Annotated in this window: 209 protein-coding genes, 1 tRNA gene and 3 pseudogenes (2 of these 213 only partly in view); 97 read left to right on the forward strand and 116 right to left on the reverse strand. The window is 56.8% G+C overall.

All coding sequences use genetic code 11. From position 1 onward, the window contains the following. Together AC4EYZ_RS08005 and gabT are read left to right on the forward strand one after the other, a co-directional pair. Positions 1 to 616, forward strand: the 3' portion of a protein-coding gene (locus AC4EYZ_RS08005) for a GGDEF domain-containing protein (RefSeq protein ID WP_009286759.1). Its footprint begins 323 nt before the window's first position; only the last 616 of its 939 coding nucleotides appear in the window; the start codon falls outside the window, past its left edge; it ends in the stop codon at positions 614 to 616. 94 nt (positions 617 to 710) lie between these two features. Continuing rightward, entirely contained in the window at positions 711 to 1,988 is a 1,278-nt protein-coding gene (gene gabT / locus AC4EYZ_RS08010) for a 4-aminobutyrate--2-oxoglutarate transaminase (protein ID WP_009286758.1), read from the forward strand. 78 nt (positions 1,989 to 2,066) lie between these two features. On the opposite strand, the gene AC4EYZ_RS08015 is transcribed toward gabT, so the two are convergent. The 7 genes from AC4EYZ_RS08015 to AC4EYZ_RS08045 form a co-directional block, all read right to left on the reverse strand. Next, complete coding sequence (locus AC4EYZ_RS08015; RefSeq protein WP_022520018.1) at positions 2,067 to 3,371, reverse strand: TRAP transporter large permease; 1,305 nt, start codon at positions 3,369 to 3,371, stop codon at positions 2,067 to 2,069. 25 nt (positions 3,372 to 3,396) lie between these two features. Continuing rightward, positions 3,397 to 3,909, reverse strand: coding sequence for a TRAP transporter small permease (locus AC4EYZ_RS08020; protein ID WP_009286757.1), 513 nt, complete (start codon positions 3,907 to 3,909; stop codon positions 3,397 to 3,399). Further along, positions 3,906 to 4,925 carry a TRAP transporter substrate-binding protein gene (locus tag AC4EYZ_RS08025; RefSeq protein ID WP_474192230.1) on the reverse strand — a complete coding sequence of 340 codons (1,020 nt, stop codon included), beginning with the start codon at positions 4,923 to 4,925 and terminating at the stop codon, positions 3,906 to 3,908. The genes AC4EYZ_RS08020 and AC4EYZ_RS08025 overlap by 4 nt, the downstream gene beginning before the upstream one ends. A 134-nt stretch (positions 4,926 to 5,059) precedes the next feature. Beyond that, a complete protein-coding gene (locus AC4EYZ_RS08030; RefSeq protein WP_039858708.1) occupies positions 5,060 to 5,308 on the reverse strand; it encodes a YkoF family thiamine/hydroxymethylpyrimidine-binding protein in 249 nt (82 codons plus the stop codon). 9 nt (positions 5,309 to 5,317) lie between these two features. After that, complete coding sequence (locus AC4EYZ_RS08035) at positions 5,318 to 6,145, reverse strand: alpha/beta fold hydrolase (protein ID WP_022520022.1); 828 nt, start codon at positions 6,143 to 6,145, stop codon at positions 5,318 to 5,320. A 130-nt stretch (positions 6,146 to 6,275) separates the two neighbouring features. Further along, complete coding sequence (dinB, locus tag AC4EYZ_RS08040) at positions 6,276 to 7,322, reverse strand: DNA polymerase IV (protein WP_022520023.1); 1,047 nt, start codon at positions 7,320 to 7,322, stop codon at positions 6,276 to 6,278. 44 nt (positions 7,323 to 7,366) lie between these two features. Next, entirely contained in the window at positions 7,367 to 8,830 is a 1,464-nt protein-coding gene (locus tag AC4EYZ_RS08045; RefSeq protein ID WP_474191323.1) for a protein adenylyltransferase SelO, read from the reverse strand. A 167-nt stretch (positions 8,831 to 8,997) separates the two neighbouring features. On the opposite strand from AC4EYZ_RS08045, the gene AC4EYZ_RS08050 reads away from it, so the two are divergent. Together AC4EYZ_RS08050 and AC4EYZ_RS08055 are read left to right on the forward strand one after the other, a co-directional pair. Next, entirely contained in the window at positions 8,998 to 10,221 is a 1,224-nt protein-coding gene (locus AC4EYZ_RS08050; protein ID WP_474191324.1) for a helix-turn-helix domain-containing protein, read from the forward strand. Continuing rightward, positions 10,202 to 10,702 (forward strand): PIN domain-containing protein, encoded by a 501-nt coding sequence (locus AC4EYZ_RS08055; protein WP_138800933.1) that lies wholly within the window; start codon positions 10,202 to 10,204, stop codon positions 10,700 to 10,702. The genes AC4EYZ_RS08050 and AC4EYZ_RS08055 overlap by 20 nt, the downstream gene beginning before the upstream one ends. Positions 10,703 to 10,752: 50 nt before the next feature. Here the strand turns inward: AC4EYZ_RS08055 and AC4EYZ_RS08060 are convergent, their stop codons facing one another. Beyond that, positions 10,753 to 11,610, reverse strand: coding sequence for an NAD-dependent protein deacetylase (locus AC4EYZ_RS08060; protein WP_039858699.1), 858 nt, complete (start codon positions 11,608 to 11,610; stop codon positions 10,753 to 10,755). A 106-nt stretch (positions 11,611 to 11,716) separates the two neighbouring features. On the opposite strand from AC4EYZ_RS08060, the gene AC4EYZ_RS08065 reads away from it, so the two are divergent. Then, entirely contained in the window at positions 11,717 to 12,889 is a 1,173-nt protein-coding gene (locus AC4EYZ_RS08065; RefSeq protein WP_474191325.1) for a UbiH/UbiF/VisC/COQ6 family ubiquinone biosynthesis hydroxylase, read from the forward strand. A gap of 76 nt (positions 12,890 to 12,965) precedes the next feature. Continuing rightward, a complete protein-coding gene (locus AC4EYZ_RS08070; RefSeq protein ID WP_474191326.1) occupies positions 12,966 to 14,156 on the forward strand; it encodes an E22 family MetX-like putative esterase in 1,191 nt (396 codons plus the stop codon). Positions 14,157 to 14,247: 91 nt separating this feature from the next. On the opposite strand, the gene AC4EYZ_RS08075 is transcribed toward AC4EYZ_RS08070, so the two are convergent. Further along, positions 14,248 to 14,901 carry a DsbA family oxidoreductase gene (locus AC4EYZ_RS08075; protein ID WP_474191327.1) on the reverse strand — a complete coding sequence of 218 codons (654 nt, stop codon included), beginning with the start codon at positions 14,899 to 14,901 and terminating at the stop codon, positions 14,248 to 14,250. A gap of 664 nt (positions 14,902 to 15,565) precedes the next feature. Here AC4EYZ_RS08075 and AC4EYZ_RS08080 point away from each other — a divergent pair. Then, positions 15,566 to 16,087: an NADPH-dependent FMN reductase gene (locus tag AC4EYZ_RS08080; RefSeq protein WP_474191328.1), complete on the forward strand. Its 522-nt coding sequence runs from the start codon at positions 15,566 to 15,568 to the stop codon at positions 16,085 to 16,087. 547 nt (positions 16,088 to 16,634) lie between these two features. Beyond that, positions 16,635 to 17,054 (forward strand): putative periplasmic lipoprotein, encoded by a 420-nt coding sequence (locus AC4EYZ_RS08085; RefSeq protein ID WP_490204215.1) that lies wholly within the window; start codon positions 16,635 to 16,637, stop codon positions 17,052 to 17,054. A gap of 106 nt (positions 17,055 to 17,160) precedes the next feature. Here the strand turns inward: AC4EYZ_RS08085 and AC4EYZ_RS08090 are convergent, their stop codons facing one another. The 6 genes and pseudogenes from AC4EYZ_RS08090 to AC4EYZ_RS08115 form a co-directional block, all read right to left on the reverse strand. Continuing rightward, entirely contained in the window at positions 17,161 to 17,448 is a 288-nt protein-coding gene (locus tag AC4EYZ_RS08090) for a HigA family addiction module antitoxin (RefSeq protein WP_022520034.1), read from the reverse strand. A gap of 10 nt (positions 17,449 to 17,458) precedes the next feature. Continuing rightward, a complete protein-coding gene (locus tag AC4EYZ_RS08095) occupies positions 17,459 to 17,737 on the reverse strand; it encodes a type II toxin-antitoxin system RelE/ParE family toxin (RefSeq protein WP_138800920.1) in 279 nt (92 codons plus the stop codon). A 109-nt stretch (positions 17,738 to 17,846) separates the two neighbouring features. After that, on the reverse strand, positions 17,847 to 18,809 hold the full coding sequence (locus AC4EYZ_RS08100; RefSeq protein WP_474191329.1) for a ribonuclease Z: 963 nt from the start codon (positions 18,807 to 18,809) through the stop codon (positions 17,847 to 17,849). A gap of 244 nt (positions 18,810 to 19,053) precedes the next feature. After that, positions 19,054 to 19,461: a GFA family protein gene (locus AC4EYZ_RS08105; protein ID WP_474191330.1), complete on the reverse strand. Its 408-nt coding sequence runs from the start codon at positions 19,459 to 19,461 to the stop codon at positions 19,054 to 19,056. Positions 19,462 to 19,573: 112 nt separating this feature from the next. Then, a complete protein-coding gene (locus AC4EYZ_RS08110) occupies positions 19,574 to 20,272 on the reverse strand; it encodes a class I SAM-dependent methyltransferase (protein WP_474191331.1) in 699 nt (232 codons plus the stop codon). Positions 20,273 to 20,371: 99 nt separating this feature from the next. Next, positions 20,372 to 20,584: pseudogene (locus AC4EYZ_RS08115) on the reverse strand (integrase core domain-containing protein); the annotation flags it as partial. A gap of 126 nt (positions 20,585 to 20,710) precedes the next feature. Here AC4EYZ_RS08115 and istA point away from each other — a divergent pair. Together istA and istB are read left to right on the forward strand one after the other, a co-directional pair. Beyond that, positions 20,711 to 21,891 (forward strand): annotated as a pseudogene (gene istA, locus AC4EYZ_RS08120) (IS21 family transposase). Then, positions 21,888 to 22,694, forward strand: coding sequence for an IS21-like element helper ATPase IstB (gene istB, locus AC4EYZ_RS08125; protein ID WP_474191332.1), 807 nt, complete (start codon positions 21,888 to 21,890; stop codon positions 22,692 to 22,694). The pseudogene istA and the gene istB overlap by 4 nt, the downstream one beginning before the upstream one ends. Positions 22,695 to 22,709: 15 nt before the next feature. On the opposite strand, the gene AC4EYZ_RS08130 is transcribed toward istB, so the two are convergent. The 19 genes from AC4EYZ_RS08130 to AC4EYZ_RS08220 all read right to left on the reverse strand — a co-directional run bounded on the left by AC4EYZ_RS08130 (position 22,710) and on the right by AC4EYZ_RS08220 (position 41,380). Next, on the reverse strand, positions 22,710 to 23,438 hold the full coding sequence (locus tag AC4EYZ_RS08130; RefSeq protein WP_474191342.1) for an IS3 family transposase: 729 nt from the start codon (positions 23,436 to 23,438) through the stop codon (positions 22,710 to 22,712). After that, entirely contained in the window at positions 23,327 to 23,698 is a 372-nt protein-coding gene (locus AC4EYZ_RS08135) for a transposase (RefSeq protein ID WP_027957506.1), read from the reverse strand. The genes AC4EYZ_RS08130 and AC4EYZ_RS08135 overlap by 112 nt, the downstream gene beginning before the upstream one ends. A gap of 64 nt (positions 23,699 to 23,762) precedes the next feature. Beyond that, on the reverse strand, positions 23,763 to 24,617 hold the full coding sequence (locus AC4EYZ_RS08140; RefSeq protein ID WP_474191333.1) for a Dimeric alpha-beta barrel: 855 nt from the start codon (positions 24,615 to 24,617) through the stop codon (positions 23,763 to 23,765). Between the two features lie 381 nt (positions 24,618 to 24,998). Further along, on the reverse strand, positions 24,999 to 25,844 hold the full coding sequence (locus AC4EYZ_RS08145; protein ID WP_474191334.1) for an EamA family transporter: 846 nt from the start codon (positions 25,842 to 25,844) through the stop codon (positions 24,999 to 25,001). A 32-nt stretch (positions 25,845 to 25,876) separates the two neighbouring features. Next, a complete protein-coding gene (locus AC4EYZ_RS08150) occupies positions 25,877 to 26,164 on the reverse strand; it encodes an MBL fold metallo-hydrolase (RefSeq protein WP_490204216.1) in 288 nt (95 codons plus the stop codon). Then, positions 26,161 to 26,655 (reverse strand): GNAT family N-acetyltransferase, encoded by a 495-nt coding sequence (locus AC4EYZ_RS08155; protein WP_474191335.1) that lies wholly within the window; start codon positions 26,653 to 26,655, stop codon positions 26,161 to 26,163. Before AC4EYZ_RS08155 ends, AC4EYZ_RS08150 begins: the two co-directional genes overlap by 4 nt. A gap of 102 nt (positions 26,656 to 26,757) precedes the next feature. Beyond that, a complete protein-coding gene (locus AC4EYZ_RS08160) occupies positions 26,758 to 27,126 on the reverse strand; it encodes a cupin domain-containing protein (RefSeq protein ID WP_474191336.1) in 369 nt (122 codons plus the stop codon). Positions 27,127 to 27,160: 34 nt separating this feature from the next. Beyond that, positions 27,161 to 27,691: a hypothetical protein gene (locus tag AC4EYZ_RS08165; protein ID WP_474191337.1), complete on the reverse strand. Its 531-nt coding sequence runs from the start codon at positions 27,689 to 27,691 to the stop codon at positions 27,161 to 27,163. Positions 27,692 to 27,870: 179 nt separating this feature from the next. After that, positions 27,871 to 28,359, reverse strand: coding sequence for a hypothetical protein (locus tag AC4EYZ_RS08170; RefSeq protein ID WP_474191338.1), 489 nt, complete (start codon positions 28,357 to 28,359; stop codon positions 27,871 to 27,873). 174 nt (positions 28,360 to 28,533) lie between these two features. After that, positions 28,534 to 29,415, reverse strand: a complete 882-nt coding sequence (locus AC4EYZ_RS08175) for a DUF7281 domain-containing protein (protein ID WP_474191339.1) — start codon at positions 29,413 to 29,415, stop codon at positions 28,534 to 28,536. A gap of 2 nt (positions 29,416 to 29,417) precedes the next feature. Then, positions 29,418 to 30,662 (reverse strand): DUF445 domain-containing protein, encoded by a 1,245-nt coding sequence (locus tag AC4EYZ_RS08180; protein WP_474191340.1) that lies wholly within the window; start codon positions 30,660 to 30,662, stop codon positions 29,418 to 29,420. Beyond that, positions 30,659 to 31,300, reverse strand: coding sequence for a condensin complex protein MksE (locus tag AC4EYZ_RS08185; protein ID WP_241697400.1), 642 nt, complete (start codon positions 31,298 to 31,300; stop codon positions 30,659 to 30,661). Before AC4EYZ_RS08185 ends, AC4EYZ_RS08180 begins: the two co-directional genes overlap by 4 nt. Further along, entirely contained in the window at positions 31,297 to 34,980 is a 3,684-nt protein-coding gene (locus AC4EYZ_RS08190) for an ATP-binding protein (protein ID WP_490204217.1), read from the reverse strand. Before AC4EYZ_RS08190 ends, AC4EYZ_RS08185 begins: the two co-directional genes overlap by 4 nt. Positions 34,981 to 35,324: 344 nt before the next feature. Then, on the reverse strand, positions 35,325 to 36,179 hold the full coding sequence (locus tag AC4EYZ_RS08195; protein WP_474192669.1) for a glycine betaine ABC transporter substrate-binding protein: 855 nt from the start codon (positions 36,177 to 36,179) through the stop codon (positions 35,325 to 35,327). A gap of 61 nt (positions 36,180 to 36,240) precedes the next feature. Then, on the reverse strand, positions 36,241 to 37,509 hold the full coding sequence (locus AC4EYZ_RS08200) for a M24 family metallopeptidase (RefSeq protein WP_474192670.1): 1,269 nt from the start codon (positions 37,507 to 37,509) through the stop codon (positions 36,241 to 36,243). A 52-nt stretch (positions 37,510 to 37,561) separates the two neighbouring features. After that, positions 37,562 to 38,458, reverse strand: coding sequence for a HalD/BesD family halogenase (locus tag AC4EYZ_RS08205; protein ID WP_474192671.1), 897 nt, complete (start codon positions 38,456 to 38,458; stop codon positions 37,562 to 37,564). A 170-nt stretch (positions 38,459 to 38,628) separates the two neighbouring features. Next, positions 38,629 to 39,513: a LysR family transcriptional regulator gene (locus AC4EYZ_RS08210; RefSeq protein WP_230805980.1), complete on the reverse strand. Its 885-nt coding sequence runs from the start codon at positions 39,511 to 39,513 to the stop codon at positions 38,629 to 38,631. Between the two features lie 135 nt (positions 39,514 to 39,648). After that, positions 39,649 to 40,677, reverse strand: coding sequence for a histone deacetylase family protein (locus tag AC4EYZ_RS08215; RefSeq protein ID WP_027957404.1), 1,029 nt, complete (start codon positions 40,675 to 40,677; stop codon positions 39,649 to 39,651). After that, a complete protein-coding gene (locus AC4EYZ_RS08220) occupies positions 40,655 to 41,380 on the reverse strand; it encodes a GntR family transcriptional regulator (RefSeq protein WP_022520051.1) in 726 nt (241 codons plus the stop codon). The genes AC4EYZ_RS08215 and AC4EYZ_RS08220 overlap by 23 nt, the downstream gene beginning before the upstream one ends. 210 nt (positions 41,381 to 41,590) lie before the next feature. On the opposite strand from AC4EYZ_RS08220, the gene AC4EYZ_RS08225 reads away from it, so the two are divergent. The 6 genes from AC4EYZ_RS08225 (at position 41,591) to AC4EYZ_RS08250 (ending at position 49,263) form a co-directional block, all read left to right on the forward strand. Then, on the forward strand, positions 41,591 to 43,147 hold the full coding sequence (locus AC4EYZ_RS08225) for an ABC transporter substrate-binding protein (protein WP_041157576.1): 1,557 nt from the start codon (positions 41,591 to 41,593) through the stop codon (positions 43,145 to 43,147). A 76-nt stretch (positions 43,148 to 43,223) separates the two neighbouring features. Then, on the forward strand, positions 43,224 to 44,204 hold the full coding sequence (locus AC4EYZ_RS08230) for an ABC transporter permease (RefSeq protein ID WP_138801577.1): 981 nt from the start codon (positions 43,224 to 43,226) through the stop codon (positions 44,202 to 44,204). After that, the gene (locus AC4EYZ_RS08235; RefSeq protein WP_071695396.1) at positions 44,201 to 45,034 is read left to right on the forward strand and encodes an ABC transporter permease; all 834 of its coding nucleotides are present in this window, start codon (positions 44,201 to 44,203) and stop codon (positions 45,032 to 45,034) included. The genes AC4EYZ_RS08230 and AC4EYZ_RS08235 overlap by 4 nt, the downstream gene beginning before the upstream one ends. 9 nt (positions 45,035 to 45,043) lie before the next feature. Continuing rightward, positions 45,044 to 46,684 carry an ABC transporter ATP-binding protein gene (locus tag AC4EYZ_RS08240; RefSeq protein WP_474192155.1) on the forward strand — a complete coding sequence of 547 codons (1,641 nt, stop codon included), beginning with the start codon at positions 45,044 to 45,046 and terminating at the stop codon, positions 46,682 to 46,684. A gap of 64 nt (positions 46,685 to 46,748) precedes the next feature. Next, positions 46,749 to 48,131, forward strand: a complete 1,383-nt coding sequence (locus tag AC4EYZ_RS08245; protein ID WP_474192154.1) for an FAD-binding oxidoreductase — start codon at positions 46,749 to 46,751, stop codon at positions 48,129 to 48,131. A gap of 22 nt (positions 48,132 to 48,153) precedes the next feature. After that, on the forward strand, positions 48,154 to 49,263 hold the full coding sequence (locus AC4EYZ_RS08250; protein ID WP_474192153.1) for a pyridoxal phosphate-dependent aminotransferase: 1,110 nt from the start codon (positions 48,154 to 48,156) through the stop codon (positions 49,261 to 49,263). A 193-nt stretch (positions 49,264 to 49,456) separates the two neighbouring features. Here AC4EYZ_RS08250 and AC4EYZ_RS08255 read toward each other — a convergent pair whose 3' ends face one another. The 9 genes from AC4EYZ_RS08255 to AC4EYZ_RS08295 all read right to left on the reverse strand — a co-directional run bounded on the left by AC4EYZ_RS08255 (position 49,457) and on the right by AC4EYZ_RS08295 (position 57,951). Then, the gene (locus AC4EYZ_RS08255) at positions 49,457 to 50,410 is read right to left on the reverse strand and encodes a branched-chain amino acid transaminase (protein WP_474192152.1); all 954 of its coding nucleotides are present in this window, start codon (positions 50,408 to 50,410) and stop codon (positions 49,457 to 49,459) included. Continuing rightward, positions 50,407 to 51,513, reverse strand: coding sequence for a class II histone deacetylase (locus tag AC4EYZ_RS08260; protein ID WP_490204218.1), 1,107 nt, complete (start codon positions 51,511 to 51,513; stop codon positions 50,407 to 50,409). The genes AC4EYZ_RS08255 and AC4EYZ_RS08260 overlap by 4 nt, the downstream gene beginning before the upstream one ends. Next, positions 51,510 to 52,541 carry a histone deacetylase family protein gene (locus tag AC4EYZ_RS08265; RefSeq protein WP_474193264.1) on the reverse strand — a complete coding sequence of 344 codons (1,032 nt, stop codon included), beginning with the start codon at positions 52,539 to 52,541 and terminating at the stop codon, positions 51,510 to 51,512. Before AC4EYZ_RS08265 ends, AC4EYZ_RS08260 begins: the two co-directional genes overlap by 4 nt. A gap of 21 nt (positions 52,542 to 52,562) precedes the next feature. Continuing rightward, positions 52,563 to 53,837 carry a TRAP transporter large permease gene (locus AC4EYZ_RS08270; protein WP_041157569.1) on the reverse strand — a complete coding sequence of 425 codons (1,275 nt, stop codon included), beginning with the start codon at positions 53,835 to 53,837 and terminating at the stop codon, positions 52,563 to 52,565. Further along, complete coding sequence (locus AC4EYZ_RS08275) at positions 53,834 to 54,379, reverse strand: TRAP transporter small permease (protein WP_027957415.1); 546 nt, start codon at positions 54,377 to 54,379, stop codon at positions 53,834 to 53,836. The genes AC4EYZ_RS08270 and AC4EYZ_RS08275 overlap by 4 nt, the downstream gene beginning before the upstream one ends. Positions 54,380 to 54,493: 114 nt before the next feature. Next, entirely contained in the window at positions 54,494 to 55,567 is a 1,074-nt protein-coding gene (gene dctP / locus AC4EYZ_RS08280; RefSeq protein WP_027957416.1) for a TRAP transporter substrate-binding protein DctP, read from the reverse strand. Positions 55,568 to 55,705: 138 nt separating this feature from the next. Further along, entirely contained in the window at positions 55,706 to 56,641 is a 936-nt protein-coding gene (lhpI, locus tag AC4EYZ_RS08285; RefSeq protein ID WP_457547381.1) for a bifunctional Delta(1)-pyrroline-2-carboxylate/Delta(1)-piperideine-2-carboxylate reductase, read from the reverse strand. Between the two features lies 1 nt (position 56,642). Next, complete coding sequence (locus AC4EYZ_RS08290; RefSeq protein ID WP_008959745.1) at positions 56,643 to 56,999, reverse strand: RidA family protein; 357 nt, start codon at positions 56,997 to 56,999, stop codon at positions 56,643 to 56,645. A gap of 184 nt (positions 57,000 to 57,183) precedes the next feature. Continuing rightward, on the reverse strand, positions 57,184 to 57,951 hold the full coding sequence (locus tag AC4EYZ_RS08295; protein ID WP_027957418.1) for a helix-turn-helix transcriptional regulator: 768 nt from the start codon (positions 57,949 to 57,951) through the stop codon (positions 57,184 to 57,186). A 198-nt stretch (positions 57,952 to 58,149) separates the two neighbouring features. Between AC4EYZ_RS08295 and AC4EYZ_RS08300 the strand changes: the two genes are divergently transcribed. After that, positions 58,150 to 59,520, forward strand: a complete 1,371-nt coding sequence (locus AC4EYZ_RS08300) for a glycosyltransferase (RefSeq protein ID WP_474192195.1) — start codon at positions 58,150 to 58,152, stop codon at positions 59,518 to 59,520. Between the two features lie 106 nt (positions 59,521 to 59,626). On the opposite strand, the gene AC4EYZ_RS08305 is transcribed toward AC4EYZ_RS08300, so the two are convergent. Beyond that, positions 59,627 to 59,713 (reverse strand) — tRNA-Leu (locus AC4EYZ_RS08305). Positions 59,714 to 59,827: 114 nt separating this feature from the next. Here AC4EYZ_RS08305 and queA point away from each other — a divergent pair. From queA to secF, 5 genes are all read left to right on the forward strand, one after another. Beyond that, positions 59,828 to 60,859, forward strand: coding sequence for a tRNA preQ1(34) S-adenosylmethionine ribosyltransferase-isomerase QueA (queA, locus tag AC4EYZ_RS08310; RefSeq protein WP_474192194.1), 1,032 nt, complete (start codon positions 59,828 to 59,830; stop codon positions 60,857 to 60,859). Between the two features lie 93 nt (positions 60,860 to 60,952). After that, positions 60,953 to 62,074 carry a tRNA guanosine(34) transglycosylase Tgt gene (gene tgt, locus AC4EYZ_RS08315; protein WP_027957421.1) on the forward strand — a complete coding sequence of 374 codons (1,122 nt, stop codon included), beginning with the start codon at positions 60,953 to 60,955 and terminating at the stop codon, positions 62,072 to 62,074. Between the two features lie 136 nt (positions 62,075 to 62,210). Beyond that, a complete protein-coding gene (gene yajC, locus AC4EYZ_RS08320; protein ID WP_007111584.1) occupies positions 62,211 to 62,537 on the forward strand; it encodes a preprotein translocase subunit YajC in 327 nt (108 codons plus the stop codon). 132 nt (positions 62,538 to 62,669) lie between these two features. Further along, positions 62,670 to 64,523 (forward strand): protein translocase subunit SecD, encoded by a 1,854-nt coding sequence (gene secD / locus AC4EYZ_RS08325; protein WP_053857131.1) that lies wholly within the window; start codon positions 62,670 to 62,672, stop codon positions 64,521 to 64,523. A gap of 64 nt (positions 64,524 to 64,587) precedes the next feature. Next, positions 64,588 to 65,514 carry a protein translocase subunit SecF gene (gene secF, locus AC4EYZ_RS08330; RefSeq protein WP_022520069.1) on the forward strand — a complete coding sequence of 309 codons (927 nt, stop codon included), beginning with the start codon at positions 64,588 to 64,590 and terminating at the stop codon, positions 65,512 to 65,514. A gap of 129 nt (positions 65,515 to 65,643) precedes the next feature. Here the strand turns inward: secF and AC4EYZ_RS08335 are convergent, their stop codons facing one another. Further along, positions 65,644 to 66,438, reverse strand: coding sequence for an inositol monophosphatase family protein (locus tag AC4EYZ_RS08335; protein ID WP_474193060.1), 795 nt, complete (start codon positions 66,436 to 66,438; stop codon positions 65,644 to 65,646). Between the two features lie 179 nt (positions 66,439 to 66,617). Here AC4EYZ_RS08335 and AC4EYZ_RS08340 point away from each other — a divergent pair, with 179 nt between their 5' ends. The 17 genes from AC4EYZ_RS08340 to AC4EYZ_RS08420 all read left to right on the forward strand — a co-directional run bounded on the left by AC4EYZ_RS08340 (position 66,618) and on the right by AC4EYZ_RS08420 (position 82,316). Beyond that, positions 66,618 to 67,382, forward strand: a complete 765-nt coding sequence (locus AC4EYZ_RS08340; RefSeq protein ID WP_474193061.1) for an RNA methyltransferase — start codon at positions 66,618 to 66,620, stop codon at positions 67,380 to 67,382. A 169-nt stretch (positions 67,383 to 67,551) separates the two neighbouring features. Next, positions 67,552 to 68,415 carry a serine O-acetyltransferase gene (cysE, locus tag AC4EYZ_RS08345; protein WP_490204219.1) on the forward strand — a complete coding sequence of 288 codons (864 nt, stop codon included), beginning with the start codon at positions 67,552 to 67,554 and terminating at the stop codon, positions 68,413 to 68,415. A 78-nt stretch (positions 68,416 to 68,493) separates the two neighbouring features. Further along, a complete protein-coding gene (gene iscR, locus AC4EYZ_RS08350; RefSeq protein ID WP_022520074.1) occupies positions 68,494 to 68,961 on the forward strand; it encodes a Fe-S cluster assembly transcriptional regulator IscR in 468 nt (155 codons plus the stop codon). 52 nt (positions 68,962 to 69,013) lie between these two features. Further along, a complete protein-coding gene (locus tag AC4EYZ_RS08355; protein ID WP_159176040.1) occupies positions 69,014 to 70,204 on the forward strand; it encodes an aminotransferase class V-fold PLP-dependent enzyme in 1,191 nt (396 codons plus the stop codon). Positions 70,205 to 70,230: 26 nt separating this feature from the next. Beyond that, positions 70,231 to 70,557, forward strand: coding sequence for a HesB/IscA family protein (locus AC4EYZ_RS08360; protein WP_022520076.1), 327 nt, complete (start codon positions 70,231 to 70,233; stop codon positions 70,555 to 70,557). Positions 70,558 to 70,787: 230 nt separating this feature from the next. After that, positions 70,788 to 71,213: a nucleoside-diphosphate kinase gene (gene ndk / locus AC4EYZ_RS08365; protein WP_022520077.1), complete on the forward strand. Its 426-nt coding sequence runs from the start codon at positions 70,788 to 70,790 to the stop codon at positions 71,211 to 71,213. Positions 71,214 to 71,302: 89 nt separating this feature from the next. Further along, positions 71,303 to 72,487 carry a dual-specificity RNA methyltransferase RlmN gene (gene rlmN, locus AC4EYZ_RS08370; protein ID WP_138800466.1) on the forward strand — a complete coding sequence of 395 codons (1,185 nt, stop codon included), beginning with the start codon at positions 71,303 to 71,305 and terminating at the stop codon, positions 72,485 to 72,487. Positions 72,488 to 72,629: 142 nt separating this feature from the next. Further along, positions 72,630 to 73,364 carry a type IV pilus biogenesis/stability protein PilW gene (pilW, locus tag AC4EYZ_RS08375; RefSeq protein ID WP_022520078.1) on the forward strand — a complete coding sequence of 245 codons (735 nt, stop codon included), beginning with the start codon at positions 72,630 to 72,632 and terminating at the stop codon, positions 73,362 to 73,364. Between the two features lie 47 nt (positions 73,365 to 73,411). Then, on the forward strand, positions 73,412 to 74,449 hold the full coding sequence (locus AC4EYZ_RS08380; RefSeq protein WP_022520079.1) for a RodZ domain-containing protein: 1,038 nt from the start codon (positions 73,412 to 73,414) through the stop codon (positions 74,447 to 74,449). 8 nt (positions 74,450 to 74,457) lie between these two features. Further along, positions 74,458 to 75,573 (forward strand): flavodoxin-dependent (E)-4-hydroxy-3-methylbut-2-enyl-diphosphate synthase, encoded by a 1,116-nt coding sequence (gene ispG, locus AC4EYZ_RS08385; RefSeq protein WP_039860545.1) that lies wholly within the window; start codon positions 74,458 to 74,460, stop codon positions 75,571 to 75,573. Positions 75,574 to 75,631: 58 nt separating this feature from the next. Next, positions 75,632 to 76,933: a histidine--tRNA ligase gene (gene hisS / locus AC4EYZ_RS08390; protein WP_022520080.1), complete on the forward strand. Its 1,302-nt coding sequence runs from the start codon at positions 75,632 to 75,634 to the stop codon at positions 76,931 to 76,933. A 67-nt stretch (positions 76,934 to 77,000) separates the two neighbouring features. After that, the gene (locus tag AC4EYZ_RS08395) at positions 77,001 to 77,657 is read left to right on the forward strand and encodes a YfgM family protein (protein WP_027957429.1); all 657 of its coding nucleotides are present in this window, start codon (positions 77,001 to 77,003) and stop codon (positions 77,655 to 77,657) included. Beyond that, positions 77,654 to 78,823 carry an outer membrane protein assembly factor BamB gene (gene bamB, locus AC4EYZ_RS08400; protein ID WP_022520082.1) on the forward strand — a complete coding sequence of 390 codons (1,170 nt, stop codon included), beginning with the start codon at positions 77,654 to 77,656 and terminating at the stop codon, positions 78,821 to 78,823. Before AC4EYZ_RS08395 ends, bamB begins: the two co-directional genes overlap by 4 nt. Beyond that, entirely contained in the window at positions 78,820 to 80,223 is a 1,404-nt protein-coding gene (gene der / locus AC4EYZ_RS08405) for a ribosome biogenesis GTPase Der (RefSeq protein ID WP_027957430.1), read from the forward strand. Before bamB ends, der begins: the two co-directional genes overlap by 4 nt. Before the next feature lie 221 nt (positions 80,224 to 80,444). Continuing rightward, complete coding sequence (locus AC4EYZ_RS08410; protein WP_474192416.1) at positions 80,445 to 81,059, forward strand: hypothetical protein; 615 nt, start codon at positions 80,445 to 80,447, stop codon at positions 81,057 to 81,059. Positions 81,060 to 81,234: 175 nt separating this feature from the next. Next, positions 81,235 to 82,038, forward strand: coding sequence for a M48 family metallopeptidase (locus tag AC4EYZ_RS08415; protein ID WP_009288401.1), 804 nt, complete (start codon positions 81,235 to 81,237; stop codon positions 82,036 to 82,038). A 17-nt stretch (positions 82,039 to 82,055) separates the two neighbouring features. After that, positions 82,056 to 82,316, forward strand: a complete 261-nt coding sequence (locus AC4EYZ_RS08420; RefSeq protein ID WP_230804115.1) for a hypothetical protein — start codon at positions 82,056 to 82,058, stop codon at positions 82,314 to 82,316. Between the two features lie 136 nt (positions 82,317 to 82,452). On the opposite strand, the gene AC4EYZ_RS08425 is transcribed toward AC4EYZ_RS08420, so the two are convergent. From AC4EYZ_RS08425 to AC4EYZ_RS08455, 7 genes are all read right to left on the reverse strand, one after another. Then, on the reverse strand, positions 82,453 to 84,357 hold the full coding sequence (locus AC4EYZ_RS08425; RefSeq protein WP_474192415.1) for an alpha/beta hydrolase domain-containing protein: 1,905 nt from the start codon (positions 84,355 to 84,357) through the stop codon (positions 82,453 to 82,455). Positions 84,358 to 84,502: 145 nt separating this feature from the next. Beyond that, positions 84,503 to 86,188, reverse strand: coding sequence for a D-lactate dehydrogenase (dld, locus tag AC4EYZ_RS08430; protein ID WP_009288399.1), 1,686 nt, complete (start codon positions 86,186 to 86,188; stop codon positions 84,503 to 84,505). Positions 86,189 to 86,274: 86 nt separating this feature from the next. Continuing rightward, positions 86,275 to 87,552, reverse strand: a complete 1,278-nt coding sequence (locus AC4EYZ_RS08435) for a TRAP transporter large permease (RefSeq protein ID WP_490204220.1) — start codon at positions 87,550 to 87,552, stop codon at positions 86,275 to 86,277. Then, positions 87,549 to 88,040 carry a TRAP transporter small permease gene (locus tag AC4EYZ_RS08440; RefSeq protein WP_022520088.1) on the reverse strand — a complete coding sequence of 164 codons (492 nt, stop codon included), beginning with the start codon at positions 88,038 to 88,040 and terminating at the stop codon, positions 87,549 to 87,551. Before AC4EYZ_RS08440 ends, AC4EYZ_RS08435 begins: the two co-directional genes overlap by 4 nt. Further along, complete coding sequence (gene dctP, locus AC4EYZ_RS08445) at positions 88,037 to 89,026, reverse strand: TRAP transporter substrate-binding protein DctP (RefSeq protein ID WP_039860559.1); 990 nt, start codon at positions 89,024 to 89,026, stop codon at positions 88,037 to 88,039. Before dctP (AC4EYZ_RS08445) ends, AC4EYZ_RS08440 begins: the two co-directional genes overlap by 4 nt. Before the next feature lie 143 nt (positions 89,027 to 89,169). Further along, a complete protein-coding gene (locus AC4EYZ_RS08450; protein ID WP_490204221.1) occupies positions 89,170 to 90,756 on the reverse strand; it encodes an aldehyde dehydrogenase (NADP(+)) in 1,587 nt (528 codons plus the stop codon). 42 nt (positions 90,757 to 90,798) lie between these two features. Further along, on the reverse strand, positions 90,799 to 91,932 hold the full coding sequence (locus tag AC4EYZ_RS08455; protein WP_490204222.1) for an iron-containing alcohol dehydrogenase: 1,134 nt from the start codon (positions 91,930 to 91,932) through the stop codon (positions 90,799 to 90,801). 118 nt (positions 91,933 to 92,050) lie between these two features. Between AC4EYZ_RS08455 and AC4EYZ_RS08460 the strand changes: the two genes are divergently transcribed. Further along, positions 92,051 to 93,010, forward strand: coding sequence for a LysR family transcriptional regulator (locus tag AC4EYZ_RS08460; RefSeq protein ID WP_474192336.1), 960 nt, complete (start codon positions 92,051 to 92,053; stop codon positions 93,008 to 93,010). A gap of 24 nt (positions 93,011 to 93,034) precedes the next feature. Here AC4EYZ_RS08460 and aroE read toward each other — a convergent pair whose 3' ends face one another. The 5 genes and pseudogenes from aroE to AC4EYZ_RS08485 all read right to left on the reverse strand — a co-directional run bounded on the left by aroE (position 93,035) and on the right by AC4EYZ_RS08485 (position 97,492). Continuing rightward, positions 93,035 to 93,862 carry a shikimate dehydrogenase gene (gene aroE / locus AC4EYZ_RS08465; protein WP_474192338.1) on the reverse strand — a complete coding sequence of 276 codons (828 nt, stop codon included), beginning with the start codon at positions 93,860 to 93,862 and terminating at the stop codon, positions 93,035 to 93,037. A gap of 39 nt (positions 93,863 to 93,901) precedes the next feature. Continuing rightward, positions 93,902 to 94,810: pseudogene (gene hemF, locus AC4EYZ_RS08470) on the reverse strand (oxygen-dependent coproporphyrinogen oxidase); the annotation flags it as partial. Positions 94,811 to 94,885: 75 nt separating this feature from the next. Beyond that, on the reverse strand, positions 94,886 to 95,443 hold the full coding sequence (gene tsaC / locus AC4EYZ_RS08475) for an L-threonylcarbamoyladenylate synthase type 1 TsaC (protein WP_474192335.1): 558 nt from the start codon (positions 95,441 to 95,443) through the stop codon (positions 94,886 to 94,888). A gap of 43 nt (positions 95,444 to 95,486) precedes the next feature. Beyond that, positions 95,487 to 96,611: a DNA-processing protein DprA gene (dprA, locus tag AC4EYZ_RS08480; RefSeq protein WP_474192334.1), complete on the reverse strand. Its 1,125-nt coding sequence runs from the start codon at positions 96,609 to 96,611 to the stop codon at positions 95,487 to 95,489. Positions 96,612 to 96,646: 35 nt separating this feature from the next. After that, a complete protein-coding gene (locus AC4EYZ_RS08485; RefSeq protein WP_474192333.1) occupies positions 96,647 to 97,492 on the reverse strand; it encodes a peptidoglycan-binding protein in 846 nt (281 codons plus the stop codon). A gap of 222 nt (positions 97,493 to 97,714) precedes the next feature. On the opposite strand from AC4EYZ_RS08485, the gene def reads away from it, so the two are divergent. From def to AC4EYZ_RS08520, 7 genes are all read left to right on the forward strand, one after another. After that, positions 97,715 to 98,227, forward strand: a complete 513-nt coding sequence (def, locus tag AC4EYZ_RS08490) for a peptide deformylase (protein WP_022520096.1) — start codon at positions 97,715 to 97,717, stop codon at positions 98,225 to 98,227. Positions 98,228 to 98,262: 35 nt separating this feature from the next. After that, entirely contained in the window at positions 98,263 to 99,255 is a 993-nt protein-coding gene (gene fmt, locus AC4EYZ_RS08495; protein ID WP_009288389.1) for a methionyl-tRNA formyltransferase, read from the forward strand. Then, on the forward strand, positions 99,252 to 100,586 hold the full coding sequence (gene rsmB / locus AC4EYZ_RS08500; protein ID WP_041157560.1) for a 16S rRNA (cytosine(967)-C(5))-methyltransferase RsmB: 1,335 nt from the start codon (positions 99,252 to 99,254) through the stop codon (positions 100,584 to 100,586). Before fmt ends, rsmB begins: the two co-directional genes overlap by 4 nt. Before the next feature lie 50 nt (positions 100,587 to 100,636). After that, on the forward strand, positions 100,637 to 100,843 hold the full coding sequence (locus AC4EYZ_RS08505; RefSeq protein WP_008959783.1) for a dodecin: 207 nt from the start codon (positions 100,637 to 100,639) through the stop codon (positions 100,841 to 100,843). 155 nt (positions 100,844 to 100,998) lie between these two features. Beyond that, positions 100,999 to 102,372 (forward strand): Trk system potassium transporter TrkA, encoded by a 1,374-nt coding sequence (trkA, locus tag AC4EYZ_RS08510; protein ID WP_022520098.1) that lies wholly within the window; start codon positions 100,999 to 101,001, stop codon positions 102,370 to 102,372. Between the two features lie 52 nt (positions 102,373 to 102,424). Then, positions 102,425 to 103,873, forward strand: coding sequence for a TrkH family potassium uptake protein (locus tag AC4EYZ_RS08515; RefSeq protein ID WP_022520099.1), 1,449 nt, complete (start codon positions 102,425 to 102,427; stop codon positions 103,871 to 103,873). Positions 103,874 to 103,917: 44 nt separating this feature from the next. After that, positions 103,918 to 105,192, forward strand: coding sequence for a TraB/GumN family protein (locus tag AC4EYZ_RS08520; protein WP_230804124.1), 1,275 nt, complete (start codon positions 103,918 to 103,920; stop codon positions 105,190 to 105,192). Here AC4EYZ_RS08520 and AC4EYZ_RS08525 read toward each other — a convergent pair. After that, positions 105,127 to 105,927: a tRNA-uridine aminocarboxypropyltransferase gene (locus AC4EYZ_RS08525; protein WP_474191978.1), complete on the reverse strand. Its 801-nt coding sequence runs from the start codon at positions 105,925 to 105,927 to the stop codon at positions 105,127 to 105,129. The two genes, AC4EYZ_RS08520 and AC4EYZ_RS08525, sit on opposite strands and share 66 nt — an antisense overlap. 164 nt (positions 105,928 to 106,091) lie before the next feature. On the opposite strand from AC4EYZ_RS08525, the gene bioB reads away from it, so the two are divergent. Genes bioB through bioA form a run of 6 tightly spaced genes read left to right on the forward strand, consistent with a single transcriptional unit; the run spans position 106,092 to position 111,785 of the window. Then, positions 106,092 to 107,171: a biotin synthase BioB gene (bioB, locus tag AC4EYZ_RS08530; protein WP_009288386.1), complete on the forward strand. Its 1,080-nt coding sequence runs from the start codon at positions 106,092 to 106,094 to the stop codon at positions 107,169 to 107,171. Beyond that, complete coding sequence (bioF, locus tag AC4EYZ_RS08535) at positions 107,164 to 108,321, forward strand: 8-amino-7-oxononanoate synthase (RefSeq protein ID WP_474191979.1); 1,158 nt, start codon at positions 107,164 to 107,166, stop codon at positions 108,319 to 108,321. Before bioB ends, bioF begins: the two co-directional genes overlap by 8 nt. Next, positions 108,303 to 109,049: an alpha/beta fold hydrolase gene (locus AC4EYZ_RS08540; protein ID WP_474191980.1), complete on the forward strand. Its 747-nt coding sequence runs from the start codon at positions 108,303 to 108,305 to the stop codon at positions 109,047 to 109,049. The genes bioF and AC4EYZ_RS08540 overlap by 19 nt, the downstream gene beginning before the upstream one ends. Then, on the forward strand, positions 109,046 to 109,828 hold the full coding sequence (gene bioC / locus AC4EYZ_RS08545; protein ID WP_159176031.1) for a malonyl-ACP O-methyltransferase BioC: 783 nt from the start codon (positions 109,046 to 109,048) through the stop codon (positions 109,826 to 109,828). The genes AC4EYZ_RS08540 and bioC overlap by 4 nt, the downstream gene beginning before the upstream one ends. Further along, on the forward strand, positions 109,825 to 110,514 hold the full coding sequence (gene bioD / locus AC4EYZ_RS08550; protein ID WP_278370840.1) for a dethiobiotin synthase: 690 nt from the start codon (positions 109,825 to 109,827) through the stop codon (positions 110,512 to 110,514). Before bioC ends, bioD begins: the two co-directional genes overlap by 4 nt. Continuing rightward, positions 110,511 to 111,785 (forward strand): adenosylmethionine--8-amino-7-oxononanoate transaminase, encoded by a 1,275-nt coding sequence (gene bioA, locus AC4EYZ_RS08555; RefSeq protein ID WP_278370839.1) that lies wholly within the window; start codon positions 110,511 to 110,513, stop codon positions 111,783 to 111,785. Before bioD ends, bioA begins: the two co-directional genes overlap by 4 nt. Positions 111,786 to 111,971: 186 nt before the next feature. Here bioA and AC4EYZ_RS08560 read toward each other — a convergent pair whose 3' ends face one another. The 6 genes from AC4EYZ_RS08560 to AC4EYZ_RS08585 form a co-directional block, all read right to left on the reverse strand. Then, positions 111,972 to 112,685: an SIR2 family NAD-dependent protein deacylase gene (locus tag AC4EYZ_RS08560; protein ID WP_474191982.1), complete on the reverse strand. Its 714-nt coding sequence runs from the start codon at positions 112,683 to 112,685 to the stop codon at positions 111,972 to 111,974. A 43-nt stretch (positions 112,686 to 112,728) separates the two neighbouring features. After that, the gene (gene aceK / locus AC4EYZ_RS08565) at positions 112,729 to 114,489 is read right to left on the reverse strand and encodes a bifunctional isocitrate dehydrogenase kinase/phosphatase (protein ID WP_027957820.1); all 1,761 of its coding nucleotides are present in this window, start codon (positions 114,487 to 114,489) and stop codon (positions 112,729 to 112,731) included. 81 nt (positions 114,490 to 114,570) lie between these two features. Beyond that, positions 114,571 to 115,065: a CIA30 family protein gene (locus AC4EYZ_RS08570; protein ID WP_474191983.1), complete on the reverse strand. Its 495-nt coding sequence runs from the start codon at positions 115,063 to 115,065 to the stop codon at positions 114,571 to 114,573. An 83-nt stretch (positions 115,066 to 115,148) separates the two neighbouring features. Next, complete coding sequence (gene eat / locus AC4EYZ_RS08575; RefSeq protein ID WP_009288378.1) at positions 115,149 to 116,588, reverse strand: ethanolamine permease; 1,440 nt, start codon at positions 116,586 to 116,588, stop codon at positions 115,149 to 115,151. Positions 116,589 to 116,703: 115 nt separating this feature from the next. Continuing rightward, positions 116,704 to 117,540, reverse strand: a complete 837-nt coding sequence (gene eutC / locus AC4EYZ_RS08580) for an ethanolamine ammonia-lyase subunit EutC (protein WP_039860529.1) — start codon at positions 117,538 to 117,540, stop codon at positions 116,704 to 116,706. Next, positions 117,530 to 118,945, reverse strand: a complete 1,416-nt coding sequence (locus tag AC4EYZ_RS08585) for an ethanolamine ammonia-lyase subunit EutB (protein ID WP_027957818.1) — start codon at positions 118,943 to 118,945, stop codon at positions 117,530 to 117,532. The genes eutC and AC4EYZ_RS08585 overlap by 11 nt, the downstream gene beginning before the upstream one ends. A gap of 214 nt (positions 118,946 to 119,159) precedes the next feature. Between AC4EYZ_RS08585 and AC4EYZ_RS08590 the strand changes: the two genes are divergently transcribed. Beyond that, on the forward strand, positions 119,160 to 120,107 hold the full coding sequence (locus AC4EYZ_RS08590; protein WP_009288377.1) for a helix-turn-helix domain-containing protein: 948 nt from the start codon (positions 119,160 to 119,162) through the stop codon (positions 120,105 to 120,107). 85 nt (positions 120,108 to 120,192) lie between these two features. Here AC4EYZ_RS08590 and mdoH read toward each other — a convergent pair whose 3' ends face one another. From mdoH to AC4EYZ_RS08605, 3 genes are all read right to left on the reverse strand, one after another. Next, on the reverse strand, positions 120,193 to 122,712 hold the full coding sequence (gene mdoH, locus AC4EYZ_RS08595; RefSeq protein ID WP_474191595.1) for a glucans biosynthesis glucosyltransferase MdoH: 2,520 nt from the start codon (positions 122,710 to 122,712) through the stop codon (positions 120,193 to 120,195). Further along, on the reverse strand, positions 122,705 to 124,291 hold the full coding sequence (locus AC4EYZ_RS08600; protein ID WP_051052184.1) for a glucan biosynthesis protein G: 1,587 nt from the start codon (positions 124,289 to 124,291) through the stop codon (positions 122,705 to 122,707). Before AC4EYZ_RS08600 ends, mdoH begins: the two co-directional genes overlap by 8 nt. 353 nt (positions 124,292 to 124,644) lie before the next feature. Further along, entirely contained in the window at positions 124,645 to 126,990 is a 2,346-nt protein-coding gene (locus AC4EYZ_RS08605) for a putative bifunctional diguanylate cyclase/phosphodiesterase (RefSeq protein WP_009288376.1), read from the reverse strand. Positions 126,991 to 127,491: 501 nt separating this feature from the next. Between AC4EYZ_RS08605 and AC4EYZ_RS08610 the strand changes: the two genes are divergently transcribed. From AC4EYZ_RS08610 to zigA, 5 genes are all read left to right on the forward strand, one after another. Next, positions 127,492 to 127,851: a helix-turn-helix domain-containing protein gene (locus tag AC4EYZ_RS08610; RefSeq protein WP_081742548.1), complete on the forward strand. Its 360-nt coding sequence runs from the start codon at positions 127,492 to 127,494 to the stop codon at positions 127,849 to 127,851. A 272-nt stretch (positions 127,852 to 128,123) separates the two neighbouring features. Continuing rightward, entirely contained in the window at positions 128,124 to 128,756 is a 633-nt protein-coding gene (locus AC4EYZ_RS08615; RefSeq protein ID WP_009288375.1) for a class I SAM-dependent methyltransferase, read from the forward strand. 97 nt (positions 128,757 to 128,853) lie between these two features. After that, positions 128,854 to 130,227, forward strand: coding sequence for a PepSY-associated TM helix domain-containing protein (locus AC4EYZ_RS08620; protein ID WP_414121672.1), 1,374 nt, complete (start codon positions 128,854 to 128,856; stop codon positions 130,225 to 130,227). Between the two features lie 18 nt (positions 130,228 to 130,245). Then, positions 130,246 to 130,521, forward strand: a complete 276-nt coding sequence (locus AC4EYZ_RS08625) for a TIGR03643 family protein (RefSeq protein WP_138800445.1) — start codon at positions 130,246 to 130,248, stop codon at positions 130,519 to 130,521. Between the two features lie 116 nt (positions 130,522 to 130,637). Next, positions 130,638 to 131,864: a zinc metallochaperone GTPase ZigA gene (zigA, locus tag AC4EYZ_RS08630; protein ID WP_278370824.1), complete on the forward strand. Its 1,227-nt coding sequence runs from the start codon at positions 130,638 to 130,640 to the stop codon at positions 131,862 to 131,864. Positions 131,865 to 131,946: 82 nt separating this feature from the next. Here zigA and AC4EYZ_RS08635 read toward each other — a convergent pair whose 3' ends face one another. The 6 genes from AC4EYZ_RS08635 to AC4EYZ_RS08660 all read right to left on the reverse strand — a co-directional run bounded on the left by AC4EYZ_RS08635 (position 131,947) and on the right by AC4EYZ_RS08660 (position 138,001). Beyond that, positions 131,947 to 133,260, reverse strand: coding sequence for a TRAP transporter large permease (locus AC4EYZ_RS08635; RefSeq protein WP_138800443.1), 1,314 nt, complete (start codon positions 133,258 to 133,260; stop codon positions 131,947 to 131,949). Continuing rightward, the gene (locus AC4EYZ_RS08640; RefSeq protein ID WP_138800442.1) at positions 133,260 to 133,766 is read right to left on the reverse strand and encodes a TRAP transporter small permease; all 507 of its coding nucleotides are present in this window, start codon (positions 133,764 to 133,766) and stop codon (positions 133,260 to 133,262) included. Before AC4EYZ_RS08640 ends, AC4EYZ_RS08635 begins: the two co-directional genes overlap by 1 nt. A 62-nt stretch (positions 133,767 to 133,828) precedes the next feature. Next, on the reverse strand, positions 133,829 to 134,827 hold the full coding sequence (gene dctP, locus AC4EYZ_RS08645; protein ID WP_022520121.1) for a TRAP transporter substrate-binding protein DctP: 999 nt from the start codon (positions 134,825 to 134,827) through the stop codon (positions 133,829 to 133,831). Positions 134,828 to 134,971: 144 nt separating this feature from the next. Continuing rightward, positions 134,972 to 135,610, reverse strand: coding sequence for a 3-isopropylmalate dehydratase small subunit (leuD, locus tag AC4EYZ_RS08650; RefSeq protein ID WP_159176019.1), 639 nt, complete (start codon positions 135,608 to 135,610; stop codon positions 134,972 to 134,974). Then, positions 135,610 to 137,049 carry a 3-isopropylmalate dehydratase large subunit gene (leuC, locus tag AC4EYZ_RS08655; RefSeq protein ID WP_159176018.1) on the reverse strand — a complete coding sequence of 480 codons (1,440 nt, stop codon included), beginning with the start codon at positions 137,047 to 137,049 and terminating at the stop codon, positions 135,610 to 135,612. The genes leuD and leuC overlap by 1 nt, the downstream gene beginning before the upstream one ends. Before the next feature lie 145 nt (positions 137,050 to 137,194). Continuing rightward, positions 137,195 to 138,001, reverse strand: a complete 807-nt coding sequence (locus AC4EYZ_RS08660; protein ID WP_159176017.1) for a GntR family transcriptional regulator — start codon at positions 137,999 to 138,001, stop codon at positions 137,195 to 137,197. Positions 138,002 to 138,223: 222 nt separating this feature from the next. Here AC4EYZ_RS08660 and AC4EYZ_RS08665 point away from each other — a divergent pair, with 222 nt between their 5' ends. The 5 genes from AC4EYZ_RS08665 to AC4EYZ_RS08685 all read left to right on the forward strand — a co-directional run bounded on the left by AC4EYZ_RS08665 (position 138,224) and on the right by AC4EYZ_RS08685 (position 143,211). Next, complete coding sequence (locus AC4EYZ_RS08665) at positions 138,224 to 139,141, forward strand: isocitrate lyase/PEP mutase family protein (RefSeq protein WP_159176016.1); 918 nt, start codon at positions 138,224 to 138,226, stop codon at positions 139,139 to 139,141. Between the two features lie 64 nt (positions 139,142 to 139,205). Continuing rightward, positions 139,206 to 139,871, forward strand: a complete 666-nt coding sequence (locus tag AC4EYZ_RS08670; RefSeq protein ID WP_159176015.1) for an isochorismatase family protein — start codon at positions 139,206 to 139,208, stop codon at positions 139,869 to 139,871. A 28-nt stretch (positions 139,872 to 139,899) separates the two neighbouring features. Further along, positions 139,900 to 140,853 carry a polysaccharide deacetylase family protein gene (locus AC4EYZ_RS08675; RefSeq protein WP_490204223.1) on the forward strand — a complete coding sequence of 318 codons (954 nt, stop codon included), beginning with the start codon at positions 139,900 to 139,902 and terminating at the stop codon, positions 140,851 to 140,853. A 4-nt stretch (positions 140,854 to 140,857) separates the two neighbouring features. After that, a complete protein-coding gene (locus AC4EYZ_RS08680) occupies positions 140,858 to 141,790 on the forward strand; it encodes a polysaccharide deacetylase family protein (RefSeq protein WP_490204224.1) in 933 nt (310 codons plus the stop codon). Beyond that, the gene (locus AC4EYZ_RS08685) at positions 141,790 to 143,211 is read left to right on the forward strand and encodes an FAD-dependent oxidoreductase (protein WP_490204225.1); all 1,422 of its coding nucleotides are present in this window, start codon (positions 141,790 to 141,792) and stop codon (positions 143,209 to 143,211) included. Before AC4EYZ_RS08680 ends, AC4EYZ_RS08685 begins: the two co-directional genes overlap by 1 nt. A gap of 82 nt (positions 143,212 to 143,293) precedes the next feature. Here AC4EYZ_RS08685 and AC4EYZ_RS08690 read toward each other — a convergent pair whose 3' ends face one another. Next, positions 143,294 to 144,217, reverse strand: a complete 924-nt coding sequence (locus tag AC4EYZ_RS08690; protein ID WP_474192999.1) for a LysR substrate-binding domain-containing protein — start codon at positions 144,215 to 144,217, stop codon at positions 143,294 to 143,296. A gap of 158 nt (positions 144,218 to 144,375) precedes the next feature. Between AC4EYZ_RS08690 and AC4EYZ_RS08695 the strand changes: the two genes are divergently transcribed. After that, positions 144,376 to 145,557 (forward strand): M20 aminoacylase family protein, encoded by a 1,182-nt coding sequence (locus AC4EYZ_RS08695; protein ID WP_490204226.1) that lies wholly within the window; start codon positions 144,376 to 144,378, stop codon positions 145,555 to 145,557. Positions 145,558 to 145,631: 74 nt separating this feature from the next. After that, positions 145,632 to 147,146, forward strand: coding sequence for an AbgT family transporter (locus AC4EYZ_RS08700; protein WP_022520134.1), 1,515 nt, complete (start codon positions 145,632 to 145,634; stop codon positions 147,144 to 147,146). A gap of 7 nt (positions 147,147 to 147,153) precedes the next feature. On the opposite strand, the gene AC4EYZ_RS08705 is transcribed toward AC4EYZ_RS08700, so the two are convergent. From AC4EYZ_RS08705 to AC4EYZ_RS08725, 5 genes are all read right to left on the reverse strand, one after another. Then, entirely contained in the window at positions 147,154 to 149,169 is a 2,016-nt protein-coding gene (locus tag AC4EYZ_RS08705) for a RecQ family ATP-dependent DNA helicase (RefSeq protein WP_490204227.1), read from the reverse strand. Between the two features lie 28 nt (positions 149,170 to 149,197). Next, positions 149,198 to 149,416: a DUF1653 domain-containing protein gene (locus tag AC4EYZ_RS08710; protein WP_022520136.1), complete on the reverse strand. Its 219-nt coding sequence runs from the start codon at positions 149,414 to 149,416 to the stop codon at positions 149,198 to 149,200. Further along, positions 149,413 to 150,279 (reverse strand): tRNA cyclic N6-threonylcarbamoyladenosine(37) synthase TcdA, encoded by an 867-nt coding sequence (tcdA, locus tag AC4EYZ_RS08715; RefSeq protein ID WP_053856901.1) that lies wholly within the window; start codon positions 150,277 to 150,279, stop codon positions 149,413 to 149,415. Before tcdA ends, AC4EYZ_RS08710 begins: the two co-directional genes overlap by 4 nt. Positions 150,280 to 150,314: 35 nt before the next feature. Beyond that, a complete protein-coding gene (locus tag AC4EYZ_RS08720) occupies positions 150,315 to 151,088 on the reverse strand; it encodes a pseudouridine synthase (RefSeq protein WP_022520138.1) in 774 nt (257 codons plus the stop codon). Positions 151,089 to 151,204: 116 nt separating this feature from the next. After that, positions 151,205 to 152,152 carry a LysR family transcriptional regulator gene (locus AC4EYZ_RS08725; protein ID WP_190374021.1) on the reverse strand — a complete coding sequence of 316 codons (948 nt, stop codon included), beginning with the start codon at positions 152,150 to 152,152 and terminating at the stop codon, positions 151,205 to 151,207. A 182-nt stretch (positions 152,153 to 152,334) separates the two neighbouring features. Here AC4EYZ_RS08725 and AC4EYZ_RS08730 point away from each other — a divergent pair, with 182 nt between their 5' ends. The 9 genes from AC4EYZ_RS08730 (at position 152,335) to AC4EYZ_RS08770 (ending at position 162,725) form a co-directional block, all read left to right on the forward strand. Beyond that, positions 152,335 to 153,852 carry an ABC transporter substrate-binding protein gene (locus AC4EYZ_RS08730; RefSeq protein WP_474192303.1) on the forward strand — a complete coding sequence of 506 codons (1,518 nt, stop codon included), beginning with the start codon at positions 152,335 to 152,337 and terminating at the stop codon, positions 153,850 to 153,852. A gap of 75 nt (positions 153,853 to 153,927) precedes the next feature. Further along, the gene (locus AC4EYZ_RS08735) at positions 153,928 to 154,845 is read left to right on the forward strand and encodes an ABC transporter permease (RefSeq protein ID WP_474192302.1); all 918 of its coding nucleotides are present in this window, start codon (positions 153,928 to 153,930) and stop codon (positions 154,843 to 154,845) included. 11 nt (positions 154,846 to 154,856) lie between these two features. After that, entirely contained in the window at positions 154,857 to 155,765 is a 909-nt protein-coding gene (locus AC4EYZ_RS08740) for an ABC transporter permease (RefSeq protein ID WP_474192301.1), read from the forward strand. Continuing rightward, positions 155,758 to 156,807: an ABC transporter ATP-binding protein gene (locus AC4EYZ_RS08745; RefSeq protein ID WP_474192300.1), complete on the forward strand. Its 1,050-nt coding sequence runs from the start codon at positions 155,758 to 155,760 to the stop codon at positions 156,805 to 156,807. The genes AC4EYZ_RS08740 and AC4EYZ_RS08745 overlap by 8 nt, the downstream gene beginning before the upstream one ends. Continuing rightward, positions 156,804 to 157,817 carry an ABC transporter ATP-binding protein gene (locus AC4EYZ_RS08750; RefSeq protein ID WP_022520144.1) on the forward strand — a complete coding sequence of 338 codons (1,014 nt, stop codon included), beginning with the start codon at positions 156,804 to 156,806 and terminating at the stop codon, positions 157,815 to 157,817. Before AC4EYZ_RS08745 ends, AC4EYZ_RS08750 begins: the two co-directional genes overlap by 4 nt. 38 nt (positions 157,818 to 157,855) lie before the next feature. Continuing rightward, a complete protein-coding gene (locus AC4EYZ_RS08755; RefSeq protein WP_022520145.1) occupies positions 157,856 to 159,277 on the forward strand; it encodes a M20 family metallopeptidase in 1,422 nt (473 codons plus the stop codon). Continuing rightward, positions 159,262 to 160,434: a M20 family metallopeptidase gene (locus tag AC4EYZ_RS08760; protein WP_022520146.1), complete on the forward strand. Its 1,173-nt coding sequence runs from the start codon at positions 159,262 to 159,264 to the stop codon at positions 160,432 to 160,434. Before AC4EYZ_RS08755 ends, AC4EYZ_RS08760 begins: the two co-directional genes overlap by 16 nt. 81 nt (positions 160,435 to 160,515) lie before the next feature. Beyond that, a complete protein-coding gene (gene sodC / locus AC4EYZ_RS08765; RefSeq protein ID WP_022520147.1) occupies positions 160,516 to 161,067 on the forward strand; it encodes a superoxide dismutase family protein in 552 nt (183 codons plus the stop codon). 188 nt (positions 161,068 to 161,255) lie between these two features. Beyond that, complete coding sequence (locus AC4EYZ_RS08770; protein ID WP_009288516.1) at positions 161,256 to 162,725, forward strand: carbon starvation CstA family protein; 1,470 nt, start codon at positions 161,256 to 161,258, stop codon at positions 162,723 to 162,725. A gap of 226 nt (positions 162,726 to 162,951) precedes the next feature. Here the strand turns inward: AC4EYZ_RS08770 and AC4EYZ_RS08775 are convergent, their stop codons facing one another. The 6 genes from AC4EYZ_RS08775 to lptF form a co-directional block, all read right to left on the reverse strand. After that, the gene (locus tag AC4EYZ_RS08775; protein WP_022520148.1) at positions 162,952 to 165,123 is read right to left on the reverse strand and encodes an esterase-like activity of phytase family protein; all 2,172 of its coding nucleotides are present in this window, start codon (positions 165,121 to 165,123) and stop codon (positions 162,952 to 162,954) included. 352 nt (positions 165,124 to 165,475) lie between these two features. Beyond that, the gene (gene bfr, locus AC4EYZ_RS08780; RefSeq protein ID WP_009288515.1) at positions 165,476 to 165,958 is read right to left on the reverse strand and encodes a bacterioferritin; all 483 of its coding nucleotides are present in this window, start codon (positions 165,956 to 165,958) and stop codon (positions 165,476 to 165,478) included. A 191-nt stretch (positions 165,959 to 166,149) separates the two neighbouring features. After that, positions 166,150 to 166,356 (reverse strand): (2Fe-2S)-binding protein, encoded by a 207-nt coding sequence (locus tag AC4EYZ_RS08785; RefSeq protein ID WP_008959830.1) that lies wholly within the window; start codon positions 166,354 to 166,356, stop codon positions 166,150 to 166,152. 158 nt (positions 166,357 to 166,514) lie between these two features. Next, positions 166,515 to 166,988 carry an RDD family protein gene (locus AC4EYZ_RS08790; protein ID WP_022520149.1) on the reverse strand — a complete coding sequence of 158 codons (474 nt, stop codon included), beginning with the start codon at positions 166,986 to 166,988 and terminating at the stop codon, positions 166,515 to 166,517. Between the two features lie 65 nt (positions 166,989 to 167,053). Next, entirely contained in the window at positions 167,054 to 168,118 is a 1,065-nt protein-coding gene (gene lptG, locus AC4EYZ_RS08795) for an LPS export ABC transporter permease LptG (protein WP_053856902.1), read from the reverse strand. Continuing rightward, positions 168,118 to 169,197, reverse strand: a complete 1,080-nt coding sequence (lptF, locus tag AC4EYZ_RS08800) for an LPS export ABC transporter permease LptF (protein ID WP_022520151.1) — start codon at positions 169,195 to 169,197, stop codon at positions 168,118 to 168,120. The genes lptG and lptF overlap by 1 nt, the downstream gene beginning before the upstream one ends. Positions 169,198 to 169,343: 146 nt before the next feature. Between lptF and AC4EYZ_RS08805 the strand changes: the two genes are divergently transcribed. From AC4EYZ_RS08805 to AC4EYZ_RS08820, 4 genes are all read left to right on the forward strand, one after another. Next, positions 169,344 to 170,864, forward strand: coding sequence for a leucyl aminopeptidase (locus AC4EYZ_RS08805; RefSeq protein ID WP_022520152.1), 1,521 nt, complete (start codon positions 169,344 to 169,346; stop codon positions 170,862 to 170,864). Between the two features lie 166 nt (positions 170,865 to 171,030). After that, positions 171,031 to 172,128, forward strand: a complete 1,098-nt coding sequence (locus AC4EYZ_RS08810) for a branched-chain amino acid aminotransferase (protein ID WP_022520154.1) — start codon at positions 171,031 to 171,033, stop codon at positions 172,126 to 172,128. A 100-nt stretch (positions 172,129 to 172,228) separates the two neighbouring features. Beyond that, positions 172,229 to 172,660, forward strand: coding sequence for a DNA polymerase III subunit chi (locus tag AC4EYZ_RS08815; protein ID WP_022520155.1), 432 nt, complete (start codon positions 172,229 to 172,231; stop codon positions 172,658 to 172,660). Between the two features lie 83 nt (positions 172,661 to 172,743). Continuing rightward, positions 172,744 to 174,207 carry an RNA/DNA-binding domain-containing protein gene (locus tag AC4EYZ_RS08820; protein ID WP_089690640.1) on the forward strand — a complete coding sequence of 488 codons (1,464 nt, stop codon included), beginning with the start codon at positions 172,744 to 172,746 and terminating at the stop codon, positions 174,205 to 174,207. A gap of 310 nt (positions 174,208 to 174,517) precedes the next feature. On the opposite strand, the gene AC4EYZ_RS08825 is transcribed toward AC4EYZ_RS08820, so the two are convergent. Continuing rightward, positions 174,518 to 174,976: a Spy/CpxP family protein refolding chaperone gene (locus AC4EYZ_RS08825; RefSeq protein ID WP_022520157.1), complete on the reverse strand. Its 459-nt coding sequence runs from the start codon at positions 174,974 to 174,976 to the stop codon at positions 174,518 to 174,520. A gap of 161 nt (positions 174,977 to 175,137) precedes the next feature. Here AC4EYZ_RS08825 and AC4EYZ_RS08830 point away from each other — a divergent pair, with 161 nt between their 5' ends. The 4 genes from AC4EYZ_RS08830 to AC4EYZ_RS08845 all read left to right on the forward strand — a co-directional run bounded on the left by AC4EYZ_RS08830 (position 175,138) and on the right by AC4EYZ_RS08845 (position 182,277). Beyond that, a complete protein-coding gene (locus AC4EYZ_RS08830; RefSeq protein WP_474192258.1) occupies positions 175,138 to 176,313 on the forward strand; it encodes an MFS transporter in 1,176 nt (391 codons plus the stop codon). A gap of 175 nt (positions 176,314 to 176,488) precedes the next feature. Continuing rightward, positions 176,489 to 179,335 (forward strand): valine--tRNA ligase, encoded by a 2,847-nt coding sequence (locus tag AC4EYZ_RS08835; protein WP_022520159.1) that lies wholly within the window; start codon positions 176,489 to 176,491, stop codon positions 179,333 to 179,335. Positions 179,336 to 179,417: 82 nt separating this feature from the next. After that, positions 179,418 to 181,169: a chloride channel protein gene (locus tag AC4EYZ_RS08840; RefSeq protein ID WP_474192934.1), complete on the forward strand. Its 1,752-nt coding sequence runs from the start codon at positions 179,418 to 179,420 to the stop codon at positions 181,167 to 181,169. Further along, complete coding sequence (locus tag AC4EYZ_RS08845; protein ID WP_223828025.1) at positions 181,159 to 182,277, forward strand: extracellular solute-binding protein; 1,119 nt, start codon at positions 181,159 to 181,161, stop codon at positions 182,275 to 182,277. Before AC4EYZ_RS08840 ends, AC4EYZ_RS08845 begins: the two co-directional genes overlap by 11 nt. Before the next feature lie 248 nt (positions 182,278 to 182,525). Here the strand turns inward: AC4EYZ_RS08845 and AC4EYZ_RS08850 are convergent, their stop codons facing one another. Further along, positions 182,526 to 183,041, reverse strand: coding sequence for a GNAT family N-acetyltransferase (locus AC4EYZ_RS08850; RefSeq protein WP_009288510.1), 516 nt, complete (start codon positions 183,039 to 183,041; stop codon positions 182,526 to 182,528). Between the two features lie 339 nt (positions 183,042 to 183,380). Between AC4EYZ_RS08850 and AC4EYZ_RS08855 the strand changes: the two genes are divergently transcribed. The 7 genes from AC4EYZ_RS08855 to AC4EYZ_RS08885 all read left to right on the forward strand — a co-directional run bounded on the left by AC4EYZ_RS08855 (position 183,381) and on the right by AC4EYZ_RS08885 (position 191,545). Further along, positions 183,381 to 184,424, forward strand: a complete 1,044-nt coding sequence (locus AC4EYZ_RS08855; protein ID WP_190374033.1) for an aminoglycoside phosphotransferase family protein — start codon at positions 183,381 to 183,383, stop codon at positions 184,422 to 184,424. Between the two features lie 30 nt (positions 184,425 to 184,454). Continuing rightward, complete coding sequence (locus AC4EYZ_RS08860; RefSeq protein WP_190374034.1) at positions 184,455 to 185,675, forward strand: ABC transporter substrate-binding protein; 1,221 nt, start codon at positions 184,455 to 184,457, stop codon at positions 185,673 to 185,675. A 2-nt stretch (positions 185,676 to 185,677) separates the two neighbouring features. Then, positions 185,678 to 187,351, forward strand: a complete 1,674-nt coding sequence (locus AC4EYZ_RS08865) for an ABC transporter permease (RefSeq protein WP_190374035.1) — start codon at positions 185,678 to 185,680, stop codon at positions 187,349 to 187,351. Between the two features lie 10 nt (positions 187,352 to 187,361). Continuing rightward, the gene (locus AC4EYZ_RS08870) at positions 187,362 to 188,000 is read left to right on the forward strand and encodes an ATP-binding cassette domain-containing protein (RefSeq protein WP_474192633.1); all 639 of its coding nucleotides are present in this window, start codon (positions 187,362 to 187,364) and stop codon (positions 187,998 to 188,000) included. Next, the gene (locus AC4EYZ_RS08875) at positions 187,966 to 188,697 is read left to right on the forward strand and encodes a TIGR04283 family arsenosugar biosynthesis glycosyltransferase (protein WP_474192634.1); all 732 of its coding nucleotides are present in this window, start codon (positions 187,966 to 187,968) and stop codon (positions 188,695 to 188,697) included. The genes AC4EYZ_RS08870 and AC4EYZ_RS08875 overlap by 35 nt, the downstream gene beginning before the upstream one ends. Continuing rightward, entirely contained in the window at positions 188,687 to 189,298 is a 612-nt protein-coding gene (locus AC4EYZ_RS08880; RefSeq protein ID WP_027957783.1) for a TIGR04282 family arsenosugar biosynthesis glycosyltransferase, read from the forward strand. Before AC4EYZ_RS08875 ends, AC4EYZ_RS08880 begins: the two co-directional genes overlap by 11 nt. Positions 189,299 to 189,382: 84 nt before the next feature. After that, a complete protein-coding gene (locus AC4EYZ_RS08885) occupies positions 189,383 to 191,545 on the forward strand; it encodes a dihydrolipoyl dehydrogenase family protein (protein WP_190374037.1) in 2,163 nt (720 codons plus the stop codon). 39 nt (positions 191,546 to 191,584) lie between these two features. Here the strand turns inward: AC4EYZ_RS08885 and AC4EYZ_RS08890 are convergent, their stop codons facing one another. Further along, the gene (locus AC4EYZ_RS08890; protein WP_276316028.1) at positions 191,585 to 191,980 is read right to left on the reverse strand and encodes a transcriptional regulator; all 396 of its coding nucleotides are present in this window, start codon (positions 191,978 to 191,980) and stop codon (positions 191,585 to 191,587) included. Between the two features lie 165 nt (positions 191,981 to 192,145). Between AC4EYZ_RS08890 and AC4EYZ_RS08895 the strand changes: the two genes are divergently transcribed. Further along, positions 192,146 to 193,540: a GGDEF domain-containing protein gene (locus tag AC4EYZ_RS08895; RefSeq protein ID WP_190374038.1), complete on the forward strand. Its 1,395-nt coding sequence runs from the start codon at positions 192,146 to 192,148 to the stop codon at positions 193,538 to 193,540. 32 nt (positions 193,541 to 193,572) lie between these two features. Then, the gene (locus AC4EYZ_RS08900; RefSeq protein WP_190374039.1) at positions 193,573 to 194,712 is read left to right on the forward strand and encodes an FAD-dependent oxidoreductase; all 1,140 of its coding nucleotides are present in this window, start codon (positions 193,573 to 193,575) and stop codon (positions 194,710 to 194,712) included. Between the two features lie 9 nt (positions 194,713 to 194,721). Here the strand turns inward: AC4EYZ_RS08900 and AC4EYZ_RS08905 are convergent, their stop codons facing one another. Both AC4EYZ_RS08905 and gloA read right to left on the reverse strand, forming a co-directional pair. Then, positions 194,722 to 195,177 carry an META domain-containing protein gene (locus tag AC4EYZ_RS08905; protein ID WP_035537745.1) on the reverse strand — a complete coding sequence of 152 codons (456 nt, stop codon included), beginning with the start codon at positions 195,175 to 195,177 and terminating at the stop codon, positions 194,722 to 194,724. A gap of 23 nt (positions 195,178 to 195,200) precedes the next feature. Beyond that, complete coding sequence (gene gloA, locus AC4EYZ_RS08910) at positions 195,201 to 195,641, reverse strand: lactoylglutathione lyase (protein WP_022520174.1); 441 nt, start codon at positions 195,639 to 195,641, stop codon at positions 195,201 to 195,203. A gap of 128 nt (positions 195,642 to 195,769) precedes the next feature. On the opposite strand from gloA, the gene AC4EYZ_RS08915 reads away from it, so the two are divergent. Then, a complete protein-coding gene (locus tag AC4EYZ_RS08915; protein WP_190374040.1) occupies positions 195,770 to 196,840 on the forward strand; it encodes a metal-dependent hydrolase in 1,071 nt (356 codons plus the stop codon). Positions 196,841 to 196,861: 21 nt separating this feature from the next. Here AC4EYZ_RS08915 and AC4EYZ_RS08920 read toward each other — a convergent pair whose 3' ends face one another. The 7 genes from AC4EYZ_RS08920 to rho form a co-directional block, all read right to left on the reverse strand. Further along, complete coding sequence (locus AC4EYZ_RS08920; RefSeq protein WP_190374041.1) at positions 196,862 to 197,593, reverse strand: MliC family protein; 732 nt, start codon at positions 197,591 to 197,593, stop codon at positions 196,862 to 196,864. Between the two features lie 45 nt (positions 197,594 to 197,638). Continuing rightward, positions 197,639 to 198,151 (reverse strand): DUF3087 family protein, encoded by a 513-nt coding sequence (locus AC4EYZ_RS08925; protein ID WP_022520177.1) that lies wholly within the window; start codon positions 198,149 to 198,151, stop codon positions 197,639 to 197,641. Between the two features lie 80 nt (positions 198,152 to 198,231). Continuing rightward, the gene (locus AC4EYZ_RS08930; RefSeq protein WP_490204228.1) at positions 198,232 to 199,329 is read right to left on the reverse strand and encodes a 3-deoxy-7-phosphoheptulonate synthase; all 1,098 of its coding nucleotides are present in this window, start codon (positions 199,327 to 199,329) and stop codon (positions 198,232 to 198,234) included. A gap of 560 nt (positions 199,330 to 199,889) precedes the next feature. Further along, positions 199,890 to 200,018: a hypothetical protein gene (locus AC4EYZ_RS08935; protein ID WP_261377686.1), complete on the reverse strand. Its 129-nt coding sequence runs from the start codon at positions 200,016 to 200,018 to the stop codon at positions 199,890 to 199,892. 59 nt (positions 200,019 to 200,077) lie between these two features. Next, positions 200,078 to 200,818 carry an FAD-binding oxidoreductase gene (locus tag AC4EYZ_RS08940; protein ID WP_027957775.1) on the reverse strand — a complete coding sequence of 247 codons (741 nt, stop codon included), beginning with the start codon at positions 200,816 to 200,818 and terminating at the stop codon, positions 200,078 to 200,080. Between the two features lie 41 nt (positions 200,819 to 200,859). Then, entirely contained in the window at positions 200,860 to 202,350 is a 1,491-nt protein-coding gene (gene ubiD, locus AC4EYZ_RS08945; RefSeq protein ID WP_009288495.1) for a 4-hydroxy-3-polyprenylbenzoate decarboxylase, read from the reverse strand. A 59-nt stretch (positions 202,351 to 202,409) separates the two neighbouring features. Further along, a complete protein-coding gene (rho, locus tag AC4EYZ_RS08950; RefSeq protein ID WP_007111700.1) occupies positions 202,410 to 203,669 on the reverse strand; it encodes a transcription termination factor Rho in 1,260 nt (419 codons plus the stop codon). Positions 203,670 to 204,194: 525 nt separating this feature from the next. Here rho and ppx point away from each other — a divergent pair. Next, positions 204,195 to 205,748 (forward strand): exopolyphosphatase, encoded by a 1,554-nt coding sequence (gene ppx / locus AC4EYZ_RS08955; protein ID WP_027957774.1) that lies wholly within the window; start codon positions 204,195 to 204,197, stop codon positions 205,746 to 205,748. Here the strand turns inward: ppx and tilS are convergent. The 19 genes from tilS to AC4EYZ_RS09050 form a co-directional block, all read right to left on the reverse strand. Further along, complete coding sequence (gene tilS / locus AC4EYZ_RS08960; protein ID WP_474192135.1) at positions 205,723 to 207,021, reverse strand: tRNA lysidine(34) synthetase TilS; 1,299 nt, start codon at positions 207,019 to 207,021, stop codon at positions 205,723 to 205,725. The two genes, ppx and tilS, sit on opposite strands and share 26 nt — an antisense overlap. Next, complete coding sequence (gene accA / locus AC4EYZ_RS08965) at positions 207,002 to 207,958, reverse strand: acetyl-CoA carboxylase carboxyl transferase subunit alpha (protein ID WP_474192134.1); 957 nt, start codon at positions 207,956 to 207,958, stop codon at positions 207,002 to 207,004. Before accA ends, tilS begins: the two co-directional genes overlap by 20 nt. Positions 207,959 to 208,059: 101 nt before the next feature. Beyond that, entirely contained in the window at positions 208,060 to 211,572 is a 3,513-nt protein-coding gene (gene dnaE / locus AC4EYZ_RS08970; protein ID WP_474192133.1) for a DNA polymerase III subunit alpha, read from the reverse strand. Between the two features lie 38 nt (positions 211,573 to 211,610). Then, positions 211,611 to 212,258 (reverse strand): ribonuclease HII, encoded by a 648-nt coding sequence (gene rnhB, locus AC4EYZ_RS08975; protein ID WP_190374045.1) that lies wholly within the window; start codon positions 212,256 to 212,258, stop codon positions 211,611 to 211,613. Beyond that, positions 212,248 to 213,420 carry a lipid-A-disaccharide synthase gene (gene lpxB / locus AC4EYZ_RS08980; RefSeq protein ID WP_190374046.1) on the reverse strand — a complete coding sequence of 391 codons (1,173 nt, stop codon included), beginning with the start codon at positions 213,418 to 213,420 and terminating at the stop codon, positions 212,248 to 212,250. The genes rnhB and lpxB overlap by 11 nt, the downstream gene beginning before the upstream one ends. 17 nt (positions 213,421 to 213,437) lie before the next feature. Further along, positions 213,438 to 214,205, reverse strand: a complete 768-nt coding sequence (gene lpxA / locus AC4EYZ_RS08985; RefSeq protein WP_190374047.1) for an acyl-ACP--UDP-N-acetylglucosamine O-acyltransferase — start codon at positions 214,203 to 214,205, stop codon at positions 213,438 to 213,440. Beyond that, positions 214,202 to 214,645, reverse strand: a complete 444-nt coding sequence (fabZ, locus tag AC4EYZ_RS08990; protein WP_022520189.1) for a 3-hydroxyacyl-ACP dehydratase FabZ — start codon at positions 214,643 to 214,645, stop codon at positions 214,202 to 214,204. The genes lpxA and fabZ overlap by 4 nt, the downstream gene beginning before the upstream one ends. A gap of 147 nt (positions 214,646 to 214,792) precedes the next feature. Further along, a complete protein-coding gene (gene lpxD / locus AC4EYZ_RS08995; protein WP_009288490.1) occupies positions 214,793 to 215,827 on the reverse strand; it encodes a UDP-3-O-(3-hydroxymyristoyl)glucosamine N-acyltransferase in 1,035 nt (344 codons plus the stop codon). A gap of 53 nt (positions 215,828 to 215,880) precedes the next feature. Beyond that, complete coding sequence (locus tag AC4EYZ_RS09000; RefSeq protein ID WP_027957768.1) at positions 215,881 to 216,381, reverse strand: OmpH/Skp family outer membrane protein; 501 nt, start codon at positions 216,379 to 216,381, stop codon at positions 215,881 to 215,883. A gap of 74 nt (positions 216,382 to 216,455) precedes the next feature. After that, positions 216,456 to 218,807 carry an outer membrane protein assembly factor BamA gene (bamA, locus tag AC4EYZ_RS09005; protein ID WP_423250062.1) on the reverse strand — a complete coding sequence of 784 codons (2,352 nt, stop codon included), beginning with the start codon at positions 218,805 to 218,807 and terminating at the stop codon, positions 216,456 to 216,458. Between the two features lie 100 nt (positions 218,808 to 218,907). After that, entirely contained in the window at positions 218,908 to 220,266 is a 1,359-nt protein-coding gene (gene rseP, locus AC4EYZ_RS09010) for an RIP metalloprotease RseP (protein WP_022520191.1), read from the reverse strand. Positions 220,267 to 220,321: 55 nt separating this feature from the next. After that, on the reverse strand, positions 220,322 to 221,512 hold the full coding sequence (gene ispC, locus AC4EYZ_RS09015) for a 1-deoxy-D-xylulose-5-phosphate reductoisomerase (protein ID WP_022520192.1): 1,191 nt from the start codon (positions 221,510 to 221,512) through the stop codon (positions 220,322 to 220,324). Next, a complete protein-coding gene (locus AC4EYZ_RS09020) occupies positions 221,509 to 222,339 on the reverse strand; it encodes a phosphatidate cytidylyltransferase (protein ID WP_009288631.1) in 831 nt (276 codons plus the stop codon). Before AC4EYZ_RS09020 ends, ispC begins: the two co-directional genes overlap by 4 nt. After that, positions 222,332 to 223,120: a polyprenyl diphosphate synthase gene (gene uppS, locus AC4EYZ_RS09025; RefSeq protein ID WP_022520193.1), complete on the reverse strand. Its 789-nt coding sequence runs from the start codon at positions 223,118 to 223,120 to the stop codon at positions 222,332 to 222,334. The genes AC4EYZ_RS09020 and uppS overlap by 8 nt, the downstream gene beginning before the upstream one ends. Positions 223,121 to 223,213: 93 nt before the next feature. Beyond that, a complete protein-coding gene (gene frr, locus AC4EYZ_RS09030; protein ID WP_009288629.1) occupies positions 223,214 to 223,771 on the reverse strand; it encodes a ribosome recycling factor in 558 nt (185 codons plus the stop codon). Positions 223,772 to 223,775: 4 nt separating this feature from the next. Then, positions 223,776 to 224,549, reverse strand: coding sequence for a UMP kinase (pyrH, locus tag AC4EYZ_RS09035; RefSeq protein ID WP_007111718.1), 774 nt, complete (start codon positions 224,547 to 224,549; stop codon positions 223,776 to 223,778). A gap of 159 nt (positions 224,550 to 224,708) precedes the next feature. Beyond that, the gene (tsf, locus tag AC4EYZ_RS09040) at positions 224,709 to 225,578 is read right to left on the reverse strand and encodes a translation elongation factor Ts (RefSeq protein ID WP_009288628.1); all 870 of its coding nucleotides are present in this window, start codon (positions 225,576 to 225,578) and stop codon (positions 224,709 to 224,711) included. 228 nt (positions 225,579 to 225,806) lie between these two features. Further along, on the reverse strand, positions 225,807 to 226,556 hold the full coding sequence (gene rpsB / locus AC4EYZ_RS09045) for a 30S ribosomal protein S2 (protein ID WP_490204229.1): 750 nt from the start codon (positions 226,554 to 226,556) through the stop codon (positions 225,807 to 225,809). A 63-nt stretch (positions 226,557 to 226,619) separates the two neighbouring features. Next, entirely contained in the window at positions 226,620 to 226,886 is a 267-nt protein-coding gene (locus AC4EYZ_RS09050) for a hypothetical protein (protein WP_027957764.1), read from the reverse strand. A gap of 2 nt (positions 226,887 to 226,888) precedes the next feature. Here AC4EYZ_RS09050 and map point away from each other — a divergent pair, with 2 nt between their 5' ends. The 3 genes from map to dapC all read left to right on the forward strand — a co-directional run. Continuing rightward, complete coding sequence (gene map, locus AC4EYZ_RS09055) at positions 226,889 to 227,680, forward strand: type I methionyl aminopeptidase (RefSeq protein WP_022520194.1); 792 nt, start codon at positions 226,889 to 226,891, stop codon at positions 227,678 to 227,680. Continuing rightward, positions 227,680 to 230,355, forward strand: coding sequence for a [protein-PII] uridylyltransferase (locus AC4EYZ_RS09060; protein WP_022520195.1), 2,676 nt, complete (start codon positions 227,680 to 227,682; stop codon positions 230,353 to 230,355). The genes map and AC4EYZ_RS09060 overlap by 1 nt, the downstream gene beginning before the upstream one ends. Positions 230,356 to 230,423: 68 nt before the next feature. After that, on the forward strand, positions 230,424 to 230,686 hold the start of the coding sequence (dapC, locus tag AC4EYZ_RS09065) for a succinyldiaminopimelate transaminase (RefSeq protein WP_190374853.1). It continues 934 nt past the right edge of the window; the window shows 263 of its 1,197 coding nt (coding positions 1-263); the start codon lies at positions 230,424 to 230,426; its stop codon lies off the right edge, out of view.

Below are 230,686 nucleotides of genomic sequence, written 5' to 3' on the forward strand. Positions count from 1 at the left end.
CGCCGAAGCTGCGCGTATTGAGGCTGACGACGGCGAACCGCGTAAAGTCACTTTTATAATCGACATTACCCAGCGCAAACAGCTAGAAGAGCGGCTCAAGCAGGCTAATGAGCGCTTGGATCATTTGGCTCACCACGATGAGCTAACGGAGCTGCTCAACCGTCGTGCCGGTTTGCAGCGCCTGGATGAAGAGATCAAGCGCTGCGAGCGGTATGGAACACCTTTCAGCATCGCGATCTATGACCTGGATGACTTCAAAGCGATCAACGATACCTATGGGCACAGCGCGGGCGATAGCGTTTTACAACAGATCACCTCCTTAGTGAGTGCTGTACTGCGCGATACCGATTTGCACATACGATTGGGCGGTGAAGAGTTTTTAATCATTATGCCAGGCGTAAATTCTGAAGAAGCCTACCAAGGCATGGAACGCATTCGTGAAAGCGTCGCGCAACAAACGTTTACTAAGCACCAATTAACGATGACGCTCTCATCGGGGATTGCCAGCTACGTTGAAGCCTCGGGCAAACGGCTACTTGATCGTGCTGATAAAGCTATGTACCAAGCTAAACAGACGGGGCGCAACCGTGTTGTCATTGCCTCGTCATCCATGTAGGCAACGCTTTTAAACTTCACAATCAGGCCCCTATCAGGCACCCCTATTAAGCACTATGCTAAAAGATCAATCCTCATCAATTAGGAAGTAAGCCATGAGCAGCAATGCCGAACTAAACGAGCTAAAACATAAATACGTCGCTGCTGGCGCTGCAAGCCCCGCAACGGCGTTCGCCGACCACGCTGAAAACGCTGAAATCTGGGACGCGGACGGCAACCGCTTTATCGACTTCGCAGGCGGCATTGGCGTACTCAACGTAGGTCACCGTCACCCCAAAGTGGTCGCAGCGGTAAAAGCCCAGCTCGATAAGCTGATGCATACCTGCCAAACGGTCATGCCTTATGAAGGCTACGTGAAAGTCGCGGAAAAACTCAGTCACATCGTGCCCGTTCGTGGCCATGCCAAAGTCATGCTGGCCAACTCGGGTGCGGAAGCGCTGGAAAATGCGGTCAAGATCGCCCGCGCCGCCACTGGTCGTTCTAACGTTATCTGCTTCGATGGCGGCTACCACGGCCGTACCTTCTTCACCATGGCCATGAACGGCAAGGTGGCGCCTTACCAGAGCGACTTCGGCCCCATGCCGGGCACCGTTTTCCGTGCGCCCTACCCGGTGCCTTACCACGGCGTTAGCGAAGACGAAGCCATTCGCGGCCTGAAAATGACGCTGAAAACCGATGCCAACCCCAAAGATACCGCGGCCATCGTGCTCGAACCGGTGCTTGGCGAAGGCGGTTTCTACCCGGCCTCTACCAGCTTCCTGACCAAGGTTCGCGAAATCTGCGATGAGCACGGCATGCTGATGATAGTCGATGAAGTGCAGTCAGGCTTTGGCCGTACCGGCAAAATGTTTGCCATTGAGCATAGCGGCGTTGAGCCGGACATTATGACCATGGCCAAGAGTATGGCCGACGGTATGCCGATTTCCGCCATCGTAGGCACCGACAAAGTGATGGACGCTTCAGGCCCTAACTCGCTGGGCGGCACCTACACCGGCAGCCCCACTGCCTGTGCGGCGGCGCTAGCGGTCATGGAAGTGTTTGAAGAAGAGAACATTCTGGAGAAGAGCCAGGCCCTGGGCGACAAGCTGGCCAAGCGCTTCAACGTGTGGGCAGATAAGTTTGATTGCATCGACCACGTGCGCAACATGGGCGCGATGGCTGCCTTTGAACTGGTGTCGAACAAAGCCGACCATACGCCTAACCCAGAACTAGCGGCCGCGCTATGCAAGAAAGCCCGCGAAGAGGGTTTGATCCTTCTTTCCTGCGGCATGTACGGCAACACCATCCGCTTCCTGATGCCCGTCACCATTCAAGATGACGTGCTCAATGAAGGCCTGGATATTATTGAGTCCTGCCTGGATTCGCTGGTGTAATTAAGCGTTAGTCAGCAAGAACCAAACCGCCGCCCAAATTTGGGGCGGCGGTTTTACTTGTGTGGATACCTAACCTGCTTATTCCGCCATAAAGCGAGGCAGCCACAAGGCAATATCCGGCCATAAGCTGATGATCAAGGCCGCCACGCACATCAGCAGGAAGAAAGGTAGCGCTGCCAGGGCCACCCGGCTGATGCTTTCCCCTGTCAGGCTTTGCAGCACAAACAGGTTGAATCCGACCGGCGGCGTTATCTGGCCAAGCTCGATCATGATGATCAGGAAGATGCCAAACCAGATGGGATCGAACCCCGCCAGCAGTACGATCGGCAGCGTAATCGGCAGGCTCATCACGGTGATCGAAATACCGTCCAGGAAAAGCCCCAGCACCACATAGAAAACCGCCAGCGCCAGCAACAACGACATCGGGGTAAAGTTTTGCGCGGCGATCCACTCCGCAAGCTCCCGGGGCAGGTGCAGGTAGCCCATCGCCGTGGAGAGCAACGTGGCGGTAATCAACAGGCTGCACACCATGATACTGGTGATTAACGTGCCTCTGAACGCCTCAATAAACAGCCGCGCCGAAAGCTGGCGCTCGACGCCAAGCAGCACCAGCGTTGCGGCCACGCCCACCGCCGCCGCCTCCGAGGGCGTGGCAATACCGCTATAGATAGAGCCAATCACGATGCTGATCAACACCAGCACGGGCAGCAGAAGCAGAATGGATTGCCCTACGCTCTGGTCAGTCGCCGCCTGTTTGGGTGCCAACGACGGCGACAAATAGGTCCTCGCGCCGATATACACGCTATACAGCAGCGCAATTAACAGGCCCGGCACTACCCCCGCCATGAACAGCTGGCTAATAGAGACTTCCGCCTGAACGCCATAGACGATCATCACGATCGAAGGCGGAATCAACAGCCCCAGGCTACCGGCGCCCGCCAGCGAACCGATCGATAGGTTACGATCGTACCCCCTCGTTTTCAGCTCCTGGGTGGTGATTTTGCCAATCGTCGCGGTCGTCGCCGCGCTGGAGCCGCTCACCGCCGCAAACAGCGTACAGCCAAGCACATTGGTGTGGAGAATACCGCCCGGCAAATGGCGGGTGATCGGCACCAGCCCTTTGAAAAGCCGCTCGGAAATATTGGAGCGAAAAATCAGCTCGCCCATCAATATAAACAGCGGGATAGCCGATAACTCCCAGCTATTACTGGCACGATAGAGAATTCGCGAAAAAATCAGACCGATACGATCAGCACCGAAGTCGCCAAACAGCCAAAGCGAGCCAATGGACACGGCCAGCATGGATGCAAAAATCCAGGTGCCCATCGACAAAAAGAACAACAGCAGTACGCCGACCCCGACGGCCGACCAAAAAATATCCATAACGCCTTTCCTATTAGTCGCTGCTTCAATTGACGCTAGACGAGTAGCCTGAACGCAGAGCCATTATTTTTAGGGCTCTGACTAACAGCGTGATGGAAATTAACCACATGCCCACGAGGATGGCGCTCTCCGGCAGCCAAATAGGCGTCTCTGCCATGGTTTCACTGACGGTGTCGCGGCTGTAGCTACGCAGAACATTCTGAAACCAGAAGGTCGAGAGCCACACAAAGCAACCTGCCGTTACCAAGCTGCTGAATAGCTCCAGCGGCCAGCGCATGGTTTCAGGAAAGCGTTCCAGAAGCAGAGAGACACGGATCAGCCCGCCCTTCTCCAGCACATAAGGCAGGCCTAAAAAGGACATCGTAGCCACTGCATAGCCGATATACTCATCGAGGATAAACGTCGAGTGGCCAAACAGCCTCAGCGCTATCTCTAACAGGATATGGCCGAGCATATAAATAATGAGCAGCACGGCAATGACAGCACCGACCCGATTGAGCAGCTTAGAGATACGCTCAATGACATTGAGCGCCCTCATTCGGCGCCTCGGAACTCGCTCAAGATCGACTCGCCGTCATCACCAGTATTCTCCAGCCAGCTCTCGACCACGCCACTGGCGGCTTCCTTGAGAGGCGTTAGCAACTCGTCCGAGACGGGATCACTGATCACGACGTCGTGCTCACTAAGCGTCTGGTAGTTTTCTTCGGTACGCGTTTCAACCGCTTCCCAGTTGTGTTGGTCAGTCAGGCTGGCCGCTTCCATGACCGCATCCTGTTGAGCGTCGGTAAGCGATTCGAACGCATCGCGATTCATGTGCACCATGTTAAGGGGAATGGCGTACTGAACCCCGGCAAAGTAATTCTGGTGCTCCCAAAAGCTGGCATTGGCCCCCGCTTCGGCGGACGTTAACACCGCCTCGATACCGCCGGTGGCCAGTTGGGGTACCACATCGGCCCAGGACAGGCTGACCGGCGAGGCACCTACATTTCTAAATGTCTCGGTACCGTTACGGTCAAAGGTGCGAATCTTCAGGCTCTCAAGATCGTCCTGGCTCGCGACCTCGTCTTCCGACCAGATACCGCTCGGCGGCCAGGGCGAGGCATACAGCAGCACCTGGTTATTATCGGCGAACACCTCTTCGTAATAGGGTTTCGCTATGTCATAAAGTCGCCGCGCATCGGCAACGTCGTCGACAATAAAGGGGAGCGAAGAGAGTAGAAATAGCGAATTGATGCCGCTCATGGTGCCCGAGAGGGTATCAGCTATCTCGACGGCGCCATCGGCCACGCCATAAAAATGATCGCCGGAATTAAAGCCGAGCGAGCCACCCGTATGCAGCGTGATATCAATTTCGCCATCGGTTAATTCGGCAAGCTTATCAATAAAATAGGCATCGCCCTGAGCATGAATGGAGGACGCATTATACTCATTGGAGAAGTCCATACTGACCGACTGGGAATGCGCATAGCCACTGACGAGTAGTGCCCCTAGCGCTATCGAAAGTTTTTTACCTGAACGAGGGAATTTGTTATTTAAATCAGCAGGATGGAACATTCTTTTAACCCCTATTTTTGATTGGTATAGGGATTAAACTACAGTCATTTGGGAACCATTTATGTCCCATAGCGACGCGAACGGACCAGACAACGACACGCCGCCCAGTGGACGGCGTTGCCTATGCTGCGTGATTAGCGTGGCCGACGATCGCCTTCGAGGAAATTAGCCGTAAAGACCGCTTTGCCATGGGTCTCAAACGACCACTTCATCACCTCAGTTAGCGCTGCCATCACAGCATCGAACTCGCCAAATACCTGGGTGCTCATGCGATTCGGGTGTACTTCCAATCCTGTCGCCTCAAGGCGTTTCACCACCTCTTTGACCACCGGCTTGAAGTCATCGGCCAACGGGTAATAGCTAAGCTGTACGGAAAGATACATAACGCCTCCTTACGCTGTGTTTTGGGGCTGACGGACGCTGGATAAACGCTGCCAGGCAGCCAAAATAGCGGCACGGGTCTCGTCCGGATGCTCCATCGGGAACATATGCGTACCGGGGACTTCACTCACCGATAGCCCTCTACGCTTCAAGCGTTTTATACGTGAAGCGGTCAATAGGTGGGACTCTTTGCCCGCCACCAGTTCTAACGGTACGCCCAAACGCTGCGGCAGGCGCGATAGGTGATCCGGCAGGTGGCGGAAAATTTCCACCTCAATACCAGGATCAAAGGTCAGTTCTGCACTGCCATCGTTTAGCAAGCGCGTCCCTGCTTCAATGTAGTCGTTGAGCGCCTCTGGGGTAAAGCGACGAAACAGCCCCCGGCGACCCAGCGAGCTTGCCATCGCTTCGCGACTCGGCCACACGGTGCGCCGACCCAAGGTTTTTCCAGCAGGGGTAACTCGATCCACAAAGCCAAACCGCTTGGCGGCTTTCATTGCCCAGGCGTCCTTCCCCAGCATCAAAGGGGGATCAAGCATAATCACCCCGCAGAAGCGCTCGGGCTGCTTATCCGCGGCCATGGCCATTAGCGTGCCACCCAAAGAGTGCCCCACGCCCAGAAGCGGCGTATCCGTCTCGGGTAGGTAGCTCAGCAGCTCATCCACCAAGTTGCCCCAGTTATGATTAACGGGGTAGTCAGGGTGGTGACCCAAGCGATCCAGAGGGTGCAGATCAAAGGTCTCTGCCAGTGGGTTCAGCAGGCTGCGATAGCTTAAGCCCGGAAAACCATTGGCATGGGCAAACACTAAACGAGGACGTTGGGCAGCATTAGCAGACATGGCAAGGCTCGCGCGTTAAAAAGGCAGGAAGACGGCTAATGTGAAACATGATTATTTACGCCGCCTATCATACATCTGTTTTAACGCGCTCCTGCATGAGCGTCAATCGACAAAAGGATTAACAGGCTAATTAAAACAGCGACAATTGATGCTCCTGGCTGTTGTCCGCCAGTCGATACCCTACTCCAAGCAGGCGGACGGGCCGCTCGCCCCTGGCCCAACCAACGTTAAGCAGAGTTTCAAACTGCTCCAGGTTAGGCGCGGGGTCGGCGTGTTCGACGGTGGTTTGGGTAAAGTCGTTGAACTTCACTTTTACGATTAACCCGCGCACCGCCAGTGGCGGGTCAAGCCGTGCGTAGCGGCGCTCTAAATCTTCGATCAGCGCGGGCAGTTCACGGCGGCAGGCGTCGAGGTTGGGTAAATCCTGGGCGTAGGTCTGTTCGGTGCTAACCGACTTGCGCTCCCGGTGGGTTTTCACCGGGCGCTCGTCCCGCCCCCAGCTCAGCTCATGCAGTCGCCGTCCAAAACGGCCAAAGTGCTCGACCAGGTCGGTCAGCGTGCGGGTACGCAGGTCGGCGCAGGTGTGGATATCCAGCCCCGCCAGTTTCTCGGCCGTGCGGGGCCCTACCCCGTGGATTTTCTTGACCGGTAACTGTTGTACGAAGCTATCGACCTTATCCGGCGTAATCACGCACAGGCCGTCGGGTTTGTTCCAGTCGCTGGCAATTTTGGCCAGAAACTTGTTGGGCGCTACGCCCGCCGAAACGGTGATCCCCACTTCGCGGCTGACCCGTTCACGGATCGCTTCAGCCATTAGCGTCGCGCTGCCGTGATGCTGGGTGACCTCCGAGACATCCAGAAAGGCCTCATCCAGGGAGAGCGGTTCGATCAGTTCAGTCACATCGCGATAAATGGCGAAGACCTGGCGGGCAACTTCTTTGTATTTGGCCATCTCACCGCGGATCACGGTGAGATGCGGGCAGCGCTTGAGTGCCTGAGCCATCGGCATGGCCGAGTGAATGCCAAATTCGCGGGCGGGATAGTTGCAGGTGGCGACCACCCCGCGCTGCTCGACGCTGCCGCCAATCGCAATCGGTATATCCCGCAGCGCGGGATTATCGCGCATTTCCACTGCTGCATAAAAGCAGTCACAGTCGCAGTGAATGATTTTGCGCACCGGCTAGCCTTCCAACTGTAAAAAAACACAGTCTAGCATAGGCGTTATGTGCCACAGAAGGTTCTTAGCACCTGCTCATTTTCCGTGGCGGGCGCCGCTAAACGACGCGCTTCCACGGAGTCATCGAATGGCTGGGTGACGACCGCCAGCAGAGTATGGAAAGGGGTAAAGTCACCGTCGTAAGCGGCATCAATGACCTCTTGAACCCGGTGGTTGCGGGGAATAATGACCGGGTTGGCGCTTCGCATGGCCGCAAAACGCTCACTATCTTGGCTGGCTATCTGCGCTTGCTGCCAGGTATCCAGCCACGCGGTCAACTCGCCAGGCTGAGTCGTCAGCGCCAGCAGTGCCTGGCGGTACTCATCGCTCGGCGAGGAAGCGTATTGCGTGAGCGCGTCAAAGGTGGCGGTCATGTCCATCCGCCCCTGATGCATCTGGCTTTCGAGACCTTCCATTAGCGCTTCGGCTTGAGGGCTTTCCGCCGCTAAACCGAGCTTATCGGCATGCAGGCGGACTTGCTCGGCGCTGAACAGTGATTCAAAGCGCCGGATGGCGTCAGTGGCCTGCTCCATGACCGCGTCGCCCTCTTCCCGCATCAACGGCAGCAGCGTTTCGGCAAAGCGGGCCAGATTCCACTGAGCAATCGCTGGCTGGTTGGCAAAGGCGTAGCGTCGGCCTTGATCGATGGAACTGTACACCTTCTGCGGATCGAACTGCTCCATAAAGGCGCAGGGGCCGTAATCGATGGTTTCGCCGGCGATGCTGCAGTTATCGGTATTCATCACGCCGTGAATAAAGCCGACGCTGATCCAGCGAGCAATCAGCACCGCCTGACGAGCGACCACCGCTTCCAGCAGCGCCATATAGGGATCTTCTGCGTTGGCGGCATCCGGGTAGTGGCGCGCAATCACATGATCCGCCAGGGCTTTGAGCAATGCTTCATCCCGCTGTGCAGCGGCAAACTGAAAGGTACCCACGCGAATATGGCTACTCGCCACGCGGGTAAAGACGGCGCCGGGCTCAGCCATTTGCCGTACCACTCGCTCGCCGCTCGCCACGGCCGCAAGGGCACGGGTGGTGGGAATTCCCATCGCCGCCATGAACTCGCTGACCAGGTACTCACGCAGCACGGGGCCTAACGGCGAACGGCCATCGCCGCCGCGGGAAAACGGCGTGCGGCCGCTGCCTTTTAGCTGCACATCGCGGCGAACGCCATTCTGATCGATCACTTCGCCCAGCAGCAGCGCACGGCCATCGCCCAGTTGCGGCACAAAGTTGCCGAACTGATGCCCGGCGTAACCTAAGGCGCCCGGCTTGGCATCCGGCATGGGCTGGTTGCCGCTAAACCAATCGGCAAGCGTTGTAGAGTCAGGTAGCTCTGTGGCCCCTAGCTCATGGGCAAGCGGCGCATTGAACGCAATCAGCTCCGGGCTGGCCACAGGCGTTGCTTGGGTGGCGATCCAGAGGGGTTCAGGCAAGGTGGAATAGAGATGTTCGAATGGCAGCACGATAGGCTCCGCTATTGATGGCGATATCTACCTAATACCCTAGCATTCTACTCAACTAAACGCCGAGGCGATGTTGCCAAACATACCAAATGTTAAAAACAGCGAGCTGACGCCACTGCCAAGGGATTTTTATAATCGGGACACGCTTGAAGTGGCGAGAGATATGCTTGGCTGCTGGCTGGTACGTGAGCATAAAGTCCGGTCACTTTTCTCTTAATAAAGATTTCTGTGAATTTTTTCCGCTGGTTATTGTTTGGCACAAGGTTTACTTTTCACAAAATACTTTTATAAAAGTAAACCGAGTGACATCTATGCTAGGTCAACGAATCCATCAGGCACGCCTTGCTGCTGACTTGACGCTTGAAGCGTTGGGCCAGCAGCTTGAGGTTTCCAAGGCGGCAATACAGAAGTATGAAAAAGGTAAAGCAACACCCGACTCCTCTAAATTGCTCAAGATCGCTAAAGCGTGTGGCGTTCGCACAGAATATTTTTTCCGAAAGTCTACGGTAACGTTGTCGAACATCGAATTTCGTAAACACAGCACGTTTGGGAAGAAGCGTTCTGACGCTATACAAATCCGCATTACGGAAATGATTGAGAAACGTGTCGAATTGCTTAACGCGTTCCCCGAGTTGCCCATTCCACACTTCGCAGTCCCTGGTTGTGTACCTCGCCAAATAGAAGATTTGGACGAGATTGAGGGCATCGCAGAGAATGTACGACACGCATGGGAGCTTGGGTTAAATCCAATTGCCGACCTGACCGCAGAGCTTGAACCCTTGGGGTTGTTGGTAATGGCAGTCGACGTGGAACACAAAGCATTTCCGGGCATGACTGCTACAGCAATGACAGTAGATGGGCAGTACTACCCTGTCATAGTGGTGTCTTCTCGCTGGCCTGGGGATCGCCAGCGTTTTACTCTCGCCCACGAACTGGCTCACGTGCTTTTTGCAGGTCGATTGACGGACGGAGTAAATGAAGAAAAGGCATGCGACCGTTTTGCTGGCGCGTTTTTAGCCCCAAGAGAGTCCGTTGTTAAGGAGCTTGGCTCTCAGCGAAAGCGCTTAGAGCCACAAGAACTTTACCATCTAAAGCATGAGTACGGCCTTTCAATGGCCGGGTGGGTAATGCGTGCGTTTCAATGTGGCGTTATCCATGACGGGTTGCGAGAGGCAACGATGCGAATGTTCTCGGCTCGCGGCTGGAGGACTAACGAGCCCGGCGAGGTGCTACCTAACGAAGCCCCTTCTCTATTTGAGCAGCTAGTATATCGGGCATTAGCAGAAGACCTTATTTCCGAGGCAAAGGCGGCTGAACTGCTCGGCATCCCAAGAATGCGCTTCTATCGAGAACGCCTAATGGAGTCTGCTGATGCTGTTACTCATCAGTGACGCCAACGTAATAATTGATTTAGAGGCTGGGGGCATACTGGAAACACTCTTTCAGCTTCCTTATGTTTTCGCTATGCCTGACGTGCTTTATGAAGAAGAAATTGAAGACGGCAGCCCGTACCTAATTGATATGGGGTTAAAAACACTCGTTGTTGAATCCTTGTACATCGATTATGCGATCACCTTGGGAGAAGAGCATGGCGAAGAGCCCGGCTTGTACGACAGGCTAGCGCTGGCTTTAGCTAAGCAGGAAGCCTGCCCGTTGCTTACGGGAGACAATAATCTGCGCGCCCTTGCTGGGCGCGAAGGTGTTGATATAAGAGGCACGCTATGGGTGTTCACTGAGATGATTGAGTTCGGGCTATTGTCCAATGAGGAGAGCTTAGCCTCCCTTGATTTGATGAAAGCACGCAAACGCAGATTGCCTTGGGACGATGCCAAAAAACATATCGAACGGGCAAACTTTGGCTCCAGGCAATGAGGAGCATGGTAAAAAGTTTCCCAGGAAATGCTATCAGTGTTTCAGGCGCTCTAGTTTCCGTGCAAACAGCGCACAGCCTGCTCAAGCACCGGCGTCAACGGCGCCCGCCACTGGTGGGTCAATAGCGCATCTGCCCGGGTGACGCCGAGCGATAGCGATGCCAGAGGGATGCCCCGCTCATGGGCGGCGCGGCAAAAACGGTAGCCGGAAAACACCATCAACGAGGTGCCCACTGCCAGTACCGCCTCCGACTCTGCCAGCGCTACCTGCGCTGCAAGCCGCCGTTCGGCGGGCACCACATCGCCGTAGAACACCACGTCAGGCTTCAGGATGCCGCTGCAGCGCGGGCAGTCGAAAATGCGAAAGGTGCTGAAGTCAGTTTCCAGGTCGGCATCGCCATCCGGAGCGTGCCCCGCCTGCAAACCAGTAAAGCTCGGATTCATGCGCGCCATTTCGGCATGCATGGCGTGGCGCATCATTTGATAGTCGCACACCATGCACTTCACCATGTCCGCTCGACCATGCAGGTCGATCACCCGGCGGGAACCAGCGCGCTGATGTAAACGGTCAACGTTTTGGGTCACCAACTGCTGGATATAACCCTGTGACTCCAGCGCGGCCAACGCACGGTGTGCGCCGCTGGCTTGGGCTTCGCGCATGGCGCTAAAACCGATCAGCGCGCGGGCCCAGTAGCGCTGGCGAACGTGATGAGAACTCATGAAGTCGCCATGCTGCACCGGGGGTGGCCGCTTCCACTGACCATCCGCATCGCGATAGTCCGGAATGCCACTGTCGGTACTCACACCGGCACCGGTAATCACCCACAGTCTTGGGTGCCGCTGAATAAAATCAGCCAGTTCCTCGCCCGCCTGGGCAACGCTTTCTGCAATTTCCACGGCCTGCGTCAATCGTTCACCTCTAGGCAATGTGGCTCAAACTCAACGATACTGTATAGCAACAGCGGGCCATGCAATGCGCCCTCTAACGGTTATTGTGCACCCAGGAGATACTCTTATGCAGCACGATCATGACATTATTATTGTCGGTGGCGGCATGGTGGGCGCCGCTCTGGCGGCTCGCGTGGGTCATGCGGGTTTCTCCGTTGGGCTGGTGGAGCACGGCGATTCCCCTACTCCCCCTAGCGGTGACTATGACCTGCGTATTTCCTCGCTGAATGCGCGCTCGTTAGCGTTCGTTAAGGCCAGCGGCACGACGTTACCTGAGGAGCGTTGCTGCCCTTTTCGGCATATCGATGTCTCCAACCAGGACGGCACCGGCCATTCGCTGTTTTCCGCTCAGGATAGTGGCATGGATGACTTCGGCATCTTTATCGAAAACCGCACGTTGCAGTACGCGTTATGGCAACGGTTAGAACAGCTGCCCAGCGTCACCTGCTACACCCAATGCGCGCCGTTAAGTACGATCACCTCAAGCACTGGCCGCCTGCTGGAGCTGGATAATGGCAAAACCCTAAGCGCCCGTTTGATCGTCGGCGCCGACGGCGCGCAATCGACCCTACGTGAGCTAGCGGGGATTAACGTTAGTAGCCACGACTACCATCAGCGGGCGATGATCATTAACGTGGAAACTGAGCTGCCCCAGCAGGATGTCAGCTGGCAGGTCTTCACCCCTACAGGCCCCATCGCCATGCTGCCGCTACCAGGCCATCGCGCTTCCTTGGTGTGGTACGACACAGATAGCACCACCCAAGCCCGCGAACAGCTTGACGATGAGGCACTTAAAGCAGCCATCGAAATGACCTTCCCTAAACGCCTGGGCAACCTCATCCGCATCGTCGCCCGGGCCAGCTTCCCCATCAAGCGCCAGCATGCCCACCGCTATATCGGCAAGCACCTGGCACTTATTGGCGACGCGGCCCATGTGGTGCACCCGCTGGCAGGCCAGGGGTTAAATATCGGCCTGCACGATGCCGACACCCTTGCCGAGATCATTATCCAGGGCCGCGACCCCGGCGACTATGTCAACCTACTGCGCTTTGAGTGCCAGCGCCGCGCGGCCAACCAGGCAATGATCGCTGCCACCGACAGCTTTCACCACCTGTTTACCGGCGCCAAGCCGCTGCGCCAACTAGGCGATCTAAGCCTGCAAATAGCCGAGCGCTTCCCGTTCGCCAAGCGCATGATGATGCAGCAAGCTAATGGGTTGAATCCGTTTAAAATGCGCTAGGGTCTACTACGCTGAGAGGGCGGTCACTGCCGGTGGCCCATAACAATCACAATAACCCCTCGTTAAAGGCAACCCTATGGCATCTACACGATACGCGCTGTTCACGGCAACGCTCTGTTCCGGCCTTGGCCTCCTTCTAGCTTCTCCTCTGTGGGCCTGGGATGGGGTCGTCGAGAAACAGACCTTCGAAATGGACAGCTTCACTACCCATGGCGGCGAGACGATCCCCAACGTCACGGTGGGTTGGGAAGCCTACGGCGAGCTCAATGACGCCCGCGATAACGTCATTCTAATCACCCATTTCTTCTCTGGCACCAGCCATGCGGCAGGCCGCTATGAGGAAAATGGGCAGCCGACCGGCTACTGGGATGCCATCATTGGCCCCGGCAAGCCACTCGATACCGATGAGTACTACATCATCTCCTCGGATACGCTGGTTAACCTAAATGCCAATGATCCCAATGTCACCACCACCGGGCCCGCCTCCATCAACCCTGACACCGGCGAGCCCTGGGGCATGGACTTCCCGGTCGTCACCATCCGCGACTTTGTCGAGGTACAGCGCGAGCTACTCGAAAGCCAAGGCATTGAATCGCTGCATGCGGTGATGGGTGCTTCGATGGGCGCGCTACAAGCTATCGAGTGGGCCAGCGCCTATCCTGACCGAGTAGAACGGCTAATCTCAGTGATTGGCGGCGGCGTTGCCGACCCTTGGCTGCTGGCAACCCTAAGCGCCTGGGCCGCGCCGATTCGTTTAGACGCCAACTGGAACGAGGGTAATTACTACGACGGCGAACCGCCTATCGACGGGCTAAAAGAAGCGCTAAAACTGGTGACACTCAACGCCAACCACTGGCAGTGGGCTAACGAAACCTTTAACCGCGATTGGGCCGACGAAGAGCGCGACCCAGCCCAGGATATCAACGCCCGCTACGCGATTGAGAAAACGCTGGATGACATCGCCGCCGCCCGTGCGGCCACCTCCGATGCCAACCATCTGCTCTATCTGGTGCGCGCCAACCAAACCTTTATGGCAGGCCACGGCGACTCGCTAGAGGAAGGACTTGCCGCCATCGAAGCACCGACACTGATGCTGTATAGCGAAAACGACCTCGTCTTCGCGCCTGAAGGTGTGCGTCGAACCGCCGAGCTAATTGAGGCAGATGGCACTGAGGTGACGCTTGAAACCCTGGAAGGCGATCGAGGCCATTTGGATGGCGTTGTTTCCATCGACCAAGCTAGCGATACATTGCGGGCGTTTTTGTAGTAAGGGATTGAGCGCTGACTTTGAGTCTTAAACCCAGCACTGAAGAAGTTGCAATATGAGCCAGCCTTACCAGCCGCATCTCACTAAAACATTAGCGGCTGGCGTTCTCTTCGGCCACCTGACGAAGCGCATCGACAAGCACGTCAGCTGGCTGGGCACCAGGAATCAGGTAACGTCCATCCAGAATGAATCCCGGCACGGCGCTTACACCCGCTTCTATGAAATGCTGCTCTGCCGCGCGTACTTCGTCTGCGTACTGATCAGACCGGGCGATGGCCTCGGCAACATCACCATCAAGCCCAACCTCAATGGCCTTCTCCCGCAAAACCTCTGGGTCTGAAGGGTTTTTCGCCTCACCGAAGTAGGCATCGAAAAGTGCCAATTGCAGGGGTGTCTCTAGGTTCTGCGTTGCAGCCCACGCAAGCACGCGGTGGGCAGCGAAAGTGTTGTTCGCCCGACGCTCCTGGGCACCACGAAAATTTAATCCAAGCTCTTCGGCCACCGCCATAATCTCGCGCTGGGACTGCGCCATGCTGGCAGCATCCTTACCGTACTTGCGGCACAAGTGCTCCAGGATCGGCTCGCCCTCAGGCGGCATGTCAGGGTTGAGTTCAAAGGGCTGCCAGAAGAGCTCGACGTCGATCTCGCCATCAAGGGTTTCTAACGCTTGTTCCAAGCGCCGATAGCCGATCGCGCACCATGGGCAGGCTACATCGGACACTAGGTCAATTCTCAACTTCTGCATGATGGATCTCCTCGTTGGGTTCTGTCATCAGCGCACAAACTGCGCTAAGCCTTGGCTTTTATCAAGCAACACCTAAACGCAACCAACCCAGTAGGTGTGCACTTTTTCCAACCCATTGACGGCGTTGGTAAGCAAAAGCCTCTCACTCACGGCTTAGCATCTTACTGGCTCCGACGCTGGGGGTTGAACTGGTAACGAGGACTAAAGTGCGCCAGCACCAGGTGGGCAGCTCTGTTGATTCGGCAAACGCGGCGATCACGACTTTCCCTGGTTTGTGTTTGAAGATTAAGGAGTCATGGCTTTCAAGAATGTAGCTTGCACCTTATCAAGAGAAAGGCAACCACACCCGATGCAGTCTGTCATCATATCTCTCAGTTCAATTAACTGCGTTATCTTCCTGTTTAGCTCGCCTCGCCACCTAGAGCCCAATTTGTCCCAATCAACAAGAGTGACACGGGTATGATTCGGAAGCTCTTCAAGCTCAAATAAAATGCCTATAAGTTTATTTTTCGCGCCCCTCTTGACCTCAACCTTAGTTGAGGTTTCAGAATAGCCCTACGTCAAAGCCAACTCAAGCTTATCGCTTCAGATAACATTTTTATTAAAAACGTGTAACTAAAACCAAACCAACACCCTTGAAAAAATAAACTCAGAGGATTTTAAAATGAAAGTACTTTCCTTCGGCGCTAGCAACAGCAAAAGCTCCATTAACAAAAAGCTGGCTTTTTATGCAGCACAACAAATCAGCGATGCAGATATTTCGTTAATCGATCTTAACGACTTTGAAATGCCAATATTTAGCGAAGAGAGAGAAAAGGAGTCTGGCATCCCAGAATTGGCGCATGCTTTTTACAACGCTATCGGTGAAGCAGATGTCATTGTAATGTCATTCGCGGAACCCAATGGGACTTATACGTCAGCCTATAAAAATCTATTTGACTGGACATCACGAATAGATATGAAAGTATTTCAAAATAAACCCGTTCTTATGCTATCTACCTCGCCTGGTCAAGGTGGAGCGCAAAGTGTCTTAGCTTCCGCACAAGCGTCAGCTCCTTATTTTTCAGCAACCGTTATAGGCGCGCTTTCCTTACCCAGCTTTTTCGAAAATTTTGACTTAGAGCAGGGCATCGTCACTAACCAGCAGTTTAACCGAGACTTACTTGGAACATTAAGTAAGATTTAATTTTTTTCTATTTTTAGGAAATCATCTGCAGTCTGTCATTACAGGCGCTATAGAAACTGATAGCGCCTGCCATCACCAGTGGCAAAACCGCTGCGACTCGAAGGAAATGTCACTTGGAGAACGATCTGGCTATGTGCTATTCCAGACCATAACAAGCTTCTTCACGTTGAGCTCTTCACGATATGGGTCAGCACCACAACCAAGCTCAAGGACTGGCCCGCAGTCAGCTCGATCAGTGATAAGAGGTAACCAACGTTGAAGCCAGGGGTCTGAAGACATGGGAAATCCTGAAGATATCTAGTTAACAGTGATTTCATAAATTAATTTAACTCTATCCCATTGATTCCCTCACGAGCAAAAATAAATTCAGCAGTGTTTGAAACAACCACCGGGCGTACCCCTGTTCATAACCAGCAAACCGGTGTGTACCTTTTTAAAATACCTCAGCAGTACATAGCCCATCGACATATACCAAAATACGTTCAAACTGATGAAAGTACATTTCGTCCTATACTGAGCAACACCCAGTAATGATAAGGAGCCAGCTATGAAAAAAGCATTATTAGCGCTAATCACTACGATGCTGATAAGTGGGTGTAGCAACAGCAACACCACCGCATCAAACGCGCCCGTTTCAGATACTGCAACCGAGCAAAACCAACCCCACCATCAGGTTACCGATCAATGGGTCGGCCGATGGATTGGCGTTGAAGGGTTATTCCTGGAAATCAGCAAGGACAAGCCTGCAGGCCCGGGACATTATCTCCTTCACATGCGCTACGGCCTGGATGACGACCAAATCGGCACCTTCGAAGGGCAGGCCACCACCGAAGGCATTAGCTTCAACCGCGGAGACGGCCCGCAGTTGCTTCGCTCGGGCGACGGCGAAGCCACCGGCATGAAGTGGCTATTGGAAAAGGAAGATTGCTTGGTAGTCGCAACAGGTGAAGGCTATTGCCGCGACTGACCTGAGCGGTGGTCACTCAAGGAGCGGCGGGATAAAAGCAGTTATTCAGCCGCTAGTTCAGCAAAGTGGCCCGCTTAATCCAGGGTGTACTTAAACCACCGCTGCTTTAAGCGGCAACCAGCCTCTTTACTTTAAGCTCTTTGCGATGCTGTTCGGCATGCCAAAGCTCGTATTGGGACTGCTGGTTCAACCAGCTTTCCGCAGAGGTATCAAACGCGATAGAAAGCCGCACCGCCATTTCAGGGCTAATACCGGCCTTGCCGTTCAGCACAGCACTGAGCGTTTTGCGACTTACGCCGAGCGCTTCCGCAGCGGCTGTAACAGTAAGACCAAGGGGCTCCAAGCAAAGCTCGCGTAATACTTCACCAGGATGGGGAGGGTTGTGCATCAGCATTGGCGGTACCTCAGTGGTAATCTTCATAATTCACTATCTCGGCATCTCCGTCCTCGAACCGGAACGTCACGCGCCAGTTACCACTAACCGTGACTGACCAGATTCCAGAGCGCTTACCTGAGAGTTCGTGCAAGCGAAGACCTGGCAAGTCCATATCGTTGGCATCTGACGCTGCATTAAGTCGACCAAGAATAAGCCGAAGCCTCTTTGCATGCGCAGCCTGAATCCCTGCAGTGCTGCCGGATTTGAAGAATTTTGCCAAGCCTTTGTGTTTGAAGCTTCGGATCATCTATAAAATGTACCCTGCAACGTATCAGGTGTCAAAAACATGGTGCAAATCAAAAAGAGTCGATAAACGTGCTATGTCCCTACCGTTGATAACACAATTAGGTTAAAGACTACTCGCCCGCCACTTCAGTAAAGTGGCCCGCTTTATCCAGGGTGTATTCGCCAAAATCCCGCGCCAGGTAAAGCGAGCCCGAGTAGACGCGCAGGGCCTCTTGGCGGATCTCCTCAATGGAAGGCGAGGCAAGAGGGTGGGGCTGGTAACGGGGGCTAAAGTGCGTCAGCACCAGATTGGGAAGCTCTGCCGTTTCGGCAAACGCGGCGACCAGCTTGGCGTAGCTATGCCCGACATCACCAGCCTTCTGGGCCATCTCTTCGGTGTAGGTGGCTTCATGCACCAGCACCTGTGCCCCCGCGCACGCTTCATTCAACAAGTCAGGCTGGTCATTGTCCCCAGCTATCACCACTTTTCTCGGCTTGTGCTTGAAGATCAAGAACTCATGGCTTTTTAACCGCTCACCCTCAAACTCAACATCAAACCCTTGCTTCAACTGCCCCCACAACGGCCCTCTTGGAATCCCATTTTGCGCTAGTTTATCCACATCCAAGGCAGCGTCGACCCTTGTCTCCGTAAACCCATAAGCGTAGGACGGCGCCCGGTGTGAAAGCCTGAACGTGGTAACGGCAACGCTCTCAAACTCAACGCTGGGCAGCTCGTCCGAGTCGATAAACTCCAAAGCGAAGGGTAAACATAGCTGCGTGACCTCACAGGTGGCCTCCAACCATGCCTTGATGCCTGCGGGCGCCACAATGGTCAGTGGCGCTTTTCGGCCACCCATTCCCGCACTCGCCAGTATGCCAGGCAGCCCATAGCAGTGGTCGCCGTGCACGTGGGTAATCAAGATGGCTTTCAGCGAATGGAAAGACAGTTTCGTGTGCAAAACCTGATGCTGGGTGCCCTCACCACAATCGATCAGGTACCAGCCCTTCCCCTTGCTCTCTCGCAAAGCGACGCCGGAGACGTTTCTGGTTTTGGTGGGTACGCCGGCGGAGGTGCCGAGGAAGAGTAAATTCATATCTTGTTCTTGCGCTCGCTTATGCACTCGCTTTGAGGGTAAGGATGCAGATTTCAAATCTGCTAAATGAAAACAGTAGTGCTTATACAATGACTAGGCATACATTAATACAGTCAAGGCTTACCTACATCCGCCAAACTGAGCTGACGCCATGTGTGGCTAAAGCATTAGCGAACCTAACTCAGAGGGCACGCGCAATAGGCGCTAGCTTGCTAGCGTCCTAATTGGCAGGATTGTTAGCTCGCTACGGCTGTGTGTCATAGGTCAACACACCTTCTGGTATTTGGAACCAGTCTTGCTTTTCACTGACCCAAACGTGAATGGTGGGGTTGATATCGCTTGTATCTGAAAGCGTGGAAGGCTTCAACATTAGGTGATGAGGATTGCTTGGATTGTAATGGTAGATGTGGTTAGCGCACACGGGGCAGAACTTAGCTGAGCTTGTATTCCCACTCGCAGCAATCCTGCTCCACTCATTCATTTCTCCGCTTATATCAATGGCGTCTGAATCTATCATTGCAGTAATGCTAAAAGCACTCGTCGAAAGCTTTTGACATTGCTTGCAGTGACATGCGGCGACAGCAATCGGGGGTTTAGAAAGCTTGTAGGTGATATGTCCGCATAGACATGAGCCGGTAATTGGATACTTCACTTGTAATGAGCCTCTATCTTTTATACAGGTAATGGCCCAAGCAGGGGCATACTTGCATTGTCAGCGCAGCGAAGAAAAATATGTCCGCTACTTTGGATTGTCAGACGGTACTTTATGGCGAACGCTTAGAGAACCAAGCATGAACAAAACCTGCCTGGTAAAATTGAACTGGTGAGTCAAAACCGCCACGCCTGATGATGGCTTTAACATCGTCGGGAGGGAGTATTGCGACATCTTTCGCCCATGCTGAATGGGTCTTTTCTATAGCACCAGAAGAAACGTTTGCAGCGTGCAGCATGGCTACCCATGTCTGAAGCAATGCTCTGTATTCATATGAACCAACCTCTGACGAGAGGTCTGCGCTCACCAGAATTCCTCCAGGGTGCAGCCTAGCCGCGATAGCACGGAAAAAGTTCGAGCGTGCCTCAGTATCAATAATGAATTGCGAAACCATAAAACATGTAGCTGCGTCATGAAGCTCAACATCTGGCAAAGATTCCAGATAGCCCTCATGGAACATACAACGAGAACTAAACCCTTCTTTCTCAGCTCTTAGACGGCATTCATCGAGCATCGCACCAGAAGGCTCGACGGCGGTGAAGCTCCAGTTTGGGAATTTATTAGCTAAATAGGAAAGCTCTGCGCCCGTGCCTAAGCCGACGCAAAGTATACGGGCCTCGCGTGGCAAGTCCGACAATATCCATTCAAGCTGAAAATGAAGTCCTTCATGGACTGGCGCAAGCTTCTTTTGCCGCTGTTCATAGCCAGAAGCCTGTTGGTCAAAAATAGCCTTAAGTTCGTCTTGGTTCATGCAGATATCCGATTCTGTCTAATACTTCAAATAACCGGTGCAAATGTAGCGCAGCGAAATTTGCATCTGGACTTCCCCCAATAAAATGGACACGCCCCATCAGTTGATTCCTTCGAACTCTAGCGGAGTCCGGTAACCAAGGCCACTGTGCAGCCGTTGGGTATTATAAAAACCCTCAATATAGGCTTTTATATGTTTCCGTAATTGGCGCATCGTCACGAAGCTGGTGGCGTGCAGCAATTCTCCCTTGAGGGTCTTGAAGAACGATTCAACCTCGGCATTGTCGGTACACTGACCAGGTCGGTTCATGCTGTGTTTTACTTGGTACTGCTTCAGTGTCGACGCCGGTGCTATAAGTCCGTAAATCATCAAAATAGATTGTCCCCCCGACCCGCATGACCTTTCCTTGTTGGTGACCAAACCACAAGAGATCGCGCCATGCTAAGCCGAGAGGACTTTCTCATGATAAAGCAACTTCACCAGCGAGGCGCCCATCTCGTGGACATTGCGCACCAGATTGGCTGTTGTGAACGCACCGTGCGGCGCCATCTAGCCCGTGAGGAGGCGCCCACCGGGCGGCCGACCAAGCTGCGAGCAAGCAAGCTGGATCCCTTCAAACCCGTCATCGATCAGTTGCTGGCCGATAATGTCTGGAACGCCGAAGTGATCTTCCAACTGATCCGTGAACAGGGCTACACCGGTGGCAGCACCATGGTGCGACGCTATATCCAGCCCAAGCGGTCGTTGCGGCCCAGCAAGCAGACCGTCCGCTTCGAGACCCCGCCTGGTTTCCAGCTCCAACATGACTGGGGCGAGACCGAGACCGTTGTGGCTAGTCAGCGCTGCAAGGTCAATTTTGCGGTTAATACCTTGGGCTATTCGCGGCGGCTCCATGCCTGGGCGGCCCCTAGCCAAGATGCCGAGCATACCTACGAGGCGCTGGTACAGGCCTTCCGTTATTTTGGCGGCGTACCGCGCACCGTACTGGTCGATAATCAGAAGGCTGCTGTGCTCAAGCATGACCGGGACCACCGCGTGATCTTCAACGCTGGCTTCCTGCAACTGGCCAACCATTACAGCTTCGCGCCCAAGGCGTGCCGCCCGCAACGCCCGCGCACCAAGGGCAAGACCGAGCGCATGGTGGGCTACGTAAAGCAGCACTTCTTCCAGCGCTATCGGGCGTTCGAGAGCTACGCCCACTTGAACCAGCTGCTCCGCTGTGGCTGGAGCGCGTGGCCGATCAGCGGCCACTGCGGCAGTTCCGGCAAATCCCGCTGGAGCGCTTTATGGCTGAAGCGACGGCCCTTCAGGGGCTACCGGCCACCGACTTCGATACCCGCTACCATGACCTTCGCCAGGTCGGCTGGGACGGCTACATCGAAGTCCGTGGCAACCGCTACAGCGTGCCCGACGGCTATTGCGGCCAGGCGGTGGTGATCCGGCTCAGCCTGGACGATGAGCTAACGGTGTACACCGCCGCCGGTGACACCATCGCCTATCACCGCCTACAGGCCCCGCAAGCAGGTTGGCACACCGTGCCGGAACATCATGCTGCCCTGTGGCAGCAGACGCTCTCCGTGCAGCAGCGTGACCTGAGCGTCTACGAGGAGGTGCTGTGATGGCCCTGGAACAGCTACTTGATCGCCTGAAGATGGAGCACCTTCAGGCGTCGCTCGACAGCCTCTGTGAGCACGCCAGTAAGCAAGACCTGAACTACCGCGAGTTCTTGGAACAGGCCCTGTTGCAGGAATGGGGCGGGCGTCATCAGAAGGGCCTGGAGTCCCGTCTGAAGCAGGCCCGACTGCCGTGGATCAAGACCCTGGAGCAGTTCGACTTTAGCTTCCAGCCCAGCATCGACCACAAGATCGTGCGTGAGCTGGCTGGCCTGAGCTTTGTCGAGCGTAGTGAAAATGTCGTGCTGCTCGGGCCGCCTGGCGTCGGGAAGACGCACCTCGCCGTGGCGTTGGCGGTGAAGGCGGCAGAAGCTGGCCACCGGGTGTTGTTCATGACGTTAGACCGGCTGGTCAGCACGCTGATGCGTGCCCGACAGGAAAACCGCCTGGATCGACAGCTCCAGCAACTGACGTACCCGAAGGTGCTGGTACTGGACGAGATGGGCTACCTGCCGATGACACGCGAAGAAGCCAGTCTGTTCTTCCGCTTGATCAACCGGCGTTACGAGCGGGCCAGTACGATCCTAACCTCGAACAAATCGTTCATGGACTGGGGCGAGATCTTTGGCGACCAGGTCATTGCCACGGCTATCTTGGATCGGCTACTGCATCACTCGACCACCCTGAACATCAAAGGCGAGAGCTATCGACTGAAGGACAAACGACGTGCTGGCTTAGTGACGACACCGACGACGAAGGAGGACACCACCTCAAACGAACCTGACGCTGTTCCGATAAAAGAGCACTGATAAAAACGGGACAATCTAGAGTGATGAAATGCGGACATCCTTCATTGACGTTGACATCAGCAGCGCTTGTGTCTTATGAGCTCGGTATTCGATGCCGCGATCCGTATGGAACAACAGACCAGAATCCGGCTTACGGCTTGTGAAGGCCTCCCGCAACGTTGCTCTGGCAAAGTTTGCTCTCAGACTCGCCCCCAAGCGCCAACTGATAATGCGGCGAGAGTACAGGTCCAACACTACCGCCAGGAACACGTACTTCTTGCCAAGCTTGATATACGTGACGTCACTGCTCCACTGCTGGTTTTCCGCAGTCGGTCTCGCTGCCTCAAGTCGATAATTTGGCAGGGCTTTCAGATCATTCCTGAGCTTCCTCAATCGGCGGTACACACGAGCAGAGCGGGCCTTCATGCCCCACTCCCGCATAATTTTCGCGACCCGATTCTCTCCGACCACCAGGCCTTCTCGGCGCAGCGTCTGGTAAACGCGAGGACTACCATAACGGCCTTTACTGTTGTCGTAGATCTTCCTGATCTTCAACAACAAGTCTGCCTTGTCAGTGGCTCTCTTGCTGAGCTCCCGGTTGGCCCAGGCATAGTATCCAGATCGCGACACCTTCAGATGTCTGCACAGCGCTTTTACACTGTAGTCTCGTCGGTGTTTCCAGATGAACCGGAACGCTTCCGTCGTTCCTCGGCCTGAAAACGTTGAAACTTTTTTAGAATGTCGTTTTCCTCCTGAAGCTCCGATATCCGGCGTTTCAGGCGGGCAACCTCATCCTGTTCCTGGATCTTCTTCTTGGCGTCTGCTGGCGCTTTCTTTACCCGTTTCATGGCGAACTTTCCCTCTCGGTATTCCTTACGCCAGCGTGACAGCATGAAAGGGTGAATATCCAGCGCTTCGGCGACGCTTTTCACACTCCGGTGGGCCTGGTGACTCCACTCCACCGCTTTGACCTTGAACTCAGTGCTGTACTGCTGAGTTTTCTTCCCCGTGATCATCTCCGGCATCGTATTTCTCCTCCTGAGGAGTTATCGATGCGTGTCCACTGAACTGGGGGAAGTCCAATCCGAGTTAATTTTTCTTGTTAGGTTTTGCCATAAAAATTGCGACTCGTTCCAACCCAGCGTCGCGATGGACTTCACCTTTGTGAAATTCTTCGCTCTCAATGGTGGCCAGAAGGTTACGGCGCTGAGGATAGCGTACAAATATGAAATGGTCCCAGTAATTAACTAGCATACACTCCTTGTCACTGCTGAATAACCCAAGGGGCTTTCCACCATAAACTGGATATGCGCCCCTTCGCAGCAATTCAAATCCCGCAATTTTGGAGTAGCGGTCATAGGCCTGTTTGCCGCTAATACCTTTAGTGACCTCGTAAGAATTATTATATTCGGCTTTCGGTTTATATTTATTCAAATTGTAAACAAAAAGAGGCTCGTCAAGATTTTGGGCTCTTGCTACTTTCATTTGATTCTCATCGGGCCAGACTGCGTCATTCTCAGCTTTCCATGTAGCTGTAGGGATTCCTTTGTCGGTGACACCTTTGAACAACCTAACAGCACTAGAGACAACCTTAACCATAGAAAAAAGCACTGATGGTTCTGGTTTGATTGCAAGGACGGTATGCTCAGCGCAAACCTGATCTAGAGCTTCATCGAAGGTCGAAAGAAACTTGAAAGCCGCTTGGGTGGATGGAAACTCATCGATGATAATTTCATCTATCCACATCCCTTCTCGTGCAACAGGGTCAGCCTTAACTCGAAACAGCCTTTTGCTGTTGAAGCTATTTTCACTCTCTTTCAAAAACTTACTATAGCCATTTAGATCTTTAACTGTCAGGTGGAAAACAAAAGCTACTTTTCTTATACCAGCCTCTTCTAAGGATTTACTGAATGACTCTTTATCAATTGAGAAGGGCATATTCATTTCGATTCCATACTCAAGCCTAGCAGTAATTATACGGAAGGCCCCATGACCTCAATAAACGTCTCGGCGCAGTCACTGAGGTTATGTAACCACCTCATTTGACTCTATCTCATTGATCCCCCTGAGAGCAAAGCAAACTTTGGCGGCATACCCAAAATTCGCGTGCCTGCCCTAACAACACTCATCTCATGGCAATGAGCATTTAGACGATGGCATATTACGGAACAGGCCTTGTTATCACAGTGAAAGAGTCGCTTCGATTTTATGGGTAAGCGTAACCAAGCTGAGCAAGGTTAAAGCTAACTGAGAGGCCGCTGTTGGTGTTCGAAATGTTTGGCGATCGCGAAGCTGATAAGCAATATTAGTGGCACGAAGCATTCATTAAGGCTTGTAGCGTGTCAACGTAATACCGCAAGCGATGAGGCCTGAAGAAACAAACCGCCATACGCCGAAGCCTTCTTTCAGAATGATGGTAGAAATCAGTGCGGCGAACAATACGCTGGTTTCTCGTAAAGCCGAGACCATGCCAAGAGGGGCGTAGGCCATGGCCCAGATAACGATCCAATACGCACCGACCTGCATTCCACCGCCTACAACCGCGGGTGCCAAATTGCTGGATATAACTCTTTTTATCTCCTTGGCTTTCCATATCAGGGCAATAGCAAACGTCAGCAAGCCGTTACCGAGGGTCAATAAAACCGCAAAGCCGAGCACTGAGCCAGCTTGTCGTGCACCTAGGCCGCCCACCAGAGTATAGGAAGCAATAAAAGCACCTGTGCCGAGTGCAAGGAGAATAGCACGGGGATTTTTGGTAATACCGGTGCTGGTATCAAAGGCTAACGACATCACGCCCACCCCAAGAAACAGCACGCCGAGCAACGGGAGAAACCCCAACATCTCGCCAGCGAATGCGGCTGCGCCAAGGGTAACAAGTAATGGCGCCGATCCACGCGCTATGGGATAGACCTGGCCGAAATCGCCATAGTGGTAAGCCATGGGCAGGCAAAAGTGATATGCGGTATGAATCAAGATGGCCAAGCCAAGCAGCGGCCAACTGGCAGGATCGGGGAGCGCCACGAAAGGCAAGGCGAGTGCAGAAACGAGACTGCCCAACAGGGTGATCACCGCCAGGACGGCGATCCTATCACCACTTACTTTAACGATCGCGTTCCAGCTGGCGTTAAAGATGGCAGCGAGCAGTACAACCATTGTTATTTCTAGGCTCATGTCATCGTATCCTTGAGCGGCAGGATGCTACGTTAAGAAAAACTAGTTTTCCCAGCATAGTCCAAATTCCTATACACGCATGTGGCCACACTCGCCAGTATGCCCGGCAGCCCATAGCAGTGGTCGCCGTGCACGTGGGTAATTAAGATGGCTTTCAGCGAATGGAACGACAGTTTCGTGTGCAAAACCTGATGCTGGGTGCCCTCACCACAATCGATCAGGTACCAGCCCTTCCCCTTGCTCTCGCGCAACGCGACCCCGGCGACGTTTCTTTGCTTGGTGGGGACACCGGCGGAGGTGCCTAGGAAGAGTAAATTCATAGTTTGCTCGTGATCTCTCTTGCAACCTCATTGGCCGTTGCACTCATGAACAACAAGTCATCTGTGGATTCTGACGTGATGACGGAGAAGCCAAGACTTGAATATAAAGAACGAGCAGCATGGTTATCTCGATAGACGCGCAGCGTCACCGTCGACGCGCCTGTTGTTTCTCTGGACTTTGCTATCAGCTTTTCGCAAAGCAATCGGCCTGCGCCATTCCCTCTCGCCTCAGGCGAAATAATAATCCTGCCGATATGCACAGCGCCCTGCTTTCCAGGCCAGAACTGCCCAAAACCAATGCAGTGGTTATCGATATCGGCTAAACAATAGCTTGAGCAACCTTCTACGGCGAGTACCTCAGGCAAATTGGCTGCTGCAAAGGGAAACGGCACGGATGGCCCCGCCCAGCGAGAACAGGCTTTACCATCAGTGATCCAAGACGCGATGGTGTCGTAATCGGTTTGTTCTGGTGCTCGTAGAGTTGTTTTCATATGGTTAACGCCATTCAGCACGCGCGGCTTTGTAATGGAGGAGAAGCCGCAACGTAAACGCCATCGCCGTGCTTGGCCTTGTTAGCTAAAGACGGCATGCCACTATACCCAGACATCATTTTCTGCCTGGAGCTCTCCGCCAGAGTCTCCGGTATTCACCACTCCTCGGGGCTCAATTAGAAGAACATGACACTCACTTTCAGCGAAGGGTCTATGTTCCCCCCCCCCTTTGGGCACTACATATATTTCGCCCTCGGATAGATGAGCAGTGCCGCCTCGGAGTTCGATGCCCATTGCACCTTTGACAACCAGAAAAACCTCGTCCGTATCTTTATGGTCATGCCACACAAAATCGCCCTGAAACTTTGCCAGTTTGAGCTGATAATCGTTCATTTCAGCGACCACACGTGGCGACCAGTACTCAGAAAACTTTCTGAATTTTTCGGCTAAATTAACTACGTTTGACTGCATTGGTATGCCCCCTGTTGTCTCGCTAACATTGCGCTCAGTCGCGGCGGGCCGCATTACGAACCGCCGTCGGCTGGAGCGCATGGTTAGAAGGCGGCTCGCCAAACCATTGGTGAAAAGCGTGCGGCAAGCGCTCTTCCGTTATCCCTCGCGCCAAGAATATCTCAAACACGAAGCGTCTAATGATTTCAGGGTACTCTACCGCTTGCTCGAGCGAGAGCGCTTGGAAGGCAGACATATCAGCCATGCCATGGACGTACAAAGGGCCAGGCAATTCAATTGATTCATGCGAGGAAACGAAATGCATGAGTGCATTCCTGTGATTCTTGAGATCCAGGAATCGCTTCACGTTCGCGGTTGACTCATCCAATCGAACTCCCAGCACATTTTCAGGCCATTTCTTGATCTTCGCATCCAATGAACGACGTCTCTCGATATCCTTCAACACCCGATCTCTGTGAGTCCGAAACCCGTCCTCTTCGACAACCACGCGGAAGAACGCATTGATGAACGTCTCCACCACCGACACCGCAAGGAAAAGTGCAAGTGCGAGCTCCTGCTTCTGCACCCGATCAGGCTCGTCCGTAGGCACTCGTCTTATCTGTCGCTGTAGGCATTCGTAGTAGTGCCATATCAAGGAATGCGGGCTTGCTAGTGTCCGTGTATCTGACATGCTCTCCCCCTTTTAACGTCCGCGTAATAGGCGCGAGCTTGCGAGCGTCCTAATTTACGCGTTTGTTAGCACTTTTATTCACCACCGAACTGGAGCATTTCTTCACTAGAATAGGTTTTCATTTGATAGCTCCACATTGGGCGACCAGGGTAACCATGGTCATTTAAATGTTCCTGAATCTTTACAGTAAACTCTTCATTACTCCAAGGGTGATAGCTAGGGTAGCCTTGATTACCTGGATACATAAAGGCAATGAACATCCTACTTTTCACCTCCAAAACCTCAAGATCATACCCATCTTTCAAATCATCAGGGTAATGCCCTCTTAGATAGGTATCTAGAACCTCCTGAGCATCACCTACTTCAATTCTTTCTTGGACTTGCTTAGTTATCGTAATCCCCATGAACACCATTGGTGTTGCAACGGCTATAATCGCCAAAAGCCCAGACAAGCTAATTCCAATTTTTTTCCATTGCTGTAGGCTTAATTTCGCTGCTATGGCAAAGATTATACTTGCGATTACTGAAGCCAAAATACTATAGCCGAAACCATCTAAATCCACTTCGTCCATCCTTGTAGTGTTAACAGTGCATCTACTCCCCGCTGCAAAACCTCAATCATTGGGATTTTGCAGCCAACCCATTTGACTCTACCCCATTGATTCTTATGAAAGAAAAGCCAATTTTGGCAGCATAGCCAGAATTCGTGTGCCTTCTCGTTTTGCCGGTCTCAATCATCACACCAGCGCCACGCGCTCCAACCACTCGCCCAACCACTGCTGCCTTAGCCCGCGCTGCTGGTCGAGTAGTAGCGTTAGATACGGCTGTAGCGGATGTGCGGCGGGTAGTTGGTCGCGATGGCGTTGCAGGCGTGGGCGGTGTTCGAGTTGATTGGCAGGGTCGTGGAAGGTGGTGGCCTGCTCGGTGAGCGATTCCAGCGACGGGAGTAGAAGGTGAGAGGCGCCGCTGGAAAGTGCGATGCCGAGGCCTTCGACATCAAAGTCGCCTGCGTAGAAGTGTGGCTTTTGGGTCGCATTCCAGGCGCTGGCGAGTTGCTTGAAAGCGCCGCCGTAGTGGCTGTCGCCGCGGTACACCACCAATGGCTGTGGGTGGTCGCCTAGCGCGGGGATTTGCGGTGAAAAGGAGTAAAAGCTGTCCAGGTTTTCGACCTGGATAAGCACGTCGCACTGGTCAAGGTTTATGTCTCGCCAGTCGACATCATGCATGGAGCGCGGCTGGGCCGACAGCCAAGCGGGTGGGCTGGCAGGCGTGTTCACCAGCACCCGCTGGGCGCGCGGGCCTTCGCGGTTGGCTTTATCTTCATTGACCCCCTGCTCCGCTTGCGCCGCACTCGTCAAGCCGCTTTGCCATTGCCCAATGGTAGTCAGCCGTTGGCTTTCGAGCGCGGCATTCACCTGCTGGATAAGGGCGCGGTCAAAACGCAGGGATTGATGGTTAACCATTGAGCCAAGCTCAATGTGTTGCTCATCACACCAGTGAAGGAAGTCCGTTACCCACTGCTGGCTGCGCTTCTTGTCGACCCATGACTGCTTGCGCAGTTGGCGGTCCACGTCGCCTAGCTTGCTGTAGACCTTGGCCGTGAGTGTCTGGTCATTCATCGTTACACCGCCAGGCCTAACGAAACATCGCGGATCAGCCTCACATCATTGAAGGCGCTCGCCCGCTCTTCCTGCTGATGAAGATGAAACGCGCGCTGCTCGCTGTGCGGCAGGCCCTGGTGCTCGGCGATGACCTGGAACAGCCAGATTTCTGGAGGCCACTGCAGCTCGCTTTGGTTCAGGTAGTCCAGGGCGCTGATGGGGGCTTGCTCGGCTCGGTCCACCACGTTGAGGTAGAAGGTTTCGACGTCATCCTTGAGGGCCTGCTGGCGGGCGGCGAAGAGCGTGTCTTCGACGTGTTCCGCCGGGCGTGCCGCGGTGACCGACTGGGCGGAACGTAACGGCGTGGGCACATTTTCCAGCAGCGCGCTGAGGGTGGGCATGTCCTGGGCGCGGTCCAGCGCCACGGCCCCGGCGGCGGTGAGGGGTGCTGCGTGATTGAACAGCGCGGGCACCTCGCTGCGGCGGGCGTAGTTGCCGGGGGTGAAACCGGGGTGTTCGCGCAGGAAGGCGGCCATGCCTGAGACCAGGCGGCTGCGTGCCTGCATGCGGCGAAAACGCGCCATCAACTCGATCAGGCGGTGCTGTACTTCACGCAGGCTGGTGTAGTGCTGGCTGAGCTGCTGCTGCAGCTGGCTGATCAACACCTTGCGCAGCGTGCCGTCACTGCCCACCAGTTCGATCAACTCGTCAAAGTCGATCAGCGCCAGCCCATCGAGCAGGCGGACCACCTGCTTTTGCGCGCGGTCGTTTTCGCGCACCTTGTCATTGAGCTGGCTGACAAATCCAAAGTCGCTGTTGAGCCGCTGCCACAGGCTGTCGATGGCATCGGCAAAGCGGCCGTTCATGTCATCTACCGCCTGGCGCAGGCGCAACAGTTGCTGCTCCTGCTGCCAGTAGTCGCCGCGGCTGCTGGAATCGCGATAGCTCTGGATCAGACTGCGGATCAGCTCCAGCGCCTCGGCCACGTCGGCGTTGACGTGGCGCCGGGCTTCATCGGCCACCATCTCAGCGATCAGTTCGCGGACTTTGGGGGTCAGCTTTAGGCCGCCCTGCTCGTCAGGATGCCAGACTATCCGTGCGCTTAGCAGCTTGCGCAGCGCGGTATGACTCAGTCCTTCCAGGGGGACTTGGTCGTTGGTGTAGCCCTGCATCAGCGCCTCGGCGTGGCGGCCCAACAGGGCCAGGCGCTCTACCCCGGTAGTGATCAGGCGGCTTTCCAGCCCCGGCGTTTCCGCATCGTTCACAGCAGCGCCTCCTGGGTATCCTCGCCCTCGTCGTCCACCGGCAGGTGCTCTTCATCGCGGATAAAGCGCACTAGTTCGAGCAGGTAGTCGACCTTGCCAGTGACCAGGAATACCTGGCGGTCGCCGTGAGGCTGCAGCAGGTAGCCGTGCTCTCTTAACCGCTTGAACACCTGCTTGACCTGGGCGTCCAACTGGTCGCTCTGGGAACCGAAGAAGCTGTCGGTAGCCAGGCGTTCAATACGTTCGCGCAGGCTGGGGTTATCCTCGCTTTTGGCCTGTAGCTCGCCGGGCTTGAGCACATCGCCGGGGGACAGCACACTGTCGCGGCCCAGGGTTTCCTGCACCAGCTGTAGCCATTCCAGCAGCGGCAGCAGGCTGTTGACGGTGTCGCCCAACTGGCGGGCGAGCTGATCCCGCGCGCTGTCATCCAACTGACGCCAGGCGAGAAAATACACGCCTTCCTCCTGGCTGCTGGCCACGCGGCGGTTGAGCGGGCGCAGGTAGCTGTCGATGGCCTCGCGCGTGGCGTCATCCTGGAGGCGCTTGAAGGCACTTTCATCGCTCACCGCGCAGATAAACTCGCCCGCCAGCAGCCGCTCCAGCAGCGGGCCATGGGGTAGAAGACTCATATCGCTCATACCGGCACCTCCTCATGGCGGGCTTTGAGCCGTTCGGCCAGGCGACTTTGGCGGGGCTCGATGCGTTTCAACCGTCGTTTGGCGGGGTCGTCGGCGTCGCGGTCGATCAGGTAGCGGTTATGGAACAGCAGCAGCACGTCGGACTCCGGGTTGGGGAAGGCGCCGACAATATGAATCTGGTTGCTGTCGCAGGCGTCAAACAGCTTTTCGACGTTGTGGTAAGCCAGCGTGCCGATTTCGTCGATGGGCCAGTGGATGGCGATCGCCGCCCGGCCGCGCAGCAGGCGGGTAAAGGCCAGCAGGAACTTGCACAGAATCAGATACGCCATGCCGTGGCTGGACGATTCGAGCAGTTGGCGGTCGTTCTTGATGACCAGGTCGGTGCCGCCTTCGTTGAGGTGCAGCTCCAGGCGCAGCAGGCTTTCAAAGCTGTATTGCTGGTCGCTGCGCAGCAAATCGACCACGTCCGCCAGGGCGTTCAGGTAGTCGTCGCTGGGCAAGGTCTGCTCGGAGTCGCGCCACGCCTTGTAGCGCTGGGCGAACAGCTTGAGCGGCTCCCAGAAGCCGAGTTCGTCGATGGTCGACTGAATGCGCACCTCGGCCTTGCTGATGCCATCCAGGCGCAGGTCGTCGGCCACTTCATCCGAGAGGCGCTTGCTCTGGGCGCTGATGCGACGGTTGAGGTCGCGGAACACGGTGAAGAACTTGTCCAGGTCGTCGCTGAGGTTGCGCCCCTGCTGAATCAGCTGTTGCTGCTGGTCTTCCAGCAACTTGAGCATGCCGCCGAGCAACGGCAGCAGCGCCCGCGGGTCGTCGGGGTCGGCAAGCTGCGCGCGCTCGCTTTCCAGCGCATCGACAAAGCTGGTGCTGGCCCCTTTTATCAGCTGGCTTTCCGCCTCCTGGCAGCCTTTGCGCAGCGTGTCGCGCTCCTGGGCCCGACGCGAGAGTGCCTGGCGGGTGCGCGACAGCCGCTCGGTGACATCGCCTGGGGCCTCCTGCTGGGGCGTGGCGTCCGAGGTCAGGGTGAGTTCATCGAGCTGCTTGAGCAGCGGCTTGAGGTCGTTGAGCACCTCATGGCTTTCGCGGCGCTTGGTTTCAAACGCCGCGACGTGTTGCTGGTGGGCCGCCTTGGTGGCTTTGAAGGCCTGCTGGTGCGCCTCGCGCTTACGCTGGGCGGCGTCTATCTCACGGCTTAAACGTCCTTCTTGTTCGACCAGCTCTGGCTTGCGCTGCCCCCAGCTCACCCGCATAAAGCGTTTGTAGGCGTCCAGCTCGTCCTGACGGGCGGCGGTGCGGCGGATGTGTTCGTCCAATTGCTGCAGCCGGGTGCGGGTATCCCGCAGTTTTTCCGGGTCGACGCCCTGAGCCTTTAATTCCTCGTCGAACGCCTGCTCCAGCTCTTCGCATTGACGCTTGTGCTCAGCCTTCTGCTCGGTGAACTGGGCCTTGTACTGCTGAACCTGTCGGTCGATGCTATCCAATTGGCTTTGCGCATCGGCTTTTAGCTCCAGCAGTTCGGCCTGATGGGCGGCGTTGAGCTTGTCCAGCGCGATCTGGCGTTCGTCGCGCAGGGCTTGCTGCTGCGCTTGTTGCTCCTCTAGGGCGGCCTCGTGGTCGGCCTGGCGCTGGCGTTGCGCTTGGGCATGGCGCGCCTGGCACTGGCGGCGGGCCTCCTGGGCGTATTCGACTTCCTCATCGGCGCGCTTCACCGCCAGTTGAGCCTGGCTTAGCGCTTCCTCGGCAGCCTGGACACGCTCGTTATGCCGCTTGAGCTGCTTTTCGCAGTTGCCGAGTTCGGCCTCGGCGCGCACTACGGCGTCGTCCGCCGCTTCAATGGCGGCCAGCAGGCTGGCTTCATCCTGAGCATAGTCCGGCGGCTCAATCAGGTGGGTATCCAGCACCAGGCCGTAAAGGTCGTCGCTGGGCTGCTCCGTCAAGGTCGGCGACAGGTCACGGCGTTCCAGCAACTCAGGGGCAATCACTTTACCCAGCCGCTGTTCCCATTCAGGCAGATGATAGCGCAGGAAATGCCGTAGCGAGCCTTGCGCGGGGTCGCGCTGGCGGTGCAGCGCCTGGCTGGTTTGCTGGGCGCGAGTAAGCGTTCGGCGTGCATCCGCGTGGGCCTGTTCGGCGTTATCGCGTTCGCGCTTCAGGCTATCCAGCTCGCGGCGCTGGCTTTCCCGCTGGCTGCTGGCGGCGTTGTGGTCGCTTTGCGCCTGGTCGATCCGCGCCTGAACCAGGGTGGCTTCTTCACTTTCCTCCGCCGTGGGGCCGCTGTGGCTAAGCGCAGCTTTCAGCGCCGCCAGCCGTTCAACCCCTTGGTTGAGGCGTTCCTGAAAATCGGCTTCCGCCTCTTCACGCTGGGTCTGGTAGCGGGCGTCCAGGTGGCGCTGGGCCTCCCAGTGGGCTTCCTGATGCGCAGCTTTTTCTTCGTTGAGGGCATCGACCAGCCCCTGAATTTCTTCGCCCTGACGGGCCAGCGCTTCGCCCAGCTCACGCAGCCGCTCTTCCTTGCGGGCCTGACTTGCCTGCACGGCCTCTTGCAGGGCGGTCAAATGGCTTTTTAACTGCTCGAACTGCTCGCGTTTTTGGGGCAGCGCGTTGAGGTCGCGCTCAAGGGCAGGCATGTCCGCCGCCTCATAGGCTTCAAACTGCGCCTGCAGGTCGCTCAGGTCGCGCTGGGTTTGCTTGAGGCCGCTTTCCAGCTCGCTAAGCTGCTCATTCAGGTCATCCCGGGCCGCCTCGTAGGCGTTTTTCTCGGCGTCGAAGGCCTCTTGCCGCGTGCCCATCTCGGCTTCGGCATCGGCCAAGGTGCGCTCGATGCGGTGGCGGTCGGCTTCCAGCTGCGGTTTCAGCTGCCACAGTGCCGCCTCCACATCCGCCAACTCGCGGTCAACGTCGTGCAGCTTGGCAAGCGAACGCTGCAGCGGCTCCAGGCGCATGGATTGGCGCATCTGATCAATCCACTCCCTCGCCTTGGCGCTGCGGATGCGGGTCACGGGCAGCTCGACGCCGTCCTCTTCAAAGATCGCCGCCAGCATGGTCTTGAGAGTGTCCATCTTGCCCTCTTTGGCATGCACCGCCGAGACCAGTTTTTCGATATGGCGGATACGGTGCTCGGGCTTGACCAGGCTGAACTGCGCGGCCAGCTGGCGCAGCTTGAGGGCATCCTTGCGATTGCCGTGGGGCATGATACCGGGCGTGGGGGTAAAGTCGTTCTGGATCACCGCGCGGTATTCGGAAGTAGCAGTAAGCTTGGATGAGAAAGAGATATTTTCTCGGCGTAAAACACCCAACCACTGGGCGTACTCCAGCGCCACGGCGCCACCCTCCCCCTCCACCAGATAATCTTCTGGCCGGTAAGGCGCGGCGACGAAGCGATACTCCACACCGCCTTCCGATTTTCGGGTCAGCACCGCCTGGCAGATGTTGCCCGCTTCGCGGCGGTATTCGTACACCAGGTAGCTGTTGCGGTGGGGCAGGTAGAACGCGTCGAACTTCATGCGCGTCTTGGGCACGACCTTGTTGGGTAATTCACCGTAGAACACCGGTACCAGGCGCTGTAGCGTGGTTTTGCCGGAGGCGTTGGTGCCGCAAATATTGGTGTGACCGTCCACACTCAGTTCGACCACGCCTTCCAGGTGGCCGTGAATCATCACGATGCGTAGCAGGTGGGCCATGCCGTGTCCTTTCGATGACTATTTCAATGGCTGTCTCAATGACTATCCGGATCGTTTTGCTGATCGCTGAAAGTGGCTATAGTGCCAGACACAGACCAAGGTGGCATCCGTTGAGTCCCAAACATCAATTCCAGTACCCCAATGAAAAACCTTTAGAACAACCCGGGCTAACGGCTGGCCTTTTACGATTTTCCGGCGACTCACATATTGACTGGCCAAGCGCTAAGTCGCTCGCGATAGCCAACCCTACTACCTATGGCGTGTTGGCTGGATCAGAGGGGGACGGTAGAAAAAGCGGCAAGATATGGAGATGGACCGGCACTGACAGCCGGCCCGGGGTGGGATCAGCCCTCGGCGAGCCAGCCGTCGATGAGATCGCGATGTTCCTCGATCCACTGCTTGGCGCCTTGCGTGGGGTCGCCGACGTTTTCGATGGTCAGCATGAGATCGGCCAACTGGTCGTGGCTCATGTGCCAGGTGTCAAGCATTTGGGTGACCTCGGGATGCTCCTCGCCAAACCCTTTGGGCGACATCCACATGATATCGTCACCACCCCCATAACTCTTCTTGGGATCTTCTAGCGCCTTCAGGTCGTACTGCGCGTAGGCCCAGTGGGGCTGCCAGAGTGTGACGGCGATGGGTGCTTCATTGGCATAGGCTTCCTCAAGGGCTGCGAGCATGGCGGGGCCGGAGCTGTTCAACTGCCGAAACGGAAGGTTGTAACTCTTGATGGCGTTTTCGGTCTCGCCGGAGATAGCCGAGCCCGATTCGATGCCTAGGATGGTCGGCTCGCCCTGATAGTCGAAGCGCTCGGCGTTGTCTTTGAGGTCACTGATGCTATTGATGTCTTCCATGTAAGCGGGCACCACCAGTTCGTCCTGGGCGCCGTCGAACCAGGCATCGTGAACGTCGATGCGGTCCTTGTAGGGCTCGATGTACTGGGCGTCGCCATGCGGGAGCCAGACTTCCAGCGAGATATCCAGATCGCCGTTTGCGAGCCCGCTGAAGAGCACACTCTTGCCGGTGGTGGTCAGCTCGACGTCGTAGCCCTGCTCTTCAAGCAGTTGCTGCCACATGTGCGATACAGCAATGTTTTCCGCCCAATTGTTGGTACCGATGGTCAGCGTGTCGTTGGCCGAGGCGGTTATCGAGAGACCGGCCAGGCCGCAGGCGATAAAAAGGGGTGTCAACGGTTTCATACGCGTCCTTTTTTTATGTTCGTTAATCGAAAGGGATGAGAAAGAGTGATGCGCTACGTCGTCATTCTTCCATCAGTATGTCGGAATAGCCGTAGGTCGAGAGGCGTTCGATGCCATCTTCGGTGATCAGTACCTGCTCTTCCAGCTTGACGCCTTCGGTGCCGTCTCGGTGGCCGATATAGGCCTCGACGCAGAGCGTCATGCCGGGTTCGATGGTGCCGTCGTAGCCGACGTCGTCCCAATCCATGTCGTGGGCGATCAGCGGCCACTCGCCGGCCATACCGCAGCCGTGAACAATATCCAGGTAACGGTTTTCGCGATAACCATCGGGTATCGGCCACGCTTGTTGCGAGTAGTCGCGAAAGCTCATGCCCGGGCGCAACAGGGCAATGTTGCGCTCGAGCTGGTCGGCGGCCATGCGATAGAGCGCTTTTTGCTCGGCGCTGGGCGCGCCTGCGCCGGACACATGGAAGGTTCGCGAGAAATCGGTGTAGTAGCCGAAGCAACCCACGATGTCAGTATCGAAGGCCACCAGCTCGCCTGGAGCGATGACTTTGTCCGAGCATTCCTGGAACCACGGATTGGTGCGTGCACCGGAGGTTAGAAGTCGAGTTTCGGCGTATTCACCGCCGGTGGCCAGCACGTGCTGGTTGAAGATCGACCACAGCTCGTTTTCGTTCATGCCGGGGCGAATGGCGGCTTCCATACGCGTCATGGCGGCTTCGGTCAGGGTCACCGAGCGGTGAATGAGGGCCAGCTCGTCGAGGCTCTTGATCGACTTGGCGCCCTCGACCACGGTGGCGGCGTCGGTCAACTGGAAGCCAGCCTGGCCCAGCGCCTCGATGGCGCCGGTAGGTGCGGACTCGATACCTAGACGCTGCCCCTGGGTATGCGAACGCTCGAACAGGCTGCGGATGTCATCGACAAAGGCCTGGGTATGTACCGCGCAGCGAGGACCGCTGTACTGCGGCATCACCGCCCGGGCGGGATGCACCTCGTCGAGTAGCTCGGCGTTGGCCGCCAGGTGCAGGCAGGCGCTGAATTCAAACAGCACCACTGGGCCGTCAGCCGCCACGTAGAGATAGCGCGCAGGGTTACGCTGCGAGTAGACCTGCATGTTGCGCACGCCGCAGGCATAGCGAATGTTGATGGGATCGAACAGGATCACCGCATCCAGTTGGTGATGCTTCATCTGCTGGCGCAGGCGTTGCAGCCGGTAGCGCTCGACGCGCGACAGCAGCGCGGCGTCGAGCGTGGCATGGCGGAAGCTCCCGCCGGCATAGGGGCCGCCCGTGGGAACTGATCCGGCGAGTGACACGATATCGCCCATGGCAAGGCATCCTTGTGTGAAGTGGATAAATAAGGGGCGCGTTCAGTAGCACCTAGCCCATGAGCGCGTCGTGACGGCGCTGGTTATCGGCGTCGATGTGTTGCTGCGTAACGCGGCCGTAAATCCGCTTGGTGTGCTCCAGGCTACCCATCATGTCGGGCGTCTTGGCGTACCCTAGTAGCGTGCAGAGGCGCTGGCCCTTGGCGGCGGCGACGCGGTGCATGGAATAACGTCCTTTGAAGAGCTGCAGGTCGCCGGTTTTGAGCGTTAACGATTCGACGTCGGTGTGGTCACCCTCAAGTACGCGTTGCACGGCAGCGAAGTTTTCCTCGCCGGGGCGGCGAATATTGGGCACGTACTGGAATTCGCCGCCTTCATTAGGACGCCGCGTCATAAGGCTGACGATGAATTCGTTGGTGTCGAAGTGCCAGGGCAGCTCGGTGTCGTCGGGCATCACGTTGATCACCAGCCCCGCGATAGGATCGGCGAACTCGTAAATCACCGGCTCTTCGAGGCAGTCGGCAACGAAGCGCTGGAAGTCAGGGTCGCGATAAAGCTGCTGGACAATGGCGTCCTCGGGGATCAGGTCACGCGCCACGAAGCCATTGGTGTAGTGCTGGAAGAAGCGTGCAGGGTGATCCTCGGGCAGAGACGGATCGTCCGGCGTGACGTAAGGGTTAACGTTGTTGTCCGAGTAGAACGCCTTTGGCGCCAGGGCCTCACTTTCCTCGCGCAGTGGCTCGATAAGATCTTTGCGGATGAAGCTCGATAGCAGAGCACAGCCGTCGGTACGCAATTGTTGACGAACGCGCTCGACCGCCGATTGGTAGGCGTCGCTATCGCGCTGCAGGATCGAGTAGCGTTCAAGATCGATAAAACGCGCTAATGGATGGCGGTCATCGGTGGCGTCTTGCGAGGCCGGTTGGGTTCCGAGCGTAGCTTGTGACATATATTGCCTCTCCTGATAGTTCGTTAATGATCAGTTATTGCTAACAGATCGTTGCTAGGAAGTGGCAATACAGTAAAAGTGTGGGGACGGGGATACTAATGAGAATGTCCGACCATCTGCGACGAGATTCTTATCGTTCTAACTCGCTCAGAGATGGATGCAGCCTTATCTCACACGTCGGTGCGGTAGAGATGGCGGAGCGTGGCCGCCAGCGGCTCGGCGACGGCGGTGATACGTGGCGTTTGCGCATAGGCCAAATACCAAGGAATGCGCAGTAAGTTACCCGCCAATGGCCGCATGACGACGCGACCGGCGTGATGTGCATCCTGAACGGCCCAGCGCGATAGGATGCTCACACCCTTGCCAGCAGCGACGAGCTCAAGGATCAGGGCGACCGACTCAATCTGAACCATATGCGACGGGTAGACGCCGGCTGGCTGGAAGAAATGCTCGAACTCATGGCCGGACTCGGGGGTGATGCTGTAGGTAAAGTGCCGCCCCTGATCGAATACCTCGGCGGGCACCGCGTCGCTTTGCGCATAGGGGTGCTCGGGCGGCAAAACGGCCACCAGTGGCTCCTCGAACAATAACTGGTGGGCAATGCCACGCTGCGAGGGCACCTCAATCATGCAGATCATGTCGACGCGACTGGTGAGTAACGCCGTGGTCATGTCTGCCATGGACAGGCGTACCAGGTCGATGTCACGCTCATGCTGGTCGTAGAGATGCGGAATCGCCCTCGAGAAGGTGTCGTAAGGGCCGATGCCCAGTCGCAAAGCGGGTTCGGTCCGGCGTGCCAGTTGCCACGCCTCGAGCTCGGCGCTGCGCAGTCGAGGGAGCACTTCATGTGCAGTCTCAAGCAGTCGCTCGCCTGAGGCGGAAAGCGTCAGTCGGCGTCCTTCACGGTGAAAAAGCGCCACACCCAGGCGGCGTTCCATTTCACGAATGCGATGCGTAGCCGCGGGCTGAGTAATGCCGATAGCGGCAGCAGCACCGTGCACCGTGCCGTGAGTGGCAATGGCGTCTATCAATACGTAATACTTGATATCCAGCATGGGACTCTGGGTCTCTTTGGGAGGTGACGCGTCGCGTGAAGCGACATGCTAGCACCAGCCAGTTTCTTTTGAATACGCCGTGTTCCATACATTACCTAGCCCTCTTCATAAGGCTTGGAAATACTGGCTTAATCGTCAGGGCGTTTTGTTGCCAAGCAACCCCTCGAAGAAACTCACCGCGTTGGCTTCCAGTCCTTCCAGATAGTAACCGCCTTCCTGCACCACCAGCGTGGGTACGTTCAGGCCCGCTACCCTGCGGCCAAGCTCAGCAAAACCCGCGGTAGAAACGGCGACCTTGGCTTGAGGGTCAAGTTCGTAGATATCGAACCCCAGCGCCAGCACGATGGCGTCCGGTTCGAACAGGCGGATGGCTTGGCAGGCTTGCTCCACGCGGTCAAAGAACACCGACTCCTCTGATCCATGGGGCATCGGCAGGTTGAGGTTATAGCCCAGCCCGCCCCCCTGCCCGCGCTCGTCTTCAAAACCAGTCACCGCTGGGTAGAAGTTGGTGGTATCGCCGTGGATCGAGATATACAGCACATCGTCGCGCTGGTAGAAAATCTCCTGAATCCCCTGCCCATGGTGCATATCCGGGTCTAACACGACGATGCGCGGGTAGCGCGAGGTGAGGTGCTGCGCGGCAATGGCGGCATTATTGAGAAAGCAGAAGCCACCGGCGGAATCGATGCCCGCGTGGTGGCCCGGCGGGCGCGATAACGCATAGGCAAATCGCTCCCCGGCTAATAAAGCCTCAGCCCCGGCGACCGCACTCTGCGCCGACCAATAAGCAGACTGCCAAGTGTGCTGGCCCACGGGAGCGCTACCGTCAGCCAAGTAACGCCCGGCTTCCGCCAAGATGCCGCGCAGAGCATTGGGCGAACGCACAAAAATATTGGAAATAACTTCTTCACCCCAATCCTCGCCGAGGGCATGCCAGCGCCGATGGGCACTTTCGAGAAAGCGCAAATAGGCCAGCGAATGCACCGCCCTTAACGGCGCCACGCCATGATCCGCGGGCGCTTGAATATCAAACCCTAGCTGTTTGGCGGCTGCCAGCAGGTGCGTGGCACGCTCGGGCACTTCCTGGGGTGTGCGCATTTTGCCCCGGGAGAAGTAGGTTTGCGGCTGATGAAGCAGTTGGTCAGCGTGGAAGAACGTCTTCATCGGCACTATCTTCATCAGAACTATCTCCGGTTTCGCCCACACCCTTGACTACGAAATCGCGGGCAACGCCGATATGGTAGTCAATCGCCTCACGGCAGGCTGCAGGGCTGCCGCTATCCAGCGCGTCGAGCAACTTAAAGTGGCTGGTGGCAATGGTGTCGGGGGCTTCATGGGTTTTGGTAATTAGGGTGATGCAGAGGCGCAGCTCATGGGACAGGTCGTCAAAGGCGCGCAGCAGACGCTCGTTACCTGCGTAATGCAGCATCAGTCGATGAAACTGCAAATCCTCCTCGATGCGGCGGGTGCCATCGTTCCCGGCTGCCGCTTCACATAGCACCTCTACTTGCTGCTTGAGCGCGCGCTGGGCATCGGCGGTATAGCGTTCTGCCAGGCGTTCGATCGCGTGGCGCTCAAGGCAGAGCCGCAAATCAAACACATCTTCGAGTTCAACGGCATTCAACGCGCGAACAAAGAAGCCTCGGCGCGGTTTCGAGATCAATAAACCACGGCTTTCCAGCAAACGAGCGGCCTCGCGAACCGGTGCGCGGCTAACACCCAGGTCGCGGGAGAGCTGCACTTCAGAAAGCCGTTCGCCGGGTAAAAAGTGTTGCTGAATAATCGCTTGGGTTAAATAGTCAGCCACCTGTTCGACCAGGTTCTGCTGCTGGATAAAGGCCCTGGGAGCCGCCGTTGGTGAGGCCATCGCATTCACTCATGGGATATGACGTGTTCTTCCCAGTATGACGAAAAAAAGCCACTTGTCGACGAACGATTGCCGACTGTCGACAGTTTTACCAAGTGCTGCTATGGTCAAAACAGATCCCTAACAAACATCACAACAGGGTCTGACACGCCTCGCTCGCCTAACGACTACGTAACCTCATTACGTGCTAATAACCGAGGAGCAGGAAACATGAAGAAACCTTTAGCTTTGGCTATTTCCGCTGCAGCACTCGCTTTTACCTCCGCCGCTATGGCAGACGACCCCAAAGAAGGGGGTGTCGTTAACACCATTATTCAGCCCGAGCCGCCAGGCCTGGTGCTGGGCATGATTCAAAACGCCCCTACCCGCACCGTGGCAGGCAATATCTACGAAGGGTTGTTGCGCTATACCACCGACCTAGAGCCCATGCCGCAACTGGCGGAGTCATGGGAGGTCAGCGAGGATGGTCGCACCTACACTTTCCACCTGCGTGAAGGCGTTACCTGGCACGATGGTGAAGCCTTTACCGCCGATGACGTCGTGTTCTCCGCCGATGTCTTCCACCGCGAGTTGAACCCCAGCGCCCGCGCCGTGCTGCAGCATGTGGAGAGCATCGAAGCCACCGACGACCACACCGTTGTATTTACCCTGACCCAACCCTTCGGCCCTTTCCTGCTCTCCTTCGAGGCGGGCACTTTCACCATGGTGCCCGAGCACCTCTACGCGGGCACCGACTTCCGCGATAACGAGCACAATGACCACCCCATTGGCACCGGCCCGTTTAAGTTCTCCAACTGGGAGCGCGGCACGGTGATAGAATTGGTTAAAAACGAAGAGTATTACGAAGAGGGCCTGCCCTACCTGGATGGCGTCAATTGGCACATCATTCCTGACGGCGCTTCCCGTGCGGTGGCGTTCGAAAATGAAACCATTGACGTGCTGCCGAGCGGTACCGTCGAGAACTTCGATATTCCCCGCCTGGCCGAGATGGATAATGTCTGCATGACCGAAGAGGGCCACGAGTACTTCAGCCCCTTTGCCATGCTGTGGATGAACAACCGCGAAGGCCCCACGGCGGATAAACGTTTCCGTCAGGCGGTGATGTACGCTATGGATCGCGAGTTCGCCAAAGACGTACTGTGGAACGGCCTGGGCAATGTGCCGCTCTCCGCCTTTGGCTCCAATGCGCGCTTCCAGAACGACGACCTGGAACCCTACGATCACAACCCCGAACGCGCCCGTGAGTTGCTGGATGAAATGGGCTACGACGGCGAAGAGATCACCATTCTGCCGCTGCCCTATGGGGAAACCTGGACACGCTGGGCCGAAGCCGTACAGCAGAACCTGCGCGAAGTGGGTATTAACGTTGAAACCCAAGCCACCGATGTGGGCGGCTGGAACCAGCGCCTGGGCGATTGGGATTACGACCTCGCCTTTACCTACCTATACCAGTACGGCGACCCGGCACTGGGTATTTCACGCACCTACCTTTCCGACAATATTGCCAAGGGTTCGCCCTGGAATAACGTGGAAGGCTACGAAAACGAGCGTGTGGACGAGCTGTTCAACGAGGCTGCCACGGCTTTCCCCGACGAAGAGCGCGAAAAACTTTACCGCGAAGTACAGGAAATCCTCCACGAAGACGTACCCGTTGGCTGGCTGATGGAACTGGGCTTCCCGACCCTGTACCGCTGTGATGTGCAGAACCTCGTCACCTCCGGCGTGGGTGTTAATGACGGCTTTAAAGATGCTTGGCTAGATCGCTAAACCCAAGCCACCCAGGTAGCGCGAGCTACCTGGGTTTTTTAGCTATGTCTTGAAGGTATACGTCAGGAAACGACTTATGGTTTACGCGCGCCTTATTCTGATGCGGCTGTTTAAAGCCGTGATTGTGCTGTTTTTAATCGTTATTTTTAACTTCCTGCTGATTCAGCTGGCCCCCGGTGACCCGGCCGCCATTCTGGCCGGTGAAGCGGGTGCCGCGGATCAGGAGTTTCTCAACCAACTGCGCGAGCGCTTTGGGCTCGATCAGCCGATGTACGTGCAGCTGTGGCGCTACGTGTCGGGTATCGCCATGCTTGATTTCGGCTACTCCTACCGATTGGGCGTCCCAGTCTTTGATCTGATTATGGATCGTTTACCCGCCACCCTACTGCTCACCGGCACCGCTTTTGTGCTTTCGCTGGTACTGGGTATTGTGGCAGGCTCCATGGCTGCCGCCCGGGTTAAAAAGCCTTCCGGCTCGCTGATTATGGCGCTGGCGCTGGTGTTCTACGCCACGCCGCTGTTCTGGGTCGCACTGATGTCTGTGGTGGTGTTCTCCGTCTACCTGGGTTGGCTGCCCGCCTACGGCCTCTACACCGTGGGGGCAGGTCATACCGGGTTTGCGCTGGTGCTCGACGTTGCCAAGCACCTGGTGCTACCCGCGACCACCTTAGCGCTGTTTTTTATGGCGATTTACACCCGCATGACGCGCACTTCGATGTTGGATGCCGCGCAGCAGGATTACGTCAAAACCGCCCGCGCCAAAGGTTTGAAGCCCAGCATTATTCAGCGCCGTCATGTGTTGCGTAACGCCCTGCTGCCGATCATCACGTTAGCGGGCCTGCAGGCGGGGCAGATGGTCGGCGGGGCGATCCTGACCGAAACGGTGTTTGCCTGGCCCGGCATCGGTCGGCTGATGTTCGAAGCGTTGCAACAGCGCGACTACAACCTGCTGCTGGGCATTTTCTTCTTCTCGGCGGCGCTGGTCATCGTCTTCAATATCATCACCGATTTGGTGTACAGCCTGGCTGATCCACGCATCAAGAAGGGGGCCGCATGAGCTTTTTCGCACGCTTCGCGCAAAACCGTGGCGCCCTCGTCGGCCTGATCATCCTGCTGCTGATTATCGCCATGGCCATACTGGCGCCGCTACTGTTTCCTGAATCGCCCTGGCGCATGGTTCAGCGGCCCTTTTTGCCGCCACTCTCGCAAGATGGCTTTCCCCTGGGCACCGATACCATGGGCCGTAACGTGGCCTCAGGCTTAATGCACGGCGCCTGGGTTTCGCTGCTGATCGGGCTGGTATCCACCAGCGTGGCCCTGCTGATTGGCGTTCCCTTGGGGGCCATTGCTGGCTACTACGGCGGTATCATTGATGACGTACTGATGCGCTTTACCGAGTTCTTCCAGACCATTCCCAACTTCGCGCTGGCGATTGTGCTGGTGGCCATCATGCAGCCCAGCATCACCTCGATTGTGCTGGCGATTGCGATTGTCAGCTGGCCGCCGGTGGCCCGTTTAGTTCGCGCTGAATTTATGTCGCTGCGTAACCGCGAGTATGTCGAAGCCGCGCGCCTGGTCGGCCAGTCCAACAGCACGATTATTCTGCGTCAGATTCTGCCCAATACGCTGTCGCCGATTATCGTGCTGGCATCACTAATGGTGGCCACCGCGATTTTGCTGGAGTCGGCGCTGTCGTTTCTCGGCCTGGGCGACCCGAACGTGATGTCCTGGGGCTATATGATAGGCGCTGCGCGCACGGTGATTCGCCAGGCGTGGTGGCTAAGTTTCTTCCCTGGCGTGGCGATTTTGCTGACGGTACTGGCGTTAAACCTGGTGGGTGAAGGTTTAGACGACGCACTGAACCCCAAACTATCACGCGAGCGCTAAGGACTTTATATGCCTATTACAGAGAATCAATCGGCTGACACCGTCCTCAGCATTCGCGACCTCAACATTGCGCTCCCAAAAGGGGCGGATCGCGCCCTGGCGGTGGAAGACGTTAGCTACGAGGTGAAGCGCGGCGAAATCATGTGCGTGGTGGGCGAGTCCGGCTCCGGTAAATCGATGGCCGCCAACGCCGTTATGGGGCTGCTGCCCAAAGGCGTGAACGCCACCCATGGCGAGATACTCTTTGAAGGGCAGGATTTACTTGCTCTGACGGAAAAGCAGCACCGCGCCCTGCGCGGGCTAAAAATTGGCATGATCTTCCAGGAGCCGATGACCGCCCTTAACCCGCTGATGCGGGTAGGCGCGCAAATTGCCGAAGTGTTCGAGGCCCATGGCCAGTTCACCCCCAAAGAACGCCAAGCCCGCGCCCTGGAGCTGTTGATCGAAGTGGGCATTCCACAGCCGGAGAAGGCCATTCGCGCCTACCCGTTTGAGCTTTCCGGCGGCCAGCGCCAGCGGGTAATGATCGCCATGGCGCTGGCGTTGGAGCCCATTCTACTGATTGCCGATGAGCCCACCACGGCGCTGGATGTCACCACGCAAGCGCAGATTCTGGAGCTGATTCGCGACCTTCAGCAGCGGCGCGGCATGTCGGTGATGTTTATCACCCACGACTTTGGCGTGGTGGCCGAAATCGCCAACCGCGTCTGCGTCATGCGCCACGGCAAGATTGTCGAACTGGGGGACGCCAAGCCGGTGCTTGAGAACCCTCAAGACGCCTATACCCAAGCGCTAATTGCCGCGATTCCCAGCAATGCGGTGCCGCCCCACCGGGAGACCAGCCAGGTCGCTCCGCTGCTGGAGATCAAGCAGCTCAATAAGATCTTTCGCTCCCGGGGCGGATTCCTTAAACCTTCCCGCGAAGTGCGTGCCCTAGAGGATGTTTCGCTCACTTTGGCGCGGGGTGAAACCGTGGGCATCGTAGGCGAGTCCGGTTCCGGAAAGACCACCCTCGGACGCTGCGTGGTGCGCTTGGAGCACCCCGATAGCGGCGAGCTGCTGCTGGATGGGGTGAATCTTTCCCAGCTCAAAGGCGATGCGCTACGCCGGGAACGCCACCGGGTGCAGATGATATTCCAAGACCCTTACGCCTCGCTCAACCCACGCACCAAAGTGGGCATGGCGATAGCCCAGGGGCCGATTGCCAATGGCACGCCCAAAGCCGCAGCGCTTAAACAGGCGGGCGAGTTGCTCGATATGGTCGGTTTGGGCGCCAGCGCCGTGGAGCGCTTCCCCCACGAATTTTCCGGTGGGCAGCGCCAGCGCATCGGTATTGCCAGGGCGCTGGCGCTCAACCCTGAACTGATTGTGGCGGATGAGGCCGTATCAGCCTTGGACGTGTCGATTCAGGCCCAGGTGTTGGAACTGCTGGAGGAGCTTAAACAGCGGCTTTCGTTATCGCTGCTGTTTATCACCCATGATCTCCGCGTCGCCGCGCAAATTTGCGACCGTATTGTGGTGATGCAGCACGGCCGCATCGTCGAGCAAGGCAGCGCCGAGCAGATTTTCCTCGCCCCGCGTGAGGCGTATACCCAAGACCTGCTTAAGGCAATTCCCGGCCGCGAAGCGCCCGTGGCGGCAACCGCATAAGTTTGCAAAGCAGGTTTTTCAAAAGCTAGTTTACCGAATGGACAAGACACGTTAAGGAACACACATGCACATAACCCTGGAGGCTCTGCGCGCCATTGTCGGCCCGACCCACGTATTAACGGGCGACGATGTTATTAGCCGCAGTGTCGATTGGATGACCGGCGCGCCCTGCCAGGCAGGCGCTATTGTACGCCCGGCGGATACCGAACAAGTCGCCGCGGTGATGCGCGCTTGCCATCAGGTGCAGCAGCCGGTGGTGACCCACGGTGGCCTAACAGGCTTGGTACACGGCGCTGAGGCGAGCCCAGATGAGCTGGTGATATCGCTAGAGCGGATGACCGCGATTGAAGAGATAGACCAGGTAGGCGGCACCCTCACCGTGCAGGCGGGGGCACCGCTGCAGCGAGTTCAGGAGGCCGCGAAAGAGGTCGGCCTGCAGTTTCCGCTGGATCTGGGCGCTCGGGGCAGCTGCACCATTGGCGGCAATATCGCTACCAACGCTGGCGGCGTTCGGGTGATTCGTTACGGCATGATGCGACAACAAGTACTTGGCCTGGAGGCTGTGATGGCCGATGGCCGGGTAGTCAGCTCCATGAACCGCATGCTGAAAAATAACGCCGGTTTCGATTTGAAGCAGCTGTTTATCGGCAGCGAAGGCACCCTGGGTATTGTGACGCGCGCGGTACTGCGCCTTCAGCCCCCCACGCCAAGTGAACAAACCGCGATGGTGGCCTGCCCCTCATTTGGGGCACTCACCGGGCTGCTCAGCCATATGGGCAAAGCGCTTGGCGGAAGCCTGGGTGCTTTTGAGGTGATGTGGCAAAACCACTACCGCCTGCTCACTGAAACGCTGGGGCGTCATACCCCACCTATTGCTACCGAGCACCCGTTTTATGTGATCATTGATTCACTGGGCAGCGACGTCGAGCGCAATGCCACCCAGTTCAGCGAAGCATTAGAAAGCGCGTTAGAGAGCGAGCTGATTGTCGATGCGGTGATTGCACAGTCGACTACCCAGCGCGATGGGCTATGGGCGATTCGTGAGGATATTGAGGGGCTGGTCAAAGGCTTGGCGCCGGTGCTTACCTTCGATGTCAGCCTGCCGATTGCCGATATGCAGCGCTACACCAATGCCTTGGAAGCACAGCTAACCCAGCGCTGGGCAGAGGCGAAACTGGTGGTATTTGGCCATCTCGGCGATGGCAACCTGCATATTTCCGTTAGCGTGGGGAGTGCTGAGATCGAAGTTCGGCGAGAGGTTGAAGCCATGGTTTACCAGCCGCTGGCCACACTGGGCGGTTCAGTCTCCGCAGAACACGGCATTGGCCTGGAGAAACGCCCCTGGCTCGCCACTTGCCGCTCCAGCGCCGAGATTGAATTGATGCATACGCTCAAGCAGGCGCTAGACCCACATCGCCTTCTCAATCGCGGTAAAATATTGAGTTAATAATTGTTTTTAGGATATCAACATGCCCCGCTACCCCAACCACTTACTGAGTGAAGGCCCTGCTAATCCATTTCCGGGCATTAAGGTGCTAGAACGCCGACTTGGCAAGGTAATCCCCCATCGGCTGGGCTCTAACGAAGGCCTGGATATGCCTCACCGCGCCCTGCGCGATCACTTTGGCGATGCCCTGGTCGAACACGTTTACTGCTACGGCGACGCCGAGGCGCTGGGTGTTCGCAAACGTATTAGCGAACAACAGGGTATGGCGCTTGAAACCCTGCTGGTAGATGCCGGTGCCGATAGCTTGATTGCCCTGGCCCTGCGCACCACCTGCGAACCGGGTGAAACCGTGGTGAGCACTGCAGGCACTTACCCCACCTTGGGTTATTTTGCCAAAGGCCAGGGCTGCAACCTGGTAGAGCCCAGCTATTATGAAGCACCCGGCGTGCTGGCCCCCGACCTGGAAGCTCTGGCCGCCGCTGCCCATCAGGAAAACGCACGACTGGTCTATCTGGCCAACCCGGATAACCCCAGCGGCCACTTACACAGCGACAGCGACATCCTCAAGCTGCGCGATGCGCTGCCCGATACCTGCTGGCTGTTGTTGGACGAAGCCTATGGGGACTTCCGCGATGACGCGGGTAGCGAGTTCGCTGCTAAAGCAATACCGGGGGTGATTCGCCTGCGCACGCTTTCCAAGGCTCACGGCCTGGCGGGCCTGCGCATTGGCTACGCCATCGCCGACCCTGACGTGCTGGCGATGATGATGAAGGTGCGCATTCACTACGCAGTATCGTCGTTGACCCTGGCCGCTGCGGAAGTGGTACTCGACCACCCTGACGAAGTTCACCAACACGTCGCCGATGTAAAAGCCCGCCGTGAGCAGTTGGCTAAACACTTTCGCGAACTCGGTGCCGATGTGTTGCCCAGCGCCACCAACTTTATCGGCATTCGCCTGCCCAGCGCTGAACTCGCCGCCGAGGTACATCAGCAACTGCTCGCTGAAGGCGTTTTGGTCGCTCGTTTGGCACACCCAGAGCTTGCCAATGTAATACGTATTACGGCCGTGCAAGCCGCACTGGTGCCTGGAAGATTGGCGGCTCTCGAACAGGCTATTAAAGAGCACGCCTGATTAAATTAGTAAATTTGATAAAGGATGTATGCATGCAGATAGCTGTAAGCATCGAGGGCAGGTTTCCGCGAGGGCGCTGTGAACCCATCCCTGGGCGCTACTTTTGTCATCCATGACAAAAGACCCTCGCTTCAACCTGCCCTCGCAGCGGGTGACAGGGGTTGCATAGTTCTTACTTCCAACCCCAATAGTCCTAAGGCGTTAACCAATGCCTGAAGTCATCCAACTCACCCCGTACCGCCTGGCGATATAAGCCCTGCAGTTGCGCCGTCACGCTATCTGGGCTGATCGGCTCGTTGACAGGCGGCGCACCCGTTCGGGTGCCGATATGGCGACCATCCAGTTCGCGAAGCGGGAGTATTTCGGCGGCGGTGCCAGTTAAAAATGCCTCATCGGCAGTGTAGAGCTCATCACGAGTAATTCGCCGCTCGCGCACTTCAATACCCAGCACTTTTTGCGCCAGCTGAATCACGCTATCCCGGGTGATACCTTGCAGGCAGGACGTCACTTCCGGGGTGTGCAGCACGCCATCGCGGAGCAAGAAGACGTTAGCCGCCGAGGCTTCAGCCACATAGCCTTCCGGGTCGAGCATGATGGTTTCATCGAAACCGGCTTTGATCGCGGTATTCAGTGCCAGTATCGAGTTGACGTAGTGACCATTGGTTTTCGCCCGACACAAGCTGATATTGACGTGATGGCGAGCCCAGGAAGAGGTCAGCGCGCGCAAGCCGTGGGTGGCGGCCTGGGGCGAAATGTAGGGGCCTAGATCCCAGGCGGCGACCATTACGTGGGTGGTTAATCCTTGGGCGCGTAATCCTAAACCTTCCGCACCAAAAAACACGGTAGGTTTCAGATAGGCATTGCTCAGGCCGTTTTTGGCCAGGCACTCGCGCTGAGCCTCGATCAATTCCGCTTCACTAAACGGCAGCGGCATATCCAGCGAATGGGCGCTTTCTGCCAAGCGGCGGGTATGTTCAGCAGCACGAAATAGATGCGTGCCGCTGGGGCCAGCGTAAGCGCGTACGCCCTCAAAACAGCCCATGCCGTAGTGCAGCGTATGGGTGAAAACATGCACCTTGGCGTCGCGCCACTCACGCCACTCGCCATCCTGCCAGATCCAGCCGTCGCGGTCATAAAGCGGTGTCATTGTTTGCGTTGCTCCCACTGTTGGCGCCAGCTATCAATTAAGGTTTGCTGGTGCGATTGCAGAGCCTGGTAGCCCCAGGCGGCAATTTCATCGTTTTGCGGGTCGGGCACGGCAATGGCGCTGCCCGCCAGGGTCTGGATCACCGCGTGGCCGCAGAGCGGTACATAGCCTTCTGAATAACCACCTTCGTGAATAAACACCAGCTTGCCATCGCAGCAGCGCTCGGCCAGCGCTTTAAGCTGAGCGATCATGGTGGCGAACGCCTGGCTATTGAGCAGCATTTTGCCTAAGGGATCCTTAGCGCAGGCGTCGTAACCGCAGGCCACCACGATGAGTTCGGGCTTAAAGGCTTCCAACGCTGGCAGCACCAGCGTTTCCATGGCGTAGGCGTAGGCGCCCAGGCCACAGCCCGGTGGCAGCGGCAGGTTGAGATTGGCGCCCAGGCCTGCGCCTTCGCCCTGCTCGTCAAAACTGCCGGTTTCCAGCGGGTAGTTCGCCGCCTGATGAAGTGAAACGGTCAACACATCGGGCTCGCCATAAAATGCCGCCTGCTGACCGTTGCCGTGATGAACATCCCAATCGAGTATCGCTACCCGGTTAACCTGCCCCAAGGCCCGGGCGCGCATCACCGCCACGGGGATATTGCCCAGCAGACAAAACCCACGACCTTGATCGGCTTCGGCATGGTGCCCCGGTGGGCGGCATAGGGCATAGGCGTTGCTCACCTCGCCCTTCGCCACGGCTTCAACGGCGGCAATGGCCAGCCCTGCGGACTGCGTGGCCGCCGCCCAACTGCCGGGCATGTAAGGTGCACAGTCGCCGCCGTTGCCGCCCCGGGCTTTATCCCCTGTCTGCAGTTCATCCAGGTAACGCGGGGTGTGAAAACGCAGCAGGTCAGGAAGCGAAGCGGCGGGTGGTTTCACCACGTTCAGCTCATCAATCAGCCCGCTGACTTCAAGAATGTTCTTCAGCCGCCGTTTGCTTTCCGGGCTTTCCGAGGCGGCCTGGGGCTGTAAAAACTCACCGGGCGCGGAAAATACCCCAATCGCGCCCAGGTCGTGCCAAAAGCAGCGTTCATGCCAGTAGAAGCCGGTTCTGCTCATGCCGTAAAACCCTGCATAAAGGCAGCCAAGTTGGCGCTTAGATGCTCAGTGGGGTAGCCCCCTTCCTGAACAATCACCATGGGTAGCGCAAGCGCCGCTAACCGTTTGCCCACCTCGATAAACGCCTCGGTTTCCACGGTAAGCCCCGCCAGGGGATCATCTTTATGGGCATCCAAGCCTAGCGCTACCACTACAGCATCGGGCTCGTAGCGCTGCAGGTGATCAATTAGCACTGCCAGGGCGTCCAGATAGACATCCCCATCGCTGCCTACCGGCAAGGGCAGATTAACGTTAGCGCCTACCCCCTCTTCATCGCCCTCTTCATCAGCGCCGCCCCAAAAAAACGGATAGAAATCACTGGGGTCGGCGTGCAGCGAGCCCGTCCAGACATCGCTACGGTGATAAAAAATATCTTGGGTGCCGTTGCCGTGGTGCAGATCCACATCAATGATGGCTACTTTGGCGAAGCGTTCGCGCAGCACCGTGGCGGCCAGCGCTGAATTGTTCAGCAGGCAAAAGCCCCCGGCGCGCTCAGGCCCGGCATGGTGACCCGGCGGGCGGCACAGCGCATAGGCCGTTGGCGCTCCATTCAGCACCTCTTCTGCCGCCGCTTCGGCGCTAGCGGCTGAGGCCAGCGCGCCTTGGAAACTGGTGGCGCTTAGCGGGCAGGCCATATCGTGCAAATGCCAGCCCGCTTGCCCAATCGGGTGGCGCGGGTAGTGGTAGCCACCGCCGCAGGGGTGAATATTGGGCGCCACCACTTCCGCCGCATTGGGCAGCGCCTGCCAGCGAGCGTAAATGGTGTCCAAAAAAGTAAGGTAGCGCGGCGTATGGATCTGTTCCAGGCGCTTGCGCAGCGTAGGCGAATCGGCCTCGGCAGGTGCAGACAGGGTCAGCCCTGCCGTTGCCAGCCCTTGGGTAAGCAGTTCAGCGCGCACCGGGCCTTCCGGCGAAGGCGCAGGTTGGCCGCGCAGCAGAAAGGTCGGCGGCGCATACAACGCCTGATCAGGGTGATAAAAACACTTCATGGGTCGCAGTCCTTAGCTAAATTACAGCAGTGACGGAATCCAGGTAGAGAGCGCCGGAAACGCCGCCAGCAACACAATCACCACCAGGAACGACACGTAAAACGGCAGCGATGCCACGATTGCCCGTTCATAAGGCACCTCGGCTATTCGCGCGGCGGTCATCAGCGTCATCCCCACTGGCGGTGTCACGTTGGAGATATTGAGCACCACGATCATCAGGATCGCGAAGTGGAGCGGGTCAAAGCCCAGTTGGATCATCGCTGGCACCAGCACCGGGGCAATGACCACCAGTGCGGGCAGCACATCCATCACCGTGCCAATCACCAAGAGTAGCAGACACACCAGCATCAGTTGCACAAAGGCCGCATCGCTGAAAGTGGTGATCATGCTGGCCGCATCCCTGGCGATGCCCGAGCGGGTGACGAACCAGCCCAATACCGCCGAGGTGGCTAACAGGAAAAAAACCACACCGGAGAAGCGCACCGTGGTCACCAGCGCATCCCAAATTTTGCGCCAGGTAAGATTACGGTAGAAGACCACGCCAATCACGATGGCGTAAACCGCCGCAAACCCCGAGGCTTCGGTAATCGTGGTGAGCCCCGAGAGAATCCCGCCAAGAATAATCAGCGGCACCACCATGGCAGGCAGCGCGACTAACAGTGCAATGATGGCCGCCTTAAAGGGTGTAGGAGCCTGTTTCGGGTAGTTGCGCTTCCAGGCCAGGAAGAAGCTGACGCCCAGTAGCGCCAGCGCCATCAACAGGCCGGGAATAATGCCACCGGCAAACAGGTCAATCACCGAAATATCCCGCAGCAGTGTTGCGTATACCACCATCACCACGCTTGGGGGAATAATCGGCCCGATGATGGAAGAACAGGCGGTAACCGCAGCGGCGTATTCGGCATCGTAGCCCTGATTTTTCATCTCAGGAATCATGATTTTGCCGATGGCGACGGTATCGGTGACCGCCGCGCCGGTGAGACCCGCAAAGAACACCGAGACCGAGATATTCACATGGGAGAGTGACCCGCGCACCCGGCCGAACAGCGCATTGTTGAAGGCGATCAGCTTGTGAGTCAGCCCGCCCTGGTTCATCAGCTCAGCGGTGAAAATAAAGTAGGGCACGGCAATCAGCAGAAAGCCGGAGACGCCGGAGAACATGCGGTCGGCAATGATACCGAGCATGCGCTCGCCGCCGATGGCAAAGCCACCCGCTAGCCCCGACATGGCCATCACCACCGCTACCGGTGCTCCGATAAACAGCAGCACGACAAACGCAATAATTGCAGGAGTCATGAGCGGTGCTCCCCGTCAGAGGTGTCGATGAGTTCGCTAATCACGTCCTGCTCATCAATGAAGTGCTCCAGCAGGGCAAAGCCATGCACCAGATGCAGCAGCATGAGGACGCCACTGAGAGGCACCACGATAGCGGTCACCTTGCTGGGAATACGAATTTGATCAGAGACCATGTAAACCTGGGTGGCACTGGCGAAGTAATCCCAGCCGTACCACGTCAGCATCAGTGCAAACAGGCCAATCACCGCCAGGCAGAGCCCGGCAGCCACTTGCACCATTACTCTGGGCAAGCTGCGAACCAGCAGGGTCATGGCGACGTGCTCGCCATAGCGCAGCGAAATCGTCATGGAGAGAAAGCCGATCCAGGGCAGAAACAGCCGCGCCAGCGAGTAGGTCCAGCTAAGCGTGCTGCCAGTGATCAGCTTGTAGAGAAACGCAGTGAACGATATGCCCAGCATCGCCAGGATACAGCCCACACACACCACGATGGCCACCTGATTGACGAGATCGCTCAAGCGGCGCAAAGGAGTTAAAACGCCCATGGTTTTTCCTCACGCTGGGGCCTCACATTGCCCCAGCGTATATCGTTCGCTAACCGTTATTGGCCTTGTTTTTTTGACCCAGCTTTATTGGCCTAGGTTTTATTGACCCAGGTTTTATTGGCCATAAATGCGGTAGTCGTCTTCTGCCAACTGCTGGCCGACGCGTTCAACTTCGTCAAGCAGCCCCTGTACGCGGGCTTCGTCCATGCCGAAGTCATCGACGATCCACTCCTGCCAAGCGGGACGGGCAATTTCCGCCATCCGCTCACGCTCAGCGTCGGGCATCAGGTAGCACTCTTCAAAGCGTTCACAGGACTCCACCCAACTAGCGGTAGCCAGGGCACCCGACATACCGTGACTCAGTTGAATCGCTTCCCGTGCGGAGCTGATCACCGCCTGCTGATGCTCTTCGGGCAGCGACTGGTACCAGGACTCACTAACCACCCAGGGGGCGCTGTTATACACATGCCCGGTGAGCGTGGTGTAGTCAGTCACCGCATCGAAGTTGAAGGTGGTGTTGAGCACCGGCGCATTGAACTGGCCATCGGCAAGACCTGTTTCCAACGCGGTGATTAGCTCGCCCCAGGGCAACGGGGTGGCCGAAGCGCCTAGCGAGCGCATGATCGCCACGTGGGCGGGGTTCTCTTCAGTACGAATATTGAGCCCTTCTAAATCCTCGACGGTCTCAATCAAGCGCACATTGTTAGTGAAGGCGACGAAGCCACCGCCATCGTCGAAGGTACCCAGGTAACGCATATCAGCGGCTTCGACGGTGCCGGACATAAAGTCGGCGAACCACTCACTATCAAAGAAGCTCCACGCCTGACGCCAGTTGGTAAACAGGAACGGCGCCGTAACTACTTGGTAGTCTTCGTAGAAGGAGGACATCGCCCCGGCAGACATAATCGTCGACTGTAGCGTTCGTCCGCCCTGCACTTCGGAGCCGTTTTCTACCTCGGAGCCTAGCTGGCCGCCGCCAAAAATCGTGACCTCAAGATCCCCGTCGGTTCGCGCCTCCACCAGGTTCTTGAAATGCACCAGCGCCGGATAGATTTCGTTATTGCTCATATCCTCTGGCAACTGCGTGGCGATCACCATTTCATAGGATTGCGCTTGGGCATTGGCGCTGGCAATAGCCAACGGGAGCGCCGCCAGGGCGGCGAAAAATACTGATTTTTTTGCGTTCATAACACACCTCATTTTGTTTATTAGTCGGTCTTCGTTATGACTGGCGTTGCCACCTGATCGGTGACGATGTGGTGATTACTATTTTTGTTGTAAAAACCATATCTGTTGAAAAAACTATGTCTCCTGAAAAAGCTATGGTTATTCGAGAAGCGACTCCCACACTTCAATGGCAGCGGCCAGGTCTTCCAGCGAAGCCCCTACCGATTTGAATAGCGTGATGGCATCCGGTGCGGAGCGCCCCGATCTAGTCCCTGCTAGCACCTCAGCAAGCTCCGCCTGAATCTGGTCGAACTGGAATTCGCCCTCTTCAATGGCTTGCAGGATGTCGCCCGCCTCGCCTTTGGCACCGGCGTAGGTATCCACAAATACCTCTGAGCGACGCAGACACAGTGCATCGGTTTCGCGCATCTGTGGTCGAAACGCGCCGATCAGATCCAGGTGAGTGCCGGGCGTTAGCCACTCACCTTTAATCAGCGGCTGATTGGAGAGCGTTACGCAGCTAATGATGTCCGCCTCAGCGACAGCATCCGCTAATTCCTCCACCACATGGGTTTCGAAGCGTTCGGCGTACTCGTCGGCAATCGCCGCCGCTTTACTGGGATTGCGGCCCCAGATCAGCACACGTTTGATGGGGCGTACGCTGGCGTGGGCCTCGATCACCATAGGCGCCAACTTCCCCGTACCCACCACCAGCAGCGTTTCTGCGTTTTCATTGGCCAAGGCTTGAGCGGCCAGCGCGGAGGCCGCCGCCGTGCGACGCCGGGTTAGCTCGCTGCCATCGATACAGGCCAGCGGCTGGCCGTGCTTGCCCTCGCTGAGCAAGTAGAGCCCAGAGATCGCCGGGATACCGTGGTCGGCGTTTTGCGGAAACACGTTGACCATTTTCACGCCGATGTAACCCGCCGCTTCCCAGGCGGGCATTAGCAGCATGGTGGCTTCGCCATCTGGCCGGTGCATCGCATGGTGATGGCGGGGAGGAGACTCCACGCCATTCACGAACGTCGTGTGTAGCCGCTTGATCAAGCCATCCCACGTTAGGTGGCGAGTGACCTCTTCGGCAGAAACAACCCGCATATCAGGCCTCCGGCAGCGCGGCTACCACCATGATCTCCACTTTCCACTCGGGCTTGGCGAGCTGGGCTTCAAGCGCTGCACGCACAGGTGGGCGACCGGGCACGACCCAGGCGTCCCAGGCAGCGTTCATTTGGTCAAACTCCGCCATGCTGGTAACCCAGATTTGCGCTGAGATTAGGTGCTCTTTCGAGGTGCCCGCTTGGGCTAGCAGTTGATCGATACGCGCAAGCACCTGCTCGGTTTGGCCGCGCATATCCGCCGTGGCATCAGGAGGAACCTGGCCTGCCAGGTAAACGGTGCCGTTGTGAATCGCCACTTGGCTCATACGTGCATTGCTGTCTTGATAGGTAACGCCCATGGTGTTGCTCCTTGAAAGCGGTGCTGCTGATAAAAAGGGTCTTGATATAAGGGATTAGTCAAAGACTAAAGCGCTAGCAGGCAAATTACTTGCCCGAAGCTGAGATAGATTTGCCCGCAAGTCATGCAGGCAAGAAAATTTTATCACTAACGGTTCGGCGAGGGGCTAGCGGTCAGATGAGGGCCTAACGATCTGAAGAAGGGGAAAGCTCGAAATAACGCCGATAGGCACGGGAAAAACTGCCTTGATCGCGAAAGCCAACCAGCATGGCGATATGCCCCAGGCTGAGTGTGCTATGGCGAACCAAGGTGCGGGCATGCTCTAAGCGCCTGCGCTGTACATAGGCCAGCGGCGTTACGCCAGTCAGCTCGCGAAAGCAGCTGTGAAAGTGGCCTGGGCTCAAGGCACACAAAGCAGCTAACTGCTCCACACGGATCTCATCGGCAAGATGCTGATCCAACCAGGCATCCAGACGCGCAAGATCCAGGCGTTCGCTAATACAGTGTTGGCCCAACTGCCCAACCGCTGTGGAAGAGGTGTCATGCAGATACATGGTCAGCGCGCGTAACAGCAGAATCGCAATTTCGTTCTGTAGCGCGGGGCACTGTTCAAGCTGATTCGCCAGGGCGTGGGTAAGCTGGTTTAACGCGGGGGGGACGCTGAAAAAACGCGGTTTATCGAACAGGCGCTCAATCTCGCTGCCTTTCTCAAGCGAAGCTAACTGGGCAACGGGTATATCCAGAACTAAGGTACGATTGCTGCCATCGCCTTGGTACTCGTGGTGGCGCGATGAGGGAATCAGACACCCACGGCGGGCGGTCACCCGCTCCCCCTGACCTTCCATCGAAAGCTCTGTAACACCACAGGTAGCTAGAATGAGTTGATGGAAGTCGTGGGTATGGGCCACCTGCTCTTGGGCTAAATTGCGGCTATGCAGCTCAAAATGGGCCATGGTGGGGTACCGTCTGTACATCGAATGCTATTCCAGCACTATAAAACGGCTAAGCAACAAAAAGCGAGAGTGAAGCTAACTGTAGGCTAACGCTCTTCCCGGTAAGTGCACGGTATTTATCTAAGCGCGCTGGCTGTCATCCGCCAGTCATGGACTCAAGATAGCTTATTCGTAAGCTGCCACAAGAGTCAAAACAACATGCCACAGCGCCGACGCCCCTCTCTCAACTCTCCTCTCAGTGACCAGGAAGTCGCGGCCCTCACTCAATTAGCCAACGGCAATGCCCTACATCTACAGCGTAAAGCTGAACGCGAAGCACGACTAGCGCCAACTTTAACGCTGCTTCACTCAGCGGCGTCAACGACCGAGACGCCGTTGAGCGGTATGAAGATACTGATGATTTCGGATGTCTACTTTCCCCGCGTTAATGGTGTTTCCACCTCCATCGCCAGTTTTCGCGGTGCCCTTGAGCGTTTGGGCCACTCGGTCATGCTGATCTGCCCCGATTATCCTGTGGGCCAAGTGGACGAACCGGGCGTATTGCGCATCCGCTCGCGCCAGGTACCCGGCGACCCGGAGGATCGCATGATGCGCTACCGGGACTTGATCGCCCTGGCACCGCAGCTTGCCGCTGAAGCCTTTGACCTTATTCATGTCCACACCCCCTTTACCGCCCACTATGCCGGTGTAGCGCTGGGGCGTCGGCTTGGGCTTCCAGTGGTAGCGACCTACCACACCCTGTTTGAGGAGTATGTTCACCACTATATCCGTTGGCTTCCACGACGTTGGCTGAGGCTGGCCGCGCGTCGGCTTTCAGTGCGCCAGTGCCAGCAGCTCGACGCCTTGGTCGCTCCTTCACGAGCAATGCAGGAAGCCCTTACCCGCTACGGAGTGACCACGCCCTCCACGGTCATTCCCACCGGTTTGTCGCTGGAGTCGTTCTGCCACTCTCAGGGAGCCCAGGATGATAGCGACTTTCGTGCTCATTACGATCTACCTACAGATGCGCGCCTGCTGCTCTATGTAGGCCGCGCCGCCTTTGAGAAGAACATCAATTTTCTGATCGATATGCTGCCCAAGGTATTAGCCGAACACCCCAACACCCGGCTGATCATTACCGGCGAAGGCCCGGCCCATGACTCGCTTGTCCGGCGCGCCCAGGAAGTTGGCGTGGCAGAATCGGTGCTGTTCCTCGGCTATCTCAACCGCAGCGGCCCGCTGCAAGCCGCCTACCGCGCCGCCGACGTTTTTGTATTTGCGTCACGCACGGAAACCCAGGGGCTGGTACTGCTGGAAGCGATGGCACTAGGCACGCCAGTGGTTTCCACCGCCATGATGGGCACGCTGGATGTACTAAAAGAAGGAGAAGGCTGCCTAATCGCCGAGGATAACCACGGCAACTTCGCTACCAAAGTCAACCGTCTGCTAAGCGATGACACCCTGCGCCAACAGCTCGCCGAACGCGCCCAAGCCTACGCCGCTAGCTGGCACGAAGATGCCAAAAGTGCGGAACTCGCGAGTCTTTATCATCAGATCGCGGCTGAGCGTTTGGCTAGTGAGAGAAAGTAAGCGCCGAACTCTCCGCTGACACTTTGTTGACACATTCGGGCACTTAGGAGGGAAAAACTCAAATTGCAGACACAAAAAAAGGCACCTAAGTGCCTGATTTTAAAGTTGGTGCCGGTGGCCAGACTCGAACTGGCACACCCGTAAAGGCGGCGGATTTTGAATCCGCTGCGTCTACCAATTCCGCCACACCGGCAATGGCTGCGCATTATACGTAAATGTCGAGGTAGGTCAATCACATTGACTGACTTTATGCAGCCAAAGCGCTATCCTATGCCGCCTGTTTGATCAACGCTAAGAGTTATACGCCATGCAGCGCGCGGATTTTCATTACGAGCTACCCGACGAATTAATTGCTCGCTACCCTTCTGAACAGCGTAGCGACTGCCGTTTGCTGTGCGTGGATGGCCAGAGCGGCGCGCTGGAACACCGCCGCTTTCCCGATTTGCTTGAGCTTCTGGAGCCCGGCGACCTGTTGGTGTTTAACGACACCCGGGTGATTCCGGCGCGCCTGCACGGCCATAAGGCCAGCGGCGGCAAAGTGGAGATGTTACTGGAGCGCCCGCTGGATGCTCACCGTGGCTTGGCGCATATTCGTTCGAGTAAGTCGCCGAAGCCCGGCACCGAGCTGATTTTCGAGGGCGATATTCACGCCATCGTAGAAGGCCGCCGTGATGCCCTGTTCGAGCTGCGCTTTTTAGGCGATACGCCGATGATCGCGCTGCTTGAAAAGCACGGCCATATGCCACTGCCACCGTATATTACCCGGGAAGACGAACTCAGCGACCGTGAGCGTTACCAAACCGTCTATGCCCGGTGTGATGGTGCAGTAGCGGCGCCGACCGCCGGGCTGCATTTTGATCAGCCACTGCTGGACGCCCTTGCCGATAAAGGCATTAACCGTGCCTTTGTGACGCTGCATGTGGGCGCGGGCACTTTTCAGCCGGTGCGCGTCGACAACATCCTTGAACACCATATGCACAGCGAGTGGATTGAGGTCACGGAAGCTACCTGCCAGCAAGTGCGCGAGACCCTGGCAGCAGGCAAGCGGGTGGTGGCAGTGGGCACCACCAGCGTGCGTTGCCTGGAAAGCGCCTGCATGAAAAGTAGCGACGGACAGATCGCGCCTTATAGTGGCGATACCGACATTTTCATCTACCCCGGTTACCAGTGGCGCTGCGTGGATGCTTTAATTACCAATTTCCACCTACCGGAATCGACGCTGCTAATGCTGGTGTCCTCCTTCGTGGGCTATGACACCATCATGCACGCCTATCAACGGGCAGTGGCCGAGCGCTATGCGTTCTTTAGCTATGGCGACGCCATGCTGTTGACACGCTAGGTATTGCTGCTGATTGTTGACCCGCTTGCCCTGCACCCGTCGCGCCAAACGAACGAGATTAACGAGTTACTTTATATGCGAAACGAATGCTTTATGCGCTTTGAGCGCTTGGCCGACGATGGCCGTGCGCGCCGTGGCCGCCTCCACTTCCCCCGTGGCACAGTGGAGACCCCGGCGTTTATGCCAGTAGGCACCTACGGCACGGTGAAAGGCATGACGCCCGATTCCGTCAAAGAGATCGGCGCCGAAATCATCCTCGGCAACACCTTTCACCTGTGGCTGCGCCCTGGCACCGAGGTGATTGAAGCTCACGGCGACCTGCATGACTTCGCCCAGTGGGACAAACCGATTCTGACCGACTCCGGCGGTTTTCAGGTCTTCTCCCTCGGTGAGACGCGCAAGATCACCGAGCAGGGCGTGCACTTCCGCTCGCCGGTGGATGGCAGCAAAGTCTTTATGGGCCCGGAAGAGTCCATGGCGGTTCAGCGTTCGCTGGGCTCCGATGTGGTGATGATCTTTGACGAGTGCACGCCCTACCCGGCCACGTTTGACGAAGCCGAGAAATCCATGGAGCTATCGCTGCGCTGGGCCAAACGCTCGCGGGATGCCCATGGCGACTCGCCTTCCGCGCTGTTCGGCATCATTCAGGGCGGCATGCACCCTGAGCTGCGCGAACGCTCGCTCAAAGGGCTGCTGGAAATCGGCTTTGATGGTTTGGCGATTGGCGGGCTTTCCGTCGGCGAACCGAAAGAAGAGATGATCAAGGTGCTCGACTACCTGCCCACCTGGATGCCGGATGAGATGCCTCGCTACCTAATGGGCGTCGGCAAACCCGAAGACCTGGTGGAAGGCGTGCGCCGGGGTGTGGATATGTTCGATTGCGTAATGCCCACCCGCAACGCGCGTAACGGCCACCTGTTCACCTCGGAAGGCACGGTCAAAATTCGTAACGCCAAGCACCGTTTTGACACCCGCCCGCTTGATGAAGAGTGTGATTGCCATACTTGCCAGAATTTCTCACGAGGCTACTTGCACCATTTGGATCGCTGCAATGAAATGCTCGGCTCGATGCTCAACACCATCCACAACTTACGTTACTACCAGCGTGTGATGGCCGATTTGCGCGCGGCAATTGAAGCGGGTACATTGACGACCTTTGTGGAAGGCTTCTATGCGCGGCGTGGCTTGCCAGTGCCTCCGCTAAGCCAGCCCTGACGAATTAATCGCCACGCGCCTTGGCGCGTGGTTTAAACTGTTTGGCTATGTTTTAAAAACCAGGCTTTTTACAAACCAAGCTTTCAAAACCAAGCATCTAAAAACCTAAGCTTTTCTAACTCAGGAGTTCTCTGCAATGCTGGATTTCTTCATCTCACCAGCCCATGCCCAAGAAGCCGCCGCTGGCGGTGGTATTGCGCAAATCGTCATGCTGGTCGGTTTCGTGCTGATTTTTTACTTCCTGTTGTGGCGCCCGCAAGCCAAGCGCGCCAAGCAGCACAAGCAGCTGGTCACCAACCTGGACAAAGGCGATGAGATCGTTATTGGCGGCGGTTTGGTAGGTCGTATCACTAAGGTGAGCGACGAATTCCTGACCATCGAGATCTCTGAAGGCACCGAAGTTAACGTGCAGAAGAACGCCGTTGCCGCCGTACTGCCTAAAGGCACCATCAAGTCCATCTAAACCTTGTAATACCCCTGCCGAGCCAGTGCCAGCCACCCCGGCAGGGGTGACATGGTATGAATGATGGTGAACTTTGCTGTGCGCGGCGTGTCCGTGCACAGCATTCCGTTTGTAATTGAAGGCAGGGCTTGCATGCTCAACCGTTACCCCCTGTGGAAGTATCTGCTGATACTGGTCGTCCTGGTGGTTGGCCTTATCTACTCGCTTCCCAATCTATTCCCCGAAGATCCCGCCATCCAAATTAGCAGCGCCCAAGGCGACTCGCTGGATGCGCGTCAGATAGACCGTGTTGAAACCGCGCTCAGCGAACACGATATTGAGATCAAAGCCCTCGAAGAAGAGAACGGGCAGTGGCTTATTCGTTTACGCCACGATGACGATCAACTTCCTGCTCGCGACATTGCCGCTGACCTTTTAGGCGATGATGCGACGGTAGCGCTAAACCTCGCCGAAGCAACGCCAGAATGGCTACAGGCATTCTCTGCTTCCCCCATGACGCTGGGCCTTGATTTGCGCGGTGGCGTGCACTTCCTGCTCGAAGTGGATATGGACGCCGCGCTGACCCAGCGTCTGGAAGTCAACGCCAGCGCCATGCGTGAGCTGCTACGCGACGAGCGGATTCGCTATCGTAATACCGATATCGAGGAGCGCACGCTGTCGATCGATTTTGCCAGCGCCGAAGACCGCGATACGGCCCGCAGCCTGATCAGCCGTGACTTTCCTGAATTTGAATACAGCAGTGAAGGCGATGGCCGCGCTTCAACGCTGGTAATGACGCTTAGCGATCAATCGGTAAACGAAATTCAGGATTACGCGATCAACCAGAACTTGACCACCCTACGCAACCGGGTCAATGAGCTGGGCGTGGCTGAGCCTATGGTGCAGCGCCAAGGCCCCAACCAGATCGTGGTGGAGCTGCCGGGCATCCAGGACACCGTGGCGGCCAAGCGTATTGTCGGCGCAACGGCGAACCTGGAGTTCCGCCTGGAAGCGCGCAACGATACGCCGGATAACGAAACGGAAACCCTCACCTTCCGAAATGAGCCTTCGCGCTCTGCCGAGCTAATGCGCGACGTGATCATTACCGGCGATAGTGTCTCCAGTGCCAGCAACAGCTTTGATGAGAATGGTCGCCCGCAGGTCAATATTGATCTGGACGGCACCGGCGGTACGCTAATGAACCGTGCCACACGCACCAATATCGGCCGCAATATGGCGGTGCTGTTCATCGAGCATAAGAGTGAAGACACCGTGGTGGTCGACCCGGAAACGGGCGAAGAGACCATTGAGCGCGAGCCTTACGTTGAGCGCGGCCTGATCAGTTTGGCCACTATTCAAAGTGCGCTTGGCAACAGCTTCCGGATCACCGGTTTGGATTCGCCGACAGAAGCCGCTGAGCTGGCGTTGCTGCTGCGTTCGGGCTCCCTTGCGGCTCCCATCTACTTCGTCCAAGAACGCACCATTGGGCCAAGCCTGGGCGCTGAAAACATTGAGCGGGGCCTGCTCTCGGTACAGATTGGCTTGCTGCTGGTCGTGCTGTTTATGCTGGTGCGCTATAAGGTGTTTGGCGTGTTTGCCAATATCGCCCTGGCGCTGAACTTAACACTGCTGGTCGCGGTGATGTCGATGCTGGGCGCCACGCTGACGCTGCCAGGTATTGCCGGTATCGTACTGACACTGGGCATGGCGGTAGATGCCAACGTGCTGATTTTCGAGCGAATACGTGAAGAGCTGCGTAACGGCATGTCAGTTCAGCAAGCGATCCAAGCCGGCTATGAGCGCGCCTTCACCTCCATCGTTGACGCTAACATCACCACGCTGCTGGTGGCCGTTATCCTGTTCTCGATTGGCTCCGGCCCGGTGAAAGGGTTCGCCGTCACGCTCTCTATCGGCATTTTGACGTCGCTGTTCACCGCTCTGATGGTGACTCGCGCCATGGTCAACTTGGCCTATGGCAGCAAACCCGTCAAAAAGCTGTGGATTTAAAGAGCATGGATTTGAAAAGCATGAATTTAAACCACGTGCTTAGCCCAGAACTGAAGAGGTGGTAATGAAACCCCTATCACACCTGCGAATCGACTTTATGGGACGGCGCAACATCGCGTTTGCCGTCTCCGCTGTGTTACTGATCGTGTCGATTGGCGCCATCCTGTTCCAGCAGCTCAACCTAGGGCTGGACTTTACTGGCGGTACGCTGATTGAGGTGCGCTACGGCGCTGCGCCCTCCCTGGACGCTATTCGTGTGCTGCTCGAAGAGAGCGGCTTTCAAGATGTCTCGGTGCAAACCTTTGGGGCATCAACCGAAGTCTTGATTCGTCTCCAGCAGGCGTTTGACGCTGATGTAGGCGGCGAGGTAGTAAACCTGCTACGCGCGAGTGGTAATAGCGTTGACCTTGTTCGCTCTGAGTTTGTTGGTTCCCAGGTAGGTGACCAACTGCGTGACCAGAGTGGATTGGGTCTGCTGGTAGCGCTCGGCGTGGTCATGCTCTATGTGGCCTTCCGCTTTCAGTACAAGTTTGCGATTGGCGCACTGCTGGCACTGCTGCACGATGTGATTATCGTAGTGGGCGTGTTCGCTCTGTTTCAGCTCGATTTCGACCTTACCGTATTGGCAGCCATCCTGGCAGTTATCGGCTACTCGTTGAACGATACCATCGTGGTTTATGATCGCGTCCGCGAAGCCATCCGCACTTCGCGTATCGACGATATGCCGCAGATCTTCAACGAAGCGATTAACGCCACGCTCTCGCGCACCTTGGCAACCTCGGGCACCACCATTCTGGTACTGCTCGCTCTGCTGCTATTGGGCGGGGATATGATTGAGAATTTCGCCATTGCGCTGCTGGTCGGCATCGTTGTGGGTACGTTCTCGTCTATCTATATTGCTGCGGCGCTACTGCTACCACTGAAGCTGTCGCGAGAAGATTTGATTCCCACCAAGAAAGAGTTCGACGAAGAAGAGGAAGAGCTGCCTTAACGGCGCATCTCTATACTCCTCTTATTTAGCCTACAAAAAAGCCCCTGCTGGGAATCCAGCAGGGGCTTTTTTTGTCTTTAAAAACGGTCGTCTTTAAAGCTTTTATCTTTAAAAGCTTAGCATTGCTACTTAAAAGTGCGGCGTGAGCTGCTTGATCAGCGCTTTATAGAGACGCGGCCCGGCTGCCATTAGCTGCCCTTCCACTTTCACCGTAGGCTGGCCGTCCGGCGTACCCATCAAGGCGCCCGCCTCTTTCAGGAACAGCGTGCCTACCAGCATATCCTGCTCTTCCAGGCCGAGCACAAAAGCGCTATCCACTCGCCCAGTGGCCAACTCGCACAAATCCAGCAGCCCACAGCCGGTGGCCAGCAGGTTTTCTACCTGTGGGGCAAGCTGCTGTGAAACGGTTAAATAGGCAGGTAAATTGCGCGGGCGCAGCCAAACTTCCGGCAAGCTCATGGCCATACGCGTGCCGCTAATGGCGGTAGGCTTGCTAACGCGCATGCGCTTGTCGTTGTGCTGGGCGCCGCGGCCGCGGCTGGCGATATATTCATCGTCGGCGAACGGACAGATAATCACCGCGTGTTCGGGACGACCTTTGTTAAGACACACCACTGAGAGTGCAAAGCCCTTGCCGGCAACGGCTAAATTAGAGTAGCCGTGCATCGGTTCAATTTTCCAGACGATATCCGCGCCTTCGCCTTCACCCGCGCGGTGCGGGGTAAAGCGGCCGGTAACACCGTGCTGGGGATAACCGCGCTCCAACTGCTGAACAATCGTCGCTTCGGCCTTGCGCGCCGTCTCGTCGAGTAGGCGGTCAAGGTTAAATTCATCGTGCGCGTTTTCAATACGTTCGCGTACGCGTAGGAAGTGCTCAACAGCGCCGCGTGCAGCACGCAGCGTAAATTGGACCATCGGATTCATGATCGGGCCTTGTGACAGTGATGTTAAAGAACGTAATGCTAATCATAGAGCATAAGTAGGCGCAGGTGCCGCCTTTGGCGCGCAATTCTAGCAGACCACTCTCGGGCATACCACCGACTCATGCTAGACTGCGCGCTTTACGCGATAATAATCACCCTCTTTATTCACCGAGCCTTATCATGCTTGAGCGCATTCGCATTGTTCTTATCGGCACCAGCCATCCCGGCAATATCGGCGGCGTGGCACGCGCCATGCACAATATGGGCCTGGCAGATTTAGCCCTCGTTGCCCCCCGCTGTGAAGTGATTACCCAGGACAGCATTTCCCGTGCTTCCGGCGCTGACCACCTCCTTCATCAAGCCAGTGTGCATGCCTCACTGGAAGAGGCGGTAGCTGATTGCACTCTGGCCGTGGGCGCCAGTGCGCGCTCACGCACTCTGCCCTGGCCGATGCTCTCACCGCGGGAGTTAGCTGACCGGCTGCCCGCCGAGTGCCAGGCTGCTGAGTCCCGCGTGGCGCTGGTATTCGGGCGCGAGGACAGCGGCCTTACCAATGCTGAATTACAGCGCTGCCACGCACATGTGCATATTCCTACCAATGCCGACTTTAGCTCACTCAATTTGGCCGCAGCGGTTCAGGTGCTTGCCTATGAGTGTCGCATGGCGTGGCTAAGCCAATCAGATGGCCAAGCGGATGCACCTCCAACTGTGCCAAATGATGACGATGATCTGGCCACCCACGCCGAGCTAGAGCGCTACTTTGAGCACTTAGAGCGCACGCTGATTGGTATTGACTTCCACGACCCTGATCAGCCACGACAGCTAATGGCGAGACTGCGCCGCTTGTACCTGCGCGCTCGCCCAGAACGCATGGAAATGAATATTTTGCGTGGAATTCTGTCGGCTACCGAAAAGGCTGCGAACACCAAGCAACCCAAGCCGTAATTTATTAGGCTGGAAACGCTAAGCTTGAAGTTGATGCTGCGTGCCCCAACTTCGCTATTCTGCTAACGTGATTTCTCTATTGATATTCCAAGAACCGGCGATATTTCAAAAATCCGTTCTAATAGTTCAATAGCTAGACGCCGCCTTATATAACGCCAAGGAACACCTCATGTTTCAACGTCTACGTGAAGACATCAACAGCGTATTTGACCGCGACCCGGCCGCACGTAACTTTCTTGAGGTGCTGACCAACTATCCTGGCCTGCACGCCCTCCTGCTGCATCGCTGCGGCCACTGGCTGTGGAAAAAAAACCTCAAGTGGCTAGCGCGGACGCTATCGACGTTTTCACGCTGGCTCACCGGCGTTGAAATTCACCCTGGCGCCACGATTGGTCGGCGGTTTTTTATTGATCACGGCATGGGTGTGGTGATTGGCGAAACGGCGCTGGTGGGCGATAACGTAACGCTCTATCAAGGTGTCACCCTGGGCGGCACCAGCTGGAACAAAGGCAAGCGCCATCCCACCTTGGGGGATGGCGTGATTGTCGGTGCGGGCGCCAAAATACTGGGGCCCTTTACGGTCGGCGCTGGAGCGAAAATTGGCTCTAATGCCGTGGTCACCAAAGAAGTACCGCCGGGCGCCACGGTGGTAGGTATTCCCGGTAAAATCGTTAAACGCGCCGACCCCGATGTGGAAGAAGCACTGGATGTCGACCCCGCCCGACGCGAAGCCATCTGCCAAAAATTTGGCTTTGACGCCTACGGCGTCAGCCAGGACATGCCCGACCCCGTAGCCCGTTCGATGCAGGCAATGCTCGACCATATGCACGCCGTGGATGAGCGCATTGAGCGCATGTGCTCTACCCTGCGTAAGCTAGATGACAACTACCGTGACGGCCAGTTACCGGCGCTGCGCGATGAAGATTTTGCCGATATTCTGGACGAGAACGATACCGGCTGCACCGGCGTTGGCAAGCACTCGGCCACTCCACCATCAGCCGAGCAAGAAACGCTGCCGCCGCGTAATGGTTGACCAAAGCACTCAGGTTTTCCCATAATGGCAGCACATTTGCCGTTAGTGCGCTGAGCTTTCAGCGTCGAGGGGCTTGCCATGCGCTTGACCACTAAAGGCCGTTACGCCGTTACCGCCATGCTCGATTTAGCCTTGCATGCCCACAACGGCCCGACCAGCCTAAGCGATATCTCCCAGCGTCAAGAGATATCGCTCTCCTATTTAGAGCAGCTTTTTGCTCGCCTGCGCCGTGCAGGCTTGGTCAACAGCGTGCGCGGCCCAGGCGGCGGCTATCTGCTTTCGCAGCCTGCGGACGCGATTAGCGTTTCAAAGGTGATTGACGCAGTAAATGAAAGCGTTGATGCCACCCGTTGCCAGGGGCTCTCTGACTGCCAACAGGGTGACACCTGCTTGACCCACCATTTGTGGTGCGAGCTCTCCGTGCAGATACGCCATTTTCTTGACGATATGACCCTGGCACAACTGATGCTGCGTCCTGATGTCATACGTATTGCGTCGCGACAGAAACAGCGTGCCGAGGCAGGCATTCTCGCCTCTTCACCCTGATCCCACGACACAAACCCGATTACCTTGATCGATCAACCGCTGGAACGTAACGATGACCACACCCACGCTGCCCATTTACCTGGATTACGCCGCCACCGCGCCGGCGGATGCCCGCGTGGTTGAGGTTATGCAACGCTACCTGACGGTTGACCAGCTATTTGCCAACCCGGCTTCGCGCAGCCATATGCTGGGCTGGCAGGCAGAGCAGGTGATTGAGCAGGCGCGCCGCCAGGTGGCCGATGCCATTGGCGCCGACCCGAGAGAGATCGTCTGGACCAGCGGCGCCACCGAAGCTGACAACCTAGCGCTGATTGGTTTTATGCGCGCCAACCGCGAGCGTGGCCTACACTTGGTGACCTCGACGATTGAGCATAAAGCCATCGTTGACACTGCCCATGCGCTGGAGAAAGAGGGCTTTGAGATTACCTGGCTAACGCCGGGCCAGGATGGCCGTATTGAACCCGAACAGCTGCGCGCAGCGATGCGCGATGACACCGCGCTGGTTTCATTGATGGCGGTTAACAACGAACTGGGCAGTATCAACGATATCTCGGCTCTAGCGGCCGTTGCCCATGAGTTTGGCGCGGCGTTTCATACGGATGCTGCCCAGGCGGTGGGGCGTATTCCCTTAGACGTAGTGGCTCAGCAGATCGACCTGATGTCGCTGTCCGGCCATAAAACTTACGGCCCTAAAGGCGTCGGGGCGCTTTATGTGAAGCGCCACCCGGACATCCGCGTTGAGGCGCTGATACATGGCGGCGGTCATGAGCGCGGTATGCGCTCTGGCACCCTGCCGACACACCAAATTGCTGGCATGGGTGAAGCCTTTGCACTGATGCAGCAGCAGTACGACGAAGACAACGTCCATATTATGGGCTTGCAGCAGCGCTTTCTGCGTGGCCTGGAGGGGCTTGATGGTGTGTTCTCGAACACGCCGCTGAATGACACTGAAAAGCGAGCAGTACCCAACATTCTCAATCTGGCATTCGAAGGTGTCGACGGCGAGTCACTGCTGATGGCGTTGCGCGATGTAGCGGTCTCCACCGGATCGGCGTGCAACTCGGCCAGCGTCGACCCGTCCTATGTGCTGCTCGGCATCGGCACACCACGCTCGCTGGCGCTCTCATCGCTGCGTTTTAGCTTCGGGCGCTTTACCACCGAAGCCGACATTGATCATGCGCTAACGCTCATACGCCATGCGGTGAGCGGTTTACGTACACCGCCCCGTCAAGCGGCTGACTAGCTGACTATTTTTAAGGAGGACGCCTCATGGCAACACTCAATATTACCCCGGCTGCCGCACAACAGATTCGTCACGTGCTCGACGAGCGCGGCCAAGGCCTCGGCCTGCGCGTCTCGGTCAAGCCAAGCGGTTGCTCTGGCTATAGCTACGTGCTCGATTTTGCCGACACCGTCAGTGACGAAGAAGTCCATTTTGAAGCCCACGGTGCCAGCGTCTATGTCGCTCCCGATGCGGTAGAGATGCTTAACGGTAGCGAAGTGGATTACGTCAGCGAAGGGCTGAACCGCTTTTTCCGCTTCAACAACCCTAACGTCAAAGATGAGTGTGGCTGCGGTGAGAGCTTTACCGTCTAAGCATTGCTTGGTCAGCTTCATCGCCGGTATTCATACCCCGGCTTAAGCGCTATAATCACGCCCCTGGATACACAAGCGCAGGCAGCCGGGTTACGCCCGCATGCTTTTTTGACACATTAGCGTTTAAAAACGCTAACTGCCGAAGCGCTATTAACTGAATCATTTTCTGGGCCGCCCTGGCCTTCTAGGGCGGCACTTTTTGCTTAAGCCTTTTTAAGGAGACCATTTACATGGCTACTGAACGCACTCTTTCTATTATCAAGCCTGATGCCGTTGCCAAGAATGCTATCGGTGACATCATTGCTCGCTTCGAAAAAGCGGGTCTAAAAGTCGTCGCAGCCAAAATGGTTCATCTCTCTGAAGAGAAGGCTGGCGGCTTCTACGCAGAACACAAAGAGCGTCCGTTCTTTAAAGACCTGGTTGGCTTCATGACCTCTGGGCCGGTGGTTGTACAAGTGCTTGAAGGTGAAGGCGCCATCGCTAAAAACCGTGACCTGATGGGTGCGACCAACCCGAAAGAAGCGGCACCCGGCACTATTCGCGCCGATTTTGCGGAAACAATTGACGCCAATGCTGTCCATGGTTCTGATTCTCCGGAAAGCGCTGAGCGCGAAATTAGCTACTTCTTTGGCAACGACGAAATCTGCCCGCGCTAAGCCTTTAAGGTAGCGCCGCCGAATCAACTTTCGTTGCCGGCCATTTTGCGGGGGCTAGTCCCCCGCCCCTTTCTATAACGCTGACCGCCATGACCACCACTGTAGCCCAACACACGCCCGCCCCACATACTGACGCCGCCAGCAAGCCTGCTGCAAAAGCGACGCCTGAGCGTCAAAACCTGCTTGGCATGTCCCGTGAGCAGATGGAAGCCTTCTTTTTGTCGATCGGCGAAAAGAAGTTCCGTGCCGCGCAGCTAATGAAGTGGATTCACCAGGAAGGCAGCGATGACTTTGCTGCCATGACGAACCTTTCCAAAGCACTGCGTGAAAAACTGGCCCGGCTGGCAGAAATTCGTGGCCCAGGGGTGATTTATGAGGGTACTTCCAGCGACGGCACCCGTAAGTGGGTGCTGGAAGTGGAAGACGGCAGCTATGTAGAAACGGTACTGATCCCGGCGGAGAACGGTAAGCGCCGCACGCTATGCGTTTCCTCCCAGGTCGGCTGCTCGCTGGACTGCAGCTTCTGCTCCACCGGCAAGCAGGGGTTTCAGCGCAACTTAACCGCTGCTGAAATTATCGGCCAGGTATGGGTCGCTCAGCGCAGCGTTGGCCCGCGGCGTGATACGGCGAACCGTCCGGTGACCAACGTAGTGATGATGGGCATGGGCGAACCGTTGCTCAACTTCGACAACGTTGTGCCTGCCATGAAGCTGATGCTCGACGACAACGGCTATGGCCTGTCCAAGCGCCGCGTGACGCTGTCGACCTCTGGCGTGGTGCCGATGATCGACAAACTTGGCGATGAAATGGACGTTAGCTTGGCGATTTCGCTGCATGCGTCTACGGACGAGTTGCGCAATGAGCTGGTGCCCATCAACCGTAAGTACAATATTCGCACGTTGCTGGATGCTTGCCACCGCTACCTTTCCAAATGCCCGGACAATCGTCAGGTCACCATTGAGTACACGCTGATCAAGGACGTCAACGATCAGCAGGAGCACGCCGAGCAGCTTGCTGCATTGCTTAAAGAGCTGCCGTGTAAGATCAACCTGATCCCGTTTAACCCGTTCCCAAACTCTGGGTACGAAAAACCGTCGCGTAATCAGGTTATGCGCTTCCAGCAGTGGTTGTATGATTTAGGCTACAACGCCACGGTTAGAACAACCCGAGGTGAAGATATTGATGCTGCCTGTGGCCAGCTCGTTGGTCGCGTGAAAGACCGCACCAAACGCAGCGCGCGCTATATCCAGTCAGTACAGCTCGACGCGGACTAGGGGGTGGAGTGTCGAAAACCGGGCTTATCTTGACTTCCGCTTGGCACGGCGCTTTGATGGTCACGGTTTTTATTTAGATTAGCACTGCTGTTTGTATGTATTGCCTTACTCGCAGTTGGACGTTCACCACAAGAGGATTTACATGATCGCTCACCGCAGGCGCCAACACCCATCGCGGGTGCCCATGCTCACCGTGCTTATCGGTAGCTTGTGGCTAGCCGGCTGTGCCTCGTCCAACAACCTTTCACCACAAGCTACCCCCGCGGCGGCAGAAGCCTATACCCAGCTTGGCGTCGCCTATTTAGAGCGCGATAATCTTCCCCGCGCTCTCAACGCACTGGATCGGGCACTTGAAATTGCCCCACACCATGCAGAAGCGCTGCAAGCACTGGCACTGGTTTATCAACGCCAGGGCGAAAGTGCACTTGCCAACGACTATTTTCAACAGGCGGTGAATGCCGAGCCTGACTTCACCCGCGCCCGCAACAACTATGCGGCGTTCTTGTTCAGTCAGGGCCAGTTAAACGCCGCCTGTGAGCAGTTAGAAACCGCATCACAGGATGCCCAGTACGCCAACCGTGCCCAGCTATTTACTAATTTAGGGCAGTGTTATCTGGCGCTGGAAGAATTTGATAAGGCGCGCGCTCGATTGGAGCGCGCGCAAAGTATTGATCCGCGTAATTCACGCGGCTATTTAATGTTAGCTGAACTCGAATATTCGCAGGGCAATTACTCTCAGGCCTGGGCACCGCTGCAAACCTATTTACAGCTCGCCGAGCCCAACCAAGCAGCGCTAAGAATGGCGGTTGATATCGCTCATTCACGCGGCGAGCATAGCGTCGCCGCCGAATACCAGCGCCTGCTTGGCAACGACTGACTGATTGACGCCCTGATCACCGCTTATTTAATGAAGGATGCTCAGCCATGAGCGATACACAGTCACAAGAAAACGTCATTGATAGTCCTAACACTAGCGCCTCTCCTGGCGAACTTCTTGCTCGCCAGCGCGAGCAGCTTGGTATTCCGCTCGCCGATGCGGCCCGGGCGCTCAACCTGCGCCCCGCCGTGGTGGGAGGGCTTGAGCAGGATGACTACCAAGAGATCCCTGTCGCCGCTTATCGACGCGGCTACCTGCGCTCTTACGCTAAATACCTGGGCATGGATGACCGGCTGGTGCTTGAAGCTTATCAAGCCCGCAGCGGCGGTAGCGACACCGAACGCCAAGTTACCCCGGTCTCCACGGCGAGGCCACCCTCCCGTATTGGCGCCTGGCTGTTCAAGTTGGTGACTTTGCTGGTAATTGTGGGTCTTATCGCGGTGACCGTGATGTGGTGGCAAAGCCGGGGTGGCAATGAGCCGCCGGGCTTTGGCTCAACCTCCCCGGAAGAGACCGCTACCGCCCCGGCAGAGCCGACCAGTGAACCCGCTGAAACAGCAGAGAGTACGGATTCAAGCTTCACCAGTGGCGATGAAAGCGCGACGCTGCCCAGTAATGCCACCAACGTCACGCCTTCACCGACGGCTGCGCAAGAACAAGCGCCCAGCGATCAAGCTGATGTTGACGCAGTGACTGGCCTCGACGAATCCGCACTGGATAGCACCACCGATACGGCCAGCACCGCCGACGATAGCAATGAGCCTAGCAGGCCTGAGCAAAGCAGTATTGAAGAGAGCGATACTGATAGCGAACAAAACGCTGCCGCCGAGCAAACCGCCAATGCCAACGTCCTCGAACTGACGTTTAACGAGCAGTCGTGGACGGAAATTTTTGATGCCACCAACCAGCGCGTCTTCGTGGGCCTACAAACGCCCGGCACCTCGACAACCGTCGAGGGTGAGCCTCCGTTTCGCTTAACCGTAGGTAATGCCACCGGCGTTGAGCTGCGCTACCAAGGCGAGGAAGTTGATCTTCCCGCCCGCGCAGGCGCCAACAATGTTGCCCGATTCACCTTGGGAGAGTGACCCGTCTTATGCACGCCCCTTCTCCGATAAAACGCCGCCATTCCCGCCAGATTCAGGTTGGAAACGTCGCGGTGGGCGGTGATGCCCCCATTGCCGTTCAAAGCATGACCAATACCAACACGTTGGATGTCGCCGCGACCGTGGCCCAGATCCAGCAGTTGGAAAAAGCCGGTGCGGATATCGTACGCGTTTCAGTACCTGATATGGACGCCGCCGAAACCTTTGGTCAGATCAAAAAACTCGTCAATGTACCGCTCGTTGCCGATATCCATTTTGATTACAAAATTGCCCTACGCGTCGCCGAACTCGGCGTCGACTGCCTGCGCATCAACCCAGGTAACATCGGCCGTGAAGACCGCGTACGCGCGGTGGTTAGCGCGGCCCGCGATCATGGCATTCCGATCCGGATTGGCGTCAACGCAGGGTCGTTGGAAAAAGATCTGCAGAAGAAATATGGCGAACCCACGCCAGCAGCGCTGGTGGAGTCTGCCATGCGCCATATTGACTACCTGGATCGCCTGGACTTCCCCGACTTCAAAGTCAGCGTCAAAGCCTCGGATGTATTTATGGCCGTGGCCGCCTATCGCGACCTTGCCGCACGCATCGAGCAGCCGCTGCACTTAGGGATTACCGAAGCGGGAGGTCTGCGCTCGGGCACGGTCAAGTCATCGATTGGTCTGGGTATGCTACTGATGGACGGAATCGGCGACACGATCCGCGTCTCGCTGGCAGCAGACCCGGTGGAAGAGATCAAGGTCGGCTTTGATATGCTCCGCAGCCTCAAGCTGCGCTCGAAAGGCATCAACTTTATTGCCTGCCCCAGCTGTTCGCGCCAGAACTTCGACGTCATTGACACCATGAACCAGCTCGAAGAGCGGCTGGAAGACGTAATGACACCGCTCAACGTCTCGGTGATCGGCTGCGTGGTCAATGGCCCCGGCGAAGCCAAAGAGACCGATATCGGCCTGACCGGCGGTAGTCCCGCTAACCTGGTGTATATCGACGGCAAGCCCGCCAGCAAGCTGCGCAACGACCACTTGGTAGATGATCTCGAGCAGTTGATTCGCGAAAAAGTGCGCGAAAAACAGCAGCAGCAAGACGATATGATTGCCCGCAGCGTTTAGCTGGGGCTGGCTGCCAGCCTGGGTGCGCCACGCCTGATGGCAGAATAAGGAGTTTTCTTTGAGCAAGTCCGCCGTTAAAAAAATTCAAGCCATTCGTGGTATGAACGACCTACTGCCCAGCGATAGCCCACGCTGGCAATTTTTTGAAGCCAAAGTACGCCAGCTAATGCTGCGTTACGGTTTTAATGAAATCCGCACGCCTATCGTTGAGCAAACCGCGCTGTTTGCACGCTCTATCGGTGAAGTTACCGATATCGTCGAAAAAGAGATGTACACCTTCGATGATCGCAACAGCGAGAGTTTGACCCTGCGTCCCGAAGGCACTGCCAGCTGCGTGCGCGCGGCCATGGAGCACGGCCTGCTGTATAACCAAACTCAGCGGTTGTGGTACCAGGGGCCGATGTTTCGCTATGAGCGCCCGCAAAAAGGCCGTTACCGCCAATTCCACCAGATCGGCGTCGAGACCTTCGGTTTTGATGGCCCGGATATCGACGCCGAGGTGATCTTGCTTTCAGCGCGCCTGTGGCAGGAACTCGGCTTGATGGAGCACGTTACCCTGGAGCTAAACTCGCTAGGTTCATCAGAGGCGCGGGCAGCCTACCGAGATACGCTGGTGGCCTACTTTGAGCAGCACCTAGACGCTCTCGATGAAGACTCCAAACGCCGCTTGACCAGCAACCCGCTGCGTATTCTCGACTCCAAAAATCCGGCCATGGCGGAGATGCTCGACGGCGCGCCGCAGTTGATGGATCACCTGGATGCCGAATCCCAGGAACACTTTGAGCAGCTCACGAAGATGCTTGAAGCAGCAGGCATTGACTATGTGATCAACCCACGCTTAGTGCGCGGGCTCGACTACTACTGCCGCACCGTGTTCGAGTGGACCACGACTGCGCTGGGCAGCCAGGGCACCGTGTGTGCAGGCGGACGCTACGACGGCCTAGTCGAACAGCTGGGCGGCAAGCCTACCCCAGCGGTAGGCTTTGCCATGGGCATTGAGCGGCTGATTCTGCTACTCGACACCCTGGAACTGATTCCTGAGAACGCCCTTGGCGGCTGCGATGTCTATTTGCTGCCCATGGATGATACCGCCACCACGGCAGCGATCACCCTGGCCGAGCAACTGCGTGGCGAGCTGCCTGAACTGCGTCTACAGCTTCATTGCGGCGGCGGCAGCTTTAAAAGCCGAATCAAAAAAGCCGACAAGAGCGCTGCTACGATAGCCATACTGATCGGTGAAGATGAAATCGCGACGCAGTCGGCAACGGTCAAGTTTCTGCGCGATGACCGCGAACAGCAAAGCGTTCCTCAAGCCGCATTAGGCCGCACGCTGGGCGAGCTTTTAACGGCTAACGCATAAGCCCTGCAGGCTGCCTGCTTGCATGCGACGGTCTAAACATACGACTTTAGAAGAAAGGAGCCCGCCCGTGGTGGAGCTGAGAAGCGAAGAAGAACAGCTAGACGCCGTCAAGCGCTGGTGGAAAGAGAACGGCATGTCGTTGATTGCAGGCGCTGTCCTGGCGGCGGCCGGGGTGTTCGGCTGGAATGCCTGGCAGAACTATCAGCAAGGCCAGGCTGAAGCGGCCTCCATGCGCTATCAGCAGTTAGTCAATATGACCGCTGGCAACGAGCTTGACGAGGAGCAACTAGCAAGCGCGCGGGAAATGGTTAGCGAACTGACCGACGAGCATGGCGATACGCTCTACGCCGAACTCGCCCTGCTGCTCGACGCCCGCTTGGCTGTTCAGCAAGGCGACTTGGAAGCAGCACGCACCGCACTGGAAAGCGCAGCCGATTCCTCGCGCCGCTATGTGCAAAGCTTGGCGTGGCTACGTTTAGCCCGTATCGAGCTTGCCGACGGTAACCCTAAACAGGCGCATGCGCTGTTAGACGAGCCGATTAGTGATGCGCTAGCGGCCCAAAAAGCTAACGTGCGCGGCGATGCGTTCGCCGCCCAAGGCGACACCGAGGCGGCCCGCGATGCCTGGGAAACCGCTCTAGAAGTGTCTCAAACCAAAGACCAGCCGCTTTACGGCGTGCAGTTCAAGCTTGACGATCTCGGCGCTGAGGAGGCGACACAATGACTTTTGGTATCCCAACGAAACAGCTAGTACGCGCAAGCTTAGGCGCGCTGTCGCTGGCACTGCTGGTCGGTTGCGCGAGTAAAGGCGAGCCTGCCTATACCCCCAAAGAGCTGCGTAGTTTCGACGAGACCTCCTCGCTGGAAACTCAGTGGCGGCGCAACGTGGGCGATGGCCTGGGCCATGCCCGTTACCCCATCGCGCCTTCCCGTGAAGGCGACACCGTGTTTGCGGCCGATGTCGAAGGCGTGGTGATGGCGATGGATGCCAACAGCGGCGACGTCGAGTGGGAAATCGACCTTGATACCCCTATTTCCAGCGCGCTAACGGCAATTGCCGGTCAGGTTTATCTGGCCACCGGTAACGGCGAAGTGATCACGCTGGATCAACGTGACGGCAGCGAAGAATGGCGCTCGCGGGTATCCAGCGAAGTGCTTGCCGCGCCCCAGGCCAACCAGCAACTGCTGGTCGTGCAAAGTGTCGATGGCCGTGTGACTGCCTTGGATCGCGCCACTGGTGAAGAGCGCTGGGTATACACCAGTTCGCAGCCGTCACTCACCCTGCGCGGTACCGGTACACCGATGGTCATTGATCCAGTCAGCTTTGTTGGCCTGGCCAATGGCCGCCTGGCCACGCTGGATAACCGCAGCGGCCAGCCGCTATGGGAAATGCAGATTGCCACCCCCCAAGGGCGTAGTGAAGTGGAACGCCTGGTCGATCTTTCCGGCCAGCCGATCATCAGCCCCGATGGCCGCCTGTTCGTGACCAGCTATAACGGCCGCGTGGTGGCGCTGGAAGCAACTCAAGGCGACGTACTTTGGGAAGCGGATCTCTCCAGTCGCCATACCCCGATTCTGGTCGGCGACTTCCTGTTTGTGGTCACCGATGACAGCCAAGTCGTCGCCCTCGACGCTAACAACGGCCGCGAAATTTGGCGCAACGACGATTTAGAAGATCGTTGGTTGACCGCCCCCGCCTTCGCCGATGGCCGTTTAGTGTTCGGCGATTTTGAAGGTTATGTTCACCTGATCGACGCTCGCGAAGGCGATATCGTGGGTCGCACTCGCGTGCACAGCTCGGGCATCAGCGTACGCCCGGTCACTGAAGGCAGCACCATTCATGTTCAGGCCAACAATGGTCGCCTGGAAACCCTGGAAGTCACTCCATGACACCCGTCATTGCTTTAGTCGGTCGCCCCAATGTGGGTAAATCGACGCTGTTTAACCGCCTAACGCGCTCGCGTGATGCCCTGGTGGCCGACTTTCCCGGCCTCACCCGCGACCGTAAGTACGGCAATGGCATGCTGGGCGATAAGGTCTATACCGTGATTGATACCGGCGGTATCAGCGGTGACGAAGAAGGCATCGATGCCGCTATGGCAGAGCAGTCACTCGCCGCCATTGATGAAGCCGATATCGTGCTGTTTATGGTCGACGCTCGCGCCGGCCTTATCGCCGCTGACCAGGCGATTGCCAACCACCTGCGGGTTAACCAGAAAAAAACCTGGCTGGTGGTGAATAAAACCGATGGGTTAGAAGAGCATTCGGCAATGGGCGACTTTTGGTCGCTCGGCCTAGGCGACCCCTGGCCAATTGCTGCCGCCCACGGGCGCAACGTTTCCACCCTGATCGATGTGGTACTCGAACCGTTTCCGGAGCGCGATGCCAGCATTCCCGCGGACACCGGTAGCAAAGGTATTCGCATCGGCGTGATTGGCCGCCCGAACGTGGGCAAATCAACCCTGGTCAATCGCCTTCTCGGTGAAGATCGGGTCGTCGTGTTTGATGAGGCAGGCACTACCCGCGATGCCATCGAGATCCCCTTCGAGCGCCGTGGCAAGCCCTATGTACTGATTGATACCGCGGGTATCCGGCGGCGCAAGAACGTGCGTGAAATCGCCGAGAAATTCTCCATCATCAAGACCCTGGATGCGATCAAAGAGTCCCATGTAGTGATCATGGTTCTGGATGGCTCCAGCGGCCTGGTGGAGCAGGATTTGCACCTGCTCGACTATGTGTTGACCACCGGGCGCGCCCTGGTGCTGGCAGTCAACAAGTGGGACGGCCTGGAGACCGAAGCCAAGGATAAAATGCGCACTGAAGTGAAGCGCCGCCTGGGCTTTGCGGATTATGCCGAGCTGCACTTCATCTCTGCTCTACATGGCACGGCAGTGGGGGATCTCTACCCCTCGATTGATCGCGCCTTTGACGCCGCTAACGCCCACTGGTCGACCAACCGCCTCACTACCCTGCTACAGGACGCGGTAAGCCAAAACCCACCGCCGATGGTGCACGGTCGACGCATTAAACTGCGGATGGCTCACCAGGGTGGCAGCAACCCGCCGATTATCGTCGTCCACGGCAACCAAACCGAGGCGTTGCCAGAAGCCTATCGTCGCTATTTGACCAACACCTTCCGCAAGGTGCTCAAGGTACGCGGCACGCCAATTCGCTTTGAGTTCCGCTCGGGCAGTAACCCGTTCGATGACATGGCGGGCGCCAGCGACAAAGAGAAAGCTAAAAAGCGCGAGCTTAATCGCACCAAAGAGGCGCGTAAAAGCCGTCGTTAAACGCCTTATTAGCTGCCTTTTGAATTCGCCCGCTTGTATCATCAAGCGGGCGTTTTGGTTCTAGCCTTAAATAGGCGCTTGAACACGTAAATTCTCTTGACAGGAAATGACTTCAGCCCTCAAATAGCCGCGCTTATTAGCCCGAAGCTAACAAGCTTGCATCAGCACCTTACATTTAGCGTCGTTACCCCACTGCTTACGCCCTACTTAAGGGGACTCTTATGCTTTATATTGCTCGCTACTGGCGCTGGCTGACCCTGTTTAGCGTTGCCAGCCTACTCACGGGCTGTCTCGCCCTGCCCCAAACCGGTCTGTTTGCGTTTCGTTTGGCGGTGACCTCCCTAGGGGTCGAGGATGTTCGTATCGGTCCTTACAGCATTAATGCAGGGCTAGACACCAGCGATTTAACCAGCTTGATTGCTTCCAGCCTTGGCGCCAGTAGCCTGCCTATACAAGCCACCATTGCCATGGGGCTGGGCTTACCTGCGGGCATGCCACCGGTGGAGATGTCAGGCTTTCGCTGGGCGCTGGATATGCCGGGCGTTGATCCTGTGGAAGGTAACTATGAACAGGACGTCACGCTGACCTCTGGCGATGATGCTAATTTACGCCTACCGGTTGCCTTTGATGTACTCGCCACCGACACCCAACGCCTGGCCCCCATGCTGGAGCTTGCCAGCCAGTTGGCGTCTCAAGGCGAGCTACCGCCTGGCAGTCAACTGGCCATCACGCCTGGGGATCTACGCGGGTTGGGTATGAAACTACCGTCAGGATTATTAACGCCGACAATTCGCTTAAACGTAGGTGCCGATGGGCAGCTAGTACCCCAGCGCTAAGGGTTTATGTCTAGGAGCTTGCAGCCAATCGTCTGCGGCCTAGCCTTGGTTCAGAGGGGACTCAATTCAGCACCCATGCTCAACCACTAGGTGGGTTATGATGGGGGATTGATTTACTGCTATCAGCGGTTATCTTGTGTGCAAGAAACTCTTTCGTCTATAAGGAAACCGACTTATGCGCTGGCTTCGCCCTCTCGCTGTTACCGCACTATGTGCGTCTATCGCCGCTTGTACCACCTCGCCTACCGGACGCTCGCAACTGCTGTTGCTCTCTGATAGCGAATTGAATGAGATGGGGCGCCAAGCGTTCACTCAATATCAGCAGGAGCTGCCCACGGCGGGCCAGGCCAGCCACCGCTATGTGCAGTGTATTGCCGATGCCATCGTGGCGGAACTCCCCGCCGAACAGCGGCAGCTAGACTGGCAAATTCGCGTATTTGAGTCCGAACAGCCCAACGCGTTCGCGCTTCCCGGCGGCTATATGGGCGTGAATACCGGCATGCTGGATATTGCCACGACCCAGGATCAGCTTGCTTCCGTTATCGGTCACGAAATTGGTCACGTACTGGCCAACCATGCCAATGAGCGCGCCTCCACCGAGAGCGCCACCTCATTAGGCCTGTCGGTGATTTCCAGCACTTCTGGCATGCAGTCTGCCGGTGGCCAGCAACTCATGGGCGTGCTCGGCATGGGCGCACAGTACGGCATCGTACTTCCCTTCTCCCGGGCCCATGAGAGTGAGGCCGATGTGATTGGTCTGGATCTCATGGCTCAAGCCGGTTTCAATCCCCGTGAGAGCGTGACCCTTTGGGAAAATATGCAGGCGGCCACAGGTGGCGGTGCGCCCCCCGAGTGGATGTCGACTCACCCTGGCCAAGGCCAGCGCATTCAAGGGCTGCAGGGTAATATGGATCAAGCACTTGCCTTGTACGAGCAGGCTCGCAGCAATGGTCGTACACCCAACTGCCCGCGTCCTTAACGGCTCTTGAGGTTTAAATGATTAAGCTGGGATTACTGCTACTGGTACTGCCGCTGTTTGTGCTGATGGGCGTGTATTTCTGGGAGCTAAACGACGTACGCGCGTGCCAGCTTGATGGCGGCCATTGGGACTATATCGAGAGTGCCTGTAGAGACACCCCGCAACCGTTTGTCTCCTGGCTGGAGCGTTCGCCGCTGTTAGTCAATGGCGGCATGCTGCTCTCGGTAGTGGGGCTGGCGATGTGCACGGTGGGCTTGTACGTCAAACGCACTAAGTGAAACGTTATTAGTGGCATCAATAAAAAGTGGGGGCGGATATATTATCCGCCCCCACTTTTTTAGCTATGTTGTTGATCAATGAAGATTGATACTAGCGAGGAAAAAGACCTCATTTAAAACTCTTTAAAAATGCGGGTTATAGTTCTGGAGCATCCTCCATCACCCATTGACGGTCTTTCTCAAGCATAAAGCCAATATCTACTAGCTCATCTATAGCGTCACCTAAGGATTCTTGGTATGACTCAGGGCTTGAGTATCGGCTTGATACTGACTTTCTACCATCATTACTACTCGCAAAAGGGATAAACCTGCCGGATAAGTTACACAATTGGCCTTCTGCGTACCCTTGATCGCGCAAATTCCAGCCTAAATAAGTACCTAGAGGCACAGCCACATAGGGTTGGCGAATGCCTCCCAAGGCAATGCCATCTTCATCCACTTCTGGCACCTTCACCGAATATTGTTCACCCTCTTCAGGTGGCACCACAGTATGGTTTCTGGCATACAGCTCGTTGACAGGCGGCTTAGGCCCTTCTCCCTGTAAGGGCGGCAAATTCAACTCCTCATTCGCCACAAGCCCATCACCCTTCAAACCTGGATAACGGCTTGCTGGCGGGGCTATATCATTTACGACCCAAGACTCCATCGCACTCACAAGCGCACGCATGCTAGGCGCCACACTAATTGGATTACTCGGATATTTACATACTTCACTAGCCGAAGCCGATCCTCCCCAAGCATTAAAATGCGGCGCCCCAGCGAAAAAATATAATCGCACATCATCAGGCATAGTCAGGGGGTCTCCAGTGGGGGATGTAGAAACCAATGACGCACGAGCCTGCCAAAATTCTGCCGACGTGTCGGTGTGCATAAGTTTCGGACACGTATTGTTTTCACGACAGACGGCCAAAATACTGTCGCTCTGCCCCGTCAACGGATCTAGCATCTCGACATAACTGAAGGGGAACTGATCTCCTACCGCATCATGATCTTCATGCTGTCGAGAGAAGCGACCAGGCTGAGCAAAAGGGTAGTTGGTGAACGTCTTCCGTGATCCCGCAATATGCGCCATGGCGCCATCAAATACTCGGTTGCCCTGACTATCAGCATTGTATCCTTGATATATCAAGTCGCGCAGGAAGCGTCCTGACTGAGAAACCCCCATTGCCACGGTATGCTCAATATCGTTCAGTGGTGTTTCAACATCATGTCCTTGCGCACCTCTCAGAAAGGCGACCAAGTCGCTCGTCGCGAGCATCCCTAACCCGGCGGGCACTGCATCCTTAGCGGTATAAATAAACTCGTATATAGCGCCGCCATCCATACTAGTGGGCCGCTGAAACTCTATACGATTTTCATCCAAATAACGAAACGACAAACCCTCCACCATTTGACGAGGCGCATCAGGCGTAGGCCTAACGGTTAGAGAGGCATGTTCGGGGTTTAGGTCTGCAGCAGGGTATGTAAGGGACGCAACACTTACCGACTCATGGTTATCGAAAACGAACTCCTCACGAGATTCACCCGTTACCCCCTCAATAACCGGCAAATCAATCTCGATCAAACTATCGCTCAAACCGGTCTGCCAGCCACTCCATACCATGGTGTGGCCCTGGCGCATTAAAAAACCATCACCTGGCTCATCGACTGCAAAGTCGCCCGAGATACTCGTTAGATTAAGTAACGGAAAACTCAAGTTGCGGCCACGGTTAGGGACTTCGTAGAAAAGCACTCCTGAGGTTTGCTCAGTAGGTCGTAGAATCACCACTTCCGTACTAAAGGCCACTTCACCTTGATCATTAACAGGCGCTTTTTCTAAATCGGCAATGTTACTGGCTCTAGCACTCGTAGGATCAATAGCAAAGCTTGCCACGGCCTCAATTCTCTCGTAAGCACCAGACTCTCCAAAGCGTTCACCGTCGTAATCAACGACCGTGTTGCCGATTTCAAACCCAGTGACTCTGGCTTGAATATCAGGTGATAACCCCATTCCCCCAGCCACCGCCAATGTCATTAATGCTATGTGTGGAAGATGCTTCATGACAACTCCTAAGTATTATTTTTATGTACCCATAATCATAAGCGTCAGCTATATAAATAGCTAACAACTCATTTTGGCGTTGGCTCCTAAGACAGAGAACCATCGCCACTACGCTCTTTTTGAAAGCTCTTATTGCAGGCTAGTTTTACCGCCAATCACGCTGTTTTGATGTCTTACCAATTCCGGGGTTGAATTGATTAGTGGGGTCGAGTTGCCGATAGAAATCACGTAGCGCTGGCTTGGCGTGATACAGATGTCCCACATTGTGCTCGGCTGGATATTCGGCTCCCCTGGCATCGAGCAGCGCACAAATCTCCTGCTCCAAGGCGTGACAATCCTCGCCTTTTTTCACCAGATACTCCTGATGCAGAACATGGCACAGAAAGTGCCCTACATAGAACTTGCGCTCGATCCGCGCCTCGATCTCGGGCGGCAAGGTCTCGAACCAGTCGAGGGCATCCCTCGGCAGCGCCACGTCAAGTGCCACGATATCTTCGACCGTTCGCGGATGAACGGCTCGGTAGCGCACCACGGCGCCCCCTGAGGCGAAGCGATTGAGGAACGCGGCGCTGCCCTCCTCATCGGTGCACTCGAAGAACTCACCGTGCTCGGCTGGGTAACGCTCCGCCAGATAGGCGCGCATTTCCTCGATACACTCTTCCCCTGTGCGCAGCATCAGATGGTGTATGTAGCGGTCACGGTAATCGAGCAAGCGTCGTGGCAGATGTTCGGGGAACAGCCGGGATGCAGCCTGAAGCAGCCGGTCAGACAGATGGCGGCCCAGGTGCAGCGACTCGGTGACACCATCGAACCAGCTTTTCGCGGCAAAGGCTTTCGGTACATTCAGGGTGCCGAACCGGCGGATAAACAGAAACACATCCTTGCCGTAGACATGCGCCATGTCGAAGGCGTCCTTATGCATGTATTCGCCCGCGATGGGCAGATGCTGGAACTGGCCGAGCAGGTCTCGTCTGATCTGCTGCAACTGTGCGGGATCGTTGGTGCCTATATAGAAGACGCGCTCGTTGGACGCGGCGGGGAACGTGTCCATGCGCACGGCAAACACGGCCAGCTTCCCCGCAGAGCCGGACACTTCATAATGGCGGCGCGGGTCGGCGTTGAAGCGCGCTGGCGTCGACGCTGAGATATCGCGCACATGCGCTTTGTACTCTCGATCGGATGCCCAGGAGGTCTCGCTCATCTGGATATCGCTTTGTGAGTAATGGCCACTGTCCAACCGCGTCAGCACCTCTTCTGTCGAACTCCCCAGTTCAATACCCAGGTGATTCACCAGCACCAGCTTGCGCTCCGGGGTCACCTGAGCGAATAGAGATAGCTGCGTATACGCTGGCCCACGCTGTACCAGCGAGCCGCCCGAGTTGTTGCAAATACCGCCGGTCACCGACGCGCCAATGCAACTCGAACCAATCACGGAGTGTGGCTCACGGCCAATAGGACGCAGCGCACGCTCCAGCCTATCCAGCGTTGCCCCGGGAAAGCAAATAGCCTGACGACCCTCGTCGATCAGATCGACCCGGTCAATCCGCAGGGTATTGACGATGACGATGGGCCGATCATAGCCCGTCCCGAAAGGGGTGGAACCGCCGGTCAGCCCGGTATTGGCGGCCTGCATGATGATCGCGACATCGGCGTCCACGCAGGCTTGCAAAACTTGCCACTGCTCCCAGAGCGTGCCCGGCTCGACGGCGGCCATCACCTCCCCGTCGCCGTAACGGTACCCTTTACGGAAGCGATGGGTGGCGCGGGTGCCGACATGTACATAGCGCTTGCCCGTGACACTTTGGAGCTGAGCAATAAGCGAACTGACCATCTATAAATACCCATCAATGTTCATGGTGAGCAGAGAGCGCTACCCCTATGCCGGGAGAGCGCACTCCGAATGCTTTAGCTGCCTTGTTAACGCGCCATCGTGCCAGGTAGGAACAGCGAGAGCTGAGGGACAAAGGTGATGATCATCAGGCAGACGATGATGACGCCCAGGAAAACCAGCAACGGTCTCAGCATATGCGTGACCGAACAGCCGGCAATCTGCGCGGCAGCAAACAGGTTAACGCCCAGCGGAGGTGTAATCATCCCCAGCGCAAGGTTCACCACCATGACGGTGCCAAAGTGCACCGGCTCGATACCCACGCGCAGTGCGGCATCCTGAAGGATCGGTGCGAGCACTACAATGCTGGCGCCTGTCTCGATGAACATGCCCACCACGAACAGCATAAAGTTGATGGCCAGCATCAGCGAGGTTGGGCCATCGAAGGTGCTAGTCAACCAGAGCGCCACGGCATCGGGCACCCCCTGACGATTCAACAAGTAGCCCATCAAACTGGCGGCACCGATGATGAACATGATCACCGCGGAGGTGACCACCGATTTACGAAACGCCAACGCAACGTCTTTGAGCGTCATTTCACGATGCAGGAAAAGCCCTACCACCAGCGCATAGACCACGGCAATGACGCTGGCCTCGGTGGGCGTGGTCACACCGCCATAAATACCGCCCATAATAAGAACGGGCATCACCAGCGACCAGACCGCTCGCCGGGTCGCGTCGAGGCGAGAGAGCCTTCCATCGCCATCGCGCTTTCCCCACCCCTTGATCCGGCACCAGATGAAGATGGTGGCCATCAGGCTACCGGCAATCAATACCCCTGGCAGCACCCCCGCGAGAAACAGATCCGGAATGGAGGTCTGCGTGGCGACACCGTACAGAATCATGGGAATCGAAGGCGGGAGAATCACGCCAAGCTCCGCCGATACGGCCATCAGGGCGGCCGCGAAGCCAATGGGATAGCCGTAATCGCGCATGGCAGGAATGAGGATGGCCCCTACGGCAAAGGTAGTGGCGACACTCGACCCGGAAATGGCTGAAAACATCATGCAGGTCAGTACACAGGTGATAGCCAGCCCCCCCTGCAGTTGGCCGGTAAAGGCGCGTGCAAACTCGACCAGCCTGCGCGACAGCCCACCTACTTCCATCAAATTGCCCGCAAGAATAAAGAACGGAATGGCGGCCAACGGGAATTTATCCAGCGCGATAAAGATCTGCTGCGGCACCACGAGCAGCGGCAGGCTGGTAAAGCCCACCAATCCGACCATCGAGGCCAAACCGATGGCAATCGCGATAGGCACCGATATCGCGAACAGAATCAGCATGGAGGTGATCAGCGCACTGGTCATGGTGCCTCTCCTCTACCTGTTTCGATAAAGTGAACAATGCTACCCAGCATGGCGAACACCGCCCCCACCGGGAGGGCGGCGTATCCCCAACTCATCGAGATATCCAACCCCGCCATCTGCTGAAAACGCACGCGGGACACCACCTCCCAGCCAAACCAGAAGAGCGTGGCAAACAGCGTCAGGCAGGACAGTAGCGTGACCAGCTCGATCGACCGTCGCACTCGGCCCGAGGTCAGTACCTTGGCTAAATCGATGGCTACGAATGCCCCCCGCCGCAACGCCACCGAACAGCCCAGCAGTACCATCCAGACCAGAGCTAAGCGGGTCAGAGCTTCGGACCAGACCGACGGGGCTTGGAAGACGAATCGGCCCAGCACCTGCCAGAAGCTGGCTCCTACCGCAATCGCCAAGGCGCAGGAGGCGGCTAACGCCACCCCCATTGCAATGCCTCGATCGATGCGCTGGATCGTGGCGATGCCCCTGCTCATTCGGCGCTCCAGTCTCGGATGGCTTGCAGTCTCTCGGCGCCGAACTCGGCTTCGAAATCGGCGTAGGCACTGGCCATGGCATCGCGATACGCCTGGATGTCATCGATCTCCACGATATCGATACCGCGGTCGCGTAGCGTCTCGATGCCGACTAACTCATCCTTTTCCACCCGTTTACGGTTCGCGGCTGCCGCAAACGCCCCGGACGTTTTGAGGGCCGCTTGTTGCTGCTCGTCAAGCCCCGCAACGAAATCGGGATTACAGGCAAAAATGCCGGGGGAGTAAACGTGACGCGTCAGATAGAGATGCTGCTGCATCATATCGAGGTTGTTCGCCAGAATGACCGGAATCGGATTCTCCTGGCCATCCACCGTGCCCTGCTGCAGGGCGGGCGGAAGCTCAGAGAACGCCATCGGGGTAGGCAACACGCCAGCCGCCTGCCAAGCCGCGATGTGGATAGGGTTCTCCATGGTGCGGATCTTCATACCCACCAGGTCGTCCGGCGACACGATGCTTTTGGAACCCGTCGTCAGGTTGCGAAAGCCGTTTTCCATCCAGGCCACCCCTTCGAGGCCATAGCGAGGGAAAAGCGCCAGCAGCTCTTGGCCGATTTCGCCATCCAGCACCCCGCGCGCGTGGTCGTAGCCATCGAACATAAACGGCACGTCCAACACGCGGGTTTCCGGTACAAAGTTGCCCAGCGGGCCCGCTGATACGATGGCGCACTCCTGCGTTCCGAACTGGACGCTCTCCAGCGCCTCGCGCTCATTGTCCAAACGCTGGATGACGACGTCGATGGCACCCTCGGTTTGCGCTTCGAGGCTCTGCTCGAACGCGATGGCCGCCTCACCGAAGTGGCTGTCGGCGGGTGACGAGTGGGTGACGGTCAACACGGTTTGCCCCAATGCCGTTGATACACCCCAGCTCATGGAGAGCGCTAGCGTTCCCACTATCGCGGCGATTTTGTCGTATCTAAAGTAAGTCATATGATTAGCTCCTAAATTATTTTTAGTATTGATGCGTGCTACCGCTTGAACAGCGAAGGTTTTTAACGTTGGCGTTTTGGATTTCATTTTTATGGCACCTGTGTTGTTTTATTGTGGTGATGTGTTGCGCGTGAACCGGCGTGCTAACTGAGTGAGTCCCGGCTGAGTTGCCCGTTGACCAAGCGCATCAGCCCTAACGGATTGGCGTTTTGGAGGGCACTCGGCAGGAAGGCATCGGGGTAGTTCTGGAAGCAGACGGGGCGTAGATAGCGGTCGATCGCCAGCGTGCCGACTGAGGTTCCGCGGGCATCCGAGGTCGCCGGGTAAGGCCCGCCATGAACCATCGCATCACACACCTCGACGCCCGTAGGGTAGCCATTGAGCAGCAGGCGCCCGGCGCGATGCTCTAACTGCGTCATCATCTCCGTGTGGGCCGAGAGATCTTCCGGCTCGGCGTGCAGGGTGACGGTCAACTGCCCCTGCATGACGTCGAAATAGCGCGCCAGCGTCTCGCTATCCGGCACCGTCACGACGATGGTGGTCGGCCCAAAGACTTCGTCCTCCAGCGGACGATCCGACCTGAAGAGAGAGTCGGGCGTCGCGCGGAACAGGTGTGCTCCCGCTTTGCCCGGCACAGCGCCGCCCCCAACTAGCTGGGTGACCCCGGGCAGTTCGGCGAGCCGCGCAACGCCTTGTTGGTAGTGTTCCAGGGTCTGGCGGTTGAGCATCACCTGCTCATCGGCACTCGCCAGGGCGTCGCCCAACGCGGCAATAAACTGCTCCGTTTCCGGGGAGTCCACCGCCAACACCAGCCCCGGGTTGGTGCAGAACTGGCCGCACCCCAGGGTGACCGACGCCGCTAGATCGGTAGCAATGCGCACGCCTCTTTCCCGCAGCGCCGCCGGCATCAGCCAAACGGGGTTGATGCTCGACATCTCGGCAAACACAGGAATGGGCTCCGGACGTTGCGCGGCCAGATCGCAAAGCGCCCGCCCGCCCGACAGCGAGCCGGTAAAGCCCACCGCCTTGATACCCGACGCCTGTACCAGGTCTTTACCGACCCCACTGCCATAGATCATGTTGAACACGCCCACAGGCATGGCGGCGTTGCGTGCCGCTCGCTCGATGGCCTGTGCGACCCATTCGGCGGTCATCACGTGGCTGGAGTGGGCTTTGACCACGACCGGGCAGCCAGCAGCCAGTGCTGACGCGGTATCGCCCCCCGCCACGGAAAACGCCAGCGGAAAGTTGCTGGCCCCGAAGACCGCCACCGGCCCAAGGCCCATCTTGACCTGGCGCAGATCAGGGCGCGGCAGAGGGGAGCGCTCAGGCAAAGCCAGATCGATGCGCGCCCCTAAAAAGTCGCCTCGGCGCAACACCTCGGCAAACAGCCGTAACTGCCCGCTGGTACGCCACCGCTCACCGTTGATGCGGGCGGCGGGTAGCGCCGTCTCACGCACGACGTCATTGATGAAGTCATCGCCCAGTGCGTCGAGCTCGTCGGCAATCGCTTCCAGAAACTGTGCACGCGCTTCTGGCGCGAGCTGGCGAAAAGCTGGATAAGCCGCAGAGGCGGCCGCTACCGCCTGCTCGACCTCTTCCACCGTCGCCTGAAAGTAGGCCAGATCATGGTGGCTACCATCCGCGGCGGCGACGCTGGCGAGCAAGGCCTGGCCCTGGCCGCTGCGCTCGCCGCCGATGAACTGCTGGCCGGTCAACGTGGTACTCATACATTGCTCTCCCGATGGTTCAGAGGAATCGCTCGCCAAGACTTACAGCGAACATTCGAGAAGTTGGCGGTAGTCGTTGGCGCTGGCATCGATGGGGTTGGTCTTGTGGCTATGATCCGCCAGCGCCCCCTTGATGATGTCGTCGAACATGGCCGAGGTAATACCGAGCTCGCCCAAGCCCGTGGGGAGATTCAGACGCTTCGTTAGCGCCTGCATGGCATCCGCCACGTCTTGGCCCGCTGGCAGGTTCATCGCTTGGGCCATCCGGGCCAGTTTGTCGTCCTCGACCATCGTGTCGGCCTGGGCGTTGAAGCGGATCACTGCGGGCAGCAGAATGGCGTTCAGGGTGCCGTGGTGCAGCGACGGATTGAGCCCACCCAGCGAGTGACTCAGGCTGTGCACGCAGCCAAGCCCTTTTTGAAAGGCCAGCGCGCCCTGCATGGAGGCACTCATCATGTTCGTGCGTGCCTCACGGTTACTCGGCTCGTTGACCGCGGTTTCGATATGCGCCCAGGCGCGCCGCAAGCCATCCAGGGCAATGCCATCTGCCGGAGGATTGAACGAGGGTGCCATGAAGGTTTCCATGCAGTGCGCGATGGCATCGATGCCCGTTGCTGCGGTCATGCGGGCGGGCAAGCCAAGCGTCAGCTCGGGATCGCAGATCGCCAGTTTGGGGACGACGTGGGGCGACAGCACGCCCACCTTGCGGCCATCGTCGAGAATCAAAATGGCTCCACGGCCGACTTCGCTGCCGGTACCCGCCGTTGTCGGGATGGCAATCACTGGGGCGGTTGCCGAGGTAATCCGTGACATGCCGCCTTCGATGACGGCGAACTGGCGCAGCGGCCCAGGGTGCGCCACGCTCACCGCCACGCCCTTGGCGAGATCGATGGGCGAGCCACCGCCCAGTGCGATCACACCATCGCACTGCTGGGACTGGTAAAACGCCACCGCCTCGCGTACCGCGCCCTCATTCGGGTTGGGCGGCGTACGGGTAAAGACAGCAGCGGGGTGATCCAGGACACGCTGTATCCGCTCCAGCAGTCCCGCCTGTTGAATCCCTTCATCTGTTACAATCAGCGGGCGATGGATACCCAGGCGGGTGCATTCGTCTTGCAATAGATCGACGCTGCCGTCGCCAAACTGTACTTGGGTCACGTAGTTGATGAGTGCCATAGCGTGTTGTCGTCTTTGTTAATTATTCGGAAATAGAGAGTGACTTGCTGCATTGACTATATTCGCGCGGCCCAACGCTGGATAATGACAACCTCTGATAGCGGCATAACAAAAATTCATGTCTACACTGACGTCCATCATTTCCCGCCTGCGCATGCGCCACTTACGCCTGCTGATTGCCTTGCATGAACATGGCACGGTGCAAAAAGCGGCCGAGTCCGTGGCGCTGACCCAGCCAGGGGCCACCAAAGCACTCAATGAAATCGAAGCCATGCTGGGCGTACAGCTGTTTCAGCGTACGCATAAGGGGCTGGAAACGACGGACATGGGGCTCTGTGCGGTGCGCTATGCACGCCTGATCAACACGGATCTGGCCCACTTCCATGAAGAGTTGGAAAGCATGCAGCAAGGCCGTGGTGGCCGACTGGCGGTGGGATTGATCATGGGGGCTGTGCCACTGATTTCGGCGGCGTTGTCGCGGATTCGCAGCCTGCAGCCGGCGATATCCATAGAGGTGGTCGAAGATACCAGCGCGCGCCTGCTCAACTTACTTGACCGTGGTCGACTCGATGCCGCCATTTGCCGGTCGCGAGTGAATCAAAGGCCGCATCTGTACACCAGTCTGGACATCCACGAGGAGGAGTTGGCGGTCATTTGCCATCCTGACAATCCGCTCACTCGCCATTCAGCGCTGACACTCGCCGACTTATCTGACACCTCGTGGATTGTGTATCCCGCCAATATGCCGATGCGGCTATTGCTGGAACGCGAGTTTCACGAGGCCAAGATCCCGTTTCCGCTCTACCCTATCGAAACGGCATCCGCTTTCACGAGCATCTCAATGCTTGGCCATGACCGCGAATCAGTCGCACTCATGTCCGTCGATGCCTCAAAACCTTTTGTTGATGCGGGCATGGTGTATCGGCTACCTATCCAACTGCACTCGCGTAGCGAACCCTACGAATTAGTCACCCGAAAAGGGGCTAGCTTATCGCCAGCCACTCAGTTGTTCATGAGGGAAGTCGCTTTAGTTGGCAATCTACATGCAGATGTGGAGGCATATATTGAGTCCCTTTGAGTGCCTCTCTAACGTCTTTCATCATTAAAAGGCGTCAAACTCCAGCGACTGACGTAGCATTTCGCGTACCGATGCCGTCTCTGGACGCACATTACGCCATAGAAAAAACGACTCGGCGGCCTGCTCGACCAGCATGCCTAAGCCGTCAAGCAACTTCGCGCCGCGCGGGCCTGCCCACTGTAAAAATACCGTCGGCTCGGCCCCGTACATCATGTCGTAGGCCCAGGCATTGGTATTGAACAACGTATCAGGCAACGGCGGTAAATCGCCTGATAGGCTGGCACTGGTGCCGTTAATCACTACATCAAAAGTGCCGTTAACGGTATCAAAACCGCCGCCATGGATAGGCCCTAGATCAGCAAAATCGCTGGCCAGCTGCTCGGCCTTGGCGGCGGTGCGGTTGACCACGACGATTTCACTGGGCTCCTCGGCAAGCAGGGGCTCCAGAATGCCGCGCACGGCGCCGCCTGCGCCTACCACCAAAATGCGCTTGTCTGCTAACGCCACGCGGTGATAGGCCAAATCGCGCACTAGGCCAATGCCATCGGTAGTATCGCCGTAGGTACGGCCATTGCCACCCAGGATCAGCGTATTCACCGCCCCTGCACGACGGGCGCGGTGGCTCAAGGTGTCGCACAGCGCAAAGGCATCTCCCTTGAACGGCACGGTAACGTTGGCGCCACGCCCGCCCGCGTCGATAAACGCCCGCCACGCACCGGCAAAACCATCCACCGGTGCTTCTTCAGCGGTGTACTCAAGAGCCTGCTGGGTTTGATGGGCAAACTCAGCGTGGATCTGCGGGGATTTGGAGTGTTTGACCGGGTTGCCAAACACGCAGTAGCGATCGGTCATGAGAGCTCTCCGCTTTTTCCTTGATGCATCCTCAGCGAATTCGCCGAGCCAGTCCCGGGGGTGTAAGAAATCCTGCAAGCGCGCTTCGGGACTGCCGGGCTCTGGCTCAAAGGCGTACTCCCAGCGCGCCATTGGCGGCATTGACATCAAAATTGACTCCGTGCGCCCGCCGCTCTGCAAGCCAAATAGCGTGCCGCGATCCCACACCAGGTTGAACTCCACGTAGCGGCCACGACGATAAAGCTGGAAATCGCGCTCCCGCTCGCCCCAGGCGTCATTTTTACGGCGCTCAACGATGGGCAAATAAGCCTCTAGGAAGCTGTCGCCCACCGCCCGTTGCACGGCAAAACAGTCAGCAAACTCGCCTTCATTTAGGTCATCGAAAAACAGCCCGCCGACACCGCGGGTTTCATCGCGGTGCTTGAGGTAAAAGTACTCGTCGCACCAAGCCTTATAGCGCGCATAAACATCGTCGCCAAAGGGGGCGCAGGCGGCTTTCGCCACCCGGTGCCAATGCACCACGTCTTCCATCACGGGATAAAACGGCGTTAAATCAAAGCCGCCGCCAAACCACCATACCGGCGGCTCGCCGACTTTTTCAGCAATAAAGAAGCGTACGTTGCCATGACTGGTAGGCACATGGGGGTTTTCCGGGTGCAGCACCCAGGAAACGCCCACCGCATGAAAGCTGCGTCCGGTCAGCTCAGGGCGCGCGGCAGTGGCCGAAGGCGGCAGCTGGGTGCCATAGACATGGGAGAAGTTGACGCCGCCTTTTTCAAATACGCCGCCATGGGTCATCACCCGTGATCGACCACCACCGCCCTCTGCACGCTCCCAGCTATCTTCTTGGAACTGGGCAGCGCCATCGGCTTTTGCCAATCCAGCGCAGAGCCGATCCTGCAGATCAAGAAGGTAGCGTTTAACGTCATCAAGGTGCTCGTGGGCCACGGTAACTCCTGGGGGCATTGGTAAGTAGTAATGGGCGAGTGGTGAATGGAGAATAGTAAGTAGCTGGAAAGCCGGTTAAGAACGCATGATTTTACCGGTGGCTAGGTCTCTAATGGTGCTGGGTTTGGCATTGCCACCCAGCTCGCCTTGCACTACATAGGCCACTTCATCAGTAAAGATGTCAGTAATCTCAGCGGCGCTCATCGCGGGCGGTTCCCCCGAACGGTTGGCCGAGGTTGATACCAACGGACCACCGAAAGCTTCGCACAGAGCTTTCATCACCGGGTGGTCGGTCACCCGCAGCGCTACGCGCTCGTGGGCGCCACGCACCAGCCCGTGGCTGCGGCCATAATCAGGCACTAGCCAGGTATTGGGCCCCGGCCAGCTTGCCGCAAGGGGAGCGTGCATCTCGAGGGGAAGCTGGCTCAACCAGGGTTGGAACTGGCCAATATTGGCAGCAACAAGGATGACGCCCTTGGCAGGATCGCGCTCTTTCATGCGCATTAGATGGGCTAAGGCTGCGTCGTTTTCGGGGTCACAGCTAAGCCCCCAAACCGCTTCAGTGGGACAGGCAATCACTCCCCCACTACGCAGCGCGCTAATCGCAGGGGCTAGATCGGTCGCCAAACTCATGCTCTCTCCTCACGGCTAACAGGCCTTTAATGACTTTATCCTATCATGGCCGCGGCAGCCGCACCCAGCCTCCCGCCTGCTGTGCAACCCAGCCTTCTAACTCCAGCATCAGTAGGCGCTGCTGGCAGTCGCTGACCGTCACACCAGTGGCGTGTACCAAGAGATCAATAGGCGTCGGTGTGGCCGATAATGACGCTAATAAGGAATCGGGCAAGCTATTGTCAGACAAGCTATCGGGTAGCGGTTCTTGCTCAAGTGGCTGTTCTTGCGTCGCGGGCGGAATAAACGCCTCCGCCCAGTGACCAAGATCAGCGATGATATCGTCGACACTACAGGCCAGGTGTGCACTGCCCTGACGCAGTAGTGTCAAGCAGCCACGGGCCTGTACATTGTGTAGCGAACCGGGCAGCACAAACAGTTCGCGATTTTGCTCTAGAGTAAGCCGTGCACTGACCAGCGAGCCGCTTTTTTCGGTGGCTTCGACCACTAGGGTACCGAGCGAGAGGCCGGTAACGATTCGGTTGCGCCGCGGGAAAAATGCCGGGCGGGCCAGCGTACCTGGTGGATGTTCCGACACCACCAGGCCACCGGGTAGAGAACTAAGCTGCTCGTGAAGATCACGGTGGGAGGCAGGATAGATCACATCCACACCGCAGCCGAGTACAGCAATCGTGCGCCCGCCGGCATTTAGGGCCGCTCGCTGGGCCACGCCGTCAACGCCCAAGGCCATACCGCTGACCACGCACCAGCCGCGGCGGGCTAGATCGCGTGCGAAGGTTTGGGCGTTATGGGTGCCTTCGCCGGTGGGGCGACGAGTGCCTACCATGGCAAGTTTGGGGCCCTCCAGGGCGCTAAGATCACCCTGGGCCCAGAGCACCACAGGCGGGTCGGGCAATTCATTTAACAGCGCAGGCCAAGCGGGGTGATCTCGATGCAGCACATGGCGACTTGGGCCGCTTCGCTGCCACGCCAGGGTTTCATCAACCACATTTTGCAACGGGCTGCGCGTGGGATGTTCAAGCCACAGGCGCAACTCGCTGGCAGCACGGCTCGGCAGTGCTGCCAGCCAGCCTTCCGGCCACTGCGGCTGACGGGCTAATAATTGCGCGATACGCAGCGCCCCCATACCCGGCAACGCATTGACCACCAGCCACGCCTGGGCGTCCATACTTCCTCCTTTTAAACGTCTTTGTGTGCCGCCTGTTAGTTCGTCGCTGACCCAACCCCATCGCCCACTTCCAGTATCCGGGACGCCTGCATCACCAAGGCATAGCTGACGCGACCATAGGGCTTGAAGACCATCACACTGCCCGCCTCTGTGCTGGGCAGTTGCACCAGCTCCTGGGTACGTGGGTCGTTGATCAGTTCACCCTGCTGATTGACTCGCAGCACATGCCCCGCCTGCAAACCATCCAGGGTGCCAAGATCCAGCGCAACGATCTGAAAACGGCCAATAAAACGCACGCCACCTGGCACGGCAATAACATGACCCTCAACCGCATTGGGCGGCGCGCGGGGCATAAACTCACGGCTCAGCTCGCGCTCCTCCAAGGGCAACACAATATCGTTAACCCGCACTTCCTGATGGGAACTAACGACTTCAAGCTGCGCAATATCGCCTTCACTGCTGACGTGGCGAGCGATGCCAACGTTGATCAGCTCTAAGCCCAGCGGCGTGCCATCCATTGCCAGGTAGGGCTCCGACTGCCGATAGATACCCACCTGACCATGGTGTGGCACAACGCCACGCACGTATAACCTATCTCCCGCACCACTGATCAAGCGGCGATCATCTCCCGCCACTACGTAAGCCAGTTCCGGCAACACCTCGGTATCATCGACGACGCGGTGTTCGCGCAGAAAGGCTCGTGCTTCCTCCAAGGCGATGGGCTCGATCGCTTCACGATGGGGCAAGGTACGCACCTGAGGCGAGAGTTTAATCACTGTCTGATCACGCTCCCAAGCAGTGGCATCAATACTCACCAGCACCACTGCGCTCAGCAGCAAACCACTCAAAGCCCTCCGGTAGGCGTGTTGTTTTGCCGCCATCCAGTTCTCCCAAGAAAATGCATCACTCTTAGTTCCATGTCGAAGCGCTGCATAAGCGCAGTCATTCTGTTGCTGCTGAAACCCAGTGCGTATCGGGCGCCCATGCCCAGAAACGTTGACAGCATGATATAGTGACCCATCATAAAGTACCTAGGTTAGAAGACGCTCGTCACTACCTAGCTTGACTTAATTTAGACTCAGCATAACGGTGATTGTAACGCCATGGCCAAACTTCCTATTCTTGAATTCCCCGATGAGCGCCTGCGCACCAAGGCCGCTCCGGTGGAAACCGTCGACGATGAGGTACGCCAGCTCGTCGACGATATGCTGGAGACCATGTATGACGCCCGTGGTATCGGTCTAGCCGCGACCCAGATCGATGTCCATCGCCGTATTGTCGTCATGGATGTCAGCGACGATAACTCCCAGCCGCTGGTGCTCATCAACCCGCGCTATACACCCATTGGCGACGAGAAAGAGCCACTTTCGGAAGGCTGCCTGTCGATTCCCGAGCACTACGCCGAAGTGCCGCGCTATCTTAAGGTGCAGCTCAACGCGCTGGATCGTAATGGCGAGGCCTATGAGTTAGAGGCAGAGGGTCTGCTGGCACACTGTATTCAGCACGAGTACGACCACCTTGAGGGTGTGCTGTTTGTTGACTACTTGTCGCCGCTAAAGCGCGACCGTATCCGCAAAAAAATGCAGAAACGCCACAAGCAGATGCAGGACGCCTAACACTTCTCTCATTCACGCCAGGTAGCCTTCTTTATATGTCACGATTGCGCGTTGTTTTTGCTGGCACGCCTGAATTCGCCGCCTCTAGCCTTGCCGCGCTGCTGGAAAGCCAGCACGAGGTGGTGGCGGTGTATACCCAACCCGACCGCCCCGCTGGCCGCGGCCGTAAGCTAACGCCCAGCCCGGTCAAACAGCTGGCTCTGGAACACAGCCTGCCTGTCTATCAGCCTCAGACGTTAAAGCAACCCGAGGCTCAAGCCGAGCTGGCCGCGCTCAATGCCGACATTATGGTCGTTGTGGCCTATGGACTGCTGCTTCCTCAGGCCGTGTTGGACATACCGCGTCTCGGCTGCGTTAACGTTCACGCTTCGCTGCTGCCCCGCTGGCGCGGCGCTGCCCCCATACAGCGGGCGATCGAGGCGGGTGATAGCGTATCGGGTGTAACTATCATGCAGATGGATGCTGGCCTGGATACCGGGGCGATGCTCACGGAAGTGCGCACGCCCATTACGAACCGCACCACCGGCGGCGATTTGCACGACCGTCTCGCGATTCAAGGCGCCAATGCGTTGATCAACACGCTGGATGCCCTGGCCACCGGCACCGCGCATGCCACGCCTCAGCCCGAGGAAGGCGTCACCTATGCCGCCAAGCTGAGCAAAGCGGAAGCCGAGCTCGACTTTGCCCAGCCCGCCCAGCAGTTAGCCAGCAAAATTCGCGCTTTTAACCCCTGGCCAGTGGCTTGGTGCGCATTAGGCGATGATCGCCTGCGGCTGCTAATGGCGAACGTAGAAGAGGGCGATCAGCCAGCCTGCGAGCCCGGCATGCTACTAGACCACGGCGACGATCATCTGCGGATTGCCTGTGGGGAAAACGGCAGCGAGGTACTTTGTGTGACCAGCGCACAGCTGCCCGGCGGTAAAGCCATGGACGTGCGTGACTTACTCAATGCCCGCCACGCGCGCCTTGCTACCGGTACTCGTCTTGGTAAACCAGCGGCTCAGGCCAGCGAAGGAGAAACACCATGAGCCAAAAGCGCTCCCCCCAAGGCGGCAGTGGTCAGGAAGTCCGCGCCGCGGCGGCTCGCGCGCTGGCCCCGGTGCTCAGCGACCAAGGCTCACTGGCGGGGCTGGATGAGCACAGCGTGGTGGCTCGCGACCGCGGGCTGCTCAAAGAGCTCTGCTTTGGCACCTGCCGCCGCTTACCGCGTCTGGAAGCCTTAGCGGGCACATTACTTAAGCAACCGTTTAAAAAGCGCGACAGCGATGTTCAGGCGCTGCTGCTGCTGGGTATTTACCAGTTGTTGTACATGCGCATTCCAGCCCACGCGGCAGTAGGTGAAACCGCGGGCGCTGCGCGCTTGCTGAATAAGGAGTGGGCCACCCGCGTGTTAAATGGCTGTTTGCGGCGATTGCAGCGCGAATCCGAGGCGCTCCAGGCCCAAGTAGACCGGGATGAGAGCGTCGCGTTAGAACATCCACCCTGGCTACTTAACGCCTTGCGTCAGGCATGGCCAGAGCAGTGGCGGGCGATTGTCGAAGCCAACAACCAGTCAGGCCCGATGACGTTGAGAGTGAATCAGCACCACAACGATCGTGAAGCCTACCTGTCGCAGTTGACCGAGCAGGGGTTGAGTGGTCACCTGTGCCCCCACGCCCCAGACGCCATCACGCTGGAAACACCCTGCGATGTCACGGCGCTGCCTGGCTTCGAAGCGGGACATATTAGCGTTCAGGACGAGGCCGCCCAACTCTCGGCAGTACTGCTGGGGCCCGTGCTTGCGCCACGGCCAGGTGCACATGTTCTGGATGCTTGCTGCGCCCCCGGCGGCAAAACGGCCCATTTGCTCGAACTGTTCGACATCAATCTTACCGCTATCGATAGCGATAATCAGCGCCTGGCACGGGTGGAAGATACCCTTAGCCGACTAGGCGTAGAGGCCGTTCTCCAACACGCCGATGCGACCGAGCGCGACTGGTGGAGCGGCACGCCGTTTGATGCCATCCTGCTCGACGCCCCTTGCTCTGGCACCGGTGTTATCCGCCGTCACCCGGATATCAAGAAGCTGCGGCGCAAAGACGATATCCGGCCGCTGGCCAAGCTTCAACGTCAGCTGTTAGACAACCTTTGGCCGATGCTGCGCGAAGGCGGCACCCTGCTCTACGCCACCTGCTCGGTGCTTCCGGAAGAGAACAGTGAGCAGATTGAGGCATTTCTCGCCCGCACCCCTGACGCCCATGTCACCACGCCTAACGATGTTGCCTGGGGCATTTCCAGCGGCGCGGGTCGCCAGCTGTTTCCAGCCCAGAACAGTCACGATGGCTTTTTTTATGCCAGACTAGAGAAGCGCACTGCCTAGGCGTTCACTGATGCCGGGGGCAGTGATTTCATGACAAGGAAGGAGGTACTATGAGTCATCATACTTACAAGCACGTGGAACTGACCGGCTCTTCCGAGAAGGGCATTGAGGAAGCGGTTCAGAATGCACTGGCCAAGGCGTCAGAAACGATTAAGCACATGCGCTGGCTGGAAGTAGTCGATACCCGTGGCCATATTGAAGATGGCCAAGTGGCCCACTGGCAGGTCACGGTTAAAGTCGGCTTTACGCTAGAGTAATCCTCACCTGCTTTTCGACGGCGGCTGGTTTACACTGGCCGCCGTCTTTATTGCAACGCATGATAGACCGTTGCCTGACCTTGTCGGCATGTTCTTAAAAACAAGGCCTTAACGACATCGCGCGCTGGCGCTTTTAATGGAACCGATGCTCAGCAATGAAAATCATCATTCTCGGCGCCGGCCAGGTCGGCGGCACACTGGCTGAACACCTCGCCCGCGAGGAGAACGACATCACCGTCGTTGACACCGACGCCAAAAAACTGCGCGAGCTGCACACCAAAATCGATATCCGCACCGTCACTGGGGCAGGTTCCTACCCGATTGTGTTGCGTCAGGCTGGCTGCGAAGACGCCGATATGTTGATCGCTGTCACCAACAGCGACGAGATCAATATGATCGCCTGCCAGGTCGCCCATACGCTGTTTCGCACCCCGACCAAAATTGCCCGGGTGCGCGCCACCGCCTACTTGACCCGTAAAGGCCTTTTTGCCCACGAAGCGATCCCCATTGATGTGCTGATCAGCCCCGAGCAGGTGGTTACCGATCATGTACGTCGCCTGATTGAGCATCCCGGTGCCCTGCAGGTGCTGGAGTTTGCCGGTGGCCTGGTACAGCTGGTGGCAGTGAAAGCGTTCTACGGCGGCCCGCTGGTAGGCCAGGATTTAGCCTTTCTGCGCCGCCATATGCCTAACGTGGATACCCGGGTGGCGGCGATTTACCGCCGTAACCGACCGATTATCCCCCGTGGCGATACGGTCATCGAGGCTGACGACGAGGTGTTCTTCCTCGCCGCCCGCCGGGATATTCGCGCGGTAATGAGCGAGCTGCGCCGGGTCGAGCGGGACTTCCGCCGGGTAGTGATCGCCGGGGGTGGTAATATCGGCGAGCGGCTGGCGGAGCATTTGGAGCATAGCCACCAGGTCAAGATCATCGAGCACAGCCTGGAGCGCTGCACCACCCTCTCCGAGCGGCTGGATCGCACCGTGGTGCTCCATGGCAGCGCCACCAGCAAGCGCTTACTGGAAGAGGAGAATATCGAAGAGTGCGATATCTTCTGCGCGCTGACCAACGACGACGAAGTCAATATCATGTCGTCGCTGCTCGCCAAGCGTTTGGGGGCGAAGAAGGTGCTGACGCTGATTAACAACGCCGCTTACGTGGATTTGGTGCAGGGGGGCGAGATCGATATCGCTATTTCTCCCCAGCAGGCGACCATCGGCAGCTTGCTCACCCATGTGCGTCGGGGCGATATTGTCAACGTTCACTCGCTGCGCCGGGGCGCCGCCGAGGCTATCGAAGCCATCGCTCACGGCGATAAGCAGTCCTCCAAGGTGGTCGGGCGTACCATCCGCGAGATCGACCTGCCCGAGGGCACCACCATCGGTGCGATTGTGCGCGGCAAGGAAGTCATTATCGCCCACGGCGACGTGATGGTTGAGAGCGGTGACCACGTGATTCTATTTGTGATCGACAAGCGCCGCATTCGCGATGTGGAGCGCCTGTTCCAAGTCGGCTTAACGTTCTTTTGATAACCCTCGAACCACGGCCACTGGCTGCTAATAACAGGAGCATGCGACAACCATGAGTCTGCGGGTTATTTTGCGCATTTTGGGGCTGCTGCTGATGCTCTTCAGCCTTACCATGCTCCCCCCAACGCTGATTTCACTCTGGTTTCGTGACGGCGTGTGGAGTGCCTTTATTAGCGGTATTGCGATTTCGGTGGCGACGGGATTACTGCTTTACCTTCCCAATCGACGCTCGCAAAAAGAGCTGCGTATCCGCGACGGCTTTATTATCGCCGCAATGTTCTGGACGGTGCTGGCGCTGTTCGGCTCACTGCCGCTGATGCTATTCGGCGAAGGCTCTCTCGGCGTCACCGATGCGGTATTTGAGTCGTTCTCCGGTTTAACCACTACCGGCGCCACGGTGATTACCGGCATCGATTTTCTACCCGAGTCGATTCTCTACTATCGCCAGCAGCTCCAGTGGCTGGGCGGCATGGGGATCGTCGTTTTGGCCGTCGCCATTTTGCCCACTCTAGGCGTGGGCGGTATGGCGCTGTATCGCACCGAGATTCCTGGGCCGTTGAAAGACTCCAAGCTCACACCACGCATCACCGAAACCGCCAAGGCGCTGTGGTATATCTACGCCACGCTCACCCTGGCCTGCATGATCGCCTATATGTTAGCGGGCATGAGCTGGTTCGATGCCTTGAGCCATAGCTTTTCCACCGTCGCCATTGGTGGCTTCTCCACTCACGACGCCAGCATCGGCTATTTCGATAGCGCTACCATCGAGATGATATGCGTGGGTTTTATGTTGATTTCGGCGTTCAGCTTTAGCCTGCACTTTATCGCTTGGCGTGAAAAAAGCCTGATGCACTACTTTCACGACCCCGAAGCGCGCTTTTTGATGCTATTTCTACTCGCGCTGTCCGTGGTCACCGTGCTCTCTCTGTGGTTAACCGACACCTACGACACCGCGCGCGGTCTGAGACACGGGGTTTTCCAAGTCGTGTCGGTGGCCACCACCGCGGGCTTCAGCGTTGCCGACTTCTCCATGTGGCCCGGCGCCCTGCCCTTTTTACTGTTTGTGGCAGCCTTTGTTGGCGGCTGCTCCGGCTCTACCGGTGGCGGCATGAAGGTGATAAGGATCATTCTGATCCTCAAGCAGGGCATGCGTGAAATCATGCGATTGATCCACCCCAATGCGGTGATTGCGGTCAAAGTAGGTAAAGTCAGTGTCCCCGACAGCATTGCTCAAGCGGTATGGGGGTTCTTTTCAGTCTACGTGATGCTGTTCTTTTTAATGCTAGTGGGCGTCATGGCGACCGGGGTTGATCAGGTCACAGCCTGGTCGACGGTGGGCTCGGCCCTCAACAATCTCGGCCCTGCACTGGGTGAATCCCACACTCACTATGGCGACATGCCTAGCTTGGCGAAATGGATACTGGTCATGGCTATGCTGCTCGGTCGCCTGGAAATTTTTACGGTACTGGTGCTGTTTACCCCCGCTTTCTGGCGGCGTTAAGCGCTTCACGCCTGCCCCCTTATTGATCGATTTGAGAGCTGTTAATGAACCACGAAGATACATCTCACGACGAAACGCCCAACGCAGAAGCGGGGTCGCTGGCTGAAACACCGACTTCGCTGCCAGCCACCAGCGGGCCGTTAAAAACAATCACTGTCGGTGAAACCCGCTACACGCTGCTGGGCACGGCCCATGTGTCGGCGGAAAGTGCCGACGACGTGCATGCGCTGTTAGCAAGCGGCGCCTTTGATGCAGTGGCCATTGAGTTATGTGACGCCCGCCACCACAGCATGTCCAACCCGGATGCAATGGGCGAGCAGGATCTGTTCCAAGTCTTTAAACAAGGTAAAGCGGGCATGGTGGCCGCAAGCCTGGCGCTGGGCGCCTTTCAGCAACGGATTGCCGATCAATCCGGCATTCAGCCGGGGGCCGAAATGCGTGCGGCAGTTGAGGAAGCTAACCGACTGAAACTGCCGCTGTTGCTGGTTGACCGCGATGTCGGCGTAACGCTGAAACGCATTTACAGCAATGTGCCCTGGTGGCAGCGCTTCTCGCTGTTTTCAGGCCTGCTTGGCAGCGTGTTATCGCGTCAGGATGTCTCCAAAGAGGACATCGAAAAGCTCAAAGAGGGCGATATGCTGGAGGCCACCTTCAGCGAGTTTGCCGCCGAATCCGAAGCGCTCTATACACCGTTGATTCGCGAGCGCGACCGCTATATGGCGTTACGCTTAGCCGAAGACGCGCCGCCGGGGCGCTACCAGCACGTGTTAGTAGTACTCGGCGCAGGCCACCTCAAAGGTACTGGCGAACATCTGGAAACACCGCTGCCAGCCGAGCCAAAGGTAGAGCGCGAAACACTGGAAGCCACCCCGCCACCGTCCAAGCTTTGGAAAGCGCTGCCGTGGCTGATTACCGCGTTGGTGCTTACCGGCTTTGCGATTGGTTTTTCACGTAACACCGACCTTGGCTGGCAACTGGTGCTTGAGTGGTTCTTGATTAACGGTATTCTCTCTGGCGGTGCGACGATTATCGCCATGGCGCACCCGGTGACCGTGATTGCCACCTTCTTTGCCGCGCCGCTCACCTCGCTGAACCCCACCATCGGCGCTGGATTTGTGGCCGCTGGGGTTGAGCTCTTTATGCGCAAACCCAAAGTGCGCGATTTTTCATCGCTACGCCACGATGTCACGCAGTTGAAAGGCTGGTGGAAAAACCGTGTCTCGCGCACCCTGCTGGTGTTTATTCTCGCCACGCTAGGCTCCGCGGTGGGCACCTGGGTGGCCGGATTCAGAATCGCCGGTGCTCTGTTTGGCGGCTAGGCGCCGCATCGCTGCAGTAGGCGGGTCGATTTTGTGATGCAATCGGCTCGCCGCATAACTATCGTTAAACACCTCAAAGTAGTCATCCAGCACGTCCGCAGCAACTGTATCCCCACCCTGGCGCAGCAGCTCGATAGCCACTTCCACAGTACAAAGGTGCGATTTTGACGCCGGTTTGCGCAGCCGGTAGCGCGTCTCACGCTCGGTTCTCAATGGCAGCACGGGCAAAGCATCCAGATAAGCGCTTTTACGGAACATGCGCCGCGCCTGACGCCAGGTGCCATCCAAAATGATAAACACCGGAATGCGCGCCTGGGCTTTCGCCGCATGCACCGCGTCTATGCCAACCACCCGGTCCGCATAGTCGGGCTGATCATCGGGAAAGATCACAAAGGGCGCGTAAAGAGGATCTTTCAACAACGCGGCCAGCTGTGCATCCGGCGCCGTGCGGTACCAGGTAAACACTTGGGTCGTCGTGATCACATCACCAATCAAACGCCCGGTGTTGGTTGGCTTGTAATGCTCCAAGGGGTGGGTCAATAACCACACCTGAGCATGGCTCTCCGCCTTCACCTGATAGGGGCACAGGCAATTCAGTACGGGGAGCTGACAGTTATCGCAGCGGGTGACAAAACTGCCCCGCGCCTTGAACTCGCGCCGCGGCGGACGCGGATATTCAGCGGCTGAATCATGATTCACAGAGCTCTCGTCAACAGAGCTATCAACATCAGACATCCACGCTCCAGAATGTGAAAAAGGGCGCAGAGTATAAATGAGCGCATCATCTTTTGACGAATGTTTCCACCACCACCGTAAACCTAAAAAATCTCCAACGTTGACACCCAAAGCGCAACGCCGCTAAAGTCTCGTCAACTATTAAAGGTAAAAAGGTTTACACCATGACCGTGCATCACGAACAGCTTCTTCATGCGCAGCGCCACGACTGGACGCTGGATGAGATCAACGCGCTTTTCGCGCTGCCGTTCAATGACCTGCTGTTTCAAGCCCAGCAGGTTCACCGTGCCCACTTCGATGCTAACGCGGTGCAGGTCTCTACCCTGCTGTCGATCAAGACCGGCGCCTGCCCCGAAGACTGCAAATACTGTCCCCAATCCGGCCACTACAACACTCAGCTGGAAAAAGAGAAGCTGCTGGAAATTGAAAAGGTCGTCGAACAAGCCAAGGCAGCGAAAGAGGCAGGTGCCAGCCGTTTTTGCATGGGCGCCGCCTGGCGAAGCCCGCGGGATAAAGATCTACTGCTGGTCGAAGAGATGGTTCGTCAGGTGAAAGCCGTGGGCCTTGAAACCTGCATGACGCTGGGGATGGTCGACGGCGAACAGGCCAGTCGATTGGCCACGGCAGGGCTCGATTACTACAACCACAACCTGGATACCTCGCCGGAGTTCTACGGCGAGATCATTACCACCCGCACCTACAGCGACCGGCTGGAAACGCTCACCAACGTGCGCGATGCGGGCATGAAGGTCTGCTCTGGCGGGATTCTCGGCATGGGTGAAGATGCCAAAGACCGTAGCGCCCTGTTGCAACAGCTGGCCAAGCTCTCCCCGCACCCTGAATCCGTGCCGATTAATATGCTGGTGAAAGTGCCCGGCACACCGCTGGAAAATGTTGAAGATTTAGACCCCATCGAGTTCATACGCGCCATTGCGGTCGCCCGCATTATGATGCCGCAAAGCCATGTACGGCTCTCCGCTGGCCGCGAGCAGATGAACGAATCAACCCAGGCGCTGGCGTTTTTGGCCGGTGCCAACTCGATCTTCTATGGCGACAAACTGCTGACCACTGGCAACCCCCAAGTGGATCGTGACCGTGCCCTGTTTGCCAAGCTGGGCCTGCACCCTGAGAAGCGCGAGACCTGCGAAAGCGAAGATACTCAAGCAGCACGCCTTGCCCAACAGGCACAGCAGCAGGTGCACGCCGAAAGGGTTGCCGAGCTGGCGGTAGACGCCAGTGTCTGAAGCGTGGCAACAGCGTCTGGCCGACGCCCGCGCTCATCGTCAACAGACGGAGCGCTGGCGAACTCGTCAGGTAGCCAAAAACAATACCCTCGACTTTGCAGGTAACGACTACCTGGGCCTCACCCTAGACCCTCGCGTGTGTGAAGCCCAGGCGGAAGGCGCGCGCCAGTTTGGCGCGGGTGCAGGTGCTTCGCACTTGGTCAGCGGTCATCTAGAGATTCACGACGCTCTGGAAGAAGCGTTAGCACGCTGGACAGGCCGCGAACGTGCGCTGCTGTTTTCTACCGGTTATATGGCCAATCTCGGCGTGCTGCAAGCGCTGGCAGATCGCCATACCGCTATTTTCCAGGATCGCCTCAACCACGCATCGCTAATTGATGGCGCCGCGTTAAGCGGTGCCCGCTCGCGGCGCTTTCATCACCGCGATGCCATTGATCTGGAAAACCTGCTGGCGCGCAGTGAGTGCGCGCACAAGCTCGTGGTCAGCGATGGCGTTTTCAGTATGGATGGCGATATCGCCGACATTGCCACGCTTGTCGAAGTCAGTCAGCAGCACAGCGCCTGGCTGATGATCGATGATGCCCACGGCGTAGGCGTGCTAGGCGACAATGCCAGCGGCTGCGTGGGCAGCACCTGGAATAGTACGGACGTGCCGATTCTTGTCGGCACGTTAGGAAAAGCATTAGGCACCGCCGGGGCGTTTGTTGCTGGTGATACCGAGTTAATCGATCACCTGATCCAGTTTTCACGCAGCTATGTCTATACCACCGCCCAGCCGCCGGCCATCGCCGCCGCAACTTTAAAAGCGTTGGAGATCGTTCAGGGAGAACCGGAACGCCGCGCCCAGCTAAACGCCAATATCGCTTACTTTCGCAATGAGGCGCTGCACCTGGGGCTAGCTCTCAGCGATTCGGCCACCCCCATTCAGCCGCTGATCCTGGGGGAGGAAGCGCGCACCCTAAGTTGGGCAGTACAGCTCCAGCAAAAGGGGATCCAAGTGGGGGCGATTAGACCGCCAACGGTGCCCAAGGGTGAAGCCCGTCTGCGGGTGACGTTAAGCGCTCGCCATCAGCACGACGATATTGACCAGCTATTAGCCGCGCTCCACCACTGCCAGCACCAAGAGGCGTTATGCAGCCCCTGCGCTTAATCCTGCTCTCCGGCTGGGGAATCGGCCAGCGTATTTGGCAGCCGCTTGAGGCGCACTGGCCCGCCTGCCTAGCTGCCCAGGCGGTGGATTGGCCCGGCTATGGCGATACGCCGCCGCTTGAGGCCAACGCGGCGCTGCAAGAGTTGGCCGACATTATGGCCGAGCCGTTAGCCAGCGATGCGGTCTGGGTCGGCTGGTCATTGGGTGGGCTACTTGCTACGGCGCTACTGGCATATCTTCCCCCACCTCGGGGCCTGATTCTGCTCGGTGCGGGGGAGACGTTCTGTGTCAAAGGCAAGGCCAGCGCCCAAGGTGGCGTCACTAGCGCCGAGCTGAGCGCCTTCCAACGCGCCTTTCAACGCGACCCCACCGCGACCTGGCAACACTTTTTGCGCTGGCAGACCCAAGGTGAGCCCGGCCCCCGGCAAGTTCACCGGCAACTGCGTAATTTATTGGGCGATACACCGCCTGCCGACAGCCCCACCTTGGCTACCGGCCTACACTGGCTGGCAACCATTGATAATCGCCCACGCCTAGCGGCGCCCCCTTGCCCAGTGGTACGTCTCATCGGCGACCATGATCCATTCATCAGCCCCGCCCAGCGCCGCGTAAGCAAGCCCCTAAGCGATGTCGGCCACTGCCCGATGCTCTCGCAGCCCCAGGAACTCGCAGCAACGATTGGCCATCATGCCAGACAGATGACTGACATCAGTACGGCGGTTTTATGAACGATCTAACGCTGAAGGCTGAGGTTAACTGGCAGGCACGGGTCGCCCACGCTTTCTCCCGGGCCGCTCCCCGCTACGATGCGTTAGCCACAGCACAACGCCACATAGGCGAGAAGCTTTGGGGTTCGTTACCTCCACACGCTTTTAACGTGTTGGATATGGGGTGTGGTACCGGATACTGGACACAGCGGTTGGCTGAACGTTACCCGAATGCTCGTATAACGGGGTTAGATTTAGCCCCCGGCATGCTGGAACAGGCCCGCCAGCACCACGGTGAAAGCATTCATTGGCAACCGGGAGACGCCGCGGCACTGCCGTTTGGTAAGCATGCATTTGATCTGGTGTTTTCCAACCTGGCGGTGCAGTGGTGCCCCGACATTGGCGCGGTGATGGAGCAGCTTTACCGGGTCCTCACGCCCGGGGGATTGGCGCATATTACGACGCTGCTGCCAGGAACGTTGAAAGAAGTTGGCCATGCCTGGCAGAGACCCGAAGCGCTGCTGCAAACGCCTGATCGCGCCAGCGTCGAGAGAGCCATCGGCGAAAGCGGCTTAACCATCACCCGGCAGACGGCCACCGTTGAGCGCTTCTATTACCCTGACTTGAAGGCGGTAATGGCGTCCATCAAAGGTGTCGGCGCCCAGATTGCCCGGCCACAAGCCAGCCTTAGTCGAAATGACATCGCCGCCGCACAAGCGCGCTTTGAACAACTCCGCCAACCGGAAGGCCTACCCGTGAGTTACCACTGCTTAACGCTGCAATTGGAAAAATCGCTATGAACGTCTGGTTTGTGACTGGCACCGATACCGATGCGGGTAAAACATTGGTGACCAGCGGATTGCTATATACCGCCCGCCAACAGCAGTTGAGCACGCTGGGCTTGAAACCTATCGCCTCAGGCAGCCAAGCGACGCCTGAAGGCCTGCAAAATAGTGATGCTCTCGCCCTTCAGCATCAAAGCGTGCCGCCGGTCGACTACGCCACGGTGAATCCCATCGCCTTTGCCCCCGCCATTGCGCCTCACCTCGCTGCGTTAGAGGCGGGTCAGCCGCTTGAGATTAGCACCATCGTTAGCTTGCTGCGCGAAACGCTTAGCCAAACACCCAGAGACATCACTCTGATTGAAGGCGCCGGCGGCTGGCGCGTACCGTTAAACGAACAGGAAGATTTTGCCGACCTGGCGATGGCGCTTGAGCTACCGGTGATTCTGGTGGTTGGCCTAAAGCTGGGCTGCTTGAATCATGCCCGCTTAACCGCAGAAGCCATTCGCGCCGACGGCTTGGTATTAGCCGGCTGGGCAGGCAGCGTGGTAGACCCCGCTTTTGCGGCTGACACAGCCCGCTTTGAGGCCAATATTGCCCATCTAAACGCCAAGCTGGCGGCTCCCTGTTTAGGCATTATTCCCCATCTAGAGGCCCCCAACGCCGCGACTGCCGCCCCCTGTCTTTCCCTGGAGCCGTTATGAAAACGCCAGTTTGGCACCCTTATGCTCACCTAAAAACCCAGACACCCGCACCTAAGGTGGTTGGCGGTGAGGGCGCTCACTTTATGCTTGAGAGCGGTGAACGCCTGCTGGATGCCACCTGCTCCTGGTGGTGCATGATTCACGGCTATGGCCACCCCCGTTTGGTGGCGGCCATTCGCGAACAGGCAGGCGAGCTGTGCCACGTGATGCTTGGCGGCTTGACGCATGAGCCCGCCGATCAATTAGCTCGTGAACTGGTGCGCATTACCCCCGCCGGGCTGAACCACGTTTTCTATTCAGACAGTGGTTCGGTGGGCATGGAAGTGGCGATGAAAATGGCCCTTCAATACCAGGTACTCACCGGCCACCCCGGCAAGCGAAAGATGCTCTCGTTGATGAAGGCCTACCACGGTGACACCACCGGCTGTATGGCAGTGTGCGATCCGGAAGAGGGCATGCACAGTCTGTTTGCCAGCCTGCTCCCCCAGCACCATTTCGCCCCGGCACCTACGGCTCCTTTTGATGCCACCGCTGAACAGGTCGAGCACGACCTTAGCGCTCTGCGCAGCGTACTTGAGCGCCACCATGAAGAGATCGCCGCCCTGCTGATGGAGCCCCTGTTACAAGCCGCTGGCGGGCTCAATATGACCTCGCCAGCTTACGTTGCTGGCGCCCGTGAACTGTGCGATGAGTTTGGCGTGCTGCTAATTTTTGACGAAGTCGCTACTGGCTTTGGCCGCACCGGCAAGCTGTTTGCCGCTGACCACGCAGGCGTAACGCCGGATATTATGGTGCTCTCCAAAGGCTTGACCGGCGGCTATTTGGGTCACGCCGCAACGCTCGCCACGGATCGCGTCCACGACGCCTTTATCGGCGACACTCCCCGGCACGCCTTTATGCACGGGCCTACCTTTATGGGCAACCCGTTGGCCTGCCGGGTGGCGCTGGAAAGCCTGCGCGTCTTCGAGGAAGAGAATTACCTGGGCAAAATTGCCAAGCTCAGCCAACAGCTGCAGCGTGAGCTACTTGAAGATCAGGCGCTGAATGCACATCCGGCCGTGGCTGACGTTCGAGTGCTCGGCGCCACCGCCGTGATCGAAGCCCACTCCGCTGAAGCGTTAAAAGGCGTCGGTGACTTCGCCCGCGAGCGCGGCGTATGGCTGCGCCCCATTGGCCGCTGGCTGTATACCATGCCCGCCTACATTACTTCTGAAGCGGAAATTAGCCAGATTACCGATGTAATGAAGGCGTGGTTCTTAAGGCCTCAATAAAGCCACAATGATTACTCAACACGAGATCGGGATCAGCCTGTAGCGGGGGTCTTTTGTCATGACCGGAAAATGTTCCCAACAATTCCGGCATTTCCGCCATCCATGGCGGTCAGAAGACAAAAGTAGCGCCCATGGACGGGTTTACAGCGCCCCCGCAGAAGGCTGTGCCGATCCAGTCTCGAATTTTCAAGACAACAGTAGATTACCCTGCTGCTTCCAGCGGTTTACCAACGCTGGAACGCCTTCTCCAGCGGTGGTGTTAATTGCCAATACACCTGGCGGGCTGAGCATATCCGCCTCCGGGTCGACCAGTGCGCAGGGCGTGTCGTAGTCAATGTACGAGAGCAGCGAAGCGGCAGGCATGACTGCCAGCGACGTGCCAACGACCAGCAGAAAGTCAGCCTGGCTAACAAGGTCACAGGCCTCCGCAAACAGCGGCACCGACTCGCCAAACCAGACCACGTCGGGTCGCAGTTGGCTGCCCTTGTCGCACACATTGCCTAGTTCGATGCCGCCTTTCGGCAGCGGGTAGCGCATGCGCTCATCGATTGACGAACGTGCTTTTAAAATCTCGCCGTGTAGATGTAATACATGGCGGGAGCCTGCACGCTCATGAAGGTCATCAATATTCTGAGTAATAATGCTGACGTTAAACCCCTCTTGCTCCAGGGCAGCTAGCGCCTTGTGCGCCGCGTTGGGCTTGGCACGACGGATCTGATCACGTCGTTGATTGTAAAAATCCAGCACTTGCTGCGGGTCACGTTGCCACGCCTCGGGAGTGGCAACATCCTCGACAGGATGGTTTTCCCATAGGCCGTCGCTGGCACGGAAGGTCTTGATACCACTCTCAGCACTAATCCCCGAGCCGGTAAACACCACCAAATGCGGGCTTGCTGCCATGATGACCTCGTTGTTTATGTTTCACTGTTTCTTAAGTAAGACACTAATATACTAGCTGGCCAATACTGCCCGCAAAACGCTGCTTATTGCGGTAAGGATAAACGTCGATGACACGGCCATCGATGATCGCCTGCTGCAGTTCCAGCCAGTAATCCGGGTCAAATAGCTCGGGGTGCTGCGCCATGAACATGTCGCGTAGGATCTTATTAGCGAACATAAAAGGCCCAAACTCCTCAGGAAAAATATCGTTAGGGCCGATAGATAACGTATCACCCCCCTGGAAGTCATTGCCCTGGGATTTGGGTATATGCCGAAAACGGCACTCGGTGAGGTAGCAAACTTCATCGTAGTCGTAGAAGATCACCCTTCCATGGCGTGTCACGCCAAAATTTTTCAGCAGCATATCGCCAGGAAAGATGTTCGCCGCGGCCATTTGCTTAATGGCATTGCCGTAATCCTTAAGCACCGTCTCCTTCTCTTGGTCGCTGCACTGTTCCAGGTAGATGTTCAGCGGCGTCATCATCCGCTCGGTATAGCAGTGTTTGATAATCACCTTATCGTCTTTCAACACAACGGTTGAGGGAGCCACTTCCAGTAAGTGCTCCAGGCACTCCGGCGCAAAATGATCCTGGCGGACAATAAAATTGGAGAATTCTTGAGTATCGGCCATGCGCCCTACCCGGTCATGGCGCTTTACTAGCCGATACTTTTCGCGCACTACGGCGTGAGTTACGTCTTTGGCCGGGTCGAATTTATCTTTTATGATCTTAAAGACGGTGCGAAAGCTGGGCAGTACAAACACCGCCATCACCATGCCGCGCACGCCTGGGGCGATAATAAACTGATCCTCGCGCTTAGCGACCTGACGATTCAGTGCCCGGAAAAACTCGGTTTTACCATGTTTGAAGAAGCCGATGGCAGCGTAGAGTTCGCCTTCAGGTTTGTGCGGCATCAGCTGCTGAAGGTAATCGACAAACTCCCTGGGCACCGCTACTTCAACCTGGAAGTAGGCGCGGGTGAAGGAGAAAATAATCGACACCTCGTCGGTTTCGATCAGTACCGTATCCAGGTGTAGGCTGGGATCGCCCCCCTGCTGCTCTCCAAAACCCTCGCCGTGGAGTACCGGCAGCACCAGCGGCACCTGCTCGCCGCTGCCCAGGATTCGCCCCACCAAATAGGCGCCTTTATTGCGATAAAAGACGCTATTCAGTAGCTCGATTTCAGCATCACTGGCGTTCAAAATCGCCGAGGGTAAGTGCTGCTGTAAGAAGGTGGCGCCGAGATGAGTATCCTGATCTATTTCCGCAAAGCGATTTTCGAAGGGGGCATCGATAAGTGCCCATTTGAGGGCAGCCTGCCAGTCGCCATTAACCTGTTTGCGACGGCATAGGTCAATTCCCGAGCGGTGGGCGGCATCTTCCCGGGAGCTATACACAAACATCCAGTCGTTGCGGATATGGCGATGATGGAAAATAGCGCAGAACAGCGAGTTAAAGAAGGTTTCAGCGAGCTCATAATCGAGCCGGTGGCTGATCAACTCAGCGTAGTGGTTGCGCGCCTCTCGCCAGCACTCGCAGTGAGACACCACCTCGGGATCAAAGGTACGCTTTAAGCGCCCCAGAGTGTCATCAATCTTTTCCTTATAGAGATTGATGCGCTCGGCGGATGCCTGCTGCGTTTCGCGCCACGCCGCGTCACGGAAACGACGGCTGGCATCGGCGGTAATCTCCTTAAAACGTGCACGGTACTCATCAAAGCCATGCAAAATCGTCGTCGCTAAGCGGTACGCAGGCGAGTGCTTCACGGGCTGGGCTCCTGTTGATTTGCGCTAGCGTTGCCTAACGGCAAACTACATGCGAGACGACCTTGGTTGGGTAGCCCCAGTTTAGCGCACTGCCGCAATACGTTTGAGCCGAAAGCAAAAAGGCCCCGCGGTGCGGTCAGCGATTAAAAAGCCAAGTTGGTGAATCTCGCTTGGCGTTACTGCCGGGGCGTCACTCAATAGCGTTCCCCGCCTCACCGCTTCAAAAGCATCCCATGAGAAGTACAGCGTCTCCCAGGCATCTTGAGAAGGCGTAAATTTCACTCGGTACGCTGAGGCATTGCCAAGGGAGGTGCTTTTCAAGCGCAGTTGATAGGTACGTCCGTCGCCCCGCACGGTCAGCTCTATGCCCTGGGCATCCGCTAGCGTTGGCTCGAACCCATTGGGCTCGCGGCGAACGGAGGCAAAGCCACCACCGTTTTCAAGCGACACCTCGCCCTGAAAGCGACCTACGCCATCGGTAACGCAAAAACCACTCTTTGAAACGCCACCCATCACGCCATCATCAACGGAGTACCAGCGCTGCTGCTCGCTGGGACTATCAAATGTCAACGCCATGACGACTCCTTATCATTAGCCAAAAAAGCCTCTTTGCCGCTGGGCAAAGAGGCTTGTTCAGCCTAGGCGATTAGTCTTGTGAATTACAGCTTCGCTGTCGTGACCACAGGATCTGAGTCAATATCATCCAGATCTTCAGGTGACGCGACCACCAACGCAAACTCCTCCTCGGCGGTTTTCGCTACGAGGTGATTCTTGCTGTAGAGGAAGAAGTAGGCTGCGCCAACAATGAACAGCACGATAGTGTAGTTAAAGGCGCGTGGGTCGAAGGCGTATACCCCGGTGAGCGCAACCAGGGAAAGCACCAGTGCAATCCCCGAGGTAACGACACCGCCAGGCGTTTTATACGGACGCGGCAGGTCGGGTTGTTTTACCCGCAGTAGAATATGGCTGAGTGCCATGAGCGCATAAGAGATCGTCGCACCGACCACGGCCATGCCCAGCATCAGGTCGCCTTCACCGCTCAACGACACCAGAAAGCCAAACACGCCGGGCACGATCAGGGCAAGATAAGGCACTTTACGGCCACTGGTCAGCGACAGCGCCTTGGGGAGGTACCCCGCCCGTGAAAGCGCAAAGACCAACCGGCTATAGCCGTAGATGATCGAAAAGAAGGAAGCAATCAGCCCCGCCAGGCCCAGCACGTTCACCACGGTTGCCAAGGTCGGATTGCCCGCTGCATTCAGCGCATCCACCAGCGGCACGCCGCTTTGACCGATCATCTCGGCGCCCGCGGCACCGGCCAGCAGCACCACGACTAACAGCGCTGTGAAGAGCAGGAACAACATCGCGCCGATGATGCCTCTGGGCATGTCCCGGGCAGGATCTTTAGCCTCTTCGGCCGCAAGCGGTACGCCTTCTACCGCCAGGAACAGCCACATACCAAAGGGTAGTGCCGCCCAGACGCCGTACCAACCAAACGGCATAAAGGTGCTCGCACCTGCCGCATCGGTGGGAGCAATATCAAACAGGTTGGCGGCATCAAAATCACCGATCAGTGCGACGGCGGTGGCCAGGATGGCAAACACTGCCAAGCCACTGATGACCATCATGACTTTTAGCGCTTCCCCCACACCCGCCAGGTGAATACCGATGAACAGCGCGTAGAAAATGAGGTAGACCAGCGGGCCGTTGATACCCAGCAACGACTCTACGGCGGCGCCAATGAAGATCACAATGGCCGCTGGCGCCAGGGCATACTCGATCAATACGGCCAACCCGGTCAGATAGCCGCCAGCAGGCCCCATTGCCTGGCGGGCAAAGCTGTATCCGCCCCCAGCCGCGGGTATCGCCGCCGACATTTCGGCAAGTGACAGCACCAGCGCCAGATACATTAACGCCATTAGACACGCGGCTATCGCAAAGCCACCCCAGCCAGCTTCAGCAATACCAAAGTTCCACCCGGCGAAATCACCGGAAATTACGTAGGAAACCCCGAGGCCCGCCAGCAGCATCCAGCCAGCGGTGCCTTTGCGCAGTTGGCGTTTTGCCAGGTACGCTTGATCTATCGTTGGTTGTGTCATCGTTTTGCCCTTTCAGTGTGGAACGAAATCGTCGTCAGCGGCGTGCTGTGGTTTACCAACGTTGTTCCGTTTTGTTGTGTGATCGTTGTTATAGGTTGTCGCTTTTTGGGTGACGTTAATCCGCCACCAGGAAGTTACGCGTCGAGCCTGATGCTGAGTCACCTTCCAGCACATCGTCTTCACTGCGGTCTTTCAACTTAACGCCCGACAATTTGCGCTGACGGGCCTCTTTTAACAGCAGAAAGAAGCGTCTGGCGGCCTCTTCCACCTGCAAACCTGCCGGACGCACATTGGAAATGCAGTTGCGTCGATCGTCCTTGAGCCCCGGCTCGGGCGCCCAGGTCATATACAACCCCAAGCTATCCGGCGAACTCAGCCCCGGTCGTTCGCCGATCATGACAAGCACGGCGTCGGCATTGAGCAGTGCGCCAATTTCGTCGCCAATCGCCACCCGCCCCTGCTCGACAAGCGTCAGTGGTGCTAGCTGCCAATCAGCAGCATCGCTGCTCAGCATCTGATAAAGCGCGCCAAGAAACGGAGCACTGTTTTGCTGTACAGCCAACGCAGAAAGCCCATCGACCACGACGATCGCAAGGTCATAGCGCTGCTGGGACGCGGCAGCTTTCTGCAGGTGCTCACGGGTCTCGTCGTTAAGGCGACGGCCATAGTCGGGCCGCTGCAGGTACATGGCACGATCCTGGGCATGGCTGTGCAGGCGCAGCGGTGCCTCAGACAAATCGAGGGCTTGGGTCAGCTCGGAGGCCAGCGCTGCTACATCCAGCGGACAGTGAACCGCATCCTGTGCTTGGGCGTGAGCCAACTGAAACGCCAGCAATTTGCTGGTCGGCAGGCTGACCCCAGCGCGGCCCAGGCCAATTCGCGCGTCGGTAAAGGCATTCAGCCGCTCCCAGGGGTTCTCCACCACGATGGGTGATGATGGATCATGTGCCATGGCGAGGCTCCTTGGGCAGGTGGCGCAGGCTGTTGGCAAAGGCGGCGGGCAGCTGGTCATTGAGCCGGTGGGTGCTAACATCCTGGAAAATCTGCATCTCTTCGAGCCAGCGCTCAAACTCCGGCGCGGCCTTCAGCCCCAGTACCCGCCGTGCATAGAGCGCGTCGTGAAACGAAGTCGTCTGGTAGTTGAGCATGATGTCGTCAGAGCCTGGGATACCCATAATGAAGTTGCAGCCCGCCACGCCGAGCAGCGTGAGCAGGTTATCCATATCATTCTGGTCGGCTTCGGCGTGATTGGTGTAGCAGACATCGCAGCCCATGGGCACGCCCAATAGCTTGCCGCAGAAGTGGTCTTCAAGGCCTGCACGGGTGATCTCCTTGCCATCGAACAGGTACTCTGGGCCAATAAAACCCACCACGGTATTCACCAGCAAGGGCTTGAACTTGCGTGCAACGGCGTAGGCGCGGGCTTCACAGGTTTGCTGGTCGAGCCCGTGGTGAGCGTCGGCAGAAAGCGAGCTGCCCTGGCCGGTTTCGAAATACATCACGTTGCGCCCCACCGTACCGCGATTGAGCGACTGCGCCGCCGCTTCGGCTTCGGCCAGGGTGCTCAAGTCGAAGCCAAAGCTGCGGTTGGTGGCCTCAGTGCCGCCGATCGACTGGAAGACCAGATCGACCGGGGCACCCTGCTCTATGGCTTCCAGCGTATTCGTTACGTGGGTAAGCACGCAGGACTGGGTGGGGATTTGATACTTCTGGATCACTTCATCCATCAAGCGCATCAGCTTGACGCTCTGGGCAACGTTATCCGTCGCTGGGTTGATGCCAATCACCGCGTCGCCACTGCCGTAGAGCAGGCCGTCCAGAATGCTGGCCGCAATGCCGGTCACATCATCGGTGGGGTGATTGGGCTGAAGCCGAGTGGAAAGCCGCCCCGGCAGGCCAATTGTGTTGCGAAAAGCGGTGGTGACCCGGCACTTCTTGGCCACCAGAATCAAATCCTGATTGCGCATCAGCTTGCTGACGGCAGCGGCCATTTCGGGGGTAATCCCCGTTTTTACTTCTGCTAACACCTCACTGGTAGCGTGGTCGGAGAGCAACCAGTTACGAAAATCGCCGACGGTGAGGTGACGGATGGGGGCGAAAGCGTCGGAGTCATGGTCATCGATAATCAGCCGAGTGATTTCATCCTCTTCGTATGGAATCAGGGCTTCATTCAAAAAAGTGGTAAGCGGGAGCTCGGCGAGTACCATCTGGGCGACCACCCTCTCTTCGGCACTCTCCGCCATTACTCCGGCCAAACGGTCGCCTGAACGGGGCGGCGTGGCTTTAGCCATCAGCTCTGCCAGGCATGCAAAGCGATAGCTGCGACTCCCCACCGTCGTGTGATAGGTCTGCGCCATGGGGCTATCCTTTTTTATTACGATGGCTGTTGTTGATCGCGTTGACATCGCGCTGAAGTACAAAACTTGCTTGTTTCCACCATAGCGTTATCAATAGAGAGGGAGTATCAAGTTTTGGCAAACTCACTAACTTTCGCTTTACTCAAGTAAATACAAAAAGTTAAGGCGTTACATAAATTATGATTAGCCAACTTATCACTGCGAGGAGCGCTTCATGACCACGCTCGACAGCTCATTTGCACCAACAAGGTGCATTCAAGAGGCCTTTGATGCCGATGAGCACGCGCAGAACCTGACGCGATGGCAACAGGAGTACGATCAGCTCAGCCCAGGGAGTTTCTACGGGCGGCTGGATGAGGTGGCACTGGAAACCATGCAGGTCTTCAAGGAGCATACCGGGCAAGCGCTACGTCAGGACTGCCGGGTATGGCCTGAGTCGCTGTGGATCGGTATTCCCACTACCCATCAAGGCTCGCGCATCAATGGACAAGCGCTCAGTGCGGGCGAGGTGATGTGCCGCCCGGGTGGACGTGATTTTGAACTGGTGACGCCGGAAGGATTCGACATCTATGGGCTGGTGATCCAGTTGCCCGCCTTGACGGCGGCAGCCAAGCGGCAGGGGGTCAGCCTGGATACACACTGGCACGCCATGCCCCGTCGCCAAGCGGCCGGTGACACCCTGCGCGCCGTGTCGTTCCTCATTGAACGTCTACTCACCAGTCAGACGCTGTCCATCGCCAGCCATATCCATCAAGACATTCTGCTGATGGCGCTACTGGAGTTATTGCAGGTCAAGCAGCCCAGTGCTGAGCTGCCACCCAGCTATGCCCATCGCAAGGAAGTGGTTGATCGCGTCAAGCGCTACGTGGATGAGCATCTGGAAGGCCCCGTGACGATGGAGGAGCTTTGTCAGCTTACCCACGTTAGCCGCCGCACACTGCAGTACAGCTTCACCACCATCCTGGGCATCAGCCCGCTACAGTTCTTACGCCTGACCCGGCTGAACCGCGTGCGCCGGGCGCTGCGGGCGGCATCTCCGCAACAATCGGTCACGGAAATAGCCACCTACTGGGGTTTTTGGCACTTGGGACAGTTCGCCCACGACTACAAGCAGCAGTTCGGAGAGAGCCCATCGCAAACGCTCAGTGCGAAAACGTTATGAGCGAGTCAGTGAATAGCGGCAAATACAAGCCAGCCTCTCAGCCAGCCTGATTAAATGCGAGAGTAGCTAAAAAAAGAGCGTCTGCCTAGTTAAAGGTTGGGAGGTGCTTGGATTCACGGCCTGGCAGACCACAGTCAAACCAACTGTGATGTGCCTTGCTGTCTTCCCAAATGTGGTAGTGCAGTTGCGACATCATCACCGGGTCATCTAGAAAATCCAAACGCTCCAGCTTACTCATTGCCGCAGGCCCCATCCTGACTCCGCGTGCAACCCGCTCGGCCCGACGTTGGCGTATTGGCTCGGCATCGGTATGCCGTGATGTGCCTAAAGCAGTAGCCAACGCATTCGGCACAGGATCTACCACCATTTGGGCAAAAGACGGCGCCGCCATTCCGGTATTCATGTGGGAAAGCAACCTCACCATGCGCCGCAGCACACGGGGCGGCTGTGTTTCTTCGGGGATCCGGAAAAGCCGCTTTTGAAAGCAGAACCACCCTAACGAGACACGGCTCGACAGTGCCGATACCGGGATAGACAGCATCAAAGCGACGACGATGGGCGAGAGCCACCACAGAAATGTAGGCTCCATAACGTAAACACCCGCTGCCCACACAGCCCCTATTAGGGTTTGACTCCAATGTGCGCGGAACGCATCCCCCCACGTCGTGTCGCTATTTTCACGTGATGGTGAGCGCCATTGAACCGCCCACCCCATCAATGACGTCAGTACAAAGCGGGTGTGAAACAGCATCCTTACCGGCGCTAATAGCATCGAGAATAGCGACTCGAGAATCATACTTTCCAATACCTTGAGAGGCCCGCCAAATTGACGACTCCCCTGTATCCACACCAGCAATACGCTGAGCAGCTTAGGCAAGAACAGCAGTAACGCCGTCACACCAAACAACCCCACCGCTAAGGTTGGATTCCATTGTGGCCAAACAGGAAACAACATTCCCGGCTCAGGAAAGTAGTCGGGCGTGCTAAAGGTATGCACTGCTAAAAGCGCGGTCGAAAGCACTAAAAAAAGACACCATAGCGGCGCGGAAAGATAAGACATTAAACCGGTCAGGAAAACGGCACGGTGGACGGGGTGGATGCCTTGCGAGAAAAACAGCCGGAAGTTCATCAAATTTCCGTGGCACCAGCGTCTGTCGCGATTGAGTTCATCGAGCAGGTTAGGTGGCATTTCTTCAAAGCTGCCTTCCAATTTGTAGGCAATCCATACCCCCCAACCGGCTCGCCGCATCAGCGCCGCCTCAACAAAATCATGGGATAGTATCTCCCCAGACATCGAGCCTTTACCGGGCAGTGGCGCCAGGATGCAGTGCTGCATAAACGGGGCGAGGCGAATGATCGCGTTATGGCCCCAGTAATGCGACTCACCCAATTGCCAAAAATGGAGCCCGGCAGTAAACAGCGGTCCATACACTCGTGTCGCAAACTGTTGCATCCGAGCGTACAGATTGAGGCGCCCCGAAGCGCGTGGCGCTGTTTGGATAATGCCGACCCTGGAGTGCACCTCCATCATTTGCACCAGTCGCGTCAGGCATTTGCCGCTCATGACACTATCGGCGTCCAACACCACCATATAACGATAGAGCGCCCCCCAGCGGCGGCAAAAATCGTCGAGATTACCGCTCTTGCGTTTGACTCGACGCTGTCGGCGGCGATAGAAAACCTGACCGAAAGCATCCAGATCACGACACAACACCAGCCAGGCATAGGTTTCTTGAATGGCAATATCGGGATCGGACGTATCGCTCAGAATAAAGATGTCGAAATGCCGGTCATTACCCGTACTGCGCAGGGATTCCAGGGTGGCGCGCACCCCGGCAAAGACCCTGGCAACATCCTCGTTACAGATTGGCACCAATAGTGCTGTGCGTGCCTCATCATCAATCGGCTCGTCGCCCACCTCGCTGTCAATGGCGTAGCGGTCATGGCTTCGTAATAGCTGGAAAAATCCCATCAAGGCAGTCCAAAACCCGGCGGATACCCAGGCGAATAGCAACACAAATAACGACAGGATAGCTATCTCAAGCCACTGCAGGCCCTGGCCAGGGAGGACAGTACGCATCTGATTGGCAGCGATGATACTTTGACCGAAAATCAGCACTAGCAAAACCCAGCGTCGCCTAGTGGCGACCCACTTCCAGGACGCGGAGGGTGACTCTCTTCTGCGCCGACGAAAATCACCATTTGCCCAGCGCTTGAAGCGGCGACCAATATTCACGAAAGGATTGGTCGACCACTGCTGGGGCGCCAACGGCGTTCGCTTCATCGGTGGCGCAGTTTGCAGGCGGGTAATACCGGAGGCGTCCGTAGACAGCACGTCTGGCGGCGCTAGCGGCGGCTCTGCATAGGCAAGCGCCAGGCGCCGACCTACTGACAGCGCTGCAGGATCACTATTGTCACCTCTCTGCCAATTACCATCCCCATCACTATCCTCGCTCAACGCAGCGTGTAGCGACGCCATGTCGTGCTTATCAAGATCACCGACCAGTAACTTGTAGCGCTCCTTACGATTCTGGGTTTCCAACGCCAAGCGCTCTAAATAAATATCCGTTGGCGTTGCCTGCGATGAAGACATCATTTCAGCCATTAGCAGGCAGCCTGTAGTACCAGGTTTCGGACATTTGCTTGCCATCGAGCATTAGCTTGGCCCTGATATCCAAGGGCTGGCTGCCATTATTCCGCTTCACATTGACAAATACACGCCAACCGTTGGTCGCTGGGTTATGAACAACGCGGCTAGTCGCCAATTCTCCATTATCGCCCACGCTTGCCTCAACGGTCATATTTGCATCGCTGCCGATACCGGAAAGCGAGGGCCCGATAAAATCGAGGACAAAAGCGAGTGTCCCGTCGGGCTCGCGCACTAGGTTATCGCGCATCACCTCTCCCCGTGAGCGACGTGTTTCTTCAACCCAGGCAAGCTGAGGATCAAGGTGGCGGCTTTCATTGGTTGTGAACGTAATACGGTAATCGAATGCCAGCGGTGTTCCCGGCTCATGGGGTTCATCAGACAGCCACATCGAGACGATATTATCGTTGGTCTCGTTGTCAGTCGGAATCTGAATCAGCTCAACGCTACCCGCCCCCCATTCGTTTTGTGGCTCGACCCAGGCGCTTGGGCGCAGATCATAACGTGCGGCAATATCCTGATAATCGCTAAAATTGTGGCCACGCTGCATCAAGCCATAACCGCGTAACTGAGGTGTTGCATGCCTATTCATCATCAATCTGGCCGGATTGGCTAGCGGGCGCCACAGCCAGCCATTCTGCGCATCATTGATCAAAAGGCCATTAGAATCATGGATTGCTGGGATATAGTGTTGTGTCGAAGAGGGCTGCTCTGGGCCGTAAAGATACATGCTGGTGAGTGGAGCTATTCCTAGTTTCTCGACAGCCCGACGCAAATATAGCCGCGACTGTACGTCGACTATAGTGTCTTCTCCGGGACGCAGCACGAAGCGGTATGCACCGGTCACGCTAGGTGAGTCAAGCAGTGCGAAAATAGTCAAGTACTGGCTTTCCGGGCCAGGTTCGACGATCCATATTTCCTTGAAGCGAGGGAACTCCTCGCCCGAAGGTAGCCCTGTATCAACGGCAAGTCCTCGCCCGGAAAGCCCATAAACCTGCCCTTCGCCAATAGCGCGAAAATAGCTAGCCCCCAGAAAGACCATCACCTCATCTTTGCGATCACCTTCATTGAGTGCATGGTTGATCCTGACCCCGGCAATACCAATGCCATCGCTATTCTTCACTTCGTCGGAGATGCCTAAATCACCGTAGGTAAAATCATCCGGATTATAGGCAAAGCCATGTACCCCCCCCTCCTGATCAACGCTGTTTAATTGGATGGCACTGTCATAATGCATACCCTCATGGATAAAGCTCAGGGTGAACGGTGCGCCTTTACCGCTCCACACATCGCGATCTCGCTTGAACTGTATTTGCGAATACTCCATATAGCTGAGTTCGCGCAGCTCATCAGGCAAAGATGTTTCCGGGGCTCGGTAGCCCTGCTGGGCTAGTTCCTCTGCTTTTCTAGCGACATCATCGAAGCCAAATGCAAAAGCCTCAAGAGGGATGCTTCCAACCAGCAGGCCACCCAGAACGGCGACTGAAAAAAAACCTTTGCAGCTTGAAAATTTACTTAACCGGGTCGATCCACTCATTTAGCGTCATGCTCCTGTACAATCCTTTGACTAAATTCAAATTCGCTTACTTGCCGAATCGACATACGAAAGAGTCCATTCGATCAGCTAAATGCGTCCTTTTGATTTTCTCACCATCCTAAAGCGCACCTCGAGCGTATGTGAAGATGAGGTTACGTTTTAGGTATAGCATGAGTCTAGACTACTTGGCACCCCGACTAACCGGGCTTTTTGAAAGGGTTGAGGCTAAAATTAGAATGGGCTCGATTCGTTGAACCGGGAGAACAGGCGCTACCTTAAGCTTATTGTCTATTATAGATAGCAGTTTGGTGGGCGCCCTTCAAAAACGCTCAATGCAAAAACGACCTACTCACCTAGCGCAGCCAGCGCTGGGCAAACTCTTTAGCTGCCAATGGCCGATCAAAGTAGTAGCCTTGGCCCTGGGCACAGCCCATTGCAAGCAATGCGTTAATCTGGTTTTGGTTCTCAATCCCTTCCGCAATGGTTTCAAGGCCCAGCGTGTTTGCCATGGCAATGATCGTTGCCACAATGACACGGTCGTTGTCGCTGGTGAGCATATCGCGGACGAAGGAGATATCGATTTTAATTTTATCGGCGGCGAAGCGCTTTAGGTAGGCAAGCGACGAATACCCGGTGCCAAAGTCATCAATGGAAAGCCCTAACCCTTTGCTCTTTAACACTTCGGTCATAGCAATCGCTTTTTCAGGATTCTCCATGATACCGCTTTCGGTAATTTCCAGGCTAAGTTGTGACGCCTCAACGCCAAAGTCGACACAGCAACCGAGCAGGCCAGTCACCAAATCATCCTCTTCAAACTGCTGGGCGGCAATATTAATCGCTAACTGGCCAGGCATAGAGCGCCCCTGCTCTCGCCATGCGGCAAGTTGCCTGCAGGCTTCCTCTATCACCCAACTGCCGAGCGCGACAATCATGCCGCGCTCCTCGGCAATAGGAATAAATTTACCCGGTGAAACGTCACCCAGTTCCTCATCGTGCCACCGACACAGCGCCTCAGCGCCAATTAACTGGCCGGTGTGCAAATCTACCTGGGGCTGAAAGTGCAGGCTCAGCTGTTTTTCGGCAATGGCGGACGCCAGGCGTTTGGCGATATGCAACTGTTCAGCCACAACGCGCCCCATCCAGGGTTCAAATACACATACGGGAAGCTTTTGCCGCTTGGCTTGATGCATGGCAATGTCGGCGTGTTTCAACAGCTCTAATGGCATTGCCGCATGCTGAGGATATAGCGCCAGACCGATTCCCACAGAAAGCTCAAAGGAGTGTTGCTCAACAATAAACGGTTGCGCGATGCTGTCGCACAATTGCTGAGCTGTGGCTAACGCGCTGCTTGCCTCAACACCAGGGCAAACCACCACAAACTCATCACCAGCTAAGCGTGCTAAATACTGTCCCTCCGTCAACGAAGCTGCAAAGCGCTCGGCCACGGCCTTTAGGACTAAATCGCCCAGGTCATGCCCAGCGGTATCATTGATCTCTTTGAAATGATTAAGATCCAGTAGCAATAGCGCCAATTCAGTGGTCTGCGTATCGGCGACCACTCGCTCTAAGTGGCGCATAAAGGCAGCACGGTTGGGCAATTGAGTCCCCGAATCAGAAAAAGCCAATTGGCGAATGCGTACTTCGTCTTGTTGGCGTTCAAGCTCTGAAGCGGCCCGCGCAGCAAATATCTGCAAGACATTGCGCACAACATCCACATCGTCCAGCGGCTTCTTAAACATGACGCCAATAAGCCCCATCGGCTGACCATGGCTATCATCCAGCCGCCGCCCAACATAGCCGTTTACCCACGAAAGCGCCCCGTTGGTTTCAGCAGGCAGCCTAATGGCGGCGCCCTCGTGAACGATACACTCTTGCTCCACCATTACCTTATGGCAAGGAACGCCGGGAAGATAATAAGCAAAATTATCCTGGCACTGACCATTTACATACAGCGTTAAGGTATGCGCGATATCGGAATCCTGCTCGTCCAGTAGCGCTATAAACCCCACTTCAGCGGATAACGCTTCGGCCATATGGGCGGTTAGCCGGCGCAGAAACGCTTCGCCATTCTCAGCTGAGACCGCAGTTGCCAAGCTAACAACGGCGTGTTGAAAGCGTTGCTGCTCATTAATGGTGTTGATCAGGGCGGTGTTGTGTCGACCAATGCGCTGCAACGCCTGCTGCTTATATAACAGACGTTCGCGCGTTTGGCTTTCTGCTAACTGACGCGCCAACTCTGCGCCAGCCAACGCCGCAGAGATACGTAACACTTCATCGGCATAAGAAGGAAGCTCCAGGACGGATGAGTGCATTAGCGCAATAGCACCCAAAAAGCCGCCACCAGGCGCTGCGATGGAGATACCCAAATACCCCTCAACGCTCAGGGAGTCCAGCCGCTGATCATCCGGGAACTGCTGACGAGCAGAAGCAGGCACAAACAACCGTGAGTGTTCCGCGACCTGTTGGCATGGCGTGCTTTGTAGTGAATACGGAGCTGTCTCAATGAACTCACCCTGAGACCACGCTGCCAATGTGCTCACAGTGTCCTGGCGGCTATCGACATATTCAACAACGGCATGATCAACGCCAAGGATACCCGTCAGGGATCGCACAAGGTGTTGAAAAAAGCCCTCTTCACTGACGCAGGTCAACTTATCCGCCAACTGTCGAAAAATCTCTGGTGCAGAAGTAGGGAGCATGTTATTAAGCGCCTTCGGATTTACACATCAAGCTTCTCTCCCGCTCTTGCTGAACAGTATTTAAAAAAACGCACCGATCTGCCGCATAAACGCCATTCGGTAACCGATCAACGACTAAAGTTTATAAACGCCTAAAGCTTACAAAAGAAAAACCACCCAACATTCAACACCTCACAATCTTCTTTCATAAGCTTTTAAACAACCTTCAAACAACCAACCAAAGCAACTTGAACATTAACACTGAAAACATATTGATAACTTACACTACTAAAGCTGCCCTCAGTTATATGCTTTATAGCTTCGGGCATTTTCACCTATCACACCTATGCTTTTTATTTTTTTTGGCTACCCAATTAAATCATTACCCCTTAATTACACATTTCACGGCGTAACCAAACGAAACAAAAAGTAACTACAGGCATCCAAATCAACCTTAGAAGATGATATTCAACCTAAACAGTCCTTCATGTCAATAGGTCGTTCCTCAACCATCTAGGTCTAATGGAGGACATTGTGAATAAAACAGAACAGAAACGGCTTGCAGGCAGTATCGGCCGGGCAATTGCCAAACAGCGGGTTCGCAGTCAATTGACCCAAGAGGAAGTTGCTGAGCGCCTAGGTGTTGGTAACGAAGCCGTTTCGCGCATCGAGCGCGGGCGGGTGATCCCCAACATTGTGCGCTTAATAGAGCTTGCTGAAATTTTCAACTGCGAGGCAGCTGAGTTATTTGGGCAAGCCAGTTTTCATATCGATGATCAGTCAAGCAGAATGAAACAGCTTTTAGAGCCTTTAAATCAAAATGATCGACAGCTAGTTATCGATATTGTTGAAAGCTTAACTACACGCCTACAAAAAGGGTAATCAAACACAATGACAAAACCTTATCTCTACAACTTTAAGACCAATCAAAAATTACTACAAAAAATCAACCAAAGGATCACTATAACGTTTGCTATTTCATAAATCCCACACAATAAATTTGATAAGGTGATAATATTAGCCATATAAAATAAATCATCCAACATGAGCACGCTTTATTGGTTGAATGATTGCTTTCATGCTATAGGTAGTCTGATGTAAATAGTCGACACCCGGCATTCAGCAATCGCAGCGTTGAGCTGCAAAGGGGCGTTATGTTCAACACCACCGCGTGGAATCGCCTTCGCTACACCGTTTACGCACCTTTCTACGATGCGGTCGCCGCCCGTGCGTTTCGTAGGCCACGGCGTATTGCGCTTGGACAAGTAGATTGGGAGCCTGGTATGCGGGTGCTGCTGGTAGGGGCTGGCACAGGGTTAGACCTGCCTTTTCTGCCTCATGACATCGAATTGCACGCCACCGATATCGCTCCGGCCATGGTGAAGCGCACGGCAAAAAGAGCCGAGGAGCTTCGCCACGATGTGGAGTGTAGTGTGATGGATGCCGAGGCGCTCAACTACCCCGATGAGCACTTTGAGGCCGTCATCATGCATCTGATTATTGCGGTAATGCCTGATCCACAGCGAGGGCTTGCCGAAGCGTACCGCGTGTTAAAACCCGGTGGGCAGCTGTGCGTAATGGATAAGTTCCAGCCAGACGGTCAATCTGTGGGCGCGGGCCGACGTCTTCTGAATGGAGTCACATCGGCACTTGCCACCGACATTACACGCCAAGCACAGCCACTGCTCAGCGAAGCTGGGTTTCAGATTCACCACGACGAACCGGTGCTAATGAATGGTCTATTCCGTGCACTCCTGGCCGTCAAGCCCGCTCCGTCTAGCCGCTAAGCGTGTGACTTTTTACCGCTATGCACAGGCTAGCGATTGCTAATTAAACTATCTAAGCTGTCTGGCTAATTTACCGATACCACTCGGATTCAAGCCAATGACAGTCCACTCCTCTAACCGCACCGGCAAGCTGCTTTTTGCCCTGCTTAGCCGCTTACACCTATATATTGGCCTCTTCGTCGGCCCTTTTATTCTTATCGCGGCACTGTCTGGTATCGCTTACTTGCTTAGCCCACCACTTGAAGAGTGGCTCTACCATGACACCCTATATGGCGCTACTCAGGGCGAACCTCATTCACTTGCCGAACAGATCACTACGGCCCAGCAATACCTGGGCGCACCAACCCTGCCCAGCGCGGTGCGCCCTGCACCGGCTTTAGGCGATACCACCCGACTCATGTTTAGCGAGCCAGGGCTGGGGCCTTCTGAACATCGGGCGCTGTTTGTCGATCCCATTACCCTGAAAGTGACCGGTGATACGACGGTTTACGGTACCAGCGGTATTTTACCGCTGCGCACAGCGATCGATCATTTTCACCGCCAGCTGTTAATGGGCGAGACGGGGCGTCTCTATAGTGAGCTGGCTGCCTCATGGCTTTGGCTTGCCGCGCTGGGTGGCATAACGCTGTGGATTCGCCAACGCCGCACACTGAAAGCACTGTCAGGCGCCCACACCACACGCCAACGCCACGCAACACTTGGCGTAGTGCTTTCCTTCGGGCTGCTGTTCTTTTCGGCAACGGGGCTCACTTGGTCACAGTGGGCAGGGAGCAATATTGCGGAACTTCGTCATGCCTGGGGCTGGGGCACGCCAAGTGCCTCAACGGCACTGATCGATACCGATAGCCAGGTAGCCGATGAACATGCTGAGCATCACGGCCATATGGCAATGGTGGCCACGTCTATCACGTTAGAGGACTTTGACCGGGCGCTGAGCGCTGCTCGTAAGGCGGGGCTTAGCGCAGCGCGCATCCAACTAACGCCTCCGAGCAGTTCCCAGGAGGCATGGCGGGTAGCGGAAATTGATCGCCAGTGGCCTACGCAGGTAGACCAGGTGGCGCTGCATCCGCAAAGCATGGCTGTGACCGATCAAACCGACTTTACCACCTTCCCACTAGCCGCCAAGCTCACCCGCTGGGGGATTGATCTGCATATGGGCGTACTGTTTGGTATCGCTAATCAAATAGTGCTGGCGTTGATCGCCGCGGGGCTTGTGACGCTGATGGTGTGGGGTTACGTAATGGCGTGGCGGCGGCTACGCACGGCGAGTGGTCAGCGCTTCCCAACGGTGACTGAACCCTGGCTAATGCTTCCGCTTACGACCCAACTCGGCGTGCTGTTCGTCGCTATCACGCTTGGCGTAGCACTGCCCGTACTGGGTGTAAGCCTGGCGATTTTCATCGTGATTGATGCGCTGCGCTGGTCTATTAAAAAGCGCTACACTGCCCGCAGACTTAATACCCACCAATAACATACCTTGAGGTGAACGATGCCAAAAGCCCCCGTTAAGCGCTTTCGCCGCTTACCCGATGACGAACAGTCACGCGTTATAGAAATGGCCTGGGAAGACCGCACGCCGTTTGAAGCGATCGAAACGCTGTTTGGGCTTGCCGAGCCCGATGTGATTGAGGTGATGCGCCACCAGCTTAAACCCGCCTCGTTTCGCCTCTGGCGCACACGTGTCACCGGCCGCGCCACCAAACACCAAGCTCTGCGCTCGCCGGATGTTCTACGTGGATATTGCCCAACGCAATATAAGCGCTGAAATCCACTAGGCTTTGTACGAAAACTGACTCGACCTCCTCTGAAACAAATCTTCCTCTAAGCATCTAAATTGTTATATTATCACATAACATAAACCCATTTAGAGGTGCCCTAGCAATGACCGCATTTTCTCCCCTGCCCGTGACGGTGCTCTCGGGCTTTCTAGGTGCCGGTAAAACCACCGTGCTTAATCATATTCTCGCCAACCGTGAAGGCCGCCGCGTCGCGGTCATTGTGAACGATATGAGCGAGGTAAATATCGACGGTGCACTGGTGCGCGGTGGCCCTGGTGAGTCGACGCTGGATGGTAATGTTGCTCTGAACCGCTCTGAAGAGCGTTTAGTAGAGATGAGCAATGGCTGCATCTGCTGCACCCTGCGCGAAGACCTGCTGGAAGAAGTCAGCCAGTTGGCCCGGGAAGGCAAGTTCGATTACCTGGTCATTGAGTCCACCGGGATTTCCGAACCGCTGCCCGTGGCGGAAACCTTCACTTTTGAAGATGAAAGCGGCCAGAGCCTCTCCCACGTCGCCCGGCTGGATACGCTGGTCACCGTCGTTGATGGCGCCAACTTTCTTGAACAGTACCGCGAAGCGCAAAGCCTCACCGAAGCGGGCGAAAGCTTAGGCGAGGATGACGAGCGCAATGTCGCTGACTTGCTGGTCGATCAAATCGAGTTTTGCAATGTGCTGCTGATCAGCAAAACTGACCTGATCAATGAGAAAGAGTTGGAGGCGCTGAAGGCTATCCTGCACTCGCTGAACCCCGACGCGGAACTGGTGCCGATCACTCAAGGCGGCGTGCCGCTCGATAAAGTACTGGATACCGGCAAGTTCAATTTCGAGCGTGCCCAGTTGGCACCGGGCTGGCTAAAAGAGATGCGCGGCGAGCATGTGCCAGAGACCGAAGAGTACGGTATTGGCAGCTTTGCCTATCACGCCCGCCGCCCCTTCCACCCACAGAAATTTCATGACCTGCTCAACCAGGAGTGGTTTGGTAAGGGCCTGCTGCGCTCGAAAGGCTTCTTCTGGCTCGCCACTCGCCCCCAATCCGCCGGTCAATGGAGCCAGGCAGGCGGCATCGCCCACCACGGCCCAGCCGGGATATTCTGGAAGGCGATTCCCGAAGAGCGTTGGCCAACGGATCCCGAAACGCGTCAGTTTATTATGGAAAAGTGGCAGGAGCCGTTTGGCGATATGCGCCAGGAGCTGGTCTTTATCGGTCAGAACCTGGAACAAGATAAAATGCGTGAAGCGCTGGATGGCTGCCTGATAAGCGAAGCGGAACTACTGCAAGGCATGAACGCGTGGAAGAAACTGCCCGATCCATTCCCGTCCTGGGAATAAGTAAGAGCTAATAACGCTTAAACGCAAAGAGAGGCCGCAGCCTCTCTCTTTTTTACTACCTGCACTTTTCTTGCTAAACGCTCTATTGCAACATGCTGGGCAACCAAGTCGCCAGGCCCGGAAACACTATCAGCACTGCGACCAGCAGCATCGAACAAAGAATGTAGGGAATCGCTGCCGAGTATATTTCTCTCATGGTAGTACCTGCCGGTGCGACCCCTTTCATGACAAACAACAAAAGACCCAAGGGCGGCGTTGAGAAGCTAATTTCAAGCGCCAGTAGAACAACGATACCGAACCACACCAAATCAAACCCAAGCGCCTGGGCGAGCGGGAAAAAGATCGGCACGGTCAGCATCATGATAGAGATCTGCTCCATAAAGGTGCCCAGCACCAGTAGCACCGCAAACATCGCCAGGAGCATCAGAATCGGCGACAGATCGAAACTGGTCGCCCAGCCGATCAAGCCACCCGAAGCGCCTGAGAAACCAAGCAACTGACTGAAGGTAGCCGAGCCAAACACGATCAGGTAGGCCATCAGCGTGACTTTTAATGCCCCGGTGACCGAAAGTTTAAACGCCTCCCAGGTCATGCAGCGGAAAATAAACGCCAGGATAATCACACCTAGCGCGCCAAAGGCTGCAGCCTCTGACGGCGTGGCAAACCCAATCAGCATTAATGTGACGATAATCACCATCACGCTGAGCATGGGTAGAATATCGGTCACGATCAGTTTGAGCTTCGCGCTCAGCGGCACCGGCTCAAGCTCATAATTCGGGGCGGCCTGAGGATCCAGCTTGGTCTGAATAAAAATGGTCGCGATATAGAACCCCGCCAGCGTTAGCCCCGGCAAGATACCGGCAATAAGCAGCGCGCCAATATCCACTTTTGCCAAGGTTGCTAACAACACTGCCAGCGCAGAAGGCGGAATAATAATCGCCAGGCCGCCAGTGCCCAGAATCGGGCCAATCGCCATTTTCTTTTTATAGCCCCGCCGCTCCATTTCTGGCACCAGTAGCGAACCCATTAATGCCGTAGAGCCCATGGAGGAGCCACTGAGAGTGGAGAAAGCCGTCCCACCCACCACTGTTACGTAAGATAAACGCCCCGGCACCTTGCCCATTAGCTGGTCAATAGCGTTGAACATTTTCATGCCTAGACCAGTGCGGAAAAACAGCTCGCCCATCAACAGAAACAGCGGAATGGGCACCAAATTAAAACTGGATAGTGCGCCGAAACCGTTGTTGAGCATCTGCAAGATGCCGGTTTGGCCGCCCATAAAGTGCCAGGCACCAATCACATTGGCGGCCAAAAAGGCCAGGGCAATGGGGGTGCCAATCGCCATAAAGATCAAAATCAACGAGAGCAGGAAAGCGAGTGCAAAGTACCATTCCATTATTCTTTAATCCCCGCTTCGCCGCTGTGAAGAATTTCATGGCCCACCACAAAGCGGCCAAATTCGATCGCCATCAGGGTAAAGCTGATGGGGAAAACAATGGTCAGTATCCATTTCGGCACAAAGAAAGCCCGCACGTCATAGTCAGTGCGCTCGATATTAAGCAGCACCAGATCAAGCCCCTTCCACGCCAGCACGCCGCACACCACGACACAGAGCAGCGCTACCCCTCGGCTGAGGATATTTAGCGCTGCTGGCGGCAACACCGAGGTCAGTAGTTCAATATGCACATGCCCTTTTTGGCGCACCAGCCAGGGAGCCCCGAGTAGAGTGAGGTAGAACATGGCGTACTCGGTGGAGAGAAAAAACCATGCAGAGGGCTGAAGACCTAAGTTACGAATCACCACCGAAAGCACCACGGCCACCATCAGCCAAACCAGCATGATGGCGGCCAGCAGGGCCATGCCGTTGAGCAGCAGCAGATAGCCGCGTTGTGCGTAGCGCATAAAAAACCCTAGAAAATAAGCCACACAAATAGGGCGCTCGACCGCTCGGCGCCCCTACGTTTCTATAGATCGTTGAATTTTTCGATCAGCGTATCGTAGTGCTCAAGCCCCATGGGGTGGCGCTCCATCTGGCCACGCATACGTTCCCAGGTGGCATCCCGGGCAGCGTCTGAGAATCGCTGTGCTGCTTCGCCTTCCAGGGTGATGACCTGCATGCCATCGGCCTCAAGCTGAGCCTGTTGCTCGTTGGCTAATTCAGCCAGTTGTTCGGCGCTGTCGCGCTCATGCTCAATGGCGACTTCCTGAAGAATTTGCTGCGACTCTTCGCTGAGCTGGTTCCACTTATCCAGGTTAACGATCACCCCCATATCGGTGGAGAAGAAGGCAGGGTCAACCCGATAGTTAAGAAAACGATCCCAATTTAGGTCTTTCAGGCCAATTTGAGTCCAGCCAGTCGCGTTCACTACACCCCGCTCCAGGGCCGCGTAAACATCGGTGGTCGGCAGGCTGATTGGCTGAGCGCCCAGGTAGTCCTGGAAGAAGGCGTCATACACCGGATTACTGCGTAGGCGTAGGCCCGAAACGTTTAGGTTACCTTCGCCATCGACGGTGGGCTCATCAATGGTGTAGAAGTTGTAGCTGACCCCGCTGTCGAACCAGCCCAGATAGTAGGTGCCCATCTTCTCCTGATGAATTTCATTAAGCAGGTCGATGCCGCCATTTTCGCGTGCGTAGATAGCGTTAGTGTTCGAGGCGACCATGGCATCGCGCTCTGGTACGGTACCTGCGTAGAAGCTCGCAGCGGTGTAGGCCATATCGACCACGCCGTTGCGAACTGCGTCGGGCTGCTCGGAAAGGCCAATCACTTCAGGGCCGCCGCGTACGTTAATTTGCACCACACCTTCACCGCGTTCGTTCACCTTATCGACGAACTCTAAAAAGCTCTGGGTATAGATCAACGAGGGGGGAAATGCATGCACTGCGTTAATTTGATCAACGGCCAGCACTTGAGTGGAAGCCAGGGCAGTTAGCACGCCCAGGGTAAGGGTTACTTTTTTCATTAGTTTGTCTCCTGCACAAGATAATTTGCGTTATAGCGTTTTTGTTTCTAAACCGTTTTTATAAGCTGCTGTTTATTAACCCTTCTTATAAACGTCTGTTGCAAACGTGCGTGCTGTTGTTAGCAATATACTTCCAGGCCGTTTCTACCCCTTGCTGATAAGGGTACTCTCTGGCGGCTGAGCCGCTGTCCAAGGGAACTGTGCCGTGTACTGTGCTGAGAAATCAGTAATGGTGTCAGCATGCTGGCGGGTCATATCAATATCATCCCAACCGTTAAGCAGCTTGGTGCGCCAAACCGGGCTAATTGAAAAGCTGACTTCTACTTCGGCGACACGGACGACCTGCTTGTCTAAGTCAACGTGTATCGCCGCCGGTGCATCGCCAAGCGCTGATAACAAACGCTCGGCTTCATCCTCTTCCACCACCGCAGGCAGTAAGCCATTATTGACGGCGTTAGAAGCAAAAATATCGCCAAAGCTTGGCGCCACCACACAGCGAAAGCCGTAATCGACCAGTGCATAGACTGCCGCTTCCCGCGATGACCCCGCGCCAAAGTTGCGGCGACTGACCATCACTTCAGCGTCGGCAGCATTAGGGCGATGAAGAATAAACTCTTTGTCCGGTGTGCCCTGCTCGTCGTGGCGAACGTCATAAAGTAAAAACTGACCGTAGCCAACGCTGCGCGGCTCTTTCATAAAGCGCGCGGGAATCAACTGATCGGTATCCACGTTAGCCGCGGCAAGGGCAACGCCAAGAGTGTCCAGTACGGTAATAGGTTGCATTAGTGCGCTCCTGAAGCCTGAACGGATGAATCAGCGCCCGCTGCTAACGTACGCACATCGGCTAGCCGCCCACTCACCGCCGCTGCGGCCACCATGGCGGGTGACATCAAATGAGTGCGCGCGCCAGGCCCTTGGCGGCCCTTGAAATTGCGATTGGTGGTCGAGGCGCAGCGTTCGCCGCTGGCCACTAAATCACCGTTCATACCCACGCACATGGAGCAACCGGAGTGGCGCCACTCAAGCCCGGCATCAATAAAGATACGGTCTAACCCTTCGGCTTCGGCCTGGGTTTTCACCAGGGTTGAGCCTGGCGAGACCACGCCGGGCACGCGGCTTTTGTGGCCTGCCAGGACAGCCGCAGCGGCCCGTAAATCTTCAATACGCGCGTTGGTACAAGAACCGATAAAGACCCGATCAATGTTGATATCGGTGAGTTTTTGGCCCGCCGTTAAGCCCATATAGGCCAAGCTCTCCCGAGCCTGGCGCGCTTTCGCGGGATCACTCAATTTCTCAGGGTCGGGCACAGCGCGATCAATCGGCAGCGCTTCTTCGGGCGAGACGCCCCAGGTCACCGTCGGCGCGATTTCGTCCGCATGCAGCGTCACTTCAAGATCAAAACGGGCGCCTGGCTCGCTGTAGAGCGTGGCCCAATAGGTGCAGGCTTGCTCGAAGGCTCCCCCTTTCGGACTCCAGGGGCGGTCACGCAAATAGTCAAAGGTGGTTTGGTCTGGAGCAATCATGCCGCAGCGGCCGCCGCCTTCAATGGAGAGATTACACAGCGTGAGACGCGCTTCCATGGAGAGCGAGCGGATCGCCTCGCCAGCGTACTCAATGGCATAACCCCGTGCGCCGTCGGCGCCTAGCCGCGAAATCCAGGTGAGCGCAATATCTTTGGCGGTGATGCCCTCGGCGAGTTGGCCCTCGACGCTAATCCGCATCACCTTGGGCTTGCTCTGCCACAAGGTTTGCGTGGCCAGCACGTGGGCCACTTCCGAGGCGCCAATGCCAAAGGCAATGCTGCCAAAAGCGCCATGGGTGGCGGTATGGCTATCGCCGCACACCATCACCATGCCGGGCTGAGTGAGTCCCTGCTCGGGGCCTAGCACATGAACAATGCCCTGACGCGGGTCATCGAGACCAAACAGCGTCACCCCATGCCGCTGGGTATTGTGGGAGAGCTGCTCAATCATCGAGCGCACTTTGGGGTCGGCAACACCTGCCAGGTCGCGAGTCAGCGTTGGTACGTAGTGGTCAGCAATACCAAAGGTTAAATCGGGCCGTGCAACGGGCAACTGGCGTTCAGCCAGCTTATTGAACGCGTGGAAGGAGCCTTCGTGGACAAAGTGGCGGTCAATCCACAGCAGGCTCTGACCGCTTTCACTGCGGTGAACCTCGTGGGCGCGCCAAACTTTGTCAAACAGCGTTGTTGGGGTACTCATGGTCGTCGCTCGTTGCCTCGGCCTTCGTTAGACTTATCGTTCTCACCCAATACAACTAGCGCAATTTCACAACACAGGTCAAATGTATTTTTTGTAATTTTAAATCTGTATTAAATCTAATACATTAAAAAATCAACCAATCACACTACTCAGCCTTCCCGTTGGTGGGCATTCCACCTACCTTGGGCTCCCAGTAGCGGGAGTTATCTTCGCCGTTGCGCTCCAGATCAATTTGGAAGCGATAACGATCTGGACGGTAAAGTGCATCCAGATGTTCTACCCCCCGGCCCTGCTCATCAAACACCACACGGGTGAGAGAAATCAGCGGGGAACCCACGGCAACATCCAGCGCTTCCGCCACTTCGTGGCTGGCCAGAGTGGCGGAAATCGATTGGGAGGCGTGATCAACTTTCACGCCACTTCGCTCCAACAGAACAAACAGCGGTGTATTGGCTAAATCCATCTCGTTGTAGTGCAGGGCAATCGATTCAGGCACATGGGTTACCAAATGGGAAAACGGCTTGTCGTCGACCATGCGGACACGAACCGAACGCTGCACCTTACCACTCGGCCCCATGCCTAACCGCTCGCGAATCATTTCCGGTGGCAGCACATAAGCAAACTCCAGCAGCCGCACCTGAGAAGCCTGGCTCATCTTGACCATATTGGGCATTAGGTTAGACACGCTGGCAGTCATCACCGTGGCGTCCAGCGGCTGCTCCAGCACCACCGTACCCACGCCTGCTTTACGCTCTACCAATCCTGTCGTTTGCAGCGCCTCCATCGCACGTCGAACGGTGACGCGTGACACGCCATGCTGCTCTGCCAGTTTATTTTCGCCTGGCAGTTTACTGCCCGCTGGCAGCCGCCCACTCAAAATAGCGTCTTTCAACAGCAGGTAGATGCGGTGTGACTTGGTGCCGCCCACCGCGGAGGGTTGTGCCTCACTCATCCACGCCTCTCTTTAGAAATGGTTAAAAAATTCAAATCTGGCTTGACGCAGGGATAATAATAGACATAAAAATGTATTATATATAATACATATTGACAGCTAATCAATAACACAGCTGCTGCCCTTTGAGAGCCATTATTACAGAACCAGTGCTCTTAAGTATCACTAACTGGGTGGCCTCATATTCGCCGCTGACGCTTACTTAAAACAGATGAGATCGCTATGACACGCCCACACCGCTCTTCAAACCAGGCTTCACAGCAAGTTTCACAACAGTCCGCCCAGCTTAGACAGCAACTGAAAGATAGCTCCATTGTGGTCGCCCCCGGTGTGTTTGATGCGTTAGGCGCATCCCTAGCTGAGCAAGCGGGCTTCGATACGGTCTACCTTTCCGGCGCCAGCCTGGCTTACACCCAATTGGGGCGGCCGGATATTGGCCTGCTCAGCATTACTGAAATTTGCACCGCCATGTCGCATATTCGCGAGCGCACCAATTTATCCGTGGTCGTGGATTGCGACACCGGCTTTGGTAACGCCATGAACGTGATGCGCAGCGTTAGACTGCTGGAGCGCGCAGGCGCTAACGCGATTCAGCTTGAAGACCAAACTTACCCCAAACGCTGCGGCCACCTGCGCGGTAAAACGCTGGTCTCCAAAAGCGAAATGGTCGGCAAATTGCATGCTGCATTGGATGCCCGGGCGAGCGATAGCACGCTGATTATTGGCCGCACAGATGCACTTGGCGTGGAAGGCACCGACAGTGCCATCGAACGTGCCCAGGCCTATTACGAAGCCGGCGTGGATATGCTGTTTATCGAAGGCATTCGTAGCGACGAAGACATCAGCAAGATCATGACCCAGTTCAAAGGCAAGGTGCCGATCATGGCCAATATGGTCGAAGGCGGCGACACGCCGCTGCAGAACGCTCAGGCGCTTGAAGACCTAGGCTTCTCGCTGGTGATTTTCCCCGGCGCACTGGTGCGGGCGATTACCCACATGGCCAGCCGTTTCTTTGCCACGCTTAAGCAGGATGGCACCACCGATGCCTTCCGCGACCAAATGCTCGATTTCAAACAGCTTAACGACTATTTAGGCACCCAGGCGATGCTGGAGCTCGGCGAGCAGTACGACAATCGCTAGTGCCTCTCATCAAACCGTGCCCAATATTTATAAGTGCGAATAAATAACTATTCAGGAGACGACGATGCAGACCACCGACAAAACGGCGAAAGAGATTTTTAACGACGTCATGGCCAACCCTCAGCGGGTACCCTTTGGCTTTGGCAACAAAGCGGTGCTGGTGAATGTCGACCCACAAAAGGCCTATACCCGCACCGATCTCTTCAAAACCGCCTATGAAACAGACCCCAAGCAGTTGGAGTACACCAACCAACTGGCCCGCGGTTTTCGGGAGAAAGGCTGGCCGGTGGTTTGGACCCACGTGGCGTTTCTAGACTCCGCCGAAGACGCCGGGGTTTGGGGTACTCGTACCGATACGCCTGATTCGTTGCAAAACATTAAGTATGGCTCTGAACGCGCTGAATTCGACGAGCGCTGCGAGATAGACCGCAGCCGTGATGTGATCTACACCAAGCGTATGCCCTCGGCGTTTTTTGAAACCCCGCTGCAATCGCTTTTAGTGTGGCATCAGGTCGATACGGTGATCATTACCGGCGGCTCAACCTCTGGCTGCATTCGCGCTACCGCCGTGGAGAGCCTGTCCCGGGGCTACCGCACCATCGTGCCCATGGAGTGCGTCGCGGATAAACACGAAAGCTATCACTACGCCAACCTGACCGACCTGCATCTCAAGTATGCCGACGTTCTGCCGGTTGCCAATGTACTCGAATGGCTAAATGGCAACACCTAAGGACTACCAAGTTTCAAAGGAGCCGGTTATGAAAGAGTCACTAGGCGTTTACGACTACTGGGCCTACGACCAACGCCCTAAAATCGAGTGGCCAGGAGGCGCCAAGGTGGCCTTCTGGGTCGCACCCAATATCGAGTATTACGAACTCGACCCACCGCTGAACCCCCAGCGTAACCCTTGGCCGCATCCGCACCCTTCGGTACCCGGCTACAGCATTCGCGATTACGGCAACCGGGTTGGCCACCAGCGCCAGATGACCCTGCTGGATAAGTACGGCATTCGTGGCTCGGTGTCACTTTCGGTCGCACTGTGCGAGCACCACCCCGAGATTATCCAGATGTGCAAAGAGCGCGACTGGGAGTTTTTCAGCCACGGCATTTACAACACCCGCTACACCTATGGGTTGAGCGAAGCCCAGGAGCGGGCAATGATCCGTGACAGCATGGAGACCATTTACCGCCATACTGGCCAGGCTTGTGCAGGTTATCTGGCGCCCGCGCTTTCCCATTCAGAGCGCACCCTGGATCTATTTGCCGAAGTGGGCGAAGAGTTATTCGGTGACAAAGGAGGGATTTACACCTGTGATCTCTTCCACGATGACCAGCCGACGCCGGTCAGCGTTCGCTCCGGCAAACGTTTTATCTCCATGCCTTACTCGCTGGAGATGAACGACACCATCGTCTACGCGGTGAATAAAGTAGAGCCGCGCCAGTACGCCACCATGCTCAAGCGCCACTTTGACCGCCTCTATGCCGAGGGCGCGGAGTCCGGCACAGTGATGTGCATTCCCACTCATAACTATCAGGTGAGCTGCCCGCATCGTATTAAGGCGTTCGAAGAGGCGCTGGAGTACATCACCGGCCACCCGGATGTGTGGGTCGCTACCGGGCGCGAGATTGCTGATTACTACTTGGCCAACTATTACGATACCGCTCTCGACAGTATTGCGGCCCAGGCCGCCACCGCAGGCAAACAGGGGTAACGCTATGGCGCTTAACAACGACTATCTCGACTACCCCCACCGCAATCACGGCTACGATCACAAGCGCTATGAATGGTCGATGCTGAGCGAGCGTGCCCCGGTCACCTGGCCTGAAGGCAAAACCCTGGCGGTGTGGGTCAATATTTCGCTGCAGTTTTACCCGTTAAACCAGCGCGGCAAGCCGTTTAAAGTACCTAACGGCATGACAATGCCCTACCCGGACTTGCGCCACTTCTCACTGCGGGATTACGGCAACCGCGTGGGCATTTATCGCGTGCTCAAAGCGCTGGCGGCGCACAACATTACCCCCACCTTTGCGATCAACGCACAGTTGGCGGAGCAGACGCCCTATCTGGTGCAGCGCTTAAAAGAGCACGGCGGTGAATTTATCGCCCACGGCTGGAATATGGATCACCTGCACTACGGCGGCCAACCGATTGAAGAAGAGGCCGAGCTGGTCAAACGCTCCGTGGAGACCCTGCGACGCGTGACCGGCCAACCCGTTCGCGGCTGGCTAAGCCCCGCCAAGCACCAGAGCTTCAACACTCCCGACCTGCTGGCAGAAAACGGCATCGAATACTGTGCCGACTGGGTCAACGACGATATGCCCTACGCTTTTCATAGCCAATCAGGCCCCTTGATGATGATGCCACTGGCCACCGAGATCGAGGACCAGTTTGTGATCGGCCAGAACCTGCACTCGGAGGATTCCTGGGTGACTCAGGTGAAAGACGCTTTCGACTTCCTGTTGGCAGAGTCCCGCGAGCAGGGCGGGCGACTGTTTGCCTTGAACCTTCACCCCTGGTTAGTCGGCCAGCCCCACCGCATTGCCTGCCTGGAAGAGGTGCTGGCCCATATCAGCGGGCACCCAAAAGTATGGCAGGCCCCGGCGGGCGAGATTCTTGATGCGTTTCATCGTGCAGCGGAGCAGGCGTAATGGCGATACTTCCCTATAACAACGACAGCTTTGATGCCCATCTGCCGTTACTGATTATTGGCGCAGGGGCCTGTGGCTTGGTCGCCGCACTGGCTGCCCAAGAGGCGGGTGTGGAGCTGGCGGTGCTGGAGCGCGACGCGCTACCCCGCGGCAGCACGGCGATGTCGTCGGGTTTTATTCCTGCTGCTAATACGCGCTTTCAGCATGAGCTTGGCGTCACGGATTCCGCCGAAGTCATGGCAGAGGATATCCAGAAGAAGAATGGCTTTGAGGCAGACCCAGCCATTGTCGAACTACTCGCTACTCAATCAGGCCACACCATCGAGTGGCTGGCGGGTGAGCACGGCGTGCCCTTTGAGCTGGTGGAGGGCTTTCTCTACCCCGGCCACCGCCACCTGCGCATGCATGCTACGCCACGGCGAACCGGTGAAGAGCTAATGGGGGCGCTGCTCAATGCCGCCGAAGCGGCAGGCATTGATATTTTGGCCCAGGCGCGAGTAGTGGATTTGCACGTTGATGACACTCAGCGAGTGCGGGGCGTAACCATTGAGCGCCCGGATGGCAGTCGCGAAAGCATTGGCTGCGACGCGCTGATTCTGGCCTGCAACGGCTACGGCGGTAATGTTGAACTGGTAGAGCGCTATCTGCCCACGCTCAAACACGCGCTCTACTACGGCCATGAGGGAAACCAGGGCGATGCACTGCTGTGGGGGCAGGCCATGGGCGCCAGTACAAAAGATCTGGGTGCATGCCAGGGCCACGGCTCGCTGGCAACACCCCACCAGATTTTGATTAGCTGGGCGCTGATGATGCAGGGCGGCATTCAGGTCAATCTAAACGGCAAGCGATTCTCAAACGAGCACGGCGGCTACTCCGAACAGGCAGCCAAAGTGCTGGCGCAGCCGGAGCAGGTAGCCTGGAATCTATTCGATGCGCGCATACAGGAATCTGCCCAGGCCTTTGAGGATTACCGTAACGCCCAAGAGAGCGGCGCGGTACGCAGCTTTGCCACCCTTGAAGAGATGGCAGCTGGATTGGGCCTGCCACTAACAGCGCTGCAGGCCACCTTTGCGGCGATGCAGCAGCATGCCGAAGAGCAAACGCCCGATACGTTTGGCCGCCATTTTGAACCTGCTAATTTGCTCAAACCACCCTACTACGCCATTCGTGTCACGGGTGCGCTATTTCACACCCAGGGCGGTTTAGAGGTCAACCCCACCGCGCGGGTACTCAATACTCAGGGGCAGGCGCTACCCAACCTGTTCGCCGCAGGCGGTGCCGCCCGCGGTGTTTCAGGTTCCAACGACAGCGGCTATCTTTCTGGCAACGGCCTGCTTAGCGCCGTGGTGCTGGGTGCCGTAGCGGGTAAAAGTGCCGCGGAGTTGCTGCACTTAAAGTTAAGCTCAGCGGCACTCCCTTGAGCCACTACACCACTAAGTACAGGGCGCCACCCGTTGGCGCCCTGCCTGACAGGCGCGCCTTGAGCTGGGTAAAGGTCAGTTGCTAGCCAACTATTTTGAGGCTTTCGAAAATTTTTTGCTCGATTATAGCGATCAGCTCAGCATTGATGTTGTTGATGGCGGGTTCAAGATCTTTTTCCAGCGGCAAAATAATTTGAAAGTCATAACGAATATCAAACGCGAGAGGGCGAACCACCACGCCCGCTCGCTTTGCATAACAGGCCGATACGGCGTTTAACACCGCAAGACCGGCACCGTTCACTACTAGCCGGATCGCCATCTCCCCCAGCGAGACTGTCCATATTTTTTTGGGCGAAACGGCATGTTTCCTCAGTCGCTGAGTAATCCGACTACGGCTTTGCTCATTGGGCTCACCACAAATCAGCGTTTCATTGGCGAAATCTTCAATGTCGATAAGCGCTTTAGCTTCCAGCGGATGCCCTGGCGGAATAAGGCACATGCCAGGTAGAGAGTACTGAAAGCTCTGGTAGCGCGGATCGATTCGAGGATCGGTGGTAATGCCAAAATCGAAGCGCTGGGCCACCACTTCCTCCGCTATCTGGCTGGATCGGTAGGAGTAGAGACTAATTTCAAGGTCAGGGAACTTCTCGGCAAGCAGCGTAGCGGCATCTGGCACCAGACTCACCGCAAAAGCAGGCATGCTGACCACTCTTAACTGGCCTGCCACTCTCTCTTTCAGTCGTTCGGCAAACTGTCGCAAATGGTGTAAACCAATATAAACCCGCTCCACCTCGTCATAAAACAGCGTGCCACGCCGGGTCGGGAGCAGGCGATTATTGTGGCGTTCGAATAGATCAAACCCAAGCCGCGCCTCCAACTGTTTTATCAAACGGCTAATCGCCGGTTGTGAAATCAGCATCTTACTGGCGGCTTCCGTAGCGCTACTGGTTTTCATAATCCACATGAAGGCTTCTATCTGGCTGTCCGCAAATCCTCGATAAGCCATAACATTTCGTCATCCTTCAATAAGCAAAAATCAATATATCTGACTAAAAAAGCCAGTATACAGTTAAAGGTAGCTAAAAGACTTCGTCCCAAAACTCAAAGCATAATATTTAGCTATAGCTTAAGTGCTATCGTTTCAATAAACCTAAAGGGCTACCTATGATCGATGAAATTGCGGGTAACAACGCACAGTTCACTGCTTGGCGACAGGATATTCATCAGCACCCGGAGCTGGGCTTTGAGGAGCAGCGCACCGCTAAGTTAGTGGCGGACAAGCTCACAGAGTGGGGATTTGACGAGGTTTATACCGGCATCGCTAAAACCGGGGTCGTCGGCGTACTGCGCGGCAAAACGCTCGCCGCTCGTACCATCGGGCTGCGCGCCGATATGGATGCCCTCGCCATGACGGAAAACAATCAGTTCGCTCATGCGTCTCTTAACCAGGGAAAAATGCACGGCTGCGGCCACGACGGTCACACCACCATGCTGTTAGCCGCCGCATGGTATCTGGCTAAACATCGCGACTTTTCCGGCACCGTACACTTTATTTTCCAGCCCGCTGAAGAGGGCTTAGCCGGCGCTAAGGCAATGATGGATGATGGTTTGTTTGAGCGCTTCCCCTGTGATCGCGTTTACGGCATCCACAATATGCCGGGAATTCCTCAAGGCGAATTCTGGTTTCGCGAAGGCCCCCTGCTGGCCAGCTCAGACCGTTTCACCATTGACGTTCACGGCAAAGGCGGCCATGCGGCAATGCCGCAGCACGCCGTTGACCCGATGCTGATCGTGAGCGCGATTATCAGCGGCGCGCAGACTATCGTTAGCCGCAATACTGCCCCGCTCGATTCCGCCGTGCTGTCCTTTACCGACCTGCATGCTGGCTCGGGTACGTTCAACGTCATTCCCGATACTGCCAGCATGCGGGGCTGCATTCGCTCCTTTAACGACGCTGTACGTGAGCATGCAATTCAACGACTGGAACAACTGGTTGCCAGTACTGCCCATGCCTACGGCGCCACCGCAACGCTCACCATTCACCCCGGTAGCTACCCGGCCACGGTCAACGACCCGCAAGCCACCCAACTCGCCACCGATGTTGCCCGCGCAGTCGTTGGCGATGCAAAGGTCAACCCTGATTGCTTACCGATTTCTGGCAGCGAAGACTTCTCCTTCATGCTGCAAGCCGTTCCGGGTTGCTATGTGTTTCTGGGCAATGGTGTTGAAGGCGAAACCGGTGGCGTAAGTGTTCACAACCCCAGCTATGACTTTAACGACAACATTATCCCGGTGGGCGCTTCTTATTTTGTTCAGCTAATAAAGCGTGAACTCCCCTCTCGCTAAGCATTTCAAGAAAGCGCAGTTCAAGAAAGCACACTTCAAGAAACAGCACTTCCAGATATAAAGCGGAGAACAACATGGAAGCGAACAAACTCTCAACGTCCGGTGGCAACACCGGATTAATGCACCGGATTGCGCGAATAGCCGATGTCCTGCCCCACCCTTTTATTATGTTTTTTATACTTTTTGTCGCCACGCTAGGCCTGTCGGTTGTGATGAGCGTGTGGGTCGAGCCTGTGCGCCACCCTGCCACCGACGAGCTCGTTCAGGTTCGTTCGTTGCTTAGCTGGGATGGGCTAAGATTTATGGTGACCGGGGCAGTCACTAACTTCACTAGTTTCCGCCCGCTAGGGCTGGTACTGGTGATGGTATTAGCGCTGGGGCTGATCCAGAAAACTGGCCTCGCCGATGCCACCATCCGACGCATGTTGAGTAATGTGGCGCCGCGCTTTATTACCCCGGCGGTGGTCATCACTTCGATCATCGGCAATCTGGTTTCGGATGCGGCGGTTTTCCTGATTCCCCCTTTGGCCGCCATCATGTTTAAAACTGTTGGCCGGAACCCGATTGCCGGCATTATGGTGGCCTTTATCGCCGTTTTTGCCGGTTTTAGCGCCAATTTCTTTATTGCGGGCACGGATCTGCTGCTATCCGGCATCTCGACGGAAGTCGTTCAGAGCGTTCGTCCCGGCTACGAAGTCAGTGTGGTGTCCAACTGGTTCTTTATGTGTGCCTCGGTGCCGTTAATTACCCTGATTATCACCGTCATGAACGACAAGTATGTCGAGCCCATGCTGGCGCGCTTTCAGGATCAGAGTGATGATGAGAACAAAAGCCACGGCGTACAGTTAACCGACACAGAACGGCGTGCGCTGCGCTACACCGGTATAGCGGCACTGGCCTATATCGCGGTTATCCTGCTGCTGATTCTGCCAGCGGGTTCCGGCTTACGCAGCGCTGAAGGGGGTCTGTTACCTTCGCCCTTTATGAGTGGTTTGGTGCCCATCATCGTGCTGTTCTTTAGCCTGTGCGGCATTGTGTACGGCGTTTCGGTAGGTAAGATCAAACAATCCAGCGATGTGCCGCGCTTAATGGAAGCGGCGATGCGCGATATGTGTGGGTTTATTGTCATCGTCTTTATGGTGGCGCAGTTTATTGCCATCTTTAACTGGTCAAACTTGGCGATTGTCAGCGCAGTGAATGGCGCGGATCTACTGCTGCAAATTAATATGCCTACGGCGCTGGCTTTAGTGTGCTTTATTTTACTGGCCGCCGTCGTGAACCTATTTCTTTACAGTGGCTCTGCGCAGTGGGCGCTGATGGCGCCGATTTTTCTACCCATGCTGATGCTGCTGGGCCTTGAGCCAGAAGCCATCCAAGCAGCGTACAGGGTAGCCGACTCATCGACGAACGTGATTTCACCCATCAACCCCTATCTACCGTTAGTGCTGGCGGTCATTCACCTTTACAACAAGTCGTTTACTCTTGGCCATCTACTGACCATCGCCATGCCCTACTCCCTCGCCGTGTTAACCGGCTGGAGCAGCCTGTTCTTTATTTGGTACTGGCTGGGGTTACCGTTCGGACTTTGATCGGCCTTTATTGTCCCAGCATCGCCTCCGCCCACTCACGCACTTTTGGATAGGCGCGCTGCTCAAAAACCGCGAAGCCGTTCAGGCTGCGGGCTTTGAGCGGGGTAAACACCGGCATGGTTAAGCCACACAGAAAGTGCGCCACCCGCTGGGCATTGGGCGGCTGACCGAACTGTTCGCTGTGGCGCTCAATCAGCGGTGTGGCGTAGCGCTGAAAATCGGCCGTCGTTAGCGGTGGCTCGGGCGGCGCATCCGGTAGTTTTACCGGGTGGCCATAGCACACCGAGCAATGCCCGCAGCGTCCCTGCTCAGTATTGGATGGTGTATCAAAGGTGCTGTCACCAAAGGTACTATCACCAAAGTGCATGGCTAGCCGCCGAGTCAGACAGCTCCCCGACTCAAACAGCGCTAGCATTGCCTGTAGCCGCTCAATCTCGATTCGCTCCCGCTTCAGGCAATCCTCAAACAGCTGGCTCGCCAGCGCCTCAATGGTAAAGTTCGGCTGGCAGATCTCGTAGACATCGGTCATCCGCTTGCCTTCCAGGGTTAGCCAGCCCTTATCTTGAAAGTACTCAAGGGCGGTAATGACGCGAGCACGGGAAGCGTCAATCTGCTGCGCCTGCCCCGCCTGATGTAGGCGGTCAAAATCCACCGTTCCCCAGGTGCGGGCGATAGGAATATTATCGACTAAAAGTCGCACAAAGGCCGCCCGCTCGCCTTCAAAGCGGCTAACTAATTGGTCTGGCTCAAGATGATAGCGCAGCCGGTACTCGGCTAGAAATGCGAAGCGCGGAGCGATAATGCCGTGCATTTCCAACCGCACCAGCAGCGTTTTCAGCGGCAGCGGGCGAATATTGGTATCCCGGGAAAGCGTATTGAGCAATACCTCCCACTGGCGATCCGGCGTTTGGCCTGCCGCAGCGATCTCTTCCAGCAGGCGATAGATGCCAGCATATTCAGGGGTATCGCCGTAAACGAAGTTTTCCAGCACCCGCAAGCCATCCCGCCCGGCCAGGGTCAGGCAGGTAGAAGGCAGGCCGTCGCGTCCCGCCCGGCCAATCTCCTGGCTATAGTTCTCGATGGATTTAGGCAGGTCATAATGCACCACGTTGCGAATATCGCCCTTATCGATGCCCATGCCAAAGGCGATAGTGGCCACGATGCAGGGCGACTCGCCGCTCATAAATTGCCGCTGAATCTCATCCCGTCGCTGGGAATCTAGCCCTGCATGGTAGGCCTGGGCAGCGATCCCCTGGGCCGCCAGCGCCTTAGCGACTCGCTCGGCAGTTTGTTGCAGGGTGACGTAAATAATCGTCGGCGCTTCGCTACCCGGCTGCATCTGCGGTTTTAGCCAGTTGATCAGCTGCTGCTGGCGACCTTCCATGGCCGGAGATACCAGCAGTTCAAGATTGGAACGGTAAAAGCCGGTAGTAATCACGTTCTCCGGCGCAATGGCAAACTTCTCACCCATATCGGCTATCACCGCTGGGGTCGCCGTGGCGGTGAGCAGCAGCACCTGAGGGATAGCAAAATCGCGCTGGTAGTCCGGCAGTTTGAGGTAGTCAGGGCGGAAGTTATGCCCCCACTCAGAGAGGCAGTGGGCTTCATCGACCACTAAAAGCGATATTTGAACCTGGCGTAGAAAGTGACGAAAGCGCTCATTCTTGAGCCGCTCCACCGAGATCATAAGGATTTTCAGCTTACCGCTTTTAGCGCGCTCCATCACCTCCCGGGTAGCGTCACGATCTTGGGTGGAATCAATGCTTGCCGCTGCCACGCCGTGGCGGGCCAGAAACGCCAGTTGATCCTGCATCAGCGCCAGCAGCGGCGATACCACCAGGGTTAAGTGCGGCAAATGCAGCGCCGGGAGTTGATAGCAAAGCGACTTCCCCGCGCCGGTGGCAAAAATCGCCGCCGTGGAGTGCCCTTCCAGCACTCTTGACACCACCGCCTGTTGGCCGCCGCGAAAGTCGTCAAAACCGAATACTTCTTTCAGCGTCTGCTGGGGTGATGAGGGGGGCATGAGCACTCCTTGATAACGAAATTCCGCCTTAAAACGCCTTCTCCAGCGCAAAGCGCGGCTGGGTGTGGCCCTCTTTCGTCACTGTTTCCGTAAACATCTCAAGCGGGCGCACCCAGAGGCCGTAGTCACCGTAAAGGGCACGATACACCACCAGCGGCTCTTCGTTTTCGCTGTGCTGGGCGGTGCCAAGCACTTCGTAGAGGCTGCCTTTATAGTGGCGATAAATACCGGGAACGGGGGCGGTCATTGGCTCTCCTCTTGAGTGGCGTTTGTGGCACTTGGCTGGTTGGCTTTTTTGGCAAGGCGTTCGAGCACTTTTGACGCGGCGACAAAACCAAAGGTGCCGGTTAAAAAAGTCGCAGCACCAAAACCGGAAGCGCAGTCCAAGCGCGTGGCATCACCACTGCCAGGCTTTTGCAGGCACACTTCACCGTCGGCGCCGGGATACACCAACTGCTCGTCGGAGTAGACGCACTCTACCGAGAAGCGCCGTTTGGGGTTGCGTGAAAAACCGTAATCCCGACGCAGCCGCGAGCGCACTTTGGATAGCAGAGGGTCGTGCTCGGTACGGGTGAGATCCGCGACCTGAACACGCGTGGGATCGGTTTGCCCACCAGCCGCACCGGTCACCGTGATGGGAATTTTGCGTCGCTTGCACCAGGCGATCAGGGCGGCCTTGGCAATCACGCTGTCGATGGCATCTACCACGTGATCGGCGTCATCGGGAATCCGCTCGGCCAGGTTGGTGGGTGTCACGAAGGCAGTATCCGCCACAATCTCAATTTCCGGGGCAATCAAGCGGCAGCGCTCGGCCAGCACATCAACCTTGGGCTGACCGATAGTACCATCTAGCGCGTGGAGCTGGCGGTTGACGTTGGAAACGCAGACGTCGTCCAGGTCGATCAACGTCAGCTTGCCAATGCCCGAGCGTGCCAGCGCCTCTACCGTCCAACTGCCTACCCCGCCGACACCCACCACCACCACGTGGGCATGACGAAATGCCTCGGCTGCACGCTGGCCATAAAGACGGCGAATGCCGCCAAAGCGAAAATCATAATCTGCAGAAGGAGGTTTCACGTTAGCCGTAGGCACAGGCGAGGCGGACGGCATGCTCGATGGAGTAGCTGAGGACATCACAAACTCACTCATAACGCTTGAAGGGCGGAAGGCGTGGTGTGGGGCGGCGTGCGCACGCTATCCATCGGTAAATGCCCCGCCCAGCCAAGCTGGTTAAACAGCGCGATCATGGTGTCATCCAAGGCACAGCTCAATTGTACACGCTTGTCTAACAGCGGATGGTCAAAGGCCAAATAGGTCGCGGCGAGCAGTAAGCGCGGAGCCTTCATCTGCTCGGCAAAAAAGCGGTTGTGGACACTTTTACCGTGCTTGGCATCGCCAATAATCGGGTAGCCACGCCGGGAAAGATGGCGGCGAATTTGATGGCGGCGACCGGTCATCGGCCGCGCCTCTACCAGGGAGTAGCGCGCCACCGGGTAGCGGTCGACCTGCACGGGCAGCTCGACGCTATCCAGGCGGCGAATATCGGTCATCGCGGGCATAGCGGGCATTTCCGCCTTGGGGCGCGTACCGTCTTCTTCCCTTAGCGGGTAATCCAAACGTTCATTTTCCGGTGCTTTACCGCGCACCACTGCCAGGTAGCGCTTTTCCACCTGGCGCTCGCTAAACGCATCGCTGAGCAGGCCAGCCACTGCCGACGAGAGAGCAAATACCATTACCCCAGAGGTCGGCCGATCCAGCCGGTGAACGGGGTAAACCCGCTTGCCAAGCTGGTCGCGTAAGCGTTGAAGCAGAAATTCGGTTTCACCACGCGCCAACGCCGAGCGATGCACCAAAAGCCCTGACGGCTTATGTACCGCGACGAGATACTCATCCTGATAGAGGATGTTGAGTGGCGTCATAACGCTCCCCGGTTAAAGCTAACAATCTAAACAGGGCGCCATTGTCGCGGCTTGGCCGTGAGATGTCATCCGCGCAATACGCTATTCACGCCAGCGCTTACTAAGAAGGCAGGTGATCAGCAGTTAATTGTTGGTGGAGTAGGAAAGAGCGGCAGTTGCCCAGGCGGGATATGCTCTTTTAGAAACGCTAAAAATGCCTGCGTCGCCGTCGGCAATGTTCGCTTGGCAAGGGTCTGGACTTCGATAAAGCGGGAGTCCATGCCCTGGTCTCGAATAGGAATCGCGACCACACGCTGCTGTTGAATGCGGTAGCGCACCGAGATTTCCCCCGCCAGCGCCACACCGCCCCCGAGCATGGCGAAGTTAATCAAAGCCTCCGTGTAATCGCTGCTAAAAATGGATTCAAACGCCAGGTTTTGACGGCTACAGCAGATATCAAACAGCTGGCGCAGGGTCGTGTCTGGCGAGGGTAACGCCAGCGGATAGCGCTGAAGCTGCGCCAGCGAGATATGTTTTTTAACGGCAAGCTCATGGTGCGGAGAAACCAGCGCCATAATGGGCGCGGGCTGCCTAAGGGCAACGGTAATATCCGCCTCAGGCTTGAGGCTAAAAGTAATGCCGATATCTGCATCGCCTTCCCTTACATACCGAGTCGCTTGGGCGGGCGCCCCCACCATCAGGTGGAAATGTATACCGCTGTAACGCTTGCGAAAAGCCGCGATTGCCGCGGGTAAAAAATCCACGGCAAAGCCTTCCGAACTAGCCAAACGTACCTTACCCCGCTGTAACCCACGCAACGCCATTATTTCGCTACCAATGCGGTCTGCTTCAAGCTGCATATGGCGAGCATGCACCGCCAGCAGCTCGCCTGCGGCGCTGGGCACCATGCCGCGGGCACGGCGTTCAAACAGCAAGGTATCCAGCTCACTCTCCAACCGGGCAATCTGACGACTGATGGCTGAAGGCGCCACATTTAGCTTCCCTGAGGCTTCACTGATAGAGCCACAGCGCACCACCTCGAGGAAGTAGCGTAACGCCGTTTCTTGTAACACGCGTGGATTCATAACGTCTCCCTTAGCCATAAGCATTGCCAAAACGGCAATGATAAATTCTAAACATTGCACTGGCGGCATGACTAATCAATAGATTAGTTTTAACTCAAGGCGGCGGCTCATCTAAAAAAATAAAAGCCTCGCTGGTACGCCAAACGCTCATAACCTTCCTTTATTAAAAAACGAGGTATGGCATGCAAACACCTAGAACTCTCTACTGCATTACGTCACTTGCTTTACTCAGCATCGCGACACCCGCATTAGCTGGCAAGGCCAACGATACGCTGGTCTATGCGTCTGACAGCGAACCCGAGAACGTTAGCCCCTACCATAACAATCTGCGTGAAGGCGTTATCCTCGCCCACCTAGCGTGGGACACGCTGATTTACCGCAACCCGCAAACCAACGAGTATGAGCCGCGCCTGGCCACCGAGTGGGAGTGGGCCGATGATAAAACCCTGGACCTTGTGCTGCGCGAAGGCGTGACCTTTCACAACGGCGAAGCCTTCAACGCTGACGATGTGGCATTCACCTTCAACTACGCGGTATCCCCCGAATCGCGAGTGGTGACACGCCAAAATGTTGACTGGATTGAAAGCGTTGAGAAGCTTGATGAGTACGAAGTGCGCATTCACCTCAAAGAGCCTTTCCCGGCAGCCCTTGAGTACCTTTCCGGCCCAATGCCAATTTACCCCGATGAGTATTTCCAGGAAGTGGGTATCGAGGGTTTTAGTCGTGAGCCCGTAGGTACCGGCCCTTACCGGATTACCAACGTCCGCCCCGGGGATGGGGTTAGCCTGACACGCTTTGATGACTACTTTGCCGACAGTCCTATTGGTCAGCCGGAGATCGCTAATATCGAGTTCAAGGCCATTGCCGATGCGGACTCACGTATGGCGCAATTAATGTCCGGTCAAGTCGATTGGATCTGGCGCGTGCCGTCGGATCAAGCTGAGTCGTTAAGCGGTATGTCTCAGCTTAGCGTGCTTGGCGGCGAAACCATGCGGGTGGGTTATATCGGGCTGGATGCCGCAACACGGGAAGATTCACCGCTAAATGACCTTCGCGTACGCCAAGCCATCAATCATGCGATGAACCGGGAAGGGCTCGCTAACGACCTAGTACGCGGCGGCAGCCAGCCCCTCTACGCCCCCTGCTTCCCGACTCAGTTTGGCTGTGAAACACAAGACGTTATTGAGTATGAGTACGACCCTGACAAAGCCCGCGAACTACTCGCCGAGGCCGGTTACGCCGATGGCTTCGACATTGACCTTCATGCCTACCGTGAACGGGATTACGCCGAAGCAATGATTGGCGACCTGCGTGCAGTGGGCATCAATGCCAACCTGCGCTTTATGACCTCCCCCGCGTTGCTGGAGCTTCAGCGCAACGGTCAAACCGATATGTCGTTCAAAGCCTGGGGCTCCTTCTCTATTAACGATGTCTCGGCGTTCGTCAGCGTCTACTTCACAGGCGGCATTGACGATCTCTGGCAGGACACCCAGGTGCAGGAGTGGTTACAAGTCGCCGATACCTCGGTAGATCCTGATGTGCGCTTAGAGCACTACCAAAAAGCGTTCGCCCGCATTTCCGAGCAAGCGTACTGGGCACCGCTGTTTTCCTACTCCACCTACTACGCCCACACCGCTGATCTTGAGTTCACTGCTTACCCCGACGAACTACCGCGCTTTTACGAGGCAAGCTGGAAGTAACGGCGTGGTATTTGAACTATCGGCAGCCGTGGCTCTTCCCACGGCTAGCCTTCTATAGCGAAGGGGTGATGCTTTATGTGGGCATTTGTTTTCAAGCGCACGCTAATAGCGCTTAGCGTCGCTCTGACTATTTCGGTTCTCTGCTTTAGTCTGCTGCAGCTCTCGGGTGACTTGGCGCTCTCCATTGGCGGCCCCGAGGCCACCGCCGAGCAGGTAGAACAAATCCGCGTTGATTACGGCCTGGACCGCCCGGTGATTCAGCAATTTACCACTTGGCTGTGGGGAGCCGTGCAGCTCGACTTTGGGCGTTCATATTACTACCAAAGCGAGGTAATGGATCTAGTCGTTGAGCGACTACCGGTGACGATGACCCTAGGAATATTGGCCTTGGCGATTGCGCTGGGCGTGTCTATTCCCCTCGGTGTGGTCGCCGCGCTCAAACGTGGCAGCTGGATAGACCGTATGGCCATGGCGATTGCGGTTACCGGTCAGGCAATGCCGAACTTCTGGTTTGGCTTAACGCTAATCATCGTATTTGCCGTCAAGCTGCAATGGTTTCCGGCCGCGGGCAGCGATAGCTGGCAAGGCTTTGTACTGCCCGCTATTGCGCTGGGCTATTACGCTACCCCCGCCATGATGCGGCTCACCCGTAGCGGCATGCTGGAAGTACTAGAAGCGGACTACATTCGCACCGCACGGGCCAAAGGGCTGCGCACCGGGTCGGTAATCTTCAAACATGCGTTACGCAATGCGGTGATTCCTGTGGTGGCGCTGGCTGCCGTGGAACTGGGTTTTATGCTCGGCGGCTCAGTGGTGATAGAGACTGTCTTTTCGCTACGCGGGCTGGGGCAACTGGCCTGGAACGCTATTTCCCGCAATGACTACCCGGTTGTTCAGGCCATCGTTCTGATCATTGCGCTGTTCTATATCGTGCTGACGCTACTTGCCGACATTCTCAACGCAGTACTCGACCCACGCCTACGCGCGCGCTAACGGAGAACACCATGGCACAAACCCTTTCCCCACCGGCGGCGGCCGCGCAACGCCCAGCGGATACTTGGTCTTCGCGGCTGGTTCGCAGCACGCTCAATAACCGCAACTTAACTATCGGGTTATTGATCATTACTTCACTCGGGATTATTGCGCTTCTGGCGCCGTGGTTGGCTCCCCATGACCCCTATTTACAGGACACCGCCAATCGCATGGTGCCGCCGATTTGGCATGAAACCGGGAGCTGGACACACCCATTAGGCACCGACCGCCTCGGCCGCGACTACCTGAGCCGCCTAATTTATGGCTCCCGGATTTCACTCTTTATCGGGCTGGTGGTGGCGCTCATTTCAGGGCTAATTGGCACTACGCTAGGCGTGTTGGCAGGCTACTTTGGCGGTCGCGTCGATGCTGTGGTGAGCTACTTGCTCACCACCCGTCTTGCCATGCCTGTGGTGTTGGTAGCACTGGCCATGGCGTCGCTGATGGGTGGGTCGATGCTCTCGGTAACACTATTGCTAGGGCTGCTGCTGTGGGATCGTTTTGCCGTCGTTGCCCGCTCGGCTACTCAGCAATTGCGCGATGCTGAGTATGTGCAAGCCGCTCAGGCGCTAGGTTGCCCGTTACCTTACATTCTACTGCGTGAGGTGCTCCCCAATATTGCGGGCGCACTGATCGTGGTGGCTACTCTCGAAGTCGCCAACGCCATTTTGCTCGAAGCAACGCTGTCGTTTCTGGGCATGGGCGTACAGCCACCATCTCCCTCCTGGGGGCTGATGATCGCCGAAGGCAAAACCTATATGTTCTTTCAGCCCTGGGTGATTACGATCCCCGGCGGTGCGCTGTTTATGCTAGTGCTGGCGATTAACTTGCTGGGTGATGGACTGCGCGATCTCAGCGCACCGGGAGGCCGCAATGAGTAATCTATCAACCGCTGAGCATTCCGCGGCAACAAGCTCGCCTCTACTGACGGTTAAACAGCTGCGCGTCGACTTGCCCGTGGCAAAGGGCACCCTTCACGCGGTACGGGGTATCGACTTTCACGTTGAGCGTGGAGAAATGCTCTGTCTTGTAGGTGAATCAGGCTGTGGTAAATCCATGACCTCGCTGGCATTAATGGGCCTACTGCCGCGCAAGGCGCAGGTAAACGCCGACTGCCTCAACTTTGACGGCGTTGATCTCCTTACGGTGCCTGAACGCGAGCGCAGCAATCTTCGCGGTGCACGCATGGCGATGATTTTTCAAGAGCCCATGACCGCCCTCAACCCCGCCTACACCCTGGGCAATCAGCTCTGCGAAGCCCTGCGCCGCCACCAGCGGGTATCGCGTCAAGCGGCCCACGATCGCGCCCTCTATTTGCTTAAACGAGTCGGCATTAGCGCTGCAGAAGAGCGAATGCGCCAATATCCCCACCAGCTTTCGGGCGGGTTGCGCCAGCGGGTGATGATCGCCATGGCACTAATGTGTGAGCCCGATTTGATCATCGCCGATGAACCCACCACTGCATTAGATGTGACGATTCAGGCGCAAATCCTGCATCTGCTACGCGACTTACAGCAGGAGTTTGGCACGGCGATCATTTTCATCACCCACGACTTGGGTGTCGTTGCGCGTATCGCCGACCGGGTCGCCGTGATGTATGCCGGCGAAGTGATTGAAACCGCCTCTGCACAGGCCCTCTTTAAAGCCCCCAGCCATCCCTATACCCAAGGTTTGTTGCGCTGCATACCGACGCCCGGCAAGACACTGCCAGGCAGTCGTTTGCAGGCGATCCCAGGCGTAGTGCCCAGCTTGGTAGGCAAAATCGAGGGCTGCGCCTTTTGCAATCGCTGCGATCAAGCGGATGAGCGGTGCCGAACCACGCCCCCCTTACAGGCAGTGGCAGGCGAGCACTTTTCACGCTGCCACTTTGCCCATCAGCTAGCCAGCCCAGCGCCACTAAACGATCAGGAGGTAACGTCATGACAAACACCACCTCTCCTGCAAACAGTATGGATCCTCTTGCCCTCGAACTCTGCGCGCTGTCTAAAACGTTCAAACTGGGCGGTGGCATGCTACATAAGCCTCAAACCCTAAAAGCAGTCAATGAGGTATCGCTACGCGTTCCGCGCGGCCAGGTGATGGGGCTGGTGGGCGAATCAGGCTGTGGCAAGAGCACCTTGGCCAAGATGCTGCTGGGGCTGACACCCCCTAGTTCAGGCGATGTGCTGATCAATGGCAAAGCGATTGTTAACGCTAACCAAAAGGCACTGGCCCGGCATATACAGCCGATATTCCAAGACCCTTATTCGTCGCTTAACCCACGCCAGCGGATTGCTCAGATCGTTGGTTTACCGCTACGTATTCACGCGCTAGGCACGCCCCGTGAACAGGCAGCGAAGGTCGATCAGATGCTTGACCTGGTCGGCCTACCCAAACGCGCCGCCCAGCAATACCCTGGGCAAATGTCAGGGGGGCAGCGCCAGCGGGTGGCGATTGCCAGAGCGCTAATTATGCGCCCTGATCTGGTGATTTGTGACGAACCCACTTCCGCGCTGGATGTATCGATCCAGGCGCAGATCCTCAATCTACTGCTCGACCTTAAAGATGAGTTTGGCCTTACCTACCTGTTTATTAGCCACGACCTCGCCGTGGTCGAACATCTCGCGGACCGGCTCGCGGTCATGTATCTAGGCCAGATTGTCGAAGAGGGTACCCGTGAGCAAATCTTCACCTCACCACGCCACCCATATACCCAAGCGCTACTCGCTTCCGCGTTGACCCCGGAGCCAGGTCTAGGCGTGCCCGACATAGGCCTGGGGGCAGGCCAGCCCGACCCCACTCAGCCACCTTCAGGCTGCGCTTTTCACCCCCGCTGCCCAATCGCTCAACCGCAATGCTCAGAGCAGACACCCAAGCTGAGCGCTATTACGCATGCTTCCGGTCAAGCTTTTGGCAAGGGCAGCCAGGCGCGTGTCGCCTGCCACCTTGCCTAAACATATTTAATCAATATTTAACGTTAAAAGGAGTGCCTATGACGCGCCAACACGCCTTAGATCATGCCAAAGCTTACTTTGACAGCGGCGATTTTTATGACCAGCTTGCCCCGCGCATTGCCATCCGCAGCGAAAGCCAGGAATCGAATAGACAGGAAGAGCTTCACCGCTACCTTACTGAACAGATCATTCCGGATATTGAGCAGCTCGGTTTTAGCTGGGACATTGTTGATAACCCGGCTGAAGGGTTTGGGCCGTTTCTGCTTGCTGAACGCCTTGAGCCAGAAGCCTCGTTCAGCGTATTAACTTACGGTCATGGCGATGTCATCCGCGGCTATGACGACCAATGGGCTGAAGGGCTTTCGCCCTGGAAAATCACCCAGCAAGGGGATCGCTGGTACGGACGTGGCACGGCGGATAACAAAGGCCAGCACACCATCAATTTAGCCGCGCTGGGCTGCGTGCTGAAAGCAAGCAATGGGCGCCTGGGCTATAACGTTAAGCTGGTGCTGGAAATGGGCGAGGAGACGGGCTCCCCTGGCTTAAAAGAGATCTGCCACCGCTACCGTGACCGCCTCGCCGCCGATGTGTTTATTGGCTCAGATGGGCCGCGTTTGAATGCCGACGCTCCCACGCTGTTTTTAGGTTCACGGGGTTCCTTCAATTTCGACCTTAAACTCCAGGCCCGTGAAGGCGCTCACCACTCGGGCAACTGGGGTGGCGTATTAAAAAACCCTGCGGTGCGTCTGGCCAATGCACTCGCCACACTGGTGGATGCCAACGGCGTTATTCAAATCCAAGGCCTACGGCCTGATCCAATACCCGAAGCCGTGCGTAAAGCGCTCGCCGCATTGGAAGTCGGCGTCGGCGACAATGCCCCCACTATCGACACTGACTGGGGTGAGCCAGGACTATCGCCCGCTGAACGACTGTTTGGCTGGAACACCTTAGAAGTGCTCGCCATGAAGGCGGGCAACCCGGATGCCCCGGCCAATGCTATTCCGCCAACGGCCTATGCCCACTGCCAACTGCGTTATGTGGTGGGCAGCGACCAGGACAATTTTCTCGTCCATTTACGCCATCACCTGGATCAACACGGCTATCACGATATTGAGGTAAGCGCTGCGCGCATGTCGCAAATGGCGGCGACACGACTCGATCCTGAAGACCCCTGGGTGGGCTGGGCGTTGGCCTCTATGCAACGCTCCACCCATAAAACGCCGACGCTGCTACCCAACTTAGGCGGCTCGTTACCCAACGATGTGTTTGCCGAAACCCTGGGCTTACCCACGCTATGGGTTCCACACTCCTACCCCTCCTGCTCCCAGCACGCGCCTGACGAACACCTATTGGGGAGCATCGCTTCAGAGGCACTGATCTTAATGGCGGGGCTATTCTGGGATTTGAGTGACCAAGGATCAGACATCATGAGAGAGAAAGCCTTATGCAAGACGAACTAACCCAACAGGTTTGCGCGTGGCTGGAAGGCCAGCAGCAGGCGATGCAAGATTGCCTTGAGGCGCTGGTCAATATCGATTCCAACAGCTACGACAAAGCAGGCACGGATGCGGTTGCCGATCAGATTACTCAATGGCTTGAACAAGATGGCATCACCATCATACGCCACCAGCGCCCTGAGTCAGGCGATATTTTAGAAGCACAACTGGGAGGAACTGGCCAAGGCCATGTGCTCTTAATGGGCCATCGCGATACGGTTTTTCCTACCGGCACCGTGGCTAGCCGAGGTTATACCCAGCAAGACAACGTCGGCTTTGGCCCTGGCGTTGCCGATATGAAAAGCGGCCTGGTCATGAACTGCTTTGTACTGCGCGCATTAAGCCGCCTGCCCAACTGCCCATTGCCCGTTCGCGCCCTGTTTACCGCTGATGAGGAGATTGGCTCGCCAGATGGGCGGGCGTTCATCGAAGCCACCGCCCAGGGGGCACGTGCCGTCTTGAACGTCGAGCCAGGGCGGGTCAGCGGCAATGTGGTCACTGGTCGCAAAGGAGGTGCTGGTTTTTTGATCAACGTCACCGGCAAAGCCGCCCACTCCGGCGTGAGCCATGCCGATGGCGCCAGCGCCATCGAAACACTCGCCCGCAAGATCATCAAGCTGCATGCGTTGACCGATTACGAGGCAGGTATCACCACCAATGTGGGCACCATCACCGGTGGTGTATCACGCAATACCGTCGCGCCTTTCGCGTCGGCACAGTTGGACACTCGTTTTGTTACCACCGCCCAGCGTGATCAGCTGTATAAAGCCATTGAGGCGATTATCGCGGAATCCGACGTTCCCGACACTCTTGCGACCATAGAACAAACCTCTGAATTTTATCCTCTCGAAGCACGTATGAGCAGCGCGCTGTTTGAGCTTTATCAGGTTCAGGCTAAGGCGATCGGGTTTGCTGTTGACGGCGAATTCACTGGCGGCTGTTCTGATGCGGGCTGGACGGCCAGCCTGGGCATTCCCACTCTGTGCGGTCTTGGCCCTGTCGGCGCAAAAATGCACACTGACGAAGAGTACTGTTTGCTGGACACACTGGTGCCGCGCACTCAGGCACTCGCTTCTACGTTATTGAATTTGCACGATGTATCCTTTGCTTCGGCACGTTAAATTGGCAATGTAACTGCTAGCCAACTACCTTGAGTAAGCAACGCTGCTACAGCGTTTCCATGGATTCGGAAGGAGATCAACATGCGCTATTCAACTATACGTTTCTCAACACCGCTTACCGCTATTGCCGCCTCGCTGCTGCTCGCCACCTCAGCGGCACAAGCCAATGAAACGCTTGATGTCGAGATGCATAAAGTCAGCACCGAGGGTAATGAAGAGTCAATCGGTACCGTATCCCTTGAACATACGGATCACGGCTTACTGCTGACACCTTCATTGACGGGCCTTGAGCCTGGGGTCTACGGTTTTCATGTTCACCAGAATGCCAGCTGTGATTCCGCCGAGAATGACAGTGGCGAGATGACCGCAGCACTGTCGGCTGGCGGACACTATGACCCTGAAGAAACCGGCACTCACCAAGGCCCCTATGGAGAAGGTCATTTAGGCGATCTACCGGTGCTAACCGTTAATGAAGATGGCGAAGCCAATCTCCCCGTCTTGGCGCCGCGCTTGAGCATGGAAGATATGCCTGGCCGCAGCTTGATGATTCACGAAGGCGGCGACACCTACAAAGATGAACCCCACCTGGGCGGCGGCGGCACCCGAATGGCTTGCGGCGTCGTAGAGTCTTAAGCTTTACCGTTGTTGTTAATCGACAAAATGGGCAGCCTCTCGGCTGTCCTTTTTTTTGCTTACGGCCCACTAAAGTCTAGCTGTGATTTTATAGTGGTTATCTGTACATTCAGCTCTGCTAAAGAAGTGCCTGCTTGCATGCTCACCGACATGCTCGCCCATCCCCCTCACTGCTCTAGGTACCTTAGATGATCACCTTTATCGTATCGATCCTGCTGCTGATAGCGGGCTACTTTACCTATGGGAAATTCGTTGAGCGTGTGTTTGTCACTGACCGCAAGCGTCAAACGCCCGCTTTCAGCATGCGCGACAACATCGACTATGTGCCGATGAACACTACGCGCAATTCACTCATTCAGTTATTAAACATTGCCGGTGTCGGCCCTATTTTTGGCCCGATTCTCGGCGCTCTGTATGGGCCAGTGGCGTTTGTGTGGATTGTGATTGGCTGTATCTTTGCCGGTGCTGTTCACGATTACCTGACCGGCATGATCTCGATCCGCAACCACGGCGCTCACCTGCCGCAACTGGCCGGCAAGTTCCTGGGTAAAGCGATGAAGCATGTGGTCAATGGTTTCGCGATTCTGCTGCTGCTTTTAGTCGGTACGGTATTCGTCACCTCGCCTGCGGCGCTGCTGGCCAATATGACCTCGCTGTCGTTAACGCTGATCATCGTCGCTATCTTTATTTATTACTTGATTGCCACCCTGCTGCCGATTGATAAGGTCATTGGCCGTATCTACCCCTATTTTGGCGCCCTGCTGCTGTTCAGCGCGGCGGGTATCGGTATCGGCTTGATCATCACGGGCGCTCCGATTCCTGAGCTCTCGTTCCAGAACATGCACCCTGACGCCGCACCGATTTTCCCGCTGCTGTTTTTAACCATCTCCTGCGGCGCGCTTTCAGGTTTTCATGCCACCCAAACGCCGATTATTTCGCGCACCACCCAAAACGAAACCAATGGTCGCAAAATTTTCTACGGCATGATGATCACCGAAGGCATTATCGCGATGATCTGGGCGGCCGCCGCCATGAGCCTGTTCTATGGCGACCAGTCGCTTTCCGATGTGCTGGCGGCCGGTGGCCCTGCTGCGGTGGTCAGCGAAGTTTCTACCACCATGCTCGGCGCTATAGGCGGCACCCTGGCGGTACTCGGCGTTATTGTGCTGCCGATCACCTCGGGCGATACCGCTTTCCGCAGCGCGCGGATGATCATCGCCGACTACATTAAGATCGATCAAAAGCCGATTATGAAGCGCGTCATGGTCGCTCTACCGCTGTTTGTGGTGTCTTACGCGTTAACGCACATGGACTTCACACTGCTGTGGCGCTACTTCTCCTGGGCGAACCAAACCACCGCCGTGATCGCGCTGTGGGTAGGCACCATGTACCTGGTGCTGTCGCGTAAGCCTCACTGGATTACCTCGATCCCAGCCACCTTTATGACCATGGCCACGTTTACCTACTTAGCCTACGCGCCGATCGGTTTTGGTCTACCGCTGCAGCTAAGCTATGTGGTGGCCGCGTTAGGCACACTCCTTTGCATTGCGCTGTTTATGAAGCGTGTCCGTCGCCTAAGCCGGGCAACTTTTGCTGTTGATGAGCCGGCGGTACCAAGCCAGTTTGTGGACAGCGGTGAGGCGATTGCCGCTAAATAGTTAGGCGCTCCATAACGTTACCGCCACACTTTCTTCACAGGACGCTCTTCACAAGACACTCTCCACACAAGAGTCACGCCACAAAAAAGGGCACACATCAGCCACATAACCGTGTTTGATGCGTGCCCTCGCTTTTTCTCCTATCTCTTTTATCCTACCTTTTCTCCCCTACTCCTCATGTTTATCGCTTCCATGCTGCTGCGGTATAGACGAATACAGGCAGGGACTACTCTAGCGGTATCGACCAGAAGTAGGTCTCGCCGGAACTATCGTCCACACCGTCGTTGTCGCTGACCAGCCAGGCGTTGCCATTATCGTTGACCGCCATTCCTTCAATCTTGTCCACCACAAAGCCGTTGTAGCTGGCTAGGTCGGGAATCAGGTCGCGCACTAGCTGTTTCTCGACCACCGGCAGTTCACCGCCCAGCGGGGTGGGTTGCAGGCCGTCGAGGGCAACGCGGGTCACTTGCTTAACCTTAGCCTCGGCGCCGATCTGGTTGTCGCGCTCGATCAGATACAGCCAATCGCCATGGGCAGTGATTTCGGAGAGGCCAATCCAACCCTGTTCCACGTTATCCAGCGGGTAATGAACAGCGGCCCACTCGCCACTGTCGATATCAAAACGCAGCAGCTTGACCATGCCCTCGGGGTCATCCTGCCAAGGGCGCTGCACCGCCAGCCACAGTTGATCATCAATGCGCGTGACGCCTTCTAATCCCCACTTCAATGCCTGTTGAGCGAGCGCCTCGGGCAGTGCAATTCCTTGGATAATCTCGCCGTCGGAACCCACATGATAAAGGGTGTTGGCAAGGCCTTTGTCGTTACCTTCGGAAGCGACCCAGAAGCCACCTTCACCATCGGTGGTAATGCCTTCCATATCCAGCCCTAGCGCAGGCTCACCGTTGCGGGTCACGTCCAGTGCTGCCGTAATCCGCGCCGGGGAGGCTGAGGGGTCGATGGTAAAGATGCGCGGCTGGGCGCTGTAGAAGCTGTCGTTGACCGCGTAGAGCATGTCATCAGCGGCGACCAAACCGGAAAGTGCGCCCCAGCCGATCAGTTCATCAGCGCCCGCCGAGGTCAGGGTGGGATAGACCGCTGGCGCATCCTGGTATTGATAAATCATGACATGGGCGCGGGGGCCGCCGTCTTCGCCCAGATCCCCTTCATTGGCGGTGGCTAACAGGCCACGGCTGGGAATCGCCACGGCGCCTTCGGGAGACAGGCCCGAGGGCAGTAGCTGGGTGAGCTGCGGTTCGGCCAGGTTGCTAACGTCATAAACGCCCACCAGCGAGCCGCGCTCGGAAAGCAGGAAGACATAGGGCGTACCTTCGAACACCGCAAACTCCATCCCCTCCGGCTCGCTGCCTTTGGCATCCGAACGCTTATCGGGGTAGTGACCCGCTTCAATCACCGCGCGCTCGAATGAAGTACCTGACTCGTATACCACCTCGCCACGCTTGTTGAAGATCGTCCAGCCGCGCGCGCCGCCATCCATATCGCCTTCGTTGGCAATAGCGAAGTGGTCGTTGTCGATCCACTGCAGCGCATCCGGCTCGCGCAGACGCTCGGCTTGCTGCTCGTTGAAGATCAGTGCACCGTCATCGCTGGCGTCAATGCCGTCCAGGTCGACAGTCCCGGCGCTGAAATCCGCCACCACCTTACCGGCGTAGTCGAGCACCACCAGGTGGTTGTTCTCCTGCACGGTCACGACGGTCTCACCCAGGGTGTTGATATCGACAAACTCCGGCTCGGGATCCTCGGGGGCGATCTCGGCGAGCCCGGTTACGTCGGCGTAGAGCAGGCTGTCACAGTTAACCAGCCCTTCCGCATTGATCTTCACCAGTGCCACGGAACCGCCGGGCATCTGCGGTACACGTCCATCGCCCGCCTCTTCGTCGCGTTCGTTCTCAATGGCGACAGCGACAAAGCGCCCATCGGGGGCCGCAGCGGAAGCTACACTATCGGGCTGTCCGTCCAGCGGGCAGGAGGCGAGTATCTCGCCACTGGCTAAATCGACCGTGCGCAGCTCCCCGGAAGGTTCGCTGTAGGAAACCGATGTATTCACTCCGACATAGGCCATATTGCCGAGCACCGATACGGCCGTAGGCTCGCCGTCCATAACGATATTACCCAGCGGTTGCGGATTAGCCGGGTCGCTGATATCGATGCGCCCAATCACGCCCAGCGGGCTATCGGTATACACCAGCGTCATGCCATCACCGGAAGCAGCAATGATTTCAGGCGCGGTCTCGCGTGTACGATCCTCGCCCTCGGCCATGTTATCGGGAACCGCGAAACTGGCGATGCGGTTGAAATGTTGATCTGCCGCGCCTGCCGCTTGCGTGGCGGCCAGCACAGCAGCCAGCGCCAACAGGGTTGGTCTGCGTTTGAGTATCATGATGGAGTTAATCCCTTGCCTAAGCTTAAGAAACGACTGATTAAGTTATTAAACTTGCTATGTCCGATTAACCATCCAACATCATAACGATGTCAGGCTTATGACACTCACTGGCTAAGTTAGCGCCGTTGGCTATCGGCACACCTCAGCGCGAAATCCAAGTTGCCGCAAAAATGTTAGATGGGTAAGTAGTGAAGGAACGCATAGGGGAAAAGGGAAGCAGGAAAATCGATAGGTTAAAGGAGACCTTAGAACGAAAGCAGCCAGTCAGTTAGCCCTGACTGGCTGCTTTTTAGCTAGTTTTGGTTGCTAGCTTACTTCTATACATACGCGACATACGCGCGATAGCGTTTTACTCGTCGCCTGCCATCTGCATTTGGCGTTGCATGTAATTCTGAATACCCACCTTGTCGATCAAACCAAGTTCCGTTTCGATGTGATCGATATGGTCTTCTTCGTCGGCGAGCAGATCGCGGAGCATGTCGCGGGTAACGTAATCTTTAACGCTTTCACAATAGGTGATGGCTTCGATGTAGTCGTTGCGGCCATCGTGCTCAATTTTTAGATCGCTTTCGAGCATTTCTTTGACGTTTTCGCCAATGTGCAGCTTGCCCAGGTCTTGCAGGTTGGGAATACCTTCCAGGAATAGGATACGCTCGATGATCTTGTCAGCGTGCTGCATCTCTTCGATGGACTCATCGTATTCCCACTTGGCGAGTGCTTTTAGGCCCCAGTCTTTGTACATCTTGGCGTGCAAAAAGTACTGATTGATCGCAACCAGTTCGTTGCCGAGCGCCTTATTGAGATGCTCAATAACTTTCGTATCACCTTTCATGACGTCACCTTTTCTACTGTAATGCTGATGTTTAATCTAGTTTAGACAATACGATCAAGCAGTTACGTTTGGAGAAGAGTATAGGCGCAAATAGCTATACCCCCAGCGTTTCTGAGAGTATAGATAAGATGATTAAAAGTTCAAGCAAATCAGTTATTTGCTAAAGATAACCCTAACAATAGTGATTCGCGTCACACGGCGTAGGCAAGGCCCATATCGGCTTCTTGACGTGCTTCCTGAACGGCATCGCGGGTAATTGATTTAGCGTAGCACGCGCACTTACCGCACTGCGTTGCGCAGCCGGTTGCCTCGCGTACTTCTCGCCAGCTGCGCGCTCCGTCGCTAACGTGCTGGCGAATCTGATGATCGGTTACTCCCTTGCACACGCAAACGTACATGGCGACACCTCATAAAAATCATGAGATGAATGTAAATGATTCGCATACATCTTATCAAGTAGAAATGACTGCTTTTTGCTATCCATTCGTCTTAATAAGCAAGAGCAGCAAAATAACGTACTGGCGTAAAAGCACTTTTTGCCCCATACCAGCTGAAATTATTTTTTCGGCAAAACCACCGTTTGCGTGTTGGAAGCAATATCCGGCCAGCTACGCCGCTGTTTATCGAACAGCACCCATAAGTAGCCCAAACCAAACGCCAGCAGCGAGAGCCACGCCACCGCGCAGCGGATGAGGCATTGCTTCAAGTTCAGTGAATACCCGTCTACCGTTTGCACCCGTAATCGCCATGCCTGCATACCCAAGGTCATACCACCGCGCGACCAGGAGAAAACAAAAAACAGCGTGACAAAAAACACCAGCAAGAGCTGCAAACTCAAAACATCGCTGGCCGTAGTGCCAATCTCTTCGGGCTGTTGACCCAGCACATAGCGGAAAAACAGCATATGCACGACGGTCACCGCAATCCAAATCGCGGTGACCAAAAAGCCGTCATACAGCATGGCGCCCAGTCGTCGGCCAAGACCGGCTGGCCATACGCTGTCCAACTGAGTAAAGCGTCGTGTTTGCATAGTTCTCTTCGTGGTTGCTGGCTGTTTCTGGACGATACGAGGCTGTGATGGCTACTATTGCGGCATTAACCATTGCGACGTAGAAAGTAGATCCCGACCCCAGCGCAGGCCAGAGTCGGCACCAGTACGGCCCAGACGGGTGAAAAGCCAAATATCGTCGAGGCGGGCGCCAGTAGATCCTGAACGTACTTAAAGCTCAGCCCAGTGACAACGCCATAAAACACCCGAGTACCAGCGGCCACGGTGCGCAGCGGGCCAAATACAAAGGAGGCGGCAATCAGCACCAGCGACCCCATGGTGAGCGGCATCAGCATCTTCTGCCAAAAATACAGCAGTGCCTGATCATTCTGCAGGTTCTGCTCTTCAAGGAACTGGGCATAGGCCCAAAGCTCGCTGGGCGCCTGACTCTCAATATCGCGCAGCAGCCTCTCTAGCTGGGTGGGGGTGAAAGAGGTGTCCCAACCCATGCTTGCCATCTGCTCAGACTCGGTGTGATCGTCAAAAATACGCGTGGTAGCGACGTTTTCCAAACGCCAGGCATCGTTTTCCCAGTGTGCGCGCTGAGCGTAAGTGGCTTCGACCAGTTGGCGGTCATCAAAGCGATAGCGGGTTAAATCGAGCACGACGTTATCCGCGCGAATTGCCCCAAAACGGTAGACGCTGTCACCCTCTATCTGCCAGCCGCTGCGACTGGTCAACACAGCGCCTTCACCCTGGAGTTTTTCCAGCCGCCACGCCTCGGCATACTGCTCGGTGCGTGGGCTAACGTATTCGGCAACTAACAGCACCACGACCACGACCACCAGCACGGGTTTCATCACCCCCCATACAATGCGCGCCAGAGAACGCCCAGCGGCGCGCATAACGGTAAGCTCATTGCTGGAAGCCATGCTGCCTAAGCCAATCAGCGCGCCAATTAATACGGCTACCGGGGCGTACTGATAGAATCGCCAAGGCGTGCGCATTAGCAGGTAAAGCAGCGCATCGAAGGCGGTATAGCCCGCCTGCACATCGCCTAAATCATCGATATAAGCGATGGTAATATCCAACCCCAGCAGCACGAACTGAACGACGATAATGGCCGCCAGCACGTTGCGGGCGATATAACGATCAAGACGGTCAAGCACCATTATCGCATCCCCTTGCGTTGCGAGCGCCATAGCAATAATAGGCCCAGCCCTAAAAACAGCCCATGGACTGGCCACACGCCCAGCGTGGTGGACCAAGTGCCACTGCCAATCGCATCGACAACCGCGAGCAGCAGACTAAGATAGGCGACGTATAAAAATACCGCGGGCAGCAGTTTGCCAAAGCGCCCCTGGCGGGGATTAACCCGGGAAAGCGGCTGCGCCATCAAGGCCAGCACAAACACCATAAGCGGGAGCCCTGCCCGCCACTGCCACTGGGCTTGGGCACGGGGGCTTGGATTACTCCATAGCGCAGGCGTAGTGGCGTACTCCAGTGAATCCAGTTCCTGCCGGTCGCGATTCAGCCCTAGTCGCAATGTATAACGCTCAAACGTTAGCCGCTCGGCGCTCTTATCGCCCGGCGTCACCCCGTAGCGCTCACCGTCATCCAACACCAGAAAACGGCTACCCGTTTCGAGGCGGGTTTCCTGATAGCCCGATGCCGCCCGGGTAACGTAGTCGTGAGTACCTTCGTCGCCTTGTTGGTTCTGCTCGTGCACCAGCACATCCTGCATTTCCGTTCCGTCGCTTGAGAAGCTGCCGATGTAAGCGGTACGGCCACCGCCGAACTCTTGAAAGCGCCCCGGCGCCAACACGGAAACATCCAGGCGACTGCGCTGTTCTTCCAGCACGGTCTCGGTTTGCAGCGCCCCAAAAGGCGTTAGCCACAGGCTGCAGACACCGACCAGTACCGCGACGACGCTGGCGGGCAGCAAAGTCACTTTCAACAATCGCGTGGGACTCATCCCACAGGCGACCATCACGGTGATTTCGCTGTTCATATAGAGCTGCCCGTAGGCGAGCAGGATGCCTAGAAAAAACGACAGCGGTAGAATCAGTTCCATAAAGCCAGGCAGGTGAAACATCATCAGGCTACCTAGCATGGTGACGGGAATATCGCCCTCCGCCGCGTCCGAAAAATAGCGGATAAAGCGGCTGCCCATAATCACCAGCAGTAGAATGCCAGCGACTGCCGACATGGTGAGTAACACTTCGCGAGTTAGATATCGAAATAAAATCAACGCGCTCTCCGGCTAGTCGTGCAGGATGCCATGCAATAAGCGTATGGCTTGGGTACACTAATCAAACTATTTTCAGTCCCTTTTCAAAATCAAAAGCAACGGGGCATTATCCCGAATCCCTCGATGCTTGTCTTGTTGGAGACGTCATGGAATTTTCCGTTCAGACCGCGAACCCAGCCAAAGCTGAAACACCCTGCCTTTTGGTGCCGGTTTATAAAGGTGGTGACTTCCTGCCCACCGTTGCCAAACTGGACGACGCCAGCGAGCGCCTGATTGGCCAATTGCTCGAACGCGGCGACTTTGACGCAGCACTGGGCAACGTGCAACTGGTACCCTTTGCGCCAGGCCTGGGGGCCGAACGCATTTTGCTGGTGGGCTTGGGAGAGCGCGAAAAATGCCAGGAAGCGGCCTTCATCAAGGCGCTGGATGCGGCCATGACAGCGCTAGTGAAACTGCCTATCGACGAAGCCAGCGTAGTATTTGGCGATGTTCCGTTGACTGACCGCGATGCGGCCTGGAAAGCGCGCAAGGTAATGGAAGCTGCGGAGCGGGCTATCTATCGCTTTGATCAGTTCAAATCCTCGCCCGCGCCAGCCCCCAGCCTTGCCAAGCTGACGTTAATTATCACCGATGCCGACTCTGTCCCGCAGGTTAAGCAGGGTGCGTTAGTGGGCAACGCTATTGGCCAAGGCATCAACTACACCCGCACGCTGGGCAACCTGCCCGGCAACGCCTGTACGCCCAGCTATTTAGCCGAGCAGGCAGAGCAGTTGGGTCGCGACTCACAAGGCGCGCTCGAGGTCGATATTCTCGATGAAGAAGCGCTGGAAGCCCTGGGTGCAGGCTCGCTACTATCCGTAGGCCGCGGCAGCAAAGAGCCGACACGCCTGATCGTTATGAAGTACCAGGGCGCCGAAGAAAGCGAAGAAGCACCCCATGTATTGGTAGGCAAAGGCATTACTTTTGATACCGGCGGTATTTCGCTCAAGCCCGGCGAAAGCATGGACGAAATGAAGTTCGATATGTGCGGCGCCGCCTGCGTGTTCGGCACCGTCAAAGCGGTATTGGCGATTAAACCCAAGCTCAACCTGGTATTTATTGTTGCCGCCGCGGAAAACATGCCAGATGGCAATGCCACCAAGCCCGGCGACATCATCAAAACCCTCAAAGGTTTGACCGTCGAAGTGCTTAACACCGACGCGGAAGGCCGCCTGGTGCTGTGCGATGCACTCACCTACGCCGAGCGCTTTACTCCCGCCAGTGTAGTGGATATCGCCACTCTCACCGGCGCCGTGATTATTGGCCTGGGCCACCACGCCACCGGCCTGCTCTCCAACGACGATGACTTGGCACTGGATCTGCTGGATGCGGGCGAAGCCGCCTGGGATCGCGCCTGGCACTTGCCGCTGTGGGATGAGTATCAAGAGCAGCTCGAGTCCAACTTTGCCGACCTGGCCAATATTGGTGGCCGCCCCGCGGGCACGATTACCGCTGCGTGCTTCTTGTCACGCTTTGCCGACCACTTCCCCTGGGCGCACCTGGATATCGCCGGCACCGCCTGGCACTCTGGCAAGCAGAAAGGCGCCACCGGTCGGCCCGTTGGGCTGTTAACTCAGTACCTGCTTGACCGTGAAGCAGACGCCCAAGTAGAAAATAGCGACGTCTAACAACACAATCAGGCAATCAACGGTTGCCTTTATTTGACGCAACCGTTACACCTAAACCCATTAGCGTGTGCCTTATCTCAAGGCACACGCTACGCCCACTTTAACGCTTATATTACGACGCCTATATTTGCCCTTCAGGGCTTGGATCAAGTAGAGAGAACATGCCGTGCCCACTAACTTTGAGATTTTGCCATCCAACCAGCCGATAGCCGATGAGATCCGTGACAGCATTCTCAAAAACCCCGGCTTTGGCAAACACTTTACCGATCACATGGCCCATGTGCGCTGGACCGTCGACGCCGACTGGCACGGCCACCAAGTGCGCCCTTACGGCCCGCTAACCCTCGACCCGGCTGCTTCTGTACTGCATTACGGTCAGGAGATTTTTGAGGGCATCAAAGCTTATCGCCACGCCGACGGCTCTATCTGGACATTCCGCCCAGAGAAAAACGCCGAGCGCTTCCGCCGCAGTGCCCGTCGTTTAGCGCTGCCGGAGCTGTCCGATGAAGACTTTATCGGCTCGCTGAAAGCGCTATTAGCGCAAGATCACGCCTGGGTGCCCACGCCTGCCAGCGCATCTGACGAGTGCAGCCTCTACCTGCGTCCGTTTATGATCGCCTCGGAAGCCTTCTTGGGCGTACGCCCCGCCCACGAGGTCGACTACTACGTCATCGCCTCCCCCGCGGCGGCGTACTTTAAAGGCGGCGTTGCGCCGGTGTCGATCTGGCTCTCCTCGAACTACAAGCGCGCTGCCGCAGGCGGTACTGGCTTTGCCAAGTGCGGCGGTAACTACGCCGCCTCATTAGCCGCGCAGAAAGAGGCCGAAGCCCACCAGTGTGGCCAGGTCGCATTTCTTGATGCTGCTGAAAACAAGTGGGTGGAAGAGTTGGGCGGCATGAACCTGTTCTTTGTCTTCAAAGATGGCCGTTTGGTGACGCCGCGCCTGACCGACACCATTTTGGAAGGCGTCACGCGCAACTCGGTGCTCACGCTGGCCAAAGATGAAGGCCTAACGCCGGAAGAGCGCGCTATCAGCATTGACGAGTGGCGTGAAGGCGCGGCGTCTGGCGAGATCACCGAGGTATTTGCCTGCGGTACCGCCGCGGTCATCACCCCGGTGGGCGAGCTGGTCACCGAGAACGAGCGTATCAAGCTAGCTGCCGGTGGCAATAATGAGATTGCCATGCGCATTCGTACCAAGCTGCTCGACCTGCAGTATGGCCGCAGCGAAGATAAGTACGGCTGGCTAACCCAGCTGGTTTAAGCGGTTTTAAAACCAGCGCTTATCCTTTCAGCACCGCCGCATTCTTGCGGCGGTGCTGTTTGCAATCGACGTATCTGAAATCGTTTTACCTGGAACCGCTATGGCGCGCATTGATTTCTACATTCTGCCCGATACCACCTTGGAGGCGCGCTTGCAGTTCGCCTGCAAACTGGCCGAGACCATCTGGCGCAAAGGCTACCGCCTGCATCTCCACTGTGAAGACAAAGCCCTCGCCGAGCAGGCCGATAACGCGCTATGGAATTTCCGCCCGGACGCCTATTTACCCCATGCTCTAGAAGATAGCGAGATGGCTGCCAGCGTGCCGATTACGCTAGGTTGGCAGCAGTTGCCGGTGCCCACGGAAGAAACCGCGCTGCTTAATCTACACCCGGAAATACCCGAAGGCGTAGAGCGCTACGCGCGAATTGCCGAGATTATTAATCAGCACCAACAGGTGCTGGTCGCCAAACGCGCCTGCTGGCAGCGCTATAAAGAGATGGGCCATGAGGTCGTGCCGCATAAATTGGGGTAGGCACAATGCATCCAGCGCGAAGAGGCTTGACCAGACGCTGAAATTGACGCCTTTCTCCATCGCGAGCTGAAGCGAAGTAAGCCATGACGATAAGTGAACTTCTTGATATGGTCGCACGCGGCGAAGACAGCCGCCACCAGTTCAAACGCGATGCCACCAACGCGGATGGCCTTGCCGCTGAGATGGCCGCCTTTGCCAACAGTGGCGGCGGGTGGTTGTTGCTGGGCGTCAATGATGACGGCTCAATTGCAGGGCTGGATGGCGCGGCGGTACGGCGGTTGAACCAGCTACTTGGCAACGCTGCCTCCCAGCATGTACGTCCTCCCGTGCATCCGCTGACCGAGAATGTGCAGACAGATCAGGGCATTGTAATAGTGATGGAGGTGCCCGATGGGCTGGCCAAACCGTATCTTGATAATCAAGGCCGCATTTGGGTCAAGCAGGGGTCGGACAAACGGCATGTGACCTCCCGCGAAGAACTGCAGCGCATGTTCCAGCGTTCTGGGCTGGTTTACGCTGATGTAGTACCAGTAGCGGGTACTTCGGTGGAGGATATCGATGACAAGGCGTTTACTGGCTACTTCAATCGCCGCTATGGTGAGAGCAGCGAGTTCTCCGGTCTGACACGGGAGCAGTTGCTGCAGAACTTGGGCCTGGGCGATGGGCAGGAGTTGAATCTGGCGGGGCTGATGCTGTTTGGTCGCAATCCTCAGCGCTGGCGTCCGGCCTTTGAAGTGAAGGCAGTGGCCTTCCCCGGCACCGCGCTGCACGATACTCGCTACCTGGATAGCGAAGATATCAAGGGCACCCTACTGGAGCAGTTCCGTGGCGCTTTTGCCTTTATCAAGCGCAATTTGCACCATGTGCAGCACGGGCGTAGTTTCAACACCCTGGGCGAGTTGGAGATTCCCGAAACGGCGCTGGAAGAGTTGTTGGTCAATGCCTTGATTCACCGAGACTACTTCACCAGCGCTTCCGTCCGCTTGATGGTCTTTGCCGATCGTGTGGAGATTGTCAGCCCTGGCCACCTGCCGGATAGCCTGAGCGCTGAGGACATTCGCCGGGGTAAGACCATCCGCCGTAATCCTACGCTCACCGAACATGCCAGCCATATCTTACCCTATCGCGGTATGGGCAGTGGCATTCCACGAGCGCTTGAGGCATGGCCAAAGATTGACTTGCTTAATGACCCTTCAGGCAATCAATTCAGTGCAATCGCTTGGCGGCCAGAGGCGGAGTGGACGGATGATACCCCACCAGTCACCGGGGAAGTCACCGGGGAAGTCACCGGGGAAGTCACCGGGGAAGTCACCGGGGAAGTCACACGACTACTCGCGGTCTTGCAAGGCGAAATGAAGCGCTCAGATATACAAGCAGCGCTTGGGTTGAAGCATGAAGACCACTTTCGGGAATCCTATCTGCGTCCGGCATTAAAGGTCGGCGCTATTGAAATGACAATTCCAGACAAGCCACGCAGCAGCCGTCAGAAGTACCGTCTGACAGCAGCCGGGCAGAAATGGGTAGCCACTCAAGGAAGACAACATTGATATGGGCAAACCAACCTGAAAAGAGGGAAGACTGGTCAAGGTCAATGCCCTGAGAATTGATTGATTCGATCCGTCAAGGTGCCAGCGAAGGCGAGCTCCCCTCGGCAGCGTGAGTTCTGCTCTGAGCGTGCCGTCTGGAGCGGTGGCCGCTAACCAACTTCAGCAACGCATCCAGTCAATGCTGTTCGAACATACCAACATCTCGAAGAAGCCCGAGAAAATCATCAGCCACAAACACGTGACCCCGCACTTGGCGGGGTCATCAACGGAAGTCGGCAATCGCTGTCAGTGCGTCCCAGGCGTCTTTGCCTTAGCCCCCCTGTTGCTGCATCTGCTCCTGCATCTGTTGTTGCATTTGCTGCTGCTGTTGAGCCACGGCCTCATCCAGTTGATCGCGCTGCTCCTGAGTGAAAACGCCTTCGATCTGAGACTGTATGATAATGCTATCCGCGGTCATCTCGGCCGTTAGGTCACCAAGACGCTCTGCATCTGCCCGAATGGCGGCTTCGTCATAATCAGTCTGAACGTGCTCACTGAGTTGCTGTTGCAACTGCTGGGCTTCCTGCTCATTGGCACCAACGTCGTCTTGCATCTGGGTCAAAAGGTTGCTGAGTTCTTCCTTCTGCCCATCATTCAGATCGACCATTTCGTCAAGTTGATCAACTTGGTCATCGACACTGGGAGTGCTACCAGCCATTTGCTGGGCCATGGCGGGAACACTGAATGCCAGTGCTGCAACGGCTGGAAGGAAAAGCTTGGCTACGTGCATAAAAACTCCAATTGCGAACAAATTTGTACTTCCTGCCCGACGAATCCTGACGGGTCTTGTGATCCGACACTGCTGTTTTTAAAAAATTCGTCGTAACGGTAAATTGTTGATTACCATTAGCGGGCTCTGGCCGCGCCCTTTGCCCTCATGGAGACGTAAACGTGTTCACGCGCTACCCGCTTGTTACGATTGTCATCGCCCAGCTGTTCGGCACCTCGCTATGGTTTAGCGTTAATGGCGTTGGCTTGGCGCTTCAGGAGGCCGTCGGCCTCAGCGAAAGCGATTTGGGTCTGCTCACCATCGCCGTTCAGGCAGGGTTTATTACCGGCACGCTGCTGATCGCAACCACTGGTCTTGCCGACCGAATTCGTGCCAGCCACCTGTTTGCGATTTCTGCCGTTCTCGGCGCACTGATCAACGCCGCCTTTATCGGCGCGGCTGAGAGCGTGACGCTCGCCGCTGTTGCGCGCTTTGCGACCGGGCTTTCCCTGGCGGGGATTTATCCGCTAGGCATGAAGCTGGTGGTGAGCTGGACACCCAGCCACGCCGGCGCCGCGCTGGGTTGGCTGGTGGGCATGCTGACCCTGGGCATTGCCTCGCCGCACCTGCTGCGCGGTTTAACGCTGCATTTACCCTGGCAGTGGCCGCTGCTGCTGGCGTCACTGCTGGCGCTGGCCGCTGCGCTAATGATTTTCAAGCTGGGCGTTGGCCCCCACCTGCCAGCCATCGCCAAAAGCGGCCGCCCCTGGGCAGGCCTGGCCGCTTTCAAACAGCCCCGCTTTCGTGCCGCCGCACTGGGTTATTTCGGCCACTGCTGGGAGCTTTACGCCCTTTGGGCGCTGGTGCCGTTTCTGGTCGCCCGGGAACTGGAGCGCTTGGGTGCTGCAAACAGCGCTCAACCGTGGCTAAGTTTTGCGGTGATCGCGTTGGGCTTACCGGGCTGCGTGCTGGCAGGCAAATGGAGCCGACAGATTGGCAGTGCCCGAGTGGCCTGCGTGGCATTGGCTACCTCCGGTGCGCTCTGTTTGGTTTATCCCCTGTTGGGCAGCGCCTCGCCCTGGCTGCTGCTGGTGCTTCTCGGCGTATGGGGCGTTAGCGTTATTGCCGACTCCGCGCAGTTCTCTGCGCTGGCCAGCGCCACGGCTCCACCCGAGCGGCTAGGAGCAGCGCTGGCGATGATGAATGCGATCGGCTTTGGGCTGACCATTCCTTCCATTGCACTGGTCACAGCGCTGTGGTCGAGCCAGTCGCTGGCTGTCATTTGGTGGCTATTGCCGGGCCCCATCCTCGGGCTAATCGCCATGCGCGGATTTTCTGCCCATAAACAGCTCTCATAAACACATCACATACGTACTGTGCACCCACAATAGAGCGTGAGTAGCCCCTGACGACCACTGCCCTTACGCGGTATACTCACGCCCATTAAATTATGCATTTATGCATTTATGCATTTGCGCATTTATGCGTTTATACATTTTTGCACATTTCTCGCCAGCCGTGAGCCAACTCTCCATGGAAAAGACCTACCAACCCGAACAGATCGAAACCCGCTGGTACGAGCGCTGGGAAGCCGACAACCGTTTCGCCCCCTCCGGCCAGGGCACGCCTTTTTCGATCATGATTCCACCGCCCAATGTGACCGGCAGCCTGCACATGGGCCACGCGTTCCAGGACACCATTATGGATACCCTGACGCGCTGGAAACGGATGCAGGGCAATAACACCCTGTGGCAGGTAGGCACCGACCACGCCGGTATCGCGACGCAGATGCTGGTGGAGCGCAAGATTGCGGCTGAAGAGGGCAAGACCCGACACGACCTTGGTCGCGATGCGTTTATCGACAAAGTGTGGGAGTGGAAACACGAGTCCGGCGGCCATATTACCCGCCAGTTGCGCCGCATGGGCGCTAGCGTCGACTGGTCTCGCGAACGCTTCACCATGGACGACGGCTTCTACAAGGCGGTACAAGAAGTGTTTGTGCGCCTGCACGAAGAGAAGTTGATCTATCGTGGCAAGCGCCTGGTCAACTGGGATCCGACACTGCACACCGCCATTTCTGACCTGGAAGTGGAGAACAAAGAGCAGCAGGGCAGCTTCTGGCATTTCCGCTACCCGCTGGCGGACGGCGTCAAAACCAACGATGGCAAGGATTACCTCGTAGTCGCCACCACCCGCCCGGAGACCCTGCTGGGCGATACCGGTGTGGCGGTGAATCCAGACGATGAGCGCTACGCCTCTCTGGTCGGCAAGTTCATTGAGCTACCGCTGGTCGGTCGCCGTATTCCGGTGGTTGCTGACGAGCACGCCGATATGGAGAAAGGTTCGGGCTGCGTCAAGATCACCCCCGCCCACGACTTCAACGACTACGAAGTCGGCAAGCGCCAGAACCACCTGCTGATAAACGTCTTCTCCAAAGACGCGGCGATCCTTGAACAGGCCGAGATCTTCGACCTGAAAGGACAGCCCCAGCCCGATGTAGACGCCACTCTGCCTGCCAAGTACGCAGGTCTCGACCGCTTTGAAGCGCGCAAGCAGATCGTTGCCGACATGGACGCCCTGGGCCTGCTAGAGCAAGTCGAAGCCGTTAACAACACCCTGCCTTATGGTGACCGTTCGGGCGATGTCATTGAGCCGCTGCTCACCGACCAGTGGTTTGTAGCCGTGGAGTCCCTCGCCAAGCCCGCCATCGAAGCGGTGGAAAATGGCGATATCCAGTTCGTGCCCAAGAACTACGAGAACATGTACTTCGCCTGGATGCGCGACCTGCAGGATTGGTGTATCTCCCGCCAGCTGTGGTGGGGCCACCGCATCCCGGCCTGGTACGACGAGGAAGGCAATGTCTACGTTGCTCGTAGCGAAGCCGAAGCTCGCGAGAAGCATGAGCTCGGCCCCGACGTAACCTTGACGCAAGATGAAGACGTACTCGATACCTGGTTCAGCTCGGGCCTGTGGACGTTCGGCACCCTCGGCTGGCCGGAACAAACCCCGGAGCTGGAGACCTTCCACCCTTCCAGCGTTCTAGTGACCGGCTTTGACATCATATTCTTCTGGGTTGCCCGGATGATCATGATGACCCTGAAGTTCACCAAGCAGGTACCGTTTAAGACGGTTTACGTACACGGTTTGGTGCGCGACGGCCAAGGGCAGAAGATGTCCAAATCCAAGGGCAACGTACTCGACCCCATCGACCTGATCGACGGCATCACGCTGGATGAACTGCTCGAAAAGCGCACCGGCAATATGATGCAGCCGAAACAGGCCAAGGCGATTGCCAAAGCGACCAAGGACGAGTTCAAAGACGGTATTGAAGCCCACGGCACCGATGCGCTGCGCTTTACGTTCCTCTCCCAAGCCACCACCGGGCGTGATATCAAGTTTGATATGAGCCGCCTGGACGGCTACCGCAACTTCTGCAACAAGCTGTGGAACGCCTCGCGCTACGTGCTGATGAACGCCGAAGGCGAAGATTGCGGCACTGGTGGTGAAGAGGTTGAGCTTTCACTGGCCGACCGCTGGATTATCTCGCAGCTGCAGAAAACCGAAGCCCAGGTCACCAAGGCGATGGACGAGTACCGTTTCGACCACGCCTCCCAGGCGCTGTATGAGTTCGTCTGGAACGAGTACTGCGACTGGTACCTGGAGCTTTCCAAGCCTGTTTTGTGGGATGAAAATGCCACGGCAGAAGCCAAGCGCGGTACCCGCCGCACGCTGGTACGCGTACTCGAAGCGATTCTGCGCCTTGCTCACCCGATGATGCCTTATATTACCGAAGAGATCTGGCAGCGCGTGTCGCCGCTGGCAGGCGTGTATATGGGTGACGATGCGTCGATCATGCTGCAAGCCTGGCCAGAAGCCGACGAAAGCAAAATCGACGACCAGGCCAGCCTGGATATCGAGTGGTTGAAAGGCGTCATCATCGCCGTGCGTAACATCCGCGCCGAAATGAACATCGCCCCCGGCAAACCGCTTGACGTGCTGCTCACCAAAGGCAAGCCCGAAGACGCCGAGCGCCTGGAGAGCAACCGTCGCTTCCTTTCCAAACTCGCCAAGCTCGAAAGCGTTACCTGGCTTGAAAACCCAGACGACGCCCCGCTCTCAGCCACGCAGTTGGTGGGCGACATGGAAGTGCTGGTACCGATGGCGGATCTGATCGACAAAGACGCCGAAATCGCCCGCTTAAGCAAAGAGATTGAGAAGCAGGACAAGCTGATCGGCGGCATCGAGAAGAAGCTTAGCAACGACGGCTTTATCGCCAAAGCCCCGGTAGCGGTGGTGGATAAAGAGCGCGGCAAGCTAGCCGAATTCCAAGCCACCAAGCAGTTGCTGGAAGAGCAGCGCGCTAAAATCTCAGCGCTGTAAGTCCTCCCCCGGCGCCAGGCAGCTCTGACTGCATGGCGCCGGCGCGCTTGCCCGCTGATCGGATAGCGCCTATAACGGGTAAATGGACTCCCCCAGCACAGACAGCGTTTCGCCCCGACACCCCCTGGCAGTCTTGCGTTTCCTTGGCTTGGTACTCTTGGGCAGTGTCGTCGGCGGAGTGGCGGCTCTTGTAGCCGTTGGCTTCGTCAATGCGGTGGTATGGCTCAACGACCTGCTGTTGATCTCCCCCCGAGGCCAGATGATGGCTGCAGACACCTCTCTGGTGATACTGGCTACCCTGCTGGTGCCAACCCTTGGGGGGCTGCTCGTTGGTCAACTGCACCGCGGCCTGCCTGGGGGCCGCCCCCATACCCCTGCCGACGCCATCGCAGCCGTCCAGACCCGCCGAGGTCGCCTACCCGCCCAGGCTGGTGCTCTCTCAGCGTTAAGCGGTTTGGTGTCGTTAGGCGCAGGCGCCTCGGTGGGTCAGTACGGCCCCCTGGTACATCTCGGCGCGACTCTCGGCTCCCTAATCACACGCTTGCTGCGCCTGGGGCGCTCAGAGGACAATATCACTATCGCTTGCGGGGTAGCGGCAGCCATCGCTGCGGCCTTTAATGCACCACTGGCGGGCATTGTCTTCGCCCACGAAGTCGTGCTACGCCACTATGCCCTGCGCGCCTTCGCGCCAGTGGCTTCCGCCGCCATCGTCGGCTATGTGCTGGCCACTCAGTTGCTTGCTCAGGGGACGCTGTTCCATATCACTGAGCCTGGCGTGCCTCAACCTTGGGAATTCGCCCTTTTCCTAGCCTTGGGTGGCCTAGGCGCCTTGGTGGCTGGAGGCTATATGCATGCCATTCTTGCCATGGGCCAGCTGGCCAAGCGGCTACCGCTGCCCACCAGCCTTCATCCCGCACTAGCCGGGGCTTTGCTCGGCCTAACGGCTCTTTGGGTACCCGATATTCTCGGCATGGGCCAAGAAACCCTGCGCTTCGCCACCTTGCCCGGGGCCTATAGCGGCGGCGAGCTGCTGATGGTACTGCTACTAAAGCTGGCCGCGACCGCTTTGTGCCTGGGGCTGGGCTTCGCTGGTGGTGTCTTCAGCCCAGCGCTGGTGATCGGCACCCTCTTCGGTGCCCTAGCGGGCACCCTGGTAGCGGAGCTGAGGGGCGGCCAGGAGACGTTTATCTTCTATGCGGTGTGCGGCATGGTCGCGGTCACCGCACCGGTTCTCGGCGCGCCTCTTACCACCCTGCTGATCGTCTTCGAACTTACCGGCAGTTATGCGTTGACCACCGCCGCCCTGGCCAGCGTCACGCTAGCCAATCCTCTGGCCGCCCAACTGTTCGGCCGCTCGCTATTCGATATTCAATTAGCCCGCCGTGGTTTGGATCTCTCCGCTGGCCGCAGCCGCGCCGTGCTCCAGGAGGCGCGGTTGACCGAGTTGATTAGTCATGATGCCGTCACCCTGGCCCCCGCGACCCCACTGAAAGCGGCCATCTCGCGCCTTAGTCAAGCGGGCCATGGCGAAGCTTATCTGGTGGACGACCGAGGGCGCTACCAAGGCTGCGTGACTCTGGCAGGCCTTGAGACCCTCCGCGAAGGCAGCGAGGCTACAACCCTGGCCGACTGTCCCGAAACGCCCCGCCCAGTGCTCGATCCGCACGCCTCGCTTTGGGAGGCAATGCAGCAGCTACAAAAGGTCACCGGCGAGGCCATCGCCGTCGTGGATGACGAACGGCGCTTCTTGGGGGTGGCCTATGAGTCGAGCATTGCTCGAGCCTTCTTGCATCACAGCGACGCCCTACGACGGGAGGAACACGGTGCTGGCTAGACGATTGATCCCAGGACTTCTGGCCGGGCTGCTCGTCCTGGCAACCCCCATCAGGGCGGGAGTGCCCGACGCTGCCGACTCTCTGACGGTATTGAGCTGGGGCGGTGCCTACGAGCACGCCCAGCGCCTTGCCCTCTTCACACCCTTCACCGAGGGCCATGATATACCGGTGGCAGTGGACAGCTATAACGGCGGCCTGACGGAACTGCGCCAGGCCGTGGCGGAGAACGATGTCCCCTGGGACGTACTCGATATGACCCGCAGCGAGGCCATGGCAGCCTGCGAAGAGGGCCTACTGGAGCCACTCCCCCCCGAGCTAGCCGCCCCAGCGCCGGACGGCACTCCGGCATCCCAAGATTTCCTTCCTGGCGCCCTGGGTCGCTGTTTTATCAGCCATTCGATCTTTGCCACCGTCGTGGCCTATCGCCGTGATGCTTTCCCCGGGGAGCGCCCCACTCGCATCGCCGATCTCTTCGATCAACAGCGTTTCCCTGGCCCCCGGGCCTTACAGCGCACCCCCGCGGCTAATCTGGAGTGGGCGCTACTCGCCTACCGGGTTCCCCGGGAAGAACTCTACCGTCTGCTCAGTACCCGCCGCGGCCTGGACTTGGCCTTCGCCCGGCTGCAAAGCATCGACAATATCCACTGGTGGGAGGCCGGTGAAACCCCGGTGCGCCTGCTGGAGGAGGGCCAGGTGGTCATGGCTTCCGGCTACAATGGCCGCTTCTTCGCCGCCATGGTGGAGCGCGACCTGCCCATCGAGATCCTCTGGGACGGCCAGCTCCAGGAACATGAGACCTGGGCGATCCCCCGCGGTGCCCCGAACCCCGAGGCGGCCCAAACATTTATCCGCTTCGCCACCACCAGCGAGCGCCAAGTGGAGTTGGCCCGGCATATCCCCTATGGCCCAACGCGACGCTCTGCTGCTATGCAGGTTACCACCCACCGCGACAGTGGCCTGGACATGCGCCTGCATATTCCCACCCACCCCATCAACGCCCAGGGTGCGGTGACCAAGGACGAGACTTGGTATGCCCGTACCCAGGAACGCATTGAGGCCCTCTTTCGCGAGACCCTGTTTCGTGAAGCCCTGACGACACAAGAATGAATGCGCAGTGCGGTTTCAAAAAATGGGCGGTTACAGTTAACGTGGCAATGCTGATAACCGTACTACGACATTGGGAACGAGGTGATCGCACTTCCCATGGTCCAGCGCTGGCATTACTGCATATCGTTGCCAAGGAACCAAAGGCTGTACTGAGAGCATTGGGCTAACAGAAATGCTCTTTTAAATTAAATTCGATATTTTTGAATTTGAAGCTGTCGGCTACTATGTCGGTTCACTCAGACTGAGTGTTATTGCGTATTACCCAACCGTTTAACCATTGGCTGCACCATAAGCGCGGAACCAACCCTCAGCGCTTCAAGCGGCCCCGTTGGAAGATATCCAGACGAGGTATAAAAACCAACTGCAGCTTCGTTGCTTGTTGTTACTGCGAGCTTTATACACTCACACCCTTTATTTACAGCCCAGGTACTAATTTCATATAGAAGAGACTTGGCGATCCCCTTCCCTCGCAGCGCAGGTGAAACCCACATTTGGTAGATATGCGCCATTTTCGTATCGGGCTCATGTATTACCCCCCAGGCTAGGCCAACCGCTTGGCCCTCCAACTCAGCAATTAAGGGCAGAGCGTCCAGGCCTCGCCATTTCAGATCCAAGCGTGTCTGCCATTCAGTGTCTGAGAGCGTTACTTCCTGCTCGTAAGTTGAGCCAAAAGAGTCAGGCGCATCCTCAAGAGAGTTCAACCGCGCCAACTTATAAAGCTGCCAATCTTGCGGGGTTAATACTCTGCTCTTTACGTCACTCATGATCGAGATCTTCCTGCATGATGAGGGGCCCCTGAGGTGCTAAAGATCCTGTGCGTAACGCGCAAGCATCTCTTCCTGTAACTCTGGCGAGCTGCTACGACCTGTTGGCACTTGAATCATCTGCCCCACCATCGGAAAGATACATTTTCATGAGCGGTATATATATCGAAGATAATTAACTTATTAGTTATGACTCATAATATCTATGCAGCGCTAGCGCATGACATATTGGTCCCCTTACCACTCACTTTAACCACATTTTCTTACGAAACGTGTAAGGTTGGTACAAGAACGGCCACTAAGTGGCATCGCTGATTCAGCAACGACACGGACTGCTCTATGCCGACACCAACCGAAGCGCGTTTACAGGCGCTGGCAAGCGAATTAAAGCGGGCCGGGATTGCATACCATGAGCTTACGCCAATGGCGGATACCGGGCTGGCCCATGATCATGTGTGGATCCATCGCAGCGTGGGCGATGACTGGGTGGCGCGACTGCCGAAGCAGAGTCAGATGAATCTGCCGCCTAGCGAGAACCTTGCCTATCAGACTGCCTGCTACCAGCGCTCTAGCCCTGGAGGACACACGCCAACGCTTTACGACACTCTGCCGCCGAGCGAGGCACTGCCCCGGGGTGGGCTACTGGTTGAGGCTATCCGTGGCCGCTTGGCCAAGTTGCCGGAAGACCTGCCTGCCATCGCGGATGCTCTAGCCAGCTTGCATAGCCAACCGCTGCCCAGTGTCGCAGAGCAGGCACCACTGCTTGCCCCCGAAGACCCATGGCAAGCGATGATAGATGAAGTGCGTCAGCAGGCTAACTGGTTGAGCGACGCGCAACTTTCGAGCAAGGTCACCCAGCGCATTAAGCAGGAGCTGGACTTACTGCCACCTCACTTAAGCGATGCCGCGCCGACACTGATTAGCTTTGACACCCACCCTGGCAACTTCTTAATCCACGACGATGGCCGCGCGGTGTTGGTGGATTTAGAGAAGTGCCGCTACGGCCTGCCGGGTATCGACCTCGCCCACACCAGCCTCTACACCTCGACCACCTGGGACGTAAGCAGCCAAGCGGTGCTATCGCTAAGTGACGTGATTAGCTTTTATCGCCGCTGGCAAGCCAACATGGATAAGTCGCCCGATACAAACACCCTGGTTGCCTGCCGCCGCGCTACCTGGCTCTGGTCGTTGACCTGGTGTGCCAAGTGGCGCGCCCAGCACTTGAATGCCAAGGATGCCCAGCAACGCGGCGAAGACTGGTCCGCGGAACTCACCGACCCGGCAGTAATCGATCACGTACGTGACCGCGTTGAACACTACCTCTCGCTGCCGACGATTGATCACGTTCATAGCGAGCTTCAGTGCTTGCAAGCCACCCTATAACGTTTTTCTCCTACTGATATGAGGTGTGCGATGCCGAATAAACGCAACTCCCTGGGTGCTACGATTGCCGTGGCGATGCTGGCTTTCTCTTTACCGGTCATGGCAAACCCTGATCCCAGCGATTGGCAAAGTGTTGTAGCGGAAGCCGAAGGCCAAACCGTTTACTGGAATGCCTGGGGCGGTGATACGCGCACCAATCGCTACATCGATTGGGTGGCGGAGCAAATGCAGGCACAGTACGGCGTCGATGTGGAACACGTAAAGCTGGACGATACCGGCAGCGCGGTAGCTCGGGTACTGGCAGAAAAGCAGGCGGGCAACCACACCGAGGGCAGTATCGACCTGATTTGGATCAACGGCGAGAACTTCGCTGCGATGCGCGAAAGCGACCTGCTGTTTGGCCCCTTCGCTGAGTCGCTGCCCCATTTTGCGCTCACCAATGCCGCCGATAACCCTGAGGTGGTGACCGACTTCACGTTACCTACAGAAGGCTATGAATCGCCCTGGGGTAAGGCGCAGATCACCTTTTTTTACGATAGCGCTCAAACCGAGACTCCACCCCAGAATATGCAGGCACTACTCGCCTGGGCCAACGCCAATCCCGGCCAGTTCAGCTATCCGCGTATTCCCGACTTCACCGGCAGCACCTTTTTAAAGCAAGCGCTGATCGAACTCACCGATCAGGAGGAGGCACTTTACCAGCCGGTTTCAGAAAGCGATTTTGAAGCCGTCACAGAACCTCTGTGGGCCTATTTAGATGCGCTGCACCCGCACCTGTGGCGTAGTGGTCGTACCTTTCCGGACTCTGGCCCCAACCTGCGCACGCTGATGAGCGACGGAGAGCTAAGTTTGGCGTTTTCGTTCTACCCCACCGATGCCGCCGTGGCAGTCATGGAGTATGAGCTGCCCGAAAGCGTGCGCAGCTACGTGCTGGAAGGCGGCACTTTGGGTAACGTTCACTTTGTGGCGATCCCCTATAACTCGCCGCATAAAGCCGGGGCCATGGTGCTCGCCAATTTCCTGCTTTCACCGGAAGCTCAGGCGCAAAAGCAGTCGCTAGCGATGTGGGGAGACCGCAGCGTGCTGGATATCGATCAGCTAGACGCTGAGACCCAAACGCTTTTTGAGCAAGGGGATCGCCATCCTTCCGAGCTACCGGCGGACGCGTTGTCCAACACCCTACCCGAACCACACCCTAGTTGGATGACCGCCCTGCAAAATGCCTGGCTTGAGCGTTACGGCGTTAACTAACGATGCTGCGACTGGCCCCAGCACTCATCATTGCCCTGCTAGTACTCCCCGTTGGGGCGGGTCTTATGATGGTGCTGCTGCCTGCGTTTGGCTACTTGCCAGCACTAGGCGGCTATGGCGCTAGTTTAGCCCCCTGGCAAATGCTGTTCGCCCAGCCGGGGCTAGGCCGTTCGGTGGTGGTTAGCTTTGCCAGCGGGTTAGTCAGCACAGCCGTAGCGCTGGTGATTGTGGCGCTGTTTTTAGCCGCCAGTCGAGGCACTTGGCTAGATCGCGGCATACGACGGTTGGTATCACCGCTGCTCGCCATCCCCCACGCTGCTATCGCCTTTGGATTTGCCTTTTTGATTGCCCCTTCGGGTTTGGTGGCACGGCTGATATCGCCGTCGCTAACGGGCTGGGAGAGCCCCCCAGACGCGCTGATCATCAACGATCCCTGGGGGTTCTCCCTGATGGCGGGGCTGGTGCTAAAAGAGGTACCGTTTTTGCTACTGATGAGCCTGGCGGCACTGCCGCAGTTAGCACCGGAGAAACGCTTACTGCTGGCGAGGTCGCTAGGCTATTCCCCCACCATTGGCTGGTTAAAAACGGTGCTTCCCTCACTCTACCCACTGATTCGCCTGCCGGTTTATGCAGTGATCGCCTATGCCACTTCGGTCGTCGATATGGCGTTGATTCTTGGCCCGAAGCTGCCCCCCACGCTGAGCGTGTCTATCTTGAGCTGGTTCAACGACCCGGATATCAGCCATCGTTTTATGGCCTCGGCGGCGGCGGTACTGCAACTGGGCGTCACTGTCGCTGCACTGCTGTGCTGGTGGTTGCTAGAACAACTGATCCGCATATTGACGCGACGCTGGCTGATCAATGGCAGCCGCCAGCGCGGCGAAATCATCCTGCGCATAGTTGGCCGCTCGGCATTACTGTTTTCGAGTATCACAGCGCTGGCGGCCTTGGTTGGGTTGGGGCTATTTTCACTGGCCGGTTTTTGGCGCTTTCCAGAAGTGTTGCCGCAGATGCTAACGCTGGATCACTGGCAACGCAGCGGCTCTATGCTGGTCACGCCACTCGTCAATACGGCATTGATTGGACTTGTTTCTACCGCCTTGGCCACGGTGCTAGTGCTAGCAACGCTGGAAAATGAACACCGTCAGCACATTCAACCCAAGCGCGCGTTATGGTTACTCTATTTGCCCCTACTGGTGCCGCAAATTGCGTTTCTATTTGGGCTAATCGTAGCCGCTGAAAGCCTGGGCATTCGCCCTCAACTTGGTCTGGTTATCGCTGGTCACCTGCTGTTTGTACTGCCTTATGTATACCTCTCCTTGGCCGAAACCTATCGCCAATTGGATCCACGCTGGTTAAAGGTAGCGCGTTCACTGGGGGTGTCACGCAGCTCCGCTTTTTGGCGGGTTCGCCTGCCGCTGTTGCTCGCGCCGCTGTTAACAGCGTTTGCCGTAGGCTTGGCAGTGAGTATTGGCCAATACTTACCCACCCAGTTACTCGGTGCGGGCCGCGTGACCACCGTGACGACAGAGGCAGTCGCGCTTGCCTCTGGCAGTAATCGACGTTTAATCGGCGTCTGGGCATTAGTGCAGGCGGGCCTGCCGTTGATTGGCTTTATGCTTGCGCTAGGGCTGCCCCGTTTATTGGGTACCCACCGCCGTGATTTAGCTACTTAAGAGGGACAATGTGACAGCTTCTTTTTGCGCGCCGCTACGCCTTGAGCAAATTAGCATCGCCCTGGCAGGCCGTGAGTTACTGGCAGTGGATGCCACGATTAGCTCCGGTGAAGTACTCACGGTAATGGGGCCTTCGGGGTCGGGAAAATCCACCTTATTGGCGTATATTGCAGGCTTTCTTGATCGCGAATTCACCGCCAGCGGCGGCGTATGGCTGGGCGAGCGCGATTTGCTCAGCCTTCCCGCAGAACAGCGCAACATCGGGCTTCTGTTTCAGGATCCGCTGCTATTTCCGCACTTAAGCGTGGGCGGCAACTTGCGCTTCGGACTGCCTCGCTATCTAAAAGACAAGCGCCAGCAGGTTACTCAGGCACTTGAACAGGTTGGGCTAGCAGGCTTTGAGTCCCGCGACCCCGCCACCCTTTCCGGCGGCCAGCAATCACGCGTGGCGTTGATGCGCCTGCTGCTCTCCAAGCCGCGGGCGGTGCTGCTGGACGAGCCGTTTTCCAAGCTGGATACGGCGCTGCGCCAGGAGATGCGCACACTGGTATTTAGCCAACTGCGCGAAGCAGGCCTGCCTGCGCTCCTGGTCACCCACGACCACGAGGACGCCAATGCAGCAGAAGGGCCGGTTATTGAGCTCGGCTGACCAACCACCTCGGCTGAGCATCGTGATACCGGTGCTTAACGAGGCCACGGAAATTGAGGCGTCACTGACGCCGCTGCAAGCACTGCGCGACCAGCGCATTGCGATACCCGTTGAGATCATTGTCGTGGATGGCGGGAGCAGTGATGCCAGCGCTCACATTGCCAAACCACTAGCAGATCGAGTGCTCAGTAGCCCAGCCGGACGAGCATTGCAAATGAACCTGGGCGCTCAGCATGCCACTGCGCCCGCACTGCTGTTCCTGCACGCGGATACTCACTTGCCCAAGAACGCCGTTGAGCAGATAACCCAAGCGCTTAACGGCCACGCCTGGGGGCGCTTTGATATTGAGCTTGCAGGCCGCAGCGGCTGGCTGCCCGTGGTGAGCTGGATGATGAACCAACGCTCACGGCTCACCGGCATCGCCACCGGCGACCAGGGCATGTTTATGCGCGCGAGCACTTTCAAAGCAGCCGGTGGTTTTCCCGAACAGCCACTGATGGAAGACATTGAACTGTCTAAACGACTCAAACGGGTGTCTCGGCCCGCCTGTTTGCAGGCGAAAGTGGTAAGCTCGGGCAGGCGCTGGGATGAGGTCGGCGCTTGGAAAACGATCCGCCTGATGTGGCGGCTGCGCTACCGCTACTGGCGCGGCGTTAGCGCAACCCAACTCGCCAAGGAGTATCGCGATGCCCGCTGAAACGCCCCACCTGCACCTGCTAGCCAAAGCGCCGCTGGCGGGGCAAGCTAAAACGCGCCTGTCGCCCCTACTCGGTTTGGAAGGTGCGGCCAACGCCCACGCGGAGCTGGTACGCCACTGCGTCGCAAATGCCTGCAAAGCGCTGCCTGCCGCCAATGTCACACTATGGACAGCGCTTGATCACGCCCACCCGCTGTTTATCGAGCTTCGCGAGGCATTTGGTGTGACGCTAAGCGCCCAGCCAGAGGGTGACTTAGGCGCAAGGGTTCGCCATGCCCTGAACAGTACTCCAGGGCCCGCTATGCTAATGGGCAGTGATTGCCCAAGCATCACCAGCGCGCTAATCACCACCTGCGCACAGCAGCTAGCCAGCTTTGAGGTGGTGATGTTGCCCGCCGAAGATGGCGGCTACGGCTTTGTGGGTACCCGGCAAGACTACCCTGCGTTGTTTGAAGATATCCCCTGGGGTACCCAACGCGTGCTGACCACCACGCAGCAGCGCATTGAAGCATTAGGCCTCCAGGTCGCCTACCCCGCGACTATTTGGGACGTGGATCGCCCTGAAGACTGGCAGCGCTGGAAGGAGCTAGAGAATCTCTAATTAGCCGTTTCAGTGTAAGGAAACGGGCACTCTCCTCACTCAGTGACAACCGATACTTCCCTTATTAGCGCTGGAGTTTTTATTGTGACCCGACAACGTTTGATTATTGCAGCGCTACTGATCACAGCCATTGGCGTGTTTTTCATTAGCGGTGCCCATCAATGGTTCACCCTGGAAACCATCAAAGCATACCAAAGCGACTTCCAAACGGCATTTACTCAAAATCCTTGGCAGGTAGCGGGGATCTTTTTTGCTGTTTATGTGGTGATAACGGCGCTCTCACTGCCGGGCGCCACGCTGATGACCTTACTTGGCGGTGCGCTATTTGGGCTCGGCTGGGGGCTACTGATTGTCTCCTTCGCCAGCACCATGGGGGCCACGCTGGCCTTTCTACTTTCACGGTTTCTTTTCCGTGGCCCTATCGAAAAGCGCTTTCCACGCCAGTTTGCCTCGGTGAATCGCGGCGTGGAGCGCGATGGCGCTCTTTATCTATTTACCCTGCGTTTAGTGCCGGTATTTCCGTTCTTTATGATCAACCTGGTCATGGGTCTAACGCGCATAAAAACCGTCACTTTTTACGGGGTAAGCCAGCTCGCGATGCTGCCCGGCACCGCCATCTATGTGAATGCGGGTGGGCAGTTGGGCGAGCTAGAGAGCCTGGGGGGTATTCTTTCACCGACGCTTATCGCCTCGTTTTTACTGCTGGCCATCTTCCCCTGGATAGCTCGACGCATTGTACAGCTGGTTCAGAAGCGCAAAGCTTATAAAGGTTTTACCCGGCCAGCGGGCTTTGACTACGACATTGTGGTGATCGGCGGCGGCTCAGCCGGGCTGGTTACCAGCTATATCGCCAGCGCCGTGAACGCCAAAGTGGCGTTGGTGGAAAAACACAAGATGGGCGGCGATTGCCTGAATACCGGCTGCGTTCCGTCTAAAGCGTTAATTCGTGCCGCCCGCGCCGCCCATGAGATTCGCACCGCACACCGGTTCGGAGTGACTGCCAGCGAGCCGCAGGTCGACTTTGCCAAGGTGATGGGCCATGTGCATCAGGCGATTAGCGATATCGAACCCCACGACAGTATAGAGCGCTATAACGGCTTGGGTGTTGAGGTGTACCAAGAGCACGCCAGGCTGATCTCGCCCTGGGAAGTACAGGTGGGCAATAAAACGCTGACTGCACGGCATATCGTGCTGGCCACCGGCGCACGGCTCCGGGTGCCGTCGCTAGCAGGTATTGAAAGCGCCCCCGTTTTAACTTCCGAGAACCTCTGGTCGCTCACTGAGTTGCCCAAACGCTTAGTGGTATTGGGCGGCGGCGCCATTGGCTGCGAGCTGAGCCAAAGTTTTGCCCGCCTGGGTAGCCAGGTCACCCTGGTGGAAGGCGTCTCCCAACTGCTGGGCCGTGAAGATCCAGAGGTCGGTGAGCTAGTCGAAAGCACCCTGGCGGGCGAAGGCGTGTCGGTGATGACCGATGCCAGGGCGTTGGAAGTTCTCAACGGAGAGACAGGCTATCAGCTAGTGGTGGAGCATGACGGCGACCGCAAAATACTACCGTTGGACTACCTGCTGGTGAGTGCCGGTCGCCAGGCCAATGTGGAAGGCTTAGGGCTCGAAGCGCTGGGCATCACGACCACCCAAGCGGGCCCCCTTGAACTTAACGAGCGCCTGCAAACCCGCCTACCCAATATCTGGGCCTGCGGTGATTTGGCAGGGCCTTATCAGCTTACCCACGCTGCTGCTCACCAGGCGTGGCATGCGGCCGTCAATGCGCTGTTCGGCGAGCTGAAAAGCTTTGCGGTGGATTACCGCTATATGCCCGCCGTCACCTATGTACAGCCGGAAGTGGCAAGGGTGGGATTAAACGAAAAAGAGGCTAACGCACAGAGCATTGCCTTTGAAGTTACCCGCTACGCCATGGGCGAAAGCGACCGCGCCATCGCCGAAGGCGCCACTCAAGGCTTTATCAAAGTGCTTACCGTGCCCGGCAGAGACAAGATTCTCGGTGCAACCATCGTGGCGGAAAACGCCGGTGAATGGCTGAGCGAATTTACTCTCGCCATGAAACACGGTCTGGGCCTCAACAAACTACTGGGTACCATCCACCCCTACCCCACGCTGGGCGAGGCGGCAAAGGCCACGGCCGGGGTGTGGAAAAACGCCCACAAGCCCGAACGAGTGCTGGCACTATTGAAGCACTACTTCAATTGGCGACGCGGTGACAAGTCAGCTAAAACAATTGATTCCTAGCGCACCAAGTTGAAACATAATTAGGAACAAGAAGCGCGCCTAGTCGTTTCGCCCATTAGCAGGCGGGTGTACTTTGGCGAATGTTTCAATAATTTCGCGCACTACTTTACGCTGGGCAGCGGGAAGCTCCCGGTAGAGTGCCAGCAATTGGCGCTCTTCACTGGTGGATGAAACGTCCCAACTTGCGGAAGGTTCGCTGACCGTATAAGCGGTGCTGGCGCCGTAGCGCAAGTGGTGCGGGTCGACTAACAGCCAGCGAGCCAAAACCTGGAGCTTATCCTGACTGGGGATCGAATCACCACGCAGCCAGCGCCTAACGGCCTGAAACGTGATCGGCTTTCCCCAATAGCGCAGATTAAATTCCCGCTCAAGCACTGACGGCCGCGCTTCGTAACCCGCTGCTTCCAGTGCCGCTTTTAGACGCTCGGCGAACATGATTTTTTCATTCATGCCACCAATGTGAAGCGATTGTTCAATAACAGTTGAATAACGGTTCACCTTTTGATTGAATCATTAATTCAATTTCGAGTTTTCGCTTAGCAGTATTAGGCGAGTTGCTATGCTAAGCGCTGAAATGCGGCGCTTGAGGAGTCATTCAGAATGAGTGGCACACTATCTCCATCGGTGCAAAATCTCGACGACCTGTGTCATAAGCTGGCGCTACTATGCCGCTCGGCAACCCCTCTCGAGCTTTTTGAACTGCTGACCAAAACGCTGCATGCGCTTACCCAGGGTCAACCAGTGGCACTTTATCGCCGCTTAAGCACAGGAAACCTTCGTTTGGCGTACTACTATCCGTTGGAAAGTACCCTCGCCTCTCACCACGCGTTGCTCGCTATTCATTGTTACGACGACCTAGCCGCTTCAGAGCTGCAACTGTATGAACTAAAGGGCGAGCATGAAGTGTGGGGGTATATTGGGCATCCACCTGCGGTTCACGCTGGGCCTGGCAAGTGGATCCAGCTACTCGTCGATCTTGCATCCCAACGCTTACGCTTGTTAAAAGCAGAGCGTATGGTCACTCGCCAATCAGGTTTAAAGTCTCGCCGCAGATTGCTGTCCAGAGATATTAAAAAACTGACTTCCATTGATGATATTTTGCAGCATCATGGCGCTAGCTGGTGCGATATTTTTCAGGCCGAAGGCATTGCGCTGGCTTATCAGGGCGATCTTCACTGCTTTGGCGAGTGTCCCTCGAAGCACCAGTTATTTCATCATTTACAGCTGTTGAATCAACACAATCCCCATGACGAAATCGCCGAGCTGAATGGCAGCTGCCAAGGAGGTTTAGCGGCCCCGCTAAGCGTCGCCAATGCTTCCTTGGGTTGGTTACTACTATTTCGCCAACAGCCGCTACTCCCGGCTCTGGTTGCTGATACGATGCTTCAAGACGTCTTGAGTTATTGGATGCCGCAGGAAGCCTCCATGATGATTGAGCTGGCCGACGATTTAGCCGTGGCCATAACGGCCCAGGAGGTCGTTCATCTCAACCGCCAGTTAACCAAAACCAATCAACGCCTTGAGGGCTTGGCCCACACCGACCCCTTAACAAAATGCTGGAACCGCTACTATACAGAGCTGGTGATTGAGGATTTGATCAATTCGTCAGTCAGTTTTGCCATGTTGATGTTTGATATTGATGATTTTAAAAATATTAACGATACCTATGGGCATGCAACCGGCGATGATATCTTGCGTAATATGGCTCAGTTAGTGCAGGAAACGTTGAGACATGAGGATCACTTTGGGCGTTGGGGAGGTGAAGAGTTCGTCATTATATCCAAGGGGCTTGACCAAGACGCTAGTCTAAAGCTGGCTAACCGGCTCTGCCGCAACGTGGAGCAACACATCTTCGACATCGCTGGCCAATTAACAATCAGTATCGGCCTGACCCTCGCCCAGCCCGGCGACCGGCCTCGCCAGCTATTTGAGCGGGCGGATCAAGGCATGTATCTGGCTAAATTGGCGGGTAAAAACCAAGTCTTTGTCTGTTAATCCCCAACAGCACCTTGCTTCTTCTATAGGCGATGTCCATGCAGCAATTATTACTCATGGGTGCGGGCCATGCCCACGCCTTTGTACTCGAAGCCTTTGCCGAACAGCCTGAACCAAGCATCGCGATTACCGTGGTGAGTGATAGTCCTTTAGCAGCTTACTCCGGCAGCGTACCCGCATGGCTAGCGGGGGAGTGTACGCTGCGCAAGACACAGATCGACGTGGAAGCATTGTGCCAAAGAGCCAATGCTCGGCTAATTCTTTCCCCAGCGAACACGATCAACACCCAGGAGCGTTACGTAGTGCTGGCAAATGGCGAGCGCGTTAACTTTGACGTGGCCTCCGTCAACATCGGTTCGACCCTGACGTCTCCTCAGCAGCATGGGGAGAACCTCCCCAAGCTACTCGCCATGCGCCCATTGAGTAGTCTGCACCAGCGCTGGCAGGCACTGCAAAATGATATTAGCCATTTACCCAGCGGCGGCGCCCAACGGGTGGTAGGCGTTGGCGGTGGCGCTGCGGGCTGTGAAACATTGATGAGCGTACTGGCTCAGTTGCGCAAACAGCGCCCGGATATTGATTGGCAGGGGCATTTGCTCAGCGCCTCTAACGCTCTATTGCCCGATGCCGGGCACGTGCCACGCTGGCTAATGCGACGCGCGCTGTCACAGGCAGGGATTACCGTTCACGTTGAACAACGCGGCGAAACGCTGATTGAAGGCGGAGTAACCACCCAGAACGGTAAACGCATCGATGCGGACATCGTCCTGTGGGCAACGGGGGCTGTCGGCCACCCATGGCTGGCAGGGACTGGGCTGCCGTTGGATCAACACGGTTTTATCCGCGTTGACCATTCACTGAAGGTTAGCGACCAGCCGAATATGTTTGCCGCTGGCGACTGTGCAGCGTTTACCCCAGCGCTGCCCAACGCAGGGGTTTATGCGGTGCGCATGGGGCCACACTTAGCAGATAACCTTCGCCGCGCCTGCCACGGCGAACCATTGCTCCCCTGGCAGCCACCCAAACGGGTGTTGGCACTCATTGGCACTGGCGACGGCCACGCGATTGCCAGCCGCGGAGGCTTTGGGGTATCCGGCAAGTGGGTATGGCAATGGAAAAAGCGGATTGATGCGCGCTTTATCGCCCGCTTCAATCCGCCTTTTGAAGGCTAACTGGCTGAATCAGTTACCTTCGCGCCAGCCGCCTAGCACCCGGCTATCCGGGCCAAAGAAGACCAACCGATCATGGTCAATCAAATACCGATAGGCGGTCTCCAGCATATCCGTGACCCGCTTGGCATCGCCCATTTGCGGGCACGCCATGCGGGTGGTGGCTAACGGGCTAAACTCAATGCGCTGGTTTTCACCGAGTGTTACTTCGCCAGTAAAGCGGTTACAGCCGTCGTGGCCGCTAACTTTGCCCTCTTTTGAAATCTGGAAAAAAGGCGTTTCCGGCATGGAGAGCCGCTCATCGGTGCCCACCAACAGTAGGTTCCAACGCTGTTCAACAATGGCGCCCTCAAGCGAGGCATCGTTGGCGCCCCGTTGTGGTGTAGAACTTGGCCCCGGCGAACTGCTACAAGCACTTAACAGTAGCGCAGCGGAAGCCAACAGTGGTAATAAGCGCCAACCTTTCATGGTGATCGTTCCTTTTGTCATTGTTACCAGCTACCGGTGTTTTCCATAGAAGCCCATGGCTCTTGTGGCGCTAGGGCATCGCCTTTTTGCAGCAACTCCACAGAGATTCCGTCCGGTGATTTAACAAACGCCATATGGCCATCACGAGGTGGGCGGTTAATCGTCACGCCGTTGTCCTGAAGGTGTTGGCAGAGCGCATAAATGTCATCCACCCGATAGGCTAGGTGGCCGAAATTACGCCCACCGGTGTACTCTTCGGGATCCCAGTTATACGTCAGCTCAAGCTCCGGAGCCGTCAGCCGCTCTGAGCGTGGCTCATCTTCTGGTGCGGCCAGAAACACTAGCGTGAAGCGTCCTTTCTCGTTCTCTTTTCGGCGAACTTCTTTAAGACCCAGCAGATCGCAGTAAAAATGCAGCGAAGCATTCAGGTCACTGACACGCACCATGGTATGTAGATATTGCATATCGACTCCTGTTAAAAACGGCCTTGGTCATACTTTACAAAAACGTGACAACAGAAATAAATCGCTGCAACGCTGTATAATTAAATTATAACGTTTATCTTAGCTGGGTTTACCCGTCGGAGAAACCTGTGGATTCAGTCACTCAAGCCGCGCTTGGCGCAGCCATTGGCGGGGCCGTACTGGGCCGCCGCCTTGGCCGTAAGGCCATCCTTATCGGTGCCGTACTCGGCACCCTGCCCGATTTTGATGTAGCGCTGGATTATGGCGACGCTGTGGCTAATGTCACCGAGCATCGCGGTTTTAGCCATTCGCTTTTTGTACTAACAGGGTTAGCCACCCTGTTGGCGCTGCTATGCACACGATTTGCTCCTGCAAAAGATATTAGCCTACCCCGCTGGTGGTGCTTTTTTGCGCTTATTCTGATTACCCATCCTTTGCTTGATGCGCTAACCACTTACGGCACCCAGTTGCTTTGGCCGCTTGATCTTGCTCCCACCGCGTGGCCGATTATTTTTATTATCGATCCGCTCTATACACTGCCGCTGCTATTTACCTTGGGCGTTGCCTTGGTCTCTCAGCGGGTACGCAAAGCCTGCACATGGGGACTGGTCATCACAAGTGTTTACCTAATGATGGCAGCGGGGGCGAAATTAATGGTAGAGCAACGTCTTGCCCCTGCCCTGGCAGAACAGGGTCTTGAAGAGGCTCCGCTACTGATACAGCCAACGCCGTTTAACATTGTGCTATGGCGCGCCACGGTAATCGACGGGGAGCGCTACCATGAAAGCCTGATTAGTGTGTTTGACGGCGACCGTCAACCGCGTTTCGAACCATTAATTCGTAACGCTGGGCTAGAGGCGTTCGCCCTGGCCAGCCAACAGGGAGAGCGTTTAATGTGGTTTGCGGGTTCTTTTTTACGCTATGAAACGCGGCTGCTAGAAGGAAAAGAGACGCTGATCGCTACCGATATTCGGCTCGGCTTCCCAGGCTTCCATCCGTTTAGCTTTACCCTGGCAACGTTAGAGGAAGAACACTGGGTACCGCTTGCGGTAAGCGAACAGTTGGAGAGTACCCGCGGTATTCAGATGCAAACGCTATCGCGCCTCGCCGCTCGTGCCGCAGGTAACACCTCGGCCCTGTGCGCCAGCGATTTCGAGGCGCATGAGTGGCGGGCCGAGCGTGTGGTTTATCGCTGCTGAGCTAGCGCTTTATTAGATTCCTTAGGGAGCAATACCTTGGCCACAGCCGCTATATTGCTCCCCGCCATAGGTCAGCGTAACGCGAGCGGGAAAAGGCTTGCCGCTCATATTATCGAAACAGGCCCCAGCATCGATACGCACGCGGAAAAAGGGCTTCACGTCAGCGTTTTCAATCACGACTCGACCAGCTTCATTGTCCATCACACTAACCATATAAGGTAGCTGGAGACGCTCTTCCCCGTAGTTCGTTTCCATCATCAGTGTCGGCGTGTCATTAGCTAATGCAACCGTCCAGCCCGGTTCGTTACCCTGACCAAAGAACATCACGCCGGGCTTTTCAGCTCGGGTTAAGGCGTCACGCTGCTCGGCCAGCGAGCACTGCAACTGCCCTCGTGGCGTTTCCACTAGCGCCTCGTCACCCCGGTTCCAGAAGCTGATCTCACCATCTTGGTAGCGGGCGCCGCTGGCCACGACGGCTTGGGGCAACCGCCATGCGCCGTGCAGCGACCATAGGCGCAAATCGTTGGCGTTGGTGGCAGCCACTAAGTGCTGCTGAGCGGGTTCGCAGTGCCACGCATCAAAACGCTGGGCAGAGCCGGGAAAAAGCGCCGAGGGCAGAAAGGGTGCCCGGTTATCCAGCGTTGCTTGGTTAGCGGCTTTAGTTTCTGTGGAGGGCGTGGCTGCACACCCCCCGAGTATCACCATCATACCGACTGCGGCGATGGCCCCACCCCATGCTTTTAACGTATTCATATGCCATGCTCCCTATATAACTAATTCTATTGCTTGCTGAACTTCTTACCCACGTTTGAACGCCTGCAGATCATGCGTATCGATACTTTCCACCTGCGGGGGCAACCCCAGCTCTTCGCGTTTGATTTTAACCTGCATTTTTTCCGCTAGCCGTTCGGCGTCATCATCGGTAGTGCGCCCATTAAGCTCCGCCAACTGCGCCATGCCCTGGTGATAGAAAGTGAGCAGATCCAGCGCCGTGCGGTTGCTCTCTTCCACCGCTTTGCGCAGTTGCGAAAGATAGCCACTGACTTGCGACAAATGATGTTTGAGTTGCCAGACATAGCGCACCTCCGTCATCCATGGGCGCTCACGCAACACGGCAAATAGCGCGCTGGTGGCCAATAGCCCAAGTAGCACGCCTAGGGCATTGAGCCATAGGCTGCTGCCAAAGGTGGAGGTAAGGAGCATTGAGAACAGGAGGCCAAAAATAATCAGTTGCCCCGCCATGGCAAAGCTGATCATGCGGGCTTTGCGGCGGTAGGTCTCGGGGTCGTGATGTTCTAGGGTAAATACCATGGCCAGCCTCATTATCGCTGCAAACGTCCTATGATACGGGGCTGGCCAGGGCAAACAAGTAATAGCGTTTACAAAAGCAATTACGCCAAACGCTCCGCGGCCGTTTTGAGTAAGTGTTCGGTCGTTTCCCAGCCCACGCAGGCGTCGGTGACCGATACGCCGTAGCGCATGGCGCCAGGCTTGAGCGGCTGCTTGCCTTCGAACAGGTGACTTTCCAGCATCAGCGCGACCAGGTTGGCTTCGCCTGCCTGACGCTGCGCCAATACATCCAGCATCACTTCACTCTGGCGGCGATGGTCTTTACGCGCATTGGCATGGCTGCAATCCACCATTAGCCGTGGGTTTTGCCCAGCATTACGCAGCGCAGTGGTTGCTGCACGTACGTGTTGTGTCTGATAGTTCGGCTCGCCGTGCCCGCCACGCAGCACCACGTGGGTGTGCGGGTTGCCTGCAGTTTGCTGGACGATCGGGTAGCCTTGCGGGTCTACCGCGAAACGCTGGTGCGGGTGGGCCGCCGCACTCATGGCATCGATAGCCACTTGTACATCGCCACTGGTGGCATTTTTGAACCCCACCGCCGCTGACAAATCACTGGCCAGCTCACGGTGCAGTTGCGATTCGGTGGTGCGTGCGCCAATCGCCACCCAGCTTAGTAAGTCGTCTACGTAGGGCGCCAGCATCGGTTGTAAAAGCTCGGTAGCCACCGGCAAGCCGCGAGTGGCTACGGCATGCATCAGTTCACGAGAGAGCGCCAAACCGCGCGGCATATCACCGCTGCCATCCAAGCCTGGGTCGTAGGCCAGCCCTTTCCAGCCCACAGTGGTGCGCGGCTTTTCAACGTAGACGCGCATGACCGGCAAAATACGTTCGCTGATCTCTTCGCTAAGCACAGCCAGGCGGTCGGCGTATTCCAGCGCTGCATCTGGGTCGTGAACGGAGCAAGGGCCAACGACAACGAGCAGGCGGTCATCGTGACCACTCAAAATTTGCTGTACGGCGTGGCGCTGGCGGGCAATTTGCTCACTTAGCGGGTCGCTTAACGAGATACGTTGCCTGAGTTCGGCGGGGGTAGGCAGCCGCTTTGCATTGGGCTCAGGCGCTGAGGGCGTTAGCCGGGAAGTAGCATGGGCAGTGGATACAACGGTTTTATTAATAACAGGGCTGACAGGCGCATTCATGATTAATTCTCCGCAATCGTGTGACATCGTATGGTTGTGTGACCACCCAAGTGAACACGGTCGGAGGTGGCAGCTAGCACCGACCGCGCGTCGCTAAATCGCCAGCTATAGCCATAACCCACAAAGCTGGTAGCGAAAGCGTTAGTCAGTGCGCGATAAATCATGATGCTGCTCCTTGATGAAATAATGGTGAATAACTATTGCCGAAAATCGCTCAGTCTATAAATCGCTGGGGCCCCAAAACGCCAGAAGCCCCGACGGGGTTACCGACCGGGGCTTCTGTGCTTGCGGCAGGCAACCGAGTGGTGTGCCTGGTGGCGCGACGTTAGGCGTCGGCCAGGGGCACACCGTGGCTAAACCAATACCCATAAAACGCAAAACCACCAACCAATTCTGGTTGTGGGTTCACTGTATGTGGTGTGGTTAGTCGTTGCATGCCCATATTCCGCTAGATTCTGTTAGTTACGCTGGCAATAACTAGCCCCAGTGAATCGTTTGACAGGGCTGCCGCCATGGCGTTGTCGTTTTATCCTGCCTGCAAGCGCTGCAAATGGCAACACTCAACCGCTAAAAGCTTGTACCCAACCAATAGTAGCGGGCAGCGCGCTCATGCTAACCAGCACCACCAAGCCTAGAAAGATGGACAGGAAACCAGAATCGTCTTTAAAGTTTTCGTCGTGTTGGGCCATGTTAGCCTCCTTTTTTGACAACGCTATATCAGGGGGAGCGTTACAACGCTGCGGTCATATTAAGTAGAACGGGGTGCGTAGGCAAACACATCCGAAAACACCCGCTCAAGCTTTATGCCTTTTGTGTCGAGCACATCCAGGCAGGCGTAGACCATGTTGGGCGAACCCGAGATATAAACATCATGGGTTTCTGGCGTGATATCTGCGGTTTTCAACACCTGATCAATACGACCCAGGTGATGGGCAATCCGCTCGCCCGCTGCTAACGGCTCTTCCAAGGGCGATTCGGTTACCGCATGAAAGCAGACATTGGCGTGGGTTTGCGCCCACTGGCTGGCCAGTTGCTCTAAATAGAGGTCGCGGTGTTCGCGGGCGGCCCACCACAGCGAAATTTCTCGTTCGGGCTGTTCATGCAGTACCGCTTCGACAATGGCTTTCATCTGGGAGAAACCGGTTCCTGCTGCAATCAGCAGCAGCGGTCTTTCGCTCTCACGATCAAGCACGCACTCACCGCCGGGCAAACGCAGCGTGAGCTGATTGGCTACCTGCAGCAGTTCCCGCAGCCGCGCTGAGTTATCCCGCTCCGGCCAGTGTTGAATATGCAGCTCGATAACACCATCGCTGCGATCGGCACTGGCGATCGAAAACGGCACCCAGGTGGTGTCATCCAGCTTAAGCTCTAAATACTGCCCCGGCGCATGCTGCATGGCTTCGGCGCGCCCAGTTAGCGTCACGCCAAACACATCGGGGCTTAAGTTCTCAACCTCGGTGACTTGGCAAGTCAACGTCCTTGCACTCATGAAAGCCTCTTTTTACAAATTTGGTCAGCGATACATCGCATTCAGCGGCGAGAGGGCGGCAATTCAAGACCAATCCCCAGCGCTTCCCAGCGTTCATCCACGCGCGCTTTAACGGCATCGTCCATCACAATAGGGGTGCCCCATTCACGGTCAGTTTCTCCTGGCCACTTATTGGTGGCATCAAGCCCCATTTTCGAGCCAAGACCTGAGACCGGCGAAGCGAAATCTAGATAATCAATGGGGGTATTTTCGACCATTACAGTATCCCGCGCGGGATCCATCCGGGTGGTGATCGCCCAGATAACATCTTCCCAATTGCGTGCGTCCACGTCGTCATCCAGCACAATCACAAACTTGGTGTACATAAACTGACGCAGAAAGCTCCATACCCCCATCATCACGCGCTTGGCGTGGCCGGGGTACTGCTTCTTCATGGTGACCACTGCCATACGGTAAGAGCAGCCTTCCGGTGGCAGGTAGAAGTCGACGATTTCGGGAAACTGCTTACACAGAATGGGCACAAAGACTTCATTCAGCGCCACACCGAGAATCGCCGGCTCATCCGGCGGACGTCCCGTATAGGTCGAGTGATAGATCGCATCACGGCGCATGGTCATCCGCGTGATGGTAAACACCGGGAAGTGGTCGACCTCATTGTAGTAACCGGTGTGGTCACCAAAGGGGCCTTCCGCCGCCATATCATCGGGATAGATAAAGCCTTCGAGGATAATCTCGCTGGACGCGGGCACATCAAGATCCGCATGACCGCACTTCACCAGCTCGGTACGCGAACCGCGCAGTAGGCCCGCAAAGGCGTATTCTGAAAGCGAATCCGGCACGGGGGTGACGGCGCCCAAAATCGTCGCCGGGTCAGCGCCAAGCGCCACCGCAACCGGGAAAGGCTCGCCTGGGTGGGCTTTCTGGAACTCCAGAAAATCCAGCGCGCCGCCACGATGGGAGAGCCAGCGCATGATCAGGCGGTTCTTGCCAATCTTCTGCTGACGGTAAATCCCTAGGTTCTGGCGCTTCTTGTGCGGCCCTTTGGTAATCACCAGTGGCCAGGTGACCAGTGGCCCCGCATCGCCAGGCCAGCAGTGCTGAATCGGCAGCAGGCCGAGATCGACCTCGTCGTCTTCATACACCACTTCCTGTACCGGCGCATGCTTGACGTTTTTCGGCCCCATGCTGAGCACTTGCTTGAAGATCGGCAGCTTGTCCCAGGCGTCTTTCAAGCCTTTCGGCGGATCAGGCTCTTTGAGAAACGCCAACAGCTTACCCACTTCTCTGAGCGCTTCTACCGATTCTTGTCCCATGCCTAGCGCAACCCGTTTAGGGGTGCCAAACAGGTTGCCCAACAGCGGCATGTCGTGGCCTTTGACGTTTTCAAACAGCAACGCCGGGCCACCGGCACGCAGCGTGCGGTCGCAAATTTCGGTGATTTCCAGGTAAGGATCGACTTCGACATGAATACGCTTGAGTTCACCCTGGGCTTCAAGCGCCGCGATGAACTCACGCAAGTCTTTGTACTTCAAGGCACGCTCCCTGGCTGGCGAATGCGCCGCGTTAGCGGCGCTCTTTTTTACACCACAAGCTAGCGGCGCTTCATCGCTTCAAAGAACTCAAGATTGGTCTTGGTATCTTTCAGACGGTCAATCAGGAATTCAGTGGCGGCGGTGTCTTCCATCGGATTGAGCAGCTTGCGCAAAATCCACATGCGCTGCATTTCATCCTCAGAAGCCAGCAGGTCTTCACGACGGGTGCCACTCCGACGGATATTGATCGCCGGGAATACACGACGCTCAGCCAGCTTGCGATCCAGGTGGGCTTCCATGTTACCGGTACCCTTGAACTCTTCGAAGATGACTTCGTCCATTTTGGAGCCAGTATCGACCAGCGCCGTGGCGATAATCGTCAGGCTGCCGCCCTCTTCGATATTACGCGCCGCACCAAAGAAGCGTTTTGGCTTCTCAAGGGCGTGGGCATCGACACCACCGGTGAGCACTTTGCCAGAGCTGGGCACCACGGTGTTGTAAGCACGCGCCAAGCGAGTAATCGAGTCGAGCAGAATGACCACGTCTTTCTTGTGCTCAACCAAACGCTTGGCTTTCTCGATAACCATTTCAGCGACTTGCACGTGACGCGCTGGCGGCTCATCAAAGGTTGACGCCACGACTTCGCCACGCACGGTGCGCGACATTTCGGTGACTTCCTCAGGGCGCTCATCGATCAGCAGTACGATCAGATGACACTCTGGGTTGTTGCGCGTGATGGAGGTCGCGATGTTTTGCAACATCAGCGTTTTACCCGCCTTGGGCGGCGATACCAGCAAACCACGTTGGCCTTTACCGATCGGCGCGGTTAGATCGATGATCCGCGCGGTAAGGTCTTCCGTGGAGCCGTTACCGATCTCCATACGCATGCGATCGTCTGGGAACAGCGGCGTTAAGTTCTCAAACAGGATCTTGTGCTTGGCATTTTCCGGACGGTCAAAGTTGATTTGACTGACCTTCAGCAGGGCGAAGTAGCGTTCACCCTCCTTCGGCGGACGGATTTTGCCGGAAATGGAGTCACCCTTGCGCAGATTGAAACGGCGGATCTGCGAAGGCGATATGTAGATATCGTCGGGACCGGCGAGATAGGAGCTGTCAGCGCTACGCAGGAAGCCGAAGCCATCCTGAAGAATTTCCAGCACACCGTCGCCATAGATATCCTCGCCACTTTTGGCGTGTTTCTTGAGGATGGCGAAAATGATGTCCTGCTTGCGCGAACGGGCCAAGTTATCAATACCCATTTCACGGGCGATATCGAGGAGCTCGGGAACGGTTTTTTGCTTGAGTTCAGTGAGATTCATCGGTGTGTTAGAAAGTTGCTCATGGAAGCTGGGCGCCAGGCGCCGGGAATAAGACAGGAGGCGTGAAAGTGACGCCGTGTGATGCGTTCAGACCCCGGTAAAGGCACGCGCTCGAAGATGAAAGGAACGGCGTTGGACTTAACTAACAACGCTGCTGCTTGTTGTTATTAAGACTCAACTCGAGGGTGCTAACACTTGTTTAATCTGGCTACCCCAGGAAAGTGGTTGAACCAGTGGGCTATCTGACGACTTGGAATTCTGGCTGACGCTAACGGGATAAACAGTGAATAACGTCTGGGGCGACCAAGGTGTCGTATTTGCACGACGCATGCAAGATGATTTATCTAAACAGCGACTCATCTCCGCAGCGAAGTACTTGTGGACACGCTAACTAACCAGGTCAGATCAGGCCAGTAGCTCGATGGTAGTCAAGCGCCGCGACAAACGCAAGCCTTTAGGTGTCTAGCAATTGACAATAGATAAAGGTCGCCGCAACCTTGGCACAGCCAACACGAAGGAAAGCTCATGCCCAAGGACATTTCGCTCCCCATTGCCACCGCTTCCGCTGAGGTAGACAGTGGTGCGCCGCAGCGCTTCGCCGCTATAGACCTGGGTTCCAACAGCTTTCATCTACTGGTGGCCAATTACCAGCATGAACGCCTCCAGGTGGTGGCCCGATTGGGCGAAAAGGTGCAGCTCGCCGCGGGACTAGACGATGATGGCCTGCTCAGCGAAGAGGCAATGCAGCGCGCACTAGATTGCCTGGGCCGCTTCGCGCCGTTTTTAAGCGATATCACCAACGCCAATTTGCGCATTGTCGGCACTAACGCGCTACGCGATGCCGATAATAGCCAAACATTTATCGAGCGCGCCGAAGCACAGTTAGGCCACGCCATCGAAATTATCGCCGGCCGCGAAGAGGCTCGGCTGATTTATTTAGGCGCCGCCCACGCGCTGGCCGAAAATGGCCGCCGATTAATCGTCGATATTGGCGGCGGCTCGACCGAATTCATTATTGGTGAAGCTTTTGAGCCCAAAGCGCTGGAGAGCCTGCGCATGGGCTGCGTGACATTTTCCCGACGCTTCTTCTCCGACGGCGAGTTGAACGAAAAACGTATGCGCCGCGCCGAGCTAGCCGCTCTTTCAGAGCTCGCCAACATTCAGCGCCCCTATCAACGCCTGGGCTGGGACGACCCAGTCGGCTCCAGCGGCACGATCAAGGCCGCCGCCAGCGTGTTGCATGCCTATGGCGATACGCCCCACGAAGGTGTTATCACTCGCGCCGGCTTAAAGAAGCTGCGCGAACGGCTGCTGAAGTGCAAGCAACTGGATAAAGTCGCGCTGGAGGGCCTCAAGGCTGACCGTGCCAAAGTTTTCCCGGCGGGGATTGCTATTCTCGGGGCGATTTTTGAGGCCTTTGATTTAACCCAAATGCGTTTTGCCGATGGGGCGCTGCGCGAAGGCGTGCTCTACGATATGGCCGGGCGCAATACCGCCGAAGACTCGCGCTCGAAAAGCCTGGAGTCGCTACAGCGCACTTACGATGTTGATACCCGTCAAGGGCTTAACGTCGCCGACACTGCCGAGCGACTGTTTCAGCAGGTACGCCATGCATGGTCGCTGAACCTTGACCAAGGGCGCTATTTGCAGTGGGCTAGCCACGTGCATGAAATCGGCCTGGCGATCTCTCACAGCCAGTTTCATCGCCACGGCGCCTACCTGCTGGAGCATTCGGATCTCGCGGGTTTTTCACGCCCTGAACAGCGCCAACTGGCGTTTTTAGTGCGCGCGCACCGGCGTAAATTTCCGCTCAAGGAGTGGCAGGCCCTGCCGGAAGCGCAACAGGAGACGACCCAGAAGCTCGCCCGACTGCTGCGTTTAGCCGTTTTGCTCAACCATTCCCGCCCGGAAACCGCGCCCTCGCTACCGGAAATAAGCGCTGACAGCGATAGCTTGACGATCACGCTGCCTGCCAGCGATGAACCCACCCTGCTGAGTACCGACCTGGAACAGGAGCAGGCGTTTATGGAAGCCGCCGGTTTTAAGCTGATCGTTAAGCAGGCGAAGTCAGACGGGTAAAGCAAACGCCCTCTGCCTGCCATAACAGCTGAGCAGGGGGACAAACCACCCCGATACACGCCTCACCCTGCATGATAACCACCAGCCGCTGGCGCTCCCAGGGCGGTATATCCGCCTCTTGTAGCAACCGCTTTAGGTCGCGCCGCCCTCGTTTAGGCAGTTGAATAACCTCCCCACCTTGTCGCCAGGTCGCTCTCAACGGTTGAGACGGCTCTTGTAATGAAGCCACCTGCCACCCTAGCGGCCCGATAGGCGTTTCCAGTGGCGTTTGACCATCCCAGCTAACCTCCCACGACGATAACGCTTCAAAAGGCACCATCAGATAGAGCCGCTGGCGCCATAGGCGCGCCTGAGCACCCGGCCACTCAACGCACACCGCGGCACCCGCCTTGGCATGCAATTGATCCAGCAGGCTCTCTAAACGCTTCTGGGGCGGTGTTGGCAAGCCTTGCTGTTGGCAAAGAGTACGCACCAGCAGCCGCTGGCGGGGACGGGAGCGCTGACTAAGTGCGCTCGCATCTATCTGCCCTTCTCCGGTGACGAGCTCGTTTAGCTCGGCTGCTAAATACTCGCTAAGCACCGCATCTGCGTCACCGGCGTTGGTTGCGCTATTGGCTAAAGCAGCGACGGCTGTGGGCCAGCGCTCGCGCAATGCAGGCAATATTCGGTGGCGTAGGCGGTTGCGATCAAAGCGAATATCTTGATTGGTGGGATCTTCGCACCAGCGCAACTGAAGCAGCCCAGCCGCAGCTTCAAGTTCAGCTCGGCGCACGGAGAGCCAGGGGCGCACCAAGGTGATACTTTGGACCTCCCGGCGATAGGGCATACCGGCCAGGCCGCGTAGCCCGCTGCCGCGCAGAGCGGCGAGCAGAAAGGTTTCCGCCTGATCATCCTGGTGCTGGGCCAGCCAGAGCGTATCGCCAGTGGGAATGGTGGCCAAAAAAGCTTCATAGCGGGCGTTGCGAGCGGCACCTTCGATGCCTTCACCTTGTGTATTTACCGTCACATTGACCACGGTCAGCGGCACGTTCAAGCGCACACACATATCCCGGCAGTGCGCCTCGAATGTCTGCGCTGCTGCCTGTAGGCCATGGTTAATGTGGATAGCCCGCAAATGGCGGCCTGCTTGTTCGCAGGCCCGTGCGGCTAACGCGAGCAGCAGGCAGGAGTCCAAACCACCGGAGAGTGCCACCCAAATAGAGCGCCCCGGCGGGGTCTCCGCCAGGGCGTCGTTGAGCAAGCGTTGCAGCGTATTATGCGGCTGGGGCGCCATAGCTCATTAAACGCTTGTAGCGACGCTCCAGCAGCGCGTCAGTGTCCATTGACTGCAGACGCCCCAAGCTCGCGGTAAGCGCCTCTTTGACCCGCTCAGCAGTGGTTAGCGGGTGACGGTGGGAGCCCCCAAGCGGCTCTTTGATCAGCGAGTCGACGAAACCCAGTTCTTTCAGTCGCTCGGCGGTAATGCCCATAGCCTGAGCGGCGTCAGAGGCTTTTTCAACGCTTTTCCATAAGATCGATGCGCAGCCTTCCGGTGAGATCACCGAGTAGGTCGAATACTGCAGCATTTGCAGTTCGTCGCATACGCCAATTGCCAGTGCGCCGCCGGAGCCGCCCTCGCCCACCACGGTGGAGATAATCGGTGTTTTCAGCCGCGACATAACGGCCAGGTTATAGGCGATGGCCTCTGACTGACCGCGCTCTTCGGCGTCGATACCGGGATAGGCGCCGGGGGTATCGATAAAGGTCAGGATCGGCATTTTAAAGCGCTCGGCCATCTCCATCAGACGGCACGCTTTGCGGTAGCCTTCTGGGCGCGGCATACCGAAGTTGCGGCGCACTTTCTCTTTTACATCGCGGCCTTTTTGATGGCCAATCACCATCACTGGTGCATCATTCAACCGCGCAATGCCACCTACCAGCGCGGCATCATCGGCGAAGTTGCGATCACCGTGCAGCTCGTCAAAGTCGGTGAAGATGTGTTCGAGGTAGTCCAACGTGTAGGGACGCTGAGGGTGCCGTGATAGCTGAGAAACCTGCCAGGGAGTCAAATCCTTGAAGATCGATTCCGTCAGCTTGCGGCTCTTCTCTTCCAGCCGAGCGATCTCGTCGGAAAGGTTGACTTGGCTATCGGAGCTGACTAGACGCAGCTCCTCAATTTTTGCCTGAAGTTCGGCAATCGGCTGTTCAAAATCGAGATAATTAGGATTCATCGGCTCTGCCTGTAAGCTGCCTGTCAAAAACAAGCCTGATCAAAATAAGTATTATCGCACCCTGACACTGCCACGCAAGGTGAGTGCCCTTCTGTCACTATTTATCGATAGCGTAGCTGTACGCCTGTCTGACCCTGGACATCCTGCAGCGCCAGCAGTAAGTCGTCGCTCGGTGCGACTTTCCACTCATCGGCAAGTTCCAGCCAAGCCACTGCCGCTGGGTGGCGGTACTGCAGGCGCACCGGCAACCCCTCTTGATCGCGATACGGCGTCAGGCTGTCGCGCAGGGTTTCAATTAAGCGGCCATTGATCTGCCCCGCGTCCAATGCCAGTTCCACGGCTTGGCCGTAGCGAATGCGCGCCGTCACCATTGGTGTAACGTCTTTACCGCGTAGGCGCAGGCCACCAGAGTATTCGTCGCTGGAGACTTCGCCCTCAACGATGAGTACCTGATCAGCCTCAATCTGACCGCGTAGTTGCTCGAATAGCTCCCCAAACAGCGAAGCTTCAATACGCCCGGTGCGGTCATCCAGGGTGATAAACGCCATGGTATCACCACGCTTGGACTTCATGGTGCGCACGCCGACCACTAGCCCAGCAACGCGCTGGGGGTCGCGAGAAGGTTTTAAATCGCTGATCCGCGTGGAGACAAAGCGCTTTAACTCCCGCTCGTACTCGTCGATCGGGTGCCCCGTCAGGTAAAGCCCCAGGGTATCTTTCTCCCCTGAGAGCCGTTCGCGATCGGTCCACTCACGGGCGTTGATGTATTCGGCGTAAACGTTGCTGTCACCGTCACTTTCATCGGTCGCGGCGAACGCATCACCAAACATATCCAGCATGCCCAGATTCTGATTGGCGTGGTTTTGGGCAGCGGCTTTTAGCGCGTCCTCCATCGCTGCGAACAGCACCGCACGATTGGGGCCTAGGGTATCCAACGCGCCGGAGCGAATCAGCGCCTCCAGGGTGCGCTTATTCATCCGCTTGGGATCAATGCGACGGCAGAAATCGAAGATATCTTTAAAGGGGCCATCTGCCTCGCGGGCTTCGACAATGGCACCAATGGGGCCTTCGCCCACGCCGCGAATGGCGCCTAGCCCGTAGACCACACGCGCATCGGTATCGACGGTGAACTTGTAACCACCGACGTTGACGTTCGGCGGCGTTACGGTGAGCTTGAGGTTCCGACACTCCTCAATCAGCGGCACCACTTTATCCAGGTTGTCCATTTCCGTGGACATTACCGCGGCCATAAAGGGCCCCGGATAGTGGGCTTTCAGCCACGCAGTTTGGTAAGAGACCAGCGCGTAGGCAGCCGAGTGAGACTTGTTAAAGCCGTAACCGGCGAATTTCTCTACCAGGTCAAAGATGTTACCGGCCAGGTCTTTATCGATACCGTTAGCGGCACAACCCTCCATAAAGCCGTCACGCTGCTTGGCCATCTCTTCGGGCTTTTTCTTACCCATGGCACGGCGCAGCATATCGGCCTGGCCGAGGCTGTAGCCTGCCATTACCTGAGCGATCTGCATGACCTGCTCTTGGTAGAGGATGATGCCGTAGGTGGGCGCCAAGACAGGTTTCAACAGCTCGTGCTGGTAATCCGGGTGTGGATAAGAGACTTCGGCCCGGCCGTGCTTACGGTTGATAAAGTCGTCGACCATGCCCGACTGCAGTGGGCCGGGGCGGAACAGTGCCACCAGGGCGATCATATCGTCCAGGGAGTCAGGCAGCAGGCGCTTGATCAGTTCCTTCATGCCGCGGGATTCGAGCTGGAAGACCGCCGTGGTTTCGGCGCGCTTGAGCATCTCGAAGGTTGGCGCGTCGTCCAGCGGGATGCTGTCGATGTTGAGCGGATCCTGGCCGTTAACGCTGCGCACCTTGTCGACCATCTCTAGTGCCCAGTCGATAATCGTCAGCGTCCGCAGGCCCAGGAAGTCGAACTTGACCAGCCCCGCCTCTTCAATATCGTTTTTATCGAACTGTACCACCAAGCCGGAGCCATCTTCATCGCAGAGCAGCGGTGAGAAATCGGTCAGTTTGGTGGGGGCGATGACCACGCCACCGGCGTGCTTGCCGGTGCCCCGGGTGGTGCCCTCAAGCTTGAGCGCCATTTCCCAGATCTCTTCGGCCTCTTCATCGTTGCCGATAAACTCTTTGAGCGCGGGCTCCTGCTCAATCGCCTTGGCCAGGGTCATGCCTACTTCAAAGGGAATCAGCTTGGAGAGCTTGTCGCCCAGCGAGTAAGGGCGGCCTTGGGCACGGGCGACGTCGCGCACCACAGCCTTCGCTGCCATGGTGCCAAAGGTGACAATCTGGGATACCGCATTGCGCCCGTAGCGCTCGGCAACGTACTCGATCACCTTGTCGCGTTTTTCCATGCAGAAGTCGACGTCAAAGTCGGGCATGGAGACACGCTCAGGGTTAAGAAAGCGCTCGAACAGCAGGTCGTAGCCAATCGGGTCTAAGTCAGTGATCTTCTGCGCGTAGGCCACTAGCGAACCGGCACCAGAGCCTCGCCCAGGGCCTACCGGTACACGGTTGTCCTTGGCCCACTGGATAAAGTCCATCACGATCAGGAAGTAGCCAGGGAAGCCCATCTGAATAATAACGTTGAGTTCGAACTCCAGCCGGTCGCGGTAGCGCTGGTCGATCGCCTGATACTCTTCGCTGTCGCGAGGGTATCGCTGTGCAGGAAATAGAAAATCCAACCGCTCGGTTAAACCGTCGTGGGAGACCTTGCGGAAGAACTCGTCCTGGGTCATGCCCTCGGGAATGCCGAACTCGGGCAGGAAAATCTCGCCCAGGCGCACGTTAACGCTGCAGCGTTCGGCAATCATCACGCTGTTTTCCAGCGCTTCAGGAATATCCGAGAACAGCGCCGCCATCTCGTCGGGGCTTTTTAGATACTGCTCTTCGGTGTAGCGGCGTTCGCGGCGCGGGTCATCCAGTGCTTTACCTTCGCCGATGGCAACCCGGGTCTCATGGGCCCAGTAGTCGTCTCGCTCCAGAAAGCGCACGTCGTTGGTGGCTACCACTGGGGTGCCCGTTTCAATGGCCAGCTTGACGCTGGCGTGAACACAGGCCTCTTCCAGCGGGCGCCCAGTACGAATCAGTTCCAGGTAAAAGCGCTCGGGAAACGCTGCCTGCCACTCTTCAAGCAGCACCCGAGCGTCCTGTTCGTGGTCAGACAACAGGTGGCGACCAATCTCGCCCTCCCGTGCGCCGGAGAGCGCAATCAAGCCCTCGCTCTGTTCCAGCACCCACTGTTTATCCAGAATGGCGCGCCCCTGGCGCTGGCCATGGGTCCAGCCCTTGGAGATCAGCTCAGTCAGGTTGCGATAGCCAACATCGTTCATCGCCAGCAGCGTTAGCCGGTAGGGGTGCGACTCGTCATGGGGATTGTGCAGCCATAAATCGCTGCCAATAATCGGCTTCAACCCCGCCCCCTGGGCGGCTTTGTAGAACTTCACCAGGCCGAAAAGGTTGGCTTCGTCGGTCAAGGCCAATGCTGGCATCGCCCGCTCAGCCGTGGTGCTGACCAGCGATTTTAGCTTCACTAAGCCATCGACCAGGGAGTATTCACTGTGCAAACGTAAATGAACGAACGGAACCGTCATGGGACTCTCAGCAAAACGCTAGGTGAAGAAAAAATACGTTAAAGCAGCGCCAACTGGCGCTGCACCGGCGCGAAGCTACGACGATGTTCGGCCAGTGGCCCGTGAGCGGCAAGCGCCGTCAGGTGCTCTTTGGTCGGGTAGCCTTTATGGCGCGCAAAACCATACTCAGGATAGCACTCATCCAAGGCGACCATCTGTGCGTCGCGAGCGACCTTGGCCAAAATCGACGCTGCGGCAATGGCACAGTGGCGTGAATCGCCCTTCACCACGGCCTGGCCAGGCAGCAGATGACCAGGTAATTTGTTGCCATCGACGAGTAGATATTCCGCCGCCGGTGCCAGCGCATCAATGGCTCGACGCATGGCCAAGTGGGTGGCGTGGTAAATATTCAACGCATCCACTTCCGCTGCGCTGGCTTCTGCCACGGCAAAGGCCAGCGCCCGCTCGCGAATCTGGCTATCCAGCGCTTCACGTTTGCGCGCCGTCAATTTTTTAGAGTCGGTAAGACCGTTTATTGGCTGCGCGGGGTCGAGAATCACCGCTGCGGCCACCACGCTACCAACCAGCGGCCCTCGGCCTACTTCATCCACTCCCGCCAGCAGCTCGCCGCTGTAGGCAATTTCTAGCGTTGGAAAATCCTTGTGCTCGATCAACCAGTGCGCTGTCACCCTATTTTTAATGGCCATCAACAGTCTCCAGCGGCTGTCCCGCGGCCAACAGGCTAATTGCCTCGGCGGCGCGACGGCTGGCGTTACGCTGAAGGGTGGCGTGCATCTGGGCAAAGCGCGCCTCCAGGGCATGGCGGCTATCTTCGTCCGCCAGCATGGCGCTGAGCTGATCGGCAATCGCCTCCGGCGAGGCCGCGTCTTGAATGAGTTCGGGCACCAGCGTTTCCTGGGCAATCAAATTAGGCAGCGATACCCACTGGGTTTTGACCATTCGCTTGGCCAGCCAGTGGGTGGTCGGGGCCATCTTGTAAGCCACCAGCATGCTGCGGTGACACAGCATGGCTTCCAGCGCGGCGGTACCAGAGGCCAGCAGCACGATATCGCTGGCTACCATCGCTTCGCGGGCTTGACCATCCAGCAGCGTAGTACGCTCGGCCAGCTGTGGGTAGTTGGCCAGCAGCGCGCTAATTTCATGGCGGCGATCAGCGGTAGCCGCGGGAATAACCACGTGCAGCGCAGGGTGGCGTTGGCAGAGCTGTGCGGCGGCGGCAAGAAAGGTATCGCCCAGAAAACGAATTTCGTTGGCCCGGGAGCCAGGCAGCAGCGCTAACACCTGCAGATCAGGCGCGAGTTCCAGCGCCTGGCGGGTGGCAACACGGTCATTTTCCAGCGGCATTTCGTCGGCCAGGGGGTGGCCCACAAAAGCGACGGGCACACGATGTTGGCGATAGAAAGCAGCCTCAAAAGGCAGCAGCGTCAGCATGCCATCGACCGACTTAGCGATGCCTTTTACCCGCCCCTGGCGCCACGCCCACACGGAAGGACTCACGTAGTGGGCGGTGGTGATCCCCGCTTCGCGAAGCTGGCGCTCAAGGCCTAGATTGAAGTCAGGTGCATCGATACCCAGCATAATATCCGGCTGCCAAGCTAACGCTTCGGCTTTTAGGGTGCGCCGTACACGGATCAGTTCAGGGAGGTGCTTCAGCACTTCAACCAGCCCCATTACCGCAAGCGTTTCGAGAGGAAAGCGGCTCTCCATGCCTTCCGCCTGCATACGCGGTCCGCCGATGCCACGAAACTCGACGCCAGGGTGGCACGCTTTAAGTTCACGCATCAGCCCAGCGCCAAGGATATCGCCGGAGAGTTCCCCAGCCACGAGATAGACACGTTGCAGGGTCATAAAATGATTAGCATGGGTTAACGGGTGATGCCGCGGGTGGAACGCTCAATGGAGGCGGCGAAATGCTCAATTTCGGGAAAATCAAAGCGGCTACGCATTTCGACAAGCGCCTGCTCTGTAGTCAGCCCCTGGCGATAAACCATTTTATAAGCAGTGGTTAAGGCACTAATTGCTTCGCGGCTAAAGCCGCGGCGCTTTAAGCCCACTAGGTTGAGTCCACGCGCTTCGGCAGGGTTGCCATTAATCATGATATAGGCGGGTGTGTCCTTGGTGATAATCGAGCCACCACCGGCCATGGCGTGATCGCCAAAGTGACAGAACTGATGCACTGCCGCCAACCCACCCAGAATGGCATGATCACCGACGGTGACATGGCCCGCCAAGGTAACCTGATTGGCTAAAATGCAGTCGTTACCAATCACGCAGTCATGGCCGACATGCACGTAGGCCATAAACAGGTTGCGCGAACCAATGGTGGTTTCGCTGCGATCCTGAACGGTGCCTCGATGAATCGTGGCGCCTTCACGGACCACATTATCGTCGCCCATCACTAACCGCGTGGGTTCGCCTGCGTATTTTTTGTCCTGACAGTCTTCACCTACCGAGGCAAACTGAAAGATACGCGTACGTTCGCCTAGCGAGGTGGGGCCTTTAACCACCACATGAGGGCCTATCACGGAGCCCGCGCCGATCGTGACGTCGGGGCCAATGATGCTAAAGGGGCCAACCTCAACGTCGTCGGCAAGGCGCGCCGCCGGGTCGACCAGTGCAGTCGGATGTATCAAGCCACCTTCCTCTCGGCACAAATAATTTCTGCTTCGCAGGCCAGCTCACCGTCAACCGTGGCACGGCATGCAAATTTCCAGATACCCCGTTTACCTCTAATCACGTCGGCCTCTAAGGTGAGCTTGTCGCCCGGCATTACCGGGCGTTTAAAGCGCACTTTATCGCTGCCCACGAGATAGTACACATAACCATCGGCAGGCAGTTTATTGACCGTTTTAAAACCGAGAATGCCGCATACCTGGGCCAGGGCTTCAATCACCAGTACGCCGGGCATAATCGGGTGATGCGGAAAGTGGCCGTTAAAAAATGGCTCATTAATGCTGACATTTTTGTACGCAACGATGGATTCGCCGGTGGTTAATTGCGTTACTCGATCCACCAGCAAAAAGGGGTAACGGTGGGGCAAGTACTCGCGAATTTCATTGATATCCATAACCATCGTAGCGACCTCTAAAATAACAAAAACCTGCAGCTCCTGAAGAGTGTCAGGCAAATACCAGCACGTGCACTGGTTAAAAGGCTGTGGATTATACCCCGCTGTTATCTAGTCTCAAACCAGCAGCGGGTAAAAGTCATGCAGCCGTTACTATTCACGTTGCTTTTTTTCCAATCGAGCCAGGCGCTTAGCGATGTCATCAAGCTGTTTAAAACGCACCGCGTTTTTACGCCACTGGGCATTAGCCATGGCGCCAGTACCGGATGAGTAGACCCCCGGTTCATGGATTGAGTTCGTGACAAGGCTCATACCTGTCACCTGAACGCCGTCGCAAATGGTTAGGTGACCGGATAAACCGACCCCACCACCCAGCATGCAGTGCTTACCGACCTTGGTCGAACCAGCAATGCCCACACAGCCTGCTAAGGCGCTGTGGTCACCGATAATGACGTTATGGGCGATTTGTACCTGACTATCAATTTTGACGTCATCACCAATCACCGTATCTCCCAAAGCGCCACGATCGATGCTGGAGCAACTGCCTACTTCAACGTCGTCGCCAAGCACTACGCCCCCCAATTGGGCGATTTTATGCCAGCCAGCGCCATCGTGGGCAAACCCGAAGCCGTCGCCGCCAATCACACAGCCGCTTTGCAAGATGCCCCGTTTACCGATAACCACGCCATGGCAGAGGGTGACATTGGCGTGCAGACGCGTTGCTTCGCCGATAATTGTATCGGCTCCCACCACGCTGCCCGCCCCAATGACCACACGGTCGCCCAGCACCACGCCTGATTCAATCACTGCATGAGCTTGAATGCAGACATCGGCGCCTAGCTGAGCATCTTCCGCCACGACGGCGGTGGGGTGAATACCGACGATATCGCGGGCAGGCAGTGGGTCAAACAACTGCGATAGCTTGGCATAGCCCAAGTAAGGGTTATCGATTTCCAGACGCGCTACCGGGCAGTGCTTGCCATGCTCAGGGTGCAGCAATACCGCGGCCGCCTTGGTCGTCGCCAAATCTTTCAGGTAGGCACGATTGGCCAGAAAAGCCACTTGATCCGGCTGCGCTTCTTTTAGCGTCGCCAAGCCGCGTATCGGCTGCTGGGCATTACCGCTGACGGCAATGCCCAATTGGCGCGCAATGTCTGCGAGGGTAAAGTGATGAGAAGCGTGCGTCATGGGAGCCCAGAGAAGCGTTGGTGTGGCCTGACCACACCAATTAGCGTTTAAATTTAGTTCAAGGTATCAAAAATCTGGGTGACTTCATCGGTCACATTGGGCAGATCCACACCTGAGTGCAGTACGCCCTGGGGTTCAACCAGCACATCAATACCATGGCGTTCCAGCACTTCTGCTACCGCTTGTTCCAGCTTAGGCTCGGCGCCTTCTAAAAACTGCTGCTCGGAACGCTGCTGTGCCTGCATTACTTCCTGGCGAAGCTGTTCAAAACGGCTGCCTTTCTGCTGAAGCTCGCTAATCAGCGACTCCCGCTGGGACTGAGCCATCGTTTCGCCTTCGTTCTGCAAACGCTGCTGAAGCTGCTGCAACTCATTACCCAGGTTTTGCGCTTCACGCTGCTGATTGCCAATTTGCCCTTCCAGAGTACTCATTGACGCCTGTGCGGACTGGGTATTCATTAATGCTGCTCGCCAATCCAACACTGCTACTTCTGCAGCGTGAGCGGGCAAAATCATCGCGCCCAACAGGCATACCACCGCTGTCAGTTTACGCATCATGTTATCTCCTTAGGTCACGCTAGCACGCGCCACCATGGCACGCGGTCTAGCAAAATTAGAACGTTTGCCCTTTAGAACGTTTGTCCTAATGAGAACTGGAAGAACTGAGTGTCGTCACCGCTCTTATCGTTCAATGGCTCAGCAATGCTAAAGGTCAGCGGGCCTACCGGTGTCAGCCAAGAGAGGCCAATACCGGCGCTGTAGCGCAAATCGCCTAGATCAACGCCGGAGTTACACTGCTGACGCCCTGCGTCTTCTGCAAGCACATCGTAGCAAGAGGTCAGGAAGGTATTACCGCCATCCAAGAATAGCGATGTTTGCAGCGCGCGCTGATCTTCAACAAAGGGCAGCGGGAAAATGATCTCGGCGCTACCTTCTACTGAAACGTTACCGCCCAGCGTGCGGTCACGGCCGCCTTCGGTTGCTGGCGTGGTGCGCTGCCCAAGCGTATTCGACGTGAAGCCACGCACCGAGCCAAGACCACCCGCGTAGAAGTTTTCATAGAAGGGGAAGGGATCGTTGCCGCCCAGCGTATCGGCATAGCCGACATTGCCGGTAAATTTGAACGCCCAGGACTCGTCATCGTTAATCGGGAAGAGCTGTTGAGCACGGGCGCGCAGCTTGTAGTACTCCGAATCACTGCCCGGCACGCCGGTTTCCAGCGACAGTCGCTGATAGTTGCCATCGGTCGGCATAATACCGCGGTTGAGATTGTTGCGTGTCCAACTAGCGGTCAGCTTCAGGCTTTGCGCATCTTCGCCCTGATCTTCCACATAGCGACGAATTTCTGAGGCCGTGTCGAAGTAGGTTTTCACCGTTAGGTCTTCAACGCTGGCACCGAAGTTAAGACGCGACAGTTCGCTTACGGGGTAACCAAAGTTGATACCGGCACCATAGGCATCCGTCGAGAACGTCGAAATATCCGAATCGGCGTAATCTGTTTCGCGGTAAAAAACATTGTAGCCGCGAGAAATGCCATCCAACGTCCAGTAGGGATCAGTGAAGCCAAAGTTCACACTGGTAAAGGTGTCGCTGCGCTGAGCCCCTACATTGACCCGGTTACCCGTACCCAAGAAGTTATTTTGTGACAAGCCGACACCGTAAATAACCCCGGCACTCTGGGAGAAACCAACGCTGGCAGAGACCGACCCCGAGGGCTGCTCTTCGACATTATAAGTAACGTCGAGTAAATCCGGCTCACCAGGTACAGGCTGGGTATCCACTTCTACTTGGCTAAAAAAGCCCAGGCGTTCAAGGCGCTGACGCGATTGTGTAATGGCTTCGGTGGAAGCGGGTGCGCCCTCCAACTGAATCATTTCACGCCGCAGTACTTCATCCTGAGTAGTCGTATTACCGTAGAACTCGATACGACGCACGTAGGCGCGTTCACCGGGATTGACAGCAATCACCAGATCGACCGTTTCACCGTCCCCTGCCATTTCAGGCACGCCTTGAATATCAGCAAAGGCGAAGCCTTCGGCACCCAAACGCTGGCGCAGGGCTTCGGTGGAGGCATTAACATCGCCGCGGGAGAAAATATCTCCCTCTTTAACGGTGAGTAACTGGCGAGCTTCGTTTTCGCTGATCTGTAGATCACCCGCGAAACGAATATCACCTACCCGGTACTGGGCGCCTTCATCGACGTTTAGTGTAATAAAGATTTCGGATTTTTCCGGACCAATCGACACCTGAGTCGAGGTGACATCGAAGTTGACGTAGCCACGATCTAGGTAGAACGAGCGCAGCCGCTCAATATCACCGGAAAGCGCTTCACGGGAGTACTCGTCGCTAGAGAACCAGCCGAAAAAGCGTCCTGGCCGATCATTTAACTCAAACACGCCACGCAGCGTTTCATCATCAAAGGCTTCGTTACCAACGATATTGATTTGGCGAATCTTGGCCACTTCGCCTTCGTTGATATTGATATTGACCTGTACCCGGCCCTCATCAACCTCTTCCACTTCGGTATCGATGCTGGCGCTGTAGCGACCTTGAGACTGGTAGACGCCTTCCAGCTCGCGCTGTATCTCTTCCAGCGTAGAGAGCTCCAGTACCTGACCTTCCGAGAGCCCCGATTCACGCAAACCATTGCGCAAGTCCTCTTCGGAGATCTGATCGTTGCCGCTGATCTGTAGCCGCGCAATAGTCGGACGCTCGACGACCTGAATAACCAGTACATCGCCTTCGCGTGCCAGGGAGACATCGTCAAATAGCCCTGTGGCAAATAAGTCACGGGCAGCAGCAGCTAATTGCTCTTCGCTGACGCGCTCATTGGCACTCACCGGAAATGCATTGAAGACCGAGGCGGCGGATACCCGCTGCAGTCCTTCCACTCGAATGTCTGAAACATCAAAGGATTGTGCTTGGGCGCCGCTGGCGCCTGCCAGCAAGAGTGCCGCCATTCCAAGGGTCTTGATTTTCATGCAGTCAATTCGCTCGCGTTGGTCTGCCTATCATTCCAGAAAGGCACCATATACATTTGTGCAGGCAGATGACAAGGCATCCTGCGCGCTACACGCGTCATTACCACAGGCGCATCAGATCAAAATAGAGGGCCATCAACATCAGGGTGCCGACCATGGCAAGCCCAATGCGCAGTCCTACGGCTTGGGTTCTTTCGGATACTGGCCGTCCACGCACGACCTCCATAAAATAATAGAGCAAGTGGCCACCATCGAGCACCGGGATAGGTAGTAAGTTTAGTACCCCAAGGCTGATAGAAAGATACGCTAGAAAGCCAATAAACGCTTCCATCCCTGCACGGGCCGAATCACCAGAGATCTGTGCAATGGTGATTGGCCCGGACAAATTGGAAGGCGAGATAAGCCCGACAAACATTTTGCGTATGGCATCTAAGGTTAAGAGCGTCATCTCTCCAGTGCGCGAAACAGCCTGGCCTACCGCTTCGATAGGGCCGTAACGGATTTCACGCTGAAACGCTGCTGGCCACTCGACCTGCTCGGCGCCTGCACCGATATAACCAATTTCAACCCCAGTGTCCAAGCGGTTACGCCCGGGGGTTAAATCAACACTCGACTGCTCGCCATTACGTTCATAGGTGAGCTGCAGCGTTTCACCTGGATTACCTCGCACCATATTAACGAAGTGCATCCAATCATCCACTGGTTCGCCATTAATCGCCACCATCCTATCGCCCGCCTCAAGGCCTGCTTGCTCGGCGGCCTCTCCGCTCACTACTTGGCCTAAAACGGCCGGAAATTCCGGCTGCCAAGGAGTAATACCCAGCGATTGCAGCGGCTGTGGCGGATCTTGGCGAACCAAATAATCAGTCACCGATAAGCCAAAACGTTGAGGGTCGCTCGCGCCTTCGGGGCGGGCGTCTATATCCAGCTCACCGCTGAAACCAATAATCGATACCAGTTTGAGGTTAACATCTTCCCAAGAGCGCATCTCATCGCCCTGAATGGCGACAATTTCATCGCCATTGGCAAGTCCGGCTTCGGCGGCGGGCGAGTCAGGCGCAACGCTACCTACCATTGGCGACACCACCGTGGTACCCGCCACGAACAGTGCCCAGTAAGCCACAATCGCTAACAAGAAGTTGGCGATTGGCCCTGCCGCCACAATCGCAATGCGCTGCCACACGGTTTTGCGGTTAAATGCCTGATCAAGCTGCTCTTCCGGAACCGGCGCCTCACGCTCATCGAGCATTTTGACATAGCCACCCAGCGGAATGGCGGCTATCGCGAACTCGGTGCCGTGGCGGTCAACCCGCGACCATAGCGGCTTACCAAAGCCTACAGAAAACCGTAGCACTTTGACCCCACAGCGCCTCGCCACCCAAAAATGGCCAAACTCGTGGAAGGTCACTAACAGGCCCAACACCACAATGACCGCTAAAATATTCTGTATAAGGCCCACACTGAACTCCTTAATGCCCCGCTCTAACGACCAGCCCAGCGAATGCTTAAGCGTATCATTTTGTTACCAGTTCCAGCGCCTGCTGTCGCGCCCACTGATCCGTTGCTAATACGCTATCAAGGCTATCAACACGGCCTTGATAGGGGCGCGACAAGACGTCGGCGACCAGTTGCCCAATGGCTGTAAAGCCGATTCGACGCTGTAGGAATGCTTCAACTGCAACCTCATTGGCAGCGTTGAGCACAACGGGTGCCATGCCACCTTGCCGCATCGCTTCACGGGCAAGCCCTAAACAGGGGAAGCGAGTTTCATCGGGGGCTTCAAAATCAAGCCGCGCCACCTGAAAAAGATCCAGTGTCTCAACCCCGGCATCAATGCGCTCCGGCCACGCTAGCCCGTAGGCGATGGGGATGCGCATATCAGGATTACCCAACTGTGCAATCACCGAACCATCTTGATACGCCGCCATGGAGTGAATCACGCTTTGAGGGTGCACCACCACCTGGATTTGTTCGGGCGTGGCATCAAACAGCCAGCAGGCTTCAATAAGCTCTAGCCCTTTATTCATCAGTGTGGCGCTATCCACCGATATTTTACGTCCCATTGACCAGTTCGGGTGAGCGCAGGCCTGTTCGGGAGTGACATTATTGATTTCCGCCTGGCTCCAGGTACGAAACGGCCCGCCAGAGGCCGTTAGCAGCAGTTGACGAACGCCGTGCTTGGCAAGTCCGCCGCGGTGCTCCGCAGGTAGACACTGGTAAATGGCATTATGTTCGGAATCAATCGGTAGTAATGTTGCGCCAGAGCGGGAAACGGCCTCCATAAACAGCGCGCCGCTCATCACCAGCGCCTCCTTATTGGCCAGTAACACGCGCTTGCCTGCTTCCGCAGCGGCTAGGGCAGGCAGTAAGCCCGCCGAGCCGACAATGGCCGCCATTACGCAGTCGACGCTGGCGTCCCGGGCAACATCGCACAGCGCCTCTGGGCCTGCGCTCACGTCAGTTGACTGCCCAGCCCGCTTAAGCTCTTGGCGCAGCCAAGCGGCATCGGCCTCATTATCCAACACGGCGACCGCAGGGCGATGCGCCAAGCACTGCGCTAGCAGAGCCTCTTTTGAGGTGTGCGCGGTCAGGGCATGCACGCAATAGCGGTCTGGGTGGCGACTAATCACATCCAGCGTGCTAGTGCCCACAGAGCCTGTCGAGCCAAGCACGGTCACACGTTGCCTATTAGCGAGTTGGCTCATAGCGGCGGCACCCGAGCAAACACCTCAACCAGTACTTCCACATAGAACAGTGCAAACAGCGGTATCGCCGCGGTGAGGCTATCAATGCGATCCAGCACACCGCCATGGCCGGGCAGCAACTGGCTCGAATCTTTGATATTACGATGGCGCTTGAGCATGCTTTCCAGTAAATCCCCCAGCACAGAGGCCAAAGTGACCACGGCGGTGATGAGTATCAGGGTAATTCCACCCACCAGGCCCAGCGGCAACCACAGCGCAAAGAGAATAGCCAGAATAGTGGTCGCCGCTAAGCCGCCGTATACGCCTTCCCATGATTTGCCAGGGCTCACGTGGGGAGCCAATTTGCGCTTGCCCCAGTGTCGCCCCACAAAGTAGGCGCCGATATCCGCGCACCAAACCAGCAGCAGCACAAACAGCAGCCAAGCCATACCGATGTCACGCAGAACGTTAAAGCCCACCCAGCAGGGCAATAGCACCCACAGGCCCATCGCCAAGCGCCGCACGGTGGACTGCCACTGCTCACCCGCCGCAGGGTAGCGGGTTACCCAGTAGAGATTCACCAGCCAACCGGCAGCAGAGAACCAAAGCGGCCATATTGAGGTGGCGGCTCCGGCCAGCCACATGACCAGCATCAACACCGCCATCACGGCCACTAGCTGAGCACGCTGTGCCGTACGGGTAACGCCCGCCAGATTGGCCCACTCCCAAGTGGCGAGTAGCACCATCAACGCCGTAAATAGCGCAAAAGCGCCGCCGTCTAAACCAAACAGGCCAGCCAGCACCAGGGGTGCTAGCCAGGCTGCGGTGATAATCCGCTGTTTAAGCACCCTGCGCCTCTATTTGTTCGTCCGTCATGCCAAAGCGACGACGGCGCTGGCAGAAGTCGTTTAATGCCGCATCAAACGCATCCGCACCGAAATCGGGCCATAGCAGCGGGGAAAAGTGCAGCTCAGCATAGGCCAACTGCCAAAGCATAAAGTTGGATAGCCGCTGCTCACCACTGGTACGTATACACAGATCCACCGGCGGCACGTCATCAGTCCCCATTGCAGTGTCGAAGCACGCTTCATCGATTTGCTCAGGCGATAACTCCCCAGCCGCCACCTGCTCGGCTAAGGTGCGCGCCGCCCGTGCGATATCCCACTGCCCCCCATAGTTGGCGGCAATCACCAGATGCATCCCTGTATTGTCCGCGGTTAACGCTTCAGCACGCTGAATATGCTTTTGGATGGCGTGGGAAAAACCCCGCTGTTCGCCAATGATCGAGAGGCGCACATTACGCTCATTGAGCTTTTTGACTTCACGCTTAAGCGCCATCAAAAACAGCTCCATCAAGGCGTTGACCTCTGCGGCCGGACGCTTCCAGTTTTCGCTGGAGAAAGCAAACAGGCTGAGGGTTTGCACCTCGCGCTCGGCGGCTCGCTGAATCACCGCACGAACGGTTTCCACCCCAGCCCGGTGCCCACGCACCCCCGAAAGCCCGCGCGCGCGCGCCCAGCGGTTATTGCCATCCATAATGATGGCAACGTGAGACGGCGGGGCCTCCCCGGCCAGAGAAGACGCGCTGGCGTCGTCCGGCTGTTTTTCAGGAAGCTGCGGTGACGTCATGGATTCTCGCACCAAAGGTCAGTCATAAAAAAACCAGCCAGAGTGTGGCAAAACGGGCAGCCAAAGCTGCCCGCGGCTGAATAAAGCACAGGTTTATACCTGCATGAGATCCTGCTCTTTTGCAGTCAGCGCTTTATCGATCTCAGCAATATACTTGTCGGTCAGCTTTTGAATCGCATCTTCGCCTTCACGCTGATCGTCTTCGGTAATCTCTTTATCTTTTAACAACGACTTGAAATCACCGTTAGCATCACGACGTACGTTACGCACGGCAACGCGAGCGTTTTCAGCTTCGCTACGCGCCTGCTTGATATAACCTTTGCGGGTCTCTTCGGTGAGCATCGGCATTGGCACACGGATCACGTTGCCTGCACTGGCCGGGTTCAAGCCAAGATCAGAGGTCATGATGGCCTTTTCGATCTTCTGCACCATGCCCTGCTCCCACGGCGCAATCGTCAGCGTGCGAGCGTCCTCAACGTTGACCGATGCCACTTGGCTAAGCGGTACCTGGCTGCCGTAATAGTCCACGGTAACGGCGTCTAAAATGCTCGGGTGAGCACGACCGGTACGAATTTTATTGAAGTTGCTATGCAGCGCCTCAACGCTTTTTTGCATGCGCGAATCGGCATCTTTCTTAATATCGTTGATCACGTCATTACCCTCTGTATATCAGCGTGCCTTCCTTGCCCCCTACGACCATATTCAGTAGGGCGCCAGGCTTATTCATATCAAATACCCGCACCGGCATATTATGGTCACGTACCAGGCAGATAGCGGTCAAATCCATAACGCCCAATTTTTGATCCAGGGCGTCGTCGTAAGAGAGCTGGTCGTACTTCACCGCATCCGGATGTTTTACCGGGTCTTTATTGTAGACGCCATCGACTTTGGTCGCCTTGATCACTACGTCGGCGTCCACCTCAATGCCGCGCAAACAAGCTGCAGAATCGGTGGTGAAGAAGGGGTTGCCTGTGCCTGCAGAGAACAGCACTACGTCCCCGGAGGTTAAGTAGCGAATGGCCGTGCGACGGTCGTAGTGCTCTACAACGCCGCTCATTGGGATAGCCGACATCACGCGCGAGCGGATATTGGAGCGCTCTAGCGCATCACGCATTGCCAGCGCATTCATTACGGTCGCCAGCATGCCCATATGGTCACCGGTGACGCGATCCATGCCAGCCTCATTGAGCGCCGCACCGCGAAACAAGTTACCACCGCCAATCACGATGCCTACCTGTACCCCAATACCGACGAGCTGGCCGATCTCCAACGCCATCCGGTCAAGCACTTTAGGGTCAATACCAAAATCGTGTTCACCCATCAGCGCTTCGCCAGAAAGCTTGAGCAAAATACGTTTGTATTTTGACTTCGAACCCTCAGCCTTGCTGGGTGCTACATGGGGGGTAGGTTCTTGAACATCACGCGACATGGCATCTCTCCTGAGGCAGACCTGTAAACAGGCAGGCGGGGCAGCCCCGCTGTATAAACCCGTTATCAGGGTCGGCTAACTAACACCGGTTATACAGGGGCCGGATACGCGAAGGCGTGCGCTCACGCGCACGCCATCTTTTTTCTGAAACCTCTGACCTCAGCGACGGCCAGCCTGTTCCATAACTTCTTTAGCGAAGTCGACTTCTTCTTTCTCGATACCTTCACCAACTTCAAAGCGTGTGAAGCTTACCACTTCGCCGCCTGCGGCTTTCACGTACTCAGCCACAGTCTGGTTCGGGTCTTTAACAAACGGCTGCTCGGTCAGGCTGTTTTCTGCCAAGTACTTTTTCAAGCGGCCCTGAACCATTTTCTCTGCGATCTGCTCCGGCTTACCGGCCATATCCGGCTGCGCCAGAATAATCGCTTTTTCCTGATCCAACTGCTCTTGGGGCATATCGGCAGGATGCGCAACCGCAGGGTTGATCGCCGCCACGTGCATTGCAACGTCTTTCGCGACTTGCGAATTGCCGCCTGTTAGCACGGTCAGAACGCCAATGCGGCCACCGTGGACGTACTCGCCTACCAGACCACCGTCAACAGCGTTCACTACGATGGCACGACGCACACCGATATTCTCACCGATTTTCTGAACCAACTGCTCGCGGGCAGTTTCCAGTTCGCCAGCCATAACGGCGGCAACATCTTCGCTTTTCGCGGTGAAGAAAGCACCGGCGATTTTGTCAGCAAACGCGATGAAGTTGTCATCACGAGCAACAAAGTCGGTCTCGGAGTTGATTTCAACCATTACGCCGTAGCTGCCGTCTTCCGCTACACGCGTAACCACTACACCTTCTGCGGCGATACGATCGGCTTTCTTCGCTGCTTTTAGGCCGGAGCTTTTGCGCAGGTTTTCAATCGCAACTTCGATATCACCGTCGGCTTCGGTGAGTGCTTTTTTACACTCCATCATGCCGAGACCGGTACGTTCGCGAAGTTCCTTGACCTGAGAGGCGCTGATAGCTGCCATGAGAATTCACCTCTGAAATGGTTCTATGAGAGTTAGACGCAACACAGAGTATAGGCATGATAAATGACCATCATGTATCACGCTGCCCTATGTCTCTCTGTATTACGGGGCCGGTATTGAGTGCCGGCAAATTCGTCCGCGCAGACAGTTCATCTGTAGCGGGAAAAAGGGGGCAAAGCCCCCTTTATCTTGATGCGGCACACCTGCTCACCGCACCCACTGCTGCGATTACTCAGCGACAGTGTTGTCTTCAGCTGCAGCGGCCTCTTCGGTCACTTCAACAAACTCTTGAGCGTTGGCTTCTTTGGCACGGCCACACGCATCCGCAATCGCTTTTACATAGATCTGGATAGCGCGGATAGAGTCATCGTTGCCGGGAATTACGTAGTCAACGCCATCGGGGTTGGAGTTAGTATCCACCACGCCGATAACCGGGATGCCCAGCTTGTTGGCTTCGTTGATCGCGATGCGCTCGTGGTCAACGTCGATCACGAACAGTGCGTCCGGTAGGCCGCCCATGTTCTTGATACCGCCGATAGAACGCTCAAGTTTGTCCTGCTCGCGAGTCGCCATCAAGACTTCTTTCTTGGTCAGCTTCTCGAACGTGCCGTCTTCGCGCATGGTTTCAAGATCACGCAGACGCTTAATGGACTGACGGATGGTCTTGAAGTTAGTCAACATGCCGCCCAACCAGCGATGGTTGACGAAAGGCTGACCAGCACGGTTAGCTTCTTCTTTAATTACCTTGCTAGCGCTGCGCTTGGTGCCAACAAACAAAATTTTGTTGTTGGATGCCGCCATCTTCTCGACCACATCGATCGCTTCGTTCAGCGCCGGAAGGGTGTGCTCAAGGTTGATGATGTGAATCTTGTTGCGCGCACCGAAGATAAATTTGCTCATCTTCGGGTTCCAGTACTTGGTCTGGTGGCCGAAGTGAGCACCTGCTTTAAGCAGGTCACGCATATTAACGTGAGACATGGTAGAACTCCTAAAACTCGGGTTAGGCCTCCACGCACCCCATGGATCCGACCGTTGACCACGTTAGACGCTGCCAGCGGCACCCGGGACCATGTGCCGGTGCATGTGTGTTTTTAAGGCTTGATAGTAAGCATCGCGCCCGTAAGTCGAGCACGCTGCGGATTCATCGCCCTGCCCTACTGCGTACTTCCCAGCCAAGAAGCTCGGAATCACGATTGCAGGAAAGCGCGCGGCTTTATACCATAGATCATTGCCAAGATGAAGTCGCACCCCGTTTGACGGTCTTAAATTGCGCCATTCAATTTTCCATTCTGCATTCATATCGAGCATTCATGAACGTTCCTATCAAGACGCCTTCTGAAATCGAACACATGCGCGAAGCCGGGCGCCAAGCGGCTAGCGTGATTGAAATGATCACCCCCCATATCCAGGCAGGCATTAGCACGGGGGAAATTGACCGTCTCTGCCATGAGTATATTGTTAACGAGCTAGGCTCGACCCCTGCACCGCTGAATTACCATGGTTTTCCCAAGGCGACCTGCACGTCGATCAACCATGTGGTGTGCCACGGCATCCCCGACGACGCCAAGAAGCTCAAAAATGGCGATATCATGAACCTGGATATCACCGTTAAGACCACCGACGGCTATCACGGCGACTCCAGCGTGATGTTCGTAGTGGGTGAGACGATTCAGGGCGAACGGCTGTGTCGCATTACTCAGGAATGCCTGTATAAAAGCATCGAGCTGGTGAGGCCTGGCGTACGCCTCTCGGAGCTTGCCCGCGTGATTCAAAAACATGCCGAAAGCAACGGCTACTCCGTCGTTCGCGACTTCTGTGGCCACGGCATCGGCGCCGAATTCCACGAAGAGCCGCAGTTTTTACACTACGACGGCTACGCACCGGATGCCGACATTAAGCTCGCCGCAGGCATGTGCTTTACCATCGAGCCGATGATTAACGTCGGCGGGTATAAAACCAAGGTGCTACGCGATGGCTGGACCGCCGTCACTAAAGACCGCAGCCTTTCAGCGCAGTGGGAACATACGCTGCTGGTGACCGAGGGCGGCGTTGAAGTGCTGACCGCGCGTGGCGATGAAGACTTCAGTTTTCTAACCAACTGATGCTATTACACCACCACCGGTTTGAGCCGGACACCACGCTTTACGACCTGGATCTTTTCCGCACTGAGCTTGCCGGTTCACGCTCGCCGGTGGCACCCTTCAAGGCCGCGCTGCGCGAGCTACAGGCGCGCCTGGACGACCAGTTTCGCGCCGGTGCAGACATTCGCGACCTTGTGCGCGGCCGCGCCTGGTACCTGGATCAGTTGCTGGCGATTGCCTGGGCACAGCATGAGTGGCCCGACGATGGTATTGCACTGGTGGCGGTAGGCGGCTATGGCCGTGGTGAGCTACACCCCCACTCGGATATCGATCTGCTGCTGCTACTGGAGCAGGACGATGACACCGCCTATCGTGAACCGCTGACCGCCTTTATCACCTTCTTGTGGGATATTGGCCTGGAAATTGGTCATAGCGTTCGCTCGCTTAGCGACTGCGAGCGGGAAGCCGAAGCGGATGTCACGGTGATTACCAACCTACTCGAATCTCGCCTGATTGCGGGGCCAGAAAGCCTGCGCGAAGCGATGCGCGAACGCCTCAGCGCCGAACATATTTGGCCCGCCGACCGCTTTTTTGAAGCCAAGTGGCAGGAGCAGATTTCCCGCCACTACCGCTATAACAACTCCGAGTACCACTTAGAGCCGAACCTCAAAAGCTCCCCCGGCGGGCTGCGCGACATCCAGATGATCGGCTGGGTGGCCAAGCGCCACTTCGGTACCGAACAGTACACCGATATCGTCGCCAACGGCTTTATGAACGACGCCGAACTGCGCATTTTAAGCCAGGGGCAGGCGTTCTTGTGGCAGGTGCGCTATGCCCTGCATATGCTTACCGACCGCGCCGAAGACCGCCTGCTGTTTGACCACCAGCGCACCATCGCCGAAATGTTTGGCTTTCGCGATACGCCGGAACGTCTGGCGGTTGAGCAGTTCATGAAGCGCTATTACCGGCACGTCACCGCGCTGGCGGGACTCAACGATATGCTGCTGCAGCACTTTGACGAGGTCATCCTGCGCGGCAAAGAAGCGCTGGAAACCGTCAAACTCAACGAGCGCTTTGAAACCAAAGGCGGCTATATCCAGGTTCGCTCGCGGACACTTTTCCGTGAACGCCCCGCGGCGATGCTGGAGCTATTCCTACTGATGGCCAAGCACCCCGAAATCGAAGGAGTGCGTGCCGATACCATCCGACTAATTCGCGATCATCGCCACCAGATTGACGACCACTACCGGGAAGACCCGCGCCACCAGCGGCTCTTTATGGCTATTCTGCGCGCCCCCGGCAATGTGCCCCGCCAGTTGCGGCGCATGAACCGCTACGGGATTCTGGGCAAATACCTGCCCGAATTTGGCCGCGCCATAGGGCTGATGCAGCACGACCTTTTCCACATTTACACGGTCGATGCCCACACCCTGCTGCTGCTCAAATTTCTGCACAATTTTCGCAAACCGGAAGCGAAGGGTGACTTTCCAGTGGCGGTGGCATTGATGCAGCAGTTGCCCAAGCTCGACCTGTTGTGGATCGCCGGGCTGTTTCACGACATTGGCAAGGGCCGCGGCGGCGACCACTCGGAAATCGGCGCCCGGGACGTTGAGCATTTTTGTCAGCGCCACCACGTCTCGCCCCACGACACGAACCTGGTCAGTTGGCTGGTTGAGCACCATCTATTGATGTCGATGACGGCGCAAAAGCGCGATATCAGCGACCCCGATGTGATTCGTGATTTTGCCTTGATCGTGCGTAACGAAACGCGCCTGGACTACCTTTACGTGCTCACCGTGGCCGACATCAATGCCACTAACCCCACGCTGTGGAACGGTTGGCGGGCGTCGCTGCTGCGCCAGCTGTACGCCGAAACCAAGCGTGCCCTGCGCCGCGGCCTGAATAATCCGCCCGACCGCGACGACTGGGTGCGGGAAACGCGCACCGAAGCACGCTCTTTGCTGCAAACCATCGGCGTTAATCGTGAGCAAATCGATCATCTTTGGGAATCGCTAGGGGAAGACTACTTCCTGCAGTACGCCCCCAGCGAAATCGTTTGGCAGACCCAGGGCATTCTCAATCACAACCAGTCGCCGCTGCCGTTGGTGTTGATCAGCGCACCTACTGCGGACATGTCCGAAGGCGGCACCAAAGTGTTTATCCACACCCGTTCGGTGGACGACCTTTTCGCTGCTACCGCCGCTGCCATGGAGCAGTTGGGGCTCTCGATTCACGATGCGCGCATTGCGACCTCCCACAACGATTGGACGCTCAACACCTTTATTGTGCTCGACAGCCATGGTCAGCCCATACGTGACCCAGGCCACATCGAAGAGATGCGCCGACACCTGGTGGAAGAGCTTGATGACCCTGATGACTACCCGGATATCGTCACCCGCCACACGCCGCGCCAGCTCAAGCATTTCAAGGTACCCACGGAGGTGCTGATTGAGCAGGATCCGGCCAATGAGCGCACGCTGCTGGAGCTAACGGCTCCCGACCGCCCTGGCCTGCTGGCCCGGGTGGGGCGGATTTTTATGGAGCAGGATATCTCGCTTTCCGCGGCAAAAATCGCCACCCTCGGCGAGCGGGTAGAAGACGTTTTTTTCATCACCACCAAAGCAGGCGAACCACTGACCGACCCAGAGCGCCAGCAGCAGCTGCGCGAACGTCTGATTGAGGTGCTGGGAGTTTGAAGTTTGAGCCTGCACCTGGGCTTGCCTATAATCGACGGTTTACGCCGCCAGCCACCAACGGACACATCATGAACGCCGACCTCGACGCCCTGCATCCTTACCCGTTTGAAAAGCTGGCCGCGCTGAAGGCCGCATTAACGCCCCCAGCTGACTTGGCGCATATTCCGCTGACCATTGGCGAACCCCAGCACGCGCCCTTTCCTGCGGCGCTTGAAGCGCTGGTGGCGCACCAGCTGGAAATGGCCCGTTATCCCGCGACCAATGGCCTGCCAGCGCTCCGCCAAACCATCGCCAACTGGGCAAGCCAACGCTTTCAACTGCGCGAACTCGA

It is taken from the genome of Vreelandella sp. 162(4c) (assembly GCF_058152265.1).

Bases quoted from the DNA above. Each gene is read 5' to 3' on its own strand.
- AC4EYZ_RS08560 (WP_474191982.1), bottom strand. From the start codon at position 112,685: ATGGCAGCAAGCCCGCATTTGGTGGTGTTTACCGGCTCGGGGATTAGT.
- AC4EYZ_RS08720 (WP_022520138.1), bottom strand. From the start codon at position 151,088: ATGACGCCACTCAACATCCTCTATCAGGATGAGTATCTCGTCGCGGTA.
- AC4EYZ_RS08890 (WP_276316028.1), bottom strand. From the start codon at position 191,980: ATGTTCGCCGAGCGTCTAAAAGCGGCACTGGAAGCAGCGGGTTACGAA.
- AC4EYZ_RS08735 (WP_474192302.1), top strand. From the start codon at position 153,928: ATGTGGGCATTTGTTTTCAAGCGCACGCTAATAGCGCTTAGCGTCGCT.
- dctP (WP_022520121.1), bottom strand. From the start codon at position 134,827: ATGAAAAAAGTAACCCTTACCCTGGGCGTGCTAACTGCCCTGGCTTCC.
- AC4EYZ_RS08260 (WP_490204218.1), bottom strand. From the start codon at position 51,513: ATGAGCAGAACCGGCTTCTACTGGCATGAACGCTGCTTTTGGCACGAC.
- lptG (WP_053856902.1), bottom strand. From the start codon at position 168,118: ATGGTGCTTGACCGTCTTGATCGTTATATCGCCCGCAACGTGCTGGCG.
- cysE (WP_490204219.1), top strand. From the start codon at position 67,552: ATGTTTCAACGTCTACGTGAAGACATCAACAGCGTATTTGACCGCGAC.
- rsmB (WP_041157560.1), top strand. From the start codon at position 99,252: ATGAGCCAAAAGCGCTCCCCCCAAGGCGGCAGTGGTCAGGAAGTCCGC.
- AC4EYZ_RS08110 (WP_474191331.1), bottom strand. From the start codon at position 20,272: ATGAACCAAGACGAACTTAAGGCTATTTTTGACCAACAGGCTTCTGGC.
- lpxB (WP_190374046.1), bottom strand. From the start codon at position 213,420: ATGACCCTGCAACGTGTCTATCTCGTGGCTGGGGAACTCTCCGGCGAT.
- bfr (WP_009288515.1), bottom strand. From the start codon at position 165,958: ATGAAAGGTGATACGAAAGTTATTGAGCATCTCAATAAGGCGCTCGGC.
- AC4EYZ_RS08140 (WP_474191333.1), bottom strand. From the start codon at position 24,617: ATGAATATGCCCTTCTCAATTGATAAAGAGTCATTCAGTAAATCCTTA.
- AC4EYZ_RS08675 (WP_490204223.1), top strand. From the start codon at position 139,900: ATGAAAGAGTCACTAGGCGTTTACGACTACTGGGCCTACGACCAACGC.
- AC4EYZ_RS08750 (WP_022520144.1), top strand. From the start codon at position 156,804: ATGACAAACACCACCTCTCCTGCAAACAGTATGGATCCTCTTGCCCTC.
- AC4EYZ_RS08785 (WP_008959830.1), bottom strand. From the start codon at position 166,356: ATGTACGTTTGCGTGTGCAAGGGAGTAACCGATCATCAGATTCGCCAG.
- leuD (WP_159176019.1), bottom strand. From the start codon at position 135,610: ATGCAACCTATTACCGTACTGGACACTCTTGGCGTTGCCCTTGCCGCG.
- rpsB (WP_490204229.1), bottom strand. From the start codon at position 226,556: ATGTCTCACGTTAATATGCGTGACCTGCTTAAAGCAGGTGCTCACTTC.
- pilW (WP_022520078.1), top strand. From the start codon at position 72,630: ATGATCGCTCACCGCAGGCGCCAACACCCATCGCGGGTGCCCATGCTC.
- AC4EYZ_RS08290 (WP_008959745.1), bottom strand. From the start codon at position 56,999: ATGGGCGTTACCTATCAAGACAGCAATGCACGTATGAGCCAAGTGGCG.
- AC4EYZ_RS08775 (WP_022520148.1), bottom strand. From the start codon at position 165,123: ATGATACTCAAACGCAGACCAACCCTGTTGGCGCTGGCTGCTGTGCTG.
- rlmN (WP_138800466.1), top strand. From the start codon at position 71,303: ATGACCACCACTGTAGCCCAACACACGCCCGCCCCACATACTGACGCC.
- AC4EYZ_RS08935 (WP_261377686.1), bottom strand. From the start codon at position 200,018: ATGGCCCAACACGACGAAAACTTTAAAGACGATTCTGGTTTCCTGTCC.
- AC4EYZ_RS09060 (WP_022520195.1), top strand. From the start codon at position 227,680: ATGCTATTACACCACCACCGGTTTGAGCCGGACACCACGCTTTACGAC.
- yajC (WP_007111584.1), top strand. From the start codon at position 62,211: ATGCTGGATTTCTTCATCTCACCAGCCCATGCCCAAGAAGCCGCCGCT.
- bioC (WP_159176031.1), top strand. From the start codon at position 109,046: ATGAACGATCTAACGCTGAAGGCTGAGGTTAACTGGCAGGCACGGGTC.
- AC4EYZ_RS08730 (WP_474192303.1), top strand. From the start codon at position 152,335: ATGCAAACACCTAGAACTCTCTACTGCATTACGTCACTTGCTTTACTC.
- AC4EYZ_RS08250 (WP_474192153.1), top strand. From the start codon at position 48,154: ATGCCCCGCTACCCCAACCACTTACTGAGTGAAGGCCCTGCTAATCCA.
- AC4EYZ_RS08355 (WP_159176040.1), top strand. From the start codon at position 69,014: ATGACCACACCCACGCTGCCCATTTACCTGGATTACGCCGCCACCGCG.
- AC4EYZ_RS08505 (WP_008959783.1), top strand. From the start codon at position 100,637: ATGAGTCATCATACTTACAAGCACGTGGAACTGACCGGCTCTTCCGAG.
- rnhB (WP_190374045.1), bottom strand. From the start codon at position 212,258: ATGGCCATTAAAAATAGGGTGACAGCGCACTGGTTGATCGAGCACAAG.
- AC4EYZ_RS08175 (WP_474191339.1), bottom strand. From the start codon at position 29,415: ATGAATGACCAGACACTCACGGCCAAGGTCTACAGCAAGCTAGGCGAC.
- AC4EYZ_RS08080 (WP_474191328.1), top strand. From the start codon at position 15,566: ATGAAAGTACTTTCCTTCGGCGCTAGCAACAGCAAAAGCTCCATTAAC.
- AC4EYZ_RS08070 (WP_474191326.1), top strand. From the start codon at position 12,966: ATGGCATCTACACGATACGCGCTGTTCACGGCAACGCTCTGTTCCGGC.
- bioB (WP_009288386.1), top strand. From the start codon at position 106,092: ATGACCGTGCATCACGAACAGCTTCTTCATGCGCAGCGCCACGACTGG.
- AC4EYZ_RS08920 (WP_190374041.1), bottom strand. From the start codon at position 197,593: ATGAATACGTTAAAAGCATGGGGTGGGGCCATCGCCGCAGTCGGTATG.
- AC4EYZ_RS08190 (WP_490204217.1), bottom strand. From the start codon at position 34,980: ATGGCCCACCTGCTACGCATCGTGATGATTCACGGCCACCTGGAAGGC.
- AC4EYZ_RS08520 (WP_230804124.1), top strand. From the start codon at position 103,918: ATGAACCACGAAGATACATCTCACGACGAAACGCCCAACGCAGAAGCG.
- AC4EYZ_RS08605 (WP_009288376.1), bottom strand. From the start codon at position 126,990: ATGCTCCCTACTTCTGCACCAGAGATTTTTCGACAGTTGGCGGATAAG.
- AC4EYZ_RS08255 (WP_474192152.1), bottom strand. From the start codon at position 50,410: ATGACACCGCTTTATGACCGCGACGGCTGGATCTGGCAGGATGGCGAG.
- bioD (WP_278370840.1), top strand. From the start codon at position 109,825: ATGAACGTCTGGTTTGTGACTGGCACCGATACCGATGCGGGTAAAACA.
- AC4EYZ_RS08825 (WP_022520157.1), bottom strand. From the start codon at position 174,976: ATGCACGTAGCCAAGCTTTTCCTTCCAGCCGTTGCAGCACTGGCATTC.
- AC4EYZ_RS08700 (WP_022520134.1), top strand. From the start codon at position 145,632: ATGGAAGCGAACAAACTCTCAACGTCCGGTGGCAACACCGGATTAATG.
- gloA (WP_022520174.1), bottom strand. From the start codon at position 195,641: ATGCAATATCTACATACCATGGTGCGTGTCAGTGACCTGAATGCTTCG.
- AC4EYZ_RS08620 (WP_414121672.1), top strand. From the start codon at position 128,854: ATGACAGTCCACTCCTCTAACCGCACCGGCAAGCTGCTTTTTGCCCTG.
- iscR (WP_022520074.1), top strand. From the start codon at position 68,494: ATGCGCTTGACCACTAAAGGCCGTTACGCCGTTACCGCCATGCTCGAT.
- sodC (WP_022520147.1), top strand. From the start codon at position 160,516: ATGCGCTATTCAACTATACGTTTCTCAACACCGCTTACCGCTATTGCC.
- AC4EYZ_RS08095 (WP_138800920.1), bottom strand. From the start codon at position 17,737: ATGATCCGAAGCTTCAAACACAAAGGCTTGGCAAAATTCTTCAAATCC.
- AC4EYZ_RS08415 (WP_009288401.1), top strand. From the start codon at position 81,235: ATGCGCTGGCTTCGCCCTCTCGCTGTTACCGCACTATGTGCGTCTATC.
- AC4EYZ_RS08425 (WP_474192415.1), bottom strand. From the start codon at position 84,357: ATGAAGCATCTTCCACACATAGCATTAATGACATTGGCGGTGGCTGGG.
- AC4EYZ_RS08155 (WP_474191335.1), bottom strand. From the start codon at position 26,655: ATGAAAACAACTCTACGAGCACCAGAACAAACCGATTACGACACCATC.
- AC4EYZ_RS08635 (WP_138800443.1), bottom strand. From the start codon at position 133,260: ATGGAATGGTACTTTGCACTCGCTTTCCTGCTCTCGTTGATTTTGATC.
- AC4EYZ_RS08695 (WP_490204226.1), top strand. From the start codon at position 144,376: ATGATCGATGAAATTGCGGGTAACAACGCACAGTTCACTGCTTGGCGA.
- AC4EYZ_RS08150 (WP_490204216.1), bottom strand. From the start codon at position 26,164: ATGAATTTACTCTTCCTAGGCACCTCCGCCGGTGTCCCCACCAAGCAA.
- AC4EYZ_RS08220 (WP_022520051.1), bottom strand. From the start codon at position 41,380: ATGGCCTCACCAACGGCGGCTCCCAGGGCCTTTATCCAGCAGCAGAAC.
- AC4EYZ_RS08860 (WP_190374034.1), top strand. From the start codon at position 184,455: ATGCCGAATAAACGCAACTCCCTGGGTGCTACGATTGCCGTGGCGATG.
- der (WP_027957430.1), top strand. From the start codon at position 78,820: ATGACACCCGTCATTGCTTTAGTCGGTCGCCCCAATGTGGGTAAATCG.
- AC4EYZ_RS08410 (WP_474192416.1), top strand. From the start codon at position 80,445: ATGCTTTATATTGCTCGCTACTGGCGCTGGCTGACCCTGTTTAGCGTT.
- AC4EYZ_RS08725 (WP_190374021.1), bottom strand. From the start codon at position 152,152: ATGAATCCACGCGTGTTACAAGAAACGGCGTTACGCTACTTCCTCGAG.
- AC4EYZ_RS08680 (WP_490204224.1), top strand. From the start codon at position 140,858: ATGGCGCTTAACAACGACTATCTCGACTACCCCCACCGCAATCACGGC.
- bamA (WP_423250062.1), bottom strand. From the start codon at position 218,807: ATGAAAATCAAGACCCTTGGAATGGCGGCACTCTTGCTGGCAGGCGCC.
- AC4EYZ_RS08240 (WP_474192155.1), top strand. From the start codon at position 45,044: ATGCCTATTACAGAGAATCAATCGGCTGACACCGTCCTCAGCATTCGC.
- AC4EYZ_RS08275 (WP_027957415.1), bottom strand. From the start codon at position 54,379: ATGGGCGTTTTAACTCCTTTGCGCCGCTTGAGCGATCTCGTCAATCAG.
- def (WP_022520096.1), top strand. From the start codon at position 97,715: ATGGCCAAACTTCCTATTCTTGAATTCCCCGATGAGCGCCTGCGCACC.
- ppx (WP_027957774.1), top strand. From the start codon at position 204,195: ATGCCCAAGGACATTTCGCTCCCCATTGCCACCGCTTCCGCTGAGGTA.
- AC4EYZ_RS08815 (WP_022520155.1), top strand. From the start codon at position 172,229: ATGGCGCGCATTGATTTCTACATTCTGCCCGATACCACCTTGGAGGCG.
- AC4EYZ_RS08615 (WP_009288375.1), top strand. From the start codon at position 128,124: ATGTTCAACACCACCGCGTGGAATCGCCTTCGCTACACCGTTTACGCA.
- secD (WP_053857131.1), top strand. From the start codon at position 62,670: ATGCTCAACCGTTACCCCCTGTGGAAGTATCTGCTGATACTGGTCGTC.
- AC4EYZ_RS08090 (WP_022520034.1), bottom strand. From the start codon at position 17,448: ATGCTGATGCACAACCCTCCCCATCCTGGTGAAGTATTACGCGAGCTT.
- AC4EYZ_RS08025 (WP_474192230.1), bottom strand. From the start codon at position 4,925: ATGTTCCATCCTGCTGATTTAAATAACAAATTCCCTCGTTCAGGTAAA.
- dctP (WP_039860559.1), bottom strand. From the start codon at position 89,026: ATGACTTACTTTAGATACGACAAAATCGCCGCGATAGTGGGAACGCTA.
- leuC (WP_159176018.1), bottom strand. From the start codon at position 137,049: ATGAGTACCCCAACAACGCTGTTTGACAAAGTTTGGCGCGCCCACGAG.
- uppS (WP_022520193.1), bottom strand. From the start codon at position 223,120: ATGACGTCACCGCAGCTTCCTGAAAAACAGCCGGACGACGCCAGCGCG.
- AC4EYZ_RS09000 (WP_027957768.1), bottom strand. From the start codon at position 216,381: ATGCGTAAACTGACAGCGGTGGTATGCCTGTTGGGCGCGATGATTTTG.
- AC4EYZ_RS08525 (WP_474191978.1), bottom strand. From the start codon at position 105,927: ATGTCTGATGTTGATAGCTCTGTTGACGAGAGCTCTGTGAATCATGAT.
- AC4EYZ_RS08420 (WP_230804115.1), top strand. From the start codon at position 82,056: ATGATTAAGCTGGGATTACTGCTACTGGTACTGCCGCTGTTTGTGCTG.
- AC4EYZ_RS08185 (WP_241697400.1), bottom strand. From the start codon at position 31,300: ATGAGCGATATGAGTCTTCTACCCCATGGCCCGCTGCTGGAGCGGCTG.
- AC4EYZ_RS08295 (WP_027957418.1), bottom strand. From the start codon at position 57,951: ATGGCCCATTTTGAGCTGCATAGCCGCAATTTAGCCCAAGAGCAGGTG.
- lpxD (WP_009288490.1), bottom strand. From the start codon at position 215,827: ATGACGCACGCTTCTCATCACTTTACCCTCGCAGACATTGCGCGCCAA.
- dctP (WP_027957416.1), bottom strand. From the start codon at position 55,567: ATGAACGCAAAAAAATCAGTATTTTTCGCCGCCCTGGCGGCGCTCCCG.
- AC4EYZ_RS08450 (WP_490204221.1), bottom strand. From the start codon at position 90,756: ATGAGTACCACGTTGACCGGCCAGCAGTTCATCGGCGGCGAGCGCAGC.
- AC4EYZ_RS08875 (WP_474192634.1), top strand. From the start codon at position 187,966: ATGCAGCAGAAGGGCCGGTTATTGAGCTCGGCTGACCAACCACCTCGG.
- AC4EYZ_RS08790 (WP_022520149.1), bottom strand. From the start codon at position 166,988: ATGCAAACACGACGCTTTACTCAGTTGGACAGCGTATGGCCAGCCGGT.
- AC4EYZ_RS08940 (WP_027957775.1), bottom strand. From the start codon at position 200,818: ATGAGTGCAAGGACGTTGACTTGCCAAGTCACCGAGGTTGAGAACTTA.
- AC4EYZ_RS08360 (WP_022520076.1), top strand. From the start codon at position 70,231: ATGGCAACACTCAATATTACCCCGGCTGCCGCACAACAGATTCGTCAC.
- zigA (WP_278370824.1), top strand. From the start codon at position 130,638: ATGACCGCATTTTCTCCCCTGCCCGTGACGGTGCTCTCGGGCTTTCTA.
- AC4EYZ_RS08075 (WP_474191327.1), bottom strand. From the start codon at position 14,901: ATGCAGAAGTTGAGAATTGACCTAGTGTCCGATGTAGCCTGCCCATGG.
- AC4EYZ_RS08145 (WP_474191334.1), bottom strand. From the start codon at position 25,844: ATGAGCCTAGAAATAACAATGGTTGTACTGCTCGCTGCCATCTTTAAC.
- eat (WP_009288378.1), bottom strand. From the start codon at position 116,588: ATGACACAACCAACGATAGATCAAGCGTACCTGGCAAAACGCCAACTG.
- AC4EYZ_RS08855 (WP_190374033.1), top strand. From the start codon at position 183,381: ATGCCGACACCAACCGAAGCGCGTTTACAGGCGCTGGCAAGCGAATTA.
- AC4EYZ_RS08055 (WP_138800933.1), top strand. From the start codon at position 10,202: ATGCTGTTACTCATCAGTGACGCCAACGTAATAATTGATTTAGAGGCT.
- AC4EYZ_RS08085 (WP_490204215.1), top strand. From the start codon at position 16,635: ATGAAAAAAGCATTATTAGCGCTAATCACTACGATGCTGATAAGTGGG.
- AC4EYZ_RS08640 (WP_138800442.1), bottom strand. From the start codon at position 133,766: ATGCGCTACGCACAACGCGGCTATCTGCTGCTGCTCAACGGCATGGCC.
- AC4EYZ_RS08570 (WP_474191983.1), bottom strand. From the start codon at position 115,065: ATGGCGTTGACATTTGATAGTCCCAGCGAGCAGCAGCGCTGGTACTCC.
- AC4EYZ_RS08710 (WP_022520136.1), bottom strand. From the start codon at position 149,416: ATGACCGCCCCCGTTCCCGGTATTTATCGCCACTATAAAGGCAGCCTC.
- AC4EYZ_RS08270 (WP_041157569.1), bottom strand. From the start codon at position 53,837: ATGACTCCTGCAATTATTGCGTTTGTCGTGCTGCTGTTTATCGGAGCA.
- AC4EYZ_RS08515 (WP_022520099.1), top strand. From the start codon at position 102,425: ATGAGTCTGCGGGTTATTTTGCGCATTTTGGGGCTGCTGCTGATGCTC.
- AC4EYZ_RS08020 (WP_009286757.1), bottom strand. From the start codon at position 3,909: ATGAGGGCGCTCAATGTCATTGAGCGTATCTCTAAGCTGCTCAATCGG.
- AC4EYZ_RS08300 (WP_474192195.1), top strand. From the start codon at position 58,150: ATGCCACAGCGCCGACGCCCCTCTCTCAACTCTCCTCTCAGTGACCAG.
- tcdA (WP_053856901.1), bottom strand. From the start codon at position 150,279: ATGCCGTCCGCCTCGCCTGTGCCTACGGCTAACGTGAAACCTCCTTCT.
- AC4EYZ_RS08770 (WP_009288516.1), top strand. From the start codon at position 161,256: ATGATCACCTTTATCGTATCGATCCTGCTGCTGATAGCGGGCTACTTT.
- AC4EYZ_RS08540 (WP_474191980.1), top strand. From the start codon at position 108,303: ATGCAGCCCCTGCGCTTAATCCTGCTCTCCGGCTGGGGAATCGGCCAG.
- fabZ (WP_022520189.1), bottom strand. From the start codon at position 214,645: ATGGTTATGGATATCAATGAAATTCGCGAGTACTTGCCCCACCGTTAC.
- AC4EYZ_RS08755 (WP_022520145.1), top strand. From the start codon at position 157,856: ATGACGCGCCAACACGCCTTAGATCATGCCAAAGCTTACTTTGACAGC.
- AC4EYZ_RS08455 (WP_490204222.1), bottom strand. From the start codon at position 91,932: ATGGCACTCATCAACTACGTGACCCAAGTACAGTTTGGCGACGGCAGC.
- AC4EYZ_RS08820 (WP_089690640.1), top strand. From the start codon at position 172,744: ATGACGATAAGTGAACTTCTTGATATGGTCGCACGCGGCGAAGACAGC.
- AC4EYZ_RS08850 (WP_009288510.1), bottom strand. From the start codon at position 183,041: ATGAGTGACGTAAAGAGCAGAGTATTAACCCCGCAAGATTGGCAGCTT.
- AC4EYZ_RS08625 (WP_138800445.1), top strand. From the start codon at position 130,246: ATGCCAAAAGCCCCCGTTAAGCGCTTTCGCCGCTTACCCGATGACGAA.
- AC4EYZ_RS08745 (WP_474192300.1), top strand. From the start codon at position 155,758: ATGAGTAATCTATCAACCGCTGAGCATTCCGCGGCAACAAGCTCGCCT.
- AC4EYZ_RS08065 (WP_474191325.1), top strand. From the start codon at position 11,717: ATGCAGCACGATCATGACATTATTATTGTCGGTGGCGGCATGGTGGGC.
- lhpI (WP_457547381.1), bottom strand. From the start codon at position 56,641: ATGCGGGTTGTTTCTGCCGAAGAGGTCACTCGCCACCTAACGTGGGAT.
- queA (WP_474192194.1), top strand. From the start codon at position 59,828: ATGCAGCGCGCGGATTTTCATTACGAGCTACCCGACGAATTAATTGCT.
- tsaC (WP_474192335.1), bottom strand. From the start codon at position 95,443: ATGAGTTTGGCGACCGATCTAGCCCCTGCGATTAGCGCGCTGCGTAGT.
- AC4EYZ_RS08610 (WP_081742548.1), top strand. From the start codon at position 127,492: ATGGAGGACATTGTGAATAAAACAGAACAGAAACGGCTTGCAGGCAGT.
- AC4EYZ_RS08660 (WP_159176017.1), bottom strand. From the start codon at position 138,001: ATGAGTGAGGCACAACCCTCCGCGGTGGGCGGCACCAAGTCACACCGC.
- map (WP_022520194.1), top strand. From the start codon at position 226,889: ATGAACGTTCCTATCAAGACGCCTTCTGAAATCGAACACATGCGCGAA.
- AC4EYZ_RS08930 (WP_490204228.1), bottom strand. From the start codon at position 199,329: ATGAATGCGCCTGTCAGCCCTGTTATTAATAAAACCGTTGTATCCACT.
- AC4EYZ_RS08035 (WP_022520022.1), bottom strand. From the start codon at position 6,145: ATGTCTGCTAATGCTGCCCAACGTCCTCGTTTAGTGTTTGCCCATGCC.
- trkA (WP_022520098.1), top strand. From the start codon at position 100,999: ATGAAAATCATCATTCTCGGCGCCGGCCAGGTCGGCGGCACACTGGCT.
- AC4EYZ_RS08380 (WP_022520079.1), top strand. From the start codon at position 73,412: ATGAGCGATACACAGTCACAAGAAAACGTCATTGATAGTCCTAACACT.
- AC4EYZ_RS08835 (WP_022520159.1), top strand. From the start codon at position 176,489: ATGGAAAAGACCTACCAACCCGAACAGATCGAAACCCGCTGGTACGAG.
- dnaE (WP_474192133.1), bottom strand. From the start codon at position 211,572: ATGACGGTTCCGTTCGTTCATTTACGTTTGCACAGTGAATACTCCCTG.
- AC4EYZ_RS08585 (WP_027957818.1), bottom strand. From the start codon at position 118,945: ATGGCGCAGACCTATCACACGACGGTGGGGAGTCGCAGCTATCGCTTT.
- AC4EYZ_RS08670 (WP_159176015.1), top strand. From the start codon at position 139,206: ATGCAGACCACCGACAAAACGGCGAAAGAGATTTTTAACGACGTCATG.
- AC4EYZ_RS08590 (WP_009288377.1), top strand. From the start codon at position 119,160: ATGACCACGCTCGACAGCTCATTTGCACCAACAAGGTGCATTCAAGAG.
- AC4EYZ_RS08900 (WP_190374039.1), top strand. From the start codon at position 193,573: ATGTCCATGCAGCAATTATTACTCATGGGTGCGGGCCATGCCCACGCC.
- AC4EYZ_RS08460 (WP_474192336.1), top strand. From the start codon at position 92,051: ATGTCTACACTGACGTCCATCATTTCCCGCCTGCGCATGCGCCACTTA.
- AC4EYZ_RS08195 (WP_474192669.1), bottom strand. From the start codon at position 36,179: ATGAAACCGTTGACACCCCTTTTTATCGCCTGCGGCCTGGCCGGTCTC.
- AC4EYZ_RS08905 (WP_035537745.1), bottom strand. From the start codon at position 195,177: ATGAAAGGTTGGCGCTTATTACCACTGTTGGCTTCCGCTGCGCTACTG.
- ispC (WP_022520192.1), bottom strand. From the start codon at position 221,512: ATGAGCCAACTCGCTAATAGGCAACGTGTGACCGTGCTTGGCTCGACA.
- dld (WP_009288399.1), bottom strand. From the start codon at position 86,188: ATGGTCAGTTCGCTTATTGCTCAGCTCCAAAGTGTCACGGGCAAGCGC.
- AC4EYZ_RS08880 (WP_027957783.1), top strand. From the start codon at position 188,687: ATGCCCGCTGAAACGCCCCACCTGCACCTGCTAGCCAAAGCGCCGCTG.
- eutC (WP_039860529.1), bottom strand. From the start codon at position 117,540: ATGGCACATGATCCATCATCACCCATCGTGGTGGAGAACCCCTGGGAG.
- pyrH (WP_007111718.1), bottom strand. From the start codon at position 224,549: ATGTCGCGTGATGTTCAAGAACCTACCCCCCATGTAGCACCCAGCAAG.
- AC4EYZ_RS08225 (WP_041157576.1), top strand. From the start codon at position 41,591: ATGAAGAAACCTTTAGCTTTGGCTATTTCCGCTGCAGCACTCGCTTTT.
- aroE (WP_474192338.1), bottom strand. From the start codon at position 93,862: ATGACCGATCGCTACTGCGTGTTTGGCAACCCGGTCAAACACTCCAAA.
- AC4EYZ_RS08100 (WP_474191329.1), bottom strand. From the start codon at position 18,809: ATGAATTTACTCTTCCTCGGCACCTCCGCCGGCGTACCCACCAAAACC.
- AC4EYZ_RS08205 (WP_474192671.1), bottom strand. From the start codon at position 38,458: ATGTCACAAGCTACGCTCGGAACCCAACCGGCCTCGCAAGACGCCACC.
- secF (WP_022520069.1), top strand. From the start codon at position 64,588: ATGAAACCCCTATCACACCTGCGAATCGACTTTATGGGACGGCGCAAC.
- tilS (WP_474192135.1), bottom strand. From the start codon at position 207,021: ATGGCGCCCCAGCCGCATAATACGCTGCAACGCTTGCTCAACGACGCC.
- AC4EYZ_RS08200 (WP_474192670.1), bottom strand. From the start codon at position 37,509: ATGGGCGATATCGTGTCACTCGCCGGATCAGTTCCCACGGGCGGCCCC.
- AC4EYZ_RS08865 (WP_190374035.1), top strand. From the start codon at position 185,678: ATGCTGCGACTGGCCCCAGCACTCATCATTGCCCTGCTAGTACTCCCC.
- AC4EYZ_RS08265 (WP_474193264.1), bottom strand. From the start codon at position 52,541: ATGAAGTGTTTTTATCACCCTGATCAGGCGTTGTATGCGCCGCCGACC.
- bioA (WP_278370839.1), top strand. From the start codon at position 110,511: ATGAAAACGCCAGTTTGGCACCCTTATGCTCACCTAAAAACCCAGACA.
- AC4EYZ_RS08135 (WP_027957506.1), bottom strand. From the start codon at position 23,698: ATGCCGGAGATGATCACGGGGAAGAAAACTCAGCAGTACAGCACTGAG.
- ndk (WP_022520077.1), top strand. From the start codon at position 70,788: ATGGCTACTGAACGCACTCTTTCTATTATCAAGCCTGATGCCGTTGCC.
- AC4EYZ_RS08705 (WP_490204227.1), bottom strand. From the start codon at position 149,169: ATGCCCCCCTCATCACCCCAGCAGACGCTGAAAGAAGTATTCGGTTTT.
- AC4EYZ_RS08235 (WP_071695396.1), top strand. From the start codon at position 44,201: ATGAGCTTTTTCGCACGCTTCGCGCAAAACCGTGGCGCCCTCGTCGGC.
- AC4EYZ_RS08485 (WP_474192333.1), bottom strand. From the start codon at position 97,492: ATGGCGGCAAAACAACACGCCTACCGGAGGGCTTTGAGTGGTTTGCTG.
- fmt (WP_009288389.1), top strand. From the start codon at position 98,263: ATGTCACGATTGCGCGTTGTTTTTGCTGGCACGCCTGAATTCGCCGCC.
- AC4EYZ_RS08230 (WP_138801577.1), top strand. From the start codon at position 43,224: ATGGTTTACGCGCGCCTTATTCTGATGCGGCTGTTTAAAGCCGTGATT.
- AC4EYZ_RS08245 (WP_474192154.1), top strand. From the start codon at position 46,749: ATGCACATAACCCTGGAGGCTCTGCGCGCCATTGTCGGCCCGACCCAC.
- AC4EYZ_RS08440 (WP_022520088.1), bottom strand. From the start codon at position 88,040: ATGAGCAGGGGCATCGCCACGATCCAGCGCATCGATCGAGGCATTGCA.
- AC4EYZ_RS08895 (WP_190374038.1), top strand. From the start codon at position 192,146: ATGAGTGGCACACTATCTCCATCGGTGCAAAATCTCGACGACCTGTGT.
- AC4EYZ_RS08690 (WP_474192999.1), bottom strand. From the start codon at position 144,217: ATGGCTTATCGAGGATTTGCGGACAGCCAGATAGAAGCCTTCATGTGG.
- AC4EYZ_RS09050 (WP_027957764.1), bottom strand. From the start codon at position 226,886: ATGCTCGATATGAATGCAGAATGGAAAATTGAATGGCGCAATTTAAGA.
- AC4EYZ_RS08685 (WP_490204225.1), top strand. From the start codon at position 141,790: ATGGCGATACTTCCCTATAACAACGACAGCTTTGATGCCCATCTGCCG.
- AC4EYZ_RS08215 (WP_027957404.1), bottom strand. From the start codon at position 40,677: ATGAAGACGTTCTTCCACGCTGACCAACTGCTTCATCAGCCGCAAACC.
- bamB (WP_022520082.1), top strand. From the start codon at position 77,654: ATGACTTTTGGTATCCCAACGAAACAGCTAGTACGCGCAAGCTTAGGC.
- gabT (WP_009286758.1), top strand. From the start codon at position 711: ATGAGCAGCAATGCCGAACTAAACGAGCTAAAACATAAATACGTCGCT.
- accA (WP_474192134.1), bottom strand. From the start codon at position 207,958: ATGAATCCTAATTATCTCGATTTTGAACAGCCGATTGCCGAACTTCAG.
- AC4EYZ_RS08840 (WP_474192934.1), top strand. From the start codon at position 179,418: ATGGACTCCCCCAGCACAGACAGCGTTTCGCCCCGACACCCCCTGGCA.
- AC4EYZ_RS08600 (WP_051052184.1), bottom strand. From the start codon at position 124,291: ATGAGTGGATCGACCCGGTTAAGTAAATTTTCAAGCTGCAAAGGTTTT.
- AC4EYZ_RS08760 (WP_022520146.1), top strand. From the start codon at position 159,262: ATGCAAGACGAACTAACCCAACAGGTTTGCGCGTGGCTGGAAGGCCAG.
- AC4EYZ_RS08435 (WP_490204220.1), bottom strand. From the start codon at position 87,552: ATGACCAGTGCGCTGATCACCTCCATGCTGATTCTGTTCGCGATATCG.
- mdoH (WP_474191595.1), bottom strand. From the start codon at position 122,712: ATGGCTGAAATGATGTCTTCATCGCAGGCAACGCCAACGGATATTTAT.
- tgt (WP_027957421.1), top strand. From the start codon at position 60,953: ATGCGCTTTGAGCGCTTGGCCGACGATGGCCGTGCGCGCCGTGGCCGC.
- AC4EYZ_RS08210 (WP_230805980.1), bottom strand. From the start codon at position 39,513: ATGCTGGATATCAAGTATTACGTATTGATAGACGCCATTGCCACTCAC.
- AC4EYZ_RS08340 (WP_474193061.1), top strand. From the start codon at position 66,618: ATGCTTGAGCGCATTCGCATTGTTCTTATCGGCACCAGCCATCCCGGC.
- AC4EYZ_RS08335 (WP_474193060.1), bottom strand. From the start codon at position 66,438: ATGAATCCGATGGTCCAATTTACGCTGCGTGCTGCACGCGGCGCTGTT.
- tsf (WP_009288628.1), bottom strand. From the start codon at position 225,578: ATGGCAGCTATCAGCGCCTCTCAGGTCAAGGAACTTCGCGAACGTACC.
- AC4EYZ_RS08015 (WP_022520018.1), bottom strand. From the start codon at position 3,371: ATGGATATTTTTTGGTCGGCCGTCGGGGTCGGCGTACTGCTGTTGTTC.
- ispG (WP_039860545.1), top strand. From the start codon at position 74,458: ATGCACGCCCCTTCTCCGATAAAACGCCGCCATTCCCGCCAGATTCAG.
- AC4EYZ_RS08160 (WP_474191336.1), bottom strand. From the start codon at position 27,126: ATGCAGTCAAACGTAGTTAATTTAGCCGAAAAATTCAGAAAGTTTTCT.
- AC4EYZ_RS08030 (WP_039858708.1), bottom strand. From the start codon at position 5,308: ATGTATCTTTCCGTACAGCTTAGCTATTACCCGTTGGCCGATGACTTC.
- AC4EYZ_RS08925 (WP_022520177.1), bottom strand. From the start codon at position 198,151: ATGGTATTTACCCTAGAACATCACGACCCCGAGACCTACCGCCGCAAA.
- AC4EYZ_RS08740 (WP_474192301.1), top strand. From the start codon at position 154,857: ATGGCACAAACCCTTTCCCCACCGGCGGCGGCCGCGCAACGCCCAGCG.
- AC4EYZ_RS08665 (WP_159176016.1), top strand. From the start codon at position 138,224: ATGACACGCCCACACCGCTCTTCAAACCAGGCTTCACAGCAAGTTTCA.
- dprA (WP_474192334.1), bottom strand. From the start codon at position 96,611: ATGGACGCCCAGGCGTGGCTGGTGGTCAATGCGTTGCCGGGTATGGGG.
- rho (WP_007111700.1), bottom strand. From the start codon at position 203,669: ATGAATCTCACTGAACTCAAGCAAAAAACCGTTCCCGAGCTCCTCGAT.
- AC4EYZ_RS08805 (WP_022520152.1), top strand. From the start codon at position 169,344: ATGGAATTTTCCGTTCAGACCGCGAACCCAGCCAAAGCTGAAACACCC.